The 195,431-nt window shown below is 73.7% G+C and carries 156 protein-coding genes, 3 pseudogenes, 1 CRISPR repeat array and 1 riboswitch (1 of these 161 cut by a window edge); of the genes and pseudogenes, 50 read left to right on the top strand and 109 right to left on the bottom strand.

Annotated elements, in window-relative coordinates:
• The 4 genes and pseudogenes from FH609_RS32425 to FH609_RS15970 form a co-directional block, all read right to left on the bottom strand.
• Positions 1-226: pseudogene (locus FH609_RS32425) on the bottom strand (hypothetical protein); the annotation flags it as partial.
• Positions 207-620 (bottom strand): DUF742 domain-containing protein, encoded by a 414-nt coding sequence (locus FH609_RS15980; RefSeq protein WP_122400097.1) that lies wholly within the window; start codon positions 618-620, stop codon positions 207-209. The pseudogene FH609_RS32425 and the gene FH609_RS15980, both read right to left, overlap by 20 nt.
• Positions 621-689: 69 nt before the next feature.
• Entirely contained in the window at positions 690-1,103 is a 414-nt protein-coding gene (locus tag FH609_RS15975) for a roadblock/LC7 domain-containing protein (protein WP_062205798.1), read from the bottom strand.
• Between the two features lie 19 nt (positions 1,104-1,122).
• Entirely contained in the window at positions 1,123-4,701 is a 3,579-nt protein-coding gene (locus FH609_RS15970; protein WP_139668020.1) for a nitrate- and nitrite sensing domain-containing protein, read from the bottom strand.
• Between the two features lie 534 nt (positions 4,702-5,235).
• Here FH609_RS15970 and FH609_RS15965 point away from each other — a divergent pair.
• Entirely contained in the window at positions 5,236-5,445 is a 210-nt protein-coding gene (locus tag FH609_RS15965) for a hypothetical protein (protein WP_139668018.1), read from the top strand.
• Between the two features lie 186 nt (positions 5,446-5,631).
• Here the strand turns inward: FH609_RS15965 and FH609_RS15960 are convergent, their stop codons facing one another.
• From FH609_RS15960 to FH609_RS15920, 8 genes are all read right to left on the bottom strand, one after another.
• Positions 5,632-5,844: an acyl-CoA carboxylase epsilon subunit gene (locus tag FH609_RS15960; RefSeq protein ID WP_139668017.1), complete on the bottom strand. Its 213-nt coding sequence runs from the start codon at positions 5,842-5,844 to the stop codon at positions 5,632-5,634.
• 36 nt (positions 5,845-5,880) lie between these two features.
• A complete protein-coding gene (locus tag FH609_RS15955; protein WP_139668015.1) occupies positions 5,881-7,476 on the bottom strand; it encodes an acyl-CoA carboxylase subunit beta in 1,596 nt (531 codons plus the stop codon).
• A gap of 186 nt (positions 7,477-7,662) precedes the next feature.
• On the bottom strand, positions 7,663-9,279 hold the full coding sequence (gene cimA, locus FH609_RS15950; RefSeq protein ID WP_139668013.1) for a citramalate synthase: 1,617 nt from the start codon (positions 9,277-9,279) through the stop codon (positions 7,663-7,665).
• Positions 9,280-9,650: 371 nt separating this feature from the next.
• Complete coding sequence (locus FH609_RS15940; RefSeq protein WP_139668009.1) at positions 9,651-10,757, bottom strand: branched-chain amino acid aminotransferase; 1,107 nt, start codon at positions 10,755-10,757, stop codon at positions 9,651-9,653.
• A 253-nt stretch (positions 10,758-11,010) separates the two neighbouring features.
• Complete coding sequence (locus tag FH609_RS15935; protein ID WP_139668007.1) at positions 11,011-12,054, bottom strand: 3-isopropylmalate dehydrogenase; 1,044 nt, start codon at positions 12,052-12,054, stop codon at positions 11,011-11,013.
• Positions 12,055-12,138: 84 nt separating this feature from the next.
• Complete coding sequence (locus FH609_RS15930; RefSeq protein ID WP_139668005.1) at positions 12,139-12,357, bottom strand: hypothetical protein; 219 nt, start codon at positions 12,355-12,357, stop codon at positions 12,139-12,141.
• Positions 12,358-12,657: 300 nt separating this feature from the next.
• The gene (pruA, locus tag FH609_RS15925) at positions 12,658-14,289 is read right to left on the bottom strand and encodes an L-glutamate gamma-semialdehyde dehydrogenase (protein ID WP_139668003.1); all 1,632 of its coding nucleotides are present in this window, start codon (positions 14,287-14,289) and stop codon (positions 12,658-12,660) included.
• Positions 14,290-14,389: 100 nt separating this feature from the next.
• Entirely contained in the window at positions 14,390-15,316 is a 927-nt protein-coding gene (locus FH609_RS15920) for a proline dehydrogenase family protein (protein WP_139668001.1), read from the bottom strand.
• 273 nt (positions 15,317-15,589) lie between these two features.
• Between FH609_RS15920 and FH609_RS15915 the strand changes: the two genes are divergently transcribed.
• A complete protein-coding gene (locus FH609_RS15915) occupies positions 15,590-16,753 on the top strand; it encodes a PucR family transcriptional regulator (RefSeq protein WP_139667999.1) in 1,164 nt (387 codons plus the stop codon).
• Between the two features lie 360 nt (positions 16,754-17,113).
• On the opposite strand, the gene FH609_RS15910 is transcribed toward FH609_RS15915, so the two are convergent.
• Positions 17,114-17,311 (bottom strand): class I SAM-dependent methyltransferase, encoded by a 198-nt coding sequence (locus FH609_RS15910; RefSeq protein WP_226961702.1) that lies wholly within the window; start codon positions 17,309-17,311, stop codon positions 17,114-17,116.
• Positions 17,312-17,823: 512 nt separating this feature from the next.
• Between FH609_RS15910 and FH609_RS15905 the strand changes: the two genes are divergently transcribed.
• The 3 genes from FH609_RS15905 to FH609_RS15895 all read left to right on the top strand — a co-directional run bounded on the left by FH609_RS15905 (position 17,824) and on the right by FH609_RS15895 (position 20,929).
• Complete coding sequence (locus tag FH609_RS15905) at positions 17,824-18,840, top strand: glycoside hydrolase family 6 protein (protein ID WP_139667994.1); 1,017 nt, start codon at positions 17,824-17,826, stop codon at positions 18,838-18,840.
• 252 nt (positions 18,841-19,092) lie between these two features.
• Positions 19,093-19,860 carry an SDR family NAD(P)-dependent oxidoreductase gene (locus tag FH609_RS15900; RefSeq protein ID WP_139667992.1) on the top strand — a complete coding sequence of 256 codons (768 nt, stop codon included), beginning with the start codon at positions 19,093-19,095 and terminating at the stop codon, positions 19,858-19,860.
• Positions 19,861-19,888: 28 nt separating this feature from the next.
• Positions 19,889-20,929, top strand: coding sequence for an NAD(P)-dependent alcohol dehydrogenase (locus FH609_RS15895; RefSeq protein ID WP_139667990.1), 1,041 nt, complete (start codon positions 19,889-19,891; stop codon positions 20,927-20,929).
• Positions 20,930-21,021: 92 nt separating this feature from the next.
• Here the strand turns inward: FH609_RS15895 and serA are convergent, their stop codons facing one another.
• The 6 genes from serA to FH609_RS15860 all read right to left on the bottom strand — a co-directional run bounded on the left by serA (position 21,022) and on the right by FH609_RS15860 (position 30,724).
• The gene (serA, locus tag FH609_RS15890; RefSeq protein WP_139667988.1) at positions 21,022-22,611 is read right to left on the bottom strand and encodes a phosphoglycerate dehydrogenase; all 1,590 of its coding nucleotides are present in this window, start codon (positions 22,609-22,611) and stop codon (positions 21,022-21,024) included.
• A 214-nt stretch (positions 22,612-22,825) separates the two neighbouring features.
• Positions 22,826-23,824, bottom strand: a complete 999-nt coding sequence (gene ilvC / locus FH609_RS15885) for a ketol-acid reductoisomerase (RefSeq protein WP_139668098.1) — start codon at positions 23,822-23,824, stop codon at positions 22,826-22,828.
• A 146-nt stretch (positions 23,825-23,970) separates the two neighbouring features.
• Positions 23,971-24,495, bottom strand: coding sequence for an acetolactate synthase small subunit (gene ilvN, locus FH609_RS15880; RefSeq protein ID WP_122183388.1), 525 nt, complete (start codon positions 24,493-24,495; stop codon positions 23,971-23,973).
• A 70-nt stretch (positions 24,496-24,565) separates the two neighbouring features.
• Positions 24,566-26,455 carry an acetolactate synthase large subunit gene (locus FH609_RS15875; RefSeq protein ID WP_139667985.1) on the bottom strand — a complete coding sequence of 630 codons (1,890 nt, stop codon included), beginning with the start codon at positions 26,453-26,455 and terminating at the stop codon, positions 24,566-24,568.
• Between the two features lie 273 nt (positions 26,456-26,728).
• On the bottom strand, positions 26,729-29,665 hold the full coding sequence (locus FH609_RS15865; protein ID WP_139668094.1) for a putative bifunctional diguanylate cyclase/phosphodiesterase: 2,937 nt from the start codon (positions 29,663-29,665) through the stop codon (positions 26,729-26,731).
• A gap of 108 nt (positions 29,666-29,773) precedes the next feature.
• Complete coding sequence (locus FH609_RS15860) at positions 29,774-30,724, bottom strand: 2-hydroxyacid dehydrogenase (protein WP_139667983.1); 951 nt, start codon at positions 30,722-30,724, stop codon at positions 29,774-29,776.
• Positions 30,725-30,961: 237 nt separating this feature from the next.
• Between FH609_RS15860 and FH609_RS15855 the strand changes: the two genes are divergently transcribed.
• Complete coding sequence (locus FH609_RS15855; protein WP_139667981.1) at positions 30,962-31,966, top strand: aldo/keto reductase; 1,005 nt, start codon at positions 30,962-30,964, stop codon at positions 31,964-31,966.
• A gap of 106 nt (positions 31,967-32,072) precedes the next feature.
• The gene (locus FH609_RS15850; protein WP_139667979.1) at positions 32,073-33,275 is read left to right on the top strand and encodes a PQQ-dependent sugar dehydrogenase; all 1,203 of its coding nucleotides are present in this window, start codon (positions 32,073-32,075) and stop codon (positions 33,273-33,275) included.
• 488 nt (positions 33,276-33,763) lie between these two features.
• Here the strand turns inward: FH609_RS15850 and FH609_RS15845 are convergent, their stop codons facing one another.
• From FH609_RS15845 to FH609_RS15790, 12 genes are all read right to left on the bottom strand, one after another.
• On the bottom strand, positions 33,764-36,769 hold the full coding sequence (locus tag FH609_RS15845; RefSeq protein WP_139667977.1) for a helix-turn-helix transcriptional regulator: 3,006 nt from the start codon (positions 36,767-36,769) through the stop codon (positions 33,764-33,766).
• Between the two features lie 42 nt (positions 36,770-36,811).
• Positions 36,812-37,048 carry a hypothetical protein gene (locus FH609_RS15840; RefSeq protein WP_139667975.1) on the bottom strand — a complete coding sequence of 79 codons (237 nt, stop codon included), beginning with the start codon at positions 37,046-37,048 and terminating at the stop codon, positions 36,812-36,814.
• Positions 37,049-37,345: 297 nt separating this feature from the next.
• Positions 37,346-40,342 carry a helix-turn-helix transcriptional regulator gene (locus FH609_RS15835; RefSeq protein WP_226961701.1) on the bottom strand — a complete coding sequence of 999 codons (2,997 nt, stop codon included), beginning with the start codon at positions 40,340-40,342 and terminating at the stop codon, positions 37,346-37,348.
• 152 nt (positions 40,343-40,494) lie between these two features.
• Complete coding sequence (locus FH609_RS15830; RefSeq protein WP_139667973.1) at positions 40,495-40,680, bottom strand: hypothetical protein; 186 nt, start codon at positions 40,678-40,680, stop codon at positions 40,495-40,497.
• Positions 40,681-40,972: 292 nt separating this feature from the next.
• On the bottom strand, positions 40,973-42,481 hold the full coding sequence (gatB, locus tag FH609_RS15825; RefSeq protein WP_139667971.1) for an Asp-tRNA(Asn)/Glu-tRNA(Gln) amidotransferase subunit GatB: 1,509 nt from the start codon (positions 42,479-42,481) through the stop codon (positions 40,973-40,975).
• Positions 42,482-42,571: 90 nt separating this feature from the next.
• Positions 42,572-42,799 (bottom strand): hypothetical protein, encoded by a 228-nt coding sequence (locus FH609_RS15820; RefSeq protein WP_139667969.1) that lies wholly within the window; start codon positions 42,797-42,799, stop codon positions 42,572-42,574.
• A complete protein-coding gene (gene gatA, locus FH609_RS15815) occupies positions 42,796-44,289 on the bottom strand; it encodes an Asp-tRNA(Asn)/Glu-tRNA(Gln) amidotransferase subunit GatA (protein ID WP_139667967.1) in 1,494 nt (497 codons plus the stop codon). The genes FH609_RS15820 and gatA overlap by 4 nt, the downstream gene beginning before the upstream one ends.
• Positions 44,290-44,294: 5 nt before the next feature.
• Complete coding sequence (gene gatC / locus FH609_RS15810; protein ID WP_139667965.1) at positions 44,295-44,591, bottom strand: Asp-tRNA(Asn)/Glu-tRNA(Gln) amidotransferase subunit GatC; 297 nt, start codon at positions 44,589-44,591, stop codon at positions 44,295-44,297.
• A 1,619-nt stretch (positions 44,592-46,210) separates the two neighbouring features.
• Entirely contained in the window at positions 46,211-48,268 is a 2,058-nt protein-coding gene (locus FH609_RS15805) for a putative bifunctional diguanylate cyclase/phosphodiesterase (protein WP_139667962.1), read from the bottom strand.
• Between the two features lie 216 nt (positions 48,269-48,484).
• Positions 48,485-50,839, bottom strand: coding sequence for an NAD-dependent DNA ligase LigA (gene ligA / locus FH609_RS15800; RefSeq protein ID WP_405378964.1), 2,355 nt, complete (start codon positions 50,837-50,839; stop codon positions 48,485-48,487).
• A 51-nt stretch (positions 50,840-50,890) separates the two neighbouring features.
• Positions 50,891-51,856 carry a methionine synthase gene (locus FH609_RS15795; protein WP_405378970.1) on the bottom strand — a complete coding sequence of 322 codons (966 nt, stop codon included), beginning with the start codon at positions 51,854-51,856 and terminating at the stop codon, positions 50,891-50,893.
• A 184-nt stretch (positions 51,857-52,040) separates the two neighbouring features.
• The gene (locus FH609_RS15790) at positions 52,041-52,730 is read right to left on the bottom strand and encodes an SDR family oxidoreductase (protein WP_139667956.1); all 690 of its coding nucleotides are present in this window, start codon (positions 52,728-52,730) and stop codon (positions 52,041-52,043) included.
• Between the two features lie 43 nt (positions 52,731-52,773).
• Here FH609_RS15790 and FH609_RS15785 point away from each other — a divergent pair, with 43 nt between their 5' ends.
• Positions 52,774-53,580: a carbon-nitrogen hydrolase family protein gene (locus tag FH609_RS15785; RefSeq protein WP_139667954.1), complete on the top strand. Its 807-nt coding sequence runs from the start codon at positions 52,774-52,776 to the stop codon at positions 53,578-53,580.
• A gap of 187 nt (positions 53,581-53,767) precedes the next feature.
• Here FH609_RS15785 and mnmA read toward each other — a convergent pair whose 3' ends face one another.
• The gene (gene mnmA, locus FH609_RS15780) at positions 53,768-54,952 is read right to left on the bottom strand and encodes a tRNA 2-thiouridine(34) synthase MnmA (protein WP_139667953.1); all 1,185 of its coding nucleotides are present in this window, start codon (positions 54,950-54,952) and stop codon (positions 53,768-53,770) included.
• 40 nt (positions 54,953-54,992) lie between these two features.
• Positions 54,993-56,162, bottom strand: coding sequence for a cysteine desulfurase family protein (locus FH609_RS15775; protein ID WP_139667951.1), 1,170 nt, complete (start codon positions 56,160-56,162; stop codon positions 54,993-54,995).
• A gap of 165 nt (positions 56,163-56,327) precedes the next feature.
• On the opposite strand from FH609_RS15775, the gene FH609_RS15770 reads away from it, so the two are divergent.
• Positions 56,328-56,999 (top strand): N-acetylmuramoyl-L-alanine amidase, encoded by a 672-nt coding sequence (locus tag FH609_RS15770; protein WP_139667949.1) that lies wholly within the window; start codon positions 56,328-56,330, stop codon positions 56,997-56,999.
• 1,109 nt (positions 57,000-58,108) lie between these two features.
• Here FH609_RS15770 and FH609_RS31115 read toward each other — a convergent pair.
• Together FH609_RS31115 and FH609_RS15765 are read right to left on the bottom strand one after the other, a co-directional pair.
• A complete protein-coding gene (locus tag FH609_RS31115; RefSeq protein WP_158621479.1) occupies positions 58,109-58,285 on the bottom strand; it encodes a hypothetical protein in 177 nt (58 codons plus the stop codon).
• 55 nt (positions 58,286-58,340) lie between these two features.
• On the bottom strand, positions 58,341-59,432 hold the full coding sequence (locus tag FH609_RS15765; protein WP_139667947.1) for an N-acetylmuramoyl-L-alanine amidase: 1,092 nt from the start codon (positions 59,430-59,432) through the stop codon (positions 58,341-58,343).
• Between the two features lie 238 nt (positions 59,433-59,670).
• On the opposite strand from FH609_RS15765, the gene FH609_RS15760 reads away from it, so the two are divergent.
• Complete coding sequence (locus FH609_RS15760) at positions 59,671-60,621, top strand: endonuclease/exonuclease/phosphatase family protein (RefSeq protein ID WP_139667945.1); 951 nt, start codon at positions 59,671-59,673, stop codon at positions 60,619-60,621.
• A 143-nt stretch (positions 60,622-60,764) separates the two neighbouring features.
• Positions 60,765-61,619, top strand: coding sequence for an aldo/keto reductase (locus FH609_RS15755; protein ID WP_139667943.1), 855 nt, complete (start codon positions 60,765-60,767; stop codon positions 61,617-61,619).
• 88 nt (positions 61,620-61,707) lie between these two features.
• Here the strand turns inward: FH609_RS15755 and FH609_RS15750 are convergent, their stop codons facing one another.
• The 3 genes from FH609_RS15750 to FH609_RS15740 all read right to left on the bottom strand — a co-directional run bounded on the left by FH609_RS15750 (position 61,708) and on the right by FH609_RS15740 (position 64,015).
• Positions 61,708-62,181: a Dps family protein gene (locus FH609_RS15750; protein ID WP_139667941.1), complete on the bottom strand. Its 474-nt coding sequence runs from the start codon at positions 62,179-62,181 to the stop codon at positions 61,708-61,710.
• Between the two features lie 162 nt (positions 62,182-62,343).
• Positions 62,344-63,111 (bottom strand): enhanced serine sensitivity protein SseB C-terminal domain-containing protein, encoded by a 768-nt coding sequence (locus tag FH609_RS15745; RefSeq protein WP_139667939.1) that lies wholly within the window; start codon positions 63,109-63,111, stop codon positions 62,344-62,346.
• A 136-nt stretch (positions 63,112-63,247) separates the two neighbouring features.
• On the bottom strand, positions 63,248-64,015 hold the full coding sequence (locus tag FH609_RS15740) for an enhanced serine sensitivity protein SseB (RefSeq protein WP_139667937.1): 768 nt from the start codon (positions 64,013-64,015) through the stop codon (positions 63,248-63,250).
• A 156-nt stretch (positions 64,016-64,171) separates the two neighbouring features.
• Positions 64,172-64,265: riboswitch (glycine riboswitch) on the top strand.
• Between the two features lie 184 nt (positions 64,266-64,449).
• On the opposite strand from FH609_RS15740, the gene gcvT reads away from it, so the two are divergent.
• From gcvT to FH609_RS15725, 3 genes are all read left to right on the top strand, one after another.
• A complete protein-coding gene (gcvT, locus tag FH609_RS15735) occupies positions 64,450-65,571 on the top strand; it encodes a glycine cleavage system aminomethyltransferase GcvT (RefSeq protein ID WP_139667935.1) in 1,122 nt (373 codons plus the stop codon).
• A gap of 179 nt (positions 65,572-65,750) precedes the next feature.
• Positions 65,751-66,134 carry a glycine cleavage system protein GcvH gene (gcvH, locus tag FH609_RS15730; RefSeq protein ID WP_139667933.1) on the top strand — a complete coding sequence of 128 codons (384 nt, stop codon included), beginning with the start codon at positions 65,751-65,753 and terminating at the stop codon, positions 66,132-66,134.
• Between the two features lie 7 nt (positions 66,135-66,141).
• A complete protein-coding gene (locus FH609_RS15725) occupies positions 66,142-67,533 on the top strand; it encodes an L-serine ammonia-lyase (RefSeq protein WP_139667931.1) in 1,392 nt (463 codons plus the stop codon).
• A 103-nt stretch (positions 67,534-67,636) separates the two neighbouring features.
• Here FH609_RS15725 and FH609_RS15720 read toward each other — a convergent pair whose 3' ends face one another.
• From FH609_RS15720 to FH609_RS15685, 8 genes are all read right to left on the bottom strand, one after another.
• On the bottom strand, positions 67,637-69,280 hold the full coding sequence (locus FH609_RS15720; RefSeq protein ID WP_139667929.1) for a cellulase family glycosylhydrolase: 1,644 nt from the start codon (positions 69,278-69,280) through the stop codon (positions 67,637-67,639).
• A 117-nt stretch (positions 69,281-69,397) separates the two neighbouring features.
• Positions 69,398-70,483 (bottom strand): ABC transporter ATP-binding protein, encoded by a 1,086-nt coding sequence (locus FH609_RS15715; RefSeq protein ID WP_139667928.1) that lies wholly within the window; start codon positions 70,481-70,483, stop codon positions 69,398-69,400.
• Entirely contained in the window at positions 70,480-71,544 is a 1,065-nt protein-coding gene (locus tag FH609_RS15710) for an ABC transporter ATP-binding protein (RefSeq protein ID WP_139667926.1), read from the bottom strand. The genes FH609_RS15715 and FH609_RS15710 overlap by 4 nt, the downstream gene beginning before the upstream one ends.
• A 7-nt stretch (positions 71,545-71,551) precedes the next feature.
• Positions 71,552-72,727 (bottom strand): ABC transporter permease, encoded by a 1,176-nt coding sequence (locus FH609_RS15705; RefSeq protein WP_139667924.1) that lies wholly within the window; start codon positions 72,725-72,727, stop codon positions 71,552-71,554.
• Positions 72,728-72,737: 10 nt separating this feature from the next.
• Positions 72,738-73,718, bottom strand: a complete 981-nt coding sequence (locus FH609_RS15700) for an ABC transporter permease (RefSeq protein WP_226961710.1) — start codon at positions 73,716-73,718, stop codon at positions 72,738-72,740.
• A gap of 39 nt (positions 73,719-73,757) precedes the next feature.
• Positions 73,758-75,743: an ABC transporter substrate-binding protein gene (locus tag FH609_RS15695; RefSeq protein WP_139667920.1), complete on the bottom strand. Its 1,986-nt coding sequence runs from the start codon at positions 75,741-75,743 to the stop codon at positions 73,758-73,760.
• A gap of 32 nt (positions 75,744-75,775) precedes the next feature.
• Positions 75,776-77,374, bottom strand: coding sequence for an FAD-dependent oxidoreductase (locus tag FH609_RS15690; RefSeq protein WP_139667918.1), 1,599 nt, complete (start codon positions 77,372-77,374; stop codon positions 75,776-75,778).
• Positions 77,371-78,438 (bottom strand): LacI family DNA-binding transcriptional regulator, encoded by a 1,068-nt coding sequence (locus FH609_RS15685; protein ID WP_139667916.1) that lies wholly within the window; start codon positions 78,436-78,438, stop codon positions 77,371-77,373. The genes FH609_RS15690 and FH609_RS15685 overlap by 4 nt, the downstream gene beginning before the upstream one ends.
• Positions 78,439-78,693: 255 nt before the next feature.
• On the opposite strand from FH609_RS15685, the gene FH609_RS15680 reads away from it, so the two are divergent.
• The 7 genes from FH609_RS15680 (at position 78,694) to FH609_RS15650 (ending at position 88,623) form a co-directional block, all read left to right on the top strand.
• Positions 78,694-79,716 (top strand): acetylxylan esterase, encoded by a 1,023-nt coding sequence (locus tag FH609_RS15680; RefSeq protein WP_139667914.1) that lies wholly within the window; start codon positions 78,694-78,696, stop codon positions 79,714-79,716.
• Between the two features lie 707 nt (positions 79,717-80,423).
• Positions 80,424-81,431, top strand: a complete 1,008-nt coding sequence (locus FH609_RS15675) for a LacI family DNA-binding transcriptional regulator (RefSeq protein ID WP_139668089.1) — start codon at positions 80,424-80,426, stop codon at positions 81,429-81,431.
• A gap of 194 nt (positions 81,432-81,625) precedes the next feature.
• Positions 81,626-83,293 carry an FAD-dependent oxidoreductase gene (locus FH609_RS15670; protein WP_139667912.1) on the top strand — a complete coding sequence of 556 codons (1,668 nt, stop codon included), beginning with the start codon at positions 81,626-81,628 and terminating at the stop codon, positions 83,291-83,293.
• Positions 83,294-83,410: 117 nt separating this feature from the next.
• Positions 83,411-85,564 carry a hydantoinase/oxoprolinase family protein gene (locus tag FH609_RS15665; RefSeq protein ID WP_139667910.1) on the top strand — a complete coding sequence of 718 codons (2,154 nt, stop codon included), beginning with the start codon at positions 83,411-83,413 and terminating at the stop codon, positions 85,562-85,564.
• 71 nt (positions 85,565-85,635) lie between these two features.
• Positions 85,636-86,211: a hypothetical protein gene (locus FH609_RS15660; protein WP_139668087.1), complete on the top strand. Its 576-nt coding sequence runs from the start codon at positions 85,636-85,638 to the stop codon at positions 86,209-86,211.
• A gap of 6 nt (positions 86,212-86,217) precedes the next feature.
• Positions 86,218-87,507: a TRAP transporter large permease subunit gene (locus FH609_RS15655; protein WP_139667908.1), complete on the top strand. Its 1,290-nt coding sequence runs from the start codon at positions 86,218-86,220 to the stop codon at positions 87,505-87,507.
• Positions 87,508-87,579: 72 nt separating this feature from the next.
• Entirely contained in the window at positions 87,580-88,623 is a 1,044-nt protein-coding gene (locus tag FH609_RS15650) for a hypothetical protein (protein ID WP_139667906.1), read from the top strand.
• Between the two features lie 73 nt (positions 88,624-88,696).
• On the opposite strand, the gene FH609_RS15645 is transcribed toward FH609_RS15650, so the two are convergent.
• From FH609_RS15645 to FH609_RS15595, 11 genes are all read right to left on the bottom strand, one after another.
• Positions 88,697-89,875, bottom strand: coding sequence for a right-handed parallel beta-helix repeat-containing protein (locus tag FH609_RS15645; protein WP_226961699.1), 1,179 nt, complete (start codon positions 89,873-89,875; stop codon positions 88,697-88,699).
• A gap of 165 nt (positions 89,876-90,040) precedes the next feature.
• Positions 90,041-91,351 (bottom strand): aspartate aminotransferase family protein, encoded by a 1,311-nt coding sequence (locus FH609_RS15640; protein ID WP_139667902.1) that lies wholly within the window; start codon positions 91,349-91,351, stop codon positions 90,041-90,043.
• Between the two features lie 142 nt (positions 91,352-91,493).
• The gene (locus tag FH609_RS15635) at positions 91,494-92,360 is read right to left on the bottom strand and encodes a universal stress protein (RefSeq protein ID WP_139667900.1); all 867 of its coding nucleotides are present in this window, start codon (positions 92,358-92,360) and stop codon (positions 91,494-91,496) included.
• Between the two features lie 194 nt (positions 92,361-92,554).
• On the bottom strand, positions 92,555-93,886 hold the full coding sequence (locus tag FH609_RS15630; protein WP_139667899.1) for an exo-alpha-sialidase: 1,332 nt from the start codon (positions 93,884-93,886) through the stop codon (positions 92,555-92,557).
• A gap of 224 nt (positions 93,887-94,110) precedes the next feature.
• Positions 94,111-96,003, bottom strand: coding sequence for a class I adenylate-forming enzyme family protein (locus FH609_RS15625; protein ID WP_226961698.1), 1,893 nt, complete (start codon positions 96,001-96,003; stop codon positions 94,111-94,113).
• A gap of 671 nt (positions 96,004-96,674) precedes the next feature.
• Entirely contained in the window at positions 96,675-98,405 is a 1,731-nt protein-coding gene (locus FH609_RS15620; RefSeq protein WP_139667897.1) for a CoA transferase, read from the bottom strand.
• Positions 98,406-98,683: 278 nt separating this feature from the next.
• Positions 98,684-99,457 carry a chitinase gene (locus FH609_RS15615; RefSeq protein WP_226961697.1) on the bottom strand — a complete coding sequence of 258 codons (774 nt, stop codon included), beginning with the start codon at positions 99,455-99,457 and terminating at the stop codon, positions 98,684-98,686.
• Between the two features lie 147 nt (positions 99,458-99,604).
• Positions 99,605-100,087: a poly-gamma-glutamate biosynthesis protein PgsC/CapC gene (locus tag FH609_RS15610; protein ID WP_139667895.1), complete on the bottom strand. Its 483-nt coding sequence runs from the start codon at positions 100,085-100,087 to the stop codon at positions 99,605-99,607.
• On the bottom strand, positions 100,084-101,325 hold the full coding sequence (gene pgsB, locus FH609_RS15605) for a poly-gamma-glutamate synthase PgsB (protein ID WP_139667893.1): 1,242 nt from the start codon (positions 101,323-101,325) through the stop codon (positions 100,084-100,086). The genes FH609_RS15610 and pgsB overlap by 4 nt, the downstream gene beginning before the upstream one ends.
• An 88-nt stretch (positions 101,326-101,413) precedes the next feature.
• Positions 101,414-103,636, bottom strand: a complete 2,223-nt coding sequence (locus FH609_RS15600) for a HAMP domain-containing protein (protein ID WP_139667891.1) — start codon at positions 103,634-103,636, stop codon at positions 101,414-101,416.
• Positions 103,637-104,120: 484 nt separating this feature from the next.
• Positions 104,121-105,359, bottom strand: a complete 1,239-nt coding sequence (locus FH609_RS15595; protein WP_139667889.1) for a PP2C family protein-serine/threonine phosphatase — start codon at positions 105,357-105,359, stop codon at positions 104,121-104,123.
• Between the two features lie 236 nt (positions 105,360-105,595).
• On the opposite strand from FH609_RS15595, the gene FH609_RS15590 reads away from it, so the two are divergent.
• Entirely contained in the window at positions 105,596-105,805 is a 210-nt protein-coding gene (locus FH609_RS15590; RefSeq protein WP_139667887.1) for a DUF4287 domain-containing protein, read from the top strand.
• A gap of 163 nt (positions 105,806-105,968) precedes the next feature.
• Here FH609_RS15590 and FH609_RS15585 read toward each other — a convergent pair.
• Positions 105,969-108,005: pseudogene (locus FH609_RS15585) on the bottom strand (PA14 domain-containing protein); the annotation flags it as partial.
• Positions 108,006-108,187: 182 nt separating this feature from the next.
• On the opposite strand from FH609_RS15585, the gene cutA reads away from it, so the two are divergent.
• Positions 108,188-108,511: a divalent-cation tolerance protein CutA gene (cutA, locus tag FH609_RS15580; protein WP_139667883.1), complete on the top strand. Its 324-nt coding sequence runs from the start codon at positions 108,188-108,190 to the stop codon at positions 108,509-108,511.
• Between the two features lie 73 nt (positions 108,512-108,584).
• Positions 108,585-109,727 (top strand): DUF6892 domain-containing protein, encoded by a 1,143-nt coding sequence (locus FH609_RS15575; protein WP_139667881.1) that lies wholly within the window; start codon positions 108,585-108,587, stop codon positions 109,725-109,727.
• Here FH609_RS15575 and FH609_RS15570 read toward each other — a convergent pair.
• The 3 genes from FH609_RS15570 to map form a co-directional block, all read right to left on the bottom strand.
• Complete coding sequence (locus FH609_RS15570; protein WP_319789595.1) at positions 109,655-110,320, bottom strand: GNAT family N-acetyltransferase; 666 nt, start codon at positions 110,318-110,320, stop codon at positions 109,655-109,657. The two genes, FH609_RS15575 and FH609_RS15570, sit on opposite strands and share 73 nt — an antisense overlap.
• Complete coding sequence (locus FH609_RS15565) at positions 110,317-110,904, bottom strand: helix-turn-helix domain-containing protein (RefSeq protein ID WP_226961694.1); 588 nt, start codon at positions 110,902-110,904, stop codon at positions 110,317-110,319. Before FH609_RS15565 ends, FH609_RS15570 begins: the two co-directional genes overlap by 4 nt.
• Positions 110,905-110,974: 70 nt before the next feature.
• On the bottom strand, positions 110,975-111,742 hold the full coding sequence (map, locus tag FH609_RS15560) for a type I methionyl aminopeptidase (protein WP_139667877.1): 768 nt from the start codon (positions 111,740-111,742) through the stop codon (positions 110,975-110,977).
• A gap of 93 nt (positions 111,743-111,835) precedes the next feature.
• Between map and FH609_RS15555 the strand changes: the two genes are divergently transcribed.
• Positions 111,836-112,132, top strand: a complete 297-nt coding sequence (locus FH609_RS15555) for a helix-turn-helix domain-containing protein (protein ID WP_139667875.1) — start codon at positions 111,836-111,838, stop codon at positions 112,130-112,132.
• A 532-nt stretch (positions 112,133-112,664) separates the two neighbouring features.
• On the opposite strand, the gene FH609_RS15550 is transcribed toward FH609_RS15555, so the two are convergent.
• The 13 genes and pseudogenes from FH609_RS15550 to FH609_RS15490 form a co-directional block, all read right to left on the bottom strand.
• Entirely contained in the window at positions 112,665-113,591 is a 927-nt protein-coding gene (locus FH609_RS15550; protein ID WP_139667873.1) for a TIGR03564 family F420-dependent LLM class oxidoreductase, read from the bottom strand.
• Positions 113,592-113,747: 156 nt separating this feature from the next.
• Complete coding sequence (locus tag FH609_RS15545) at positions 113,748-114,863, bottom strand: Gfo/Idh/MocA family protein (RefSeq protein ID WP_226961693.1); 1,116 nt, start codon at positions 114,861-114,863, stop codon at positions 113,748-113,750.
• Positions 114,860-115,630, bottom strand: coding sequence for a ThuA domain-containing protein (locus tag FH609_RS15540; protein WP_139667871.1), 771 nt, complete (start codon positions 115,628-115,630; stop codon positions 114,860-114,862). The genes FH609_RS15545 and FH609_RS15540 overlap by 4 nt, the downstream gene beginning before the upstream one ends.
• A gap of 170 nt (positions 115,631-115,800) precedes the next feature.
• Positions 115,801-117,096 (bottom strand): hypothetical protein, encoded by a 1,296-nt coding sequence (locus FH609_RS15535; protein WP_139707880.1) that lies wholly within the window; start codon positions 117,094-117,096, stop codon positions 115,801-115,803.
• A gap of 159 nt (positions 117,097-117,255) precedes the next feature.
• Entirely contained in the window at positions 117,256-117,630 is a 375-nt protein-coding gene (locus FH609_RS15530) for a VOC family protein (RefSeq protein WP_139667867.1), read from the bottom strand.
• 114 nt (positions 117,631-117,744) lie between these two features.
• On the bottom strand, positions 117,745-118,650 hold the full coding sequence (locus FH609_RS15525; protein WP_139667865.1) for an SAM-dependent methyltransferase: 906 nt from the start codon (positions 118,648-118,650) through the stop codon (positions 117,745-117,747).
• Complete coding sequence (locus FH609_RS15520) at positions 118,647-119,246, bottom strand: cysteine hydrolase family protein (protein ID WP_139667863.1); 600 nt, start codon at positions 119,244-119,246, stop codon at positions 118,647-118,649. The genes FH609_RS15525 and FH609_RS15520 overlap by 4 nt, the downstream gene beginning before the upstream one ends.
• The gene (locus FH609_RS15515) at positions 119,243-120,349 is read right to left on the bottom strand and encodes an isocitrate/isopropylmalate family dehydrogenase (protein WP_139667861.1); all 1,107 of its coding nucleotides are present in this window, start codon (positions 120,347-120,349) and stop codon (positions 119,243-119,245) included. The genes FH609_RS15520 and FH609_RS15515 overlap by 4 nt, the downstream gene beginning before the upstream one ends.
• A 117-nt stretch (positions 120,350-120,466) precedes the next feature.
• Positions 120,467-121,000, bottom strand: a complete 534-nt coding sequence (locus FH609_RS15510; RefSeq protein WP_139667859.1) for an EF-hand domain-containing protein — start codon at positions 120,998-121,000, stop codon at positions 120,467-120,469.
• 254 nt (positions 121,001-121,254) lie between these two features.
• Positions 121,255-121,932, bottom strand: a complete 678-nt coding sequence (locus tag FH609_RS31685) for a DUF6250 domain-containing protein (RefSeq protein ID WP_405378967.1) — start codon at positions 121,930-121,932, stop codon at positions 121,255-121,257.
• Positions 121,924-123,774: pseudogene (locus FH609_RS32420) on the bottom strand (hypothetical protein); the annotation flags it as partial. The pseudogene FH609_RS32420 and the gene FH609_RS31685, both read right to left, overlap by 9 nt.
• Before the next feature lie 78 nt (positions 123,775-123,852).
• Positions 123,853-124,908 (bottom strand): carbohydrate kinase family protein, encoded by a 1,056-nt coding sequence (locus FH609_RS15495; protein WP_139667857.1) that lies wholly within the window; start codon positions 124,906-124,908, stop codon positions 123,853-123,855.
• Complete coding sequence (locus tag FH609_RS15490) at positions 124,895-126,544, bottom strand: glycoside hydrolase family 32 protein (RefSeq protein ID WP_139667855.1); 1,650 nt, start codon at positions 126,542-126,544, stop codon at positions 124,895-124,897. Before FH609_RS15490 ends, FH609_RS15495 begins: the two co-directional genes overlap by 14 nt.
• A gap of 406 nt (positions 126,545-126,950) precedes the next feature.
• Here FH609_RS15490 and FH609_RS15485 point away from each other — a divergent pair, with 406 nt between their 5' ends.
• The 5 genes from FH609_RS15485 (at position 126,951) to FH609_RS15465 (ending at position 132,533) form a co-directional block, all read left to right on the top strand.
• Entirely contained in the window at positions 126,951-128,369 is a 1,419-nt protein-coding gene (locus FH609_RS15485; protein WP_139667852.1) for an extracellular solute-binding protein, read from the top strand.
• A gap of 14 nt (positions 128,370-128,383) precedes the next feature.
• The gene (locus tag FH609_RS15480; RefSeq protein ID WP_226961709.1) at positions 128,384-129,289 is read left to right on the top strand and encodes a carbohydrate ABC transporter permease; all 906 of its coding nucleotides are present in this window, start codon (positions 128,384-128,386) and stop codon (positions 129,287-129,289) included.
• Positions 129,290-129,474: 185 nt separating this feature from the next.
• The gene (locus FH609_RS15475; RefSeq protein WP_226961691.1) at positions 129,475-130,278 is read left to right on the top strand and encodes a carbohydrate ABC transporter permease; all 804 of its coding nucleotides are present in this window, start codon (positions 129,475-129,477) and stop codon (positions 130,276-130,278) included.
• On the top strand, positions 130,275-131,747 hold the full coding sequence (locus tag FH609_RS15470) for a glycoside hydrolase family 32 protein (RefSeq protein ID WP_139667848.1): 1,473 nt from the start codon (positions 130,275-130,277) through the stop codon (positions 131,745-131,747). The genes FH609_RS15475 and FH609_RS15470 overlap by 4 nt, the downstream gene beginning before the upstream one ends.
• A gap of 63 nt (positions 131,748-131,810) precedes the next feature.
• On the top strand, positions 131,811-132,533 hold the full coding sequence (locus FH609_RS15465) for a DUF6461 domain-containing protein (protein ID WP_139667846.1): 723 nt from the start codon (positions 131,811-131,813) through the stop codon (positions 132,531-132,533).
• Between the two features lie 80 nt (positions 132,534-132,613).
• On the opposite strand, the gene FH609_RS15460 is transcribed toward FH609_RS15465, so the two are convergent.
• The 4 genes from FH609_RS15460 to FH609_RS15445 all read right to left on the bottom strand — a co-directional run bounded on the left by FH609_RS15460 (position 132,614) and on the right by FH609_RS15445 (position 136,970).
• Entirely contained in the window at positions 132,614-133,669 is a 1,056-nt protein-coding gene (locus FH609_RS15460; RefSeq protein ID WP_139667844.1) for a LacI family DNA-binding transcriptional regulator, read from the bottom strand.
• A gap of 75 nt (positions 133,670-133,744) precedes the next feature.
• Positions 133,745-134,323, bottom strand: a complete 579-nt coding sequence (locus tag FH609_RS15455) for a DUF1648 domain-containing protein (protein WP_139667842.1) — start codon at positions 134,321-134,323, stop codon at positions 133,745-133,747.
• A gap of 159 nt (positions 134,324-134,482) precedes the next feature.
• On the bottom strand, positions 134,483-136,462 hold the full coding sequence (htpG, locus tag FH609_RS15450; RefSeq protein ID WP_139667839.1) for a molecular chaperone HtpG: 1,980 nt from the start codon (positions 136,460-136,462) through the stop codon (positions 134,483-134,485).
• 148 nt (positions 136,463-136,610) lie between these two features.
• Positions 136,611-136,970, bottom strand: coding sequence for a MerR family transcriptional regulator (locus FH609_RS15445; protein ID WP_139667837.1), 360 nt, complete (start codon positions 136,968-136,970; stop codon positions 136,611-136,613).
• 120 nt (positions 136,971-137,090) lie between these two features.
• On the opposite strand from FH609_RS15445, the gene FH609_RS15440 reads away from it, so the two are divergent.
• The gene (locus tag FH609_RS15440; protein ID WP_226961690.1) at positions 137,091-138,044 is read left to right on the top strand and encodes a polysaccharide deacetylase family protein; all 954 of its coding nucleotides are present in this window, start codon (positions 137,091-137,093) and stop codon (positions 138,042-138,044) included.
• A gap of 187 nt (positions 138,045-138,231) precedes the next feature.
• On the top strand, positions 138,232-141,006 hold the full coding sequence (locus FH609_RS15435; RefSeq protein ID WP_139667835.1) for a GNAT family N-acetyltransferase: 2,775 nt from the start codon (positions 138,232-138,234) through the stop codon (positions 141,004-141,006).
• A 53-nt stretch (positions 141,007-141,059) separates the two neighbouring features.
• On the opposite strand, the gene FH609_RS15430 is transcribed toward FH609_RS15435, so the two are convergent.
• Complete coding sequence (locus tag FH609_RS15430; RefSeq protein ID WP_139667834.1) at positions 141,060-141,677, bottom strand: TOPRIM nucleotidyl transferase/hydrolase domain-containing protein; 618 nt, start codon at positions 141,675-141,677, stop codon at positions 141,060-141,062.
• Positions 141,678-142,081: 404 nt separating this feature from the next.
• Here FH609_RS15430 and FH609_RS15425 point away from each other — a divergent pair, with 404 nt between their 5' ends.
• Complete coding sequence (locus FH609_RS15425; RefSeq protein ID WP_139667832.1) at positions 142,082-142,597, top strand: flavin reductase family protein; 516 nt, start codon at positions 142,082-142,084, stop codon at positions 142,595-142,597.
• A 540-nt stretch (positions 142,598-143,137) separates the two neighbouring features.
• On the opposite strand, the gene FH609_RS15420 is transcribed toward FH609_RS15425, so the two are convergent.
• The 3 genes from FH609_RS15420 to FH609_RS15410 all read right to left on the bottom strand — a co-directional run bounded on the left by FH609_RS15420 (position 143,138) and on the right by FH609_RS15410 (position 145,674).
• Entirely contained in the window at positions 143,138-143,884 is a 747-nt protein-coding gene (locus FH609_RS15420) for a class I SAM-dependent methyltransferase (RefSeq protein WP_139667830.1), read from the bottom strand.
• Positions 143,885-144,136: 252 nt separating this feature from the next.
• Positions 144,137-145,045 carry a lytic polysaccharide monooxygenase gene (locus FH609_RS15415; protein ID WP_405378961.1) on the bottom strand — a complete coding sequence of 303 codons (909 nt, stop codon included), beginning with the start codon at positions 145,043-145,045 and terminating at the stop codon, positions 144,137-144,139.
• A 314-nt stretch (positions 145,046-145,359) separates the two neighbouring features.
• Positions 145,360-145,674 carry a hypothetical protein gene (locus FH609_RS15410; RefSeq protein ID WP_139667828.1) on the bottom strand — a complete coding sequence of 105 codons (315 nt, stop codon included), beginning with the start codon at positions 145,672-145,674 and terminating at the stop codon, positions 145,360-145,362.
• A gap of 137 nt (positions 145,675-145,811) precedes the next feature.
• Between FH609_RS15410 and FH609_RS15405 the strand changes: the two genes are divergently transcribed.
• Positions 145,812-146,390: a TetR/AcrR family transcriptional regulator gene (locus tag FH609_RS15405; protein WP_139667827.1), complete on the top strand. Its 579-nt coding sequence runs from the start codon at positions 145,812-145,814 to the stop codon at positions 146,388-146,390.
• An 89-nt stretch (positions 146,391-146,479) separates the two neighbouring features.
• Entirely contained in the window at positions 146,480-147,679 is a 1,200-nt protein-coding gene (locus FH609_RS15400) for an SGNH/GDSL hydrolase family protein (RefSeq protein WP_139667825.1), read from the top strand.
• A gap of 40 nt (positions 147,680-147,719) precedes the next feature.
• On the opposite strand, the gene FH609_RS15395 is transcribed toward FH609_RS15400, so the two are convergent.
• Positions 147,720-148,430 carry a hypothetical protein gene (locus FH609_RS15395; protein ID WP_139667823.1) on the bottom strand — a complete coding sequence of 237 codons (711 nt, stop codon included), beginning with the start codon at positions 148,428-148,430 and terminating at the stop codon, positions 147,720-147,722.
• 353 nt (positions 148,431-148,783) lie between these two features.
• Between FH609_RS15395 and FH609_RS15390 the strand changes: the two genes are divergently transcribed.
• Positions 148,784-149,623, top strand: a complete 840-nt coding sequence (locus FH609_RS15390) for a helix-turn-helix domain-containing protein (protein WP_139667821.1) — start codon at positions 148,784-148,786, stop codon at positions 149,621-149,623.
• On the top strand, positions 149,607-149,822 hold the full coding sequence (locus FH609_RS15385; RefSeq protein WP_139667820.1) for a DUF397 domain-containing protein: 216 nt from the start codon (positions 149,607-149,609) through the stop codon (positions 149,820-149,822). Before FH609_RS15390 ends, FH609_RS15385 begins: the two co-directional genes overlap by 17 nt.
• A 304-nt stretch (positions 149,823-150,126) precedes the next feature.
• On the opposite strand, the gene FH609_RS15380 is transcribed toward FH609_RS15385, so the two are convergent.
• On the bottom strand, positions 150,127-151,236 hold the full coding sequence (locus FH609_RS15380; RefSeq protein WP_139667818.1) for a helix-turn-helix domain-containing protein: 1,110 nt from the start codon (positions 151,234-151,236) through the stop codon (positions 150,127-150,129).
• A gap of 376 nt (positions 151,237-151,612) precedes the next feature.
• Here FH609_RS15380 and sigJ point away from each other — a divergent pair, with 376 nt between their 5' ends.
• Positions 151,613-152,581, top strand: a complete 969-nt coding sequence (gene sigJ / locus FH609_RS15375; protein ID WP_226961689.1) for an RNA polymerase sigma factor SigJ — start codon at positions 151,613-151,615, stop codon at positions 152,579-152,581.
• On the opposite strand, the gene FH609_RS15370 is transcribed toward sigJ, so the two are convergent.
• On the bottom strand, positions 152,556-153,095 hold the full coding sequence (locus FH609_RS15370; RefSeq protein WP_139667814.1) for a hypothetical protein: 540 nt from the start codon (positions 153,093-153,095) through the stop codon (positions 152,556-152,558). The two genes, sigJ and FH609_RS15370, sit on opposite strands and share 26 nt — an antisense overlap.
• 188 nt (positions 153,096-153,283) lie before the next feature.
• On the opposite strand from FH609_RS15370, the gene FH609_RS15365 reads away from it, so the two are divergent.
• Complete coding sequence (locus tag FH609_RS15365) at positions 153,284-155,053, top strand: GAF domain-containing protein (RefSeq protein WP_139667812.1); 1,770 nt, start codon at positions 153,284-153,286, stop codon at positions 155,051-155,053.
• A gap of 15 nt (positions 155,054-155,068) precedes the next feature.
• Here FH609_RS15365 and FH609_RS15360 read toward each other — a convergent pair whose 3' ends face one another.
• From FH609_RS15360 to FH609_RS15335, 6 genes are all read right to left on the bottom strand, one after another.
• Positions 155,069-156,067, bottom strand: coding sequence for a 2-hydroxyacid dehydrogenase (locus FH609_RS15360; protein ID WP_139668070.1), 999 nt, complete (start codon positions 156,065-156,067; stop codon positions 155,069-155,071).
• A gap of 141 nt (positions 156,068-156,208) precedes the next feature.
• A complete protein-coding gene (locus FH609_RS15355; RefSeq protein ID WP_139667810.1) occupies positions 156,209-157,192 on the bottom strand; it encodes an Acg family FMN-binding oxidoreductase in 984 nt (327 codons plus the stop codon).
• Between the two features lie 154 nt (positions 157,193-157,346).
• Positions 157,347-158,213, bottom strand: coding sequence for a carbohydrate ABC transporter permease (locus FH609_RS15350; RefSeq protein ID WP_139667808.1), 867 nt, complete (start codon positions 158,211-158,213; stop codon positions 157,347-157,349).
• Complete coding sequence (locus FH609_RS15345) at positions 158,210-159,184, bottom strand: carbohydrate ABC transporter permease (protein ID WP_139667806.1); 975 nt, start codon at positions 159,182-159,184, stop codon at positions 158,210-158,212. The genes FH609_RS15350 and FH609_RS15345 overlap by 4 nt, the downstream gene beginning before the upstream one ends.
• On the bottom strand, positions 159,184-160,605 hold the full coding sequence (locus FH609_RS15340) for an extracellular solute-binding protein (RefSeq protein ID WP_139667804.1): 1,422 nt from the start codon (positions 160,603-160,605) through the stop codon (positions 159,184-159,186). Before FH609_RS15340 ends, FH609_RS15345 begins: the two co-directional genes overlap by 1 nt.
• Before the next feature lie 165 nt (positions 160,606-160,770).
• Positions 160,771-162,810 (bottom strand): glycoside hydrolase family 127 protein, encoded by a 2,040-nt coding sequence (locus FH609_RS15335; RefSeq protein WP_139667802.1) that lies wholly within the window; start codon positions 162,808-162,810, stop codon positions 160,771-160,773.
• Positions 162,811-163,200: 390 nt separating this feature from the next.
• On the opposite strand from FH609_RS15335, the gene FH609_RS15330 reads away from it, so the two are divergent.
• Both FH609_RS15330 and FH609_RS15325 read left to right on the top strand, forming a co-directional pair.
• Positions 163,201-164,334 (top strand): LacI family DNA-binding transcriptional regulator, encoded by a 1,134-nt coding sequence (locus FH609_RS15330; RefSeq protein ID WP_139667800.1) that lies wholly within the window; start codon positions 163,201-163,203, stop codon positions 164,332-164,334.
• Between the two features lie 52 nt (positions 164,335-164,386).
• On the top strand, positions 164,387-165,019 hold the full coding sequence (locus FH609_RS15325) for a YesL family protein (RefSeq protein WP_193317908.1): 633 nt from the start codon (positions 164,387-164,389) through the stop codon (positions 165,017-165,019).
• A gap of 48 nt (positions 165,020-165,067) precedes the next feature.
• Here FH609_RS15325 and FH609_RS15320 read toward each other — a convergent pair whose 3' ends face one another.
• The gene (locus FH609_RS15320; protein WP_139667796.1) at positions 165,068-165,415 is read right to left on the bottom strand and encodes a putative quinol monooxygenase; all 348 of its coding nucleotides are present in this window, start codon (positions 165,413-165,415) and stop codon (positions 165,068-165,070) included.
• A gap of 54 nt (positions 165,416-165,469) precedes the next feature.
• Between FH609_RS15320 and FH609_RS15315 the strand changes: the two genes are divergently transcribed.
• Complete coding sequence (locus FH609_RS15315; RefSeq protein ID WP_139667794.1) at positions 165,470-165,859, top strand: MerR family transcriptional regulator; 390 nt, start codon at positions 165,470-165,472, stop codon at positions 165,857-165,859.
• Between the two features lie 150 nt (positions 165,860-166,009).
• Positions 166,010-166,615: a 3'-5' exonuclease gene (locus FH609_RS15310; protein ID WP_139667792.1), complete on the top strand. Its 606-nt coding sequence runs from the start codon at positions 166,010-166,012 to the stop codon at positions 166,613-166,615.
• Positions 166,616-166,702: 87 nt separating this feature from the next.
• Here FH609_RS15310 and FH609_RS15305 read toward each other — a convergent pair whose 3' ends face one another.
• Positions 166,703-167,383 (bottom strand): response regulator, encoded by a 681-nt coding sequence (locus tag FH609_RS15305; protein WP_139667790.1) that lies wholly within the window; start codon positions 167,381-167,383, stop codon positions 166,703-166,705.
• 328 nt (positions 167,384-167,711) lie between these two features.
• On the opposite strand from FH609_RS15305, the gene FH609_RS15300 reads away from it, so the two are divergent.
• Positions 167,712-168,317 carry a hypothetical protein gene (locus FH609_RS15300; protein ID WP_226961688.1) on the top strand — a complete coding sequence of 202 codons (606 nt, stop codon included), beginning with the start codon at positions 167,712-167,714 and terminating at the stop codon, positions 168,315-168,317.
• 149 nt (positions 168,318-168,466) lie between these two features.
• Here FH609_RS15300 and FH609_RS15295 read toward each other — a convergent pair whose 3' ends face one another.
• The 3 genes from FH609_RS15295 to FH609_RS15285 all read right to left on the bottom strand — a co-directional run bounded on the left by FH609_RS15295 (position 168,467) and on the right by FH609_RS15285 (position 172,588).
• Positions 168,467-169,318 carry a GntR family transcriptional regulator gene (locus FH609_RS15295; protein WP_139667788.1) on the bottom strand — a complete coding sequence of 284 codons (852 nt, stop codon included), beginning with the start codon at positions 169,316-169,318 and terminating at the stop codon, positions 168,467-168,469.
• Between the two features lie 193 nt (positions 169,319-169,511).
• Entirely contained in the window at positions 169,512-170,966 is a 1,455-nt protein-coding gene (locus tag FH609_RS15290; protein WP_139667786.1) for a cellulose binding domain-containing protein, read from the bottom strand.
• Between the two features lie 62 nt (positions 170,967-171,028).
• Positions 171,029-172,588 (bottom strand): beta-N-acetylhexosaminidase, encoded by a 1,560-nt coding sequence (locus FH609_RS15285; protein WP_405378958.1) that lies wholly within the window; start codon positions 172,586-172,588, stop codon positions 171,029-171,031.
• Positions 172,589-172,965: 377 nt separating this feature from the next.
• On the opposite strand from FH609_RS15285, the gene FH609_RS15280 reads away from it, so the two are divergent.
• The 4 genes from FH609_RS15280 to FH609_RS15265 all read left to right on the top strand — a co-directional run bounded on the left by FH609_RS15280 (position 172,966) and on the right by FH609_RS15265 (position 179,087).
• Positions 172,966-174,222 (top strand): extracellular solute-binding protein, encoded by a 1,257-nt coding sequence (locus FH609_RS15280; protein WP_405378955.1) that lies wholly within the window; start codon positions 172,966-172,968, stop codon positions 174,220-174,222.
• 91 nt (positions 174,223-174,313) lie between these two features.
• Positions 174,314-175,309 carry a carbohydrate ABC transporter permease gene (locus FH609_RS15275; RefSeq protein WP_139667782.1) on the top strand — a complete coding sequence of 332 codons (996 nt, stop codon included), beginning with the start codon at positions 174,314-174,316 and terminating at the stop codon, positions 175,307-175,309.
• A gap of 83 nt (positions 175,310-175,392) precedes the next feature.
• Positions 175,393-176,199: a carbohydrate ABC transporter permease gene (locus FH609_RS15270; RefSeq protein ID WP_226961706.1), complete on the top strand. Its 807-nt coding sequence runs from the start codon at positions 175,393-175,395 to the stop codon at positions 176,197-176,199.
• Positions 176,200-176,435: 236 nt separating this feature from the next.
• Positions 176,436-179,087, top strand: coding sequence for an NACHT domain-containing protein (locus FH609_RS15265; protein ID WP_139667778.1), 2,652 nt, complete (start codon positions 176,436-176,438; stop codon positions 179,085-179,087).
• A gap of 63 nt (positions 179,088-179,150) precedes the next feature.
• Here FH609_RS15265 and FH609_RS15260 read toward each other — a convergent pair whose 3' ends face one another.
• The 8 genes from FH609_RS15260 to FH609_RS15225 all read right to left on the bottom strand — a co-directional run bounded on the left by FH609_RS15260 (position 179,151) and on the right by FH609_RS15225 (position 191,971).
• Complete coding sequence (locus FH609_RS15260; RefSeq protein WP_226961687.1) at positions 179,151-182,609, bottom strand: PQQ-dependent sugar dehydrogenase; 3,459 nt, start codon at positions 182,607-182,609, stop codon at positions 179,151-179,153.
• A gap of 205 nt (positions 182,610-182,814) precedes the next feature.
• Positions 182,815-183,594, bottom strand: coding sequence for an ABC transporter ATP-binding protein (locus FH609_RS15255; protein WP_226961686.1), 780 nt, complete (start codon positions 183,592-183,594; stop codon positions 182,815-182,817).
• On the bottom strand, positions 183,584-184,348 hold the full coding sequence (locus FH609_RS15250; protein ID WP_139667776.1) for an ABC transporter ATP-binding protein: 765 nt from the start codon (positions 184,346-184,348) through the stop codon (positions 183,584-183,586). Before FH609_RS15250 ends, FH609_RS15255 begins: the two co-directional genes overlap by 11 nt.
• Entirely contained in the window at positions 184,345-185,520 is a 1,176-nt protein-coding gene (locus tag FH609_RS15245; RefSeq protein WP_226961685.1) for a branched-chain amino acid ABC transporter permease, read from the bottom strand. Before FH609_RS15245 ends, FH609_RS15250 begins: the two co-directional genes overlap by 4 nt.
• Positions 185,504-186,388, bottom strand: coding sequence for a branched-chain amino acid ABC transporter permease (locus FH609_RS15240; RefSeq protein WP_139667774.1), 885 nt, complete (start codon positions 186,386-186,388; stop codon positions 185,504-185,506). The genes FH609_RS15245 and FH609_RS15240 overlap by 17 nt, the downstream gene beginning before the upstream one ends.
• A 7-nt stretch (positions 186,389-186,395) precedes the next feature.
• Entirely contained in the window at positions 186,396-187,574 is a 1,179-nt protein-coding gene (locus FH609_RS15235) for an amino acid ABC transporter substrate-binding protein (protein ID WP_226961684.1), read from the bottom strand.
• Positions 187,575-187,950: 376 nt separating this feature from the next.
• Positions 187,951-189,720, bottom strand: a complete 1,770-nt coding sequence (locus FH609_RS15230; RefSeq protein ID WP_139667770.1) for a cellulase family glycosylhydrolase — start codon at positions 189,718-189,720, stop codon at positions 187,951-187,953.
• A 415-nt stretch (positions 189,721-190,135) separates the two neighbouring features.
• Positions 190,136-190,408: direct repeats of the CRISPR family, unit length 29 nt; unit sequence GGGACCATCCCCGCGCGTGCGGGGAGCAG.
• Positions 190,409-190,597: 189 nt separating this feature from the next.
• The gene (locus tag FH609_RS15225) at positions 190,598-191,971 is read right to left on the bottom strand and encodes a hypothetical protein (RefSeq protein ID WP_139667768.1); all 1,374 of its coding nucleotides are present in this window, start codon (positions 191,969-191,971) and stop codon (positions 190,598-190,600) included.
• A gap of 144 nt (positions 191,972-192,115) precedes the next feature.
• Between FH609_RS15225 and FH609_RS15220 the strand changes: the two genes are divergently transcribed.
• On the top strand, positions 192,116-193,060 hold the full coding sequence (locus tag FH609_RS15220; RefSeq protein ID WP_139667766.1) for an aminoglycoside phosphotransferase family protein: 945 nt from the start codon (positions 192,116-192,118) through the stop codon (positions 193,058-193,060).
• Positions 193,061-193,195: 135 nt separating this feature from the next.
• Complete coding sequence (locus FH609_RS15215) at positions 193,196-193,852, top strand: hypothetical protein (RefSeq protein WP_139667764.1); 657 nt, start codon at positions 193,196-193,198, stop codon at positions 193,850-193,852.
• 197 nt (positions 193,853-194,049) lie between these two features.
• Here FH609_RS15215 and FH609_RS15210 read toward each other — a convergent pair whose 3' ends face one another.
• From FH609_RS15210 to FH609_RS15190, 5 genes are all read right to left on the bottom strand, one after another.
• Positions 194,050-194,235, bottom strand: coding sequence for a DUF397 domain-containing protein (locus tag FH609_RS15210; RefSeq protein WP_139668060.1), 186 nt, complete (start codon positions 194,233-194,235; stop codon positions 194,050-194,052).
• Positions 194,236-194,310: 75 nt separating this feature from the next.
• On the bottom strand, positions 194,311-194,499 hold the full coding sequence (locus tag FH609_RS15205; RefSeq protein ID WP_319789594.1) for a DUF397 domain-containing protein: 189 nt from the start codon (positions 194,497-194,499) through the stop codon (positions 194,311-194,313).
• Positions 194,500-194,561: 62 nt separating this feature from the next.
• On the bottom strand, positions 194,562-194,744 hold the full coding sequence (locus FH609_RS15200) for a DUF397 domain-containing protein (protein ID WP_139668055.1): 183 nt from the start codon (positions 194,742-194,744) through the stop codon (positions 194,562-194,564).
• Positions 194,745-194,828: 84 nt separating this feature from the next.
• Positions 194,829-195,029 (bottom strand): DUF397 domain-containing protein, encoded by a 201-nt coding sequence (locus tag FH609_RS15195; protein WP_139667763.1) that lies wholly within the window; start codon positions 195,027-195,029, stop codon positions 194,829-194,831.
• Positions 195,030-195,044: 15 nt separating this feature from the next.
• Positions 195,045-195,431: the 3' end of a helix-turn-helix domain-containing protein gene (locus FH609_RS15190; RefSeq protein WP_139667762.1), read on the bottom strand. The gene runs 480 nt beyond the window's last position; only the last 387 of its 867 coding nucleotides appear in the window; its start codon lies beyond the right edge, outside the window; its stop codon occupies positions 195,045-195,047.

The raw sequence follows: 195,431 nt of genomic DNA, 5'->3' as shown, positions 1-195,431 counted from the left end.
CGTCGATCCCCGCCGACGCGGACGTCATCACCGCCTCGGTCCGCAGCGGATTGATCTCCGACACCGACCCCACAAACGTGGTCTTACCCACGCCGAACCCACCCGCGATCACGATCTTCGCGGACGTCGTGGCCACCTGCTGGGCCGCCGGCCGCGCGGCGGGCTGACCGGCGGCGGGCGTTCCCTGGACCGGGTGGCCGAATCCGTCAGAGCTTCCGAAGTCCACTGAGCACCCTTTCCAGCAGCGTCACGTCTGGCTGACCGCCGGGCTCTCCCTCGTGGCCCGGCTGATGGATGGCGACAAGCCCGGCCTCGGCCAGGTCCGCCACCAGAATCCGGGCCACCCCCAGCGGAATGGCCACCAGCGCCGACACCTCGGCGACCGACTTCACCTCAAGGCAGAGATGGCAGATGCGCTGGTGCTCCGGCAGCAGCCCCTGAAGCTGCATCGGATCGGCGGTGGTCGACACCAGCGCCTCGATCGCCAACTGGTAACGCGGCTTCGTCCGGCCGCCGGTCATCGCGTACGGACGCACCAGCGGCTGGTCGCCCTCGTCGTCATAGGACCCGTAGTTGTGCGAGGCACCGTACGAGCCCTGCGAGGGCGGCGGGGTGTTCATGGCTCCTCCGAGCTGAAACATGAGGTTCGACGAGGCGGACGGTGGTGCTCATGTGGGGGGAGGAATAAGTCAGTTGAGGAGGCTGCCCTGGAGCTCGGCACGCAGATCGGGCGTCAGGACCGTACCGGCACGATCCACCAACAACGCCATCTCATAACCCACCAGACCGATGTCGGCCTCCGGATGCGCCAACACCGCCAACGACGAACCATCCGAGATCGACATGATGAACAGGAACCCCCGCTCCATCTCCACCACCGTCTGGTTCACCGCACCACCCTCAAAGATCCGCGACGCACCAGCCGTCAACGACGTCAGCCCCGAAGCCACCGCCGCCAACTGATCCGCACGATCCCGCGGAAACCCCTCGGACATCGCCAGAAGAAGACCATCAGCGGACACCACCACCGTGTGCGACACCCCCGGGGTGTTCTCCACAAAGCTGGTGATCAACCAGTTGAGGTTCTGCGCCGCCTGGCTCATCGGGCTCACACTAACGCTCCTACTGATAGGTGGGGCCGACGCCCCGGTCTGTGCGGCCGGCCGAAGAGCCGGCCTGGCGCCCCTGTTGGATGCCCCGACGGAGGTTGGTCAGCCGACCCCGGACGTCGTCCGGGCGGCGGGAGACCTGCGGGCCCGCCTGGGCGGCGGGCTGCGCCTGCGTCTGCGCGGCCCCCGCCACCAGGTTGGCGCGGGGCACCCGCTTGGGCAGCCCCGAGGTGGTGACGCCACCCGCGCTCGGCTGACGCAACTGCTCGGCCTGGCGCCACCGTTCGTCGTTGGGCGAGGCGCGCCAGGCGCCGGGACCGGCATTCGACGCCGGCTGCTGGGCGGAGGGCGGAACGGCACTCGCCGGGCCGTCGGGCCGGGCGGTGGGGGGCGCCGTGTCGTGCGCCCGCTGGGGAGCGGCGGGCGCGGTGGGGGTCTGGGTCTCGTCCGGCCGAGGGCCGGCCTCCGGCGGCGGATAGGCCCGCCGGGTGCCGAACCAGGTGGACTCCATCTCCTCGAAGATCGGGGTCCGTTCGGCGGGTCGCAGCGGCTCCTGCGCGGGCAGCGGCGCGGTCAGTTCGTCCCTCGGGCGCTGCCACGACGAGGTGCGCTGGTCGTCGGCCGGCAGCCCCGGCCGCTGGTCCTGCCGGGCCGGGTACTCGCCCGTGGGGTACTCCGGGGGGCGCGGGGCGTGCGCCGCCGGGTAGCCGCCGGTGGGGAACTCGCCGGTGTCCTGCGGCCCCGGCTGACCGTGCCGGGGCGGCGGGGAGCCGAAGACGGAACCGTCGTCGGGGGCGCCGGGGAAGCCGGCCTGGCCGCGCCCGTCGGGGCGGGGCGCGGGCGCCTCGGCGCGCCGGGCGTGGGCCTGCGGGGTCGGCGCCTGCGGGCGCTCGACGTCGGCGTGCTGCCGGGGCGGCTCGGCGAGCGGGTACTCGCCGGTGGAGGAGGCGTCGTGGCCGCGCGGGGCGTCAACGTCGTTGCCCACGGCGGGTATTCGCGCGGTGTCGTCCCCGGTGGCCCAGCTGGGGCGGCCGGCGGCCGGGCCAGGCTGGGGCGGCGCCGGCTGCTGCGCCGGGGGCGCGGAGTGCTGGGCGTGCGCCGGCTGTTGCCGGGGAACGTGCCCCTGCCGCTCGGGGCCCGCCTCGGCGCGCTGCGGCTCCTGCGGTGCGCCCTGCGGCCGGGGGGCGTCCATGGTGCCGAAGTTCCCGGGGCCTCCGGGGCTCGCGGGCCCGCCCGGGCCCGGGCGGGCGTCGGCGTGCGAACGCGAGGGCAGCGCCGGGCGTTCGGGGCGACCCGGAACGCCGCGCGCCGGGGGCGGGCCGCCGAGGCCCGGCTCCTGCTGGCCGCCCTCGGGCTTGCCCAGCGAGGGACGGCGCCCGGGCGGGGTGTCCCGTTGCAGGGTGGCCGATGCGGTGCCGGCCGCCCGGCCGCCGGGCCGGGGGCGGCCCGCGCCCTGGGCCACGTCGGCCGGCAGCATGACCAGGGCGGTGGTGCCGCCGGAGTCGGAGGGCCGCAGCTGGATGCGGATGCCGTGCCGCAGGGACAGCCGGCCGACCACGAACAGGCCCATCCGGCGGGAGACGGAGACGTCCACCGTGGGCGGGTTGGCCAGCCGGTCGTTGATCTCGGCCAGGTCCTCGGGCGACAGGCCGATGCCGGTGTCGTGGATCTCGACGAGCACCCGGCCGTCCGGCAGGGCGTGACCCGTGACCTTCACCTTGGTCTGCGGCGAGGAGAACGAGGTGGCGTTCTCCAGCAGCTCGGCGAGCAGGTGCACGAGGTCGTTGACGACCCGGCCGGCGACGTCGGTCTTGGGCACGGCGCTCAACTCGATGCGCTCGTACTGCTCCACCTCGGACGCGGCGGCGCGGAGCACGTCGACCAGCGGCACCGGGCGGGTCCACCGGCGGCCCGGCTCCTCGCCGGCGAGGACCAGCAGGTTCTCACCGTTGCGCCGCATTCGGGTCGCGAGGTGGTCCAGCTTGAAGAGCGAGGAGAGCTGGTCGGGGTCGGCCTCGCGGGACTCCAGTTCGGAGATCAGCGACAGCTGCCGCTGGATCAGGCCCTGGCTGCGGCGGGAGAGGTTGGTAAACATCGCGTTGACGTTGCCCCGCAGCAGGGCCTGCTCGCCGGCGAGGCGGACGGCCTCCCGGTGCACGTCGTCGAACGCCTGGGCCACCCGGCCGATCTCGTCCCTGGTGTGCACGCCGACCGACTCGACGGAGGTGTCGACGTCGCCCGGCTCGGCCTCGGACATCTGCTTGACGACCTCGGGCAGCCGGGTGCGGGCCACCTCGGTCGCGGTGTCCTGGAGGCGGCGCAGCGAGCGCACCATGGAACGGGCCACCACGAACGCGCCGACCAGCGAGATCCCGAGGACCAGCAGCACGATCGCGCCGTTGAGCAGGGCCTCGCGCTGCGCCTCGTCGCGCAGCTGGCGGGCCTGTTCCTGCATCTCGAAGAGCAGGGTCCGCTCGATGTTGCCCATCGCTTCGATCTTGGTGCGGTCCTGGTCGTACCAGTTGCGGTAGGTGCGCTCCTCGGTTCGGATGCCCTCCTCGGCCGAGAAGACCCGCTGGGCGAAGTCGTTGGCGGCCGCGATGTTGGCGATGCCGCCCTCAAGCGGCGAGAGCAGCGTGCGGACCTGCTCGTTGTCGCCGTAGATCTGAGCGAAGTTGTCGATGGCGACCTCTTCGCTGATCAGGTGGGTGCGGCCGAACCGCCAGTCCGCCTCGGAGAGTTCCGCCTGACCGCCGGGCAGCTCGGCGCGGGCCAGGCCCGCGGTGATCACGGCGCGCTGGATGGAGGCGTGCTCCTTGGCGGAGGAGAACGCGGCCAGCGCGCGGGTGCTGCTGATCATGTCGCTGTTGTTGGTCGCCTGCGCCATGTCCTGCGACAGGCTCAGCAGCGCCTCGATGACCTCGCTGTACTGGGTGACCGTCTGGGAGGCGTAGTCCGGGTCGTCGTAGGCCGCGTTCCGCACCTGGCTCAGCTCGTTGAGCCGCCGGGCGATGTCGTGGATGGTGGCCTCGACGCCGCGCATCGAGTCGTCGTAGCTGTTGATCTGGAGGCGGGCGTCGGAGAAGGCGAGGATCGCCTCGTCCGTGCGCTCCCTTGAGCTGATGACCTCGTCGCTGTCCGGGTTGTCGCCGCTGACCAGCGGGCCGGCCGAGCGGTCGCGCTCCTCCTGGAGCGCGGCGGCCAGCAGGGTCGCCTGCTGGGTGATGTCGGTCAGCAGCTGCATGTCCTCCAGCTGATCGACGTTGCCCAGCGACTGCTCGATACGGAGGGCGCCCATCACGGTGGCGGCGGCCACGGGCAGCGCGATCAGCGAGACCAGGCGCGTGCTGATGCGCCAGTTGCGCAGGGCCAGCCGGGAGCCGGCGCTGATCGGGCGCACCGGCGAGGCGCCCGAGGGCGTGTCCTTGCCCTGGCCGACCGACCGCTTCCCGGAAGGCTGATCCTTGCCGCCGGCGGCCGGCCGTGCCGGCTCGGCACCGGGGGCAGGCCCGGCGGAAGAGCCGCGATCCGTCGCGTCGCTCTGCCCCGCGTCCCCCGCGGCACTGCCTTCCCTCTTGAAACGTCCCTGCACTAGCGTCGCAACCTCTGGACCAGGCGTCTCGCCGCGGGTGCGGCGGACGGTATCGAGCCCGGGGCAGTCGAGGCCCCGTAACGGTCGTTTGGGCACCGGCGGGTGAAGGTGATCGGATCGGTTGGTGAGTGACGCCGGTGTGCGCCCTCACAAAACCCGCTGACCCGCGCGGTTCGTGGAATTCCAGCACAGTGGCCGATCTCCAACAAGGGCCCGGGATACTCCTGTGACATCTATGACGCTGTGAAGACGAACCATCACCTGGCGTGCAGAGCCTGCGGGAGAAATCCGGACTTTCGGCCACGACATCACCATCGGATTCTCACGCGGCCCGGAACCTGTCGAGGGCCGCGCGCCGCCCCGCCCGGCATGTCCGGATTGGCGGCGATGGTGAATGCACTGAATCACCCCATTTACCCCATGTCTCGTGAGGAAACTCACACCTCACGGGTGTCTATCACCCCGTCCCCGCCGGGTATCCGGCGCTTAGCCTCGGCTTTACAAAGCTTCCCGGACTGACAAGGCTGACACACCGTGAAGACCACGCTGATCACCCACTCCATCGCCAATCCTCGGCGTACCACCCTGGCACACCTCACCGACGCCAGCGCACTCGCCCCCGCCGAACTGGCCCCGGCCGGCGCCCCCGAGCTGCCGGCCAGCACCGCCAACCCCCGTCGGACGGTGCTGGAGAACGACCAGGAGCCCTCGGTGGCCAGGGAGTTCGCGGCCATCGCCGACTGAGCGCCCACGACGGCGAAGAGGGGCCGTCCGGCCCCCACAGACGACAACCCCCGAACCCCTCACCGGGGCCGGGGGTTTCGTCATGAACGGGGCCGGGCGCCTCGGGGCGCGGTCGGGCGCCCGGGCAGGCGGCCCGGCGCCTCGGGGCGCGGCGGGGCGTGCGCGCCCGTGCGTGCGCTGGGTTGGTCAGCCCTGCCAGCTGTGCGGGGCGCGGTAGGCGCTGGCCCGCTCCAGGCGGCGCCAGCCGGCGGTCGACTGGCCCGGGCGGCCGGCCTCGGCCGGGGTCTCGCGCTGGGCGGCCCTGGCCAGCAGCAGCGCGGTGACGGCGGCCAGCTCCTCGTCGCTGGCCGCGCCCTTCTCCACCCGCACCAGGCGCGGGTCGCTCGTCTCAGAGGTCATCGGTGGCTTCCTCACTCGGCACGCGGAACGGCCGGATCACTGGGGCGGGTTGCCGTGCTTGCGGGCCGGCAGGTCGGCGTGCTTGCTGCGCAGCATCTCCAGCGCGTGGATCAGCACGGTGCGGGTCTCGGCCGGGTCGATCACATCGTCCACCAGGCCACGCTCGGCAGCGTAGTAGGGATGCATCAACTCCGCCTTGTATTCCTTGACCATCCGGTCGCGCATCGCCTCCGGGTCCTCGGCGGCGGCGATCTGCCGGCGGAAGATGACGTTGGCCGCGCCCTCGGCGCCCATCACCGCGATCTCGTTGCTCGGCCAGGCCAGCGTCAGGTCGGCGCCGATGGACTGGGAGTCCATCACGATGTACGCGCCGCCGTACGCCTTCCGCAGCACCAGCGAGATGCGCGGCACCGTCGCGTTGCAGTACGCGTACAGCAGCTTGGCGCCGTGCCGGATGATCCCGCCGTGCTCCTGGTCCACGCCGGGCAGGAAGCCGGGGACGTCGAGCAGGGTGACGATGGGGATGTTGAAGGCGTCACACATCTGCACGAAGCGGGCCGCCTTCTCCGAGGCGTGGATGTCCAACACCCCGGCCAGCGACTGGGGTTGGTTGGCGACGATGCCCACCACCTGGCCGTCGAACCGGGCCAGCGCGCAGATGACGTTGGTGGCCCAGCGCTCGTGGACCTCCAGGAACTCGCCGTCGTCGACCAGCTCCTCGATCACCGCCCGCATGTCGTAGGGGCGGTTGCCGTCCAGCGGCACCAGGTCGACCAGGGAGTCGCAACGGCGGTCGGCCGGGTCCTTGGTCGGGGCGGACGGCGGGTTCTCGCGGTTGTTCGCGGGGAGCAGGGAGAGGAGGAAGCGGACCTCCTCCAGGCAGGTCTCCTCGTCGTCGTAGGCGAAGTGCGCCACGCCGGAGGTGCCGGCGTGCACGTCGGCGCCGCCCAGGCCGTTCTGGGTGACCTCCTCGCCGGTGACCGCCTGCACCACGTCGGGCCCGGTGATGAACATCTGCGCGGTCTCCCGCACCATGAACACGAAGTCGGTCAGCGCCGGCGAGTAGGCGGCGCCGCCGGCGCACGGGCCGAGCATCACGCTGATCTGCGGGATGACGCCGGAGGCGCGGGTGTTGCGCTGGAAGATCCCGCCGTAGCCGGCGAGCGCCGAGACGCCCTCCTGGATGCGGGCGCCGGCGCCGTCGTTGAGCGAGACCAGGGGGGCGCCGGCGGCCAGCGCCATGTCCATCAGCTTGTGGATCTTGGCGGCGTGCGCCTCCCCCAGGGCGCCGCCGAAGATGCGGAAGTCGTGGGCGTAGACGAAGACCGTGCGGCCGTGCACGGTGCCCCAGCCGGTGACCACGCCGTCGGTGTAGGGGCGCTTGGCCTCCAGGCCGAAGCCGGTGGCCCGGTGCCGGCGGAGCTGGCCCACCTCGTGGAAGGAGTCCTCGTCCAGCAGCAGACCGATGCGCTCGCGGGCGGTGAGCTTGCCCTTGGCGTGCTGCGCCTCGGTCGCCTTCTCGGACGGGCCGCGCAGCGCCTCGGCGCGGATCGCCAGCAGCTCGGCCACCCGGCCCCGGGTGTCGGTGGCGGCTGGCGCCTCGGGGGCTGCGGTATCGGCGTGATCGGTCATGTATAGACCCTACGAAACTCCGGTGCCGAGGGCTCTCGTTGGGTCCACACAGTCTCCTCCCGGAATTCATGGCCGCGCCGCACAGAACCGGAAGGTCACCACGCACATGGTGCCCGGAGTGGACAGAAGCCGCCCGAGGCGCGTTAGAGGAACCCCACAGGGCCCGCCGCCACCGAAACGCGTGGCTCAGCCCTCGGGGCGCAGCCCGGCGCGCAGCAGCCCGTAGGTGTAGGCGTCGTCCAGGGCCTGCCAGGAGGCGGCGATCACGTTGTCCGCGACCCCTACCGTAGACCACTCGGCCTGTCCGTCGCCGCTGGTGATCAGAACCCGGGTGGTGGACTGGGTGCCCGACCTGCCCTCCAGGATGCGGACCTTGTAGTCGATCAGCTGGATGCGGGCCAGCTGCGGGAAGGTGCGTTCGAGGGCCGTGCGCAGCGCCTGGTCCAGCGCGTGGACCGGGCCGTTGCCCTCGCCGGTGGCCAGCACCCGCTCGCCCTTGACCCACAGCCGGACGGTGGCCTCGTTGACCATCCCGCCGTCGGTGCGGTGGTCGGTGATCGTGCGCCAGGACTCCAGCTCGAAGAAGCGGTCGCGGCGGCCGGCGGCCTCGTCGCGCAGCAGCAGCTCGAACGAGGCGTCGGCGGCCTCGTAGGTGAAGCCGTTGCGCTCCTGCTCCTTGATCCGGGCGACCACCCGGCCGACCAGCTCGCGGTCGCCCTCCAGGTCGAAGCCCAGCTCGCGGCCCTTGAGTTCGACGGAGGCGCGGCCGGCCATGTCGGAGACCAGCATCCGCATGGAGTTGCCGACCAGTTCGGGGTCGATGTGCTGGTAGAGGTCGGGGTCGACCTTGATGGCCGAGGCGTGCAGCCCGCCCTTGTGGGCGAACGCGGAGACCCCGACGTAGGGCTGGTGGGTGGCCGGCGGCAGGTTGACGACCTCGGCGATGGCGTGCGAGATCCGGGTCATCTCGGTGAGCGCGCCGGGGGGCAGCACCCGGCGGTCGTACTTCAGCTCCAGGGCGGCGACGACGGGGAAGAGGTTGGCGTTGCCGACCCGTTCGCCGTAGCCGTTGGCGGTGCCCTGGACGTGGGTGGCGCCGGCGTCCACGGCGGCCAGGGTGTTGGCGACGGCGCAGCCGCTGTCGTCCTGGGCGTGGATGCCGAGCCGCGCGCCGGTGGCCTCGCGCACGGCGCGCACGGTGTCGGCCACGCGCGCCGGCAGGGAGCCGCCGTTGGTGTCGCAGAGCACCACGACGTCGGCGCCGGCGTCGCGGGCGGCGCGGACCACGGCCAGGGCGTAGTCGGGGTTGTCGGCGTAGCCGTCGAAGAAGTGCTCGCAGTCGACGAAGACCCGGCGGCCCTGCTCGCGCAGGTGGCGCACGGTGTCGGCGACCATGGCGAGGTTCTCGTCGAGGGTGGTGCGCAGCGCCAGGTCGACATGCCGGTCGTGGGACTTGGCGACCAGGGTCACCACCGGGGCGCCGGAGTCCAGCAGCGCGGCGACCTGCGGGTCCTCGGCGACGTCGACGCCGGCCCTGCGGGTCGAGCCGAAGGCGACCAGCTGGGCGTGGCGGAACTCGATCTCCCGGGCGGCGCGTTGGAAGAACTCGGTGTCCTTGGGGTTGGCACCGGGCCAGCCGCCCTCGATGAAGCCGACGCCGAAGTCGTCGAGGTGGCGGGCGATGGTCAGCTTGTCGGCGACGGTGAGGTGGATGCCCTCACGCTGCGCGCCGTCACGCAGCGTGGTGTCAAACACGTGGAAGTCGTCGTTCGGTGGCTGGGGCGAGGTGGCATCCGTCGTCATGGCCTTGAGGCTCCTGTGGTCCGCGCTTTCCGCGCTGCTGCGTGTGTTCCGTTTGGGCGGCGTGGTCGCCCTCGCCCGGCGCTCGTCGTTCCGGCGTGGGGTGGGCCGGAAAACGAAAAGACCCCTCGCGGGTGCGAGAGGTCTGCGCGCGGGTCTGGGACCGAGTGGTCCGCTGCCGCGTGTTCTGTGCGGTGTTCAGCGGTCACTGCCGACCGGCGCGCTGGTCACCAATAATGCTGGCGAACGAGAGCACGCCGGCAGTCTGCCACGGGCGGCCCGGGCCGCCCAACCCGTCTCACCATCCGGACCCGCGCCGGGGTGGGCGCGGGTCCTGGACGCGGAAGGTGTCTCCCGGTCGGCGAGGGCCGAGGTCAGCGGATGGGGTGCATCCAGCCGTAGGGGTCGGGGCGTTGGCCGGTCTGGAGGCCGAGGAGTTCGGCGCGCAGCCGCTGGGTGATCGGCCCGGGCTGGCCGTCGCCGACGGTCCAGTCGCCCTCGCTGGAGCGGACGGAGCCGACGGGGGTGATCACGGCGGCGGTGCCGCAGGCGAAGACCTCGCTGATGGTGCCGTCGGCGTTGCCCTGCCGCCAGTCGTCGGTGGAGATCTTGACCTCGCCGGTCGTGTACCCCAGGTCGCTGGCGATCCGCAGCAGCGAGTCGCGGGTGATGCCGGGCAGCAGGGTGCCGGTGAGCTGGGGGGTGACGATCTCGGCGTCCTGGCCGGTGCCGCGGACGAAGTAGAGGTTCATGCCGCCCATCTCCTCGACCCAGCGGCGCTCCACGGCGTCCAGCCAGACGACCTGGTCGCAGCCGTGGCGGGTGGCCTCGGCCTGGGCGACGAAGGCGGCGGCGTAGTTGCCGCCGGTCTTGGCCTCGCCGGTGCCGCCGGGGGCGGCGCGGATGTACTCCTTGGAGAGCCAGACGGAGACGGGCTTGATGCCGCGCGGGAAGTAGGCGCCGGCCGGGGAGGCGAGGACCATGAACAGGTACTCGTTGGCCGGGCGGTTGATGCCGAAGCCGATCTCGGTGGCGAACATGAACGGCCGCAGGTAGAGCGACTGTTCGCCGCTCGGCGGGACCCATGCCTCGTCCTGCCTGACCAGGACGTCGATGGCCTCGACGAAGGTCTCGATCGGCAGCTCGGGCATCGCGAGCCGGCGGGCGGAGCGCTGGAAGCGTTCGCCGTTGGCCTCGGGGCGGAAGACGGCGACCGAGCCGTCGGCCTGCCGGTAGGCCTTGAGCCCCTCGAAGATCTCCTGGGAGTAGTGCAGGACCATCGTCGCCGGGTCGAGGGAGAGCGGCCCGTAGGGCTCTAGTCGGGCGTCGTGCCAGCCCCGGTCCTCGGTCCACCGGATGGTGACCATGTGGTCGGTGAAGTACCGGCCGAAGCCGGGGTTGGCCAGCGCCGCCTCGCGGTCCGCGTCGGAGACCGGGTGGTCGGTTGGGGTGAGGTCGAAGGGGAGGGGAGACGTCGTCATGGTGAGCGCGTTCCTTCACTGAGTGTCGAGGCGGACCGCGAACCGGCTCGGGTAGTAGGAAGTCCGAGCATCGGGACACACAAGGGTGACACATCCGCAGGGAACGGGCACCGTCGGGGCACGACGGCGCTCGACCCGTTAACCGGACGCGGTCCTGGGGAGGCTGTACGGAACCTGCGGCACCCAGCGGCGGCCGCATGTCGGCCGGCCGCCGGGCACCCTGCCCGGCGGCCCAGGGGCCTTGCCGAGCCGGCTAGTTGGCTACTCGTGCCGCCAGCGCGTCGCCGATGGTCTCGGTGGTGCGCGGCGTGGCGGCGTCGCGCTCGGCGAGGTCGGCCGTGACGGCGTCCTCGATCCGGGCGGCCTCGGCCTGGTAGCCGAGGTGACGCAGGAGCAGGGCGACCGACAGGACGGTGGCGGTGGGGTCGGCCTTGCCGGTGCCGGCGATGTCCGGGGCCGAGCCGTGGACCGGCTCGAACATGGAGGGGAAGGCGCCCGTCGGGTTGATGTTCCCTGAGGCGGCGAGGCCGATGCCGCCGGTGATGGCGGCGGCCAGGTCGGTGAGGATGTCACCGAAGAGGTTGTCCGTGACGATCACGTCGAACCGCTCGGGCTGGGTCACGAAGAAGATCGTGGCCGCGTCCACGTGCAGGTAGTCGACGACGATGTCGGGGTACTCCCGGGCGACCCGGTCCACCGTGTTCTTCCACAGGTGGCCGGCGTGGACCAGGACGTTGTTCTTGTGGACCAGGGTGAGCTTCTTCGCCGGGCGGGCGGCGGCGCGTTCGAAGGCGTCCCGCACCACGCGCTCGACGCCGAAGGCGGTGTTGAGGCTGACCTCGGTGGCCACCTCGGCCGGCGTGCCGGTCCGCATCGAGCCGCCGTTGCCGACGTAGGGGCCCTCGGTGCCCTCGCGGACGACGACGAAGTCGATGTCGGGGCGGCCGGCGAGCGGCGTCGGGGTGTTGGGGAAGAGGCGGCTGGGGCGGAGGTTGACGTAGTGGTCGAACGCGAAGCGCAGCTTCAGCAGCAGCCCGCGCTCCAGCACGCCGGAGGGAACGGTCGGGTCCCCGATGGCGCCGAGCAGGATCGCGTCGTGCGCCTTCAGCCGCTCCAGCTCCGCCTCGGGGAGCGTCTCACCGGTCCGGTGCCAGCGGCTGGCGCCCAGGTCGTAGGTGGCGGTCTCCAGCTTCACCTCGGACGGCAGCACGGCGGCGAGGACCTTCAGCCCCTCCGCGACCACCTCCGGGCCGATGCCGTCACCGGGGATCACCGCGAGATTGATACCGCTAGCCATGCCGGGAACCCTAAGCCCGTCCCATCCTTCGAGGGAAACCCGTCCACGATGCGGACGTTGGGAGGTGTCGCGACCTGGCCGGCGTCAGGACTCGGCGAGGCCGCCGTTGTCCCGGCGGTCGAGGGCGGACTGGAGGGCGGTCGCGGCGTGCCGGCGGGCGGCGATCCTGGCCGCGCGGGCCTCGGCCCTGGCCTGGCTGAGCGCGCTGGGGCGGGCGGCCGGGGCGTGCTCCGGGGCGCGTTCGGCGGGGAGTTGGGCGACGGCGGTGACGGCGGGGGCAGCGGTGACTGCGGTGGCGTCCATGGCGGTCAGCTCCAGGGTGCGTGACTGGGGGGGGGACAGCGAGCCGGGGCGACGGCGACCCGGCGGGAGGAAACGCGGGGCGCACTGTGGGATATCAACAAAGTTCGCCGAGCCCACAGCGGAACCTCACCCAAAATAGCCCGCCCGAGCCATGCTGTCTGCCCAAATGCTTGACCGTCCTACTATCTGAGACGCGGACGGCCCCCCACCGTTGCCACCGGGGCCCGTGGGGCCGATGGTTCCGGTGGGTCCTGTGGTGCGTGGTGGGGGGCCGAGACTCCGACTCCAGGGTGGAGGGGGTCACCCCATGTGCGGATACCGGTAGTCGGTGGGCGGCACCTGGGTCTCCTTGATCACGCGCGGGGAGACCCAGCGCAGCAGGTTGAACTTGGAGCCCGCCTTGTCGTTGGTGCCGGAGGCGCGGGCGCCGCCGAAGGGCTGCTGGCCGACGACGGAGCCGGTCGGCTTGTCGTTGAGGTAGAAGTTGCCGGCGGCGAAGCGCAGCCGCTCGCTGGCCTCGGCCGCCGCCGCGCGGTCCCGGGCGAGAAACGCGCCGGTCAGCGCGTAGTCGGCAACCGACTCCATCTGGTCGAGCATGGTGTCGAAGTCGTCGTCCTCATAGACGTGAACGGCCATGATCGGCCCGAAGTACTCGGTGGTGAACACCTCGTTGGTCGGGTCCGAACAGGTCAGCACCGTGGGCCGGACGAAGTACCCCACGCTGTCGTCGTAGGTGCCGCCCGCGATGATCTCGCAGGCCGGGTCGGCCTTGGCCCGTTCGATGGCGTCCCTGCTCTTGGCGAAGGCGCGCTCGTCGATCACGGCCGCCATGAAGTTCCCCAGGTCGGTGGGGTCGCCCATGGCCAACCCCTCGGTCTCGGCGGCCAGTTGCTCGCGCAGCCCGGCCTCCCAGAGCGAGCGGGGGACATAGGCGCGGGAGGCGGCCGAGCACTTCTGGCCCTGGTACTCGAAGGCACCGCGCACGATGGCCGTGCGCACCACGGCCGGGTCGGCGCTGGGGTGGGCGACGATGAAGTCCTTGCCGCCGGTCTCCCCCACCACGCGCGGGTAGTTGCGGTAGCGGTCCAGGTGCTCGCCGACGCCACGCCACAGCGTGCGGAAGGTGGCGGTGGAGCCGGTGAAGTGGATGCCGGCCAGGTCGCGGTGCGGGAGGGCGACCTCCGAGACGGCGCGGCCGTCGCCGGTGACCAGGTTGATGACCCCGGCCGGCAGCCCCGCCTCCTCCAGCAGCCGCATCAGCAGCACGGCCGCGTGGGTCTGGGTGGGCGAGGGCTTCCAGACCACCACGTTGCCCATCAGCGCGGGCGCGGTCGGCAGGTTGCCGGCGATGGCGGTGAAGTTGAACGGGGTGACCGCGTAGACGAAGCCCTCCAGCGGCCGGTAGTCCATCCGGTTCCAGACGCCCTTGGGCTGGATCGGCGGCTGCTCGGCGAGGATCTGCCGCGCGAAGTGGACGTTGAACCGCCAGAAGTCGATCAGCTCGCAGGGCGCGTCGATCTCCGCCTGCTGGATGGTCTTGGACTGGCCGAGCATGGTCGAGGCGGCGATGGTGGCCCGCCAGGGGCCGGAGAGCAGCTCGGCCGCGCGCAGGAAGACGGCCGCCCGGTCGTCGAAGGAGAGCGCGCGCCACGCCGGGGCGGCGGCGAGCGCCGCGTCGACGGCGTCCCTCGCGTCCTGCTCGGTGGCGTTGCCGTAGGTGCCGAGCCGGGCGGCGTGCCGGTGCGGCTGGACCACGTCGAAGCGTTCCCCGCCACCCATCCGCTGCCGGCCGCCGATGGTCATGGGCAGGTCGATCGGGTTCTCGCTCAGCTCCTTCAACGCGCGCTCCAGGCGGGCGCGTTCGGGCGAGCCGGGGGCGTAGCCGAGCACCGGCTCGTTGGCCGGCGTGGGGACCTGGGTCACTGCGTCCATGGCCGTTCTCCTTCGGTGTTCGGTGGTCGGTGGTCGGTTCCGGTCGGTGGTCCGTGTCCGGTGGTCGGTTCCGGTCGGGGGGTCGGGTTCGGCGGCGCGGTCAGCCTCGGGTGGCCAGGGAGCGGGCGAAGAAGGCGAGGTTGGCCGGTCGCTCGGCGAGCCGGCGCATGAAGTAGCCGTACCAGTCGGTGCCGTAGGGGACATAGACGCGGACCCGGTGGCCCTGGGCGGCGAGCCGGCGCTGTTCGGCGTCGCGGATGCCGAACAGCATCTGGAACTCGTAGCCGTCGGACGGCCGCCCGGCCCGCTTGGCCAGCTCCTCGGCGACGGCGACCAGCCGGGGGTCGTGGGTGGCCACCATGGGGTGGCCGGCGCCGGCCATCAGCGTCCGCAGGCAGCGCACATACGCCAGGTCCACCTCGGTTTTTCGCTGGAAGGCGACCTCGGGCGGCTCCCGGTAGGCGCCCTTGACCAGCCGGACCCGGGCGCCGGCGGCGGCGAGCGCGCGGGCGTCGTCCTCGCTGCGGAAGAGGTAGGACTGGAGGACGGCGCCGGTCTCCGGGTGGGCGGCGCGCAGCTCGCGGTGGATGGCGAGGGTGGAGTCCGTGGTGCGGTGGTCCTCCATGTCCAGCGTGACGGCGGTGCCGGCGTCGCTGGCGGCTGCGACCACCCGGGCCACGTTGCGGTGGGCGATGTCGTGCCCGTCGGGAAGCGCCTGACCGAAGGCGGAGAGCTTGACCGACAGCTCGGCCCGTTCGGCGAGGCCGGCGGCGGCCAGCTCGTCGACGAGCGCCAGATAGCCGTCGCGGTTGCGGCTGGCCCGGGCGGGGTCGGTGACGGACTCGCCGAGCCGGTCCAGGGTGACGGTCAGGCCCCTGGCCAGCAGGACGGTGGTGGCGTCGAGGGCGTCGGACAGCTCCTCGCCCGCGATGAAGCGGTCCACGACGGGGCGGGTCAGCGGGGTGGACGACACCAGCCGCCGCACGCGTTCGCTGCCGGCGGCGGCGAGCAGTACGGGTCCCAGCACGAGCACCTCCCGGGGTCGGCCGAACGGGTTCGGCGAAGCGGTACCAGCCGGTCGGGACCACGGTAGGACCGCGCCGGCCCGGCGCCTATCGACAGCTGTCGAGCGCCGGGCCGGCGGAGTTCAGACATCTGTATGGGGGTCGGGGGCCGCTTTCCGTGGGCGCTGCCGGGCCACTCAACGGGACCACTCAACGGGACCACTCAACGGGACCACTCAACGAGAATGGTGGCGAAGGAACCGCGCCGGCGCGAGACGGGAGGTGACGAACGGGGGATGCGCTCCGCCCATCGGGAACTCCAGGAACTGATCGACGAGGTCTGCGCGCTGCTCGACGCCCCGGCCACGCTGGAGGGTCGCGACTTCCGGCTGATCGCCTTCGGGGCCCACGACAGCGAGGACGAGGGGGCGCTGGACCCGGTCCGCACCCGTTCCATCCTGCGGCGCGGCTCGACGGCCGCGGTGCGCACGTGGTTCGAGGGCTTCGGCATCACCACGGCGCGCGCGCCGGTGCGTATTCCGCCGGAGCCTTCCGCCGGCGTGCGCACCGGGCGGCTCTGCCTGCCCGTGCGCCACGGCGGGGTGGTGCACGGCTACATCTGGCTGTTGGACGACGGGGCGCTGGCGCTCGACGACCCACGGCTGACGGAGGCGATGGCCGTCGCCCGCCGCGCGGGGGCGCTGCTGGCCGAGGAGGCGCGGGTCGGCGCCCGGCTCGGGGAGCTGCTGCGCGCGCTGCTCGCCGGGCACGGCGAGGAGGGCGTGGCGGCCGGCGCCGAACTGGCCGAGGAGCTGGGGCCGGTGGCCGAGGGGCCGCTGGCGCTGCTGGCGATCGCCCCGTGGGAGGTGGCGCACGAGCTGCCGGCGAGCCCGCCGGGCGCGCTGGCGCTGACCGCGCTGCCGGGGCAGCGGGCCGGCGCCGCCTGGGCGTTGGCGGCGCTGGTCCGGCCGGCCGCGGCGCGGGCCGTGGCCCGGCGGCTGGGCGCGGGGGTGGGGGCCGGCGCGGGCGCGGGCGCCGGCGCGGAACGGGGCGCGCACGCCGGGGTGAGCGCGCCCCGGCACGCGGTGGCCGAGCTGCCGGCCGCCTGGCCGGAGGCGTTGGGCGCGGCGCGGGCGGCCGGCGCCTCGGACCGGTTCGGGCCGCTGGCCGCGTGGGCGGAGATAGGCCCGTACCGGCTGCTCTCGGCGCTGCCGCCCCGCCTGCCACCCGACCCGGCGGTGCTGCCGCTGCTCCGCCCCGAGCACCGCGAACTCGCCCACACCGCCGAGGCGTTCCTCGACCACGCCGGCCAGGCGACGAGAACCGCCGAGTCCCTCGGCATCCACCGCCAGACGCTCTACTACCGGATCTCCCGCATCGAACAGCTCACCGGGCTCGACCTCAACGACGGCGAGGACCGCCTGCTGCTCCACCTGGCGCTGAAGACGGCCGGCTGGTGAGCGCTGCCGCCCAGGGCGCGCGGCAGCGGGGAGGCGCGAGAGGCGCCTGGGGCGCCTCCGCGCTCGGACCGGCGAGCCGGCCGGCTTCGGGGTGCCCCTGGCGAGCGGAGGCGACTCCCTGACGGGACGCCAGCGCACGTTCCGATGTCGGCGGCGATCGTCTCCCGTCGCGATGTCGCGCCGTGCGCGAGACCGTTCGCCGCATCGGAACGGGAACGTTCCAGGCAACACGGCGTCGGCCTCCGACGACCACTGCCCCCTCACCTGGCGCCCGGCCCTCCGGACCAGGGGCCACCCGAGCCAGCCCGCACCCGCACCACCGCCCCCGGTCCCCCCATGGAACCAAGCACCCGCCGCGACTCACGCCTCGAAGGCGGCCACCCGCATCCGCTCGTCCCGCTCGACACCGAGAACGGACAGGCCACGCTCGGCCAGGGCCACGACGTTCCTGCCGGTGCCACAGCCGACATCCAGCACCCGCGCCGGCCGTAAGTCGGTCAGCTCGTCCATCAGTTCGCGGGGATACGTCGGGCGGTGACGGTCATACTCCTCGGCCACCGAACCGAACGATCCAGCCCGCTCGCGATCACGATGAAGCTCCTGCGGCACATCCGGCATCCGCCCAGGCCGCGGACCAAGCGACGAGGACGCCGGACACCCGAAGCCGACGAGACGTCAGCGGCGCGGAGACAGGCACCACACTCCGGCCCCCGGAGGAGGCCCACCGGGCACCGGGCCACCCGGCACGGCGCGCCACCAACACCAACAAGCCTTCCGCGAGTGAGCAGCGAAGCGTCCCGCGAAGCGACGAAACAACGCCCCCTCCCACCACCGCCGCTCACACACCCCCCGCACCCGGCCGCGCACCCCCACCCCACCGCGCCCCCGCCCCCGGCCGCCCCGGGACGCCCCCCAGGGGCGTCCCGGGCCGCTGCCCGGGGCGGGGCTCCCGTTCCAACCCCCCGCGCGCGAACGGTTTACGCACCCGCCCCGAACCGCTATGTTCTGCTCTACCCGAAACCCAATGGGAGCGCTCCCACCCCACGCCATCGTCCCGAGAGGAACGATCCATGCGCACCCCAGAAGTGGCGCAGTCCCCCACACCCCCCGCCCGAGGCCGGCGTCGGCGGGCGCCGTTGCTGCTGGCCGCCGCCGCGACCGTCGGCGGGCTGGTCGCCGGGCTCACGCTGAGTTCCGGCGCCCAGGGCGCCGCGACCGCCGCGCTGCCCGACGACACCGTGTTCCACAACTACCCGGCCAATGTGCACAACTGGGTCGCCGAGAACCCCGACGACCCCAGGACGCCGTTGATCGCCGAGCGGATAGCCAGCCAGCCGCAGGCGGTGTGGTTCTCCAACTACGAGCCCAGCACCGTGACCGAGGACGCCGCCGCCGTGACCTCCGCCGCCTCGGCGGCCGGCGAGGTGCCGGTGATCGTCTCGTACATGATCCCCAACCGCGACTGCGGCGGCGCCTCCGCCGGTGGCGCACCGGACTTCCCGGCGTATCTGGACTGGGCCGAGGACTTCGCCGCCGGGCTCGGCAGCGACCCGGTGCTGGTGATCCTGGAGCCCGACTCGCTCGCGTTGACCACCTGCCTGGACGACGCGGAGCGCGCCGAGCGCTTCGCCTCGCTGGCCGAGGCCGCTGACCTCATCCACGCCGCCAACCCGGAGGCCAGGGTCTACTTCGACGCCGGCCACTCCGCCTGGCACGCCCCGGCCACCATCGCCGGGACGCTGCGCGAGGCCGGCATCCTGGAGAGCGGGGACGGCATCTACAGCAACGTCTCCAACTACCGGGTGACCGGCGAGGAGAACGCCTTCGTCGAGGCGGTGCTCAGCGAGCTGGGCGACCCGGAGCTGACGGCGGTGATCGACACCAGCCGCAACGGCAACGGGCCCGACGGCTCCGAGTGGTGCGACCCGCCCGGCCGCCTGATCGGCGAGAACCCGACGGCCAACACGGGCAACGAGCGGATCGACGCCTATCTGTGGATCAAGCTGCCGGGCGAGCTGGACGGCTGCGCCGGCCCCGCCGGTTCGTTCTCCCCTGACATGGCCTACCAGCTGGCCGGGGGCAACTGACCCGAGGCGGCCGACCCCGCCCGCCGCGACCCGCTCGAACCGCCGCACGACCGGTGCCCCCCGCGACTTCCCCCCCGGGGGGCACCGGCCTGTTCGCCCCCGCCCCGGCCGGGAAGGCCGAGGCCCCGGCCGGGAAGGCCGACGAAGAGCCGCGAATGGTACAGAACAGAGCATCTTCTGTCGCACCGGGCCAAACACCCTAGCGTGGAGGAAGGGAGAGCGACCGGCTTCGACCAGGTGAGGAACGATCCCATGAGCGTCAGTGACTACCGCACCGAGTTCAGCGGCCGGACGGCCCTGGTGACCGGCGGGGCCTCCGGGATCGGCCGTGCCGTGGCGAACCGGCTGGCCGCCGGCGGGGCCTCCGTGGTGATCGCCGACTTCAACGAGGACGGCGCCGCCGGCGCCGCCGAGGAGATCACGGCCGGCGGCGCCCGGGCCACCGCGGTCCGGCTCGACGTGACGGACCCCGCCTCGGTCGAGGCCGCCGTGACGTTCGCCACCAGCACCTATGGCGCCCTGCACCTCGCCGTGAACAACGCCGGGATCTCCGGCGAGCCCGCGCCCGTCGGCGAGCACCCGCTGGAGGAGTGGCGGCGGGTGGTGGACACCAACCTCACCGGCGTCTTCCTCTGCCTGCGCGCCGAGCTGCCCGAGATCGTGTCCGCCGGCGGCGGCGCCGTGGTGAACATGGCCTCGATCCTGGGCACCAACGGCTTCCCCGGGGCCGCCGGCTATGTCGCGGCCAAGCACGGCGTGGTCGGGCTGACCAAGACGGCGGCGCTGGAGTACGCCGAGCGCGGGGTGCGGGTGAACGCGGTCGGTCCCGGATTCATCGACACTCCGCTGCTGCACCGGTCGGAGACGATCGACTTCGAACAGTTGGTGTCCCTGCACCCTGCGGGGCGGCTGGGCAGGTCCGAGGAGGTCGCCGAGCTGACCGCGTTCCTGCTCTCGGACCGGGCCTCGTTCGTGCACGGCAGCTACCACCTGGTCGACGGGGCCTACGCCGCCCGCTGAGCCGAGCCCACCGCGAGGAGGTAGGAAGATGAAGGCCGTGCAGTACCGGGAGATCGGGGCAGCGCCCGAGGTGGTAACCGTGCCGGACCCGGAGCCGGGCCCGGGGCAGGTGCTGCTGAGGGTGGCCGCCGCCGGGGTGTGTCACTCGGACATCGCCCTGATGAGCTGGTCGGCGGAGAGCTTCCCCTATCCGCTACCGCTGACCCTCGGGCACGAGGGCGCCGGCACGGTGGTGGCGCTCGGCGACGGGGTGCGGGGCGTCGAGGAGGGCGACTCCGTCGCGGTCTACGGCCCGCAGGGCTGTGGCCGCTGCGTCAAGTGCGCGCGGGGGAAGGAGAACTACTGCCTGCGCGCCGCCGAACTCGGCATCTTCCCACCGGGGTTGGGCGCGCCGGGGGCGATGGCGGAGTATCTGCTGATCGACGACGCCCGGTTCCTGCTGCCGCTCAAGGGGCTCGACCCGGTGACCACGGTGCCGTTGACCGATGCCGGCCTGACGCCGTACCACGCGATTCGCCGGGCCCTGCCCAAGCTGGTGCCGGGCAGCACGGCGGTGGTGATCGGCGCGGGCGGCCTGGGCCATGTGGCGATCCAGCTGCTGCGGGCGTTGACCCCGGCGCGGGTGGTGGCCCTGGACGTCTCCGAGGAGAAGCTGGCGCTGGCCAGCTCGGTCGGCGCCCATGAGACGGTGCTCTCCGACGAGCGGGCCGCCGAGCGGGTGCGGGAGCTGACCGGCGGGCTGGGCGCCGAGGGCGTCTTCGACTACGTGGGGGCGCAGCCGACGGCGGCCCTGGCGGGCTCGGTCGCCGCCGTGGAGGCGGATGTGGCGATCGTCGGTCTGGGCGGGGGCGCGCTGCCGGTGGGGATCAACACCACGGCGTTCGACGTCGCGGTGGCCGCGCCCTACTGGGGCAGCAGGAGCGAGCTGGCCGAGGTGCTGGAGCTGGCGCGGGCCGGCGCCGTCGAGGTGCGGGTGGAGACCTACGGCATCGACGAGGCGCCGGTGGCCTACGAGCGGCTGCACGCCGGGAAGATCAACGGGCGCGCGGTGATCGTGCCCAACGCATAGGCGCCGAACGGCGAACGGGCCGCCACCGTTGACACGGTGGCGGCCCGTCGCCGCTTCACGTTCCGGTCGGGGTTCCGGTCAGGGGCAGGGCCTCACGGGTTGAGGTCGACGCCCCGGGCGGAGGTGGCGCCGATCTCCTCGGCGACCTCGCTGAGCACGGGCGCCGGGATGGTGCCGTCCACGGTGAGGACGATCAGCGCCTCGCCGCCCTCCTCGGCGCGGGCCACCTGCATCCCGGCGATGTTGATCCTGGCCTCGCCCAGGATGCGCCCGAGGGTGCCGACGATGCCGGGCCGGTCGGTGTAGCGGAGGAACGCCATGTGGTCGGCGACCGCCAGGTCCACGGTGTGCTCGCCGATGCCGACGATCTTCTGCTGGTGCTTGGGGCCGGCCAGGGTGCCGGAGACCGAGATCACCTCGCCGTTGGTGAGGGTGCCGCGCACGGTGATCAGGTTCCGGTGGTCGGGCGACTCCGAGCTGGTGGTCAGCCGCACCTCGACGCCGCGCTCCTGCGCGAAGAGCGGCGCGTTGACATAGGAGACGGTCTCGGCGACGACGTCCTCGAACACGCCCTTGAGCGCGGAGAGTTCGAGCACCTTCACGTCGTGCTGGGTGATCTCGCCGCGCACCTCGACGTCGAGCCGCTGGGCGACCTCGCCGGCGAGCGCGGTGAAGATCCGGCCCAGCTTCTCGGCGAGCGGCAGTCCTGGGCGCACGTCCTCGGCGATCACGCCGCCCTGCACGTTGACCGCGTCCGGGACCAGCTCGCCGGCGAGCGCCAGGCGCACGGAACGGGCGACGGAGATGCCGGCCTTCTCCTGGGCCTCGCCGGTGGAGGCGCCCAGGTGCGGGGTGCCGACGACCTGGTCGAACTCGAAGAGCGGGGAGTCCGTACAGGGCTCGGAGGCGTAGACGTCCAGGCCGGCGCCGGCGACCCGGCCCTCCTTGAGGGCGCTGAGCAGCGCGGTCTCGTCGACGATGCCGCCGCGCGCCGCGTTGACGATCCGCACCGACGGCTTGACCTTGTGCAGCGCCTCGTCGCCGATCAGGCCCAGGGTCTCCGGGGTCTTGGGCAGGTGCACGGTGATGAAGTCGGAGGTCTCCAACAGCTCGTCCAGGCTGAGGAGTTTGACGCCCAGCTGGGCCGCGCGGGCGGCCTGGACATAGGGGTCGTAGGCGACGATCTTCATGCCGAAGGCGGCCATCCGCTGCGCCACCAGCAGGCCGATCCGGCCCAGCCCGACGACGCCCAGGGTCTTCTCGGACAGCTCGACGCCGGTGTACTTGCTGCGCTTCCACTCGCCGTTCTTCAGCGCGGCGTTGGCCTGCGGGATGTTCCGCGCGGTGGCGATCAGCAGGCCGCAGGCCAGCTCGGCGGCGGTGACGATGTTGGAGGTGGGGGCGTTGACCACCATGACGCCGGCCTTGGTGGCGGCGGCGACGTCCACGTTGTCCAGGCCGACGCCGGCCCTGGCCACGACCCGCAGCCGGTTGGCCGCCGCGATGGCCTCCGCGTCCACCTTGGTGGCGGAGCGGATGAGGATGGCGTCCACCTCGGCGATGGCGCTCAGCAGCTCGGCACGGTTCGCGCCGTCGCAGTGCCGGATCTCGAAGTCCGGCCCCAAGGCGTCAACCGTTGCGGGGGAAAGCTCTTCGGCGATGAGTACGACGGGCTTGCTCACTGGGTCTCACTGGTCCTTTGCGGAAGGCCGCGTCCCGACGGCCGTCGACGGGGTGGAGGAGTGGGGCAGCCGCGTGGAGACGCACGACGCTGTGAGCCTGTGACGCGCTTGTGTCTGGCAGTGTATCGGCGCCGCGTGGGCCCGACGGTCGCCCGCCGGGCCCACGGCTCGGTCGCGTGAACTCCCGCGACGGGGGCGGAGATCCGCCCGGAGGTCAGGCCTCCTCGTCCACCCAGCTCATGAGCTTGCGCAGCTCACGGCCCGTGGTCTCCAGCAGGTGGTCGCCGTCCGCCTTCTTGTACTCGTTGTAGCGCGGCAGGCCGGCGTTGTACTCGGCCATCCAGTTCTTCGCGAAGCTGCCGTCCTGGATCTCGCCGAGGATGCGCTTCATCTCGGCCTTGGTGTCGGCGTTGATCAGGCGCGGCCCCGAGACGTAGTCGCCCCACTCGGCGGTCTCGGAGATCGACCAGCGCATCTTCTCCAGGCCGCCCTCGTACATGAGGTCCACGATCAGCTTCAGCTCGTGGAGGCACTCGAAGTACGCGATCTCCGGCTGGTAGCCGGCCTCGACCAGGGTCTCGAAGCCGGCCTTGACCAGGGCGGAGGTGCCGCCGCAGAGCACGGCCTGCTCGCCGAAGAGGTCGGTCTCGGTCTCCTCGGTGAAGGTGGTCTTGATCACACCCGCGCGGGTGCCGCCGATCGCCTTGGCGTAGGAGAGGGCCAGGGCGAACGCGTTGCCCGAGGCGTCCTGCTCGACCGCCGCGATACAGGGCACGCCGCGCCCCTCCTCGTACTGCCGGCGCACCAGGTGGCCCGGGCCCTTGGGCGCGACCATGCAGACGTCGACGCCGGCCGCGGGCTTGATGAAGCCGAACCGGATGTTGAAGCCGTGGCCGAAGAAGAGCGCGTCGCCCTCCTTCAGGTTGTCGCGCACGGACTCCTCGTAGACCTTCCCCTGGATCGGGTCCGGGACGAGGATCATCACCACGTCGGCCTCGGCGGCGGCCTCGGCCGGGGTCACCACGCGCAGGCCCTGCTCCTCGGCCTTGGCGCGGGACTTCGAGCCCTCGTGCAGGCCGACCCGGACATCGACGCCCGAGTCGCGCAGGGACAGCGCGTGGGCATGGCCCTGACTGCCGTAACCGAGGACCGCCACCTTGCGGCCCTGGATGATGGACAGGTCGGCGTCGTCGTCGTAGAACAGCTCGGCCACTTCGGTTTTCTCCTTGTTGTTGCTGGTGGTCCCCGCCACGGGGGACCACCGTATGACATGGGCCTCTTCCGGCCGGCGACGGGCGGTTGTGCCGTCGGATGCCGGGAAGTTCGGCCGGGTGGGGTCGGGGGCGCGCGCCCTGATGGTCAGGCGGAGCGCTCCAGGGCGCGCAGCGACCGGTCCGTGATGGACCGGGAACCACGACCGATGGCGATGGCGCCGGACTGCACCAGTTCCTTGATGCCGAACGGCTCCAACATGCGCAGCATCGCCTCCAGCTTGTCGCTGCTGCCGGTGGCCTCGATGGTGACGGCCTCCGGCGCCACGTCCACGGTCTTGGCGCGGAAGAGGCGGACGATCTCCACGATCTGGGTCCTGGTGTCGTTGTCGGCCCGCACCTTCACCAGCACCAGCTCGCGGTGGACGGCGGCGGAGGGGTCGAGTTCCACGATCTTGAGGACGTTGACCAGCTTGTTGAGCTGCTTGGTCACCTGCTCCAGCGGCAGGTCCTCGACGCTGACCACGATGGTGATCCGGGACACCTCGGGGTGTTCGGTGGTCCCGACGGCGAGGGAGTCGATGTTGAAGTTCCGGCGGGAGAACAGGGCGGTGATCCGGGAGAGGACGCCTGGCTTGTTCTCGACCAGAACGGAGAGCGTGTGCTTGGACATCGCGGTTCTACCTTGTCGATGGCGACGGCTTGTCGATGGCGTGGGAGGCGGACGGGCGCAGGCGGGGCCGTCAGTCGGCGGCGTCGCCGAAGTCGGGACGCACGCCTCGGGCCGCCATGACCTCGTCGTTGGAGGTGCCGGCGGCGACCATCGGCCAGACCATGGCGTCCTCGTGGACGATGAAGTCCACGACCACGGGGCGGTCGTTGATGGCGTTGGCCTTCTCCAGCACGGCGTCCAGCTGGTCGGGGCGCTCGCAGCGCAGGCCGACGCAGCCCATCGCCTCGGAGAGCTTCACGAAGTCGGGCACCCGGGTGCCGGTGTTGGTCGCGGTGCCGGTGCCGGCGGCGGAGCCGCTGTAGGTGCCGGTGGCGCCCTCCTCGCGCAGCACGGTGTTGGAGTAGCGCTGGTTGTAGAAGAGGGTCTGCCACTGGCGGACCATGCCCAGGGCGCCGTTGTTGATGATGGCGACCTTGATGGGGATGTGGTTGAGCGCGGCGGTGACCAGCTCCTGGTTGGTCATCTGGAAGCAGCCGTCGCCGTCGATCGCCCAGACCGGCGCGTCGGGGCGGCCGGCCTTGGCGCCGAGCGCGGCGGGGACGGCGTAGCCCATGGTGCCCAGGCCGCCGGAGTTCAGCCAGGTGCCCGGCTTCTCGAAGGTGAGGTAGTGCGCGGCCCACATCTGGTGCTGGCCGACGCCGGAGGTGAAGATCGTTCCCTCCGGGGCCAGTTGGCCGATGCGCTCGATGACCTGCTGCGGGGAGAGGCTGCCGTCCTCGGGCAGGTCGTAGCCCAGCGGGTAGGTCTCGCGCCAGCTGTCGAGCTGCCGCCACCAGCCGGCGTAGCGCTCCCTGGCGTCGGGGCCCGCCGTCTCGTCGGGCTCGATGGCGGCCAGCAGGTCGGTCATGACCTCCTTGACGTCGCCCACGATGGGGACGTCGGCCAGCCGGTTCTTGCCGATCTCGGCGGGGTCGATGTCGGCGTGCACGATCTTGGCGTGCGGCGCGAAGGAGTCGATCCGGCCGGTGACCCGGTCGTCGAAACGGGCGCCCAGGGCGACGATCAGGTCGGCCTTCTGGAGCGCGGTGACGGCGGCGACCGAGCCGTGCATCCCGGGCATCCCCAGGTGCTGCGGGTGGCTGTCGGGGAACGCGCCCAGCGCCATCAGGGTGGTGGTGACGGGCACGCCGGTGCGCTCGGCGAGCGCGCGCAGCTCGGCGGCCGCGCCGGCCTTGACCACGCCGCCGCCGACGTAGAGCACGGGGCGCCTGGACTCGGCGATCAGCCGGGCGGCCTCGCGGATCTGCTTGGCGTGCGGGCGGCTCACCGGGCGGTAGCCGGGCAGGTCGGGGGTGGGCGGCCAGCTGAACGTGGTCTTTCGCTGGAGGGCGTCCTTGGCGATGTCGACCAGGACCGGGCCCGGGCGGCCGGTGGCGGCGATGTGGAACGCCTCGGCGATGGTGCGCGGGATGTCGGCCGGGTCGGTGACCAGGAAGTTGTGCTTGGTGACCGGCAGCGTGATGCCGCAGATGTCGGCTTCCTGGAACGCGTCGGTGCCGATCGTCTGGGAGGCGACCTGGCCGGTGATGGCGACCAGCGGGACGGAGTCCATGTGGGCGTCGGCGATGGGGGTGACCAGGTTGGTGGCGCCGGGGCCCGAGGTGGCCATGCAGACGCCGACCTTGCCGGTGGCCTGGGCGTAGCCGGTGGCGGCGTGTCCGGCGCCCTGCTCGTGCCGGACCAGGATGTGCCGCACCGTCGTGGAGTCCATCAGCGGGTCGTAGGCGGGGAGGATCGCGCCGCCGGGGATGCCGAACACCGTGTCGGCGCCCACCGCCTCGAGGGAGCGGATGAGCGACTGGGCGCCCGTGACGTGCGCGACAGTGGACGTGGGCTGAGGTGCTGCGCCTCGGGGGGCCCGTGGTTGCGGCTTGGGTGCCCCGGTGGCCTGCTCGGTCATCACGATCTCTTCTCGGGGGGATTGCGGGTGCTGACGCCGCGTGGGAAGCGGGCGGTCGTCTGGAGGGTCTGGGGGAAGCCGGGTGCGAACCCGGGGGAACGCGTGGCGGGGGTCATCGGTGCAACAAAAAACCCCTCGTGCCGTCAGGCATACGAGGGGGAGCGCGTCGGTGCGAGCCGCAGGGTGTGGAGCCTGGGATCAGCCGACGCGCCGCGAAAGTACGAGAATTCCGGTGTGCATGGCACAGACATTGCTCTCCTCGGCCGTCGCCTGTCAAGCGCGCGGGACCGTAGTCTCACTATGTGAGCGGGGCGGCTGGAGGGTCGTGGGGGGCGCCAGCGCGGCGGCCCCGGGGCCGGAGGTGGCCCTCCGAGTTCGGGGAATGGCCGGGGCGACGGGCTGTTGCTGGCCGGGCAGCGGGAGCCGGCCCTGCTCCAGCAGCCGGCGCAGCGCCGGCGCCTCCAGGGGCGCGCTGAAGGCCAGGCCCTGCGCTCTTCGGCAGCCCAGGGCACGGAGCGCGGCGGCCTGCTCGGGCCGGTCGACGCCGTCGGCGAGCGAGTCGATGCCCAGGTCCTCGGCCATCCGCAGCAGGCCGGCGACGATCTTGCCCAGGACCGGGGACTCCACCACGCCGGCGACCAGGGCGCCGTCCAGGCGCACCAGGTCGACGGGGAGGCGGTGCAGGGCGGCGGCGGCCGTGCCGGGACCGCCGAAGCCGCCGAGCGCGACGCCGACGCCCAGCCGGCTGAGGTCGGTCAGCCGGTGCCGCAGCTCGTCCGAGGCGAGCACCGGGTCGGCCTCGGGCAGCTCGATCAGCAGTGCGCTGGGCGGGAGCTGCCGCTCGGCGAGGCGCGCCTGGAGGGCGCGGACGGCGAGCGCGGCGTCGGCCAGCCGGCCGCCGGGGACCCGCAGGGTGACGGGGTGGGTGTGGCCGGAGCGGTGGCGGCGGGCTGCGGCGGCGATGGCCTGCTCGACGAGCCAGCCGGTGAGGTCGGTGGCGGAGTCGTGCGCGGCGTCGGCGTGCGCGGCGCCGGTGTGCGGGGAGGCGTCGGCGGGGGTGCCGAACTCCCAGCGGTCACCGCGCAGATACTCCAGCGGCGTGGTCAGCGGGCCGTGCGAGGAACGCCAGCGGGCCTGGGCGTGCACGGCCACCACCCGGCCGTCGGAGAGCTGGACGACGGGCTGGTGCAGCAGCGTGAACTCGCCGGCGTGCAGGGCGCGGCGCAGCCGGTCGCCCAGCTCGCTGCGGCGCACGGCGTCGGCCTGGAGCTGCGGTGCGTACAGCTCGACCCTGGCCTTGCCGGCCTGTTTGGCGCGGTACATGGCGAGGTCGGCGTTGCGCATCAGGCTGGCCGGCGTGGAGTCCGGCTCGGCGAACGCGACGCCGATGCTGGCGGCGACCCGCAGCTCCTGCCCGTCCACGGTGTAGGGGCGGGAGAGCGCGGCCCGCACCCGCTCGGCGATCTCCAGGATGCGGTACTCGCGCGGCTGGGGCTCCCCGCCGGGCTCGCCGGTGATGAGCGCGGCGAACTCGTCCCCGCCGAGCCTGGCGGTGGTGTCGTCGGAACGGACCGCCTCGCGCAGCCGCCGCGCCGCCTGGACCAGCAGCTCGTCGCCCACCTGGTGGCCGGCGGAGTCGTTGACCGCCTTGAAGCCGTCCAGGTCGATGAAGAACACGGCCGCGTCCGGGTCGGCGCCGCGCCCGGCGCCGAGGGCGAGCCGGACCCGCTCGGTGAACAGGGCCCGGTTGGGCAGGTCGGTGAGCGCGTCGTGGGAGGCGCTGTGCTGCAACTGGGCCTGGAGCCGGACGCGTTCGGTGACGTCGCGGCTGTTGAAGATCAGGCCGCCCTCGTGGCGGTTGACACTGGACTCGACGTTGAGCCAGTGGCCGGCGCCGTGCCGGACGCGGCACTCGACCCGGGTGGCCGGCTCGCAGCTGGGCGGCACGGCGAGGAAGCGCCGCAGCTCGTGCAGGACCCGGCCGAGATCCTCGGGGTGGATCAGGGTGGACAGCTCGCTGCCGATCAGGCGGCTGGGGTCCTGCCCGTAGACGCCGGTGGCGGCGGGGCTGACGTAGCGGAGCTTGCCGTCCGGGGCGGCGATCATGATGACGTCGCTGGAGCCCTGGACCAGGGACCGGAAGTAGTTCTCCTTCTGGGTCAGCTCGCGGGTGAGCGAGATGTTCTCCAGCAGGGTGATGCCCTGGCGCACCAGCAGGGCGAGCACCACGGCGCAGGCCGTGTAGACCACGGTGGCGTCGACCCGGCGGCCGAAGATTATCGTCACCAGGATGCTCAACACGCAGACCGCGGCGGCCAGATAAGGCGCCAGCGCGGAGAACGTGCCGGCCAGCGGCCGGCCGGGGACCGGCCGCGCCTCGCGCGGGCCGGCCGGCTCGGGGACGGCGGGCCCGCGGCCGGCCGTCCAGGGCGCGGCGGCCAGCAGCAGCGAGCCGGCGAACCAGCCGGCGTCCAGCAGTTGGCCGGAGCTGTACTGCTCGCGCAGCGGCGGGCTGGTGAAGAGCGCGTCGCACAGTACCGTCAACGCCAGGGCGCCGATGGCCGAGTTGATCGCCGGCCGGTACCGGGCGCTGCGCCGGAAGTGCAGCACGGCGACCATGCTGATCAGCACGATGTCCAGCAGCGGGTAGGCGAGCGCGAGGGCGGCGCGGCCGACCGAGGCGGTCCGCAGCTCGGCCGTGTGCGCCAGGGCGACGCTCCAGGAGAGCGTCATCAGGGAGCCGCCGATCAGCCAGACGTCGAGGCCGAGCCTGGCCCAACCGGCCTTGGTCAGCGGGCGTTTGGCGAGCAGCAGCAGGCCGACGATGGCCAGCGGAGCGAAGAGCAGGAAGGCGATGTCGGCGAGCGACACGTCGGGGACCGGGCGGCGGAGCACCACCTCGTACCAGCCCCAGGTGGCGTTCCCCAGGCCGATCATCACGGAGGAGAGGCCGAACATCGTCCAGGCGGCGCGGAACTCCTCGGCCCGGCGCCGCGCGTACCACAGGCAGGAGGCGGCCGCCGCGAAGGCCGCCGCGCTCAGGCCGAAGTCCCCCATGACCCTGGCGAACCGGGGCGAACCCCAGCCCGCCAGGGCCCCCGCCGCGTAGCAGGCGCAGACCGCCGCGAGCGCGAGCTGTGGGAGCGGGCCGCCGAGCGGCGGACCCGCCGGGACGTGACGCGATCGCCGCCGCGTCCATGGGTGGTGCATCGCCATCGCCCCCCTTTTCGTTCCGGGCTCACCCCGAAGCGGACGATACACCAGAATGGTCACTCAGCGATATAGATACATCACCCATAGTGATGGTTTGGGGCGAGGCTAACGCTCTGAACCGCTGGTCGCCACGGTGTGACGAAGTTCCTCGCCGGCGGCGAACCGCGTCAACTGGGCGCGCAGCAACGCCTTCGCACGGGGCTCGAAGGCCGTCGAGGGGCCGCCCACATGAGGGGTGATCAGCACCCCGGGCGCCCGCCACAGCGGGTGGTCGGCGGGCAGCGGCTCCGGGTCGGTCACGTCGAGGGCCGCGCGCAGCCGGCCGGCGGAGACCTCGGCCAGCAGCGCTTCGGTGTCGATCACCGGGCCGCGCGCCACGTTGACCACCAACGCGCCGTCCGGCAGCAGCGCCAGCTCCCGCGCGCCGAGCAGCCCCCGGGTCGCGTCGGTCAACGGCGTTGCCACCATGACCACTTCGGCGCGCGGCAGCAGCTCGGGCAGCTCCGATGAGGCGTGCACGGGGCCGCGCGGCGCGGTCCTGGCCCGGCCGGCCACCCGGATCACCTCGGCCACCTCGAAGGGCAGCAGCCGTTCCTCGATGGCCGAGCCGATGCCGCCGTAGCCGAGGATCAGCACCCGCCGGTCGGCCAGCGAGGTGTGTATCGCCGGGGCCCACCGGCCCGCCTCCTGGTCGCGGGCCGCGCGGTCGACGCCGCGCAGCGCGGCCAGCGCGAGGGCGAGGGCGAGTTCGGCCGTGCTGGTGTTGTGCAACTCCCCCGCGTTGCACAGGATCGCGCCGGCCGGCAGCCTCGGCACCTGCGGCAGCATGTGCTCGACCCCGGCGGTCAACGTCTGCACCACCCGCACCGAGGTCATCTCGGCCAGCGGGCGGACCGCGACCTCGGGGCCCTTCAGGTACGGCACGGTGTAGAACGCGCAGGCCGCCGGGTCGCCCGGATAGGTGTCCTCGCCGCGCCACCGCAGATAGCGCAGGGAGTCGGGCAGCGGGGCCAGTTCGTCGGCGGAGTAGGGCAGCCAGACTTCCGGAGTACTCATGGCGTCAGGCTAACCGGGACATCACGGGCGGGTCCGGGGCGGCGGGCCTCGCTGTCGACGGCGCTGGGGCCGGTCGCGGGCCGCTCGGCGCCGGGCGCGGACCGTCGGGGGCCGTGGGGATGTGTCAGTGGCAGGGGATACGTTGGGGGCGACCGAAGGGGACAACGGGGACGGCCGGCGCGGGGCCGGTGGAGATGCGGCGCCGCCTCGGCGCGGGGAAGGGCGAGGACAGGCCAGGTGCGGTATCGGACGCTGGGCGCCGGGGCGCTGGCGGTGGGCGCCGTGGGTCTCGGATGTATGCCGATGAGCTGGGGCTACTCGGCCTCCCAGCGGGACGGCGAGGGCTCGCTGCGGGCGCTGCACGCGGCCCTGGACGAGGGCTGCTCGCTCCTGGACACCGCCGACATGTATGGGCCGTTCACCAACGAGCGGCTGCTGGCACGGGTGTTGAAGGAGCGCCGGGACGAGGCCACCGTCGCCACCAAGTGCGGCCTCCTGGTCGGCGAGCAGCACCTGGTGGCCAACGGCAGCCCGGCGTATGTCCGGCGCGCCTGCGACGCCTCGCTGCGGCGGCTCGGCACGGAGGTCATCGACCTGTACCAGCTGCACCGGCCCGATCCCGAGGTGCCGGTCGAGGAGACCTGGGGCGCGATGGCCGAGTTGGTGCGCGCGGGCAAGGTGCGCGCGCTGGGGTGGTGCGCCCTGGAGCCCCCGGACCAGCGGCGCGGGCGCGCCGCCGCCGGCGGGACGCACGGGCCGACGTTGGAGCTGCTCTCCCGGGTGCAGCAGGTGTTCCCGGTCTCGACGGTGCAGGCGGAGTTCTCGGTGTGGTCGCCCGGCGCGCGGGCCGAGTTGCTGCCGTGGTGCGAGGCGCGCGGGGTGGGGCTGCTGGCCGCGATGCCGCTGGGCAGCGGCTATCTGACGGGCACCCTGGTGCCCGGCGGCGGCTTCGAGCCGGACGACCCGCGCGCCCGGCACCCGCGCTTCACGGCCGAGATGATGGCGGCCAACCAGCCGCTGGTGGTCGGGCTGCGACGGGTGGCGGCCCGGCACCCGGGGGCGACGCCGGCGCAGGTGGCGCTCGCCTGGCTGCTGGCGCAGGGCCGGCATGTGGTGCCGCTGCCGGGGACCAAGCGCGAGCGCTGGGTCAGGGAGAACGCGGCGGCGTCGGCGTTGGAGCTGACCGAGCGGGACCTGGCGGAGATCGCGCGGCTGCCGGCGCCCCGGGAGTCCTGGGGCTGAGGAGGCGGATGGGGCGGGCGGGGCTTCGGGGGCGCTGGGGCGCTGCGCGCCGGCGCGCGGTGTGGTGTGCTGGAAGGCGCGCACCCGCACCGAGACGGAGGTCCCGATGAGCGCACGACCGGTCGCCGGCGCGTTGCTCGCCCTGGCCCTGGCCGCGCCGCTGCTGGCCGGCTGTTCCTCGGACGAGGAGCCCTCGCCCGACCCCACGGAGGGCTCGTCGGCCGGGCCGAGCGAGGGGGAGTCCGCGCCGGAGCGCGAGGCGGAGGAGCGCACGCCGGGCGCGTCGCCGGCGCCCGCCGAGGGGGACGTCGAGGTGGAGGCGACGCTGGCCGAGAACCTCTCCGCCCCCTGGGGCCTCGCCCAACTGCCCGACGGGGGCGTGCTGTTGGGCTCGCGCGACAGCGGCACGCTGTCGCTGCTCGACGCCTCGGACGGCGAGCCGGGCACGGTGAGCGAGGCCGGCGAGGTGCCGGGGGTGAGCGCCAACGGCGAGGGCGGCCTGCTCGGGCTGGCCCTCGCGCCGGACTTCGACACCAGCGGCCGGCTCTACGCCTACGCCACCACGGCCTCGGACAACCGGATCATCCCCCTGGAGCTGGACCCCTCGGCCCCCGAGGGCGACCGCCTCACCGCCGGCGACCCGCTGCTCGCCGACATCCCCAAGGGGGAGGTGATCCACAACGGCGGCGGCCTCGCGTTCGGCCCCGACGGGATGCTCTACGCCACCACCGGGGACACCGCCGACGCCCAACTGGCCCAGGACCCGGACTCGTTGGCCGGGAAGATCCTCCGGATCGACCCCGCGACCGGCGCCCCGCCGGCGGACAACCCCGACCCCGACTCACTGGTCTACTCGCTCGGTCATCGCAACGTGCAGGGCCTGGCCTGGGACGCGGAGGACCGGCTGTGGGCGGCCGAGTTCGGGGACGACACCTGGGACGAACTGAACCTGATCGAGCCCGGCGGCAACTACGGCTGGCCCGAACACGAGGGCGAGGGCGGCGCGGACGACGGCTTCGTCGACCCGGTGGCGGTCTGGTCGCCGGCCGAGGCGTCCCCGAGCGGGTTGGCGTACAGCGGGGGCGCGCTGTGGCTGGCGACGCTGCGCGGGGAACGGCTGTGGCGGGTGCCGCTGGACGGAACGGAGCCGGTGGCCGAGCCGGAGTCGTTCCTGGAGGGGGAGTACGGGCGGCTGCGGAACGTGGTGGCGGCCGGCGACGACGCGTTGCTGCTCCTGACCAACGAGACCGACGGCCGGGGCTCCCCGGACGCCACCGACGACCGCCTGCTCCGCCTCCGCGTCTCCTGACGCACGCGAGCCACCTGCCGGCGGCACCGGCCCGGGAGCCCGCGCCCCGCCGGCGCGTCGCTGAGGCCGGCACGGCCGCGCCGGCGGTCGCACCGACCAGGCGGCGGGGCACGCGGTATCCGCGCGCGGCCCGCCGCACGCCGTGGCGATGGCCCCACGCTGGACGGCGGACCCGAAGCTCCGCGCGGAACCGGCACGTTGAGCCGCCCGGGCGGCACCCGGGGCAGCGGGCTGCCGGGCCCACGGCCCGGCCGCGTCCCATGACTCCCCGCCTCCGGCGGCGGGGCTCAAGCCCCGCACGGGGGCGAGTCATCGGGCACCCAGCGAGCGACGCGCGGCCGGCGGGCTCCAAGCCCCGACGCGCCCGCGCCGCCTCACGGCGGATGCGTCGATCCGCCGCCGCGTTCCACAGGTCAACGCGGCGCCCGCAATCCGGCAGGCACCCCGGCCCCGGGCGCGACGGTCCCCCGGGCCGTCCGCGCCCCCGGTCAGCCCGCCACGCGTTGGCCGCCGCCGACCAGGCGCAGTCGGTGGGCCAGCGCGGCGGCCTCGCCCCGGTTGGTGACCTCCAACTTGGCCAGGATGTTGGAGACATGCACGCTCGCCGTCTTCGGCGAGATGAACAGCTCCTCGGCGATCTGACGGTTGCTCCGGCCGGCCGCCACCAGCGCCAGCACGTCCAGCTCCCGGGGCGTCAGCCCCAACGCGTCGGGACCCGTCGCGGCCTCCGGCAGGTCCCCGCCCAACGTGAGGCGGCCCCGCGCGGCGAGCCGTTCGGCCTCCTCCGTGACCGGCGCAGCGCCCAGCTCCGTGGCGAGCCGGTGCGCCTGCGTGAGCTCGGCGGCGGCGCGCTGCCGCTCGCCCTCGGCCAGCAGCGCCTCGGCCCAGCGCAGCCGCACCCGGGCCTCCTCGTACGGGCGGCACAGGCCGTCGAACGCCGCCGCCACCCCGGCCCAGTCCTCGGCGGTGACCCGGCCCTCCGCCCGGCGCAGCTCGGCCTCGACCAGCCGCGCGTACCCGATCCACACCGGGTAGTCCCGTGGCAGCGTCGCCGCGTACGAGCGGATCAGCTCGATCGCCGCCGGCTGTCCCGGCTCCGCCGCCGGCACTCCCACCGCCCGCGACTCGGCGCGGGCCGCCTCGTGGAGCAGCGGCCAGGTGTAACTGCCGGTGCCCGGCGGCTGGTTGACGCGCACGACCTCGGCGAAGATCTCCCTGGCGTCCAGGATGCGCCCCTGGACGGATGCGACGGTCAGCAGGTGCTCGGCGGCCGGGTGGGCCGTCTGGGCGGCCGCCCCGTCGTACTGCTGGAGGCTCTGGTGAAGGGCGCACTGGCGCTCCGCCTCCTCCCACTGCCCCCGGACCACGGCCATCCGGGCGCGCCGCTGGGCGACCAGCCCCTTGGCGACGGGGCTCTGCGCCGAGCGCAGCGCCTCCTCGCAGGCCTCGTCCGACTCGGCCCAGCGGCCGAGGGAGAAGAGGGCGTCCGCCCGGTTCCCCGCGATCCAGGACCGGGTGTCGGCCAGGCCGTAGCGGTGGGCCAGCGTCAGGGCCTCGTCCGCGACCCGCAGCGACTCCTCGGAACGGCCCATCCCCTCCAGCAGGGACTGAAGGTTGACATGGCTGCGGGTGAAGACGCCCACCCGCTCCTCAGGGACCACGCGCTCGGCGACGTACCGCATCTCGGCCAGGCCGCGCTCGCCCTCGCCCACGTCGATCAGCAGCGAGCCCAGGCTGATCCGCGCGTTGAGCAGCACGTCCGCCTCGCCCACGGTGCGCGCCAGCTCCACCGCGCGCTCGGCCGTGGCCAGCGAACCTGGCCCGGACGCGAAGACCGAGCACCAGCCGGCCGCCTCGGTCAGCACCAGGGCGTGCACCGGCGAGGGCGGGAAGCCGTCCAGCAGCTCCTGGGCCCGGCCCAGCTCCCGCCAGCCGTCGCCCCGGCCCAACTGCCGCAGCAGCCGGGAGAGCTGGGTCCAGAACCAGGCGGCCCGCAGCGGGTGGCTCATGCCCTCCAGCAGGCGCAGCGCCCGCTTGGCCACCGAGACCCCACGCTCCTGCTCCCCGGCGAAGCGGGCCGCCAGGGTCATCTCGGCCAGCAGGTCGAGGAAGCCCAGCATCTCGTCGGGACACTCGCAGAGCGGGTAGGACTCCACGTCGGAGGCGACCCGCAGCAGGCCGCGTTCCTCCACCGGGACGCCGTCCCACAACTCGGCGGCGCGCTCCAGGAGTTGCAGCTGCTCGGCATAGGCGTGGCGGCACCGGGCCTCGGCCGCCGCGGCCAGCACGGCGGGCAGCGCCTTGGACGGCTCGTGGGCGTGGTACCAGTAGCTCGCCAGCCGGGTGGCCCGCTGGTCGCTGGGGACCAGCCCCGGCTCGCCCTCCAGGGCCTCCGCGTAGCGGCGGCTGAGCCGGGAGCGCTCGCCGGGCAGCAGGTCGTCGTCCACCGCCTCCCGGGTGAGCGCGTGCCGGAAGCGGTAGGTGTCGTCGTCCCCGGCGCGCAGCACGCTCGCCTCGACGGCGGCGCGCAGGGCGTCGATCAGCTCCTCCTCGGTGAGCCCGGCCACGGCGCGCAGCAGCCCGAACTCCACCCGGGACCCGCCCTCGGCGGCGACCCTGACCACCCGCTGGGCCGTCTCGGGCAGCGCCTCGACGCGCAGCAGCAGCAGGTCGCGCACCGAGTCGCTCAACGCGCCGGCGCGGCCGTTCTCCGCGACGCTGGCCAGCTCCTCGACGAAGAAGGCGTTCCCGTCGGAGCGTCCGAAGACCTGGTCCAGCTGGTCCTGGTGGGGCGGCTGCCCGAGGATGCCGGTGAGCTGCGCGCAGACCTCGTCCCTGGTCAGGCGGGGCAGCTCGATCCGCCGCACCGTGCGCAGCCGGTCCAGCTCGGCGAGGAACGGGCGCAGCGGGTGGCGGCGGTGGATGTCGTCGGAGCGGTATGTCGTCACGACCAGCAGCCGGCAGGACTGGACCACGCGGAAGACATAGCCGAGCAGCTCCCGGGTGGAGCGGTCCGACCAGTGCAGGTCCTCGATCACCACGACCAGCGTGCGCCGCTCGGCCAGCCGCTCCAGCAGCCGGGCGGTCAGCTCGAAGAGACGGCCGCGCACCTCCTGGTCCCGGGCGGCGCGATCGGGCGCGCTGGGCGGGCCCAGCTCCGGCAGCAGCCGGGACAGCTCCCCGCCGAAGCCGGCGGCGGCCTCGGCCAGCTCGTCCCCCAGCTCCCGGTGCAGCACCCGGAGCACGGCGGAGACCGGAGCGAACGGCAGCCCGTCGGCGCCCACCTCGACGCAGGCGCCGACGACGGTCAACGCGCCGGCGCCCGATGCCTCGGCGAGGAACTCCTCCACCAGCCGCGTCTTGCCCACCCCGGCCTCGCCGCCGATCAGCACCGTCTGAGGAACGCTGGCGTCCGCCTGTCGGAGCGCCTCCCTGAGGGCCGAGCGAGGAGCGGCCCGTCCGACGAACACCGGGCTGATGGTTCTGGTGTGCATGTCCCGAAGGATCGCACAGGCGTCTGACAATGACACGGGAGTTCAGGCGCGGGCCCGACGGTGCCGGGCCGGGGCCCGGCGGGTCCGCGCGCCCGGACTCGGCTGCGGCTCGGCCGCACCGTGGCCTGCCCTGGCGAGGACGCGGCGGAGCAGGCCGCCCCGGCCCCCGGCCCGAACGTTCCGGTTGGCCTCGGCAACCCGCCGGGCGAGGCGTTCCCGCTCGGCCTCGGCGAGCAGTTCCTCGCGGCGCTGCTGGGCGGCGTAGATCTCGTGCAACATGGTGGACTCCCTGGTTTCCGGCCGTCGGCCGTCGGTCGGAGCCCGCTGCTCCGGCGTTGACTCAACAGTCGTCTCCCAGGTGGGCGGGGCACATCGGGCCATCTCCGCACCTTCGCCGCCCGGGGGGTCCTTAGGCGGCGCCGCCCGGCCGCCTTATCCACCGGGGCGGCGCGCGCCGGGGCCGGGCGGCTAGGCCCGGCGCCTAGGCCCGGTGCCCGACCTTTCCGGGCGGCGGGGGCGCAGACGCCCCCCGGCCGGCCGCGTTCGCGCCCAGGTCGGCCCAGGCATCCGGGTTGCCTAGGCCAGCGGGACCAGACGGAGGCGGTGGGCGACGGCGGCGGCCTCCCCCCGGGTGGTCACCTCCAACTTGGCGAGGATGCGGGAGACGTGGACGCTCGCCGTCTTGGGCGACATGTACAGCTCCTCGGCTATCTGACGGTTGCTGCGGCCGGCCGCGACCAGCTCCAGCACGTCGCGCTCCCGCCGGGTCAGCCCGAAGGGCTGCGCCTTGGGCTCGGGCCTCGCCTCGGGCTCCGCCGTGAGGTCGAGCCGGGCCCGCTGGGCCAGCCGCGCCACCCGCTCCCCCAGCGGCGCGGCGCCCAGCCGTTCGACCAACTCCCGGGCCGCGCCGAGCTGTTCGGCGGCCTGCCGGCGGCCGTCCGGATCGCCGCCGGCGAGCAGCGCCTCGCCCCAGCCGTAGCGCGCCTCGGCCAGGTGGTAGGGCAGCTCGAACGGGGTCAGCGCGGCCACCGCCTCCGCCCACTGGTCCGGGGTGTCGCGTCCCTCGGCCCGGGCCAGCTGCACGTTGACCAGGGCGCCGAACGCCTCGCGGATCGGCAGGTCGCGCGGGAGCCGGCGGGCCAGGGCGCGGATCTCGCCGATGGCCGCCGCCCGGCCCTCGGCGGAGCCGGGCAGGCCCCGGCCCTCGGCCTCGGCCGTGGCGACGGCGAAGGCCAGGCCCCAGGCCAGCAGCGATGAGCCGAAGTACGAGACCAGCGGCAGCGAGGAGCGCAGGATCTCGCGCGCCTCCAGCGGGCGGCCGCGTGCCACCGCGAGGTCCACCCGGAGCCGGGACAGCTCCCAGTGGAAGAGGTCGGGCGTCGCCATCCCCTCGGCCCTGGCCAGCGCGGCCCCGGCCTGGGCCTCGGCCAGCGCCAGGTCTCCGCGCAGCACCGCGAGCAGGCCGGTGAGCACCCGGCTGACCTGGCGGTTGTGGGCGTTGCTGGCGTGCCGGGTGGCCAGTTCGAGGGCGGCCTCCGCCTCCGGCCAACGGCCCAGCATGGTGAGGGCGAACGCCTCGTTGGCCCGCAGCCAGCTGATGGTCTCCACCAGCCCGTACCGATCGGCCAACTCGACGCTCTCGGCTATCTGTTCCAGTGCCCGCTCGAACTGGCCCGAGTCGAGCAGAACCGCCCCCAGGTTGACCAGACAGCGGCCCAGCAGGGCCACCTCGCCGCGCCGCAGCACCGTCTCCAGGACGGCCGTCATCCGCTCCACGCCGCCGGCGCTGTCGCCCGCGTCGGCCTGGAGGGTGGCCAGGGTGTAGCGGGCGTACAGCTCGGTGCCGGTGGCCCCGACCAGCCGGGCCAGCTCGACCGCGCGCTCGGCGACCTCAAGCACCTCGGGGTCGGGCCCCTGCTTGGACCGCATCGCGGCCTCCAGGGCGAGCACCCGCGCGTGCACCTCGGACGGCGGCAGCCCGCGCAGCAGCTCCTGGGCCCGCCGCAGCTCGGCCCAGCCGTCCCCGCCCATCAGCCGGCCGGCCATCCCGGCGCGCTGTGCCCAGAACCAGGCGGCGTGCAGGGGCCGTTCGGCCGGGTCGACCTCGCGCAGTGCCCGGCGGCAGAGCGCCATGGCGCGCTCCTCCTCGCCGGCGAGCGTGGCGGCTATCGCCGCCTCGGCCATCAGGTCCGCCCAGCCCACCGGCCCGCCGGCGCCGGACGCCGGATAGCCCCAGATCGGCTGGGCCGGCCGCAGCCCGGCCCGCGCCTCCTCGCCCACCGCGTCCCACAGCTCGATGGCCCGTTCCAGCAGCCGCAGTTGCTCCGCGTTGGCGAAGCGGCGGCCGGCCGCCACCGCCGCCGCCAGCACCGCCGGCAGCGCCCTGGCCCGGTCGCCCGCGTGGTACCAGTGACTCGCCAGCCTGGTGGGCAGCTCGTCCGCCGGGACCAGCTCCGGCTCGGCCTCCAGGGCCTGCGCGTAGCGGCGGTTGAGCCGGGCGCGCTCGCCCGGCAGCAGATCGTCGGCGACGGCCTCCCGGGTGAGCGCGTGCCGGAAGCGGTACCCGTCCCCGTCCTCCGTGGCCACCAGCAGCCGGGCCCCGACCGCGACCCGCAGGGCGGCCAGCAGCTCCTGCTCCGGCAGCCCGGCGACCCGCGCGATCAGCTCGTGCTCCACGGACGAGCCGCCCTCGGCGACCGCCCGCAGCACGTCCTGCACCGGCTCGTCCAGCGCCTCGACCCGCACCAGCAGCAGGTCCCGCAGCGTCTCCGGCAGGTCCCCGTACGGCGGCCCGCCGGCCGTCAACTCCTCGACGAAGAACGGGTTCCCCTCCGTGCGTTGGAAGACCGACCTGGCCCGGTCGGCCTCCGCGGGCCCGCCCAGGATGCCGGCCATCTGGGCGGCGACCTCCTGGCCGCTGAGCCGGCCCAACTCGATCCGGTGCACCGTCCGCAGCCGGTCGAGCTCGGCCAGGAAGGGGCGCAGCGGATGGCGTCGGTGCAGGTCGTCGGTGCGGTAGCTGACCAGGACCAGCAGCCGGGCCGCCCGCACCGAGCGCACGTAGTAGGCCAGCAGCTCCCTGGTGGAGCGGTCGGCCCAGTGCAGGTCCTCGAAGACCAGGACCAGCGTGCGGTGTTGGGCCAGGCGCTCCAGCAGCCGGGTGAGCAGCTCGAAGAGGCGGGCCCGGTCCAGCGCGTCCCCGTCCACGGGGGCCGCGCCGCTTGGCTCGCCCAGCTCGGGCAGCAGCCGGGCCAGCTCGGCGCGCCGCTCGCCGGCCGCCTCGACCAGCTCGTCGCCAACCTGCCGGTGCAGCGACCGCAGCAACGCGGCGACGGGGGCGAACGGCAGCCCGTCGGCGCCGAGTTCGACGCCGGCGCCCACGGCGGTCAGCGCGCCGGCGCCGGCCGCCCGGGCGAGGAACTCCTCCAGCAGCCGGGTCTTGCCGACGCCGGCCTCGCCGCCGAGGACCGCCGCCTGCGGCGTCCCGGCGTCGGCCGCCTCCAGCAACGACGCCAGAGTCTCCGACTCGCTCTTCCGCCCCACGAACACGGGGCTCACGCTGCGTGTTTCCACGGGGACGAGGATGACACAGGGTACTGACAGCGCGGTATCCGTTCTGCCTTGGGCCAACGCCTTTCCGGCCGGTTCCGCCCCGGTAGCGGCCAACTCCACTCCGTTCCCGGCCGGTTGCGCCCGGGGCGCGGGAGGCGCGGCCGGCGCCTGGGTCACGAGGCGGTGGTCCAGCCGGGCGTTGTCCCCCGGGGCGTGCGCCGGGCGCGCAGGCGCCACAGTCGCCAGGCACGGCGGTCCGACCGCGCCGCCCGGCGGGGCAGGCGCGCCGCCTGACGGTGCCGCCGCGCCGCGCGCTCCAGCTCGGCCGCGCGCTGCCGGTGCAGTTCGTACTCCATCATGGTGGGCTCCTCAGGGGCTCGGGGCGTCTCAGGACTCGGGATCGTGGTGCGGAGTGGTCCGGTGTGGTCCGCCGTGGTCCGGTGCGGACCGGGGTGCGCCGGCCGCCGCCGGAAACCCCGTTGACCTCCACGATCCGCGCTCAGGTGCCCCGCCCACATCGGGCAACCGCCCCCCTCCCGCACGCCCGTTCGCCTTACCCACGCCGAGGCCCCCGACGTCGGATGACGTCGGGGGCCTTAGTTCGAGCCCCGGGGGGCCTTAGGCAGACGGGCCGGCCCGTCCGAGGAGCCGCTACTCGGCGACGCCGAGCCGCTCCAGGATCAGCTGCCGCGCCCTGGCCGCGTCGGCCTGGCCCCTGGTGGCCTTCATCACCGCGCCCACCAGGGCGCCGGCGGCCGCCACCTTGCCGGCCCGCACCTTGTCCGCGACGGCGGCGTTGGCCTCGATGGCCTCGTCCACCGCCTTGCCCAGCGCGCCCTCGTCGGAGACGATCCGCAGGCCGCGCTTCTCGACCACGGCGTCGGGGTCGCCCTCGCCGGCGAGCACGCCCTCGATGGCCTGCCGGGCCAGCTTGTCGTTGAGCGCGCCCTCGGCGACCAGGGCCGTGACCCGCGCCACCTGCGCCGGCGTGATGGGCAACGCGGCCAGTTCCACGCCCTGTTCGTTGGCGCGGCGGGCCAGCTCGCCCATCCACCACTTGCGCGCCGCCGCCGGCTCGGCGCCCGCCTCGACGGTCGCCACGATCAGCTCGACCGCGCCCGCGTTGAGCACCGACTGCATCTCGTGCGCGGAGATGCCCCACTGCTCGCGCAGTCGGTTCCGCCGCGCCAGCGGCAGCTCCGGCAGCCCGGCGCGCAGCTCCTCGACCCACTCCCGGGCCGGGACGACCGGCACCAGATCCGGCTCGGGGAAGTAGCGGTAGTCCTCCGCTTCCTCCTTGACCCGGCCCGATGTGGTGGTGCCGTTCTCCTCGTGGAAGTGGCGGGTCTCCTGCACGATCGTGCCGCCGGCGTCCAACACGGCGGCGTGCCGCTGCACCTCGAAGCGGACGGCGCGCTCCACGCTGCGCAGGGAGTTGACGTTCTTGGTCTCGCTGCGGGTGCCGAACGTCTCGCGGCCGTGCGGGCGGAGCGAGAGGTTGACGTCGCAGCGCAGCTGGCCCATCTCCATCCGGGCCTCGGAGACGCCCAGCGCCCTGATCAGCTCGCGCAGCTCGGCGACATAGGCGCGCGCCACCTCGGGGGCGCGCGCACCGGCGCCCTCGATCGGCCGGGTGACGATCTCGATCAGCGGGATACCGGCCCGGTTGTAGTCGAGCAGCGAGTGCGAGGCGCCGTGGATGCGGCCGGTCGCGCCGCCGACATGGGTGGACTTGCCGGTGTCCTCCTCCATGTGGGCGCGCTCGATGCCGACCCGGAAGACCTCGCCGTCGGCGAGCTGCACGTCCAGATAGCCGTTGAACGCGATGGGCTCGTCGTACTGCGAGGTCTGGAAGTTCTTCGGCATGTCCGGATAGAAGTAGTTCTTCCGGGCGAAGCGGCACCACTCGGCGATCTCGCAGTTGAGCGCCAGGCCGATCCGGATGGCGGACTCCACGCCCATCGCGTTGACCACCGGCAGCGCGCCGGGCAGGCCGAGGCAGGTCGGGCAGGTCTGCGCGTTCGGGTCGGCGCCGAGGGTGGTGGCGCAGCCGCAGAACATCTTGGTCTTGGTGCCCAGCTCGACATGGACCTCCAGGCCCATGACGGGGTCGTAGGACGCCAACGCGTCCTCGTACGACACCAGTTCGGTGACGGTCACGGGGTGTACCTCTCGGATGGTCGGGAGCGCCCAGTCCCTGTGTCGCTCGCTACGTCGGTCACAGCGTCGGTCGCTGCCTCACTCACAGCGTCAGTCACCGGGAACGCCGCCGCCGTCCTGGTTCATGCGGCGCAGCTCGCGCGCGAGCAGGGCGACGCCGGTGGCGATGGCGGCGGCGGAGACCACGGCGTCCACCAGCCGCAGGCTGTCCTGCTCCTCCCGGGCCTCGCGCAGCTGCCTGACGACGCCGAACGCGCCGAACAGCGAACTGCCGATGGACAGGTACGTCCCCACCTTGGACTTCGGCTTCTTGCTCACAGCGCCGGTACCTCCTCGATAATCGGGTGCCCCCAGCGTGCCTGGAACGCGGCCTCGACGGCCGCTCCGACGCGGTACAGCCGGTCGTCGGCCATCGCGGGGGCGATGATCTGGAGGCCGACCGGGAGGCCGTCCTCGGGGGCGAGACCGCAGGGCAGCGACATGGCGGCGTTCCCCGCGAGGTTGACCGGGATGGTGCACAGGTCGGCCCGGTACATCGCCATCGGGTCGTCGGCGCGCTCGCCGATCGGGAACGCGGTGGTCGGCGTCGTCGGCGAGACCAGCACGTGCACGTCGGCGAAGGCCCGCTCGAAGTCCCTGGCCACCAGGGTGCGGACCTTCTGGGCGCTGCCGTAGTAGGCGTCGTAGTAGCCGGAGGAGAGCGCGTAGGTGCCGAGCATCACGCGGCGCTTCACCTCGGGGCCGAAGCCGGCCTCCCGGGTCAGCGAGGTGACCTCCTCGGCCGAACGGGTCCCGTCGTCGCCGATCCGCAGCCCGTAGCGCATGGCGTCGAACCTGGCCAGGTTCGACGAGCACTCCGAGGGCGCGATCAGGTAGTAGGCGGCCAGCGCCAGGTCGAACGAGGGACAGGACACCTCGACCACCTCGGCGCCCAACTCCCGCAGCAGCGCGACCGACTCGTCGAACCGCTGGAGCACCCCGGCCTGGTACCCCTCGCCCCGGAACTCCTTGACCACGCCGATCCGCAGGCCCGCCACCGAGCCGTTCCGCGCGGCCTCGACCACGTCGGGCACGGGCGCGTCGATGGACGTCGAGTCCAGCGGGTCGTGCCCGGCGATCACCTGGTGCAGCAGCGCCGCGTCCAGCACGGTGCGGGCGCAGGGCCCGCCCTGGTCGAGCGAGGAGGAGAACGCCACCATGCCGTAACGGGAGACCCCGCCGTAGGTGGGCTTGACGCCGACGGTGCCGGTGACGGCCGCCGGCTGGCGGATGGAGCCGCCGGTGTCGGTGCCGATGGCCAGCGGCGCCTGGAACGACGCCAGCGAGGCGGCCGAACCGCCGCCGGAGCCGCCGGGGATGCGGGTGAGGTCCCACGGGTTGCCCGTCGGGCCGAACGCGCTGTTCTCCGTGGAGGAGCCCATCGCGAACTCGTCCATGTTGGTCTTGCCGAGGATCACGACGCCGGCGTCCTTGAGGCGGCGGGTGACCGTCGCGTCGTAGGGCGGAATCCAACCCTCCAGGATCTTCGAGCCGACGGTGGTCGGCACGCCCTCGGTGGTGAAGATGTCCTTAAGCGCCAGCGGGACGCCGGCCAGCGGGCCGAGCCGCTCGCCGGCGGCGCGCCGCTCGTCGACCGCCCTGGCCTGGGCGAGGGCACCCTCGCGGTCGACGTGGAGGAAGGCGTGCACCTTCTCGTCCACGGCCTCGACGCGGGCGAGGTGCGCCTCGGTGACCTCGACGGAGCTGACCGAGCCCGCCGCGATCTCGGCCGCCAACTCGGCGGCGGTGAGCCGGATCAGGTCTGCCATCTCGCTCACTCCTCCCCCAGGATCTGGGGCACCTTGAAACGCTGCTGCTCCTGCGCCGGCGCGCCGGAGAGGGCCTGCTCAGGGGTGAGCCCCCGGCGCACCTCGTCGGGGCGCATCACATTGGTGAGCGGCAGCGGGTGGGAGGTCGGCGGAACGTCCTGGGCGGCGACGTCGGAGACGCGGGCGACCGCGCCGATGATGTCGTCGAGCTGTCCGGCGAAGTGGTCTAGCTCCTCGGCCGAAAGCTCCAGACGCGCCAGCCGGGCGAGGTGGGCGACCTCCTCGCGCGTGATGCCGGGCATGTGGCGATCCTCTTGCTCGTCGCGGGCTGGTTCTCGAAGGTGGTTCTCGACGGTGGTTCTCGAAGGCGACGGGGCCGACGGGTCCGTCGCGCTGACGGACACCGGGCGGGCCGCGAGGCGGCCCGGCGGCCACGCGGTGGACCGGCGATCCCGTGTGCGCCCAATCCTAGGACGCGGCACTGACTGCCCGCGCACGGCTTTCCCCTGGCGGGGTGCCTCGGGACCGCCCCTGCGGGGCGGGCGTCCGGTCGGCCGCTGGTGAGGTTGGGTGGCGGGGGGGGCTTGGGGGGCGTTGTTTTTTTGGGGGCGATGGTTAGGGCTGCGGCCGGAGGGAGGCGACGGGTCGGACGGTCCGCTGGAGCTGGTTACGGTGCGGTGTCCGAACGGGCAGTGGGGCGGCCGTGGTGGACGGTGGAACGGTCCGGGGACGCCGGTTCGGTGGACGGTGGAACGGTCCGGGCAACGGGCCTGTGTCCGGCGGCGCCGGTTGGAGGCCGCCTCGGGGGACGCCTCGTCGAGACGGTTCCGGAGCACCGGCCCCGTCGGTCCCTTGGGCCAGTCCGGCACGAGCCGTTCCCATGGGGCCGGACGGCCCGGGGCGGCTCGCTGGGGCGCGGTCGAGCCGTTCGGCGAGACCCCGGCCTCGACACCCTGAACGACCCCACGGCAGAAACCAGTTCGCGCCGCGCCCGCCCTTCCGGGCGGTACAACCACCCATCGGCCAAGCCGTCCCGACGCAACGACCGCCGCCCGCCCGTACGGCAACCCCCGTACCACTCCCGCCGGCGGCGCCGCGTCCCGCGACCACTCCGGGGACCCACCCTCCAACCCAGCGGTGCAGCCACGCATCCCACACCAACCCCGCCCAGTCGCGCCCTAATGCGCCCCGCCCCGCAGTGCAGCGCAGCCCCGGCCCTCCCGGCCCACTGCCGCGCCGGGCACCCATCTCCCGCCGGCAGGGCACGACCTCGCCAAGCCGGAGGCCCCGCATCGACACCGCTCGGCGCGACCACCCCCTAAGACCGCCGCCCCGCCCCGCATTGCGGCACAGCCCGCACCGATCCCGGCTCACAGGTCCCAACGACCGCCGCACAGGTCCCAACGACCGCCGCTCGCCGGCACAGACACCCGGCCACGCGACCAGCACCGATCCCGCCCCGCCCCGCCCCGCAACCGAGCGGCCCCACCCTCTCGCCAGCGGCACAGACACCCAGCCCAGCCGGCCGGGCCCCAATGACCGCCGTCTCACCCGGCATTTCGGCGCAGCCACCCGGTCAGCGCCGAGTCCGCTCAGCCAGGGCCGACAACCACCGCCCATGCGGCGCAGCCCACACCGTTCCTGGCTCGGCGGATCACAGCCCGCCCCGCCCCGCCGCGCAAAGCAACGCAACGCAACGCAACGCAACCGAGCGGCCGCACCCACCCGCCAGCGGCGCAGCCACCAAGCCACTCGGCCGTCACTAGCCCCACCCCACCAGGCCCAATGACCACCCTCCGCCGGCGCAGCCATCCACCCCACCGGGCCCAACCATTACCGCTCGCGCGGCGCAGCCGCGCGGTGGCACCCGCGGACACCGCCGCCGCCGGCGGCGGAGCCGCCCGGCGGCTCCGGGAAGAACTCACCGTGGGAGCGGCTCCGCCGTCTCCGGGGAGCGGGACTCCCTGGCGCGCAGCCAGGCCGTCGTCTCGGCGGCCGGCATGGCCGCCGAGACCAGCCAGCCCTGGACCGCGTCGCAGCCCAGGTCGCGCAGCCGTTCCCAGGTCTCGTCGTCCTCGACGCCCTCCGCGACGACGAGCAGGTCGAGCGAGTGCGCCAGGTCGATCGTGCAGCGCACGATCTCCGCGTCCTCGGCGTCGGCGACCAGGCGGCCGACGAAGGAGCGGTCGATCTTCAACTCGCTGACCGGCAACCGGCGGAGGTGGACCAGGGAGGAGTAGCCGGTGCCGAAGTCGTCCAGGGACATCCGCACGCCGTGCCCGGTCAGGGCGGCGAGGGTGTCGGACGCGTGGCGCGGGTCCTCCAGCATGACGTGTTCGGTGATCTCCAGTTGGAGCGCGTCCGGCGGGACGCGGTGGCGGGCGAGTCGGGCGGCGACGGCGCCGGCGAAGCCGGGTGAGAGGACGTCGCGCGGCGAGACGTTGACGGCGACCGGAACGGTGAGCCCGGCCCGGCGCCAGCGGCCGACCTGGCCGAGGGCCGTCTCCAGCACGTACTCGGTGAGCCGGGGCATCAGCCCCGACGCCTCGGCGATGGCGATGAACTCGTCGGGGGCGACCCGCCCGCGCTCCGGATGGTGCCAGCGCACCAGCGCCTCAAGGCCGGCGACGGCGCCGTCGAAGCGGACCTTCGGCTGGTAGTGCAGTTCCACCTCGCCGGCCTCCAGGGCGCGGCGCAGGTCGCCCAACAGGGCGAGCCGGTCGGGGGTGTTGCCGTCCCTGCTGGCCTCGTAGACCTCGACGCCGGTGCGGTCGCGCTTGGCCAGGTACATCGCGACGTCGGCGCGGCGCAGCAGTCCCTCGGCCTCGGGCGCGTGTTCGGGGAAGACGGCGACGCCGGCGCTGGCCTCCATGAGCAGGCTGAGGCCGTCGAGTTCGAGCGGCGCGTCGAGGGCGCCGATGAGCAGGCGGGCGGTGCGTTGGGCGGCGGTGGCCGAGCCGGCGTGCGGCAGCAGCACGGCGAACTCGTCGCCGCCGAGGCGGGCGACCTGGGCGCCGGCCGGGAGCCGGGCCCGCACCCGGTCGGCGATCAGCAACAGCAGCCGGTCGCCTGTGAGATGGCCCAATGTGTCGTTGACCGATCGGAAGCTGTCGAGGTCGATCAGGATCAGGCCGACCCGGCGCCGCTCGCCGGCCGCCTCGGCCAGTACCTCCGCCGTGCGGGTCAGCAGCCACTGCCGGTTGGGCAGCCCGGTGAGCGGGTCGAGCAGCTGGTCCTCGGCGCGTGCGGTGGCCATCCGGAACGTGGAGTCCACGGCGATCAACGGCACCGCGAAGAGCGGCAGCAGCCCCGGCGCGGTCTCGGCGACGACGGCGGTCAGCGGGGCGATCCCCAGCAGGGCGAGCGCGACGACCAGCTGACGCGACCAGCAGAAGCCGCCGAACAGCGAGGCGCCGCCCGGGCGTTGTCCGTTCAGGCCGGACAGGACGTGGCTGACGAGGATGTGGGCGAAGCCGGCCAGCAGCAGTTGGGGCAGCGTCGCCAGGTCCCACTCGCTGGGCTGCCAGGGGCGTTCGACGCTGGGCGTGGTGCCGAAGCAGGCGAGCACCAGGGCGCCGGCCCCGATGCCGTGGACGCCGACGGCGCCGTGCCACAGCGCGGCGCGCGCCCAGGTGGGACGGGCGGCGGCGACCAGGCCGGCGATGGCGACGACGACCAGCACGGCCGGCAGCCAGCCGTGCACCAGCAGGGCGGAGAGCGCCACGGCACAGCCGGCGCTGCTGCCGCCGTTGAGGCGCCGGTCGGCGAGGGCCAGTTGGGCCGCGACCAGCAGGGCGAGGATGGCGAACCCCCAGCCCACGCGGTCGCCGGGGAAGAGTCCCCGGCCGTCGCCCAGCGCCGAGGCGATGCCGCCGGCGGTCATCAGCACGGCGGTGCCGACCACGGCGGCGCGGCCCCAGCGGCGCGGCGCGGGCAGGCCACGCCGCGAGGTCGTTCTCACCCTCGGGGTGGACAGCATGGCGGGAACCTCTCACGGCGGCTCGACCCGCTCGCCGATGGGACGGGCGGGCGGGTCCTGCCCACCCTAGGCGGCCAACGGCCGTCGGCGGCAGGGAACTTGACGGGTTGCCGAAAGCGACCCGGCGCGTTCTAGTCCCCTGGTATATGCCGCGCGCCGGGGTGGTACATGCTTGCTCCGGGCTCCCGATCGCGCGCCACCGCCCGCGCGCCACCGTCAGGCGGCGTCCTGACCGCCGTCCTCGTCGCCGTCATCGCCGCCGCCCTTCCGCGCCTTCGCCGCCTTCCCTGACTTCCTCGCCTTCCCCGGTGACCCCGACTTCGCGCCCCTGCCCGAGGCCGCCACCTCCGACGTCGCCCCCTCCGACTCCGCCGCCGCCCCCGCCTCGGCCGGCTCGGCCGCCTCGGCCGCCTCCTCCGGCTCGGCCGGTCGCACCGCGACCGCGCGGGCCGCGTCCGGCCCCTCTTCGAGCAGCACCCCGAAGCCGGCCTCGTCGAGCACCGGCACCTTCAGCTGCATGGCCTTGTCGAACTTCGAACCGGGGCTTTCCCCAACCACCACAAAATCCGTCTTCTTGGAGACAGATCCGGTCACCTTCGCGCCCTGGGTGCGCAGCGCGTCCTGCGCGCCGTCCCGCGTCCAGCCGGCGAGGGTGCCCGTCACCACGGCCGTGACGCCCGCCAACGGGCGCGGCGCCTCGTCCCGTTCGCCCGACTCGGCCAGCCGCACCCCGGCGGCCCGCCAGCGCTCCACGATCTCCCGGTGCCAGTCCACCGCGAACCAGTCCTTGAGCGAGGCGGCGATCGTCGGCCCCACGCCCTCGGTGGCCGCCAGCTCCTCCTCGCTCGCCTCGGCGATCCGGTCCAGCGAGCGGAACTCCCTGGCCAGCGCCTCGGCGGCGACCGGCCCCACATGCCGGATGGAGAGCCCGGCGATGATCCGGGCCAGCGGCCGCTCCTTCGCCGCGCGGATCGACTCCAGCATGGCCAGCGCGTTCTTCTTCGGCTCGCCCTGCTGGTTGGCGAAGAACGTCACCACCTTGGGCTCGCCGGTCTCCGGATCGGTCTTGGGCAGCCCGGTGTCCTGGTCCAGCACGTAGGAACGGATCGGCAGCAGCTCCTCCACCGTCAGCTCGAAGAGGCGGCCCTCGTCCCGCAGCGGCGGCTCGGCCGGCTCCAGCGGCTGGGTGAGCGCGGTGGCCGCGACATAGCCGAAGTGGTCGATGTCCAGGCAGCGCCGCCCCGCCAGATAGAAGATCCGCTCCCGCAACTGCGCCGGGCAGGAACGGGCGTTGGGGCAGCGCAGGTCGATGTCCCCCTCCTTCATGGGCATCAGCGCGGTGCCGCACTCGGGGCACTCGGTCGGCATCACGAACTCCCGCTCGCTGCCGTCCCGCAGGTCGGCGACCGGGCCGAGGATCTCCGGGATGACGTCGCCCGCCTTGCGCAGCGCCACCGTGTCCCCGATGAGCACGCCCTTGGCCTTGACCACCTGCTGGTTGTGCAGGGTGGCGAACTCCACCTCGGAACCGGCCACCGTGACCGGCTCGACCACCGCATAGGGCGTGACCCGGCCGGTGCGGCCCACGCCGACGCGGATGTCGACCAGCCTGGTGTTGACCTCCTCCGGCGGGTACTTCCAGGCGATGGCCCAGCGCGGGGCGCGCGAGGTGTGGCCGAGGCGGCCCTGGAGCGGGATCTCGTCCAGCTTGACGACCACGCCGTCGATCTCGTGCTCCACCGCGTGCCGGTGCTCGCCGTAGTACGCGATGAACTCCCGCACGCCCGCCAGCGAGGTGACCACCCTGCTGGCGCGGGCCGTGGGCAGGCCCCACCCGGCCAGCAGCTCGTACGCCTCGGAGAGCCGGGCGATGTCGAAGCCCTCGCGGGCGCCGATGCCGTGCACCACCATCTGGAGCGGGCGGCTCGCGGTGACCTTCGGGTCCTTCTGGCGGAGCGAACCGGCCGCCGCGTTCCTCGGGTTGGCGAACGGCTTCTCCCCGGCGGCGACCAGCCGCTCGTTCAACTCCTCGAAGCGCTCCATCGGGAAGAAGACCTCGCCCCTGATCTCCACCAGCGCCGGCACCCGCTCCCCCAGCAGGCGGTTGGGCACCTCGCGGATGGTGCGGACGTTGGGCGTGATGTCCTCCCCGGTGCGGCCGTCGCCCCGGGTGGCCGCGCGGGTCAACCGGCCGTGCTCGTACGTGAGGTTGACCGCGAGGCCGTCGACCTTCAGCTCGCACAGGAAGTGGTGGGGGATGCCGGTCAGCTCGTCGGCGACCCGCTGCTCCCAGGCGGCCAGCTCCTCGTCGTCGAACGCGTTGTCCAGCGACAGCATCCGCTCCCGGTGCTCGACGGAGGTGAACTCCGTCTCGTACGTCCCCGCGACCTGCTGGGTCGGCGAGTCCGGGGTGCGCAGCGCCGGGTGCTCCTCCTCCAGCGCCTGAAGCTCCCGCAGCAGCGCGTCGAACTGCGCGTCGCTGATGATCGGGGTCTTCACGTAGTAACGGAAGCGGTGCTCCTCGACCTGCTCGGCCAGGCGGGCATGTCGCTCGCGGGCCTGGGAAGGCACCGACGACTCGTCTTCCAGGGGGCGTTCGCCAGCCACAGTCCTGCTCTCCCGTCACTCAGGGTTGTCCGCGAGGGATCTCGCCGCCCGGACGCAGTGCGCCAACGCGGCCCGCGCATACGCCGGTGACGCGCCCGCGAGCCCGCAGGACGGGGTGACCACGACGGACTCCGCGAGGAGCCCGGGCGACAGCCCCAGCCTGCGCCAAAGCGACCTGACGGGAGTGACAGTACCGGCCGGGTCTGACAATTCACCGAGGGCGACGCCCGCCCCAGGCAGCACCCCGGCGAACAGCGCGACCCCGCCCTCCACGGCCTCCCCGATCGCCTCGTCGTCACGTTCGGTGAGCAGGCTCAGATCGCAGGAGACCGCCCGCGCGCCCGCCCGGCGCAGCAGCGCGAACGGAACCCCCGGCGCGCAACAGTGCACCACCGTCGGTGCCTCGCCCGCGACTTCGACCAGGCCGCGCAGCGTCTCCTCCACCACCGCCCGGTCAACGGCGCGGTGGGTGCGGTAGCCGCTGGCGGTGCGCACCCGCCCCAGCAACACGGCCGGCAGCGACGGCTCGTCGAACTGGGTGACCACCGTCGCGCCAGGCACCCGCCGCCGCAGTTCGGCCAGGTGCTCGCGCAGCCCCTCGGCCAGCGACTGGGCCAGGTCCCGGCAGGCCCCCTGATCGCCCAGCATCGCCTCGCCGTTGCGCCGTTCCAGCGCGGCGGCCAGCGACCAGGGGCCCACCACGGCGACCTTCAGCACGCCGTCGTAGCCCTGGGTGAACTCCTCGATCGCGTCCAGGTCCTCGCGCAGCCAGGCCCTGGCGCGCCGGGTGTCCCGTCCCGGCCGGTCCCCGATCCGCCAACCGCTCGGTTCGAGACGGGCGTACAGCTCGGCGAGCAGCCCCGTGGTGCGGCCCACCATGTCGGCGCCCGGGCCGCGCGCCGGCAGCTCCGGCAGGAACAGCAGCGAGTCCAGCTCCCCGGCGACCGTCCTGGCCGCCTCCCTGGCGTCCTCGCCCGGCATCGACCCGACCCCGGTGGCCGCCGCCTCGCCCCAGGGAAACGCCCGCGTGTTCTCGGTCACTCAGCCAACTCCGTCACATTCGTCACACCCGTCACACCCATCAACTCCGTTACGGAACCCACGTCCGTCACGCACGTCACGTCGGTCGTTCCCTCTCCCCCGCCCGGGCGGCCGCGCGCGGCGCTCAACCGACCGGGCGGACCTGGAGGTCGGTGACCTCGGCGTCGCGCGGCAGGTCGAGCGCGAGCAGCACGGTCGCGGCCACCGACTCGGGCGACATCCAGCGCTCCGGGTCGTAGTCGCGGCCCTCCTGCTGGTGCACCTTCCGCTGCATGGGCGTCGCGGTGCGGCCCGGGTAGACGGTGGTCACCCCGACGCCGTTCGCCCGTTCCTCCCCGCGCAGCGCGTCCGCCAGCGCGCGCAGCCCGTGCTTGCTGGCGGCGTACGCGCCCCAGCGCGGACTGGCGTTCAGCCCGGCGCCCGAGTTGACGAACACCACCCGGCCCTTGGCGACCCGCAGCTGGGGCAGCAGCAGCCGGGTCAGCTCGGCGGGGGCGACCAGGTTCGCGGCGAGCACCGACTGCCACACCTTCGGGGTCAGCTCGCCGATCTCGGCCAACTCCACGACGCCGGCGCAGTGCACCAGGCCGTCGATCCGGTCGGGCGGCGACTGGTGGCCCAGCGCCCAGGAGAGGCGCTCGGGCTCGGCGAGGTCGCCCACCAGCGTGTGCGCGCCCCCGAAACGCTCCCGAAGCTCCTTCGCGCGCCCCGCGTCCCGCGCCCAGAGCCACAACTCGTCCCCGCGCGCCAGCAGTTCCCGCGCCAGGGCGGCGCCGATGCCGGAGCCCGCCCCTGTGATCACATGTGTCGCCATAGCACCATGGTCCCCCAGGGCCGTCGAGGGAAGGACCCACCCCATGCGCATCGCGCTCAGCCAGCTGGCCGCCGGAGTCTCCCCCGAGGAGAACCTGCGCGCGGTCGTCGACCAGACGGAGCGGGCCGCCGGCCGGGGCGCGGAACTGGTGGTCTTTCCCGAGGCGACGATGGCGCGCTTCGGGGTGCCGCTGGCGCCGCTGGCCCAGCCGCTGGACGGCCCGTGGGCCAACGGGGTCCGCGAGGTGGCGGAACGGACCGGAACGCTGGTGGTCGCCGGCATGTTCACGCCGCACGAGGACGGCCGGGTGCGGAACACCCTGCTGATCACCGGCCGGGGCGTGGACACCCACTACGACAAGATCCACCTCTTCGACGCGTTCGACTTCGCCGAGTCGGCGACGGTGGCGCCGGGCGACCGCGTGGTGACGGCCGAGCCCGAGGGCGCGCCCGGGCTGACGCTCGGCTTCGCGACCTGCTACGACGTGCGCTTCCCCGACCTGTTCGGGGCCTTGGCCGACCGGGGCGCGCGGCTGGTGGTGCTGCCCGCCTCCTGGGGCGCCGGGCCGGGGAAGGTGGCCCAGTGGGAGGTGCTGGTGCGCGCGCGGGCGCTGGACTCGACCTGCTGGGTGCTGGCCGCCGACCAGGCCGACCCGGCGACGGTCGGCGAGCCGCCGGCGACCAGGGCGCCGACCGGCGTCGGCCACAGCATGGTGGTCTCGCCGCTGGGCGAGGTGACCGCGCGGCTGGCCGGGGAGCCGGGGCTGCTGCTGGCCGACGTGGACCCGGCCGCCGTCGAGGAGGCCAGGCGCGTTGTTCCGGTGCTGGCCAACCGCGTTGGGTTGCGGTGAGCCGATCGGCCCTGGGGGCCGATCGGCGGCGGGCCGCGCCTGCGGGGTGGGTCCCCTGCGGGGCGGCGTGGGGTGGCGCCCTGCCCGTGGGTGGGGTGGCGCCCGGACCGGTGGGTGGGTCCGGCCGTTGGGCATCCGCGGCGCCGTCGTGGGGTTTCTCCCACCCACCCGCCCTTGAGACCTGCGGTCAGGCTCCGGCGCGACCGGCGAAACTCGTCGCGCTCGTCGTGTGCGCGATGGTCGCCGAGCCGACGACGCGGGTGCCGTCGTAGAGGACGACCGCCTGGCCGGGGGCGACGCCGCGCACCGGGGCGTCGAACGTGACCCGCAGCTCGCCGTCCACCACCTCGGCCGTCACCGGGGTCTCCACGCCGTGCGCCCGGAGCTGGGCGGTGTAGCGGCCGGCGCCCTCGGGCGCGGTGCCGCCGCACCAGCGGGGGCGGATCGCGGTCAGCTCGGCGATGTCGAGCGCCTCGGCAGGCCCGACCGTGACGGTGTTGTCGACCGGCGAGATGTCCAGCACATAGCGCGGCTTGCCGTCGGGCGCCGGGTGCCCGATGCGCAGCCCGCGCCGCTGGCCGATGGTGAAGCCGTGCGCGCCCTGGTGGGTGCCGATCCTGGTGCCGTCCTGGTCGAGGATGTCGCCCTCGGCCGAGCCGAGGTGGCGGGCCAGGAAGCCCTGGGTGTCGCCGTCGGCGATGAAGCAGATGTCGTGGCTGTCGGGCTTGCGCGCCACCGCCAGGCCCCGGCGTTCGGCCTCGGCCCGGACCTCGTCCTTGGTGGCCTCGGTGTCGCCCAACGGGAAGAGCGCGTGGGCCAGTTGGCGGTCGTCGAGCACGCCCAGCACATAGCTCTGGTCCTTCGCGGCGTCGCTGGCCCGGTGCAGCTCGCGCCGCCCGTCGGCGGCGACCCGCACGCTGGCGTAGTGGCCGGTGCAGACCGCGTCGAAGCCCAGCGCCAGCGCCCGGTCCAGCAGCGCGGCGAACTTGATCTTCTCGTTGCAGCGCAGGCAGGGGTTGGGGGTGCGGCCGGCGCGGTACTCGTCGACGAAGTCGTCGACGACCTCGGCGCGGAAGCGTTCCGCCAGGTCCCACACGTAGAACGGGATGCCGATCACGTCGGCGGCCCGGCGCGCGTCCCGGGAGTCCTCGATCGTGCAGCAGCCGCGCGCGCCGGTGCGGAAGGACTGCGGGTTGGCGGAGAGGGCGAGGTGGACGCCGGTCACCTCGTGTCCGGCCTCGACCGCGCGGGCGGCGGCGACCGCCGAGTCCACGCCGCCGGACATGGCGGCCAGCACCCGCAGGCGGGGACCCGTGCGGGGGCCGGTGGGGGCACCGGGAAAGGCGTCGGGGGCACCGGGGAAGTCACTCATAGCCCGTCCAGGGTACGGCCCCGGCCGTCCGGCGCCTCGCTCAGCTGAGCCCGGCGGCCCTGGCCCGCTCGACGGCCGGGCCGATCGCCGTCGCCAGGGCCTCTACGTCGGCGGCCGTCGAGGTGTGCCCGAGGCTGAACCGCAGGGTGCCCCTGGCCAGTTCGGGGTCGGCGCCGGCGGCCAGCAGCACATGGCTGGGCTGCGCGATGCCGGCGGTGCAGGCGGAGCCGGTCGAGCACTCGATGCCCTGGGCGTCCAGGAGCAGCAGCAGGGAGTCGCCCTCGCAGCCGGGGAAAGCGAAGTGCGCGTTGGCGGGCAGCCGGCCCGCCGGGTCGGGGTCGCCGCTGAGCACCGCGTCGGGAACGGCCGCGCGGACCCGGGCGACCAGCTCGTCGCGCAGGGCGCCGATCCGCCGGGCGAACTCGGGCTGCCCGGCCACGGTCAGCCGCGCGGCGGTGGCGAACGCGGCGATCGCCGGCACGTCCAGCGTCCCCGACCGCACGTCCCGCTCCTGGCCGCCACCGTGCAGGACGGGAACGGGGGCGGCGTCCCGGGACAGCAGCAGCGCACCGACGCCGAGCGGGCCGCCGATCTTGTGCCCGGAGACGGTGAGCGCGGTCAGGCCCGAGGCGGCGAAGTCGACCGGCAGCTGGCCGACGGCCTGCACCGCGTCGGCGTGCAGCGGAACGCCGAACTCGGCGGCCACCGCGCTCAGTTCCGCGATCGGCTGGACGGTGCCGATCTCGTTGTTGGCCCACATCACGGTGGCCAGGGCCACCTCGTCGGGGGCGCGTTCGATGGCGGCGCGCAACCCCTCGGGGTGCACCCGGCCCAGCGCGTCCACGGGAAGCCAGTCCACGACCGCGCCCTGGTGGTCGGCGAGCCAGTGCACGACGTCGAGCACCGCGTGGTGCTCGACTGGGCTGGCCAGCAGCCGCCGGCGGCGCGGGTCGGCGGCGACCCGGGACCAGTAGAGGCCCTTGACGGCAAGGTTGTCCGCCTCGGTGCCACCCGAGGTGAAGACGACCTCGCTGGGGCGCGCGCCCAGCGCGGCGGCCAGCTCCTCCCGGCCCTCCTCCACGGTGCGCCGGGCCCGGCGGCCGGATGCGTGCAGCGCGGAGGCGTTGCCGGTGCGGCCGAGTTGGGCGGTCATCACCGCACGCGCCTCGGGCAGCATGGGCGTGGTGGCGGCGTGGTCGAGGTAGGGCATGGTGACGCCGATTCTAGGAGCCGGCCGGGGCGCGGCCCGACGGCGGACGCCTGGTGAGACGACGGCCGCCGGGTGGCGCGGAACCCGCCGCGCGCACCGGCCGTTCTTCGAACCGGAGGGCGCCGGCGGTGGGCAGGTGGGGCGCCGGAGGGGAACGAGGAGACCATGGGTGAACACGCGGCCCGCGAGCCCGAGTCGTCGCCCGGGCGGCGCTCCGGCCTGCCGCGCAGGGCGCTGCTGGCGGGCGGGGCGGCGGGCGTCCTGGGGGTTGCCGGGTACGCCGGGCGGGAGCATCTCAGCTCCTGGTGGTGGCGGTACTCGGGGGTCGAGGCCCCCCGGGTCGAGGGTGAGGTGGATCACCCCGGGGCGGAGTGGATACCCGCCGACCCGGCCAACTACCGCAGGGCCAACCGCCCCCGGGACTACACCATCGACCGGGTGGTGATCCACATGCCGGAGGCGACCTACCCCATCACGCTCCGCGTCTTCCAGGACCCCTCGCACGGGGCGGCCACCCACTATGTGATCCGCTCATCCGACGGCCATGTCGCGCAGCTGGCCCGGGAGTTGGACGTCGCGTACCACGCGGGGCACCGGGGCTTCAACGAGCGCAGCATCGGCATCGAGCACGAGGGCTGGGCGGACCGGCCGGAGTATCTGACGGACGCGCTCTACGAGTCCTCGGCCCGGCTGGTCGCGGGGATCTGCGCGCGGCACGAGATCCCCGTCGACCGCGAGCACATCGTCGGCCACAACGAGGTCCCCGAGGTGATCCGCGTCTGCCCCGGCCCGCACTGGGACTGGGACCGCTACCTGACGATGGTCACGGAGGCCTAGCCGGCCGGATCGGGAGGCCGTGCCCCGGGCCCGGGCGGCCGGAGCAGCCCGCTGCGCGGGGCCGGACGAACGCGTCGCCGCGCCCTCGCGGGCACGGCGGAACGACGGCGTCGCTCCGGCGGGTGACCGGGGCCTTGGGCGGCCTCGCGCGGGACGCCACCGTGGAACGGGCGAGCCCTGGCCCCTGCCTGGAAGCGGAGAGCCCTGCCGGCGGCCACGGCCGCCGGAGCGCCGCCGCGCCGGCAGGGCAGGCCGAACCGGCCAACAGCCAACGGGGCCATGACTGTTCCCTCCCACCCTGCCGGACCTCCAGCGCGCGGGCAGAGCACAGGGCGGGCACGCCCCCGCTCTCGTGGCCGCCACGGACCCGGCCCCGGAACGCGCCCGGCGGGCGAGACTGTCGGCGAGGAGCGCTCCGCCGTCGAACGCCCCAAGGCCACCCACGCGACCGTGCGCCACTCCTCGGCCGGGCTCCCCCAACTCCCCTTCACCGCAGACCGGTCGGGCTTCGGGCCCGAACCCGCCGCCCTCGGGGCCGCCCGGTGACACCGTGCTGACCGTGAAACTCCCCCAACTGCCCCCGCCGACGGCCCCCCATCCATGAGCCCGATCCGAGAGCCCCACCGCAAGCCCGATCCGTGAACCGGTCCCGTGGGCCCCGTCCGGCGTGAGCCGAGATCCGCCCCGGCGTGGAAACCCGGCCGACAAGACCCCCGCCCGGCCAGTCCACCGCCCCCGGGGCGACCCGCCGCCCCCAGAAAGCCCAACCGGCCGACAAGACCCCGGCCCGGCCGGCAAGGCCACCACCGTCGAGGCAGGCCACCGTCCCCGGAAGCCAGCCCGGCCGGGACCACTACGACCGCCCCCGGGGCGACCCGCCGCCCGCCGATACCCAACAGCCCGGCCACCCTGGCCACCCGGCCAAGCGCCGCCAGGCAGGTACACACCACAGGCCGTGAGCCGAGATCCCCGCCCATCCAGAAACCAGGCCGGCAAGGCCACCGCCCCCGCCAGCGGCCCGGCCGCCGTCCCCGAAAGCCCGGCCGGCCAGGCCACCGCCCCCGCCGTCGGGGCGGGCCGCCGTCCCCGAAAGCCGGGCCGGCCAGGCCCTAGTTGAGGGTGCCCAGGCGCGTCAGCTCCAGTGCGCAGCGGCGCGCGTCCGCCTCGCGTTCGAAGAGCGCGGCGCGCAGCTCCTGGGTGTCGGGGTCGGGCACATGGGCCAGGTGGCCCTCGTCGGAGACCACATACCAGCCACGGGTCTCGCTGTGGCGTGCTTCGTAGCGCATGGTGACCACGGTAGTACCCACCGCTGACACTCGACCAGGGACCGTCAGGGACCGGTCACGTCTCCCAGTAGAGCGTCTCGGCCCGCAGGTACTCGATGGTGATCGGCTCGTTCCCGTGGTGCGCCAACTCGACGCGCAGTCGGCGCGATCCGGCGAGGTGGCCGTTCCACGCGTAGGTGAAGTGCGCGTCGCCGCCGTCGTGGACCGGGGAGTTGATGGGCATTCCGCCGGTGCGTTCGAAGCCGCCCTCCTTCTTCTCCGCGTAGTGCGCCACCCGGATCTGGAGTTCCTGTCCCCGGCTGAGTCCCGAGGCGCGGACGGCGACCGTGGTGGAGTAGAAGCAGGCGCCGAACGCGATGGACGGCTCGGGCGTCTTGGTCTCCCACTCCTTGCCGTTGTGCCGGCGGTCGAACCTGACGGTCGTCCAGGTGCCGGGCTTGAGGGTCTGGGTGAAGTCGCCCGTGGTGCCGTACAGGGTCCGCTTGGGCACGTCGTCCTCCTCGTGGGGCGGGTTGGAGCCGCCGGGGCTCCAGTCGGCGGGATGCTTCAGTCGCTCGCTGACCCGCTTGCGGATGTCTCCCATGGAGACGCCGGGCCCGCGTGGGTCGACCTTTCCCGGTTGCCACTCCAGGTGGCCGATGACCGAGGTGTCGCCCTTCTTTCCCCAGCCGTGGGCCCGGCAGATCGCCGCCGAGGCGCGGACGATCGCCTCGACCTGGGCGGCGGGCCAGGGGTCCTTGTTGTCGCCGAGGTTGACGCACTCGAATCCGTAGAACCGCGCGTTGCCGTCGGTGTCGGCCTGGTTGTCCGCCGGCAGTTGGCGTTCGTCGATCACCGCCTGGAGCACGTCCCCGTCGCCCGAACCGGCGTGGTTGGCGCGGCCGTTGCCCACCAGGTAGACCGTGCCGTCCTTGGCGATGACGCCGTGGCACAGCGGCCCCGGCAGGTCGGATCTGCCCTGGTAGCAGAGGTCGACGGAGCCCGAGGTGCCGGAGGTGACGGTGTGGTGGACCATCACGCCGTGCACCGGGCCCCAGGCGCCGGCGCCGTTGCGGTTGTGGGTGCGCCAGCTCTTGTGTTCGACGATTTTCACGCCCTCGTCCTTGAGGGCCTTCACGAGTTTGTCGGCGGAGAGCGGAGTTGCCATGCCGGACCCCCCTGGAATTCCTCGACTCTCCCTTACCGTATTCCCGTCTGACGGTTCGGCACGCTCTTTGGTGAAAGGGTGCGTGCGCGTTGTCCACCGCTTTCAACTCCGGCGCGCGCCGCCGGTGTGCGCCCGGGGAAGTTCGGCTGCTGTTCGAGCCGCCGTTGTTTTCGCTCCGCGATCACAACACGATCGGGGACGACAGTCCTTGCTCGAACCACCCCACAGGAGGACTGTTATGGCTGTGTCACGGAGAACGGTGTTGGGCGTCGCGGGCGCGAGTGGTCTGGTGACGGCGGGCGCCGCGATCAACGCGCCGGGCGCGCAGGCGCGTTCGGCGGCGCGCGGGGCCGCAGGAGAGCGCACCCGGGAGCGCGCGGTGATCGGCCCGGCGCGGGGCGACCGGCTGCACGTGGTGTCGTTCAACATCCGGATGGACGCCAACGCCGCGCCAGGGACGCCCGACTCGTGGGCCGACCGGCGTCCGGTGCTGGCCCGCTTCCTGGAGTTGGAGCGGCCCACCGTGCTGGGCGTGCAGGAGGCGCTGTACCACCAGGTCAAGCAGCTGGACGGCGACCTGCCGGCCGGCTACGACTGGATCGGCCTGGGCCGCGAGGGCGGCGGCCGGGGCGAGTTCATGGGGATCTACTACGACGCCAACCGCCTGGAGCCGCTCGACTTCGACCACTTCTGGTTGTCGGACACCCCGAACGTGATCGGTTCCGCCTCCTGGGGCAACTCGGTGATCCGCATGGTGACCTGGGTCCGGTTCCTCGACCGGCGCACCGAGCGGGCGTTCGTACATGTCAACACGCACTTCGACCACCAGTCGGAGCCGTCCAGGCAGCGTTCGGCGGCGCTGGTGCGCGAGCGGATCGAGGGCTTCGACCCGAGCCTGCCCGTGGTGCTGACCGGTGACTTCAACACCCCGGCCGGCTCCTCGGAGTCCTACCGGCTGCTGGTCACCGAGGGCGGCCTCACCGACACCTGGCAGACGGGCCGTCAGGTGACGCCGGACTGGGGCACCTTCCCCGGCTACGGCGAGCCGGTGCGCGGCGGCGACCGGATCGACTGGGTGCTGACCGGCGGCCCCGTCGAGGTGCTGCGGGTGGCCATCAACACCTACCGGGTGCGCGGCCGTTACCCCTCCGACCACGCCCCGGTCCAGGCGGAGCTGCGCCTGGCCTGAGCCCGGTGGCCGGCCCGGTCCGCGCGCGGGCCGGGCCGGCGGCGGCACGGCGGCGGCACGGCGGCGGCACGGCGGGCTGACAGGATGACGGTTGACCGCACGCCCGTGCGAGCAATCGCCGTGCGTCAGCCACCGGGAGAAGAATGAACGACCGCTCGCCCAGCCCGCCCGCCACCACGTTCCGCATCGGCGGGCGGCGCCCCGTGCGGCGCCTCGGCTTCGGCGCCATGCACCTGCCCACGACGCCCGGGCCCGACCGGGAGCGCGGCCTCGCCGTGGCCCGCCACGCGGTGCGGCTCGGGGTGAACCTGATCGACACCGCGCATCTCTACGGCTGGGGCGAGAACGAGTCGCTGCTCGCCGAGGCGCTCCACCCGTACCCGGACGACCTGTTGATCGCCACCAAGGTCGGCGTCGCCCCGCCGAGCCCGGGCCGGGAGGCCGACCTCGACGGGCGGCCGGAGTTCCTGCGCGCCCAGGTCGAGGAGGGGCTGCGGCGGCTGCGGCTGGAGCGGATCGAGCTGCTCCAGCTGCACCGCGTCGACCCGAAGGTGCCGCTGGCCGACCAGGTCGGGGCGCTCGCCGAGGCGAGGGAGCGGGGCGAGATCGCGCACCTCGGGCTCTCCGAGGTGACGGTGGCGCAGCTGGCCGAGGCCAGGGAGATCACCGGGATCGCCACCGTGCAGAACCGCTACAGCGTGCTGGACCGGGAGTACGAGGACGTGGTCGACGCCTGCCAGGCCGCCGGCATCGGCTTCCTGCCCTGGCGCCCGGTGCACCCGGCGACCGTCGCCGCCGGCGAGGTCCAGGCCGTGGCGGCCGAGTTGGGCGCGACGGCGGCCCAGGTCGCCCTCGCCTGGCTGCTGCGGCGCTCCCCGGTGATGCTGCCCATCCCCGGCACGGGTTCGGTGGCCCATCTGGAGGAGAACGTCGCGGCCGGCGAACTGACGCTGAGCGACGAGCAGTTCGACCGCCTGGACGGCATCGCCCGCCCCTGACAACGGCCGACGGCGCCCCTCGACACGGCGGAGCCCGCCGGGGCGCGCGGGGCGCCGCCGGCGGGCCCGTCCGACGAGGGGGCCGGCCTCAGCTGGCGTTCTCGGCCTGGAACATCCAGTGGTGCTTCTCAAGATCCTTGGTGATCTGGATCAGCACGTCCTCGCTGACCGAGTCGACCGGGCCGACCTCGTCGAGGCGTTCGCGCATCCGGACAATCACCGCGCCCAGCGCGTCCACCAGGGTGCGCACCGCGTCGGTGTCGCGCTGCCAGCCGTCGGCCACCGTGTGGATGCCGGTGGTCGCCGCCACGGTGGCGGCCCGGCCGTCGGGCGGGACGCCCAGCGCGGCCGAGCGTTCGGCGACGGTGTCGGAGTGGGTGCGCGCGGTGGTGACGACCTCGTCCAGCTGGAGGTGGACGGAGCGGAAGCGGGGGCCGATCACGTTCCAGTGGGTCTGCTTGGCGACCAGGGACAGGTCGACCAGGTCGACGAGCGCACCCTGTAGCGCCTCGCCCACGACCTTGAGGGTGCTGTCAGGGAGCGTGCTCTTCACGGTGCTCATGCGGCGTCTCTCCTCTCGGCGGCCGCGCGCCGCGCTGCCCGGTGGCGCGCGTGCCGGTGGCAGAACTGTGTCCCTCGGGTACCCACCAGCCGCCGGCCTATCCGCCCCGACCGCCGACCCGACCGCCGACCCCCGCGAGGTCCCGCCGTGGTCCCGCCGTGGTCAGTACGCGCGCGGGTAGCCGTAGCCCTGCGGGTCGGAGGCGGAACGGCCCAGGGCCGGGGCGTCGCGCTCGTAGAAGGGGCGGGTGTTGGCGCGCAGCCACATGGCCACCGGGTCGTAACCGTCCGCCATCGCCACGGTGCCCACGGTCAGCCCGTCGGGGACCTCGGCGATCGCCTCGCGCATCATGGCGCGCACGGCGTCGGCGCCGTTCTCCTGCGGGCCGTCCACGTCGAGGCCGATGGCCAGGTACGAGGCGCCCAGCGCCGGGCGCACCCAGGCGCGCCAGAGGGCGCGCAGCGCGGGCGTGCGCGGGGCGAGCGCGACGAGGCGCGCGTAGAAGGAGTCCACGCCGACGCTGGGCTCGCTGATCTCCAGCGGCCCGGCCGGCAACCGGTCCAACCCGCCGGCGATCCGCCGCAGGTCGAGCCAGGGCACGCCGAGGCCGCCGCCCGGGGCGTGCGGATTGAGCCACAGGCCCCAGTGCTCGGGGTAGAGGGCGGCGGCGATGTCGCGTCCAGGGACCACCTCGTAGGCGCGGTTCCAGCCACTGGCGGCCAGTTGGGCGCGGGAGGTCACGCACGGCGCGTAGCCGTGGCCCGCGACCTCCATGCCGCCGTAGTGGGCGTCGGGGTCGCCCGGGTCGCCCTGCCACAGCAGCATCCACACCTCGCTGTCGGCGAGCGCGCCCAGCAGGGACTCGTAGGTGTCCAGCCGGTCCGGCGTCACCCGGGTGAGCAGCTCCTCGACAGCCTCTCCCGCACTCACCTGGGCCCGTCCTCCTCGCGCTTCGGCGCTCCGGCACACTTCGGTCCACCCGCACGCACCCGCAGGCACCCGCACGCGCACCAGCCCCGCACAGCAGCTTGCGAGTCAGGCTCCCGGCTGACAAGGTGCCCCGTGCTCACGCGCCACGCGAGTAGAACGGCGCCACACACTCCCGCAGCCAGTCCACCACCGGGTCCTGGGCGGCGTCCAACAGGACCAGTTGAACCGGCCACCGGACCGTGTGGCGGGCCAGCGCCCGGCCGAGCGCGGCGTTGACGGCCTCCCGGGTGGTGTCGTCGACCTGGTCCAGCTCGACGCCGACGAAGAGCGCCGGCTCGCCGCCCTCGGCGCTGGCCAGGCCGCGCCGCGCGGTCACCACGTACCAGAGCGTCCCCAGCTCCTCGGCCGCCGCGTTCAGGAACTCGACCGGGTCGTCCTGCCAGTCCGGCTGGAAGAGCCGCATCCGCGCGCCGGAGGGCACGCCCGGCGTGCGCTCGCCCGGGGTGGCGCGGCACAGCTCGGCGACGGCGACGGGCGGCACCGGGATGCCGACCGTTCCGCCGGGGTTCACGGCTATGCCCACCTGCGGCGGCAGGCCACGGGCGAACTCCCAGGCGGGCGCGACGGTGAACGGCAGGTGCGAGGCGCCGCCCAGGTGCAGCTGCTCGGCCGAGCTGAAGACGGGGACGTAGACGCCGCCGGCCAGGTCGATGGTCGGCAGGTCGAGGGTGCGGCTCTCGGGCCCGCCGCCCTCGGGCAGCGGGACCCACACGGCGCTGCGGGAGAGCAGCTTCAGCAGGCGGGGGGCGGCGTCGGGCACGCCGACCGAGGCGGCCAGCGCCTCCTCCAACTCGTTGCCCGGCCAACCTCCGCCGAAGCCCGGCCCCGTCCTGCTCACACTCATCGCGCCCGCCTTCCTCGCTCGTTCCGGTCCCGCCGTGTCTCGCGGGGGACCCGGCCGCTTCCGCCGGCCCGAGCGAAACCTTCTCACGGTGATCGGCTCCCGCCCCACGGGGCATCCGTGCGATGATGGCCGGGCCACAACCGCATACCGGCCGTTCGACCTCGCGCGGGAGAGTCCCCGGTGTCATCCGGGGCGCCGAAGGAGCAAGTCCTCCCTTGAATCTCTCAGGCCCCGTCACCGCGCGCGGAAGGCAAGTCTGAAAAGCGGGCCGCGCATCGGCGCGGCCCCACCCACGGTGCAAGCCGCGCCGTCCGCCCGGGAAGCGTTTCCGCGCGGGGCTCGCGGCGAACCTCTCAGGTGCCGATGACAGACGGGGAGGGCTCGACGCGCGACCGCGCGTTCGTCACCGCCCGCCGTCTCCCTGGAGCGAGTTCATGTCCGACACCCCCCGCGTCACCGCGCTGGACGCGGTGCACCGCGCGCTCGGCGCCACCATGACCGACTTCGCCGGCTGGTCGATGCCGCTGCGCTACGGCAGCGAACGCGCCGAGCACCAGGCGGTGCGGAACGCGGTCGGCCTCTTCGACCTGTCGCACATGGGCGAGATCGCGGTGACCGGGCCCGGCGCCGCGGCGCTGCTGGACCACGCGCTGGTGGGGCGGCTGTCGGCGGTGAAGCCGGGCCGGGCCCGCTACACGATGATCTGCGAGGCGGGCGGCGGCATCCTGGACGACCTGATCGTCTACCGGCTGGCCGACGAGGAGTTCCTGGTGGTGGCCAACGCGGCCAACGCCGAGCGGGTGTTGGACGCGCTGCGCGAGCGGGGCACCGCGTTCGAGGCCGAGGTCAGGGACGACCGGGACGCCTACGCGCTGATCGCCGTCCAGGGGCCTGCGGCGGCCGGGGTGTTGGGGCGGCTGACCGACCCGGCGGGGCTGGCGGGGCTGCGCTACTACGCGAGCCTGCGGGCCGAGGTCGCCGGGCGTCCGGTGCTGGTGGCCCGCACCGGGTACACCGGCGAGGACGGCTTCGAGCTGTTCTGCGCGCCGGAGGACGCGGAGCCGCTGTGGGCGGCGCTGACCGAGGCGGGCGCGGTCGACGGGCTGGTGCCCTGCGGCCTGGCCTGCCGCGACACGCTGCGCCTTGAGGCGGGGATGCCGCTCTACGGGCACGAACTCACCGAACGGACCACGCCGTTCGACGCCGGGCTGGGTCGGGTGGTGAAGTTCGACAAGGAGGGCGACTTCGTGGGGCGCGCGGCGTTGGAACGCGCCGCCGAGCGCGCCGTGAGCGACCCGCCACGGGTGCTGGTGGGCCTGGTGTGCGAGGAGCGCCGGGTGCCGCGCGCCGGGTATCCGGTGCTGGCCGCCGACGGCTCGACGGTCGGCGAGGTCACCTCGGGCGCCCCCTCCCCCACGCTGGGCCGGCCGATCGCCATGGCCTATGTGGACGCCGCGCACGCCGCGCCCGGCACCGGGGGCGTCGCCGTCGACATCCGGGGCACCGCCGTGCCGCACGAGGTCGTCGCGCTCCCCTTCTACCGGCGGGCCGACTGACCCGCTGCCGCCGGCGGGACTCACCTGCCTGGCGCCCGCGCCGCCTCCGCCACGCCCCGTCACCCGCCACGACCCGCCACCCGCCGTTCCGGCGTCCGTTCCCGTTCCGGCGTTCGTTTCCGTTCCGCCACCGACTGTCCGCCCCCCATGTTCCGCGTGATCCAGGAGAATCGACGACCATGAGCAACCCCCAGCACCTCCGCTACACCCGCGACCACGAGTGGCTCACCGAGCCGGCCGACGGCGTGGCCACCGTGGGCATCACCGCCCACGCCGCCTCCGCCCTGGGTGACGTGGTCTACGCCCAGCTGCCCGAGGTGGGCACGGCCGTCACGGCCGGCTCGCCCTGCGGCGAGCTGGAGTCGACCAAGGCCATCAGCGACATCTACGCCCCCGTCAGCGGCGAGGTCACCGACGTCAACCAGGCCGTGGTGGACGATCCCGAGCTGGTCAACTCGGAGCCCTTCGAGGGCGGTTGGCTCTTCCGGGTGCGCGTCGACGCCGACGCGGAGCCCGGCGAGCTGCTGTCCGCCGAGGAGTACACCGCCTTCACGGAGCAGTGAGCCGACCGTGGCGCTCTCGGCCTTCGACCTGTTCAGCGTCGGCATCGGCCCCTCCAGTTCGCACACCGTGGGGCCGATGCGCGCGGCGCTGCTGTTCGCCAACGCCCTGAAGGACGCCGGGGCGTTGGCCGAGACGGCCACCGTCCGGGTCGAGCTGTACGGCTCGCTGGGCGCCACGGGGCACGGTCACGGTTCGCCGAAGGCGGTGATGCTGGGCCTGGAGGGCCAGGCACCGGACACGGTGGACGTCACCCGCGCCGACGAGGACGTGGCGCGGGTGCGCGCCACCCGGCGGCTGCGGCTGCTGGGCGCGGCGATAGGGCCGAGCCACGAGATCCCGTTCGACCCGGAGAGCGACCTGGTGCTCTACCGGCGGCGTTCGCTGCCGGGCCACGCCAACGGGATGATCTTCCGGGCCTTCGACGGGGCGGGCCGCGCGCTGCTGGAGCGGACCTACTACTCGGTGGGTGGCGGCTTCGTGGTGGACACCTCGGCCGAGGGCGTCGAGGGGCCGGCGCGGATCGTGCCCGACGAGCGGCGGCTGCCGCACCCGTTCCACACCGGCGCCGAGCTGTTGGAGCTGACCCGAGCCACCGGGCTGTCCGTCTCGGCGTTGATGCTGCGCAACGAGACCTCCTGGCGCACCGAGGAGGAGGTGCGGTCCGGGCTGCTGGACATCTGGGCCGTGATGCGTGCCTGTGTGCGACGTGGGCTCAGCGAGGAGGGCATCCTGCCCGGCGGGCTGCGGGTGCGCCGCAGGGCGGCGGCCTCGGCCCGCCGGCTGCGCGCCGAAGTGGGCGGCGCGGCCAAGGAGTTGGAGTGGGTCACGCTCTACGCCATGGCGGTCAACGAGGAGAACGCCGCCGGCGGCCGGGTGGTGACCGCGCCCACCAACGGCGCGGCCGGGATCATCCCCGCCGTGCTCCACTACTACCTGGACTTCGTGCCGGGCGCCGACGCCGACGGCGTGGTGCGGTTCCTGCTGGCGGCGAGCGCGGTGGGGATGCTCTTCAAGGAGAACGCCTCCATCTCGGGCGCCGAGGTCGGCTGCCAGGGCGAGGTCGGCTCGGCCTGCTCGATGGCCGCCGGCGGGCTGGCCGAGGTGTTGGGCGGCACCCCGGAACAGGTGGAGAACGCGGCGGAGATCGGCATCGAACACAATCTGGGCCTCACCTGCGATCCGGTGGGCGGCCTGGTACAGATTCCGTGCATCGAGCGCAATGGCATGGCCGCCGTCAAGGCCATCACGGCGGCCCGGATGGCGCTGCGCGGCGACGGGCAGCACCATGTCTCCCTGGACCGGGCGATCGCCACGATGAAGCAGACCGGCGCCGACATGTCCGTCAAGTACAAGGAGACGGCGCGCGGCGGCCTCGCGGTCAACGTCGTGGAGTGCTGACGCCGAACGGAGGGGAGAGGGCCCCGGCACGGCACGACCCTGCCGGGGTCGCCGTGCCGGGGCCCGCCCCGGGTGGGGACCCCGGGCGGGGAGGCTCAGCCGGTCACCGCCTCCCGCCGGCGGCACCGGCCGCCGGGCCGGCCGCCGCCGCGCCGTCCACCGGCTCGAAGAGCACCGCGTCGGCGACGGTGTACCCCGCGCTGGCGCCGGAGATCCGCACGCCCTGGTCGGCGCCCGCCGTGAAGTCGTACGTCCCGAGCAGCCCCCAGTCGCAGCCGCCCGCGCGCTGGTCGACGGTCAGCTCGGCGGTGCCGCCGTCGTGGCCGATGGTCACCGGCACGGCGGGGGCGCGGTTCGGGTCAGGGGCCCACCACAGGTAGACGTTGTACCGTCCGGACGCCGGCAGTTCGGGGGTGAACGTCGCGCTGCGCTCCGGTGCCGCCTCGGGCCCGCCGTCGTGCCGGTAGTCGGTGCCGTGGAAGCCGTGGGCGGTGTCGCCGGTGACCCAGTCGCCGGTGTCGGCGTAGCCGGCGGAGCCGTTCTCCACCACCGTCCCGCTGTGCGACTCCGGCACGCCGAGGTCGTCCCCGGCGCCCGGCGGGTTGTCGACGCCCGGCTGGTTGTGGTCGGCGAGCTGGCTCAGCCAGTTCTGGACGAACTGGCCCTGGTGCTCGCCGCCCAGCAGGTTCCAGTCGTGGTCGAACATCTGGGGCTTCCAGTAGTTGTCGAAGACCCAGGCGTTCCAGCTGATCCAGGGCCGTTCGTCCAGGTAGTCGCGCAGCCCGACGCCCCAGCACTTGGTGGTGCCGGCGGTGACCGCGTCGCTGAAGTCGCCGACCGGGTTCCAGCCGAACTCGGTGAGCACCACGGGGATGGTCTCGGCCGCGTTCCCGAACCTGGCGTCGAGGTTGGCGGCGCTGCTCGGGCCCTGGTTGGGGTAGAGGTGGTAGACGTACGCGGTGTTGGCGTCGGCGATGGGGTCGGCCGCGGCCTCGTTGACCATGGTGGACCAGTTGGGGCTGCCCATCAGGATCAGGTTGTTCGGGGCGACGCCGCGGATCGCGTCGACCACCGGGGTGATGTAGCTCTTCCAGGTCGGCCAGTCGGCCGGCGCCAGCGGCTCGTTGTAGACCTCGAAGATCACGTTGGGCACGTCGGCGTAGCGGGGCGCGACGTACTCCCAGAACTCCCGGACGACGGACTGCGGGGTGCCCCCCGCCACGTCGTCGCCGTAGTTCTGCACCCGGTGGAAGTCGACGATCACGTAGATGCCGAGTTCGACCGCCTGTTGCACATAGGGGTCGATGTTCTGCGCGAAGTTCTCCTCAAGGGAGAGGGAGTCGTTGGGCGCCCACTCGGTGACGGGCAGCCTGAGGACCTTGTTGTGCCAGCCCTGTTCCGCGTTGACGGACAGGTCGATCATGTCGGCGATGGGCCGGGGGTCGCACTCGGCGCACTCGCTGTTGTGCCGGGGCGCCAGCACCGAGAGCCCGCGCAGGGTCACCGGGCGGCCGGCCTCGTCGGTGATCTGGTTGCCGTCCACGGACAGCCACGGAACGGCCTGGGCGGACGGGCCCTCCTCGGCGCCGGCGGCCGACGAGGGCAGGGTGAGGAGGGCGAACGGGAGGAGGAGGGCGGTCAGGAGTCGGAGGAACCGGGGCAGTCGGGGCAGTCGGGGGCGTCGGCTCGGTCGGTCCGGTCGGTCCGGTCGGTCCGGTCGGGACGGCTGTGGGGTCGTCGGAATCACGCGGCTCTCCTTGCACTGAACGGAACGTGCTCAGTCGTGGGGGGTGGTGCCGGGTGGTGCGCCACCGCGTGCGCGGTCGCGCGTGGGGCCTCCTTCCGGTCGGGAACGGGCGCCGGATCAGGGGTGTTCGGTCAGATCCAGTCCGGCGAGGTCGAGTTCGCTCGCGCGGTGGCAGGCGACGGACCGCCGCCCGTCCTCCTCGCGGGCCGGCGGGCCGAGCAGCGGCGGGCGGCCCGCGACGTCGCAGACGCCGGGCAGCGCGTGCGGGCAACGGGTGTGGAACGAGCAGCCGCGCGGCGGGTGGGCCGGGTCGGGCAGGTCGTCGGCGAGCCGGACCCGGCGGCCGGTGTCGCGCAGCCGGGGGTCGGGGCGCGGCACGGCGGACAGCAGGGCCTCGGTGTAGGGGTGGCGGGGTCGGGCGTACAGCTCGGCGGTGTCGGCGACCTCGGCGATCTTCCCCAGGTACATCACGGCGACCCGGTCGCAGACGCTCTCCACCACCGACAGGTCGTGGGAGACGAACAGATAGGTGAGGCCGAACTCCTCCTGGAGGTCGCGCAGCAGGTTGAGGATCTGGGCGCGGACGGAGACGTCCAGCGCGGAGACCGGCTCGTCGGCGACGACCAGCCGGGGGCGGACGACCAGCGCGCGGGCGATGTTGACGCGCTGCCGCTCGCCGCCGGAGAAGGCGTGCGGGTAGCGGTGCAGGTAGCGCGGCGAGAGGCCGACCCGGGTGAGCATCTCGGCGACGCGGTCCTCCAGTTCGGAGCCGGTGGCGATGCCGTGCGAGCGCAGCGGGTCGCCGATGATCTGGAGCAGCGTCATCCTCGGGTTGAGCGAGGAGAACGGGTCCTGGAAGACGACCCGCACCTCGCGCTGGAAGCCGCGCAGCGCGCGCCCCGAGAGGGTGGCGACGTCCACCGTCGCGCCGTCGGCCCGCCGGTAGTGGACGGCGCCGGCGGTGGGCGCGAGCACCCGGGCGACGGCGCGCCCCAGGGTGGTCTTGCCGCAGCCGGACTCCCCCACCAGGCCGAGGGTCTCGCCCGAACGGACCGCCAGGTCGACGCCGTCGACGGCCCGCACCCGGCCGACCGTCCGGCCCAACAGCCCACGTCTGACGGGGAAGTGGACGGCCACGCCCCTGATGTCCAACAGCGGCGCGCCGCCGTCGGCCCGCCGTTCGTCCAGGGGGGACGCGCTCATGCCGGGGCTCCTTCGGTCGGCGGGGTGTGCAGCACACAGCGCACCCGGCGGCCCGGCGCGGTGCTGGTCTCCGGCGGCTCCTCCCGGTCGCAGACCCCCGCGACCGCGTGCGCGCAGCGCGGGTGGAACGGGCAGCCGGCGGGCCGCTCCGAGGGGTGCGGGACGTTGCCGGGGATGGTGGCCAGCCGCTGCCGGTTGCCGGCGCCCATGCGCGGCACCGAGCCCAACAGGGCCCGGGTGTACGGGTGTTGCGGGTCGTGGAAGATCGCGTCCACCGGCCCCTGTTCGACGACGCGGCCCAGGTACATCACCACCACCTCGTCGGCGATCTCGGCGACGACGCCCAGGTCGTGGGTGATGAACAGCACCGACATCCCGGTCTCCGCCTGGAGTTCGCGCAGCAGGTCGACGATCCGCGCCTGGGTGGTGACGTCCAGCGCGGTGGTCGGCTCGTCGGCGATCAGCAGCGCGGGGTCGCAGGCCAGCGCGATGGCGATCATGGCGCGTTGGCACATTCCGCCGGAGAGTTGGAACGAGTAGGCGTCCACGCGCTGTTCGGGGCGCGGGATGCCGACCCGGCGCAGCAGCGAGACGGCGCGCTCCCCGGCCTCGGCCCGGCTCAGCGGCAGGTGCAGCTGGATGGCCTCGACCAGCTGGTCGCCGATGGTGTACATCGGGGAGAGCGCGGCCATCGGCTCCTGGAAGACCATCGCGATCTCGCCGCCCCGCACGGCGCGCAGTTCGGCGCCGCGTGGGTCCAACGCGGCGAGGTCGACGGGAAGTTCGCGGCTCTCCGGGTGCCAGCTGACGGTGCCGGCGACGACCTCGCCCGGCTCGTCGACCAGGCCGAGCACGGAGCGCGCGGTCATGCTCTTGCCGCAGCCGGACTCGCCGACCACGCAGACGATCCGGCGGCGCGGCACGGCGAAGCTGACGCCGTCGACGGCGCGCACGGTGCCCTCGCGGGTGTGGAAGTGGGTCTTCAGGCCGTCGATCCGGAGCAACGGCGTCTGCGCGTGCGGGACCCGGTCGGTCCGCGCCGGGGTGGTCGGGGTCGTCACCTGTGGCTCACTTCCGGTAGGGGTCGGCGGCGTCCCGCAGCCCGTCGCCCGCGAAGTTCAGGGCGAGGACGGCGACGACGACCGCGAGGCCGGGAACCAGCAGCCAGGGGGCGCTGGTGAGGACGCGGACGTTCTGCGCGTCCTGGAGGAGGACGCCCCAGCTGACGACGGGCGACTGGAGGCCGAGGCCGAGGAAGCTCAGCGAGGTCTCGGCCAGGATCATCCCGGGGATGGACAGCGACAGCGAGGCGATGAGGTGGCTGGAGAACGAGGGCAGCATGTGCCGGAAGATCACCCGGGGTGGCCGGCAGCCGTCCAGCCGGGCCGAGGTGACGAAGTCCTCGCCGCGCAGGGAGAGGAAGCGTCCCCGCACCACCCGGGCCAGGTCGGTCCAGCCGATGATGGCGAGGATGACGGTGATCGCGAAGTACCGCTGGATCGGCCCCCATTCATAGGGCAGGGCGGCGGCCAGGCCCAGCCAGAGCGGCAGGGTCGGGATGGACATGAAGAACTCGACGAGCCGCTGGAGCAGGGTGTCCGTCGTGCCGCCGACATAGCCGGAGATCCCGCCGACGACCACGCCGAGGGCGAAGGCCAGGGCGACGCCGACCAGCCCGATGGTCATGGAGACCCGGGTGCCGTGGATCAGCAGGGAGAGCAGGTCGTGCCCGGTGCGGTCGCCGCCCAGCAGGTAGACGGTGGCGTCCGGGTCGGTGGGGCCGATCAGGTGGCGGTCGAAGGGGATGAGGCCGAGCAGGCGGTACTCCTCGCCCCTGACGAAGAACCCGACGGAGACCCGCTGTTCGGGGTCCTCGGTGTAGGTCTGCTCGTAGGTGTCGGCGTCGACGGTGGCGGTGTAGCCGTGGACGTGGAGGCCGTCCCCGTCGAGTTGGAGGGTCTGCGGGGGCGCGTAGGTGTGGTCGCCGTCGAAGCGCTCGGTGCCGTAGGGCGCGAGGAAGTCGGCGAAGAGCGCCACCAGGTAGAGGAGGAGGACCACGGCGGCGCCGGCCATGGCCAGCTTGTGGCTTCGGAAGCGCCACCAGACCAGCCGCCACTGGGAGGCGGTGTACCGCCGCTCGGCGGGCGGTTCGGGCGAGGGTGCCGGTTCGGGCGAGGGCGCGGGCCCCTCCGCCGGCCGGGAGGTCGACAGGTCGATGGTGGGGTCGGGGAGTTCGGCAGGCATGGCGGGCCCCCTACCGCTGTCCGAGCCGGACCCGGGGGTCGAGCCAGGCGAGCAGGATGTCGGAGAGCAGCGTGCCGACGACGGTCAGCACGCTGACGATGAGGATGATCGAGCTGGCCAGGTACATGTCCTGGCTGCGCAGCGCGCCCAGCAGCAGCGGCCCGGTGGTGGGCAGCGAGAGCACCTGGGAGACGATGACCTCGCCGGAGACCAGTCCCGGGAGCACCCAACCCACCGTGGAGACGAAGGGGTTGAGCGCCACCCGCAGCGGATAGCGCCAGACCAGCCGGCGCTCGCCCATGCCCCGGGCGCGGGCGGCCACCACATAGGGCTTGCGCAGCTCGTCCAGCAGGTTGGCGCGCAGGATGCGGATCAGCCCGGCGGTGCCGGCGGTGCCGAGGACGAGGACCGGCACCCACAGATGGGCGAGCAGGTCCAGCAACTTGCCGAGGTTCCAGGCGGCGTCCTCGAACTCGGGCGAGAACAGCCCGCCGACGCTCATCCCGAAGACGCTGTAGCCCAGGTACATCAGGATCAGCGCGATCATGAAGTTGGGGATCGCCAGGCCGAGGAAGCCGACCGTGGTGGCCAGGTAGTCCCCGGGCGAGTACTGGCGGACCGCCGAGTACAGGCCGACCGGGAACGCGATGACCCAGCCCAGCAGCAGGGTGGTCACGGCCAGCAGGACCGTCATCGGCAGCCGGTCCTGCACCAGGGAGGAGACCGTCTTGCTGTACTCGAAGGACTGGCCGAAGTCGCCGTGCAGGAGGATGTTCCCCATCCACCTCAGGTACTGCTCGACGATCGGGTCGCCCAGGCCGTAGCGCTCGCGGAGGGCGCCCAGCTGGGCCGCGTCCATCCGCTCGCCCTGGTTCTCCATCCGGGCCACCAGCGTGGTCAGGAAGTCGCCCGGGGGAAGTTGGATGATGGCGAAGGCCACCACCGATATCCCGAAGAGGGTCGGGATCATGTAGAGACACCGGCGTGCCACATAGCTCAGCACCTGCGGACCGTCCCGTTCCGTCCGCGCTCAGGACTCTAGGTAGTACTGCTCGGGACCGGTCACCCCGGGGTAGGGGAACTTCCCGGCGAAGAAGGTCTCCTGGACCATGTTGCGGAAGTTCTCGCCGACGATGCCGTAGCCGGGCAGCGCGGTGGAGACGCCGATCGTCCAGAACTCCCGCTTGGCGATGGCGAGGATCTCCCGCATCAGCTCGGTCCGCCGGTCGCGGTCCGGCTCGGCGGCGATCTCCTCGTGGTAGATCCGGTACTGCTCCCTGGCCGCCTCGGGCGGTTCCAGCCCCTCGGCGCCGCCGGTGGCCAGCCAGGTGTACCAGTCGGGGCAGAACGCCGAGTTGTCGCCCCACTCCGGCATGAAGAAGTTCGGGGTGTTGACGGTGTCCAGGCCGCCGTCGCCGTCCCAGACCAGCGCGTGGTGCTCGTTGGCCTGGATCAGCTGGACGCGCAGCGTCTCGTCCTCGTTCTGCACCCGCATGTCGACGCCCACCGCGCGCCAGTCGGGGCGGATCAGCTCCAGCGCGTCGGCCAGCTCCGGCTTGCCGGCGCCCGTGCCCACCAGGACCCGGAAGGAGATCGGCTCACCGTCCGGGCCCAGGCGTATCCCGTCGTCGTTCCGCTCCGTCCAGCCGGTGCGGTCCAGGAACTCGTTGGCCAGGTCGAGGTCGTACTCGGTGTACTGCTTGGCCATCTCCTCGTCGAACAGCTCCGACTCCCTGGCCGGCGCGACCTGCCAGGGCTCGCCCTGTCGGGCGTGCAGGGTGTTGATCAGCTCCTGCCGGTTGATCGCGTGCGAGAGCCCGACGCGGAAGTCACGGCTGTTGAAGACCTCCCGCCGCGCCTCGTCCTGGCACGTCAGGTTGAACATGATGGTCAGGGTGTTCAACTTGTCGGGCACCAGGTCGAAGAAGCGGTAGCCGCCGGCCTCCCGCTCGGCGGCCAGCACCGGCTTGTTGCGGGTGGTGGTGACGTGCCGGTCCAACATGTCGATCTCGCCCTGGAGGACGTTGAGCAGCAGCACCTCCGCGTCCTGCACGATGGAGAAGTCGATGCCGTCCAGATAGGGCAGCTGGTTCCCCTCCGGGTCGACCTTCCAGTAGTAGGGGTTGCGGGTGAAGCGCATCCGGGTGCCGTCGCCGACCGCGTCCTTCGGCAGCCAGGCGTGCAGCCTCGGCAGCGCCGGGTTGGTCCACAGGGCGCCGGCGTACATGGCGTCCTGGAGCAGCTCGACCGCGCCCGAGTAGTCCAGCTCGCGGGCGGCCGCGTCGGCGTCCTCGGCGTGGTCGGGGTGGAAGCGGGCGAGGTAGTGGCGGGGCAGCCGGGTCAGCATGTCGCTCGGCCCGCTGGCGAGTTGTTCGAGGAAGAGCGCGCGGGGCGCGGGGAAGACGAACTCCACGGTGTGGTCGTCGATCCGCTCCAGCCGGGCCGGCTCGCCGTCCACCGACAGGTGGCCCGGGGTGTCCGGGACGATGTCCGGGTTCATGGCGATGTCCCGGAAGGCGAACAGCACGTCGTCCACCGTGAAGGGCTCGCCGTCCGACCACCTCATGCCCTCCCGCAGCCGGAAGGTGAAGCGGGTGGCGTCGTCGTTGACGGTCACTGACTCGGCGACGTTGGGCTCGGCCGCCGTCCAGTCCAGGTTCCAGCGGACCAGGTTCTCGTAGCCCACGGTGTACTGGAGGCGGAAGGTGTCGCCGGCGCCGATCAGCGCGTTGCGCCAGGTGCCGCCGTACCTGCCGACCTCCTCCACCGGCGTGACAACCAGCGGGTTGGTCGGCAACCGCTCGGCCAGCGGCGGGAGTTGGCCCTCCTCGACCAGGTCGCGCAGCTCCGGGGCCTCGCCCTCGGCGTCCCCGCCGCCGCCCGAGTCGCCGCCCTCGGGCGAGAGGCTGCACCCGCCGAGCGCGGTCAGGGTGCCGGCGCCCAGGGCCAGGGCGCCCCCGGCGGCGAGGATTCTTCTGCGGTCGATGGGGCGGTTGGTACGCGTCGTCGCGTTCATTTGGTTCGTCCTCCGTGGTGGGACGGCTCTGCTCAGTACCCGTGGACCCGGGGCCAGGACAGCTCGACGCCGTGGTCGGTCAGCAGGGCGCGGTAGGTCGCGAGGTGCCGCTCGTCGGCGTGGACCTGGTGCGGGGTGGCCCGCTCGCGCAGGCAGTGGACGGCCAGCAGCGCCGCGGCCTCGCCGATGTTCCACTCGACGGGATGCAGCCGGTAGCAGCCGTTGGTGATGTGGGTGGTGCCGATGTTCTTGGCGGCGGGCAGCAGGTTGACCGTCCGTCGCGGCAGCAGCGCGCCCAGCGGGATCTGGAAGGGGCAGGAGCCGATGTCGATGTAGTTGTCCCCTCCGGTGGAGGGGTGCAGGTCGATCCGGTAGGAGCCGACGCCGACCGCGTCGTGGTGGGTCACGGCGCCGTGCTCCCCGCGCACCGCGAGGGAGACCTCCTGCTCGGTGACGGTGTGCACGGCGCGGATGCGGCGGGACTCGCGGTGGTAGGGGCCCATGGTCAGGCCGTCGGCCGTGCCCACCGCGTCGGGGCGCGTGCGCAGCCCGGGCAGGCCCGTTCCGCCGTCGGCGCGCGGGAGTTCGGTCTGGAGCCAGTACAGGAAGGCGCGGCTCATCGCGCGGGCGCCGGCCAGGTGGCGGGCGTCGGTCTCGGGGTCGCCGCCGAACAGCGGCCCCTCGACGTAGTCGATCATCGGCCAGTTGACGATGACGACGTCCGACTCCAGGAAGCCGGGCGCGAAGTTCTCCCTGGCCAGAATCCGGCGGAAGGCCCACAGGTCCAGGTCGCCGGCGACCGGCGGGGCGGGGGCCGCGGGGTCGGGGTTGGGTTCGAGGAGCCGCCTGGCGGGCTCCAGGGTCTGGGGCTTGGGCGCCACCATGCCGAACAACGGGCCCGGCCAGTACGGCGGTTGGTAGTCCCGCCAGAAGCCGTAGTCGTCCGGCTTGTCGATGGTGTGGTCCTCGCCGGCGCGGTGTTCCAGTGCCAGGCACCAGGAGGCGGCCTGGATGTTCTCCGGCTGGGCCTCGGCGGGGGCGTGCGGTTCCCCGGTCTCCTCCCGCGACTCGAAGCCGGTGACGAACTCCGTCCCGGTCAGCGGCAGCAGTTCGCCGGTCTCGGTCGCGTCCAGCACGAACGGGGCGGTGACGGTGAGGAGTTCGCCGTCGCGGACGGAGCGCAGGGTGACGCTGGTGACGGCGTCGCCGTCGGTGGTGGCGGCGCACGGCACCAGCCCGGTCCTGATGTCGAGGCGGCCGGACGCCTGGTGGGGCGCGAGGAGGGCGCGCAGCACGTCGTGCGCGACCCTCGGCTCCGCGCACAGGGCGCTCACCCGCCCGCGCCCCGGGTTGAGCGCGCGGTCGGCGCGCGCCTCGGCGGTCAGCGGGTACCAGCGGCGGTAGTACGCCCTGATGCCCTCGCGCAGGGCGCGGTAGGAGGCGGTGGCGCCGAACCGCTCGATCCACGGGTGCTCGTCGGGCGGGGTGCCCTGCACGGTGAGCTGCCCGCCGAGCCAGTCGTACTCCTCGGTGAGCAGCACCCTGAGGCCGCTCCGCGCGGCGGCCAGGGCGGCGGCGACGCCCCCGAGCCCGCCCCCGATGACGGCGAGGTCGGCGCTGGTCTCGGTCACGAGTCCCCCTTGCGTCGGGCGGTGGGCGGCGGCGCGATGGTGGTGGGCGCCGGGGGCGCGCAGGGCAGGGCGACCTGCCGTTCGCGCGCCGCGTCCGGCTCGGCCAGCGTCTCGACCAGCAGCCGCACGGCGGCCCTGCCGATCTCGTTGCGCGGGATGCCGAGGGAGCTCCAGGGCACCCCCGGGTAGGGCCCGCCGCTGGTGTCGCGGAGGGTGACCACGGAGAGGTCGGCCGGCACGCGCAGGCCCCGGCGTGCGGCGAACTCCCCGAGCCGGCCGGTGAGCGACTCCTCCTCGGTCACGAACGCCGTGACGCCGGAGGCGATCACCAGGTCGAACCACTCCTGTTCGAGCTGGCCCGGGTTCATCAGCACGGGCAGCGGCGGGAGGCCGGCGGCGACGCAGGCGGCGCGGTAGCCGGCCTCCCGGTCCACCAGCGGCTCGGTGCGGTCGGTGAGGCCGAGGTAGCAGATCCTGCGGTGCCCGGCGTCGGTCAGGGCCCGGACGGCGTCGCCGGTGCCGGCGGTGTAGTCGGCGCTGACCCAGGCGATGTCGGCGCCGGGGACGGCCCGGCGGCCGATGTGGACGAACGGGTAGCCGTCCCTGCTGAGCCGGGCCAGGTCGGAGAGGTCGTGGGTGACGCCGAGCAGCACGCTGCCGTCGGCGACGTTCAGCCGGTTGGTGCCGTCGCGGTAGAGGCGGCGCTCGCCGTTGTGGTCCTCGGTCGAGGTGAAGAGCACCAGGTCGTAGCCCTCGGCGACGGCCTGCTCCTCCACCCCGATGAGGAACTCGTGGTAGAAGTCGCGGCTGCTGATCGGGAAGACGGCCTCGAAGGTGTGCACCCCCAGCAGCCGGTTGCCCTTGCCCTTCAGGGAGCGGGCGGCCGGGTTGGCCGCGTACCCCAGCTCGCTGATGGCCTGCCGCACGAGCCGCTCCGTCTCGGGCGGTATGCGGCTGCTGGCGGCCCGGTCGTTGACGACGGCCGAGACCGTCGCCTGGGACACCCCGGCGCGGCGCGCCACATCGGCCTGGGTCGGCGCCCGCCGCTGGCGTTTCACTGGCACGGCATTCCCCTCGCTGGTTCGTATCAGCAACGCATCAGCAGCCAGGACGAGTTGACTGCTGATTGGTTGCAGCGAAGATAGGGAGCGCCTCGGGAGGCGTCAAGGGAGTGCGCACGGATGAGTTTTCGAGGGGTGGGCGGGCGCCGGGAGGCGCGGGCCGGGGCTGCTGCCGGGCGCCGCGCCCGGGGCCGGGGCGCGGGGCCCGAGGCCCGGGGACGATCGTGGGAACCGAAGCGAGGAGCGAGGAGCACCGCCATGGCCACCGCAGAGTTCGCCGAGTTCGCCGAGTTCGCCGAAGCGAACGTTCGCGCCGGGCAGTTGACGCACGACTTCCCGTTCGACCCGAGATATGGGCACGGGCCGGCCGAGCTGCTGGCGGTGGGCGCGCCGCCGGCGCCCGACGACTTCGCCGCGTTCTGGCGCGCGCGCTTCGCTGCGGCGGCCGAGGTGCCGGTCAGGCCGGTGCTGGGGCCGCCGGACCGGGTGGTGGACGAACTCCGCGTGCGCCGCGTTGAGTTCGGCTCGGTGGGCGGCCGGCGCATCGGCGGATGGCTCACCCTGCCGGCCGCCGGGCCGGTCACCCGGGGCTGTGTCGCCACCCACGGCTATGGCGGTCGCGAACGCCCGGAGCCGGCGCTGCCGCCGCCCGGCTCGGCCACGATCTGGCCGGTGCTGCGGGGCCTGGGGACGGCCAGCCGGTTCCCCGACATCCCGGAGGCGTCCGACGCCCATGTGCTGCACGGGATCGGGTCCCGGGACACCTATGTGCACGGTGACTGTGCCGCCGACGTGTGGTGCGCGGCCACCGCGCTGCTGGAGCTGGTCCCCGAGGCCGCCGCGCACCTGACCTATCTGGGCACCAGCTTCGGCGGCGGGATCGGCCCGCTCGCGCTGCCCTGGGACGAGCGGTTCGCGGCCGCCGCGCTGACCGTGCCCAGCTTCGGCAACCACCCGCTGCGGCTGACCCTGCCCTGCGTCGGCAGCGGCGAGGCGGTGCGTCGGCTGCACCGCGAACGGCCGGCCGTCGCCGGGGTGTTGCGCTACTTCGACGCGGCGACGGCCGCCTCCCACCTGCGGATTCCCACCCATGTGGGGGCGGCGCTGTTCGACCCGGCCGTCCCGCCGCCCGGGCAGTTCGCGGTGTACAACGCGCTGGCCGGCCGGCGCGGGCTCGCCGTGCTGACGGCCGGCCACTTCGACCATCCGCACGCGGAGGCGGAGCAGGACGCGCTGGCGCGCGCCAGGCACGCCTTCCTGGCGGAGGTCGCCGCCGGCTGACCGGCGGCCGGCGCAGCGGTGTCGGGCCACCGTCGGCGGGACCGGGCAGTGGTGCGGCGGCGACCGGCGGCCGGGTGGGTGGGGCGTGCGTGACGGCCACCACCGTCGGTGCGGCGCCGATCGCGCGCCTCGCGCGGCGAGGTGGACGGGCGGCCCGGGGTCGGCTCCTCGTCCACCAGGACGTCCGGATAGCCGGCCCGCCGGGGCCGGAGCGTCGCGGTCGGCGACTCCCCTCGCTCACGGGCCGGTTCGTCCGGCGAGGGGCCCGGTGCCGCGCGCGGCTGCGGCGTCGAAGGCGAACTCCGGTGCTTCGTCGGCCGGTTGGTCGGGGTTGATGGCCAACGCCACGGGGCGATCCGGGATGTCCGTCTCCACCGCCCGGGCCCGCGCTCCGCGATCCGACTTCTTCCGGAGAGGCATGGGTGCGGCCCGGTGGGACGGCCGCTCCCACCCCGGACCGGAGCCCGGGCGGGCCCGGCCCACGAGGCCCGCCGCGGAACACATTCCGTCAGCGCCCCCACGCACCCCGTCACGCCGCAGGGCAATCTGCGCGCCACCCCTTGACGGGATCGGACCACGGGGACGAAGGTGCTCGTCAATCCGCGTGAGTTCACACCGTGGGTCGCGCACTCGACTCAACTAATACGCATTAGCGAGGGGATCAGGTGGCCGGGAAGATCAGGCGGGGACGGCCTCGTCAGGCCGAGGTGGCGCAGTTGGCCGGCGTCTCGCAGACGACGGTCTCGCTGGTCCTGGGCGGCAACAAGCAGGGCATCGTGATCCAGGAGGCCACCCGGCAGCGGGTGTTGGAGGCGGCGCGCACCCTCGGCTACGTCCCGGACCCGGCGGCGCGGCGGCTGGCCGCCGCGAGCAACAACCTGCTGGGCGTCTTCAGCTTCACCGCCACCTTCCCGACCGATCCGGCGCACTCCTACTACCCGTTCCTGGTCGGCGTGGAGCGGGAGGCGGCGGCGCGCGGCTTCGACCTGGTGCTGTTCACCGGCTCCAGCAGCGGCGGGGGGCGCGCGGAGGCGCCCGGCGCGCTGGAGCGGGTGCGGCTGGCGGACGGCTGCCTGCTCTTCGGCCGCCATGTGCCGACCGAGCCGCTGCGGCGGCTGGTCGCCGACGGCTTCCCGCTGGTGCACGTGGGCCGCCGGGACGAGATAGCGGAGCTGGCCTGGGTCGGCGCCGACTACGTCGCGGCCAGCGCGGAGGTGGTCCGCCACCTGGTCGCGGCCGGCCACCGCCGGATCGTGCTGGTCCGCGAGGACGACGACGCGCCCGCCTCCACCGACCGCGAGCGCGGCTTCCGCGAGGGCCTGGCGGGCACGGAAGGCGCCGTGGTCCGGGTGCGGACGCCGGCCGAGGAGCTGACCCCGGAGTGGGTGCGGGCCCAACGGGCCGCCGGCGTCACGGCGTTCGTCGCGGAGGAGACCGACACGGGCGCGGCCTGGCGGGCGTTGGGCGAGGCCGTGACGGCCGCCGGGCTGCGGGCGCCGGACGACGTGTCGCTGGCGCTGCTCGGCTCGCCGCCGCCGGACCTGCCGGGGGACGGCCCGGTCACCGGCTTCGACATCCCGCGCGCCGAGTTGGGCGCGGCGGCCGTGCGGGCGCTGACCGATCTGCTGGCCGGCCAGCGCCCGGGGCCCACCCTGGCCCGCTGCCCGTTCCGGGCGGGCGCCAGCAGCGGCCCGCCGCCCGGGGTGCCGCGATGAACGCGGCGCGGCCCGCCGGCGGCCCGACCCGGGCGCCGGGCGACGCCCGGACCCGCCACGCCCGCCGCCCCCGCCGCGCGGTCGGCCGGGGACCGCCGCGCGTCACCCGCGCCGTTCCCCGCGCCCCTTCGGGGGCTCCCGCACCGCCGAGCAGCACCGAGCAGGACCGAGCAGGACCAGGAGAGAGAACCCGTATGGATACCGCTGAGACCGTGACGAGCCCCGCCGGCGCCCCCGCCCCGCCCGGCGGCGTCGAGTCCGCCACCGACGTGCTGATCGTCGGCGGCGGGCTGGGCGGGGTCGCGGCGGCGCTCGCCGTCTGCCGGGCCGGTCACCGCGCCGTCCTGACCGAGGAGACCGACTGGCTCGGCGGGCAGTTGACCTCGCAGGCCGTGCCGCCGGACGAGCACCCGTGGGTGGAGCAGTTCGGCGTGACCGCCAGCTACCGTCAACTGCGCGAGCGGATCAGGGAGTACTACCGGCAGTGGTATCCGTTGCGCGCCGAGGCGCGGGAGTTGCCGCACCTCAACCCGGGCGCTGGCCGGGTCAGCAAGCTGTGCGCCGAGCCGCGCGTGGCGCTGGCCGTGATCGAGGCGACGCTGGCGCCGCACCGGGCCGCCGGGCGGCTGACCGTGCTGACCGAGCACCGGCCCGTCGCCGCGCACACCGAGGGCGACGAGGTGCGGGCCGTGACGCTGCGCGACCTGCGCGGCGGTGGCCGGCACACGGTCACCGCGCCCTATGTGCTGGACGCGACCGAGACCGGGGAGCTGCTCGAACTGGCGGGCGTCGAGCACGTGGTGGGCGCCGAGGCGCGCGCCGAGCACGACGAGCCGCACGCCCCCGAGCGGGCGGACCCGCTCAACCAGCAGGGCATCACGTTCTGTCTGGCGCTCTCCCACCACGCGGGCGAGGACCACACGATCGACCGCCCGGCGGACTACGCCTTCTGGCGGGACTACCGGCCGCCGTTCTGGCCGGGGCCGCTGCTGGGGTTCCAGGCGCCCGACCCGCGCACGCTGGAGTCGGTGCCGCGCGCCTTCGAGCCCAACCCGGAGCTGGACCCGCTGGACGTCTCGGCCGACCAGAGCGCGGACGCGGGTGACAAGGAGCTGTGGGGCTTCCGCCGCATCCTGGCCCGCCGGCTGCACAGGGACGGCGCGTTCGACTCGGACATCACGCTGGTCAACTGGCCGTTGAACGACTACTGGGAGACCCCGCTGGTCGGCCTCGGCGAGGAGGGCGAGCGGCGGGCGCTGCACGGCGCGCGGCAGCTGTCGCTGTCGTTGCTGTACTGGCTCCAGACCGAGGCGCCGCGCGCCGACGGCGGCACCGGCTTCCCCGGGCTGCGGCCCAGGGGCGATGTGACGGGCACCGCCGACGGCCTGGCCAAGGCGGCGTACGTGCGGGAGGCGCGCCGCATCCGGGCGGTGACCACCGTCACCGAGCACGACGTGGCGATGGACCTGGTCGGGCCCTACGGCGGGACCCGTTACCCGGACTCGGTGGGCGTCGGCGCCTACCGGATCGACCTGCACCCCTCGACCGGCGGCGACAACTACGTGGACATCGCCTCCGTCCCGTTCGAGATCCCGCTGGGCGCGCTGCTGCCCCGGCGGGTCACCAACCTGCTGCCGGCCGGCAAGAACCTCGGCACCACCCATGTCACCAACGGCTGCTACCGGCTCCACCCGGTGGAGTGGAACGTGGGCGAGGCCGCCGGCGCGCTGGCCGCGCACTGTCTCTCGGAGGGCGTCCTCCCGCACCAGGTTCGGGCGGAGGAGAAGCAACTGGCCGACTTCCTGCGCCGGTTGGACCGCGAGGGGGTGCAGCGGCACTGGCCCGACGTCCGCGGCTACTGAACGAGGGCCACCGAACGAGAACGCCGGGTGACCTGCCGGGCGAGGTAGCTCCACCTGCCCCGCCCGGCCGTCCCCACCCACCACCACAACGCGAAGACACGAGGAGGTGTCCAGACGATGACCTCTCACCGGCCGACCCATCCGCACACCCGCCAGATCCGCGTCGGCATCGACGTGGGCGGAACCTTCACCGACGCCGTGGCCGTCGACGCCACGACGCTCGCGCTCGTCGGCCAGGTCAAGGTGCCCACCAGCCACCACCACGAGGACGGGGTGGCGCACGGCATCGTGACCGCCCTCGACCGGCTGCTGGCCGAGACCGGCCACACCGCGGCCGAGGTGTCCTTCCTGGCCCACGGCACGACCCAGGCTACCAACGCCCTGTTGGAGGGCGACGTCTCCCCCGTCGGCCTGGTCGGCGTCGGCACCGGGCCCGGCGCGGCGCTGACCAGGCGCCTGAGCGCGTTGGCCAAACTGCCGCTGACCGAGAACCACCCGTTCCCGCTGCGCTACGCCCACGTTCCCGACCCGCACGACGCCGAGGCGGTGCGCGCGGCGGTGCGCGGCCTGGTGGAGACGGGCGTCGGGGTGTTGGTGGTCAGCGAGCCGTTCAGCGTGGACGACCCGGCGGGTGAGGAGGCGGTGGTGGCGGTGGCCCGCGAGTTCGGGCTGCCGCTGACCGCCGCGCACGAGATCACCTCGCTCTACGGGCTGCGCAAGCGCACCAGGACGGCGGTGGTCAACGCGGCGATCCTGCCGAGGATGTTGGCGACGGCCGACCTGGTCGACGGCAGCATCGCCAAGGCCGGCATCACCGCGCCGCTGATGGTGATGCGCTGCGACGGCGGCGTGATGTCGCTGGACGAGATGCGCCGCAGGCCGCTGCTGACGGTGCTCTCCGGCCCGGCGGCCGGCGTCGCCGGGGCGCTGATGCGGGAGCGGATCAGCGAGGGCGTCTTCCTGGAGACCGGCGGCACCTCGACCGACATCAGCGTGATCCGGCGGGGCCGGGTCGCCGTGCGGCACGCCACGCTCCTGGGCCGCTCCTCCTATCTGCCGGCGCTGGACGTGCGGACGGTGGGCGTGGGCGGCGGCTCGATGGTGCGGGTAGCCGGCGGGAGGGTGGTGGCGGCGGGGCCGCGCAGCGCGCACATCGCCGGGCTGCGCTACGCCTGCTTCGCCGAGCCGGCGGAGCTGGCGGACGCGCGGCTGGTGACGTTGGCGCCGGTGGCCGGCGACCCGGCCGACCACGCGGTGCTCCAGGCGGCCGGCGGCCGGTTCGCGATCACCATGACCTGCGCGGCCAACGCGCTGGGCGTCGTCCCCGAAGGCGACTTCGCCCGGGCCGAACAGGCCACCGGGCGGGCCGCGTTGGCGCCGCTGGCCGAGGCGCTGGGCACGGACGTGGCGGGCGCGGCGCGGGCGGTGCTCGACGCGGGCGTGCGCGAGGTGCGGTCGGTGGTCGACGCGATGCTGCGCGACTACCGGCTGGACCGGGACGCGGTGGTGCTGGTCGGCGGCGGGGGCGGCGCGGCCAGCGTCACCCCGCACCTGGCCGGGGCGATGGGGCTGCCCGGCTCGATCGCCGAGCACAACGAGGTGATCAGCCCGATCGGCGTGGCCCTCGCGCTGGTGCGGGAGCAGATCGAGCGGATCATCCCGGGCGCCACGCAGGAGCAGATCCTGGGCGTGCGGGCCGAGGCGGAGCAGGCGGTCGTCGCGCAGGGCGCGGCGCCCGGCGGGGTCGAGGTGGAGGTCACCGTCGACCCGCAGACCAACACGGTGCGGGCGGTGGCCACCGGCGCGACCGAGCTGCGCACCCAGGACCGGGCCCAACGGGTGGACGACGACGAGCGGTTGGCGACGGCCGCCCGGAGCCTGAAGACCGGGGCGGAACGGGTGGCGGTGCTGGGCCGCACGCCCAGCCACACCGTGTTCGGCACCACCAGGCGGCGCAGGTTCCGCCGGCCGACGCACCCGGTGCGGGTGGTGGACGCGGACGGCGTGGTGCGGCTGCACGCCGCCGACGCGACGGTGGCGACCACCACGGTGGGCGAGGCGCCCGAGCTGCTGGCCAGGCTGGTGCGGGACACCACCGCGTACGGCGACGGCGGGGTGCGGGCGCCGGCGGTGCGGCTGCTGCTGGGCGCGCGGATAGCCGACCTGTCGGGGGTGTTGGACGCCCAGCCGCTGCTGGCGCTGGCCCGCAGCGAGCTGCGCGCCCGCGCGGCGGAGGAGCCCGTGATCGCCGTGGTGGAGGCCCGCTCGTGAGCGCCGGAGCAACCGCGAACCGGCGCCGCGCCCGGCACGAACTGCGTGCCAGGGGCGCCGAGTTGGCCGCCATGGACGACATCGAGTTCGGCCGGCTGCTGCTGGCGAACGTGCCGCTGCACGCGGGCCGCGAGCCCGGCGAGCTGCGCCGCTGGGCGGACGCCGCCTGGGAGTTCGGCGTCGAGCTGGCCGCCGAGCACCCCGGGGCCGGCGCGGACGGCTGGCGCGGCGAGGCGGTGGTCGTGGAGCGGGACGGCGGCCTGGCCGAGGACCGGCTGCTGCTGGCCCGTTACCGCTCCCGGCCGGTGGAGACCGTCGAACTCTTCACGGACACGCTGGCGTTGGCGGAGGAGACCGTCGAACTCCTCGGCTGGCGGCACTGGTTCCCGCCGGGGTCGCCCCGGCGGGCCGCGCTGGTCCACGAGGAGGGCCACCGGCTGCTGGGCGACCGCCGGCGCCGCGCCGAGCTGCGCCGCCGCCTGAACCATCCGGTGCTGCGCCTGGGCAGGCGGCGGGTGCTCGGCCATGTGGCCGGCGCCGACGAGCTGGCCGCCCACGCGTTCGCGCACGCCGTCTGCGGCCTGGGCCGCAGTCCCCTGCTGCTGACCGCCGCGCTGACCCACGCGGTGCGGTCGAGAGAGAGCTGAGACGTCATGGGTGTCGTCATTCTGTTGATCATGCTGGTGGGCGTCGTGCTGATGCTCTCCGGCAAACTGCCCACCGCCTTCGCGCTGGTGCTGCTCGGTGTCTCCATCGCCCTGGTGACGGGCGCGCCGCTGACCGGCGAGGAGAGCGTGCTGGACACGGTGCTCCAGCAGGGCGCGGGCGGGCTGGCCGCGACGATGATCGCGATCCTGCTCGGCTCGTGGCTGGGCAGGCTGTTGGACGAGACCGGCATCGCCGGCACGCTGGTCCGCAAGATCGTGGAGTTCGGCGGCGACCGGCCCACCGTGGTGGCCCTCGGCGTGCTGGCCGTCTCCGGGCTGGTCGGCACGGTCACGGGCTCGGCGCCGGCCGCGATGCTGGCCGGCATCATCGGCATCCCCGCGATGATCGCGGTGGGCGTGCCCAAGGTGACGGCCGCCGGCACCATCCTGATGGGACTGGCCGCCGGGCTGCCGTTCGAGCTGCCGGTCTGGCAGTTCTTCTCCACCGCGCTGGACCTGCCGGTGGAGACGGTGCGCGGCTTCATGATCAAGCTGTTCCCGTTCGCGGCCTTCTTCGCCGTGCTCTTCGTGCTGGTCGAAACGCGCCGGCGGGGCGTGGAGCACGCCTGGTCGCTGCGGTCCGTGGACGCCTCGGCCGAGCGCCGCCCCTCGCGCCGGGAGCGGCTGGGCGACGCCCCCTGGTACGCGCTGTTCACCCCGGTGGTGCCGCTGGTGCTGGCGCTGGGGCTCGAACTCGCCATCATTCCCTCGCTGTTGGCGGGCGTCCTCTTCGCGCTGGTCACCACGACCAGGCCGCGCGACATGAACCGGCGGCTGCTGCGCACCCTCTACGCCTCGTTCGACGTGGCGGCGGCGCCGATCGTGCTCTTCGTCGCCATCGGCATCCTGCTGGCCGCCGTCCAACTTCCCGGCTCCGTCGAGGCGTTGGAGCCCCTGGTGCGGAACGTCAGCCCGCAGAACCCGGTGCTGTTCGTGCTGGTCTTCGGCGCGCTGGTGCCGCTGTGCCTCTACCGGGGCCCGTTGAACGTCTACGGCCTGGGCGCCGGCATCGCCGGCGTGCTGATCGCCGCCGGCATCTACCCGGCCGTCGCGGTGCTGGGCCTGACCACCTCCTACAACCAGGTCTTCGGCGTCGCCGACCCGACCAGCACCCAGACCGTGTGGAGCGCGCAGTACTCGGGCGTCAGCCCGCAGCAGGTGATGCTGCGCACCCTGCCCTACGTCTGGTGCGTGGCCGTCGGCGGCCTGATCGTCACGGCCTCGCTCCACCTCTGACCAGACCCCTCACCAGCCCGTCCGCACGTTCGCACCCCCACCATCCGGTCAACGACGAACGGAGAACGTGTCATGCCCCTCGACCACCCCCAGGGCCCGCCCCTGGACCACGCCCTGGACCGTCGCACGCTGCTGCGCGGCGCGGCCGCCGCCGGCACCCTGCTCGGCGTGGGCGGCGCCGCCGCCGCGCTGGGCGCAGGCACCGCCTCGGCCGCGCCCGGCGGCTTCCCCGACTACCGGTACGTCGCCACCCTGCTGCGCCCGTCCGACCTCTCCTACAACCCGACCGACGAGATCATCTTCCCGTGTGTCCGTGGCGTCTACGACCGGCTCAGCTCGCCGCTCGGCCGCTACTACCTCTACTACGCGCCGCACGACGACCCGGGCGGGATCTGCCTCGCCTACGGCGACGCGCTGGCCGGCCCGTTCACCGAGTACCCGGGCAACCCGCTGGTCAGCAACGTGTGGGGCGACCACTACGCGGTCCCGCACGTCTCGTCGCCGCACGTGCTGTGGAACGAGGATGAGCGGGAGCTGTGGCTCTACTTCCACGGCGACAACCGCACGACCCGGCTGGCCCGCTCCACCGACGGCATCCACTTCACCTACGACGGCGTGGTCCTGCACACCTCGATGCTGCCCGCCGGCAGCAACGAGGCGTCCTACGCCCGCGTCTTCCGCCACGACCTGCCGGCCCGGGGCGCCCGGTACGTCATGCTCTTCATGATCAACAACGCCAGCAACCACCGTGCCATCGGCTGGGGTTGGTCCGCCGACGCCCGCACCTGGACGTTCTCCCAGGAGCCGCTGGTGCGGCACGCGGACGTCGGCGTCAACGACCTCAGCGGCCCCCACCTGCTGACGAGGAACGGCAGCGCCTACGTCGTCTACCACACCGACCGGGCCAGCGGCGGCAACATCCTGATCACCGAGGTCGGCAACGACTTCTCCCGGCGGGACCATCTCGGCGTGTTTCACCGGCCGTTGAGCGGCGCGCCGGACAACGGGCGGTCGGCGGCGCCCTCGTTCGGCACCGACCGGGGCGTGTCGTACATGGTCTATGAGGCGGGCGAACGGCTCGACGGCTCCATCGCGGTGGCCAGGGCCGTCTCCTGACGGAACGCCGCGCGGGCCGGGTCGTGACCCCCGGCCCGCGCGGCGGTGACCCCGCCCGACACCGGGGCCGGGGTCAGAACCTGGCGCCGATCGCGCTCCCGTCGGCCGGCACCAGGAAGTCGGAGGACGGGATCGCGCCGTCCGGGCCCCGGGGCCCGGTGATCGTCGAGGCGTCCACGCTGAGCACCGAGTCCTCGCCCCAGTCGCCGCCCAGGTCCCAGGAGTTGCCCTCGGAGGTGCCGCCGCCCGGCTCGACGGCCGCCGCGTCCAGCACGGAGAGGTTGGCCGTCAGGGCCGTCCGCGAGTCGGCCAGGTCGAAGCCGGTCCCGCCGTTGGCGTAGGTGCTGGTGCGGGTGACGGTCAGCGCGCCGGGGTTGCCGTTGTCGGTGACGCCGTCCACCGCGTTCCCGAACGCCAGGCAGTTGCTCAGCGCGTGGTCGGCCGGCAGGTCCTCGTCCCCGCCGCCCATCTTGAAGCCGTTGCCGTCGCCCTCGAAGTCGGGGAAGTCCCAGCGGTTGAACCCGTTGCCCCAGGCCACGGTGGACTCCAGCGCGACCGGGGAGAGGAACTCCCAGGCGTCGAAGCCGTCGTCCGCGTTGTGCCACAGCCGCGCGCCGACCACCCGGTTCCCCTCGCCGGCGCCCTCCTTGATGCCGAGGCCGTCGGCGCTCTCGCCGTTCTTGCGCGGGTCGTGGTTGCCGAAGGAGTCCAGGTTCTCGATCAGGTTGCGGCTTGAGACGCCCTGAAGCTGGAAACCGGTCTCGTAGTTGTCGCGGGTGGTCAGGTTCCGAAACACGTTGTCGTCGCAGCCGTCGCAGTAGATCCCGTACGGACCACGGATGATCTCCAGGTTCTCGATCACCCAGTGCGCGGCCTCCATGTGGATCGCGCCGCGCTCCTCGCGGGGGATGCTGCCGCCCACCGGCGTGTGGCTGGCGGGCAGTTCGTCCCCGTCGATCACCGGCCGCTCGCCGGGGTAGGCGCTCAGCGTGATCGGGCTGCCCGGCTCGCCCGAGGTGGCGATGGTGATGTTCTCGCTCAGGGTGTAGGTGCCGCCGCGCACCTGGACGGTGTCGCCGGGACCGGCCCGGTCGACGGCGGCCTGCACGGTGGCCAGCGGGTCCGCCACCGTGCCCGCGCCCCCGTCGTCCCCGTCGGGCGCCACCACGATCAACGCGGCCAGCGGCGCGGCCTCGGCCGCCGCCGTCGTCCCCGCGCCCGCCGTCGGCAGCAGCAGCGCGGCCACCGCCACGCCGACACCCGCCGGCCATCCAGGACGCCACCCGCTCTTCGCTCCACGCAAGCTCCTCATGCCCCTCGGTCGCCGCAGGGGGACGGAAGGTTGCCGACGGGGCGGACGGAGAGTTCGCCGAAGCGGGACGGAGGGGCGCCGAAGCGGCCGGGCTCGCGCGCCCGGTCAGGCCCCGGCGGCGAGGGTCGCGCGCAGGGCGTCGGCGAGGATGTCGACGCCCGTGTGCAGCTCGGCCTCGGTCGCGGTCAGCGGCGGGGCGATGCGGAAGATGCCGCCCATGCCGGGGAGTTGGACGATGTTGAGGTGCAGCCCCCGCTCCAGGCAGGCCGCCGTGACCGCCTGGCCCAGCGCGTCGGCCGGGGCCCTGCTCTCCTTGTCGGTGACCAGCTCGATGCCCTGGAGCAGCCCGCGCCCGCGCACGTCGCCCACCACCTCGAAGGCGTCGCGCAGCCCCAGCAGCCGGTCGCGCAGCAACCCGCCGAGCCGCGCGGCCCGTTCGACGAGACCGTCGCGTTCCACCACGTCGAGCACGGTCAGCGCGACCGTCGCGGCGAGCGGGTCGGAGACATGCGTGGTGAAGAAGAGGAAGCCCCGCTCGTGGCAGACCTCCTCGATCGCGGGGCTGGTCACCACGGCCGCGACCGGCAGCCCGGCGCCCAGCGTCTTGGAGAGCGTCAGGATGTCGGGCGCCACCCCGTCGCGTTCGAAGGCGTAGAGCTGGCCGGTCCGGCCGAGCCCGGTCTGCGCCTCGTCGAGGATCAGCAGCATGTCGCGCTCGTCGCACAGCTCCCGCAGCCGCGCGAGATAGCCGGGCGGCAGCTCCACGATGCCGCCCGAGGAGAGGATCGGCTCGACGAGGCAGGCGGCCAGCGCGCCCGTGGACTGGGCGTCGACGGCGGCGAACCCGTAGGCCAGCTCCGTCTCCCAGTCGTGCGAGCCGTCGGCGTGGCGGAACGGGGAACGGTAGGCGTTGGGCGTCGGCAGCGTCAGGTTGCCCGGCACGGTCGGGCCGTAGCCCCGGCGCCCGGCGGAGTAGGTCGCGGCGGCGGCGCCCGAGGTCATGCCGTGCCAGGAGCGGTCGAAGGAGACGATCTCGTAGCCGCCGGTGTAGAGCTTGGCCATCTTGATGGCCGCCTCGTTGGACTCGGCGCCCGTCGTCAACAGCAGTGTCCTGGACAGGGGTTGGGGCAGCGTCCCGGCCAGCCGGCGGGCCAGGTCGACGACGGGGCGGCTCAGCATCCCGCTGTAGAGGTGGTCCAGCGAGGCGACCGAGGCGGAGACCGCGCGCACCACGTCCGGGTGGGAGTGCCCGAGCACCGCGCTCATCTGGCCCGAGGTGAAGTCGAGGATCGCCCGGCCCTCGCTGTCGTACACGTAACAGCCCCCGGCCCGTTCGATGACGCGCGGCGTGAACGCTGCGCCGTAGCGGACCAGATGGCGGTCCGCGTCCGTCCAGAACGGGTCCTCGGTCCCCATGAGCGGCCTCCCACGTGCGGCGTCCGGCGTGGCGACCGAGGCTATGCCATGGGCGGGGCCGGGGGACGGCGGGGGCCGCGGCCCCGGGCCGGCCGTTCGGAGACGGCGGCCGGACCGGTCGTGCGCGGCGGCGGCCCGCCGTTCACCGGTGCGGGACCACCGTGAGCGGGACGGGGCAGTGGTGCAGCAGGGAGTGGGTCACCCGGCCCAGCCGTGGCCCGAGGGGAACGGAGCGGTCGCGCCGGCCGACCACCACCAGCCGTGCGCCGTCCGCCGCTTCGCGCAGGACGCGGGTGGCGCGTCCGAAGGGCAGCTCGGCGCGGACCGTGACCTCGGGGTACTTGGCCTGCCAGGGCCGCAGCGTCGCGGCCAGCGTCTCCCGCAGCTCGCCGGCCAGCTCCTCGGTGGTGGGCCCGACCGGGCCCGGCACGCCCACCGCGACCGGCGCCACGGTCGGCGTCGGGTTCCAGACGTGCACCACCCGCAGCCCGGCGCCGTGGGTTGCGGCGGCGTCGAAGGCGAACTCCAGCAGCTCGTCGGCGGGTTGGGTCAGGTCGAGGCCCAACACCACGGGGCCGGCCGGGACATCCTCCGGCTCGCCGCGCACCACGGTGACCGGCCCCGGCGCGCCCGCCACGGTCGCCTGGGAGACCGAGCCGAGCAACACCCCGCGCACCGCGCCGAGTCCACGCGAGCCGACCACCAGCAGCGCGCCCTCGGCCACCGCGGCGCGCAGCACCACGGACGGCACCCCGGTCTGTCGCCGGCCGACGACCTCAAGCTCGGGGTGGGCGCGGGCCAGCCGCTCGGCGGTGGCCCGGAGCATCGCGTCGCACCGCTCGCGGCGGGCGGCCGCGTCGACATACGGCGTCAGGTCGTGGGCGTCGGCGGTCCAGGCGGCGAGCAGCCGCAGCGGGAGCCGGCGGCGCCGGGCCTCCCCAGCCGCCCAGTCGGCGGCGGCCAGGCTCTCGGCGGACCCGTCGAGGCCGACGGTGATGGAGCGGAACATGGAACTCTCCCTCGCTGGGCGGGTGGTGACTCCAGCGTCGGCCGGCGAGGGGGCGCGGGGCGTGGGCCGGTCGGGCACCTCGGGTGCGCCGACCGGCCCGGTTCGGGGGGCCGTTCGGCCCTCCGGGCGGCGGCGGTCAGCCGTTGAGAGATCCGGCGGCGGCGGTCAGCCGTTGAGAGATCCGGCGGCGGCGGTCAGCCGTTGAGAATCCAGGAGAGGTTGAAGCGGCGCCAGACCAGCGCGCGGTAGGAGCCGCCGCCGGTGCCGTCGTTGAAGAAGTCCGTCTCCACCAGGGCGCCGACGCGGTAGTCGGCGGTCTTGGTCATGCTGGAGTAGCCGCCCTCGTAGCCGACGCCGGAGACCGGCGCCGCGCTCAGCGCGCGGCCCGCCGTGAAGGTGCGGGCGTCGGCGTCGTAGCTGATCCGCACCCGCATCTCCCGACGCGAGGTCTCCGAGGCCGAGTTGAGGAAGAGCGTGCGGGCCGGGGCGTCGACGTTGTAGGCGAGCACCGAGCCCTGGCAGCGCGGGTCGGGCAGCCCCGGGTCGACGGCGAACGGGCCGAACCCGTCGAGGGTGCCGCGCGCCACCCAGCGGGCCCGGTCGTCCAACGGGCGGTCGTTGCGGCAGAGTCGGCCGTCGGGCGTCTGGACGACGGTGCCCTCCTCGGCGGCGCCTTCGAGGAGTTGGACCGACCAGGTGCGGGCGCCGGGGCTGCCGCGCCCGACGATGTTCCGGCCAAGCGCCGGGACCACCAACTCGCCGGAGCGCAGCCGGATGCCGTTGCCTGGGCCGACCGCGTCCCAGGCCCAGCCGTCGGGCGTCAGCTCGGCGGTCAGGTCGCGCGGCGTGGACCAGGTGGCGCCGTCGTCGGTGCTGCTGGTGAGGTAGAGGCGGCGCCGGCCCTCCTCGGTCGCGTCGACCTTGTCGGTGCGGGAGCCGTCGGGCAGCGGGTCGTCGCCGTTCTGACTGCGGTCGCCGGCGTTCCAGGAGAGGAAGAGGTGCACGGTGGTCCCGTCGACCACCGGGGTCGGGTTGCCCCAGGTGCCGTTGCCGGCGCCGACGATCTCGCGCAGCGGCTCCCAGTCGGCCGGCTCGGCGCCGTGGTCGGTGGTGGTCCTGGTGCGCTTGGCGACGAGGTTGATGTCGCCGTAGTCGCGGTTGTTGTGCCGGCGGCCCTCGGCGAAGGCGAGGATGCGGCCGGTGGCGGTGGTGACCACGGCGGGGATGCGGAAGGAGTGGAAGCCGACGCCGGAGGGCAGCCGGTCGGGGGAGGTCATGTTGGCGCTGCGGAAGAGGGGGAACGCGCGGTGGAACGGGGTGGCGTCGCCGGCGGGGTCGTCCACGGAGCGCGGGTCCTGCGCGGCGAGCGGGTGGTGCGCGGCGAGCGGGTCGTGTGCGGCCGGGGCGGCGGTGCGGGTCGCGGCTGAGGCGGGGCCGGTGGCCGCGAGGGCGGCGGGGGTGGCGATTCCGAGAGCGGCCAGGGCCATGACATCGCGGCGGCTGAGACGGCGAGGGGCGTGATCCACGTCGTTCCCTTTCTGACGCGCCCGCGCACGCCCCCGCGCTCGGCCGTCACGCGCGCCGGCGTGCGGGCACGCGCGGGCGCGTGGGAAGGAGGCGTGCGGAAGGGGGGCGAGGGGCGGGCGGTGCGGTGCGGGCGGCTGACGATAGATCACCGACGCGCCCCGGTCCAGGGCGCCGGGCCCTGGTCCGGCCCGGCGCCTGGTGCAACGGCGGCCGCGCGGTCCGTTCAACGGCGGCCGTGGCGGGCGGCGGCCCTGCGGGTGAGGGTGCGCCGGCACACCTTTCCGGTCGGGCCCCGGGGCATGTCCGCCAACTCCAGAAGAAACTCGGGCAGTTTGCGCTTCTCCAGCCCGACGTCGGTGAGCAGGAACGCGTTGAGCGCGGCCAGCGAGGGCGGCTCGGCGCCGGGCGCGGCGCGCACGCAGGCGCAGAGGCGTTCGCCCAGCTCGGGGTCGGGCACCGGGACGCAGGCGGCCTCGGCGACGGCCGGGTGCGCGGCGAGGGCGCGTTCGACCTCGGCCGGGCTGATGTTGAGGCCGCCCCTGATGACGACGTTCCGCAGCCGGCCCAGCAGGAACAGCCGGCCCTCGGCGTCCAGCCGGCCCAGGTCCCCGGTGCGCACCCAGCCGTCGGGGGTGCGGTGGGCCTCGTCGAGTGCGGGGTCGCCGACATAACACAGCGGCGTCATCGGCCCCTTGGCCTGGATCTCGCCCGACTCGCCGGGCGGCAGCGGCCGTTGGTCGGGGCCGACGACGCGGAGCGAGACCACGGCCGGGTCGGGGACGCCGACCAGCCCGGCCGGCGCGTCGGGCGCGACGCGGGTGTGGCAGTTGACGCCGTCCGACGAGCCATAGACGGTGATCACCGGCGCCCCGAGCCGTCGCGCGGCCAACCGCGCGGTGGTGGGCGGCAGTTCGGCGCCGCTGGAGACGACGGCGGCCAGCGGGGACGGCTCCTCGGCGCCGGGCGCGGGTTCGGGTTCGGGTTCGGGTTCGGGTTCCGGCGTGCGTTCCGGCGCGGCCTCGGCGATCCGGCGGAGCATGGTGGGAACGCCGAACAGGTGGGTGGGCCGGTGGGTGGCGAGGGCACGCAGCGCGCCGGCCGGGTCGAACGCCGGCTGGAGCAGCAGCGTGCCGCCGAGGGCCGCCACGGTGAGCACCCCGCAGGAGCCGAACGAGGAGCCGAACGGCACCAGCACCAGATGGCGCCGGGGCGCGTCGCCCGGGGTGAGGGCGCGCAGATAGTTGACCCGGCCGCCGCCCATGGCGTGGTGGCTGTAGGCGACCATCTTGGGCTCGGCCTCCGAGCCGGAGGAGACCATCAGGCGCGCCGGCGCCGCCGGGTCCACGCGGGCGGGCACCCAGGGCGTGCGCGCCGGCGCGTCCAGCCAACGCACTCCCCCGGCCGGGTCGGCGCGCGCCGCCTCGGTGGTGAACACCGCGCGCAGCTGCGGCAGTTGACCGGCGAGCGCCAGGTCGGTCTCCTCGGCGAAGACCGCGCCCCGGGCGCGGGACCGGCCCAGCAGAGCCAGGGTGTCGCGGCGTCCGCCGCCCGGCGGGTAGGGCAGGGCGACCGCGCCGATGGCGTAGACGGCGAGTTCGGCGGCCACGGCCCGGCGGCCGTTGGGCATCCTGAGGGCGACCACGTCGCCGGCGCCGAGGCCCGCCTCGGCGAACAGGGCGGCGATCCGCCGGACTTCGGCGTCGAGCGTCGCGTAGTCCCAGCCGCCGCCCGGCGGGTCGTCGGCCTCGACGACGGCCTGGCGCCGGGGGTGGGCGGCGACCCGTTCCCGGAACAGCGCGTGGAGGTCGCGGTCCGGGCAGAGCCCCCGGGCGACCCAGGCGCGGCGCTCGACGGCCGGCACGAGGTCGGGGATGGCCAGCCCGGCCCGGCTGGCCCAGGGCCGAGCGCGGCCGCCGGCGCGGGCGCCGGCCGGCGTCGGGGTGGCGGCCGCCGCCGGGGGCGTCGGGGTGGCGGCCGGCGGCGCGCCGGAGGCGGCGGAGGGTGCCGCCGCGCCGGAGGCGGCGTGTGCCGAGGGCGCGAGGGCGGCGGCGGCCGGCGGGGGCACGGGGACGGAGGCCGCCGGCGGGGCGGCGAGCGGAGAGGCGGCGGTTGCCAAGGGCCCGGGGGCGGCGGGAGTGGCCGAGGGCGCAAGGGCTGCCGGGGTCGCCAGGTCCGCCGTGGTCGCAATAGTCGCTGGGGTCGCTGGCGTTCTCCCCGTGGTCGCTGCGGTCACCGGGAACGCGACGGTAGCCGGGGACACGGGGGCAACGGTCAACGGGGGCGCGGCGGTTGCCGGAGGCGCCGGAGGCGCTGCGGTTGCGGGAGTCGCCACGGTCCTCAGGGTTTTCCTCGTGGTCGCCGGGTTCTCTGAAGCAGCCGGGTCCCCCGTGGTCGCTGCGGTCGGCGAGGCTGCTCCGGTCGCCGGAGGCGCCGGGGTCCTCCCCGTGGTCGCCGGGTCCCCGGGGGTTGCCGGGGCTTTCCCGGTGGTCCCTGTGGCCGCCGCGTCCCTGGTAGTGGTCGGGCTCCCCGTGGTCGGCGGGGTTTCCTCCGTGGTCGTTCCGCTCGCCGATGCCGCTCCGGTCACCGAGCCCGCCATCGTCGTTCCGGCCGTCGATGCCGCCCGGGTCACCGGAGGCGCCGCGCTCGCCGTGGTCGCAGCGGTCACCGAGGCCGCCCCGATCGCCCCGATCGCCGGGCTCGCTCCGTTCGCAGCGGTCACCGTGGCCGCTCCGGTCCCCGGCTTCGTCGGCTTCGCCGGCTTCGCCGGGGTCGCCGGGGTCGCTGACGTCACGAGAAGGTCCAGGGGGTGCGGGGGCGGGCGTGGCCGCCGGGTGGGGCGGGGGCGAGGGCGGCGTGGAACGCGGGGTGGCCGGGCAGGGCGGCCAGGTCGGTGGCCACCGGCACGGCCGGGATACCGGCCTCGGCGAGGGCGGCGCGCCACGCCTCGCTCGGCCGGGCCGCGAAGCGCGCCGCGACCGTGCCGGCCGAGTGCGTCAACGCGCCGCTGATCCGGGCCAGTTCGGGCAGGCGGTCGGCGGCGGCCCGAGCCGGCAGCGCCAGCCAGCCGTCGGCGGTGCGCAGCGGCAGGTCCAGCGGGGTCCAGACGGCGCGGCCTGCGGGGCGCGGGACGAGGGCCGCCGCCGACAGCAGCGACGAGTCGACGCGGGCGCCGCGCCCCGTGGTCGCCCGGCGCAGCAGCGCGGCCACGACGCCGTGCGCGCTGAGCACGCCGCCGAGCACGTCGGTGAGCGTCATCAGCGAGGGCGTCGGCGGCTCGTCGGCCGGCCGCAGCGCGGCGGCGAGGCCGGCGTGCGCCTGGGCGAGGTAGTCGGTGCCGATGGGCGGGCTGTCGTGGCCGAAGGCGTCGCCGAAGCCGGAGGCCGCCGCGTAGACCAGCTCGGGCCGTGCACGCCACAGGTCGGGGGCGTCGAGGCCGAGGCGTTCGGCCCGGCCGGGCGGCCAGTTGTGGAGGAACACGTCGGCGCCGGCGGCGAGTTCGGTGGCGGTGCGGCGGCCGGCCTCGGTGCTGAGGTCGGCCTCGACGGCGGACTTGCCTGCGTTGAGCGCGGCGAAGCGCGCGGAGCAGTCGCCGGAGAGCGGCGGCAGGCCGCGCATCGGGTCGCCGCCCGGCGGCTCGATCCGCAGCACCTCCGCGCCGAGCAGCCGCAGCACATGGCCGGCGAGGGGGCCCTGGACCCGGTTGGTCGCCTCGACCACCCGCAGCCCGGCCAGCGGCAGCGGGCCGCCGGCCGGCGGCAGGGGCGCGGCGCCGTGCGCCGGCGCGCGGCGGAGGCGCAGCGGAGCGGGCAGGCCGGCGGGGTCGGGGTCGTCGGCCAGCGCGACCAGGCTGAGCCCGGCGAGCGCGGCGGCCTCGGCGAGGCCGGCCAGCGGCACGGCCCGGGCGGCGGACCGCAGGGGCTCGGGGAGCGGGCAGACGCCGGTGGCGAACCGGCGTTGGAACGGGGCCCAGCCGCGCCCGGCGAGGGCGGCCGGCACCCCGAGCCGGCGCCAGAACGCGCGCCACGCGTCCGGGGCCAGCGTCTCGATCTCCACGGGCACACCGTCCGCCGAGACCAACGTCGCGCTGCCCGGCGGGTGTTCCTCGGCCCGTCCGTCGGGGGCGGTGGCCGCCGCCAGGTACTGGGTGAGGGAGAGCAGCGCGGCCTGGGCGACGGAGGTGGTGACCCGGCGCAGCGCCAGGCCGCGCCGGCGGGCGAGCAGCGCGGCGCAGACGCCCTGGGCGGTGAGCACGCCGGCGACCGTGGCGGCGTACTCCACCGCGAGGGGGCGCGGGGCGCCGGCGGCGCGCCCGTGGACGTGCGCGATGCCGCAACCGGCCTGCACGGTGCGCTCGTCGACCAGCGGCAGGTCGACGGGCCCTGCCCAGTCGGTGACGCCGGCCACCTCGCGGAGGGCCGCCGGCGGCAGCTCGCGCAGCAGGCGCGCGGCGACGACCCGGTGCGCCGGCGCGCGGCTCCCCGACGCGCCGGGCGCGCGGCGCGCCACTTCCTCGGTCATGACCCGCACGGCCAACCTCCCGCTCTCCTCCGGTCGTTGACGCTGACGCCGCCCATCGTGGGCGCGGGCGCGCCGCGTTGGGGCGCCAACGGCGCGGGATGCACCCCGAAGGGTGAGCCTTTCGCTCAGGCGAGCGAGCCCGCCGGAGGACGGCGTCGACCGCGCCCGAGCGCGCGCCCTGACGGCCCATGGCCCCCTTCGCACTCGCGAAGGGGACCATGGGCGTCAACGCCGTTCGGCGGGGCGGTTCAGCAGAGTTCAGCAGAGTTCAGCAGAGTTCAGCAGGAGAGGTTGCCGCCGGGGTCGACGCCGAGGATCGCGGTGAACCGCAGATAGGTGTCGATCCGGCTCTGCACCTGCCCGGGGTTGCCGCCGTTGCACTCCAGCGAGCCGTTGATGGCGCGGATGGTCTCGCCGAAGCCGACCTCGTTGACGATGGCGTCGTGCGGGGTCATGGTCCCGGGCCCGGACTGGGTGTTCCAGTACCAGAGCGCGGTGCGCCAGGCGACGGCCGGGTCCTGCTCGACCAGCCAGGGGTTGCCCAGCAGGTCGATGCCGAGGGCGTCGCCGGCGGCCTTGTAGTTGAAGTTCCAGCTCAGCTGGATGGGGCCGCGGCCGTAGTAGGCGGCCTGCCCGGCCGGGCAGCCGTAGGGCTGGCTCCAGTCGCAGTAGTGCGGGTAGTTGTCCTGGTTCTGCTCCACCACGTGCACCAGGCCGCCGGTCTCGTGGCTGGCGTTGGCGAGGAACGCTGCGGCCTCCCGGCGGGCGATGGTGTCGCCGCCGGCGTTGGCGAAGTCGGGGTAGGAGCTGAGGGCGGCGGTCAGGCCCTGGTACGTGTAGAACGGGTTCCGGTTCGGGAACATCTCGTTGAACTGGCCCTCGGAGACGGGGAACGCGCTGGGCGCGACGTCCTCCGTGGCCGTGGACGCTGCGGGGGCGGTGGGCGCGGCGGCGGACGCCGGGAGCGCGGCGAGCAGTCCGGCCAGGAGCGCGGCGACGGCCAGCGGGCCGGCGACGCGCAGCGCGCGCCACCCCCTTCCAAACATGGCCATGTCAATCCTCTCGGACGAGCGGTCGGGATTCCGGTTACGGGGTCTCGCGGGGGAACCTGGGGTGATTGAAGAAGCCGACGGAGGGGCTGTCAAGAGCTTGGTCTGTACCAATCGGTCTGTACCAATGCCCGGTCCCCGAGGGCGGGTTCAGACCTTGGGGATCAGCCCCAGCAGCAGCCCCGAGAGCAGCACCGCATAGGTCAGCAGGGTCACCGAGACCACCGAGACGCCCGTGGCCAGCCGGGGTTGGCGCAGCAACTGGTAGGCGATCAGCCCGGGGACCACGAAGCCCAGCGTCTCGTTGGAGTACAGCATCGGGAACTCCTCGCGCAGCAGCAGGAAGAGCGTCGCCTGGAGCACCACCCCGAAGAGCACCACCGCCGCGAAGAGGCGTTTGCCATAGAGAATGACCACGCCCTGGAGCAGCCGGCTGCCGGCATAGGTCGCGCCGGAGGCGACGACCACCATGGCGGTCTGCCTCGGGTCCTCGAAGAGGGTGATGGCCAGCCAGCCGGGGGTGATCATGCCACCGGGCGAGAGGTTGGTGGTCAGATAGCAGACCAGGGAGAAGAGGAGGCCAAGGCCGATGCCGAGGGCGGCCGCGTCGGGCGGCAGGCTGCTGAGGCTCACCGCGCCGCCTCCGCGTCGGTGGCCAGCGCGGGCGACGCGGGCAACGGGGGCGACGCGGGCAACGGGGGCAGCGCCGCGAGCCGTTCGAGCAGCGCCTCGCCCTGGCCGTGAATGTTCCCGACCGCGACCAGCGAAGCCTCGGGCGGGAGTTGGGAGAGCAGCGAGGAGGTCAGCTCGTCCGGCGGCCTGCGCTCGCCGCCGAGGTCGGTGACCCGCTCCCGCCAGGGCGCCGGGATGTGGTCGGCCGCGCTCCGGGTCGGGTGGCCGATCAGGACGACGCCGTCGGGGTCCAACGCGCGCACCACCTCGCCCATCTGACCGTTGCGCTCGATCCGGTCGGGGCGGCAGTTGACCACCACGTGCAGCGGCCGGCCGATCGCCCCGTCCGCCAGCAGCCGCCGCACGTTGGCGACCGTCGACTCGGGGTCGTTAGCGGCGAAAACGTTTGCGAAGCGCAACGAGCCGCCGGCGGGGGTGCGGTACCGCTCCACGGAGAGCACGCCCGGGTCCGGCGGCGCCGCGTACATGCCCTTCAGCGCGATCTCCCGGCTGACGCCGGCCAGCCGGGCCACCTCAAGGGCGATGGCGACGTTCTCCTTGAACGTGAACCAGGTGAAGCCGCGCAGCTCCTCGTCGGTCACCGACTCCGGGTCGGCGTACAGGAGTTGGCAGTCCCGCGCCCTGGCCTCGGCGAGCAGCACGTCCCAGCGCTCCCGCTCGGCGGTGACGCAGATCCCGCCCACCGGCATCGAGCGGGCCAGCGAGCGCGCCACGTCGTCCAGGGTCGGGCCCATCTCCTCCAGGTGGTCCTCCCTGACATTGCAGATCACGCCGACGGAGGAGCGGATCAGCTTGCTCTGGTTGACCTCCTGGAGCGCCGGCTGGACGGCCATGCACTCGATGACCAGCGCTTCGGGGCGGTAGCCGGCCGCGCGGCGGACGATGCCGAGCTGTTCGCCGACGTTGGCGATGCCGAACTTGCGGTGCACCGGCTCCTCGGTGGCGTCCGGGTGGATGAACCGGGCGGCCGTTCCGGTGGTCTTGGCCACGGTCACCAGCCCGCCGCCGCGCAGCGCGCCGGCGCAGAGCCGGGTGATGGAGGACTTGCCACGGATGCCGTTGACCAGGACGCGCAGCGGTATCTGGCGCAGGTTCGCCTCGTGCCGGCGCTGCTCGATAACGCCCCCGATCAGGAGCAGCAGGCAGCACGAGGTCAGGACGGAGTAGAGATAGAGCACGACGGATTCCTTCCACCGGTGCGGGCGGTGACGGGAAGTGCGGTGACAGGCGCGGGAGTTGGTCCGCTCGGTCCGGGAGCTGGTGTGGTCAGCCCGGGAGTTGGTGCCGGACGCGCTCCAGGGCGCGGGTGACGGTGCCCACCTCGTCGTGGTGCACCGGGTAGAGCGGGGTGGTGCGGTCGCCGTCGGCCAGGGCCTCGGCCCTGGCGGCCAGGGCGCGCAGCGGGCGGACGACCACGACATGCAGCCAGCCCAGGCAGCCGACGGAGGCGGTGAGCGCCAACAGGCCGGCGAAGGCGGTGCGGTGCTCGACCTGGTTGGCGGGCAGGTCGAGCCAGGCGGTGGACTGGCGGACCACCAGGTGCCAGCCGTCGAGCGCCGCCGCCTCGCCCTCGGGCGAGAGCCGGGTGACGGTGATCATCGCCGGCTCCCTGGCGCGGCTGACCCGGCCGGTGACCCCGGCCTCGACCGCGTCATCGAGCCGGGCCTCCGGTAGCCGTTCGGGGATCGGGGTGTCCTCGCCGGTCGCCATGACGGCGCCGGAGCGGTCGGTCAGCCAGACCTCGCCGAGCCCCGGCCGCGCCAACGCCTGGTCGAGATGCCCGTGGGAGAACTCGCCCACCAGCGTCAACTCCCCGCCGCCGACCGGGACTCGGGCCGCGACCAGCGGCTGGTCGGTGCGCAGCGCGACGATCCCGGCCGTGCCGAACGGACCGCCGCCCAGCGCCCGCGCCTCGACGGGCGTCGAGGGCGCGTCGCCGACGCCGGCCAGCGGCGCGCCGGAGCCGTCCACCAGGTAGAGCGCGCGGTAGCGGGCGTGCGCGGCCAGGGCGTCCGCCAACACCGCGTCGTGGGCGACGGGTTGCAGCCCCTCCAGGCGGGCGGCGACAGACCGCAGGTCGGAGTGGCCCTCACGCAGCCCTCGGGCGACCCGCTCGGCGGCGAACGCGCCGCGCTGTTCCTGGTCGACGAGGAGCCGTTCGGGCAGCGCGGCCGCGTCGGCCCGGTGCACCACGAGGAGCGCGGCGGCCGACCAGGCCAGCAGCGGCACCAGGCAGAGCAGCACCACCGAGCGGACGCCGAGGCCGGGGCGGCGGCGCCGGACCGGCCCGGGCGGGGCGTGCGGCCCGGGCGGCGCGGGTGGTCCGGGCGGTCCGGGCGGCGTGGGTGGTTCGGCGGGGCCGAGCTGCCGGCGCAGCGACTCGAGCGCGCGCCCGATCCTGGCCGGCTCGCCGAAGCGCGGCACGCGCACCGGCTCCCGGGTGTCGCCGCCGGCCAACCGCGCGGCGGCCACGCCGAGTTGGGCGACCGGACGGGCCAGGGCGCGGCGGAGCAGCCAGCCGGCGGGCAGCGCGATCAGCAGCAGCGCGCCGGCCAGCAGGGCGGCCGAGGCCCGGTGGCCGGGCGCGGCGGGGCCGGGGACGGGGGCCAGGACGTCCGTGACCACGGTCAGGCCGAGCCCGGCCGCGTCGGCGCCGGAGCGGTCGTCGGGGGCGCGGCCGGCGAGGGTCGCGTAGCCGGCGACGGTGACCAGGCCGTCGCTGGGCTCGCCGACCAGGCTGCCGCCGGCGCCGCCGTCAGCGACGGCCGTCGAGGCCAGCTCGGCGGCCTCGGCAGAGCCGGGGTCGCGGCCGGTGGCGGCCACCACCCGGCCGGTGTCTTCGACGAGTTGGACGCGGCGGTCGGCCTCGGGGCCGACGGCGGGCGCGGCGACCGGGGAGAGCGCGGCCAGCAGCCCGGGCCGTTCCGGCGTCCCGACCCGAGCCAGCGCCAGCAGGCGGGTCTCGCCGGTCCTGGTGCGCACCAGGCGCGGCGGGATCTCGCCGCCCGCCGGGCCCTCGGGCGGCTCGAACGCGGGCAGCGGCTCGCCGTGCGCGACGGCGGGGCGGCCGGAACGGGCCTCGGCCGGCGTGGCGTAGTGGGCGAGCCCGAGCCAGCCCCGGTGGCCGGGCGCGAGCGCGGCGAGGGCGTCGGCCGTGGGCGGCGGCTCGCCGAGATCGGCGGCGATCCGCCGGAGGTCGGCGACCGACTCGTCGAGGGTGGCGCGGGTGGCGGCCGCCGCGTCCTGGGCGACGCCGTGCTGCGCCTCGCGCTCGGCGCCGGTGACGGGGCCTTCGGGGGTGGCAGGGACGAGCAGCGCGGTGTGGGCCGCGACGACGACCAGCAGCGCGAGCAGCACCAGCAGGGGTGGCCGAAAACCGCCCAGCAGCGGCATGTCGGCGCGCCAGGCGGCGCGGTGGGGACGGTGCTCCCGGCGGCGCGGCGATAACGGCGCGCGCGTTTCGGTGGGCACCGTGGTGGGGGGATTCACGGTGTGGGGGTCCTCTTCGGGTGACAGCCGCAGGTGTGGGGGAACAAGCGGCGACTCTGTTGTCCCAGAAATTGATGAAAAACTCTGGACAGAAGCGTCGAGAAACTGTGCAGGTCTGGTTCGTACCCGCGAACCCGGTTATGCGGAGCGGGCGCCGCACGCCGAGGCTGATAAACCGTCCATGGCGGCCCGTTGCCCAACTCCCGTACGGCGTCCGTCGTTACGGGGCGGCGGCCGCCCACGTTCCGGGACGGAATTCGACATGCCGCGAGCGGCGGCCGTGGATAGGCCTTGGCCTTTCGCCAGCCCGGTGGCGGAGCGCGAACTCGCCGGTAGCCTCTCCCGGCGGGTGGGAAAGCGCTTGATATACCCGTTCTTTCGCATTCGGGCATTCGGGGTTCCGGGCATTCGCTGGAAGAACTCTCCACACTCTTCCGACATTCCGACGGCAACCTTCGGGCGGCCGGCGGTCGGGGCTTTCGGTTCAGAGCCGGAGGATGACCAGCGCGGTGTCGTCCTCGGTGCCCTTGGGCGGCAGCAGGTCGACCAGCAGGGAGTCGGCGAGCGCCTCGGCCGGCTTGGCGCGGTGGCGCTCCAGCGAGGCGGCCAGCCGGGCCAGCCCCTGGTCGATGTCCTCGTCGCGCCGCTCGATCAGGCCGTCGGTGTAGAGCGCCAGCACGTCGCCCGACTCGAACGGGACGGACGCCTCGTCCGACTCCGCGTGCGTCGGGAGCACGGCCAGCGGCGGGTTGGTGGCCTGGTCGAGGAAGTCCACCCGGCCGTCGCAGCGCGCCAGGGCCGGCGGCAGGTGGCCCGCGCTGGAGTAGACCAGGACGTGGGTCTCCCAGTCGACGAACAGCTTGACCACCGTGGTGGTCTGGGCCCCGGGCACCGACCGGGCGTAGAGGTCGAGGATGCTCAGGGCCCGCCCCGGGCTCTCCGAGACCCGGGCCACCGCGCTCAGGGCGCTGCGCAGCTGGCCCATCACGCCGGCGGCCTCAAGGCCGTGGCCGACGACGTCGCCCACGGCGAGCGTGATCCGGTCGCCGTCCAGGTCGATGATGTCGTACCAGTCGCCGCAGACGTTCATCGCGGCGCTGGCCGGCCGGTAGCGCACCGCCGAGTCGCGCTTCACCTTCAGGTCGGGCGCGGGGAGCATCGACCGTTGCAGGGCCAGGCCAACCTGGCGTTCCTTGGCGTGCGCCTCCCGGAGCCGCTCGTTGGCGCCCTGCAACTCGCCGGCCCTGGTGAGGAGATCGGACTCCAGTCGCCGGGCCCGGTCCTCAGCCTCCGGCGCCAGGGGCTCCCCCCTGGCCTTGATCAGCTCGGTGACCTCCTCGACCCGGTGCAGAATCAGCCGCACCCGGCCGTCCTCGTCGAAGACGGGGCCGTTGACGATGCTCCAGTACCGCTCGGTGAACTCGCCCGACTCCTCCTCCGACTCCACGTCGTAGCGCTGGATGGCCATCGGGTCCCGCTCCCCGGTGGCCGCCACCCGCTCCAGCGAGCGCCGCAGGTTGGTGGTGCCGCTGGCCTGGTCGTCCTCGGGGTTGTCGGGGAAGACCTCCCAGAAGCGGCGGCCCAGCAGGTCTTCCCGCTGCCGCCCGGCGACCTTGAGGTAGGCCTCGTTGGCCTCCACATAGCGCAGTTCGGGAGTCAGGAGGGCGACCGCCGAGGGGTACGCCCGATAGACCGCCGCGTAGTCGATCGTCGACGCCGTCATCTGGTCCACACCTCCCGTCCCGTGGGACCTGGGTTCCGTGGCGCCACCCTAGGGCGGGGGCCGTCGGCCGGACGCCCGCGCCGGTCCCGATCCGGGGCAGGTCACACGGACGGAGCTGAGCCGGGCGCCCGCACGGGTTGTGATCCAGATCACTCCCCGAGGCCGCGCGCTTTCCGCCGTCCAGGTAGTCGTAAGGGGTGAGCACTGTGGAGCGAACGCGGACGAAAGGCGTGACCATGACCAACGCACCCAAGGGCCCGGCCAGTTACTTCCCCAGCATCGAGAAGACCTACGGGCAGCCGATAGCGCACTGGCAGGAGCTGATCCGCGCCTCGCCGCTGACCCGGCACGGCGAGCTGGTCTCCTGGCTGAAGACGGAGCACGGCCTGGGCCACGGCCACGCCAACGCGCTGGTGGCCCACGCCCGCGCGGAGGGGGTGAAGTAACGCCGTGTTCCGCGCCGTGTTCGCCTTGGCCGCCCGCGTCCAGCGGCGGTGCGCCGCGGCCGGCCTGGGTGTTCGGCGGCTCCTCGCGCGCCGTCCGGCCCACCGCTGGCGGCGGTGGGCCGGACGGGATCACGGGGTCACCCGGCGCGGGACGTCAGCCCTGCGGGATGGCGTTGAGCGTGTACCAGGCCTCGGTGCTCCACAGCGTCTCGCCGTCGGCGGAGCTGAAGGGGCGCGGGGACTGGACGTGGACGACCCGGTCGGGCTTGAGGCCGTCGATGACCAGGGTCACCTCCGTGCCGTCCTCGGAGAGTTCCGCCGAGGTGACCTGGAGGGACTCCTGGTCCAGCTTGGGCCCGCCGTAGTCGGACGTCGGCTCGTACCGCCACTGGTTGACCTGGTAGGCCCCGGCCAGCGCGTCGGCCGTCTCCTGGGAGAGCGGCTCGGTGTAGCTGAGCACGAAGCCGTTGGACGTGGCGCGCATCTCGTGGATGTCGAAGACGCTGTTCCCGTTGGGCGTCAACTTCTGGAGCCCGTAGTTGAGTTTGCCCTCCTGGCCCCAGTTGCCGCCGGCGCCCAGGCCGCCGATGTAGAGGGCGCCGTCCGGGCCCTGGCTGACCCGGGTGACGCCGACCTCAAGGCCCTGGGTGTGCCGGAAGAGCGCGCCCTGGTAGGCGCCGTCGACCTGCTCCAGATAGGCCCGCTGGAGGCCGCCGTAGGTGACGTCGGCGATGAGCATCTGGCCGGCGTAGGGGCCCTCGTTCACCGTGAGCGGGGTGCTGGGCGAGTTGCCTATCTCGTTCTGCGGCAGCCAGAGCACGGGCTTGGTGACGGGGTTGTCGTCGAACGGGCCGGGCGGGTTCATGTAGTGGTTGAAGAAGCGGTCCTGCTCGATGTGGAGCAGCTTCGACGACGGCAGCCAGCCGCCCTGGTTGTCGGTGACGAAGATCTCGCCCTCCGGCCCCCAGCCGATGCCGTGCGGGGTGCGCAGGCCGCCGGCGATGTACTCGACCTCGCCGGTCTCCTGGCTGACCCGGATCGTGGTGCCCCGGTTGGGCGCGGGCTGCGGGTCGGTGGTGTTGCCGCCGAGGTCGATGGCGACCGACAGGTTGAGGTAGAAGTAGCCCTCCTCGTAGAGGAGTCCAAAGGCGAACTCGTGGAAGTTGCCGCCGAACGGCCACTCGGCCACCGTCTCGTGGCTGTCGGCGACCTCGTCCCCGTTGTCGTCCACCAGCCTGGTGAGCTGGTGCTTCTCGGAGACATAGAGGGAGCCGTCCACCCACTTGACGCCCATGGGCTCGTTGAGGCCCTCGGCGATCCTGGTGTAGGTGACCTGGTCGGGCGACGTGTCGCCGGTGACGTTGTCCAGGATGTAGACCTCGCCCGCGACGTTGTCGGTGCCGCCCCAGGTGGCGATGGCGAGCCGGTCGTCCGGCAGCCAGTCCATGGCCGAGACCTGCGGCTCGAAGCCCTCGGGGCGCAGGTCGGTCAGGTCGTAGCCGGGGAAGACGGAGTCCAACGGCAGCCCGTCGCCCGGGGAGTCGAGGCCGCCCTCGCACTCCTTCTGGCCGGGCGCGGTGACGCGCACGACGTCCGCGTCGGTGGACAGTACGTCGTTGGGCACGGTGGTGAAGCCCTCGGCGCCCGGCGGCTGCCACTGGAGCGTGAGCTGCTGCTCGGCGGCGTGGTCGAAGTAGTCGATGTGCAGGGCGTGATAGCCGGAGGTGAGGTGGACGCTGCCGTCCTTGGGCTCGGCCGAGTGCAGGCCGTCGTGGTCGATGACCAGCTGGTCGTCGATCAGCAGCCGCGAGCCGTCGTCGCTGATGAGGCGGAAGTTGTAGTCCCCCTCCTCGGGAATGTTGATGTTGGCGATGACCTGGGAGAGGAAGAAGTCGTTCAGGCCGAAGTCATCGGTGGACTGCCAGTCGATGACCGGCATCAGCTTGTCCACGTTGGGGGTCTGCCCCGCCTTCAGGGTGCAGATCTCCTCCAGGGGGAGCCCCACATCGAAGCTGCGCAGGGTGACCCCCGGCTCCTGCGGGGGGATGTCCGCCGCGATGCTCGGCGCGGCGAGACCGCCGAGCAGAAGCGCGGGGACCAGCACTCCCACGGCGCGTCTGCGCCTGCTCCGTGCCTTCCGTCGATTCACTTGTCCTCCTGCCGGTGACGGGTGCTGTGGGGAGGCCACGAGCACTGTCATGTACTCGTAACTAACCCATCTCGCGGGCAAGGTAGGGACTTTGATCGGTCCTGTCCATAACTTTCGCCTCTCCGAGGACAACTTCGTCCGTTTCCGGGAAGACGGGGGCGAGGAGGCGGGGGCGGCCGAGGGCGGGGGGGGCGTCGGTATCGTTCCCTCAGCCGCGTTCAGGGAGCTTCGTCATGGCCGACCATCTCGTCGTCACCACCACCCTCGACAGTCGCGAGGCCGCCGAGGCGGTCGGTCGGGCGGCCGTGACCGCGCGGCTCGCGGCCTGCGCCCAGGTGGAGGGGCCGATCACCAGCGTCTACCGGTGGGAGGGCGAGGTCACCTCGGACCAGGAGTGGCGGCTGGTCCTCAAGACCACGGCCGCCCGCTACCCGGAACTGGAGTCCCTGGTGCGGGAGTCGCACGGCTATGAGGTGCCGCAGATCGTGGCCACCGAGATCGTGCGGGGCGGCGCCGACTATCTGCGCTGGCTGGAGACGGAGACCACCGACTCCTGACGGCGGCCGCCGCCCCGGCCCGCCCCGTTCCCGTCCCCCGTTCGCCGCCGCCCCGAAAGGCCCGCGTTCCGCCGTGCGGTTCACCGATCTCAACGCCAAGCTCCTGGTGCTCGACCAGCTCTGCCACAACCTCGGGCTGCTGCCGCCCTACCGGGGTCCCTCGCTCCCCTACGAGGACTATGACCCGGAGGCGATCAACGAGGCCGCCCTCGCCTACTACCGCGAGCTGCCGATCCCGGACGAACTGGCCGCGCGGGTCCGGCATCTGCTGATGGACGGCGGGCTGTCGATCCAGCAGGACGTCGCCCCGTTCTGGGACGGCGAGGACGACCTGTTCGACGTCCGCGACTGGGGCGAGATCGCCCGGCTGCCCGGGCTGGAGACCGTGACCGCGACCGGCCCGCTGCCGCCCGAGGACCGGCGACTGCTGCGGGCGCGGGGCGTGGTGGTCGAGGACGACGCGTTCCGGGTGTCCGTCTCGGTCGGGAGGGTGCACACCGTCGCCGGGCTGGCGGTGCGGGTCTCCGCCGCCCGTGACCAACGGGAGCTGGTGGAACGCCTGTTGGCGCGGCTGGCGGAGCTACCCGCCGAGGAGCTGACGGCCGGGCGCGAGCTGCGGTACGGCGGGGCGCGCTTCCGGCTCGTTCCGGTGGGCGAACGCGCCGGCGCGCGATGGGCGCTCAGCACGCCGAACGTGACCCTGCGCGCGGCGGGCGAGGAGCGCTGGGAGGACCGGCTGGGCACCGCCCTTCGGCTGGTGCGGGCCAGGGAGCGGTGCCTGAGCCTGGCCCTGCTGCCCGACGAACTTCCGGGCCCGGCACCCGACTCCACCGAGACCGTGCGCGTCGAGCCGGGCGCGGAACGGGCGGCGGCCGTGGTGCTGGAGCGGCGCGCGCCAGGACCGGGCGACTCCGGCTGGCTGCTGCGGCTCCCCCACGCCGGCGACCAGCCGGGCCACGCCGCCTCCCGGGGCGCCGACCGGCTTCCGGAGGCGGCCTGGCCCACGTGCCCGGTGGCGGAGCTGTGGCGCACGCGCCCCGGCGCGCTGACCATGCTCGCGCTCCCCGTGGGCTTCCGCGTCGCGCTGGACGTCGACGACGTGGTCGCCGTCACCGCGCCCGACGGCTCGGCCAGGGCCGGGGCTCACCTTCCGCTGCGCGAGGGCGGCCTGCTGCCGGCGGTCGCTTCGGGCGGCGCCTCGTCGAGCCGCTTGTAGAAGAAGGCACAGTCGCGCGGCACCCCGCCGGACTCGGCGGCGTACTCCGGCACCGTGCCGTAGTGGGTCCAGCCGGTGGCCCGGTAGAGCCGTTCGGCCGGGGTGTCCGCCTCGGTGTCCAGGAGCAGCAGCCGCAACCCGGCCGCCCGCGCGGCCCGTTCGGCCGTGGCGAGCAGCGCCCGGCCGAGGCCCCTGCCCTGGGCGCCGGGCCGCACCATCAGTTTCACCACCTCGGCCCGGTGCCGGCCGGCGGGCAGGGTGACGCGGGAGAGTCCGACGGTGCCGAGCACCGTTCCGCCCTCCGCCGCCACCCAGACGGTCAGCTGCCCCTCGGCGACGGCGGCCCGCCGGCCGCGCCACCACCGCTCGGCGACCGCCGGCTCCAGCGGGCGCAGAAAGCCGAGCGAGACGCTGCCGGCGACCAACTCCACCAGCACCTCCGCCAGTTGGGGAGCGGCCTCGTCGAAGTCCGCGAGGCTCAGCGGACGGATGGCCACCCCGGACGCGCCCAGCACACTCGGTGCGCCCGGTCCGCGCTGCGCGTCGTTCGCGCCCCGCGCGCCGTTCGCGATGCTCACCTCGTGGGCGGTCACGGCAGCACCACCACCAGCGCGTAGCGCACGGGGTCGGGGCCAGGGCAGCGGAAGCGGGAGGTTCCCCAGAGCCGGAACCGCAGGCAGGCGCCGGCCGCCACCCGGTGCTCGCGCCCGTTGACGGCGATCTCCAGCGTGCCGTCGCGCACCCAGATGTGTTGCTCGACGCCGGGCACCGGCGGCCCGTCATAGGCAATGTCGGCGCCGGGCGCCAGCTCGACCTCGACCAGTTCCGCCCGCAGCCCCGGATGCGGCGGGGAGACCGAGCGGCGGACCAGGCCGGCCTCCTCGTCGCGCCAGACCAACTGCCGTTCGGGGGTGACCAGTTCGGGCGGCTCGGACTCGACCTCGGCCAGCAGCCGGGACATGGTCCGCTCGTGGGCCGCGCAGAGCCGGTTCAACAGGGTGGCCGTGGGGCTGATCTCGGCCCGCTCCAGTCGGGAGAGGGTCGACCGGCTGATGCCGGTGCGGCGGGCCAACTCCTCCAGCGACCACCCCCGTTCGACCCGCAACGCGGCCAGCCGGCCGGCCAGCCTGGCGTCCATCTCCCGGTCGGCGTCGTCTCCCACACCCTCGTTTCCCATATCCGGGACGCTATCCCACATCCGGGAACGACCTGGCCATGGGGGTCCGGGGGCTGCGCCGGCGCGCGGGTCAGGGCAGGGTCAGCACCCGGGGGCCGTCGTCGGTGATCGCGACCGTGTGCTCGACATGCGCGCCCCGGCTGCCGTCCACGGTGCGCAACGTCCAGCCGTCGTCGTCGACGCGGTAGGCGTTCCGGCCGCCGGCCATCAGCATCGGCTCGATGGCCAGGGTCAGGCCGTGCCGCAGCGGATAACCCCGGCCGGGGCGGCCCCGGTTGGGCACGGACGGGTCCTCGTGCATCCGTCGCCCGATGCCGTGCCCGCCGAAGTCGGTCGGCATCCCCGCGCCGACGGAGGCGGCCACCGCGCCGACGGCGTGGCCGATGTCGCCGAGCCGGTTCCCGGGAACGGCCGCCGCGATGCCGGCGGCCAGGGCCCGTTCGGCCGCCGCCACCAGCGCGGCATCGGCGGCGCGGGGCGTGCCGACGGAGAAGGTGATCGCCGCGTCGCCGGTCCAGCCGTCGAGTTCGGCGCCGCAGTCGACGCCGAGCAGGTCGCCGTCGCGGAGGCGGTAGTCGGTGGGGACGCCATGGACCAGGGCGTCGTTGACCGAGGCGCAGATGACGCCGGGGAACGGAACCGGCGCGAAGGCGGGTTGGTAGCCCAGGAAGGGGGAGCGCGCGCCGGCGCGCTCCAACACGCCCGCCGCCACCTCGTCCAACTCCCGGAGCGAGACGCCGACCTCGGCGGCCTCCCGAACGGCCGCCAGCGCTTGCCCGACCACTCGCCCAGCCTCGCGCATCGCCTCAAGCGCCGCATCGCTCTTGATCTCCACCATGGGTCCCACCTGCCCGCCTCGCGCCAATTCTTATACCGGTATTTGTATCACGGTCGCGGGTGGATGGGGGTCGAGGGGAGCTACCATCGCGACATGGTGCGGACCCCCCTGACCCCCTGGGAACGGCAGCGCGGCGAACGGCTCGGCGCGCTGCTGCGCCGGGCGCGCGGCGAGCGCAGCATGGTGGAGATCGCGGCGGCGGCCGGCGTCTCCGCCGAGACGCTGCGCAAGATCGAGACGGGCCGCGCCCCGACGCCGACGTTCTTCACCATCGCGGCCCTGGCCACCGCGGTGGGCCTCTCCCTGGACCAACTCGCTGTCGAGGCGGCGGACTTCGCCCCCGGCGGAGCGGCCTCACCGACCGCCGAGGCCACCGCCCGCTCGGCGTAGGACGCGAGCACGCGGGCGCGGGCGCGGGGCGCCCTGCGGCGCCACCGGACACCACGGAGCGGGGGCCCGACGCCCTCAAACGGAGACCATCTCCGACACCCACCGGCCCACCCGAGCCACCGCACCCCAAGCGGAGAACATCTCCACCGCTCCACGTCCCACACCCGAGACGCCGGCGCCCTCACCGCAGGCCCCACCCCAAGCGGAGAAGCCCTCCGCTCAGCAGCGCGCCGCCACCCAGGCCACAGCAACCCACCCCGGCACACCACGCCAACGGAGAACCTCTCCGTTACCGCGCCCCCAACACCCCACCGAGCCGGCGCCACGCACCCAGGCGGAGAGCCTCTCCGTTACCGCACCCCGAACACCCACCGAGCCGGCGCCACCCGCCCAGGCGGAGAACCTCTCCGTTACCCGCCGGGCGGAGAACCCGCCCGGCGCACGCGCCAGCGGAGAACCGCTCCGAGCGGAGAACGTCTCCGTCGAACGGCGGTGGCCCACCGCCCGTTACGCGGTGGTTCGCCGGCCGGGCTCAGGTCCGGGTCAGTTCGCCGGCCAGGCGCCACGTGCGGCGGCGGGCCGCCTCGCCGCCCATCGAGGTCTGGGTGAGGACCACCTCGGTCGCGCCCGCGTTGCGGTAGCGGCGCACCTCGGCAGCGACCGTCTCCTCGTCGCCGACGACCGCGATCTCCCCCGCCCGTTCCGCGCCGCTCAGTTCGAGGACCCGGCGGTAGGAGGGGATCGACTCGTAGAACTCCATCTCCCGCGCGGCGACCTCGCGCACCCGGGCCACCTCGGCGGTGACCACGGCCGGCACCAGCGCGACCACCCGGGGCGCGGGGCGCCCGGCCGCCTCGGCCGCCGCCGTGAGCGCCGGCACGATGTGCTCGCCGAGCGCCCGGGGCCCGGCGAGGAACGGCAGGGTGCCGTCGGCGAGTTCGCCGGTCACCCGCAGCGCCTGCGGGCCCATCGCCGCCACCAGCAGCGGCGGAACGCGTTCCGCGCCCGGCAGGGCGACCGGCAACGGCGGTGCGGCGCTGAGCAGTTCGCCCCGGAAGTCCGCCGTGCCATCGGTCAACAATGCGCGCAGCGCGGTCAGAAACTCGGCGAGCAGCGCGACGGGCCGCTCATAGGTGATTCCGAAGGTGCTCTCCACGAGCGGCTTGGCGCCCAGCGCCAGCCCCAGTTGGAAGCGCCCGCCGGCCGCCGCCTGGGCGGTCAGCGCCTGCCCCGCCACCAGCACCGGCTGGCGTCCGAAGATCGGGATCGCCGAGGTGCCGACGGTCAGCCCGGGCACCGCGTGCCCGATCACGGCCGCCAACGCGGCGGCGTCATAGTCGAGTCGTTGTCCCAGCCAGGCCGAGGCGACGCCCGCCTCCCGGGCCTCGCGCGCCTGCGCGACGGCCCCCTCCACGAAGTTCGGCGCCCCAGCGCCCGACAGCACCACGCCAACGTCCATGCCACGGGCAACGGCCGCCCCCGCCCGGCCTATTCCCCGCCCGGACGAGCCGCCGGCGCGCACCACGGGCGGCGCCCCACGGCGGCGCCCCGCCACGGGGGCGCCCCGCCACGGGGGCGCCGCCCGAAGGATCACCGGGTCACGCCGCCACAGCGGTCACGGCGTCGCGGCCGCGAGCACCTGCGCGATGGTCACCCGGGCACGGTCCCTGGCCGAGGCGATCGCGGCGTGCACCATGGCGAGGCTCAGCAGGTTGTCGTGGCACTCCCCCATCGGCACCCGCCCGGTGCGCAGCGCGCCGACGAACTCGGCCAACGCGCCCGATATCCCGCTCCCGGCAGGGGCGTTGGCGGTCGCGTCGAGGGCCGGCCCGTCGGCCGGCCCGTCGGCGTTCCCGGAATCCGCCAGCTCCACGCGCGGCGCGTTCTCACCGTCCCAGGTCGCGCTGCCGCGCTCGCCGCTGAGCCGCCAGCCGCTGTTCCACGAGGTCTCCAGCCCCTCGCTGCACCAACTGCCGGTGTAGACATACCGGGTGTCGCCGGCCATCTCGAAGATGGCGGTGGCGGCGGCGTCGCCCCGGTACCAGCTCCACGCCGGGTTGTACTCGTCGCAGTAGACGGCGACGGGGTCGGCGCCCAGGACGAAGCGGGCCGCGTCGAAGCTGTGGATCGCCATGTCGAGCACCAGCGGGTGCTCCATCGCGTCCCGGAACCCGCCGAACCGGGGCGCCTTGAAGAACTCCTGCACGAGGATGCCGAGCCGGCCGAGCCGTTCCGCCTCGGCGCGCAGCGCGTACAGGTGCCGGTCGTAGCGGCGGCTCTGGCTGACCATGAACAGCTCGCCCGCCGCCTCGGCCGCCCGCACCAGTGCGCGCGCCTCGCCGAGCGTGGCGGCCATCGGCTTCTCGCCCAGCACGGGCAGGCCCCGGCCCAACGCCTCCAGGGTGACGGGCAGATGGGCGGCGGGCACGGTCACGTCGAGCACCGCGTCGACGCCCTCGCCGTCGGCGAGTTCGCCGAGCGAGGCGGAGACCGGCACCTCGCCCAGGCCCGGCACGGCGGCGAGCGAGCGGCGCGCCTGCTCGACGTCGAGGTCCACCACCCCGGCCAGGGCGACCTCGGGCTCGGCGGCGATCGCGCGCAGCCAGGCCCGCCCCATGCCGCCGGCGCCGACGAGCAGCAGGCGAACGGGCCGGTCGGCCGGCAGCGTGCGGAAGGCGACCGGGGCGCCGGCGGCCTCCGCGCCCGTCGCGCGGGGCAGGTCGGCGCTCATCGGCCGGCCTCGAACCAGCCGGCGGTGGGGCGCTCGTGGATCTGCGGCGCGCGCCGCTCGCGCTCCGGCTGCGCCGCCCAGCGCACGCCGTTGGCCAACACCCGGCGCACGTCCGGATGGTGGTAGACGGGATACTCCTGGTCGCCGGGGCTGAAGTAGAAGATCCGGCCGTAGCCCCTGGTGAAGGTGCAGCCGGAACGGAACACCTCTCCGCCGCTGAAGGAGCTGATGAAGACCAGTTCCTCGGGCGTGGGAATGTCGAAGTGCTCGCCGTACATCTCCTGTTCGGGGATGTCGATGGGGCTGGGCACGCCCTCGGCGATCGGGTGGGTGGGGGCGACCGTCCAGACCAGTTCGCGGTCCTGGCCGTTGCGCCAGTCCAGGGTGCAGGTGGTGCCCAGCAGGCTGGTGAAGATCTTGGAGAAGTGGCCCGAGTGCAGCACCAACAGGCCCATGCCGGCGAGCACATGGCGCTGGACGCGGCGCACCACCTCGTCGTCCACCCGGTCGTGCGCCGCGTGGCCCCACCAGGTCAGCACGTCGGTGTCGGCCAGCACCTCCTCGGTGAGGCCGTGTTCGGGCTGGTCGAGGGTGGCGGTGCGGATGTGGGCGTCGGTGAGGTGTTCCCCGATGCCGGCGGCTATCGCGCCGTGGATGCCCTCGGGGTAGCGTTCGGCGACGGCTGGCTCGGTGGTCTCGTGGACGTTCTCGTTCCACACCGTGACGCGCAGCGGGCGGCCAGACGTCGCACGAATCGATCCGGTCATCTCTCGTTCCCCTTATGACATTCGACTCTTAGGGCATGGACGTTATGAACCCTCCCATGACCGACAACGACCGGCTTCGTCCGCCCCCGGGAGGAGCGGGCGGGTCGGTCGGGGCGGCGGCGCGCCGGTCCCCGTCAACGTGAGGGGGACCGGCGGGAGTTGGTCTGTCGCTACGCCTGGACCAGCCCCTCGGGGAAGGGCTGGTGGTCCTTGTACGCCGCGATGTACTGCTGCGTCCACCGGTAGTAGAGGTCGCCGTGGCTCCCGGGCTGGCTCGGGTCCATCGGCTCGATGTCCCTGCTGAGCGAGGCGTCGTAGGCGTCGACGAAGCGGGCGTTGCCCTGTTCGTCCTCGAAGCGCTGCGCTATCCACTCGTTCCACCAGGTCAGCATCGTGACCCGGGGCCGCACCGAGAAGGCGTGGCGCCACTGCTCCTGAAGGGTGCGACCGCCGCGCCGGGCGATCGCGGACGGGTCCGTCATATACGACTTCTGGAGCGCGGCGCACACCGCCACCTGCTCGGCTACGCCGCCGTCCATGCCGACGTTCTGCGGGTACTCCTGGAGGAACGACCACTCGTGCTCGGCCAGTTGCTGTTGCAGCCCCCACATCTTGCGGAGCGTGAAGCGCTCGGCGAGCACGCCCGGCAGGGTGTCGGTGGTCAGCAGCAGCGGCTTGCCCCGGTACTGGACGAACAGGTCCTGCCACTGGCCGGAGGCGTAGAAGCGATCGTAGGTCGCCAGCCCGGAGGCCGCCGGGTCGGCGGCGTCCGCCCGGGTGCTCACCCAGGGGACGACGAACGGCGTCGCCTCGCCCGAGTCGCGGTGGGCGCGCATGGCCTCCAGCAGGACGCGGGTCGGCTGGTAGTAGATGTCCTCGCTGCCGGCGTCCGGCTGCCCGTTGATGTTGGTGGCGTCGATGGCGATGAAGTCGATCCGCGCCTCGGCCAGTTGCCGGAAGTGGTGCCGCATCACCCCGGCGTCGTCGCCCCGGTAGTAGCCGCGCTCCGAGCGGCCCCAGTGGTGGAAGGCGTGCAACGGGCCCCACTGCGGGGGCTGCCCGGTGCTGTTGGCGGCGTGCAGGATCTCGGTGTTGTCGTGGATCGGCCGGCCGGGGCCGACGGCCAGGTTGTGCCAGACCGAGTAGCAGATCCCGACGGCGTCGGGGGTGTTGTCCAGGTCGAGGGGGCCGGCCGCGCGCGGCCGGGCGTCCTGGAGAGGCTCTCCGTTTCCGCGCGCGGTGGCCTCGGAACCGGAGGCGTTCGCCGCCGCGGCGGCGAGGGCACCGCCGCCGAGCACGGCCCCGGCGGCCGCGCCGAGGACGCCCCGGCGGCTCGGGCCTCGGCGCCGGGCGCCGCCCGTGGGGGTGGCGGCGCGGTCGGCGGGCTCGGCGGTTTCGGCGTGTTCGGACGCGAACTGTTCGTCGTGTGGCATGAGGATGCCCTTCTTCGGACTGTGGGGGGTCATGCCGTGCGCTGTTCTGTTTGGTGCTGTCCGTTCGGCCGGCACGCTACTGGAGGCCGCTCGGGCTGTCACGGGTGCGCCAACGGGTCCCCACCCCTCGCGGCCCCCGCCGGCGGGGGCGCGCCGGCGGAGGGCGCGCGCCGCCGCCCGGCCGGGCGCCGGTCAGCCCGACGTCCCGCGCTCCACGCAGAACTCGTTGCCCTCCGGGTCGGCCAGCACCACCCAGCCCCGGCCCTCGGGCCCGGTGTGGTCGGCCAGCTGGCGCGCCCCCAACTCCCGGGCGCGGGCGACCTCCTCGGCGCGCGTCCGGCCGGTCGGGCGCAGGTCGAGGTGGAGCCGGTTCTTGGCCGTCTTGCCCTCGTCGACCCGCACGAAGAGCAGCCCGGGACCGCCGTCGGGCGCCTCGACCAGCACCTCGTCGTCCCCGGGGGCGTCGATGTCCGAGATGGGCCGGCCCAGCAACGCGCTCCAGAACGCGGCCAGTTCATAGGGCTCGCCGGAGCAGTCGAAGGTGAGGTGACGGATGGTGGGGTGCACGGCGCCTCTTCCGGGTCGCGGACTGGTCCCGGACAGGATCGTCCGCCGCCGCCACGCCGTCGAACGATTACCGCCGGGCGCGCGTCGGCCCGGGTTGGCGCGAGCCGGCGGCGTTCACCGTCGTGGGCGGTGCGCGACGACCCAACGGTTGCCGGCGAGCGCGTCGTCGGGCTCCGGCCGGGGGCCGCGCCCGTGGCGGCGGGTGAAGGCGAACGGCGTGTGCACCGTGGGCGCCCAGCCCCGGGCGGCGAGGTCGCCGGCGGAGTCGGGGCGGGGGCCGTCGGCGAAGAGGGCCAGCAGGTCGATCCCGGTGCGCCCGAGGGTGTGGGCGTAGACGGCGCCGGACCTGACCCGGGCCGACTCGACCAGCTTGATCTCGTAGAGCAGCGCGCTGCCCGGGGCGCTCAACCGGTCGACGGTGTCGATGAGTCGACGTTCCGCCGCCGCCGGCAGATAGAGCAGCAGCCCCTCGGCCAGCCAGGCCGTGGGCAGGGCCGGGTCGAGGCCCGCGTCCGTGAGCGCCGTCGCCCAGTTGTCCCCGGTGAGGTCGGCGGCGAGGGCGCGCCGGGCCGCCCGGGGCTCGGCGGCCGGGGCGGACGGCGGAAGGCCGGCCAGCACGCGTTCCTTGAACGTCAGCACCGGCCGCCGGTCGATCTCGAAGACCGTCAGGCCGTCCGGCCAGGGCAGCCGGTAGGCCCGGCTGTCGAGGCCAGCGCCCAGCAGCACCAGTTGGCGGACGCCGGAGCGGGCGGCGGCCAGCAGGAAGTCGTCCACCACCCGGGTGCGCAGCCCGAAGTAGCGCCCGAGCCGCCCCCACAGCGGGTCCGCCTCCCCGTCCGGCACCTGCCAGGGCCGCAACGGCCAGTCGGCGCAGGCCGGTTCGGCCCGCACGAAGTGCTCGGCGTAGGGGTCGCTGGCCAGCGCGTCGACCCGGTGGGTCTCGATGGCCCGGGCGGCGGCCACCAGCAGCGCGGTCCTGGCCACGCCCCCGGCGACGCCCGAGGGCGCCGCGCCGGTCATCCCTCCTCCGCCGCCGCGCGCCAGGACGGGTCGCGGTGCTCGACGATCCGCGCCCCGTAGAACCGCGCCATGAAGCGCAACACCTCCGGGTAGGGCAGGTGCAGGCTGGTGGTGCAGTCACTGAGCACGGTGATGTCGAACCCCTTCTGGAACGCGGTGCGCGCCGTGGAGTCCACGCAGACGTCGGCGAAGAGCCCGGCCATGACCAGCCGGCGCACCCCGCGCGCCCGGAGATGGGCCTCGAACCCCTCGGCCAGGAAGGCGTCGAAGCAGGCCCGCTTGGTGAAGACCCGCTCGCCCGCGCCCGGCGCCACCCCGGTGAACTCCGCCCCCCAGCTGCCCGCCACGCAGCTGGCCGGCCTGCCCTGGGCCAGGTCCCTGCGACGCCAACTCGGGCCCTGGTGCGCCGGATCGCCGAGGAAGCGGACGAAGAGCACCTCCGTTCCCGCTGCCCTGGCCAACGCGACCGCCCGGGCCGCGTTCTCGGCCACGGCGCTCAGCGGCGTCGGATCGTCGGTGACCCGCTGCGCCGCCACCGTGCCGGCGCAGAAGTCGTTCTGGAGGTCGATCAGCGCCAGCGCCGTTCCCCGGGTCACCGCCCCGGCACCGGGGCGGCCGGGTCCCTGGGCGTCGCTGGCCCGGGCACGGGGTGCGGGCGCAGCGCGTCGAGCAGGGCGTCCACCATCTCCGTCGTGGAGTGGCGCCCGCCCAGGTCGGGGGTGCCGACGCCCCGGCCGGCCAGCAGGTCCAGGGCCTCCTCCACGGCGCGCGCCGCGCCCGCGCAGCCGGCGTGCCGCTCGGCGATCGCCGCCGCCGCGCGGATGGTGGCCACCGGGTTGACCGTGCCGGTGCCCTCGATGTCGTCGGCCGAGCCGTGCACGGTCTGGTACTCGACCAGGCCGGCGACGTCCGGGTGGAGGTGCGCGTTCTCGGTGAAGTGGTTCTCCTGGCGCCCGGCCCCGAAGCGGTCCAGCAGGACCACGTGCATGATGTCGGCCCACTCGTTGCCGGCGACGATCACGCCGCGCGCCGGGAGGCCGTGGGCGATCAGGTTGCGGTTGACGGTGTCGGGCTGGAACAGCTCGACCGGCACGCCGTGCCGCGCCGACGCCTCGGCGGCCCAGTCCTCCAACGCCCCGTCCAGCAGGTGGTACTTGTAGGCGAGGGTGATCCGCTCCACGGGGCCGTCCGGCCACAGGGCGCGGGCCCGGTCCAGGGCGAAGGCGATGATCGCGTCCGTGGTGTCCCGGCTGAACGTCGTGGTGCGGTGCAGCACGCCGGGACCGTGCTCGTTCTCGCCGGTGTAGAAGCCCTGGGCCTCGTCCCTGACCAGCAGCAGCGTGGCGTCGCCCGCGCGGAGCATGTCGACCTTGACCGCGCTCAGTCGCTGGCGGACCAGGTAGAGCGACTGGGCGTTGATGGCGGTGCGGAAGACGGCCCGGGTGCCGGCGGCGGCCAGCCGCCGGCAGAAGTCCTCGTAGTGCGCCGCGTCCCGGCGCGTCAGCTCCCGCATCCGCTCGACGCCGCCGCCCTCCCGGCGCAGCGAGACATAGGAGTGGTAGGTCCTGGGGGACCGCTCGATTCGCACGCGTCTGCCGTGGAGTTGGGCGAGCCGGTCGAGCACGCGTCGGAAGACCGCGGCGACCTCCTCCCCCGTGCCCCGGCCCACCGCGAGGCCGACGACCGCCGTGTGGGTCACCGCCGTCTCCCTTCGTCCCGCCTGGTCGCTCTGGTCACTTCTGTTCTGCGTGTTCGCTCGGAGGTTCGCTCGGAGGTTCGCTCGGGGGTTCTCTCGGGGGTTCCTGGTCCCGCGCGCTCAGGCCGTGGCCCGGCCCACCAGGCGGTCGCCGGGGATGCCGGCCTTGTCGGGGGCGTAGTAGTCGCGGATGCCCTCCTCCCAGACGGCGGCCTCGATCCGGTCGTCGGCCGAGGGGCCGAAGGCGTCGAAGAGGGCGTCGATGTTGGCGCGTTCGAAGCCGATGGCGCTCATCAGCGCCACGAAGGTGGGGCGGTCGACCCGCCCCACGCCGTCCGGGTCGCCCAGGGCCGTCAGCGCGCGGGCGAACTCGGCGATGGTGGCGTCGAACCGGCCGGGGTCGAGCACCACGGACCTGTACTCGTCGAAGTCGATGCGGCCGTCGCCGTTGGCGTCCAACTCGGCGGCCAGGACGGCCCAGTAGCGTTCGAACGCGGCGCGCAGCGCGTCCTTCTCGGCCTCGCCCGAGCGGGGCGCGGCGGCCACCACCCGGGTGGCCATCAGCTCGAAGTCCACCGGCTCCAGCACCCCGTTGCCGTTGGCGTCGAGCAGGGTGAAGACGACCCGGACCCGGTTGACCGCCTCTTCGCGCATGAACGTCCCATCTCGTCGATCTGCCGGCCCGCGTGGGTGGCGGTGCGGCGTGGCAGCGGAGGGCGCGACGGCCGCGCACCCCGCGCCGCACCGGGCCGCTTCGGCCCGGGCGGTGTCCCAACTATTGGTCGGCGGGGGGCGGTTGGGCGAGCGGAAGCGGAACGTCTCATCCGAACGGGGGAATCGGCCCGCCACGGGGCATGAAGCGGCCCCGCGCGGGCCGGCCGGGTCGGTCGGCGGGGGCTCCCGGTGGGTCAGGCGGCGGGGTCGGTGGGCGGGCGCCAGACCGTGAAGTCCGTGATGTGGAAGTGGCTGGCGACCGTCCGGAAGGCGAACCAGCCGTCCCGGTACGGCTCCGGATCGTCGTGCGAGAAGACCAGTTCGCCGTTGTTCCAGTACTCCAGGTGCCCGCCGTCGCTGACGATCCGGGTGTGGTGCGGCCGGTTCGCCGCCAGCAGGGGCTCGGTGAGGTCGTGGAGCAGCGGCCGGTTGCCGGGTTCGCCGACGTAACGGCGCAGCCGGGTGGTGGTGTTGAGGTTGGCGCCGAAGCCGACGTAGTAGGTGGTGAGGTGGTCGTACTCGGCGAACGCGCCGGAGCGCGGGGTGGCGAGGATGTCGTCCGGGCTGCGGCTGTCCCTGGCGTTCCAGAAGGTGTTGAGGTCCGTGACGTTGTCGTGCGGCCCGCCCTCGTCGACCGGGGTCGCGGTGAACTCGATCTCATAGGGATCGGCCAGCTCCTGCCGCAGCCACACGGTGGCCCCGCCGGGGACGTCGATGTCGAGCACGCCGTCGGCGGCCGCCACGGTGCCGCCGTCCTGGAGTTCGGCCGCCCACTGCCCCGTGTCCGCGCGGAAGTCGTCGTGGGCGACGCGGGTCCAGGCACGGTGCGGGCCGGTGTCGGTGGTGATCGCCGGGCGCGGCGGCCGGCGCATCCCGTGGCCCAGGTAGTAGTCGGTCAGGTTCGACTGGAGGTAGCCCCGCACGGTGAACGACAGCCGGTAGGCCGGGTTGTGGGCGAGGGTGTAGAGCCGCACGTCGGTGGGCTCGGTGCTGGTGAACAGGCGCAGGGCCGAGTGGTCCTCGGTCTCGGCGAGGATCTCCTCGCGCCAGTCGCCGAGGAAGTCGCCGTAGAACGGCACCGCCTCGCGCCAGGAGGGCACGGTGCCGGCGCCCTCGAAGACGGTCTCCGCGGTCTCCTCGCGCCAGTCCCACTTCTCGACGCGCACCCCGTCGAGGAGTTCGGAGCCGAGGTCGCCGTCCCACCAGACGCGGAAGTTGACGCTGGGCACGTCGGTGGAGATCCGCTCGCCGGCCACGTTCCACACGCCGGCGCCGGGGAGTTCCTGGTGCGCGGTGCTCGCCCAGTACTCGTAGCCGGGGTGGCGCGGGTCGATGTCGGCGGTGGTGCCGCGCGGAATGTCCCAGGTGGTCTCGTCCGGCTCGGTGTCGGGGTGCCGGCCGGTGACCAGCCGCTCGCCGGTGGCGGCGTCGTAGTAGTACCAGGGGAACGAGGTCCACACCCCGCCCTCGGTCTGCTGGATGGCGTAGCCCTCCAGGCCGGGCCGGCGCGGGTCGAGGTCGCCGATGTGGAAGCGGTCGCCGTGGGTGGCGTCGGGTACGACGTAACGGAGCCGGCCCTCGCTACCCACCACGTAGTTGCCGTCGGCGATGTCGTCTCGGCCGTCGCCGTCCACGTCGACGACGCGGATCTGGTGGAAGCTGGTGCCGCGTTCCCGCTCGTAGGTCCAGCGGCGGGTCAGCTCGCGGCCGTCAAAGTCCCAGGCGGCGAAGACCGCGCGGAAGTCGCCCCTGACCGCGCCCACCCGGGTGACGCGCTTGGTGATCAGGCTGGGGTGCTCGCCGTCCAGGTAGGCGATGCCGAAGTGGCCGCCGGACGGCCCGTCCTCGACGAGTTCGTCGGGGGCCGGCTGGCGGGTCCGCTCGGCGCCGGTCGCCCCGTCGACCACGGAGACGAACTGGGCGGCGGGGTCGTCGGCCTCGACGGTTACCCCGTCGGCGAAGGTCACCCCGGCCGCCGTGTGCAGCAGCACCTCGGCGCGGCCGTCGCTGTCGAGGTCGTAGACGGTGAGGTTGTCGTCGTTGCGGAAGCCGGCGACCTCGCCGTAGCCGGAGATCGCGGCGGGCGGCGGGTCGTTGGCGCCGTTGCCCCCGGCCCTGGTGTACGAGGCGGGCCCCAGGTCGATCCGCCACAGCCGCTCGCCGGTCAGGGCGTACGCATCGACGAGGGAGGGCTGGTCGGCGGCGTAGGGCAGCCGGCTGACGACGATCTCGTAGCGGCCGTCGCCGTCCAGGTCGCCTGGCCAGGCGTGCTGGACATAGGTGCCGTCGGCGGGCTGGAGCGGGATCTCCAGGTGGCCGTCGGTGACGGGCAGCGCCTCGGTGACCGGCCCCCGCTCCTCGCGGCCGTCGCGCACCGCGCGCACGGTATAGACCGCGCCGTCGCGGGGGCGTTCGTCGAGGTAGGTGGTGGACTCGGTGACGGGGCGCCGGGTGAGGCGCCGGCCGTCGCGGTAGACGTGGAAGGAGACGTCCCGGCCGTACTCGGTGCCCAGCAGCCGCCAGCTGAGGAAGGTGCCCTCCTCGGTGTCGACGGCCACCAGGCCACGGTCAAGGTCCTCCAACACCCGGGTGGGGCCGGCGGGTTGGGGACGCTCCACCGGGGCGGCGGCGGACGCGCTCCCGGCGAGGAGGGTCCCCAGGAGCGAGGCGGACACCAGGAGGGCGACCGAGGGAAAGCGCGTTCTACGGGGCATGGCGGCCACGGTAACCAGGGGCGCTGGACGGCTCCATTGCCCGGTTTTGCGACTCGATGAACTTCCTGTGGCCGCCCGTCATCCCACCCGCCCCGGCCCTCCCGTCGCCGCTCCCCCGCCGCCCCTGCCCGGCGCACCGGGCCCGAACGGCACATGCGGGGGCGGGAGTTCGGCGCGGTTGGGGAGGTGGGCGCCGGGGCGGGCGACGGTGCGGGCGGCGGCCCGGGCCGCGTGGGCCGTGACGGCGGCCAGGGCGGGCGCCGTCAGCGTGGGGAGCGCGGCGCGGCTGAGCGCGCCGGCGTGCGCCAGCGCGTCCAGCGTGGCGCACAGGAAGGAGTCGCCGGCGCCCACCGTGTCAACGACCGCCGGCGCGGGCGCGGGGCCCGCGTTGACGCGGGCGGCGCGGGTGGCGGCCAACGCGCCCCGCGCGCCCCGGGTGAGCAGCACCAGCGGCACGCCGGCCGCCAGCCAGCGGTCGACGACCCGCTCGGCTGGCTCCCCGGGGAAGAGCCAGTCCAGGTCCTCCTCGCTGGCCTTGACCACGTCGCTGAGCGCCACCCGGCGCTCCACGGCGGCCACCGACTCCGCACGCCCGCCCAGGAGTTGGGGCCGCACGTTGAGGTCGTAGCTGACGGTGGCGCCGGCCCGCAGCCGTTCCACCAGGTCGAGCACGGTGCTCGCGCCCGGCTCCCGGGTGGCGGCGATGGAGCCGATGTGCAGATGGGTCGGCGGCGGGTCGGGCGGCGGCCCCGGCGGCAGGGTCCAGTCGATGGCGAAGGCGTAGCTCGCCTGCCCTTCGGCGTCCAGGGTCACCGTGGCCGACGGGGTGCGCACCCGCACGCCCGCGCCCGCGCCCCCGCTCACACCCGCGCCCGCGCCCCCGCCCGCGTTGGATATCCGCACGCCGGCGCCCGTGAGATGGGCGCGGATGATCCGGCCCAGCTCGTCGTCCCCGAGCTGGGTGCGCAGCGTGACCCGGTGGCCGAGGCGGGCCAGGCCGTAGGCGACGTTGGCCGGGCTGCCGCCCGGGTGCACCGCCGCCGGCCGGCCCGCCACCCGCACGATGTCCGCCACACACTCCCCGACGACCAGGAACTCCCCTCCGGCGCCGGCCCGTCGCTCAGGCGAAGTCACGGATCACCACCCCGCCGAACGTCGCCGGGCCGCCGACGGTGAACAGCGCCAGCCCGGTGGCCTCGGGCGCGGGGAACGCGAGCTGGGAGTGGACGTGGCGCCCGTCGTCGACGAACAGCTCGACCGAGGCGCGGTCCACCAGCACCCGCAGGGTCACCTCGCGGCGCGCCGGGTCGAACGGGCTCCTGCTCTCGGTCCAGGTGCCGGAGGCGTCCGGGTGGGGCACGCCGCCCCGGTTGAGGAAGGCGTAGTCCCCGTGCACCCCGGCGTCCACGTGCGAGGCGCCGTCCGCCGACCTGCGCAGCTGGAGGCCGAGCGTGGTCAGCCGCTCCCAGCGGACGGTGGCCGTCACCTCGTAGGCCACCCCGGCGAAGTCCAGCGGGAGTTCGCCGTCCACCGCCAGGTCGCCCAGCTCGTGGACGCGGGTCGCGCGCGCCGCCAGGGTGTCGACCGGGCGGGAGAACAGCGCCCAGCCGCCGTCGGCGTCCCGGCCCAGGGTGATCTCCCTGACGATCGAGTCGGTGCCGTTGAAGCCGTCGTGCTCCAGGGTCGGGGTGCTGTTGGCGTAGTCCCAGTTGTTGAGCCAGCCCAGCCCGTAGCGGGTGGTGGGATCGACCGCACCGGTGCCGAGGTCCGTGTGCTTCTCCCAGGTCACGGCCGCGTACCAGTCGAACCCGTGGTCCAGCCAGCGCGGCTCGTCGGTCTCGGCGGTGAAGGTCGTGCCGTCGAACGACCCCACCCAGTAGGCGTAGGTGTTGGGCAGCCCGACCGGCTTGCCGTTGGCGCTGACGCCCAGCACCCAGCGGGCCTCGCCCTCGGCGGTCTCGATGCGGAACAGGTCCGGGCACTCGAAGACGCCGAGGCCGGTCCGGACGAAGCCGCCCACGTACTCCCAGCTCCTCAGGTCGGCGGAGGCGTAGAAGCCCACCTTGTCGTTCTCGGCGAGGAGTTGGAGCCAGCGGCCGCGCTCGGCGTCCCGGAGCAGCTTGGGGTCGCGGAAGTCCCGGACGCCCGGGTTGGCCAGCACCGGGTCGGTGCCGTGCGGGGCGAACGAGCGGCCGCCGTCGGTGGAGTACCACAGGTACTGGGCCTGGGTGTTGGCGCCCTCGACCGGCTCCATGGTGACCAGCGCGACCACGGCCCCGGCGCCGAAGCCGGCGGTGTTCTCGTGGTCGACCACGGCCGATCCGGACCAGACGTCGCCGTTGGGGGTGGTGTCCTTGGGGATGGCGACGCCCTGGTCGGCGAAGGTCACCAGGTCGGTCGAGGTGGCCAGCCGCCAGGCGGTGCCCTCGGCGCCGGCGCGGTAGTCGGCGTTGTAGAGGTACCAGTAGTGGTAGGCGCCGTCGATGAGCAGCGGGCGCTGCGGGTCGTTCTTCCACTCGTCGGGGACGGTGTGGTGGTAGACGCCCCGGTAGCCGACGGCGCTCGGGGCGGCGGCACGCGCGGGGGTGCGCGCCGGGGCGCGTTCCCCGGCGAGGGCGGGCAGCGCCGGCAGCGCGCCCAACGTCGCGCCGGCGCCCGCCAGTCCGAGGAGGGTGCGCCGCCGGACGGCGGACCGGGGAACGGCGCGCCGACCGGCGGAGCGGTCGGGCGAGGCGTGCGGCGCGCCGGGGTCGGGGCGGTGGGGGGTCATCGGGATCGTCCTCTCCCTGGGGTCTGGTCGCCGGAACGGTCACCGGCTCGGTCGCCGAACGGTCACCGGCGCGGTTCACCGGCGGCCGCCGGATCGCACACGGACCGGAGCGCCGGCCCGTTGCCGTGGTGGCTCAGACCGTAGCCCTAACTCGTTAAAGGTCAAGCCCCCGCGCACCACTCGCCCGCGACGCCGACCCGGCGGGAACCTCCCCGTTCACACCCCTTGACAAGGCGGCGAAACGCTTCCCATGATGGCCGGCACCTCATCACCTAACAGGAGTTAGGTCCGGGACCCTGGACGACGGTCCCCCAACTCCCTCTCGACAGAACCGCGTTCGACATCTCACCGCCCCCCGACCACCACCCCCCGACCCAGCCCCCTCGACACCCCAAGGGACCTTCGTATGAGCACCTTCGGCCGCCGAGATCGGTCCGGACCCTCGCGGCGCGCGCTGCTGCGCTACGGCGCCTCCGGCGCGGCGGCGGCCGGCCTGGTCGCCAGCTGGGAGCGGCTGACCGGCGCCGACATCCCGGGCCGCGACGGCGACGCGCTGACCGTGGCCACCCTCGGCTCCTCGGTCGACCCGGCGGCCCAACGCGCGCTGCGCGACGGCTTCCAGGAGCTGCACCCCGAGATCCAGGTCCGGCTGATCGCGGTGCAGGCCACCGACTGGCCTGACTTCTTCGCCAAGATCCTCACCCAGATCGCCGCCGGCACCGCCCCCGACGTGGTGTACGTGGCGACCGAGGGCGTGCAGCTGTTCGCCGAGAACCTGGGCGTCGCGCTGGACGACCGGGTGCGGCGGGACGCCGACGAGCTGCGCGAGTACTTCGCCGACGTGCACCCCTCGCTGGTGGAGTCGATGATGTACGAGGGGAGCCTCTACCAGCTGCCGGTCGAGTTCAACGCGGCCGACATGTACCTCAACACCTCGGTGCTCCGGTCCGCCGGGCTCGACATGCCCCCGCCGCACTGGGAGCGGGACGACTTCACCGCGCTGCTCACCGAGTTGCGGGCGGCGGGCGGGAGCGGCTTCACGCCCTACTACTGGACCAACCGGCTGTGGGGCGGGGTGGTGCCCTGGCTCTTCGTCAACGACACCAACATCCTGGCGGAGTCCAGGGCGCCGGGCGGCGGGTGGCTGTGGGACGCGTTCTACCCGGGCGAGGCGGCGGCCGGTCGCGGCGGCGGCTACCGCTGGACCACGCCGCAGGCGACCTCGGACCGGGTGGTGGAGGTCTACGAGTACCTCACCGAGCTGATCCAGCGCGGGCTGTGCTCGCGCCCGGAGGGCGGCAGCGGCAACAACCTGGTCGGGGTCTTCTCCACCGGCCGGGTCGGCGTCACCCCGGCCGGCGGCTTCTGGGCCGGCGGGCTGCACGAGGCGGGGATGGACCGCGACGGCTACGACGTGACGTTCTTCCCGCGCTGGCGCGGGCAGCGGCACCAGTTCGGCGGCGCCGGCTACGCGCTGCTGCGCACCTCGAAGAAGCCGGACGAGGCCTGGGAGTTCATCAAGTACTCGGTGCGCAGGGACGTGCTGGAGGCGCTCTTCCAGAGCAACCAGACGACGCCGGCGCGCCGTTCGATGCTGGACGCGGAGCGCTACCGGGCCACCGGGCCCGCCGGGTGGCGCGCGTTCTACGACACCCTCGACGCCTTCCCCGACACCGGGCCGATCCCGGCGCCGCCGCAGGTGACCGAGGTGGAGCTGGCGTTGACCAAGCACACCGGAACCGCGCTGGGCTCGCCCCGCGCGGTGCGGCCCGCGCTGCGGGCGATGCAGAACGACCTGGAGGCGGCCATGGAGCGTGCGTGGTGAGCGAGTCGCGGACGCTGAGCGAGTTGCGAACGCGCGGGCGCGCACAACGGCGCGCGGCCAGGGTGATGGCCGCCGTCTTTCTGGCGCCGACGGTCGTCGGGGTGGTGGTCTTCACGGTGGTGCCCATCGTGGGCTCGGTCCTGTTGAGCCTCTTCCACTGGAACGTGATCGACTCGCCGCGCTGGGCGGGCACCGCCAACTACCGGCAGGTCTTCACCGACTCCACGGTGCTGGTGTCGTTCACCAACACGCTGCTGTTCATGGTGCTGGCGGTGGGCCTCCAGCTCGGCCTGGCGCTCGTGCTGGCGCTGGCCCTGGACGGGCGGCTGCCGCAGTGGCTGCGGGCGGCGTTCCGTTCGGCGTTCTTCTTCCCGCTGGTGCTGTCGGCCGCCTCGATCTCGGTGGTGATGAAGTACCTCTTCAACCAGGACTTCGGGGTGGTCAACTGGGCGCTGGGCCACGTCGGCGTCTCCCCGGTGCCCTGGCTGACCCACGAGCGGTGGGCGATGGTCGCGGTGGTGCTGGTCTACGTCTGGCAGCAGTTCGGCTTCTCGCTGCTGCTCTTCGTCGGCGGGCTCAACAACATCCCGCGCGAGATGCACGAGGCGGCGGCCGTCGACGGCTCGACGGGCTGGCGCAAGCACCTGCACATCACGTTGCCGCTGCTCAGCCCGACGCTGCTGGTCGCGTCCGTGGTCGGCATCATCAACGCGCTCCAGGTCTTCGAGCAGCCCTATGTGCTGACCGACGGCGGCCCGGGCGACGCCACCAGGACGGTCGTGATGGTGATCTACCAGAGCGCCTTCGAGCAGCTGCGCTTCGGGGAGGCGTCGGCGGTCGGGGTGTTGCTGTTCGCGCTGATCCTCGCCGTGACCGCCCTCCAGTTCCGCCTGAGCCGGCGCTTCGTCCACTACCAGTGAGGACCGACCGGTGACTGTAACCCACCAGCCGCGTATGTCCCGTTACGCACCATCATGAGCCGGGGGTCTGACCGATGACCGCGACCATTGCTGAACCCGCCGAACCCGCCGTTCCCGCCGGTCCCCGGGGGTGTGCCGCGCGCCCTCCCGCGCGCCGTGCGCGCCGCCGCCCACGCGCCGGCCTGGTGGGCCGGGTCGTCGGCCTGACCGTGGTGGCGCTGCTGACGCTGGGGCCGGTGCTGTGGACGGTCTCCACCTCGCTGCGCGCGCCGGCCGAGTCCTTCGACCTGCCGCCGCGCCCCGTTCCGCTCGACGCCACCGGGGAGGCGTACGGGCAGGTCTTCCAGCAGATCGACGTGTGGCTGCTGGCGTTCAACAGCACGCTGGTGACCGCGCTGGTGGCCGGCGGCCAGATGGTGACGGCGGCGCTGGCCGGCTATGCCTTCGCGCGGCTCGACTTCCGCTTCAAGGGGCCGCTGTTCGGGCTGGTGTTGGCGACCATGATGGTGCCGGTGCAGGTGACCATCGTGCCGGTCTTCCTGCTGCTCAAGGAGATGTCGCTCACCGACACCCTGCTGGGGCTGATCGTGCCGGCCTGGCCGACCGCGTTCGGCACCTTCCTGATGCGCCAGTACTTCCTCGGGATGCCGCGCGACCTGGGCGAGGCGGCGATGCTCGACGGCGCGGGTCCGTGGCGGATCTTCCGCTCGGTGTACGCGCCGCTGGCCACGCCCGGCCTCGCGATCATCGGGGTGCTGGCCTTCAACTACCACTGGAACGAGTTCTTCCGGCCGCTGATCCTGGAGACCAGCACGGAGAACTTCACCCTGCCGCTGGGGCTGGTCTCGCTCCAGGGCAACCTCGGCACGGGCAGCGTCTCGGTGGTGTTGGCCGGCGTGGTGCTCTCGATGATCCCCGCGGTGCTCGTCTTCGTCGTCGGTCAACGCCCTCTGCGCGAGGGCATCACTTCCGCAGGAGTCAACAGGTGACCCGTCCGCACGATCCGCGCCACCACCTCAGGCCGCCCGCCGGCTGGGCCAACGACCCGAACGGGCCCTTCCGTTGGCGCGGTCGCCACCATCTCTTCTACCAGCACAACCCGGACGGGCCCTGGCACCGGAACATCCACTGGGGGCACGCCTCCAGCACCGACCTGCTGGAGTGGGAGCACCACCCGGTGGCGCTGGCCCCGACGCCGGGCGGTCCGGACGCGGCCGGCTGCTGGTCGGGGTGCGTGGTGGACGACGAGGGGGTGCCGACGGCCGTCTACACCGGCGTCGACGAGCGGCACACGGGCCTGGGCACGATCCTGCTGGCGCGGGCCGCCGAGCCGGACGACCCGCTGCTGCGGGAGTGGAAGCCGTCGCCGGTTCCGGTGGTCGCCGGGCCGCCGGAGGGGCTGGACGTGGTGATGTTCCGCGACCCGTTCGTGTTCCGGCACGGCGGGCGGCGGTGGGCGCTGGTCGGCGCGGGGCACGCGGACGGCACGCCCTCGGTGCTGCTGTACGACTGTCAGCGGCTGACGGACTGGCGCTTCGCCGGCGTACTGCTGGACGGGCGGTCACCGGGGGCCGGTTCGCTCGCCTCCTCTCCTTCTCCTTCTCCTTCCGCCGTTCCCGGCCCGGCGACCGGGTGGGAGTGCCCGCAGCTCTTCGCGGCGGGCGGGGGCGACCGGTGGGTGCTGGTGCTGTCGCTGTGGAACGGCGACCCGCAGTCGGTGGTCTGGCTCTCGGGCAGGCTGCGGGAGGTGGCGGGGCCGACGGGGCCGGGGTTGGCGTTTCTCCCCGAGGCCCGGGGGCCGGTGGACCAGGGGCGGGACTGCTACGCCCCGGCGGTGCGGGCCGACGCGGACCGGACCCTGCTGTGGGGCTGGTCCTGGGAGGCGCGCGGCGAGCGCGCGGTGGCGGAGGCGGGCTGGGCCGGCCTGTTGACCCTGCCGCGCGAGGTCGGCGTCCACGGGGACGGCACGTTGCGTGTCGTGCCGGCACGGGAGGTGGTGGCGCTGCGGGCCGAGGAGCCGCTGGTCGTCGGGGCGGGGCGGGGGCCGCTGGGCCCGGTGCCACTGCCGGACGCCTACGAGGTGTCGGTCACGGCCGAACACGCGCCGGTGCTGGTGGAGTTGGCGCGGGACGCACGCGGCGGGGCGTTGGCGCTGCTGCTCGATCCTGGCGCGGGCACCGTCGAACTGCGCCGCGCCGACTGGCCGAGGGAACGCGGGGGCCGGCCTGCGGACGCGGGCCCGCTGCCCCTGTCGGTGGCGCCGGCCGCCTCGTTGACGGTGCGGGTGTGGCGGGACGGCTCGGTGCTGGAGCTGTTCGCGGGCGAGGGGCGCGCGGTGGCGACGGAACGGGTCTATCCCCGCCCCGGCGACCGGCCGGCGCTGCGGGTGCGGGCCGCAGGGCCCGGCGCGGCCTTCTCGGCCACGGCGTGGGCGCTCCGGGACGCTTCCCGGCGGTGATCACGGGGGTCAACCGGGGCTGATCAACGCTCCGTTGTCAGTGCGGCGTGTCACCATACGCGCATGGATACGAGACACACAGTGATCGACCCGGGGTTGGCCTGGCTTGATGCCTTCTGTGAGCCGGGCTACCGCGTGACGTTCGCGCACCGGGTGGCCCCCAGGGAGCTGTTGACGCGGATGGGCGCCGACCCGGCGACGTTCCGGCGGCGGGACGCGGCGGCTGCCGAGCAGGCGCAGGCGCAGTTGGCGTGGGGGCTGTCGGTGGCGCGGGCGGGGCTCCACGAGGGCTGGGCCTACGCGGTGGAGAGCACCGGCGGGCACGGCTCCGGGCGGGAGACGCTGCGTCGGGTCTCGTGCGGGACGCGGGCGTTGGCGCTGCTGCGCGCCGCAGACGGCGGCTGGGGGTTCGTCCTCGCCGAGGAGGGCGAGGTGGTGGCGACGCGGGAGTCGGTGTCGGCGGGGCGTGGCGCGGGGGCGCTCGGCGACTGGCCGTGGCGGGTGGGGCTGTTGGGGCTGTTGGCAGAGGAGCCGGCCTCGGGTCAGGGGGCCGGGGTTGGCGCGCGGCTGTTGGCGCTGGCGGACGGCGCGCTGGGCGCGCGGCTGCCACGGGAGCAGGTGGAGTGGGGCTGGCTGGTCTCGGCCGAGGTGGGTGACGTCTGTCCGCCGGCGGCTCCGGTGGGGATCGGCCCCGGGGTGCCGGCGCCGGCGCGCGGCCGGCCGCAGGGCGTGGGGGCGGGGCCGGGGCCCGGCGTCGTGACCGGGCCCGAGGGGGCGGCGTCGTGACCGGGCCGGCGGGGGGCGCGTGCGCCCGGGGCGTGCGCCGGGTGGTGGCGTGGGGCCGCCGCTGGTGGGCCGGCCTGCGGTCAGTCGGGGGCGGGTCCCACGGAGCCCCTGGCGACGACCGGGCAGGGCAGCGCCGTGGTCTCCACCCGAGGCGGGGTGCCGGCCTCGACGGCGTCCAGGAGCAGGCCGGTGGCCACCTCCCCCATCGCCTCGTGGGGCAGGGCCACGGTGGTCAGCGGCGGATCGAGGAAGGCCGCCATGTGCTCCTGGTCGTCGTAGCCGACGAGCGACAGCTCGCCCGGCACGGACAGGCCGAGCCGGGCCGCGGCGAGCAACACCCCTGCCGCGACGCGGTCGTTGTAGCAGACGATGCCGGTGGGGCGGCGGCCCGCCGGCACGCCACGGAGCAGTTGGAGCGCGGCCTGGTAGCCGCTGGCGATCTCGCCGCCGGTGCGGACGATGGTCTCGGGGGCGGCGCGGAGGCCGACGGTGCGCAGCGCGTCGCGGTAGCCGCGCAGCCGTTCACCGGAGGCGATGTCGTCGAGGCCGCCGGCCAGGGCCAGTCGGCGGTGGCCGGCGTCGATCAGCAGCCGGGCGGCGGCCCGGCCGCCGGCCCGTTCGGATGGGATCACGGCCGGCAGGGAGCCGTCCGCCGGCAGGCAGTTGGCCAGCACGGTGTGGCACTGGTCGAGCCCGGCGGGCAGCCGCGCCCTGCGCAGCGACATCGCGGCGTAGATGATCCCGTCCACCCGGCGGTCCAGCAGTTCGGCGACGGCGGCGTCCTCCCGTTCCGGGGAGCCCGCCGAGTCCACGGTCAGCACCAGGTGTTGGCGCTCCCAGGCGGTGCGCATCGCGCCGCGCAGCAGCGCCCCTGCGAACGGGGTGGAGGCGATGTGGTCGGTGACCATCCCGATCACGGCGGTGCGGCGCCGCCGCAGCCCCCGGGCCACCGCGTTGGGCCGGTAGTTCAGCCGCTCGGCCGCGTCCCTGATCCTGGCCTGGGTCTCGGCGGAGAGGTTGCCTTCGGCCCGCCCGTTGAAGACGAAGGACACCGCCGTGTGGGAGACCCCGGCGAGCCTGGCCACGTCCCGCGAGGTCGGCCTGCGCCGCCCCGCGCCCTCACCACTGCCAGCCACCCCGGCATGGTATCCCGACCTGCGGCGTCGTCCTCCGGACGGGCCTTGGGGCCAACGGCCGGGCCGGGCCGTCGCTCAGGCCGTCCGCTGGAGTTCGCGCAGCGCCCGCTTCTCCCGGCTGTCCCGCCAGCCGGCGAGGCAGGGCGGCACCACGGAGGCCACCAACGCCAGCACCATCGCCGCCGTGAGCCATCCCGACACGTGGGTGGTCTGGGTCGCGCGCCACTGCACCCAGGCCATCGGCAGCAAGGCGACGCCGACCAGCGCGTTGGTGAGCAGCAGCGCCCTGGCCATGGCCCGGGCCGAAGCCGCGCTGGCGGGGCGGTTGTTGCCCGCGGCCTCGGCCTGGGCCCAGCGGTCCTTCGGCGGCGGCATCGCGTCCAGCGGGGTCGCCCGCAGCAGCCCCCACACGCAGCCGACCAGCAGCGCGGTCAGCCCCGCGTAGACGAACACCGGGAGGAAGGCCAGTCCCACGCTCCGCTCGCCCCAGGCGTCCACCCCGCTCCCCCCGATGTGTTGAGGGATGCGCTCGGGCAGGTCCGGGTAGCGCACGATGCCCCACAGCGCCATCCCGACCAACAACGCGACGCTCGGCGCCGCCCACCACCAGAGCGCGCCCGCTTCCGTCCGCCCACCGCGTTCCCTCGTGCCCATGTCCTGCCCCTACCCGAGCGCCGCGCCGCCATCCCTCGCGCACCGGCGGGCGGCGCCGCGCGACTCGGGGCGCGCGGCCTGGGGGCGCGCGCCCTGCGGTTCGCCGTTCCCGCCCGGGGGCTGGGCCCTGCGGGCGGGAACGGCGGGAGGGACCGGGCGTCAGAGGGTGCGTTCCAGCCGGTCGGCCAGCAGCCTGGCGAACCTGGCGGGGTCGGCCAGCTGGCTGCCCTCCGCCAACAGGGCCATCCCGTAGAGCAGTTCGGCTGTCTCGCCGAGCCCCGGGTCGTCGGCGTCGGTGGCGTGGGCCTTCCGCAGGCCGGTGACCAGCCCGTGCTCCGGGTTCAGCTCCAGGATGCGCTTGCTCTGCGGCACCTCCTGCCCCATGGCGCGGTAGAGGTTCTGGAGCGCGGGCGTCACATCGCCGGCGTCGGTGACGACACAGGCCGGGGAGACGGTGAGCCGGGAGGTGAGCCGCACCTCCTTCACCTCCTCCTGGAGGCGCTCGCCGAGCCAGGTCAGCAGCTCGGCGAACTCGGCGCGCTGCCGCTCCTTCTCCGCCTTCGCCTCCTCGCCCTGCTCCTCCTCGGCGTCCAGTTCGGCCTCGCCCTGGGCGATCGAGCGCAGCTGCTTCCCCTCGAACTCGGGCACGGCCCCGACCCACACCTCGTCGACGGGGTCGGTCAGGATCAGCACCTCAAGGCCCTTGGCCTGGAACGCCTCCAGGTGGGGCGAGTTCTCCACGGCGGTCCTGGACTCGCCGGTCATGTAGTAGATGTGCTTCTGGCCGTCCTTCATCCGCTCCACATACCGCGCGAGCGTGGTCAGCCGCTCCTTGTCGTGGGTGGAGGCGAAGGAGCAGATCCGGAGGATGGTGTCGCGGTTGTCGGGGTCGTTGAGCAGGCCCTCCTTGACGACGCGCCCGAACTCCCGCCAGAAGGTGGTGTAGTTCTCCTCGCGGTTCGCCATCATCTCCTTGACGGTGGAGAGCACCTTCTTCACCAGCCGGCGGCGCATCAGCTGGATCTGGCGGTCCTGCTGGAGGATCTCCCGGGAGACGTTGAGCGACAGATCCTGGGCGTCCACCACGCCCTTGACGAAGCGCAGGTACTCGGGGACGAGCGCCTCGCAGTCGTCCATGATGAAGACGCGCTTCACATAGAGCTGCACCCCGCGCTTGTTGGCCTGCGAGAACAGGTCGTGCGGCGCGTGCGCGGGCAGGAACAGCAGCGACTGGTACTCGAAGGTGCCCTCGGCCCGCAGCTGGATCGTCTCCAACGGGTCGGTCCAGTCGTGGCTGATGTGCTTGTACAGCTCGTGGTACTCCTCGTCGCTGACCTCGCTGCGCGACCTGGCCCACAGGGCCTTCATGGAGTTGAGCGTCTCGGGCTCCGGCGCCTTCGCCTCCGTCTGCTCGGCCTTCTCCGCCTCGTCGGCCGCTTCGGCCCCGTCGGCCGCTTCGGCCTCCGACGCCTTCTCGGCCTTGGGCGCCTCGGTGACCATCCGGATGGGCCAGGTGATGAAGTCGGAGTAGCGCTTGACGATCTCCCTGACCTTCCAGGGCGAGGTGTAGTCGAAGAGCTGGTCCTCGGCGTCCTCCGGCTTGAGGCGCAGGGTGACGGCGGTGCCCTGGGGCGCGTCCTCGACGGTCTCGACGGTGTAGCCGCCCTCGCCCGTGGAGGACCAGCGGGTGCCCTGGCTCTCCCCCGCCTTGCGGGTGACCAGGCTGACCTCGTCGGCGACCATGAAGCTGGAGTAGAAGCCGACGCCGAACTGCCCGATCAGCCCCTCGGCGGCGGTCTCGTCCTTGGCCTCCTTCAGCCGCGCCAGCAGCTCGGCCGTGCCCGACTTGGCGATGGTGCCGATGAGTTGGACCACCTCGTCCCGCGACATCCCGATGCCGTTGTCCCGCACGGTGAGGGTGCGGGCCTCCCCGTCGGGCTCGATCTCGATGTGGAGGTCGTCCACCTCGGCGTTGAGCGAGTCGTCGCGCAGCGACTCGATGCGGAGCTTGTCCAGCGCGTCGGAGGCGTTGGAGATCAGCTCGCGCAGGAAAACGTCCTTGTTCGAGTAGATCGAGTGGATCATCATCTGGAGAAGCTGGCGCGCCTCTACCTGGAACTCGAACGTCTCGGTCGGCATGGTCGTGGATTCCTCACGTCTGTCGCACGGTTGTGGAAACCTGGCGTCCCCCGAGGCAGCTGCCGGCGGGGGCCACCGTCAGTGATGTTAGGCGAGGTCACCGCCGTTCATCGGGCCTTCGCCCAGGGTCGCGGCGGGGCCTGCGCCGTCAGCGGTCGCGGACCGCCACGAGGTAGGCGCCGATCGCGTCGCGGTTGCGGGTCAACAGCTCGATGCGGCGGCTCATCGCGTCGCGCTCGCGCTCCAGCAGGGCCAGCATCTCCGGGGTGGCGTCGGTGAAGTGGATGTCCCGTGGCCGGTTCAGGCAGGGCAGGATCTCCCGGATGATCCGGGTGGGCAGTCCCGCGTCGAGCAGTCCCCGGATCTGCCGGATGCGGTCGACGAACTCCTCCGCGTAGGCGCGGTAGCCGTTGGCGCAGCGCTCGGGCGCGATCAGGCCCTGTTCCTCGTAGTAGCGCAGCAGCCGCCGGGAGGTCCCGGTGCGCTCCGCCAACTCCCCTATCCGCATGGGCTCTCCCGCATGTGACGCGGCTCACCGCCGTCCGGCTTTACCTTCACACGAGTGTGAGGGTTCGACGATGGCCGGGCAAGCCGCCGCAGACGCGGAAGACCACGAAGGGACGGCCCCGTGTCCGACATCTCCCCCGCCGCCGACCCCGCAACCGCCGAACCCCAGGCGTCCGGAACCCAGGCGTTCGAACCCCACGCCCACCAGCGGCTCTACGACTACCGCCCCATCGTCGAGCGGCCGCCGCTGCGCTGGCCGGGCGGGGCCAGGGTGGCGTTCTATGTCGGGCTGAACGTGGAGCACTACCGCGTTGACCGCCCCGCCACCAGCATCTTCCCCGACACCGCGCCCCTGGTGCCCGACCCGCTCAACTACGGCTGGCGCGACTACGGTCCGCGCGTCGGCTTCTGGCGGGTGCTGGAGATACTGGACCGGCACGGGGTGCGGGCCAGCGTGATGCTCAACTCCGAGGCGGGCCAGCGCTATCCGGCGATCGTGCGGGCCGGCCGGGAGCGCGACTGGGCCTGGGTGGCGCACGGCAGGAACAACTCGACATTCCAGGCCGGCATGGCGCGCGAGGAGGAGCGCCGCTATCTCGCCGAGGTGGTGGCGGACATCGAGCGGGCCACCGGCCGGCGGCCACGCGGCTGGCTGGGGCCGGCGCTGACCGAGACGTTCCACACCCCGGAGCTGCTGGCCGAACTGGGCGTGGACCACCTCCTCGACTGGACCAACGACGACCAGCCGTATCCGCTGCGGGTGCCGGGGATGTGGGGCGTCCCGTACTCGGTGGAGCTGAACGACATCACGCTCTTCATGGGCGGCCGGGTCAGCGGCCCGGAGTTCGTGCGGATCGTCCGTGACCAACTGGACCGGCTGCTCGCCGAGTCGGCGGACAGCGGCCGGGTGTTTCCGCTGGCGCTGCACCCGTTCGTGATCGGCCAGGCGTTCCGGGCGCGCTATCTCGACGAGGCGCTCGCCCTGGTGGCCGGCCATCCGGACGTCTGGCTGACGACGAGCGACGAGATCGCCGCCCATGTCCAGGCGTCGTCGCCGTCCTCGGCGGCCGCCTGACCGGCCCGGCGCGCGCGGCCAGCCGGGCCGGGGGCCACCGCCCGGCCGCCTGCCCGGCCCGGCCTCCGACATGACCGCGAATCCTTCACATCTCCCCGACCATTCACCCCCCAAGCCCCCCGAACGACCATAAGTTAGGTTAGCCTCACCTAATCATTCCGTGGTCCGTGGAGAGAGCTGAGGGCCCGTGACCGTCCACATTCACCGCGACAGCTGGGGCATCCCCACGCTCAGCGCGGACAGCGCCCGCGAACTGGCCTACGCCCAGGGCCGGTTGGCCGCCCAGGACCGCGCCTGGCAGCTGGAGATGGAACACCGCAGGCTGCGCGGCACCTGCGCCGCCGTCCTCGGCCCGCCAGCCCTGGACTGGGACGTGCTGGTGCGCCGCGCCCAACTCGCCCAGACCGCCCGCCGTTGCCTGCTCGCCCTCGACGACGCCACCCGCGACTGGGTCACCGCCTACACCGACGGGGTCAACTCCGCGCTGCCCGAGGCGGCGCGCAGCGCACCGGAGTTCGCCGCCACCGGGGCGGTCCCCGGCCGCTGGCAGCCCTGGGTGCCGCTGGGCGTCTGGCTCGCCACCCACCTGTTCTTCGCCGGCCTGCCCGCCAAGCTCTGGCGCGCCGAGGTCACCCAACGGCTGGGCCCCGAGGCCGTCGCCTGGTTCACCGCCGGCACCCCGGGCACGGCCGGCAGCAACGGTTGGCTGCTCACCGGCGAGCGCACCGCGACCGGCGCGGCACTCCTCGCCGGCGACCCGCACCGCTACGCCGAGGACCCCGGCTGCTACCAGCAGATCCGCCTGGTCTGCCCCGAGTTCGACGTGCTCGGCTTCGCCGTCCCCGGCGTCCCGGGACTGCCGCACTTCGGGCACGCCGGCACCGTCGCCTGGGCCATCACCCACGCCATGGCCGACTACCAGGACCTCTACCGGGAACGGCTCCGCCGCACCGACGACGGCGTCGAGGCGCTCGGCCCGGACGGCTGGGAGCCCGCCGGGCACGGCGTGGAGACGGTGACCGTGGCCGGCGCGGCGCCCGTGACCATCGACGTGTGGGAGACCGAGCGCGGCCCGGTGCTCTTCGGCGGCCCGGAGGACGCCGAGGCGTTCAGCCTGCGCCATGTCCCGCGCGTCACCGCCCGGTTGGGCTTCGCCGCGCTGCCCAGGCTGCTGCGGGCCCGCACGGTGGCCGATGTGGACGCGGCCTGCGAGGACTGGGTGGAGCCGGTCAACGTGCTGCTGGCCGCCGACGCCGAGGGCGGCACGCTGCACCGGGTCGCCGGCCGCGTTCCCGTCCGCGACCCCGAGAACCGGCTGCGCCCGGTGCCCGCCTGGGACGCCCGCTACGCCTGGCGCCCCGACGCCTACGAGCCCACGCCGCGCGCCGAGGTCACCGACGGTCTCGCCGTGATGGCCAACGAGCGCGGGCTCGCCGCGCCACTGGGCGTCGAGTTCCTGCCGGGCCACCAACACCGCCGCATCACCGAGCTGTTGCGGCCACGAAGGGACTGGACGGCGGACGAGATGGCCCGGGTGCACGGCGACACCCGCTCCGGCGGCGCCCCCGCCGTGCTCGACCAACTCGCCGACCGAGCCGGCCCCGCCGGCCCCGCCGGCCCCGCCGGCCTCGAAGGGCTGAGCCCGGCGGCCCGGGCCCTGGCCGGGCGGCTGCTCGCCTGGGACCGGCGGATGGACGCCGACTCCCACGACGCCGCCGCCTACGCCGCGCTGCGCGCCGCCTGCGCGCGCCGGCTCGCCACACACCCCGCGTTCGCGCCCCTGGCGACCCTGAGCACCGAACCGCTCGGCGCCCATCCCGACGCCCCCGCCTCCCCCGCCGGCCGGCCCGGGCCGCGCTGCCCCGCGCCACTGCGGCCCTGGCTGGAACTGCGGCCCCGCATCGCGTTCGCCCTGGAGACCCTGCTCACCCCGGGCGTGGTGCCGGGACTCGACCCCGCCGCCCTCGTCCGCGAGGCGCTGGAGGAGGTCGCCAACGAGGGCGCGGAGCAGGGAACATGGGGCGAACGCCACCGCCTCGCCCTGTGGCGCCCGCTGCCCTCGACGGGCGGGCCGGCCCTGGACGTGCCGCTGGCCGGTGACCACGACTGTGTGTGGGCCGCCGGCAGCGTGCCCGGGGTCACCGACACCAGCACCCGCTGCCCGGTCGCCCGCCACGTCTGGGACCTGGGCGACCGCGCGCGCAGCCGCTGGGTCGTCCCGCTCGGCGCCCAGGGCACCGCCGACCACCCCCACCACCACGACCAGACGCCACACTGGGCCGCCGGCCGCCTCCTCCCCGTCGAGACCGACCCGGCGCGCCTGACCCACGAGGCGAGTCTCGCCGTCGGCCAGCACACCGCCGCTCCCCGAACCCCCGCCTACGCGCGCGACGTTCCCGGCTTCGGCACAGTCAGCCTCGTCCCCGTCGACCCCGTCGCCGACCTGGCGCTGCTGCACGGCTGGGTGACCGAGGAACGCGCCGCGTTCTGGGGCATGGTCGGCGCCGAGCCGATCGAGGTGCTGGAGATCTACGAGTACCTCGACGCGCTGCCCACCCACCACTCCTATCTGGTGCACCGCGACGGCGTGCCCGTCGGCCTCTTCCAGACCTACGACCCGGCGGCCGACGAGGTCGGCGCCCACTATCCGGTGGCCCCCGGCGACCTGGGTGTCCATCTGCTGCTGGCCCCGCCCAGGGGCCCGCTCCGCCGGGGCTTCACGGGCGGGCTGATCCCGTGCCTGGTCGAGTTCGTCTTCGCCGACCCGCGCGTGCGGCGCATCGTCGCCGAGCCCGACCTGGGCAACGGCCCGGCGGTCGAACGCGCCCTGCGCACCGGCCTCGTCCTCGGCCCGGTCATCGAACTCCCCGACAAACGCGCCCGGTTGGCCTTCCTCACCCGCGAGGCCACGCGGAAACCGGACGCGGCGGCGCGCGAACGAGGGCCGGCGGCGCGGGGGTGAGCGGGGCGCGGGTGGGCGGGACGCGGCGTGAGGGTGGGCGGGGGCGGCGGCCGTCAGAGGCTGGCCAGGAGTTCGTCGAGCGGGGCGGGCACCCGGTCCGGGTCGAGCGCCTCGACCAGCGCCCGGCCATAGCGGATCTTGCGTCCCGCCTTCGTGCCGATGAAGCGCCGCATCCGCTGCCCGGCGTCACGGTCCCGCTGCGCCGGCTGACGCAGAAAGATCTGGAGAGCCCGCAGTTCGCCCTCCTCCCGGACCAGCTCCTCGACGCGCGGCACGCCCAGCGCGCGGATCAGCTCGTCCTCCAGGTCCGCCGCGCAGACGAAGAACGGCTGCCGCGCCCCGTCGACCGGCCCCAGGGCGCGGGCGTAGTAGGGGCGTTCCGCCTCGTCGCACAGCCCCAGCAGGCGAAGGCCGAGATCGGGTGCGCCGAGCAGGCCGGCGAAGCGGCCGACGCTCATCGCGCCGCCCATCGACAGCAGGCAGACCCCCTCGTCCGCCAGGTCCCGCCCCCGGCGCTCGGCCAACGCGCCGACCGCCTCGACATCGCTCGGGCCCTCGACCAGGACGACCGCCCGCACGGGCAGCCGCGCGGCCAGCTCGTGCACCGGCTCGCCGGGGCCGCCGACCACCCACGCGAGGACCGCCGCCCGGAACGCGTCCATATCAGCCATGGGACGAGTCTCCGCCCTGCCCGCCCGGGCCGGTAGGGAATTACCGCCCGCGCGGCGGCCACGGTCACGGCCACCGGGCATCCTCACCCTGGGCCCCGCTCCGGAGCGCCGCCCGCCGAGGCACGCCCTGGACTGTCGCTCTAGTGCCCACCCTCACTCTGGTGAACTGATACGACCAACACGCCCCGCGCCCACCCAGCCCACTCAGCCCACCCCGATCCGATCCCGACTCCGAGCCGCCCGCCCCGACCGAGAGGAACTCTCTTGTCCGCCGATCACTCCGTCGCGCTGTCCGTCGAGCCGTTCGTCTCGCTCCCCGCCGCCGCCCCCCGCGCCACCGCCCCCACGCACACACCCGCGCCCCCGGGGCCGAGCGCCCGGGCGACCCGGGTGGGAGGTGCCCGATGACCGCCGGCGAACAGCTTGACGCGCGGCATCTGACCGGCGAGGCGTTCAAGTCGGTCTTCCGTCGGCATCCGGCCGGGGTGGCCGTGATCGCCATGTCGCACGAGGGGCGGCCGGTCGGGTTCACCGCCACCTCGGTCATCTCCGTCTCGGCCGAACCGCCGCTGCTGGCCTTCTCGTTGGCGGCCACCTCCTCGTCCGCCCCGGCGATCGCCGCCGTCGACACCCTCACCGTGAGCCTGCTCGCCGACCACCAGGACGATGTCTCGGCCCGCTTCGCCACCCGGGGCGTCGACCGGTTCGCGGCCGGTGGCTGGTTCACGCTGCCCACCGGGGAGCCCGTGATCGAGGGCGCGCACGCCTGGATACGCGCCCGCGTGCTGGAGCGCACGCCGGTGGGCGGCAGCTTTCTGATATCGCTGCTCGCGCTCCAGGCCGAAGTGCGCCCCGACGCCAGCCCGTTGGTCTTCGTCGATCGCACCTATCACCGGCTCGGCCCGGAAACCGCGATCTGACGGGCCACGGAAACCGTCGCAGCGACGGGAGGATCGGTTTAGTCCACACGGTGCGCGCCATTCTCCACACCTTCTCTGCTGTGGAGCAACGTTTTCCACGCGGCCCTTCCCATCGCCGCGTAAAACTCCGCCACCTCGGGCGATTTCGCCTTGACATGGGCGCCGCAAGGGAGTTAGTTTACCGGTTAAGTAAGCGCTTGCTTAAGGGAGTTACCCACTTCCCGAGGACAGGCCACGAACGGAATGACCCTCAACAGCTTTTCCGCCCCAGCCCCGGGGCGAGAAAAGCGAAAGCACCAACCGAGATCTTTCGGAGAATGACCGGAACGCGGCCCGTCTTTGGGCGCGTTCCTCCGAGGGATCTCGCCCCGGCGGAGCCCAACGCCGGCCGCGTCCGACCAGCCCCCGGACCGGCCGGGGTCCGGCTCTTCCCCGCGCGCCCGCACGTTCCGTTCGGGCGCGCGGGGCCTTCTCGTGTGGAGGTTCGGGCCGGGGGCGCGGCCCGGCGGACGATCCGGCCAACGGCCCGTGCAACACCGTTCAACGGCCGTTCAACGACCCAACGAACAACGTGCGTTCGGCCCCGCCCTGTTCGGTGACGGTGGTCACCGCGAACCCCGCGTCGGCCAGCAGCCGTTGCCACTCGGCCACCGGAAAGAGGCCGGTGTGGTGCGCCTCGTGCACCAGCCGCACCGAGCCGTCGGCGGCGCGCAGGGTGAAGCTGTAGTCGGTGCGCACGGTTGTCGCGCCCGGCGCTGGCGGCAGACTCCACTCCAGATAGCGCACGCCGCTGCCGTCGGGGGCGTCGCTTCCGCCGCAGTCCGTGACCGGCTCGTAGGTGTCGGCGACATGGTCGGGAAAGAACGCCGCGACCCCGCCGGGCCGCAGATGCGCCCGGGCCGTGTGGAACGTCGCCGCCAGGTCGTCGGCCGTGGTCATGTAGTCGATGGCGTCGTGCACCAGCACCGCGTCGAACGTCCGGCCGAGCCGCAGCTCCCGCATGTCGCCCGTCAGATGCTCGACGTCCGGGTTGACCGCGCGGGAAACGGCCAGCATCTCGGGCGAGAGGTCGACCAGGGTCAGGGTGAACCGGTCCCGCAGATGGCGCGCCAGATGGCCGCCGCCGCTGCCCAGCTCCAGCACCTCGCGCACCGGGCGGACGGCGAGCGCGAACAGCTCGGCGGCGGTCGCCGCGTCCTCCTCGTAGACCTCGACCGGCGAGATCAGCGGCCACCAGGGGGCCAGTTCGCCGTAGAGCCGTGGGGTCGTCCCGCTCGCGGTCGTCATCGCTGCTCCCACCGCCGGCCGTCGCTTCGTCCTGGTCGGATGCCGTCGCCGGCATCCGACCAGGATCGTAGCCCGGGGGCCCAAACCGCCGGGGCCCGGGGACCGGGGGACGCCTCCGGCCCCCGGGCTGTCGGGGTGGAGAACGGTCGAACGCGCCGGTCGGCGCCCGGAGTTCAACGCCGGCCGCGCTCCCTCAACGCCGGCCGCTCTCCCTCAACGCCGACCGCTCTCCTTCAACGCTGACCGTCCCGGCTAGGACAGGAAGCCGGCGAGGTCCGAGCCGACGGCCCGCACCAGGGAGACGGCCTGGGTGGAGACGCTGGCCACGGCCGTGGTCCTGGCCTCGGTCGCGTGCCCGGCGTGGCTGGCGTGCGTGACCTCGGCGGCGTCCGCCTCGTACGCGGCGGCGACCTCCTCCGCGCTCAGGGTCTCGTCGCCGAAGGTGACCTGACCGTTGCCGCCGTCGAAGACGACATCGGAGCAGGAGTAGAAGTTCTCCTGGCTGTCGGAACGAATCCAGTGCACGAAGATGATGTGCTGACCGGAACGGTTCGGCAGCTGGACGTTCCAGTAGTAGTGCCCGCCGTCGGTGCCGACGCCACCGCGCTGGGGCGGGTTGGTCACCGAGCTGATCTGCTCCAGGTCACCCCAGCCCAGGGACTGGTTCGGCGACCAGCCGTTCTTGGTGATGTAGACGTTGAACTGGCCCGGGTGGTGCGCCCAGTTGCTGTGCTGCAACTCGATGTTGGCCCCGGAGGACAGGTGCGTGGTGGGCCAGTCGCTGCGCACGGCGCTGTACGCCGAGAAGTCGAACGGGCCACGGTTGCCGCCGCTGCACAGCGTGCCGTCGGGGATGTAACCGGTCGTCCGGCCGCCGCCGTTGGAGTCCAGCACCGCGAACCAGTTGTACAGGGGCCCGGTGCCGCTCTGCTGCACGGCCGAGGCACAGGCCGGGTTGGACGGCATCTGGGTGCTGCCGTTCTCCTTGAGGTCCAGGTAGCACAGGTAGGTCCGGGCTCCGGGGAGGGTGGTGGAGCCGTGGGCCGAGGCCGGGGAGGGGAGGGAGGCGATCAGAAGAGCGAACAGTCCCGTTCCCAGCACGCTGAGAAGGCGGAACTTCGCGGTCGCCCTGGGTCTCCGACCGGTCGATTCGTTGGACACGGGTACTCCTTAGAGAAGAGTCGTCTCCCGAGAAGGGCAACCGGGAGCACCAACTCCGCCCGGGTTCCCGGGGTCGAGCCGGTGCACCGACGGCCCGTCGTCGGTGTTGCTGCCGCGCATGGGAGCGCTCCCGTAGCGGAAGGTAGCCCGGCTTCCAGCCCTCCGTAAGCTCCGCTTCCGGCCGTTGCCCCCGCGAAAGCGATGTTTTTCGGCCAGTTTCTGGTTGCGGCCGGCGAACGGCCCGTGGGCTACCCGGCCAGACGCCGGTCCACGCCCTCGAAGTGCGCCACCACCCGCTCGCCTTCGGGCGTCAGTCACAGGTGACGGACGAGCGGCGGGCGCCGCAGGACCACCGGCGCCAGCGAGGCGCCCCGATGCGCGGCCAACGCCCCGACCAGCGGCTCCAGTTGCGGCGCTTCGGCGGCGCGGCGCCCGGCCGCGCCGTGGAGGCGGCGCCGGTAGACACGCAGCCGGTGGCCGGTACTGGCCGGGTGCCCCGGAAGGCCGGCATCCGGCTCCGCGCGCAGCGCCCCCACCCACGGGCGACCCGCGTCCCCACGCGGCCCGCCGTGCGCCGCCAACGCGTCGGCCACCCACCCCACCGGGGCGTGAGCGACCTCGTCAGCCACACAGGGCGATCAACCGGTCGGAATCAGTGACAACGGGGCGAACATCGTCACGCTGTGACCGATCCCCCTGCCCCCACCTAAGACCATCGGCGTTTTGCCTATATGCTTTAGGTAGAGCGACGAAAGGAGGACCGGAGATGGTGCGGGTGGGGCTGAGTGCGGAGCGGTTGACCAGGGCGGGGGCGGAGCTGGCCGACGAGGTCGGGTTCGAGCAGGTGACGGCCTCGGCGCTGGCGCGCCTGTTCGGGGTGAAGGTCGCCAGCCTGTACTCGCATGTGCGGAGCACCCAGGACCTCCGGACCAGGATCGCGCTGTTCGCGCTGGAGGAGATGGCGGACCGCGCGGGCGAGGCCGTCGCCGGGCGGGCCGGCCGGGACGCGTTGGCGGCGTTGGCCAACGTCTACCGCGACTACGCCCGCGAACACCCGGGACGCTACGCCGCCGCCCAGCTGCGGCTCGACCCCGCGACGGCCGCCGCCAGCGCCGGCGTTCGGCACGCCCGGCTGACCCGCGCCATCCTGCGCGGCTACGACCTGGCGGAACCGGACCAGACCCATGCGGTCCGGCTGCTGGGCAGCGTCTTCCACGGCTACGTCAGCCTGGAGTTGGGGGGCGGTTTCAGCCACAGCGCCCCCGACACCGACACGACATGGGCCAGGACCCTCGACGCGCTCGACGCGCTCCTCCGCAACTGGCCGACGCCTCCGCCCACCTGACGGCCGGCGTGCCGTGCCGGGCGCCCTTCGGCACCGCGCGCGCCCCTCCCGTTCCCCTTCCGTACCTCAGACGAGAGCAAGCACCTCCCATGACCACGCCGTTGACCACCACGTCCGTCCCCGACCTCGCTCCGCTGCTGCGCGGGGCGATCGACCTGGAACGCACGGCGCACGGTGTGCTGCCGCACCGGCTGCCCGCGCGGGCGCGCGCCCAGTGCGCTGACCCGCAGCTGGCGATGGTCGAGGCCCAACCCGCCGGCGTGCGGCTGGTGTTCCACACCGCCGCCACGGTCGTCGAACTCGACACCCTCCCCACCAAGCGCCACTACGCCGGCAGCCCGCCGCGCCCCGACGGCGTCTACGAGTTGCTGGTCGACGGCCGCCTCGCCGCCGAGGCGACGGCGGTCGGCGGCCACACCCTGGTCGTCGACCTCGCGACCGGCACCACCGAGCACCGGCCCGGCTCCCCCGTCACGCTCCGCTTCGCCGGGCTGCCGGCGCGGCCGAAGCGCGTCGAGATCTGGCTGCCGCACAACGAGACGACGGAGTTGGTCGCCCTGCGCGCCGACGCGCCCGTGGCGCCGGCCGACGACGGCGGTCGTCCGGTGTGGCTGCACCATGGGAGTTCGATCAGTCAGGGGTCCAATGCGACCCGTCCCACCGGCACCTGGCCGGCGGTGGCGGCCGCGCTCGGCGGAGTGGAGCTGGTCAACCTGGGCCTGGGCGGCGGCGCGTTGCTCGACCCGTTCACCGCCCGGGCGCTGCGCGACACCCCAGCCGATCGCATCAGCGTCAAGATCGGAATCAACGTGGTCAACGCCGATCTGATGCGGCTGCGTGCCTTTGGCCCTGCGGTCCATGGCTTTCTTGACATGATCAGGGACGGTCATCCGACGACGCCGCTGCTGGTCGTCTCCCCGCTCCTCTGCCCGATCCACGAGGACACCCCGGGACCGTGCGCCTTCGACATGGCGGCGCTGGCCGCCGGCCGCGCCGCGTTCCGCGCGACCGGCGACCCGGGCGAGGTGGCCGCCGGCAGGCTCACCCTGACCGTGATCAGAGACGAACTCGCCCGCATCGTCGGTGAGCGCGCCGCCACCGACCCGCACCTCCACCACCTCGACGGCCGCGCGCTCTACGGCGAGGCCGACGCCGCCGAGCTGCCGTTGCCCGACAACCTGCACCCCGACCCCGCCACCCACCACCGCATCGGCGAACGCTTCGCCCACCACGCCTTCGCGGACGGCGGGCCACTGGCGGTCAACGGGACGCCGACCGCCGCCCGTTGAGGCGACGGACGATCGGGGAGGCTCTCGTCCCCCACGGGCGTCAGACCGTGGCCAACTCTGCCCGGAGATCGACCACCGTGCAGCGCCGGAGTTGGACGACCAGTTGGTTGGCCAGGAACCAGGGTTGGTCCGGGCTTCCGTAGCGGAGATAGTTGGTGCCGGGAACGGGGTCGGCCCACCCGCCGGTCAGCGTCGAAACGAAGAAGCCACCGAACACGCCCCAGAGCCGAGGCGCCCGCGATCGGATCGCGATGGGGTCGGTCAGATGCGGGCAGAGTCGAACGGCCAACGCCGCACACGGCAGGCAGACGGGCGGCTTGGTGGTCAACGCGCCCTCCCAGTGGTCCGGTTCTTCGCCGTCCCCCTCAGCTTCGCGCTGGTTGAGGAAGAGCACCCCGTCGCTCGTGCGGCTCGCCGGTTTGGCGCAGACCTGACACAGCCGGTTGAACATCGCCTCCCGCTGCCGCAGCGGATGCATGGCCGGGAACACCGGCCGCCCCTCCCCGCACCCGTCCGCGCTCCGCGCCCACAGCACGCCGTGGTGGTCCCGGTCCTCGGCCCGCTCGTCGCGGTATCCCAGCCCCTCCCCGTTCGACCGCACGCACAGCCGCTCGCCGGCGCCACTCCGCTCGGCCGACCACGAGACGACGTAGGGAACGGGGAGTTGGGGCCGGACCGGCGGCCACACGGCCGCCGGCCCTGGCACGGGCGTGGGTGCCGGCCGGACCGTCGGCTGAGTCTTCGTCCTCATTGCCCGATCACCCCAGGCGACCCGAACGGATGTACCAACTGCCGAATCGGGAAAGCTCGGTTACTTTTTCTCATGTCATCACTTCCGAGTAGCACCGACGATGGATGACCACGCCCCCGGACGTCTGCCAACGCCGCGGGGGCACCCTTGGCCACACCGTTACGTCACTCCCCGCGCGGCGCGTCCACCACGCCGCGCCACTCGCCCTCGTGCGGCCGGCTCGAACCGATCAGCCGATGCCCCGGGACAGTGCGGGAGTGACCACCACCATCCCCGCGAGAAGAGTCCCAGTACAGCCCTGACGCGTGACCAAATACCGTCAGGGCACGGCGAGTTGAAAGGGTGTTCGAGTTTTGGAACAGACGCACAGCGAGACGGAACGAGCGACCCCACGGACCTACCTCGGCCGACGGCTTCGGCGCATGAGGGAGAGCGCCGGACTGTCCCTGCGGGCACTGTCGGAAGCGGTCGGGTTTCCCTTCTCCTATATCGCCCGGGTCGAACGGGGCGAGCAACTTCCCTCGGCGCTCCTCTGCGACGCACTGGACACGTACTTCGGGTCGGACGACCTGTTCGCCGAACTCCTGGAAATGGCCCAGGACTCGGCAATCGCGGATTACAGTCGCGTCGTTCTGGAAACGGAGGAGAAGGCCTCCCGCATCCAGGTCTTCCACAGCAGCTTGGTTCACGGTCTGTTGCAGACCGAGGCCTATGCGCGGGCGCTCATCGACGCCTCCTCGCTGGGAAAGTCCCCGGAGCAGCGGGCGCAGATCGTCGCGCTCCGGATGCGTCGCAAGCGGGTCTTCGCCCTGGAGGAGCCGCCGTACTTCTGGGCAATCATGGACGAAGCCGCCTTCAAGCGACCCATTGGTGGCAGAGAGGTCATGCGCGAGCAAATGGCCCATCTCATCGAGGCCGCCCAGTCGCCGCACATCACCATCCAGGTGCTGCCGTTCGCGCAGGGTGCGCATCCGATGCTGGGCGGCAGCCTGAGTCTGTACACCCTCCGGAACGGGTCTACGATTGGCTACATCGAGAGCTTCGTCACCGGCGAGCCCGTCGAGTCTCCGCGCCGCATCGTCGAATCCACCCAGCGGTTCGACATCGCCCGCTCCAAGGCACTGCCGGAGAGCGAATCCCTCGCGCTGATGCAGGCTTACCTAAGAGAGTACGAGAATGAAGTCGATTCCTGACGCGTCCGCCCTTACCGGTTGGCGCAAGTCCAGCTACAGCAACGGCGACGGGGGAGATTGCCTGGAAATCATCGACGGCCTCCCGGCAGACATCCCCGTCCGCGACAGCAAGCACGCGGAAGGTCCGGCACTGTTTATCCCCAGGAATGAATGGACCGCCTTCGTCAGGGCCGTGCGCAACCGGGATCTCTCCGCCTGAGGCCGCCACGGAATGCCCCACCACAGACCGGCTCCCGCTGTCGCGGGGGCCGGTCTGTGGATGGCGATGCTACCGTTCACACACGCTCGTTCCGCCGAACCCGCCACGCCTTCGCGGACGGCGGCCCGCTGGCGGTCAACGGGAGGGTTCGCCAGTCCTGTTGAGAATGTCGGAAGCGGCTACAGAAGCCCGTTGTGTTTGGCCCAGTCGAGGAACCGCCCTCTGGCGCAGGGGTACCGCGCACCGGATTCGAGGAGCGCGTCGACCGGGGCGGCGGCTTCGTCCACAGCGGTGGAAGCCCTGCTCACGGGAGGGGGTCCTCCAGCCCTCGGGTGGGAAGCTCGTCCTGTGTCAGCGCACCGTAGAGCAGCTGGATGGTACGGGGCGCCGTGATGGCGCCGACCTCCCACGCTCTCAGCACCGCCTTGCGCCACAGTCTGCCCGTCGCGCCGAGGTCAAGGTCGGGGACCGGCTGCTCCCCCATGGTCGCGAGGAAGTCACCACGCGTGGGCACGCGCGCCTTCTCCCGTTGGGCCTCGGCGGGGCCGATCAGGTCCAGGTGACGGGCACGGTTGATCACGGCACTCCAGGACAGGCGGTACGTCGCCGCGAGTTCCAGCAGAACGAGCCGCGACGACCGCCCGTTGCCCACCTGTTGCCAGCCGATCAGCACATCTTCGGAAGGAAGCAGGAAGTTCTCCGCGAACCGGTCGATGAGTCGCTCACGCTCATCCCGACCCGCCGCCACCCCGGCGTCGCTGTGATAGGCGTCCTGAAGCAGATGGTGGCCCAGCTCGTGGGCGGCCGTCCAACGGCGGCGCCCCGGCATGGCCCGATGGCTGATGACGGCGACGCCATACCCGTCCTCCAGCAGCGAAGCGCCCTCGGCCGGCTCATCGACCACGGTCAGAAAGAGTCCGAATCGCTCGACCACATCCGCCATCGGCCCCAGTGGGCCGGACGGGACGCCCAACACGGCACGGGCCCTGCCGGCGAGGTCGCCCGGGTCAACGGCGCCCTCCGCACCGGAACGCCGAAGGAGGCCGTCGAGCGCGGGCGGCACGAGAAACCCCTCGTCCACCAGCCAACGCGCGTTGCGCGCGTGCTCCTCAAGCCTGGCGTCGAGGCGGTACCGGGTCCGCGACGCCTCGTCCGACACCTCCTCCAGGGCGGTTCTGCGCGACACCAGGGATGCGGGCGGCCTGGACAGGAAGTGCCCTATCGGCACCCCCAACGCCTCGCCGAGCCGGGACAGCTCCAGGGCGGAGACCCGACGCTCTCCCGCCTCCACCCGGACGACAGCCGTGCGGTCCAGTCCCACCCGTGCGGCCAGTTCCCCCTGGCTCAGCCCGGCGGCCAGACGCGCCTCGGCGATCCGCTCGCCCACCTCACCCCAGCCCTGCACGGCATCCATGTGTGTGATTTTTGCACACCTCTCTCGGATCGGCAGCCGGAGCAACACGGTCGGTACCGCCGTAGTGGATGTCGGGAACGGTGACCGCGATGGCCGGGGCCTACCGCACGGGGGTCCGCCGGCGCTCGAACCGTTCCAGGGATGCCAGGTGGCGGGCGCAGGTGCGGCGGGTGAGCGGGTGGTGGGGAGAGCGCCGGGCAGCTTCGCGCACGCTCGTTCCCCCTCCCCCCGTAGCCGGTCCCGGTCCGGTGGCCGGGCCGGTCAACCACCGTGTCGTCCCGCCAGGTTCGGGCCCGATGTCACAGACGGCCGCCGATTTCTGTCGTGAGGAGCGAGAGCGCCGGAAGGGCCGGGGCGGTGGGAGGGGTACGCGGTCGTGGAGTCGTCGAGTGGGGCCGAGTTCCGGCCGTTGTTGTTCTCCATTGCCTACGGGATGACCGGTTCTGTCGGGGACTCCGAGGACATCGTGCAGGACGCCCTGTTGGGGCTGACGCGGGCCCGGCGGCGGGGGACGGTGGTCGAGGAGCCGAAGGCGTATCTCGCGCGGGCGGTCACGCGGTTGAGCATCAACCATCTGCGGTCGGCGCGGGTGCGGCGAGAGACCTATGTGGGGGCGTGGCTGCCGGAGCCGGTGGTGGCACCGGCGGCGTCGGGGGCGGGGGCGCAGCCGGGCCCCGCGGAGCACGCGGAGTTGTCGGACGCGCTGTCGATGGCCTTTCTGGTGCTGCTGGAGGCGCTGTCGCCGGTTGAACGGGCGGTGTTCATGCTGCGGGAGGTCTTCGGCTACGGGTACCCGCGGGTGGCGGAGGTGGTCGGGCGGAGCGAGGTCAACTGCCGCCAGATCTTCGCCCGGGCGCGGCGGCGGGTCGCCGCCGGGTCCGCGCCGGCCCGTGCGGGGGGCGGGCCGGCGCGGCGGGCGGAGGGGGACGAGTTGGCCCGCAGGTTCTTCGAGGCCACCGCCGGCGGTGATCTGACCGAGTTGCTGGGCCTGTTGGCGCCGGATGTGGTGGTGCTGGGCGACGGCGGCGGTAAGGGGCTCGCCGTGGCCAAGCCGTTGGTCGGGCGGAAGCCGGGCGCGCGGCTGTTGGTCAACGGGTACCGCTGGCTGCGGTCGGCGGGGGTGGAGCTGGTGCCGACCCGGGTCAACGGGGCGCCGGGCGCGGTGCTCTATGACAGGGAGGGGCGCATCGTCAGCGTGACCGAGCTGGAGATCGCCGACGGGATGGTGTGGGCCATTCGTTCGGTGGCGAATCCGGACAAGCTCAGTCATCTGGGGCCGGTTTCGGACATCGCGCGGCGGCGGCGGCGCCCGGCGCTCTTCAGGGAGGCGGTGCCGGGCGACTGAGCGGAGCCGGTGGCCGGGCGGCCAGCCGGCGCGCCTCGGCGAGGGCGGCGGCGTCGAGGGCGTCGGTGGGTTCCTCGAAGTCCTCGGCGTAGCCGTAGTCGGCGGCGAGGTGGACCAGCCGCCGGTCCAGGGCCGGGTCGTGGACGGCGAGGTCCTGGGCGCGGGAGACGAACGCGGCCGGGGCCAGTTCGCCGCGCACGGTCATCGCGGCCAGGGCGGCGAGCGCGGCGGCCCCGGTCGCCGGGCCGGGTTCCGGCCGGTCCAGGCCGAGCTGGGCCGCGACCTCGGGGATGAGGAGGGGCACCTCATAGGGCGCGTCCCGTCGGGCGACGCCGGCCAACTCCCGTAGCGCGGGAGCGTCCACGCCGGCGAGCAGGGCGGTGCAGGCGGCGTCCACCAGGTCCTCGGAGGACAGCTGGCCGACGCCCCAGAGCGCCATCCGGTCGGCGAGGAAGCGCAACGGGGGTTCGGGCGGGGGCGGCGCGGGCGGGGGCGGCGCGGGCTGGGCGGTCATGGGCCCATCGTGGTGGAACGGGGCTTGTCCGGCCAGCCGTTAGGCCCGGAACACGTCCCGGGCCCCCTGACGGCCGGGGGTGCGTCCCGTACGCGCGTTCCGTATCGGGTCGGGTGGGGGCGTGGCCGCAGGTCGCGGGGGCGGGTAGGCTCGCGGGCCGGTTCCGGTGGCGGGGGTGGAAGGGAATCATGGTGGCGGACACGGGGAACGGGGAGGCCCAGCGCCTGCCGGGCCTGCGGCTCGACGAGTTGCTGGAGGAGCTTCAGCTCCGCATCGACGCGATGCGCGGCACCAGGGATCGGGTGCACGGCCTGCTGGAGGCGGTGCTCGCGGTCGGGAGAGAGCTGGATCTGCCGCAGGTGCTGCGGCGGGTGGTGGAGGCGGCGACGGTGCTGGTCGACGCCGAGTACGGGGCGTTGGGCGTGATCGGCCCCGACGAGCGGCTGAGCGCGTTCCTGACCGTGGGCGTGGACGCCGAACGGATCGCCGCCATCGGCCCGTTGCCGTCCGGGCACGGCATCCTGGGCGAGCTGATCCGGCACCCGGAGCCGCTGCGGCTGCCCGACCTGGCGGCGCACCCCGCCTCGCACGGCTTCCCGCCGAACCATCCGCCGATGCGCTCGTTCCTCGGGGTGCCGATCCGGGTGCGGGACGAGGTCTTCGGGAACCTCTATCTGACCGAGAAGCGCGGCGGGCAGGACTTCGACGCCGAGGACGAGTCGGTGCTGGCGACGTTGGCGGTCGCGGCCGGGGTCGCGATCGAGAACGCGCGGCTGTACGAGGAGTCGCGGAATCGGCAGCGGTGGCTGGAGGCGAACGCGGAGGTGGTGCGCAGCCTGCTGTCCGGCGCGGAGGAGCGCGAGGTCCTGGAACTGCTGGTGGCGCACGCCCGGCGGATTCTGGACGCCGATCTGGGGGTGTTGTGTGTGCCGGCGCCCGAGGAGGAGGCGGGGGTGCGGATCAGTGTCGCGGACGGGCCGCGCGCCGCCGAGGCGCGGCGCGCGGCCGGGCGGGGGTTGGCGGCGGCGGTGGGCCGGGCCATGGCGGAGGGCGGGCCGGTCGTCGAGGCGGACCTCGACGGCGGGGAGGGAACGGGCGGCGGGGTCGGGGCCGACGGGGACGGCGGCGGGGAGGACGGAACGGGTGCGGCGGCGGGCGTGGCCGGATTGGGGCCGGCGCTCGCGGTGCCGATGCGCACCGGTGAACACGCCTGGGGCGCGCTGCTGTTGGCGCGCGCCCAGGGGCGCGCGAAGTTCGGGGCGGGCGAGACGGAGCCGCTGCTGGCGTTCGCCGGGCAGGCGGCCCTGGCCATGGAGCTGGCCGAACGGCGGCGGTCCGCCGAGCAGGTGGCGCTCCTTGAGGACCGCGACCGGATCGCCCGCGACCTGCACGACCTGGCGATCCAGCGGCTCTTCGCCACGGGGATGACGCTCCAGAGCGCGGTGCGGTTCGTGGCGCATCCGCAGGCCGAGGAGCGGCTGTTGCGCGCGGTGGACGACCTCGACGAGACGATCCGGATCATCCGTTCCACGATCTTCGGGCTGCGGGCACACGAGGCGGGCCCCGGCGCGCGGGGCCTGCGGGCCCGGCTGACGCGGACCGTGGAGGAGACCGTGCCCTCGTTGGGGTTCCGGCCATCGCTGCGGATGGAGGGCCTGGTCGACACGGATGTGCCGGGCGAGGTGGCCGAGCACGCGGTGCCGGTGCTGCGGGAGGCGCTGTCCAACGTGGCCCGGCACGCGCGGGCCGGCGCGGTCGAGGTCGCGGTGGTGGTGCGGGACCGGGCGTTGACCCTGACGGTGGCGGACAACGGCGTGGGACTGAGCGAGTCGGGCCACCGCAGCGGGCTGCGCAACCTCGCTGAACGGGCCGAGCGGCTGGGGGGCGCGCTGACCGTGGAACGCCGGGAGACGGGCGGCACCCGGCTGCGCTGGCGGGTGCCGCTGCCCGTGGGGTGAGGCGCGGGGACCGGCTCAACGGGCGGGCGCCACCAGGGTGTTGTCGCCGGTGCGGCCGGCGAGGTAGTCGGCGACGTTGCCGGCCGTGGTGGCGACGATCTCGCCGACCGCGTCCCGGGTGAAGTACGCCTGGTGCGAGCTGACCAGCACGTTGCGGAAGCTCATCAGCCGGGCCAGCACGTCGTCGGTCATCACGTCCAGCGAGTGGTCGAAGAAGAAGATCCCGGCCTCCTCCTCGTAGACGTCGAGGCCCACCCCGTCGAGCCGGCCGGCGCGCAGCGTCTCCACCAGGGCCTGGGCGTCGATCAGGCCGCCCCGGCTGGTGTTGACCAGGATCGCGTCGTCCTTCATCCGGGCCAGCGCGGCGCGGTCCACCACGTGGTGGGTCTCGGGCAGCAGCGGCAGGTGCAGGCTGATCAGGTCGGACTCCGCGAAGACCCGTTCCGGCGGCGCGTACTCCATGCCCAGCCGCTCGCACTCCGGGTTGGGCGCGATGTCGTAGCCGAGCAGCCGCATCCCGAAACCGGCGGCGATCCGGGCGAACGCCTCGCCGATCCGGCCGGTGCCCAGCACGCCGGCGGTGCGGCCGTGCAGGTCGCGGCCCATCAGCCCGTTGAGCCGGAAGTCGAACTCGCGGGTGCGGGTGACGGCCCGCACCACCCGGCGGTTGACGGCCAGGGCGAGCGCCCAGGCGAACTCGGCGACCGAGTGCGGCGAGTAGCCGGAGACCCGGGCGACGCCCATGCCCAGCGCGCGGGCGGCGTCGAGGTCGATGTTGTTGTAGCCGGTGGAACGTTGGGTGATCATGCGGGTGCCGCCATCGGCGAGGCGGCGCAGCACCTCGGCGTCGAGGACGTCGTTGACGCCGGTGCAGATCACCTCGTGGCCGGCGGCGGTCGATGCGGTGTCGCGGTCCAGCACCAGCTCCAGGCAGCGCAGCCGGTGCGGGGCGGGGAACGCGGCCGTGAGCAGCGGGCGTTCGTCGGCGGTCACGCCATAGGCGACGATCTCCACGGCGGCGGGCGGCCGGGCATCGGGCTGCCGGGCGGCGGGCTGCCGGGCGGCGGGCGACTGGGCCTCGGGGGGCGCCGGTTCGCTGCGGTCGTTCATGGTGGTCTCCGTCGGGTGTCGGGGCTTTCCGGCTGTCGGGCGCGGTCAGGACTGGCGTTCCACAACCTGCCAGGCCGAGCGGCGCGGGCTGGGGACGCCGGCCGGGCCGTAGCCGATTCGGACCACCAGCTGAACGAAGCCGGCGGCGTCGGACGCGGCCGGGTCGACCAGCGCGGCCCGCAGGTCCGGCCACTCCAGCGCCTGGTGGAGCGGCGCGAGCCGCAGCGCCCGGGCGGTGGCGGTCAGCCACGCCCGCTCCAACGCCTGCCCGGCGCGCAGCCAGTCCACGCGGCGGTCGTGCCGGGTGGTGAGCAGCGCGATCAGCGGGCGCTCCTCGAACGCGGCGCTGGGGCGCGGCTGTCGGGCGTCCGGCCCTGCGAAGTCCCGGGTCGGGACCCGGCCGTTGGCGTCGCCGGGGCCGAGCGCTTCGGGCGGCACGCCGTCGCCCGTTCCCCGGCGGACCCAGGAGGTGGTCTCGGCGCGGCGCGCCCGGTCGCGGGCGTCGCGGCGTTCGGCCTCTGCGGTCAGCCGCAGCACCCGGGCGGTGCCGACGGCGTCCGGCACCACGAGGGTGGCGCCCTCCGCCTCGGCGGCGCGGGCGAGTTCTGCGACCCTGGGCGCGGCGGGGCGGCGGGTGAACGGCAGCCGGCTGGTGTGGCGGCGCCAGAGCGCGGCGTGCAGGTCGGGGTCGGGCTGCGCGGGCCCGTCGCGGCCGGCGCTCAGCGCGATCGTCGCCATCGCGCGGGGCTCGCGCGGCTCGGGCAGCAGGGTGACGTCGGCGCGCCAGCCGAGGTGGGCGGCGGCGGTCCGCACGTTGAACAGGGCGGCGCCGACGGAGAGATGGAGCGCGCGGCCGAGCGGGTCGATGTGCGGCAGGCCCCGCTCGGGCGCGGCCCTCAGGTGCAGCGTGGCGGTTGCCGGGTCGAGCCGGAACCGCCAGGGCTGCGAGTTGTGCAGGGAGGGCGCGGCCGAGGCCGCCTCGACCAGGGTGGTGAGGGTGGCGGCGGTCAGGGCGTGGGTGGTGACCATGGCGGTTCTCCTCGGTGCCGGTTGGTTCTCAGCTCTCACCTCCGAGCCTGGCCCGCGTCCCGGGCGCCCGGCAGGGGCCGTTGGTCCCGACCGGCTGGGCCGCACGGACCCGAGGTGCGGCGCCCACGCCGGCCGGTCAACCCACGCCGGCCGGTCAGCCCTTGAGGCCGGTCAGCGTGATGCCCTCCAGGATGTGCCGCTGGGCGAAGAAGAACAGCAGGATGATCGGCGCGATCACGACCGTGGAGGCCGCCATCAGATAGCCCCACTGCGCGGTGTAGGAGCCCTGGAAGCCGGCCAGGCCGAGGGCCAGGGTGAAGCGGTCGGTGTCGGCGAGGTAGATCAGCGGGTTGAGGAAGTCGTTCCAGACCGCGATGAACGTGAAGATGCCGACCACGATCAGCACCGGCTTCGACAGCGGCAGCACGATCCGCCAGAAGACCGTGAACGGGCTGGCGCCGTCGACATAGGCGGCGTCGTCCAACTCCCTGGGGATGCCGAGGAAGAACTGCCGCATCAGGAAGATCGCGCCCATCTGTCCCGCGCCGAACCAGGCCGGCAGGGTCAGCGGCACCCAGGTCCCGACCAGGCCCAGGTGCTGCCAGCCGACGAAGGTCGGCACCAGGGTCACCGCGTACGGCAGCATCAACGAGCTGAGCAGCACCGCGAAGACGACGTTGCGGCCGCGCCAGCGCAGCCGGGCGAAGGTGAACGCGGAGAGCGCGCCGACCAGCAGCACGCCGGGCACCACCACGGCCTCGATGGCGAGCGTGTTGAGGAAGTAGCGGCCGAAGGGGCGGGCGGTGAGCGCGTCGGAGAAGTTGTGCCAGGCGAACGGCGCCGGCACCCACTCCGGGGGCGCGACAAAGATCTGCCCGTCCTCCATCAGCGCGCTGCGCACCAGCCACAGGAAGGGGAAGAGCGTGACCAGGGCGCCGGCGGAGAGCGCGAGGTAGAGCACGGCGCGCGCCGGCCTGAGGCGCGGCCGCCGGATGGTCCTGAGGCCTGTCGTCGTGGTCATCGGCCGTCCCCCGTCTCGTAGTAGACCCAGCGCCTGGCCGAGCGGAACACCAGGGCGGTCACGGCGACCATCACCACGAACAGCACCCAGGCCAGCGCGGAGGCGTAGCCGAGGCGGCCCTCGGTGAACGCGGTGCGGTAGAGATAGAAGTTGTAGAAGAGGGTCGCGTTGTCCGGGCCGCCCTGGGTCATCACATAGGCCTCGTTGAACACCTGGAACGTCGCGATCAGCCCCATCACCAGGTTGTAGAAGATGGTCGGCGTCATCATCGGCAACGTGACGTAGCGGAACTGCGCCCAGGGGCCGCCGCCGTCCATCTCGATCGCCTCGTAGAGGTGGCGCGGCACGCCCTGGAGGCCGGCGAGGAAGATGACGGCGGCGTTGCCGAAGCCCCACGCGGCCATGATCGCCAGCGAGGGCAGGGCGGTGTCGGCGTCGTAGATCCACTGCGACGTGGGCAGCCCGGCGCCGCGCAGCAGCTGGTTGAGCAGGCCGAACTCCGGGTTGTAGACCCAGGTCCACAGCACCGCGCTGGCCACGCTCGGCACCAGCACCGGCAGGTAGTAGAGGACCCGGAACAGGCCGCGCCCGCGCACGTCGCGGTTGAGGAGCATCGCCACGCCGAAGCCGACGGCCAGGGTGAGGGGCACGGCCATCAGCGTGTAGGAGAGGGTGACCCGCAGGGAGGTGCCGAAGAGGGCGTCGTCGCCGAACATCTGGCGGTAGTTGTCGAGGCCGACCCAGTTGACCTCGCCGCCGATGGTCCAGTCGGTGAGGCTGATCACGAACGAGGCCAGCATCGGCCCGATGGTGAACACCAGGAAGCCCAGCACCACGGGCAGCGCGAGCAGCACGCCCCAGCGCTGTTCCATGCGCGCCAGCCCGCCGGTGGGACGCCCGGGGCGACCGGGACGACCGGCGCGGCGCGGGCGGTGCGGGCGGTGCGGGCGCGGCGTCGAGACGGTGCTCATCAGACCTCCCGCACATCGGGGTAGACGCCGGTGAGGTAGGAGTCGACGCGGGCGGCGACGCCCCGCAGGTGGCGGGCGATGGCCTCCCGGCCGCGCACCTCGCCGAGCCAGATCGGGTCGAGGCCCGGGGTGAGCCGGGAGTTGACCAGCCCGCCCTCCCGCACCCGGTAGACCGGCTCCTGCACCGCGTGGTGCAGCAGCGGTTCGACGAAGCTGTCGACGAAGCCGGCCGGGTGGATCTCGGTGTCGCACCAACTCGCCAGCAGCCGTGGGTCGGTGTAGTAGGAACGGCGCAGCGGCATCCACAGGCCGTCCGCGTAGAGGGCGCAGCGTTCCGGGTCGGCCATCTCCAGATAGAACTCGACGGCCTGCTCCGGGTGGAGACTCCGGTTGAAGACGCAGGTGGCGCCCGAGGTGACGCAGGTCAGGGCCTCGTCCTGGAAGCGGGGCATGACGCCGACGCCGTAGGGGAAGTCGGCGGCGGCCAGGTCGAGCAGGTGCCAGTATCCGTCCAGGCCCATCGCGATCTTGCCGGAGCGCATCATCAGGGCGAGACCGTTGTTGAACGTGGCCAGTTGGGTGGGGCTGGGCGCGACGCGGTGCTCGTGGATGAGGTCGGCGACCGCGCTGATGACCTCGACGGCCGCGTCGGAGTCGATAACGCAGCGGGTGCCGTCCTCGTTGAACGCGTCGGCGCCGTTGGAGCGCAGCAGCGCGTAGAGCGCGGGCGAGAACCACCAGGCGGGTGCCATCAGGCCGTACTGCTCGACGCGTTCGGCGTCGAAGCCGCGCTCCGAGGGGCGGCGGCCCTCGATGTCGTAGGTGAGGCGTTCGGCGGTGGCCACCAGCTCGTCCCAGGTCCAGGCGTCCTCGGTGCGGGTGGGCGGCAGGGGCGCGCCGGCCGTCTCGAACAGGTCGGCGTTGTACCAGGTCACCATCGTCTCGATGGCGGTCTGGAAGACGGCGCCCCGGTCGTCCCAGTAGTGGATGGTCTGCGGCAGGAAGTCGTCCAGCGCCTCGAAACGGTCGCGGTAGTCGAGGAAGTTGACCAGGTAGCCGCCCTCGCCCAGGCGCATCGCCATGTCCTGGGGCGCGTAGGCGATGTCCGGCTCCTGGCGGGCGGCGACCAGGGTGTGCATCTTGGTCGCGTAGCCGTTGTAGCTGACCAGTTCGGTGTCGATGGCCAGCCGGTCGGGGCGCTCGGAGTAGCGGCGGCTCACCTCGTTGACGCTCGCCTCCTCCTGGGTGCTGCCCCAAAACATGAAGCTCAGCCGGTCATCACGGCTCGCCTGCACGAAGCCGCAGGAGGCCAGGGGCGCGGCGAGCGCCGCCGCGCCCAGGCCGCGCAGCAGGGCGCGGCGGCCGGGGCCGGCCCGGCCGGGCGGGGGGTGGGTCGGGTTGCGGAGGGGTGGGAGCGGCACCACGGTGTACCTCGCTCACGGTCGGTCTCGTCGGGTGGTCGGGGGCGGTGCGGGAACGTCGGGGGGTGCGGGGTCGGTTGGGGGGTGCGGGAACGTCGGGGCGTGCGGGGCCGGTTGGGGCGGCGCCGGCCCCGGTTCGGCCGGGGCCGGCGGCGCGGGCACGGTCTAGGCGTCGGCGGGCAGCCAGACGCGCATCGCCGAGACCTCCCGGTTGGCCCAGGCGTGGTAGGGGATGGCGGTGAGCGTCACCGGCTCGCCCCCGGGCGCGGTCGGCGCCTCGTCGAGGGAGCGGTAGGGCCACCAGGGGGCGGCGTTGCCCGGCTCGGGCCGGGGGCGGGGGCGCGCGGTGAGGGTGAGGCCGGTGACGCCGCCGGGCAGGTCGTCGCGCTCGGAGTCGCCGATGCCGGCGGCGGTGTCCACCACCAGGTCGTCCAGGCCGAGGCCGGCCGGGAGCCTCGGCTGGTCGATCGCCTCCACGCAGTAGACCAGCGGCCCGCGTTCGACGGCCACGCAGCCGCGCGCCGCGTCGACCCTGGGGTCGGCCCGGGTGAAGCGGGGCGCGAGGTCGAGGGTCAGCTCGACGGTGTCGCCGGCCGCCCAGGTCCTGGTCAGCCGCAGCCAGCCGTCCCGGTGCTCGAACGAACCGGCCGGCGCCGGCGCCCCGTTGACGGCCAGCCGCCAGCCGGTGGCCGACCAGTGGGGCACGCGCAGCGCCAGGGTCCACGCGGCGGCGCCGGTCTCCTCGACGGTCAGCGCGATCCGCCCGTCCCACGGGTAGTCGGTGGTCACCCGCAGCGCGGCCCGGGCGCCGGCCACGGGGGCGGCGAGGGTGCCGGCGGCGTACTGGTGGACGTGGAGGGTGCCGCCGTCGGCCGAGGTGGCGGCGAGGTATCCGGGCAGGGAGGCGAGCAGCCGCATGATGTTGGGCGGGCAGCAGGCGCAGGAGAACCAGGGCGTGCGGTGCGGGCGGGCGCCCTCCTGGTCGGCGTGGCCGTCCCTGACGTGCAGCGGGTTGTCGTAGAGGTAGGTGTCGCCCCGGAGCGAGACGCCGCAGAGCACCGCGTTGTAGAGGGTGCGCTCGGCCAGGTCGGAGTAGCGGGCCTCGCCGGTGAGCAGCGCCATCCGCCAGCCGAACTGGACGGCGGCGATGGCGGCGCAGGTCTCCGCGTAGGCGCGCTCGTTGGGCAGCTCGTAGGGGTGGCCGAAGCCCTCGTCGGAGTGGTGGGCGCCGAGGCCGCCGGTGAGGTAGCTCTGCCGGGCGGCCATGTCCTGCCACAACCGCTCGGCGGCGGCGCGGAGTTCGGGTTCGCCGGTCTCGGTGGCCAGGTCGGCGACGCCGGCCAGCAGGTAGAGCTGCCGCACGGAGTGGCCGGTGACGGCGGGGGCCTCGCGGACGGGCAGATGGTCCTGGCAGTAGCCGGCGCGGCCGGGGCCCTTGGTGGAACGGGACGGGAAGACGCCGCCGTAGCGGCCGACGAAGTAGCCGGCCAGCTCGGTGTAGCGGGCGTCGCCGGTCTCGCGGGCGAGTTCGACGAGGGCGGTCTCGATCTCGGGGTGGCCGTCCACGCTGTCCACCGGCCTGCCCGAGCCCTCGGGTCCGAAGGTCTCGACCAGGTGGTCGGCGAACCGCACGGCGACGTCAAGGAGTTCGCGTCCGCCGGTGGCTCGATGGTGGGCGACGGCGGCCTGGATGAGGTGGCCGGCGGTGTACAGCTCGTGGCCCCAGCGCAGCTCGGTGAAGTGCTCGGTCTCTGGCTTGGCGACCTGGTAGTAGGAGTTGAGATAGCCCGATGGCTGCTGGGCGGCCGCCAGCAGGCCGGCGATCTCCCGGACGCGCTCGGCGAGTTCGGCGGCCTGCTCGGGGTCGGTGGTCGGGTCGCCCAGCTGCCAGCCGGCGGCCTCCAGCCACTTGTGGACGTCGGTGTCCATGAACGGCACGCCGCCCTCGTAGCCACTGGTCTCGCCGTCGGCGGCGCGGCGCAGGTTGCGGAGGTTGCCGGCCTCGGTCAGCCGGTCGGGGCCCTGGGCGATGCTCACCCGGGCGTTGACGTCGCGCCGTTCGGCCCAGAACCCGGCCGTGATGGTGGCGTTGACCGTGGGCGACTGGGCGGTGTGGGCCTCGGCGGTAGGCCGGACGGGCGTGGGGGTCGCGGGGGTCGTGGGGGTCGCGGGGGTCGTGGGCGGGGTGGACGGGCGGGCGGGCATCTGCGGCTCCGGCGGGAGGGTGCGGGCGATGGGACGGCGGTGCGGTGGGACGGCGGTGCGGTGGGTTGCGGTGGGGGTGCGTGGGGTGCGGTGGGGGTGCGGGTCGAGCGGGGGGTCGGAGATGCGCAACGCGCGGTGGGGCCACGGGAGTTGTCGCGCGGCGGTCGGGCATGTGCCGGGAAGGCAACGTTCAGGAAACCCATTGCCTGGGCCGGGACTCTAGGAGCGCCACCGGGGCGAGTCAACGGTTGTGCACGTGATCGATCAAAGCCACGCACGCCCATGGCCAGTGTGGAAACGCCGTGGCATCATGGCCCGGCGCGCCCTGGTCACCGGGGGATCAACGGCGGGGGCAGCGTGAGGAAAGGCATTTCACGCGAAGGGAGTCGCATGTCGGAGACGCCGCGTCGGAGCGAGGAACGACGCGCCGCGACACTCAGCGATGTGGCGGCCCTGGCCGGGGTCTCCCCCGGCACCGCGTCCAAGGCGCTCAACGGGCGGGGGAACCTGCGCCCCGAGACCAGGGAGCGGGTGACCGAGGCGGCCAGGAAGCTGGGCTTCCACCCCAACGAGGCGGCCCGCAGCCTGCTCTCCGGCCGCACCTACACCGTCGGGCTGATCACCACCGACAGCGTGGGCCGGTTCAGCCTGCCGGTGCTGCTGGGGGCCGAGGACGCCCTGGGGGCCGGCCGGATCTCGGTGTTCCTCTGCGACACCAGGGGCGACGCCATCCGCGAACAGCACTATGTGAGCACCCTGTTGTCCCGCCGCATCGACGGGCTGATCGTCGCCGGGCGGCGCACCGACGCCCGCCCGCCGCTGGCGTTGCCCGCCCCGGTGCCGGTGGTCTACGCGTTCGGCCCCTCGACCGACGCGGGCGACGCCTCGGTGGCGCCCGACGACGCGGGCGGGGCGCGGCTGGCGATCGAGCATCTGCTGGCCACGGGCCGGCGACGGATCGCCCACATCACGGGTCCTGTGCACCACGCGGCGGCGACCGTGCGGGCCGAGCACGCGGCGCGGGCGCTGGCCGAGGCGGGGCTCGAACCGGCCGGCGGGCGGGCGCTGTTCGGCGAGTGGTCGGAGGCGTGGGGGCGGCAGGGCGTGCACGCCGCGCTGCGCGCCGACCCGGAGGTGGACGCGGTCTTCTGCGGCAGCGACCAGATCGCGCGGGGCGCGGCGGACGCGCTGCGGGAGTCGGGGTACCGGGTGCCGGAGGACATCGCGCTGGCCGGCTACGACAACTGGGAGGTCATGGCGGCGGCGACCCGCCCGCCGCTGACCACCGTGGACATGAACCTGACCGAGGTGGGGCGCACGGCCGCGCTACGGCTGATGGAGGCGATCGACGGACGCCCGTCGCGCGGCGTGGAGTTCGTGCCCAGCCGCCTGGTGGTGCGCGAGTCGACGGGGACCAGCCCGACGACGCCGACGACGCCGACGACGCCGACCGGGGGCGATGTCCCGTCGGCGTCGTCGGGCGGGGGCACCGCCGGTGGGAGGCGGTCGACCGACCGAACGTGAACCCGAACGCGGCGGGCGGTCGCGAGGGCCACCGCCGCCCCGAGGAGGCGCCATGCACCAGGAGAACCCGTTCGTCCGAGGGCTGACCCGGCTGGCCGACCTGGTCGTCGTGGGGCTGCTGTGGACGGTGGCCGCGCTGCCGCTGGTGACGCTGCCGGCGGCCACGACCGGGCTGTGCGCGGTCGCGGACGGCTGGGCCGTCGGCGGGTCGCCGCCGGTGTGGCGGACGTTTGTCGAGGGGTTCCGCCGGCGGTTCGCCCGGGGGCTCGCGGTGGGCGGGGTGTTGGGCCTGGGGGCGGTGTTGGTGGCGACGGACGTCGCGTTCGGGCTGCGTGCCGAGGGCGCGCCGCTTCGGGGCGCGGTGCTGACCTGCGGGGTGGCGCTCGCGGCGGCGGTGGCGCTGGCGGGGGCGTTCGCGTTCCCGCTGCTGGCGTTGACGACGGACGCGGCGCTGCCGCTGCTGCGCAACGCCACGCTTCTGGCCTGCGCCAACCCGCTGGGCGCGCTGGGGGTCTGGGCGACGGTGGCGGCGGGCGCCGGGGCGAGCCTGGCGGTGCCGCCGCTGCTGCCGCTGGCGGCGGCGGCCGGCGCGGTGGCCGCCGCCCGGCTGACCCGGCTGGCCCTGGCCCGCCTTCCGGCGGGGGCGACGGCGCCGGCGGGGGCGCGGGCTCCGGCGGCTGGGTGACCGGTCGGGCGCCGTGCCGGGGCGCCGTGGTCATCCGCCCGCGCGCCGTCAACCGCGCGCGGGCGCCGGGACGTCGGGGTGCGGGCTGATCATGGTGTCCAGATACGCCTCGGGGGGCGCGACCAGATAGTCGAGCAGGTGGTCGAGGAAGTCTCGCAGCGGCGGGTACGCGTTGTGGGCGTCCAGGTCGGCCCGGGAGCGCCAGACCTCGTAGAGGAAGAAGCGGCCGTCGGGCTGTTCGTGTAGGTGGTACTCGATGTTGCCCTCCTCGGCCCGGGTCGGGGCGACCAGGGAGGAGAGCAACTCCCGTACGTCGTCCCGGCGTTCGGGACGCGGGGTGAGGAAGCCGTAGAGGGCGAGGGGGGTGGGGCGCTGGGCGCCGTCCTTGGTGGTCATGGCGCCAACCTAGAATGTGACATCCATGAGAGATTCAACCCACCGAGGAGTGATGTGGGTCACAACGAAGGCTCCGGCTTCCTCCGCATCGGCGCGCTGGCCCGCCGCACCGGGGTCTCGGTGCGGCTGTTGCGCTACTACGAGGAACAGGGCCTGCTCATCTCCACCCGAACCGCCGGCGGCCACCGCCTCTACGTGCCCGAAGCGCCGGCCACGGTGGCCCGGGTCCGCGCGCTGTTGAACGCGGGGCTCCCGACGCGCGCGATCCGGGAGTTGACCCCCTGCTTCGTGGGCGAAGGGCCCGAGGTCGCGCCCTGCGTCTGGGACCTGCTGCGGGAACACCGCGACGAACTCGACGCCCGCATGAACGCACTCGCCGAGGCCCGCGCCGCGCTGGACGCCCTCCTCACCTCCTCGGCACGCGCCGCGACGGCGGCCGCCTGAGCGGGGCGCGCGCTTGCCCACGGTCGGGCGCTCGGCGTCCCGGCCGGCCGGTGGCCGGCGCCGCCGCGACGGGCGGCTAGCATCGGCGTTCCGAAAGGCCCCGGTTGTCCGTTCGTGCGGGTGGTGCGCGGACGGTGAAGGAGATCCGTGATGTCGTCCCCCGTCTCGTCCCTGGTCGCCCTGGACCTGGAGTTCACCACCTGGGAGGGCGCGGTCGAGGGCGACTGGTCGGGGCCCGGCCAGCTGCGGGAGATCGTGCAGATCGGCGCCGTGCGGCTGGGCGAGGACCTGTCCGTGCGGGAGGAGTTCGAGGTCCTGGTGCGGCCGGTGGCCAACCCGCGCCTGTCCCCCTACTTCTGCGCGTTGACGGGCATCCGCCAGGAGGACGTGGACCGCGACGGGCTGCCGCCGGCCCAGGCCCTGGGCGACCTCTTCGCGTTCTGCGCCGGGGGCGTGGCGTTGTCGTACGGCAACGACATGATGGTCCTGGGGGAGAACGTCGGCTGGGCGCGGGCGCGGGGCGAGGTGCCGCGGCACGGGTTTCTGGATGCCGCGTTCCTGAACATCAGGCCCTGGCTGAACGCCCTCGCACCGGAGACCGCCGCCACCAACTCGGGCGGGCTGTGGAAGGCGCTGGGCCTGGCCCGCCCCTCGGACGGCGCCGAGCACTCGGCGCTCTTCGACGCCCACTCGCTGGCCGCCGCCCTCCGGCACCTCGTCGAGCGGGGGCACCCGCTGCCGGCGGGCTGCCGCTGACCGGCTCCGCCGTCCGGGACGTCCGGCAGCGCGCACCCGTCAACGGCCACGGCCTCGTGCGGGTCAACGGCCACGGCCGCATGGGGGTCAACGGGCGCCGCCGCCCGCCTCCTTGGCGAGGATCGCGGCCTGGACGCGGCGCTCCACGCCGAGCTTGCCGAGCAGCCGCGAGATGTGGTTCTTCACGGTCTTCTCGGAGAGATAGAGCCGCGCGCCGATCTGCCGGTTGGTGAGCCCCTCGCCGATCAGCTCCAGCACCTCGCGCTCGCGGGCGGTCAGCGTCGCCAGGGCCTCCTCCTGCGGCGAGGCGGCCGGGGCCGACTCGGTGCGGAGGCTGGTCATCAGGCGGGCCGTGGTCGCCGGGTCGAGCATGGACTGCCCGGAGGCGACGGTCCGCACGGCGGCGATCAGGTCGGAGCCCTTGATCTGCTTGAGGACATAGCCGGCGGCGCCCGCCATGATGGCGTCGAGCAGCGCGTCGTCGTCGTCGAAGGACGTCAGCATCAGGCAGACCAACTCCGGCAGCCGGGAACGGAGTTCGCGGCAGACGGAGATCCCGTCGCCGTCGCTGAGCCGCACGTCGAGGATCGCCACGTCGGGCCGCAGCGCGGGCCCCCTGGCCAGCGCCTCGGCGGCGCTGGACGCCTCGCCGACGACCGTCATGTCCGGCTCGGCGTCCAGCAGGTCGTGCACCCCGCGCCGCACCACCTCGTGGTCGTCCAGCAGGAAGACCCTGATCGGCCCCGCGCCGTCCCGTTCCGCAGCCATGCCCGCGCTCCCGTGTTCCCTCGGGGCACCCCGCCGGTGCCCCCCGTCCAGGGTGGACCAGCGCGCGCGGAACCGCATGGGCCGAACGGCCCCCGTTCCCCTGCGGTCCCGGCGTCCCGTTCCCCGGCGGCCCGGTGCCGCACGGCACGTCGGCACGCCGGGGCCCGCCGGCACCGGGCCCAACAGCCCCGCCGAAAGGGTCCGTTCGGCCCCATTGGCGGGCCCCGCGCGGCCCATCCGGCGGGGGCGGGCCGCGAGGAGAGTGGAACTCGCCAGGAGGAACCCGACCGGGACCTCCGGCGCCAACTCCCAGGAAGGGAAAGGGACCATGACTCTCCAGGACACCCCGCAGACCCAGGGCGGACTCTCTCGGCTGCTGGCCTCGGGGAGGGACGCCACCGCGCCGGCCCAGGCCGACACCCCGGCCACCCGGTTCCTCGCGGTGCTGAGGATCGCCACCGGGTTCGTCTTCCTGTGGGCCTTCCTCGACAAGACCTTCGGCCTCGGGTACGCCACCCCCTCGGAGAACGCCTGGATCGACGGCGGCTCGCCGACCCGGGGCTTCCTCAGCAACGTCTCGGTCGGGCCGCTGGAGTCCACCTTCCAGTCCTGGGCCGGGGACGCCTGGGCCGACTGGCTGTTCATGCTGGGCCTGTTGGGGATCGGCGCGGCGGTGATGGCGGGCGTCGGGCTGCGGCTGGCGGCGGTCGCGGGCTCGCTGATGATGGCCCTGATGTGGGCCGCCGAGTGGCCCCTGGCGCAGCACCTGTCGGACGGCTCGCCCAGCATGTCGAGCAACCCGTTCCTGGACTACCACGTGGTCTACGCGCTGGTGCTGGTCGCCCTGGCGCTCTTCCGGGCCGGCGACACCTGGGGCCTGGCCCCGCTGTGGGCCCGGCTGCCGGTGGTGCGCACCAGCGCCTGGCTCCGCTGACCGCCGACCGCACCTCGTCACCCGCGCATCCCACAACGCAGGCGCCCCGCCCGAACTCCCGGGCGGGGCGCCGTCGTTGGCACCTGGCGGCGAAGGGATGCGGCCGGATGCGGGCGGCGTCACGGGCCCGCGCGCCGCCCGCCCGGGGGTCAGTCGGCGCGGTGGATGTCGCCGGTGGTGGCGGAGACGACCGGGCGGGCGGGCGTCGCCTCGGCCGGCGGGATGCCGGGATGGTGGCCCCCGGCGGCGGATGGCGCGGCGGCGGACGGCGCGCCGTCGAGGAGGGAGAGGCGGGAGACGATGCGGTAGCGGTCGCCCCGGTAGAGGGAGTGGCAGTACTCGACGGTGCGGCCTGCGGTGTCGGTGGTGACCCGCCCGAAGAGCAACGCCGGGGAGAACGGCGGCACATCGAGCAGTTCGGCCTCGGCCTCGCTGACCACGGTGGGTTCGATGGACTGACTGGCCTGGCTGACCTGGACCGCGTGCCGGTCGCGGAGATGGTCGTAGAGGTCGCCGGCGGCCAGATCGTCCTCGGTCAGGTCGGGCACCAGATCGACCGGCAGGTGAAGGTACTCGATCGCCATCGGAACGGTTTCCACCAGGCGGAGCCGGGCGACGGCGAAGACGCGTTCGGCGGGGGACATCCGCAGCTTGCGGCCGACGCGGACGCCGGCCGCCTGCACGGCGAAGTGCAGCAGCCGGCTGGTCCAGGCGCCGGAGGCGGGCGGGACGGCGAGCGAGTCGCCGGCGCCGGGCACGAGTTCCTGGGTGATCTTCCCTGGCGCGATGAACATGCCCCGGCCGTGTTCCCTGACCAGTTGGCCGGTGGCCACCAGCTCGTCCACGGCGGCGCGCAGCGTGGGGCGGGAGACCTCCAGGCGGGCGCAGAGGGAGCGTTCGGAGGGGATCGCGTCGCCCGGGCGGCGTTCCTCGATGAGTTCGAGCAGGTGCTCGCGGACCCGGTCCCGCTTGAGCGCCGCTCCGTGTGACGGCCTGGTCATGCCCTCTCCCCCGACCTCGACTGCTGTCGCCGTTGCTGTGCGTGCCGTTGACCAGCATATGACCAGTTGGGTTCGGCCGGCTCCGGGCGGGTGCCAGGGGTCGGCCGAACGGTCGGGGAGGAACGGGAACGGGAACGGGAACGGTCGGACGTCGGTCCGGAACGATCAGTCGGAGGCGGTCAGTCGGGGCCGGTCACCGGGCGGCGACGGTGTCGGTGAACGCGACGCCCTCGTCGCGCAGCGCCGTCACCCGCTCCGTCACCTGCCCCGGCGTGAGCGCGGTGTCGGCCGCGAAGTAGACGTAGTCCACCTGCTGGTCGTAGGCGCGCGGGGTGGTGTCGGGCTGGCCGAGCAGGTCGATGAACCACTGGTTGAAGTTGATCGACATGGGCCGCTCCGGCAGGTACGGCTCGCCGTGCACGCCGAAGAGCCGGCCGTCGACGTAGTAGCGGATGCTGGTCTCGTCGATGGTAAAGACCAGGTCGTGCCAGCCGGCGAAGCTGGTCCGCTCCTCGGTGTGGGTGTTGACCGCCTCCCAGGGGTCGGGTCGGTAGGTCTCCCAGGAGGTGGCGTAGAGGATGTTGGCCGGCTCGCCCCAGCCGCCGTTGGGCAGGTACTCGAAGTCGTACTCCGCGTAGTCCGGGTCCATCGGGGCCCGGAGGTCGTTGATGGAGAAGAAGGTCTGCACGATCCGGTCGCCGTCCGGGCCGGAGCGTGGCGCGTCGGAGAAGTTGACCCGGGCGGCATAGGTGCCCTGTTCGAACTTGACCGCCGAGGTGAACAGTTCGGACTGTTCGGTGCCGCCAGCTGTTCCGTCGGTGCCCGACTCCAGATTGAGCACGGTGCCGCCCTCGGCCTCGGGGAAGGTGATGTTCTCCGCCGGCCAGCTGGCGCCCGGCACGCCGGGGCCGCCGCTGTTGGTGCGGACCACCCAGCCGTGCTGGGCGAGCGCCGGGTCGTTGTGCGCGGTGTAGCTGAAGTCGTCGAAGAGTTCCTCCGACGGCGGCTCGCCCGGTTCACCCGGCTCGCCCGGCTCGCCCGGCTCGCCGGGGTCGTTGCCCTCGGGCGCGGTGCCCCAGACCAGGGCGCCGTCGCGTTGGACGGTGATCCGGTCCCAGGGGCCGTACGCGGACTGGGTGGCGCCGAAGGAGTAGTCGTCGGCCTGGTTGATGGTCTGCCAGTCCGCGCGGTGCAGGCGCAGTTGCAGGTCGCCGGTGTCGGCGCCGGGCGCCAGGGTGCCGGCGCCGGAGCGGAAGCCGACCTCCAGGTAGCGGTCGGCGTCCTCGGTGGGCGCGGTCAACAGGCCGAAGGTGCCGGTGACGTTGGCGCAGCCCAGCACGGCCCAGGAGCAGCCGAAGCGGTAGTCGGTGCCGGGCGACTCGGCCCTGAAGTAGTAGCGGATGGTCAACTCGTCGAGCGGCACGGCCTGGTCGCCGCTGTTGACCAGTTTGAGCCAGGGCTCGATCTGGTCGGCGGTGGCGGAGGTGTTGCCGCTGCGGTAGTGGACGGCGACGGCCGTCTCGTCGGCGGCCGGCGCGGGTTCGGCGGCCTGGGATGTGCCGGCGGCGCCGAGGCCGGCGAGCAGGGCCAGACCGGTGAGGAGCGCGGCGAGCCGCCGCCCTCCCGGGGTGCGGTGTCGATGACGCATCGGGTGCTCTCTCCTTGTTGGGGTGGGGGTGGTGCGGGGAACGGAGGGGGCGCGTGGGGTGGTCAGGTGAGCGGGGCGTTGTCCTGGTGCGCCGGCGGGCGGCGCGGCGCGCGGTGGTGCACGCCGAGCGCGTCGAGGCGCGCGCCGTGTCGGACGAGCCGGGTGGTCAACGAGCGGGCGCCGTGCGCCGGGGCGGCGCCCGCCGGGCTCCAGGCCGCCTCGGCGAGGGCGGCGAGCCGGGGGAAGGCGAGGTACTCGACGTCGGCCGGGGTGGGCGCGAACTCCGTCCACAGCTGGGCCTGGGTGCCGAGCACCGCGTCGGCGTGCGGCGCTTCGGCGGGCGCGGGGTCCCAGCCGGCGATGGCCTCCAGCGGCACCACACCGTCCTGGCCCATCGGTTCGCGGGGGTCGGCGGAGCGCGGGTAGTCGAGGTAGGTGCGGTCCCAGGGGGTGGCGACCACCCGGTGGCCGCGCGCCGCCGCGCGCGCCGTCTGCGCCCCGGAGCGCCAGGCCATGGTGACCGCCTCGGGCGGCAGGGCGCCGTCCTCGCCCTCGTCCCAACTGACCGGCGTGCGGCCGTGGTCCAGCAGGAACCTCGCCATGTCGCGCAGGAACCAGCCGCGCAGCGCGGCCGGGCCCGGCAGGCCCTCGGCGCGGACCCGGGCGAGCGCGGCGGGGCTGGTCTCCCACTCGGTGGTGGGGCACTCGTCGCCGCCGATGTGCACGTGTTCGGCGGGGAAGACGTCCATCACCTCGGCGAGCACGTCGCGGCACACGTCGAGGGCGGCGTCGTGCGGGCCAAGCACGTTCGGGCACACGCCCCACTCGGTCCACACCGGCAGCCGGCGGCCCGGGTCGTTGCCCAGGTGGGGGTAGGCGGCGAGCAACGCGCGGGTGTGTCCCGGGAGTTCGATCTCGGGGACGACGGTGACGCCGCGCTCGGCGGCGTAGGCGACCAGCTCGGTCAGCTCGCGGCGGGTGTAGTGGCCACCGTGCGGGACGCCGTCGAACCGGCCGCTGCCGGCCCGGCCGACCATCGACTCGGCACGCCAGCCGCCGACCTCGGTGAGCGCGGGGTGGGCGGGCACCGGCATCCGCCAGCCCTGGTCGTCGGTCAGGTGCAGATGGAGCACGTTCAGCTTGTGCAGGGCGAGCAGGTCGACGAACCGGCGCACGAAGGCGACGGGCTGGAAGTGCCGGGCGACGTCGAGCAGCGCGCCGCGCCAGGAAAAGCGGGGACGGTCGGTGATCTCGACGCGGGGCAGGCGCCAGGCGATCCCGCGCGCCGGGCGTGCGCCGAGCGCGGCCGGGGGCAGCAACTGGCGCAGGGTCTGGACGCCGTGGCGCAGCCCGGCGGCGGTGGCGGCGCGCAGCAGCACGGCCTCGCTTCCGACGGTCAGGCCGTAGCCCTCGGGGCCGAGTCCGGCCAGGGCGGGGTCGATGACCAGGGAGATCCGGCCGTCGGCGCTGGCGGGCAGCGGCAGTCCGGTGGCCGGGGCGAGGGTGGCGCGCAGCAGGTCGGCGACGGGTTCGGTGCCGGGGGTCAGGCGCAGCGCGGTGTCCGGGGTGAGCGTGAAGTGTCCGGTGCGTTCCAGGAGTTGACGGGGCAGCGGGATGAGCACGGATGCCTCCGGGGAGCGGGCCGGCCCGGCGTCTGGCTTCCGGGAGCGGCCCTCTGGTTTTCCAACTGGTAATGGAAAGCCTTGCACTGGTAAGGAAAGTGGCAGCCCCGGGGGCGGGGTGTCAAGGGCCGGGGTCGGGCCCGCGTTCCCGGTTCGCCGGCGGTTCCTCCCGGGCGCCGTGCTCACGGGCGGTGGCCGTGCGAGGCGGCAAGCGTGCCGGGAGCGGGGTGAGTTGGGCGTGAAGATCGTCGGGCCGGGAACGGCCGGCGCCCCTTGACGGCCCCAAAGGTCTATGCCATTTTCGACGCTTACCACGTCGCCAAGCCAATTGGTCAGTCATCGCAGCCACTTCCGCCCTCTCGACCACGAGGTGACCCGTGAGGTTCCGTCCCCTGGCCTGTGCCACCGTCCTGACCAGCGTCATGGCCCTGACAGCCTGCGGGGGAGGTTCCTCCGACGGCGACGACGGGCCCGTCACCCTCGACGTCTGGCTGATGCGCGACAGCGTCAGCCAGGAGTTCGAGGAGGAGTTCGTCACCGCCTTCGAGGACGCCCATCCCGGCATCGACGTCAACGTCCAGATCCAGGAGTGGAACGGGATCGGCGAGCGCGTCACCGCCGCCCTGGCCAGCAACGACGCGCCCGATGTGATCGAGGTCGGCAACACCCAGGTCGCCCAGTACGCGGCGAGTGGCGGCGTCACCGACCTCACCGACCGGGTCGCCGACCTCGGCGGGGAGGACTGGCTGCCGGGCCTGGCCGAGCCGGGCGCGGTGGACGGCCGCCAGTACGGCATCCCGTACTACGCGGCCAACCGCGTGGTCATCTACCGCACCGACCTCTTCGAGGCCGCCGGCGTCGACCCGGCCGAACTGACCACGCGCGACGCCTGGTTGGCGGCCACCGAGCGGCTCAACGAGCCCGAGGGGCAGCAGGGCATCTATCTGCCGGGCCAGAACTGGTACGCACTGTCGGGGTTCATCTGGGACGAGGGCGGCGACCTCGCCGTGGAAGCCGGCGACGGCTGGGAGGGGGCGCTCGACACCCCGGAGGCGCTGGCCGGCATGGACTTCTACCAGCAGCTCCAGGCGCTGGGCGAGGGGCCGCGCGACTCCGACGAGGCCGAGCCGCCGCAGGTCGAGGTGTTCGCCGGCAGCGAGGTGGCGCAGATCATCGCCGTGCCGGGCGGCGCCAACCTGGCCGTGGAGCGCAACCCCGAACTGGAGGGGAAGATCGGCTTCTTCCCGATCCCTGGCAAGACGCCCGACACCCCGGGCGCCGTCTTCACCGGCGGCTCCGACCTGATCATCCCGGCCGCGTCCCAGGACCCCGACGCCGCGTTCACCTTCGTCGAGGAGCTGACCGGGGACCGGTGGCAGGTGGAGCTGTCCCGGGCGATGAGCTATGTGCCCAACAGGACCTCGCTGGCCGACGAGGTCGCCGACGACCCGGGCGTGGCGGCGATGGCGGTGGGCGCGGCCAATGGGCAGGCGACGCCCAACACCCCGGAGTGGGCGGCCGTCGAGGCGGAGAACCCGATCAAGGACTACATGACGGCCGTGCTCACCGGCTCCGACCCGGCCGAGGCCGCGCGCGAGGCGTCCGAGGTGATCACCAGGGCGCTCAACCCCTGACGCCCGGCCGGCCGTTCCCCGGCCACCGATGACTCTCGCCCGTTCACGAATGCCGCCCGTACACGACCTCGCCCGAGTCGAAGGGAGTGCCATGCAGGCCACCGGCCGGCGCGCGGAGCGCGCCACGCCGCCCGATCCCCCTTCCGTTCCCGAGGCACCGCCGGCCGGCGCCGCGTCCAACGAGCCGGCCGGCCGGCAGCGGGGCTCGGGCTGGTGGCCCTACCTGCTGATCGCGCCCACCGTGCTGGGCACGGCGGCGCTGCTGCTCGTGCCGCTGCTGCGCGGCGTGCTGATCTCGTTCCAGGACTTCGAGCTCCGCCAACTCATCAACGGCGACGCGGAGTTCGTCGGCTTCGACAACTACGCCACGCTGCTGGGCGACTCCCGCTTCTGGGAGGTGGTCCGCCGCACGTTCCTGTTCATGGCGATCAACGTGGTGGCGATCATGGTGCTCTCCACCCTGGTCGCGCTGCTGGTCGAGCGGCTGGGCAGGTTCGGGCGGACGATGGTGCTCAGCGGCCTGGTGCTGGCCTGGGGAATGCCGGTGATCGCGGCGACCACGGTCTTCCAGTGGATGTTCCACTCCGAGTACGGAGTGGTCAACTGGTCACTGACCAGCCTGGGCTTCGAGTCCTTCGACCGCTATCCGTGGTTTGCCAACGGACCGGCCGCCTTCGCCATCGTGGTCTTTCTGGTGGTCTGGCAGTCGATCCCGTTCGCCGCCATCACCCTCTACGCCGGACTGACCACCGTGCCCAGGGAGCTGCACGAGGCGGCCAGGCTGGACGGGGCCAGCGCCTGGCAGGCGTTCCGGACGATCACCTATCCGATGCTGCGGCCGATCTTCCTGCTGGTGCTCTGCCTCGAAGTCATCTGGACCTTCCGGGCGTTCGTCCAGATCTGGGTGATCACCCAGGGCGGGCCGGGGGACGCGACCACCATCCTCCCCGTGTACGCCGTGCAGACCGCGCTCTCCGCGCAGCGCTACGACCTGGGCTCGGCCGCCTCAATGATCACGGTGCTGCTGATGTCGACCGTTCTGGTCATCTACTTCCGCCAGTTGTACCGGCAGGAGGCCGAACAGTGACACCCTCCGTCCCGACCACCTCGGCGTCTGTTCAGGCGTCGGCCCCGGCCGCGCCCCCGCGCCGCCGGCGGCGGCGCCATCCGCTGCGTTCGACGCTGGCCGTCGTGGTCTTCGCGTTCTGCGTCTTCCCCGTCTACTGGATGTTCTCCACGGCCTTCAAACCGTCGACCGACATCCAGACCGATCAGCCGCAACTCGTTCCGCTCAGTTGGACGTTGGATCACTTTCGGACGGCGATCGAGAGTGACGGCTTCTGGCTGTTCTGGCGCAACAGCCTGCTGCTGACGGTCGGCGCGGTGCTGCTGGCGCTGGTGGTGGCGCTGGCCGCGTCGTTCGCCGTGGCGCGGATGCGGTGGCGCGGGCGGCGGGCGTTCCTGGTGCTGATCTTCGCGGCGCAGATGGCGCCCTGGGAGTCGCTGATCATCCCGATCTACATCATGTACCGGGACGCCGACCTGCTGGACCGGCTGCCGGCGCTGACGCTGATCTACTTCATGATCACGCTGCCGTTCACCATCGTGGTGCTCCGCAACTTCCTGGCCACGGTGCCGGAGGAGCTGGAGGAGGCGGCGCAGGTGGACGGCTGCACCCGGCCGGCGGCGTTCCGGCGGGTGGTCTTCCCGCTGCTGGCCCCGGGGTTGATGGCGACCTCGCTCTTCGGGTTCATCACGGCCTGGAACGAGTTCGCCTATGCCAACTTCCTGATCATCAAGGATCAGGACAGTCGCACCCTGCCCGTGTGGCTGACCTCCTTCCAGAACACCTTCGGCACCGACTGGGGCGCCACCATGGCCGCCTCCTCCCTCTTCGCGCTGCCCGCGCTGCTGATCTTCCTGCTGCTGCAACGCCAGGTCACCTCCGGCTTCGCCTCGGGAGCGGTCAAGGCGTGAGGCGGGGCCTGGACCTCTGAGGGGCCGGGGTCCCGGGCCCCCGGGTGAGGGCGCGCGCGCCCGCGCACGCGTGTCTCTGCGCGCCCCCAACGCGCCACCGCACCACGGGGCTTGGCGGAACGCGACGCCGCTCGCCCGACGTTCTCCCCGTGATCCCGGCCGGCGGCGCGGGCGGGATCAACAGGGCGGCGGCCAACGGGCCACTGCCGAGGACTTCCCACGGGAACGCTGAGGAGATGGACGGGGAGACACGCGGGGACGGCGGGCCGCTGTTCGTGCACAACGAGATGTCCGGGCGCGCCGACTATGTGGTGCAGATCGGGCAGGTCATCGGCGATGTCACCGTCAACGCCGTCATCACGGAGGCCGATCCGGTCGAACGGGCCGTTCGTGAGCTGGCGTTGAGCGTGCACGCGCAGTGGGGCGCCGAGCTGCGGGCGCGGGACGTGGCGGCGGAGCGGGAGCCGTTGCACGTCCGGTGGGCGGCGCGCTGGCAGACCGCTTCGGCGTCGCCCGACGGGGCGCCGGCCACCGGCCACGGGCACGCCGGCCACGGGCACGGCGGGGACACGCGTGCCGGGGACGCGGCGGCGCTGGTGGACGCCTTCCTCTCCCTCTCCTTCCGCCGGCTACTGCTCCTGGGCCCGCCCGGCTCGGGCAAGTCGGTGCTGGCGATCCACCTCACCCGCGAACTCGCCGCCCGCTGCCTCGCCACCGCCGGCGCACCCGTTCCGGTGCTGCTCACCCTGGAGGGCTTCGACCCGGCGAAGGAGCACTTCCACGCCTGGGTCAGGCGCAGCCTGCCGCCCGCCGCCCGGGACCGGATTCCCGGGCAGCGGCTCCTCCCCGTCCTCGACGGGCTGGACGAACTGCCCCCGCACCGCCGGCGGCAGGTCCTCCAGGGGATCGACGGCGCCCTCGGCCGGGACGACGCGGTCATCCTCGCCTCCCGGGAGGACGCCTACCGCGAGACGGTCGCCGCCGGCGCGGAGATCACCCGCGCCTCCACGCTCACCGCCCGGCCCGTTGAGCTGTCCGAGGCGACGGCCTACCTGCTCCGCGCCACGCCCTCCCGCCTCCACGACCGGTGGCGCGCGGTCGCCGAAGCGCTGGCCAGCGACCCCGGCGCGCCCCTGGCCCGGGCGCTCGCCAACCCGCTGATGATCTGGCTCGCCAGCCGCTCCCCCGCGCCCGAGGAGCTGCTGGCGCACGGCGAGGACGTCGAACGCCGGCTGCTCGACGCCGTCTTCCCCGCCGTTTTCACCGAGGACCCCACCGACCCCGACCGGCTGCACGCCCCGGGCCGTTGGAACCCGGCGCGGGCGCGCGGCTGGCTCACCGCGCTCGCCCGCCGCCTCGACGCCGAAGGCACCGCCGAGTTGGCCTGGTGGCGGCTGTTCCGTGGGCCGACGAGCTGGCTGGTGACGGTGGCCGTGCTGTTCGGCCTGTCCCTGGGCCTCGCGCGCGCCGCCGAGGCGTTCACCGCCTGGTACGCCGAGGACTTCTCGGCCACGCTGGGCATGGAGCTCTCGCTCTCCATGGGGGCGTTGCAGGGAGCGCTGCTGTGGTTCGCCGCCGAGCACTGGTTCGGCGCCCGCCGGGGCGAGCCGCGCCGGCGCGCCAACCCGTTCCGCATCCACGCCGCGCTGCGCTCGGCGAGCCGGGCGGCCTCGGTGCGGCGGGCGGCCTGGGCCTCGGTGGCCGTCCTCTACCCGGCCGTGATCACCGTCCTGGTCTCGACGGAGGCGTTCGACCAGCGGCCCTATCTGGTGACGGCGGTCTGCGGGTCCGTTCTCGCACCGCTGCTGATGGTCGCGATCGCCGCGCCCGCCGACACGGTGGACGCGGCGACGCCGGCGGGGCTTCTCGCCGACGAACGCCGCGCCACGCTGCTGTCGATGGCGGTGGTGGCGCCGCTGATCGGGATCGGGCAGGCCGCGCACGACTGGTTCGGGGTGGCGCCGGCGGCCGGCGTCGGGCAGGGCGTGATGGGCTGGTTCGGCGCGGCGGCCGTGCTCTTCCTGCTGAGCCCGTGGAGCCGTTGGCTGCTCGCCAAGTGCTGGCTGGCCTCGCGCGGCGTGGTGCCGTGGTCGCTGATGGAGTTCCTGCGCGACGCGCACGCCGGTGGGCTGCTCGCCCAGGGCGGCGGCACCTTCCGCTTCCGCCACCTGAGCCTCCAGCGGCACCTGCTCGCCCCGACGGCGCCTCGACTCGGCGGGCCCGTGCCCGCCCCACGTACCGCGCCCGCCGCCGGCGCTCCCGTTCCCGCCGCGCGCCGGTCGCTGCGGCAGGAGATCAGGGACGTCGAGTCCCGCCCCGCAGCCGGGCGGAAGGGTTGGCAGGTCCACCAGGACGACGCCCACGCCTTCCGCGTGACCGTCCGCCAACGGGGCCTCCCGGTCGCGCACTGGCCGGCGTTGCTGCTGGTCGCCGCGGTGCTGATGATCCGCGCCGCGTTGAACGGGGAGCCGCTCAGGGCCCTGGTCGCGGCGGCCATCTGGTGCGGCTTCGCGGCGCTGATCAGCCTGGTGGGGCTGGCGAGGCCGCCGGTCACGACCGAGCTGTTTCTGACGCCCGACCACCTGGCGTTCCGCGTCGGGCGGCGCAACGGCTGGCTCGCCTGGGCCGATGTGCTGGCCGTCGACGTCCAGAAGGTCACCACCAGGGGGCGGGACACCAAGGTCTACGCCGTGCATGTGACGCTGCGCCCCGGCGCCGCGTTACCGCCGCGCTCCTTCCGCAGCGGGGGCGGGCGTTACTGTGTGCTGCCGCTCTCGTACGTGCCGGCGCTGCCGGCCGATGTCTCGGCCGCGCTGGCCCGCTTCGCCGGCGCCCGCTGGACGCCACCGGCGGCCGGCCTCTCGCCGAACGGCGGCCCCGGCGCGTGAGCGCGGCGCCGCTCGGTCAACGGCCCGCGCGGAACGGGCCGTTGACCGGGCGGCGGCCCGGGATCAGGGCGCGTTCTCCGCCGGGGTGCCCGTGACGGTCACGTCGCGCACCCGGCCGAAGTTGTCGAAGGAGCCGAAGCCGAGCCGCCCGGCGCCGAGGGTGGTGTCGGTCGCGGTCAGCAACGGCTCGTCCGCACCGTCGAGATAGACGGCCGTCTCGCCGGTCTCCGCGCAGACCTCGACGCGCACCTCGTGCCAGTCGGTGTCGTCGATGGCGGGCGGCGCGCCGAGTTGGCCGTCCCACTGGTCGTCCACGCGCACCCGGTCGGCCTCGTTGACGACAAAGATCCCGTTGTGCGGGTAGATGGTGTTGTCCTGCGAGAGATGAACGTAGGAGAACCGGGTCGGCGAGACGTAGTGATAGATCAGCACCACATCCCGATCGTTCCTGGCCACCGGCTCATCGATGCGGACCGTCGCCTCGTAGACGAACAAGGAGTACGCCGGCCCCGCCGTCAACACCGCGTACTCGAACGGCCGTCGGGGCCCGGACGGCTCCTCGCCGGCGGCGGTCTGGATCACCTCGCCGTTCTCGAACCGCCACAGCCCCGGCGTCAGCGGCGCCCAGTCGGCGGCCTCGCCGACATCGGTGGTCACGGTGTCGCCGACGGCGCAGCCCGGCGTCGGCTGCTGCCCGGCGTCGCCGGTGACCTCGGTGACGCGCCAGACCTTGCCGTTGGCCTTGGACAGCAGATAGAGCCGGCCCTCCGCGTCCTGCCCGAACCGCAGATCGACCCGGCCGCCGCCGGTCAGCTCCGCCATCGTGGTGGGCTGGCCGTCCGGGCCGATGACGCCCACCGCGTGGAACGGGGCCCGCTCGCCGCCGCGTTCGAAGGCGGCGGCCTCGGCGAAGCGCAGCTCGCCGCTGACGATGTCGCCGAAGACATAGCGGCCGTCGAGCACCGGGTAGACCCCGTCGGGCGGGACGAAGCCGCCGACCAGCGAGACGCCGGAGTTCCGCCCCAGCGACAGCACCGGGTAGGTGTAGCCGAAGGCGTCGTCGTCGGGCGGCAGCGGATAGACGTTGGACGGGTCGTCCCTGCGGAAGACGAAGCCGCCCTCGCGTTCGTTCCAGCCGGCGTTGTCGCCCGGCTCGATGTCGTAGACGGAGTCGATGGACTGCTCGCCGATCATGCCGACGAACAGCCGGCCGTCGGCCGGGTTCCAGCTGAAGCGGTGCGGGTTGCGGAAGCCGAGGGCGTAGACCTCGCCGAGCGCGTCGGGCTGGCCGACGAACGGGTTGTCCGCCGGGATGCCATAGGCGCCGCCGGGCCCGTTGTCGCCGGCCGGGTCGATGCGCAGCAGCTTGCCCTGCGGCTCGCCCGGGTCGAGCGGCCGGTCGCTGAAGTTGGGCACCTCGTCGCCGTCGCCCGAGGCGATGTACAGCAGGCCGTAGTCGGCGTCCCCGGGCCCGGCCAGCGGGTTGAAGGAGATCTGTTGGAGCCCGTGAAGGAACCGGCTGTAGCCGATGCGCAGCACCTCGCGCCGGGTGCCGGCGAACGTGTCGGCGCCCGGGTCGTCGGCGGTCCACTCGGTGATCACCCCGTGGACGCGGGTGTCCTCGGGCGGGGTGAAGGTCGGCGTCGCGCTGGTCAGGGCGTCGCCGGCCTCGGTGTGGACCGTGTAGAAGCGGCCGTTCTCGGCGAACTCGGGGTGGAAGGCGACAAATCCGAGTCCGGTGCCGAGGGAGGGTTGGATGACGAAGTCGGGGAAGGTGTCGGCCGCGTCGAGGTACTCGGTCTGCTCCCCGGTCTCCTCGTCCACCAGATAGAGCGGACCGTTGAGATCGGGCACGGCGAGCCGACCGCTCTCCGGGCCGCCGGGGCCGGGCAGCTCGGAGACGTAGTTGATGCGCGCGGTGCCGTCGCCGCCGGTGGCCGGCAGGTCGGTCACCTCGTCCAGGTGCAGCTGGACGTCGGAGGGCAACGGGGTCTCGGGGATCGGGGTCTCGACGGGGCCGTCACCCTGGTCAACGGCCTGGCAGTCCTCCGCGTTCCCGCTCGGCACCCGGAGATTGACGGAGTGTTGGTCCACCGCGATGTCGTCCAGCAGCAGCCGGCCGGCGGACGTGCCCCCGTTGAGCGCGAAGAAGCGGTCCAGGCCCTCGGCCGTGGACTGGCGGAAGGCGTAGTCGAGTTCCTCGCTCACCGGCAGCCGGGTGGTGGTGCGGTAGGGGCCGCCCCTGCTGTAGAGGCGCAGCCGGTCGTCGGCGTTGTCGGCGACCAGCCAGACGCACTGCCAGGCGTCGGCCGACCAGGTGCCGGCCTGGGCGAACGCGTCGCCGTCGCGCACCTGGAGGTCGCTGCTGTTCTGGCTGTTGGCCTGCACCCGCATGTCGGGGAAGCCGGCCGGGGCGTCCACGTCGGTCAGCCCGAGCGAGGTGTCGACCGGGCCGTCGCGCCGGGCGCGGAAGAAGACCGTGCCGGTCGCGCCCTCGGCGATCTCGGGCACCGGGCGGTGCCCGGCCAGGTTGTTCCCGGTGAGTTCGACGACCTGGTTGGGCGCCGGCGACCCGGTCGGGTCGGCCAGCACCCGGGCGTCCTGGTCGGCGCTCCAGCCGTCCTGCCCGTCGAGCGCCGCCGGCTGGTATGCCTCGAAGTCGACGACCTCGGCGTAGGCGGGCGCCGGGTTGGCGGTGGTCGCGGTGGCCGGCGAGAGGTGGATCTCGTCGAGGTGAACGTCGCCGGTCGGCACGTTCTGGTCGTCGTTGAGCAGCAGGAACGTGCGCAGCTCGGCGTCGCCGCCGGTGCGGAACGCGAACTCCGTCTGCCCGTCGGGCCCGCTGGCCGGCCGTGGCTCGCCGCCGGCGTGCGCGGTGTGCACCCGGTAGGTGTCGGCGGCGTTGTCCACCACCAGCCAGACGGCGTACCGTTCGCCGTCCTCGACGTCCGTGTCGAGCACCCGGTCTTCGTCCCCGTCGCGGGCGACCAGGCCGCGCGCGTCCAGGGTGAGGTGGGGGCCGAAGTCGTCGAGGTCGAACGGGTCGCCGGTGGTGTCGGCGCCGAGGCCGGGGGATTCGTCGGCGCTCAGGCCGATGTTGAGGCCGGTGGCCTGCCGTTCGTCGGCGACGAACTCGAAGAACGCGGTGCCGGTGGCCGCCGGGCCCAGGGTGAGGTCGCCCAGCTCGGCGTAGGCGTTGCCCCGGTAGCGCACGGGGTCGCGGCCGGAGAGGTAGATGGTGAGCGCCTTGCCGGAGAGCGCGGCGGGCGCCTCGTCGGAGACGACGGCGCCGTCGGGCGCGCCGGGGGTGTTGACGTGCCAGGAACCCTGGGTGCGCAGGCTGCCGTTGGCGTAGTCGTCGAAGACGGCGAGCGGCGCGAAGCCGTCGACGGCCGCCGCGCCCGCCGCCGTTGGGCTTCCGGCGTCGGAGGCGCTGGCGGGCAGGCCGGCGAGCAGGGTGGCGACCAGCGCGCCGGCGGCTGCGGCGGCGGTCGCGGCGACCGTTGTGCGTCTGCTTCTCATGGGACTCTCCGCAGGACGTGGGGGCATGGGAGGTCGTGCGAGATGGTGCGCGAGGGTGAACCGGGTGTGAGAGAGGGGGAACGGGTGCGAACGGGGGCGCGGGGCTGAACGGGCGGGGGGCGGGGCTCGTTGTCAGGGGGCGCGGGGCGTTGTCAGGGCGCGCGCCGCACACGGGCGCGCGCCCCGGGTCGGGACCCCAGGCTGGTCAGGACGCCGCCTTGGGGCGGCCGCCGAGGTACAGCTCGGAGAGCCGCTGGTCGGCGAGGAGTTCGGCGGCCGGGCCCGAGATGTGGACGCGGCCCAGGTCGAGGACGCAGCCGAGGTCGGCGGTCTCCAGCGCGCGTCGGGCGTTCTGCTCCACCAGCAGCACGGCGGTGCCGGCGTCCCGCATCCGCGCGATCTGCTGGAAGACGGTCGCCGTGGTCTTGGGGTCGAGGCCCATCGACGGCTCGTCCAGCAGCACGACCTTGGGGTCGATCATCAGCGAACGGGCGAACTCCACCTGCTTCTGCTGCCCGCCGGAGAGCAGCCCGGCCAGCTGCTTCCACCGCTCCCCCACCACCGGGAACAACTCCCGTACGAACGCGACCCGTTCGGCGATCCGCGCGCGGTCCCTGAGGGTGTAGGCGCCGAGCAGCACGTTCTCCTCGACGGTCATCTCGCGGAAGACGCTGTGCCCCTGGAGCACATGGGCGAGCCCGGAGCGGAGCATCTGCTGCGGGCCCTGTCCCGTGACGTCCGCTCCGTCGACGACGACGCGGCCCTCGCGAGGGCGGAGCAGTCCGCTGGCGACCTTCAACACGGTCGACTTGCCGGCGCCGTTGGGCCCGACCAGGCAGACCACGGTGCGCGGCGGCACCTCGACGGACAGGCCGCGCAGCACCATCGCGGCCCGGCCGTACCCGGCGTACACGTCGTCCAGCACCAGCAGCGGGCGGGCGCGCCCGGCGTCGGCCGGCGGCTTCTGGGACTCGTCAGACGCCAAGGTAGGCCTCCAGCACTCTCGGGTCCTCCTGCACGACGGACGGCGGGCCCTCGGCGATGGGACGGCCCCGGTCGAAGACAACCACGTGGTCGGAGAGGCTCATCACCATCTCCATGTTGTGCTCGACGATGAGGAACGTCTTGCCCTCGGCGTTCAACTCCCGCACCAGCGTGCCGATGCGGCCGATCAGGGAGGGGTTCACGCCGCCGGCCGGCTCGTCGAGCATGATCGTGTCGGGGTCGGACATCAGCACCCCGGCCAGTTCCAGCAGCTTCTGCTGCCCGTAGGAGATGGCGCCGGCCTCGGCGTTCTCCAGGTGGTCCAGGCCGACGCGCACCAGCAGGCCGCGCGCCCGTTCGATGGCCTGGGCGTCGCGGGACCGCGCCAGCAGCTGGCGCAGTCCGTCCGTGCGGACGGCGACCAGCAGGTTCTCCAGGACGGTCATCCGGGGGAAGATCCGGCAGAGCTGGAAGCTGCGGCCGATGCCGCCGCGCGCGATCCGGTGCGGTGCCCGGCCGGTGATCTCCTTTCCTCGGAAAAGGACCGATCCGGAGTCGGGTTTGATCATTCCGGTGACGCAGTTAAAAAAGGTGGTCTTGCCGGAACCATTGGGGCCTATCAGCGCGTTGATCCGACCGTCACGGAAAGTAACCGTTGCCTCGTCCACCGCCCGCACTCCACCGAAGGACTTGGTCAGTGCGACCGTCTCCAGCCCCGTCGCCGTTCCCGCAGCCGCCGCCGTCTCCTCGCTCATCGCCCGCCCCCGCCTTCGCTCTCGGACCTGGCCCCGTGCTCGGACTCGCCCGCGCCGTCGGGTTCGCCCGCGCCGTCGGGCGGGCCATCGGACGCCTTCTGGTTCCGCGCCAGCAGCTCCTCCGCCGTGACCTCCCGGATCGACGCCTGCTCCGGGCCGAGGCGGCGCAGCAGCGCGCCGATCGCCGGGATGATCCCGTCCGGCATGAAGAGCACCACGATCCCCAACAGCGCGGCCGTGGTGACGAGATGGAGCTGGGTGTCACCGAACTCCAGCTTGAAGTACTCCAGCGCCGTCCCGACCACCACCGCCCCCACCAGCGGCCCGAACATGTTCCGCGCGCCGCCGAGCAGCGCCATCAGCACCATGTAGGCCCCCAGCAGGATAGAGAACTGGAAGATCGGGTCCAGATCGCCGAACCACAGCGCGTACATCCCGCCGGCCAGCGCGGTGAACGTGGCCGAGATCAGATAGGCGGCCAGCTTGTAGTCCCGCGTCGGCACGCCCAGCGCCTCGGCCTTGTCCTCGTCCTCCCGCACCGCCTTCAGCCCGGCGCCAAACCGCGAGCGGTCGATGACCCACCAGGTCAGCAGCATCACCGCGAGCAGCGCGACAAACAGGTAGTAGAAGATCCGGTGGTGGTCGGGACGGTAGAGGTCGGCGAACGGCCGGGGCACGTTCAGCCCGTTGGCGCCGCCGGTGAAGTCCTCCCACGCCTGGAAGACCAGCAGCAGGATCAGCACGAAGGAGATCGACACGATCACGAACGACGCGCCCCGCACCCGCAGCGCGGCGATGCCCACGGGGACGGTGACCACCAGCACGATCAGCCCCGCCAACAGCCAGGCGAGGAACGGCTGGAGCGACAGGTCCCTGATCAGCAGGCCCGTGCTGTAGGCGCCCAGGCCGAAGAACGCCGCGTGCCCCAGCGAGACATAGCCGGTGAAGCCGCCCATGAAGCTCCAGGCGGTGGCCGTGCAGGCGTAGCAGGCGACGATCACGCCGGCCGAGAGCACATAGGCGTTCGGCACGAGTTCCGGGAAGAGCAGCACCAGCGCGGCACCCACCACAAGCGTCGCGTTGCGCGCCCAGCCCAGCGGCGTGAAACCGCCGGCGCCCCTCCCGGCCGTCCCCTCGACGGTTCTCTCCTCGGTGTCAGAAGCGTTGGGCAAGACGACCTCCGAAGAATCCCTGGGGGCGGAGCATCAGCGTCACAAACAGGGCGATATAGAACAGGGTCTGCGCCCAGGTGGTGCCGAGTTCGACTTGAAGCAGGCTCTGTCCGATCCCGAGCACCAACGCGGCGATCGCCGTGCCCGGGATCGAGCCGAGGCCGCCGACCACGATGATCGCCATCAGCGGGCCGATCCAACTCCAGTGCAGCGACGGATAGATCGTGGCGTCCAGCGACAGCGCGGTGCCGCCGATGGCGGCCGTGGCCAGACCGATGCCGAAGCCGACGCCCGCGACCCAGTCCGTCCGGATGCCGACCAGCTGCGCCGCCTCCCGGTGCTGGATGGTGGCCCGCAGCGCCAGACCGAATTTCGTCTTCTTCAACAGGAGGAACAGCAGAGCCAGGGACACCGCGGCCAGCCCGAAGGCGATCAGCTTGACCACCGCGATCCGGGCGCCGAAGAACTCGAAGTTGCTGCCCGAGTACGACAGTTGGATGCGCCGCTGGGTGCCGGACCAGACCAGGCCCAGCAGCCCCTCGATCAGCAGCGCCACCGCGAAGGTCAGCAGCACCGACATCATCGTCAGCGTCGCGGGCCGCAGCCGGGTGATCAGCACCCGTTGGATCAGCACCCCGATCCCGAAGAAGAGAGGAACGGTCAACACCATAGAGAACAGCGGATCGAGACCGGTCTCCCGGTGGAAGTACCAGGCCAGATAGGCGGCCAGGATGACGAAGGCGGCGTGGGCGATCATCACCACCCGCATCACGCCGAAGTAGAGCGTCAGCCCCGCCGCGAGGATGGCGTAGAGCCCGCCGAGCAGCACGCCCAGCACCAGGCTCTGGAAGAGAAGCGTTCCGTCCATGCCCTGCTCACCACTCCGGCTTCGGGTAGACGAACTCGGCTTCCTGGGTCTCCTCGGGAAGCACGATGCGGATCTCGCCGTCCACGTACTGCTGGATCAGGTGCGCGCCCTCCGGGCGGCCCTGGGCGTCCCAGCTCAACGGGCCGACGATGGTCTCGACCTCGTTCTCCCGCAGCCAGTCGACGAGTCGTTCCTGGCACTCGCCCTGCTCGGCACAGCCGACGGCCTCCACGGCGGCGGCGACCACCTGGCCCGTGGTGTAGGCGTTGGCCTCGTCCTCGGCCGGCGGGGTGCCGAACATCTCCTGGTACAGCTCGACGAACTCCACGTTGGACGGGTACGGCGCGTCCGGGGTGTAGCCGGTGGGCGAGAGGATGCCCTCGGTCTTCGCGCCGATGGCGGCGGCGAACTCGGGGTTGGTCGGCGCGGTGGAGAACGCGGCCAACTTCGGCTGGTAGTCAAGCTGTTGCAGCTGGACGATGATGTTCACCGCGTCCTGGTACTGGGTTCCGCCGATCACCATGTCCGCGCCGGAGGCGTTGATCTTGGCGGCGATGGAGGAGAAGTCGGTGGTGTTGGGCGGGTACTCCTCGTCCACCACGATCTCAAGTCCGCCCTCCCGCAGCCGGTCCCGCAGGCCGTAGGCGGTGGACTGCGCGAACGGGTCGTCCATCGACGCGACCGCGACCGTCTGCGGCCGTTCGTCCTCCGGAAGCGACAGGATGTGATCGGCGAGATGGTTGTAATGGTCGTTGGCGACGGCGGGGGCGGCGTAGAAGAGGTTCTCGAAGCCCTGCTCGAACACCTCGTTGGCGGCGCCGGCCGGTTCGACGAAGAGCATCTCGTACTCCTCGGCGACCCGGGCGCTGGGGATCACCAGCCGGGTGGAGAACGGCCCGAAGAGCAGGTCCACCTCGTCCAGCGCGATCAGCGCCTCGTAGTCCTGCACCACCCGGTCGGCGGCGGACTGGTCGTCGAGGATCTTCAACTCGACCCGCTTGCCGAGGAGTCCACCGTTCCGGTTGACGGCCTCGACCCACGCCTCGTAGCCGCGCTGCACGCCCTTCCCCGGCTCGGAGAAGTCGCCGGTCAGCGGGAGCGAGACGCCGATCAGGATGACGTTCTCGTCGTCACCCCTGGGGTCCCCGGAACAGGCCGTCGCCAGAAGCACGGACGCGGAGAGCACCGCGGCCCATGCGACAGCGCGGGGTCGCTGCCGCTGTGCCTTGGCCAAGCGCCGGTTGGGCATGAAGGGAGGTCTCCTCGCGTCATCGCAGGGCGGGGTGAGGGCATCGGGGGGGGTCGAGGGCCGGAGAACTCGGCGGTGGCCCGGCGGAGTTGGGGACGGGGAGGGTGCGCGTCGGGGTGGGCTGCCACGACGGTTCGAGTAAGCGCTTTCCTTGCTGCTGCCTGGGTACCGTACTGGCCGAGCAAAGAACGAGCAATATTCTCGACAGCCCCAGTCGTTTCCGGACATGGGTGGGCCCCGGGCGCTGAGCGCCCGGGGCCGGTGCCGCCGCCCGCGCGGGGAAGGGCCGCGCGTGGGGACGGGAGGGGGAACGTCAGGTGGCCGGGGTGCCGGTGACCGTCGAACCCGAGGTGGTGAGCGTGTAGTCGAGCGTCGCGCCGCTCCAGAAGTGGAACGTCAGGTTGACCGTCGCGTTGTCCCGCACATCCGCGAAGAACTCGGGCGTCAGCGCGATGGTGCCGGCCGCGTAGTCCGGGTTGAAGGTGTAGCCGAACTCCTTGAACGAGGTCCAGTCCTGCGGGCCCGCGTTGGTCCCGTCGTCGTAGACCGCCTCCATGGTGGCGAGTTGGTCACCGAGGAACGCGGTCGGGATCAGCAGCTCCTCCGTGGTCCCGGTGGCCGCCTCCTGCGTCGGGGTCTCGTGAACGATGACGTTCACCTCCCACGGCACCCCCGCCGAGAACTCCAGCGTCAGGGTCGCGTTGACGCCGTGCTCCTGGCTCTCGGTGAGCCGGGTCAACAAAGCGTCGGAGAGGGTGAGTTCGTCGCCCGAGACGGTGTAGTCCGTGCCCTCGGTCAGCGGCGTGCCGTCCTCGTTGACCGAGACGAGGGTGTTGCCGTTGGGGTTGAGGGTGAGCGTCGCCGCCTCCGGCGCGGTGCCGCGCGCGACATACACCTGGTCGCTGGACGCGGTGCCCGAACGCTCCGTCCAGCTGGACGAGATGTGCGCGAAGAGCGCCGGGTCCTGCCAGACGTGCTCGGTCCGGTCGAGGTGTTGACCGTTGTCCCAGAGCATGGTGGTCACGCCGTGCTCGCGCGCCTCCGCGCCGAACGCCTCGAAGAACTTCAGCTTCTCGCCCTGCTCCACGGTCCCGGTGTGCCGGTCGAAGCCCAGCAGCCCGTACTCGCCGAGGATCACCGGAATGCCCTGCGAGACGAACGACTGGTCCACCCGCTCGAACATGCCGGTCAGGTCGGCCTCGGTCTCCTCGTCGAAGCGGGTGTAGCCGGCGATGTTCACGCTGAACGGCCAGAAGCCGTAGTAGTGAACGGTGGCCGCGAGGTTCGGGTCGTTCAACTCGGCGAAGGTCGCGTTGAGTTCGTCCAGCCGGGCCTGGTCGGCTGAGGTCTGGAGGGTGGGCAGCACGAGCACCCGGTCGGCGTTGTTGCCGCCGGAGGAACGGACGATCTCGTGGAACGTCGCGTTCAGCTCGTGCATCAGCTCGGCGTTCTGCTGGTCACCGGAACTGCCCTCGAAGAACGGCTCGTTGATGCTCTCGAAGAGCACCTGGCCCGGCGCGTCGGCGAAGGTCTCCGCGATCTGGGTCCAGGTGGCGGTGTAGCGGGCGAGCACCTCGTCGTGCTTGGTCGGCAGCTCCATGACCCACTGCCAGGAGTCGTGGTGCACGTTGATCAGCACGTACAGGTCCTCGGCGAGCGCCATGTCGACGACCTCCTCGACGCGGGCCAACTGCTCGGCGTCGATGGTGTAGTCGGGCGCCGCGCCCTGGTGCTGGGACCAGGTCACGGGGATGCGCACGCTGTTGAAACCCTCCGCCTTGACGGCGGCGAACAGGTCCTGCGTGACGCGCGGGTTGCCCCAGGAGGTCTCGTCGTCGCCGGTGGCGTCGAGGGTGTTGCCGAGGTTCCAGCCGGGTTGCATGGCGGCGACGACGGAGGCGGCGTCCGCCGGGGCCGGCGCCTCGCCGGCGGGGGTCGCCTCGCCGGCGGCGGTCGCCTCGCCGGCGGGGCTGGCGGGGGTGGTCGGGGTGGCGGCCTGCGAGAGGGCGGGCAGGGTTGCCAGGCCCAGAACGGCCAGTATCGCGGCCAGTACGGTCAACAACGGTCGTGAGCGGCTCTTCACGTGCGCCCCTTCCGGGTTGGGGGTGGTGGGGGGTTGGGCTGGTGCGGGGGTTGCGGGGTTGCGGGCGTTGCCGGGGTGTGAGGTTGGGGTGGGGTGCGCGTCGCCTCCCCGGCGGGGCGGCACCGACCACGCCTTCGGTCCGCCGCACGCACGGGGAGGCAACGCGCGGGAGCGCTCCCATGCCGTCGGCGATGCTAGCTGTCGAACGCCGTTCGCATAACCGGTCGGGAACGGGGCCCGCGAAGCGGCTCGTGCCCGTGGGGCACGAGCCGCGCAGGGGGCGCCGCCGGCGCGGGGCCGCCGGGGCGGGGGCCGCCGCGCGGGGCCCTGGCACCTGGGCGGCGCCGGGGGCGGGGGGTCTGGCGTGTGCAAGGGGACGCCGGGGCATCCGAGTTGATCAATGCACGAACGCCCGGGGACCATCCTCGCGCGTGCGGGGAGCAGGACACCCGCCCCTGGTGGCGGCCCGCATGGACGGGACCATCCCCGCGCGTGCGGGGAGCAGCCGGCGGTGTAGGCGCGTTGCGCCTCGGTTCGGGGACCATCCCCGCGCGTGCGGGGAGCAGGGCCATGGGTTCGCTGTCGGTCTCGATCGCTGGGGACCATCCCCGCGCGTGCGGGGAGCAGGCCAGGGAAGTCGTGGCCCGCGTCGCCAAGCTGGGACCATCCCCGCGCGTGCGGGGAGCAGAGTTCGTGAGCTGGGGTTTTATCGGCGCTCGAAGCGGATTTTACTTACTTCTTGGGAACGCGACCTATGGGGCGAAGCACCCCACGCCCCACCCATCCGCAGCATCCGTGGCAGGTCCTCTCCTCGTCGCTCTTCGCCGGCGCTGCCAGGCCCGCACTCCCCCATCGTTCCTCGTTCACGCACCACGCATCACGCGTCTCCCCCTTCGGCCGGTGGGTAGATCACGGTGACCGTCGGGTAGTCCGGGTCGTCGGTGAAGATGCCGTAGCCGTCGATGTCGGTGGTGGGGAAGACGGGGGGCGGGTCCTGGTCGGCGAAGTCTGTGATTTCGCCCGTGGCGAGGTCCAGTTGGAGGGGGATGTCGCCGAAGGGGTCGTCCGGGGGTTCGGCCGTGCCGAACGCGCGGCCCGTGTCGGTGATCGCCGTGAAGCGGACCGGGTTGGAGTCCTCGGTCTCCGGGAAGCAGTCGCCGGTGCCCTCCTGGAGGTCGAACACCACCCGCTCGTGGAACAGGTAGCGCCCGTTCGACGACAGTCCCTCCGCCGCAGCGACGGCCTTGTGGCCGACGGGGCACCTGAGCCTCGCTCGGATCTCGCCGGTCGCGCTGTCCACTGCTGCCCACACCCGTTGGTTCTCGTCCTCCAACGACGGCCAGACCGCGACGATCGCACCACCCGCGACCAGGCTGCCCGTGCTGTCCGTCGGGTCGGCGTCGTCGGGCGCGATGTCGGCGAGCGACCAGCCGCCGGAGACCCAGACCGCGTCGAAGTCGTCGTACAGCCCGGGCTCTCCGAGCAGCGGACCGTTCGGGGTCGTCCCGAGGATGACGGCTTCCGACGCCTCACTGATCGGGCCGCAGTCCGCGCAGGAGGCGGGCGGCTCCAACGCCTCCGGAGTCAGGGCGGTTCGGTCCCCCGTTGCCGGGTCCACCGCCACCACGGACTCCGCTCCGGGTAGGAACCCCAGGTCGCCGCCGAAGGTGACCACCAGTCCGCCCCGTTCCTCGACCTGCCCCTCGCCCTCCACCTCGACATAGATCGGCTCGGGCGCGTCGGCGGACTCGTCGACCGGGAAGATGTGGAGCACGGTCACCTCGTCGCCGCGTTCGATGGTGCCGCCCTCGGTGACGCCGGCCGACCAGGCGACGGCGTAGTCCCGGCCGTCGAAGGAGAGCGCGAGGAACGCGAGGGCCGCGTCCGGGCTGACCGCCGTCACCGGGTCGCTGGTCCACCGGGTCTCCCCGGTGGCGAGGTCGCGCACCCGCAGCCGCGCCTCCGAGGTGTTCGCGCCCCAGACCGGTTCGGCGACGGCCCGCGCATGGGGCAGGGCCAGCACCTCGCCGCTCTCCGTCTGCCATCCCCGCGAGGTGTCGTAGACGGCGGGCACCGGTAACTGTGTTTCGGGCGGGCCGAGTTCGGCGTCGCTCTCGTCGTCGGACGGCCCACCCGAGGCCGCCGAACCGTCGTCCTTCTCCTCGTCGGAAGCCTCCGTCAGGCTCCCGTCCACCTGGTCGTCCGTCCCGCCGCCGCAGGCCGCGAGTAAGCCGACGGCCAGACCGGCCACCAGAACATTCCGAAGTCGTGTGCGCAGCACAGAAGTTCGCCCCCCCGGGTTCACCTGTCGTGTCTCGCCTCTTCCACGGTACGGCGGAGTCGGCGAAACGGCGATGGGCGGGGCGGGCACGGGGGCGGCGCGTAGGCTGCCGGGATGTTCGAGGTGCCGGAGGCGTTGGCGCGGGAAACGGTGGAACGGGAGGGCGCGCCCGGCGCGGCGTGGGTCGCACAACTGCCCGCCGTCGTGGCTGAGTTGGTGGAACGCTGGAACTGTCTGCCGGACGGCGGGATCACGCACGGCGGCGTCGGGGTGATCGTCCCGGTGCGGCGCCGGGCGGAGGGCCCGGCCGTGCTGAAGGTGTCGTTCCCGCACCCCGGCAACGTGCATGAACCGGACGCGTTCATGGCGTGGCGCGGGCGCGGCGCGGTGCTGCTGTACGAACGGGACGACGCGCGCTTCGCGATGCTGCTGGAACGGGCGCACGCGAGCAGCCTGGCGGAGGTCGAGGACGGCGACGAGGTGGTGACGGTCGCGGGCCGGCTCAGCCGCCGGCTGGCCGTCCCCGCGCCGCCCGGCCTGCCGAGGCTGCGGGAACGGGTTGCGGAGTGGGTGGCCCAACTCCGGACAGACGACGCGGAGTTGCCACACGGAATGGCGCCCGGAACGGTGGCCGCCGCCGTGGCGACCGCGACCGAGCTTGGGCATGAACAGCCCGAGGTCATGGTGCACGGCGACCTGCACGGCGGGAACATCCTCCACGCCGAACGCGAGCCGTGGCTGGCCGTCGATCCGAAGGGTCTGGTCGGCGACCCCGCCTACGACGGGGGAACGCTCCTGAAGTCGCGCGCCCCGGCCCTGCTCGGGGCCGACGACCTGGGCCGGGCGGTCCACCGGGTGCTGGCCGCGTTCGCCGAGGCGGCGGAGTTGGAACGGGAACGGGTGCGGTGCTGGGCTCAGTTCCACGCCGTGCAGGGCGTGTTCTGGGCGCGGCGCCACGGGGTGCGGATCGCGCGGGGCGGCGAGGAGTTGGAACGACTGGTGGGGTTCGGCGAGGCGCTGGCCGAGTTGCTGACCCGGCCCGCCCGCGCCGGCCGGTGACGCGGTGGCCTCCCGCCGGAACGCGATCGGCACCGCCCTGTCCTCTCTTGAGAGGTGTCATATCCGCGTTCTGTCGCGGTGTGCGGTTCGAGGATGACGGGACCCCTCCCGAGCCCGGCCTGGTAGGCATCGTCCATGACAGATCCGCGACCACGCTCGCGCGTGAGGCTGTTCCGCTCCGCCGCAATGACGGCCGCCGCGTTAGCCGCCCTCATGCTCACTTCGTGCGGCTCTGGGGAGCCGGAGATCCCGGAGAGGGAAGAACTCTTCCAGGAGTACCTGGAATCGACCGATGTCGTGAACGACCCCCTCGACAGCGGCGGCGGAACGACGGAGGACCGGCTGGCCAACTTCGCCGCCTACGGCACCCCACAGCAAACGTTCAACCGCCTCCTGTCCCCGTCCCCGTGCGGTGCTGACTCCGACTGCCCCGCCGAGGCGGACCTCCAACGTTCCATCCTGGTCAAACACGAGGACGAGTCGCTGGAGGTGCTGACCGTGTACTTCGGCGAAGGAACCGACACCCTGATCGACTCGACCGGTGAGTCCTACACCGGCGGTCTGGACGACTTCCGCGAGAACAACAACCTGCTCGACGCGGACGACGTGATCCTTGCGCCCAGCGACATCACCTCCACAACGGGCAGCGACATCGTCGTGGTCACCGGCCACACCGGCAGCGACACTTGGCGCACCTGGGCAACTGGCGGAGTCATCGCCGCCGTTGTGCTCGGATTCGGGGGCCTGATCGCCCTCCTCATCACCCGCCGCCGCGCCCGAGACGATTCCTGAGCCGCCGGTGTGCATGGAGATGGGCGCCTCTCCGTCCACCCGCCTTGATCCGGCCCCTACGTTCGGCGTTGGTGATCGCGTTCACCACCATGTCCTCGAACTCCCGGCGCGCCGACGCCGGCGCGCGCGCGATGCGGACGCCCCGCCGGGGTGTTGCCGTCCCGGCGGGGCGCGGTGGGTGGTCGTCGGGTAAGGGTTCAGTCCGTGCTCAGGTGCGCCAGCAGCACCCGCCACTGGGACGCCGGAAAGGTCAGCACCGGCGCCGCCGGCATTTTCGAGTCCCGAACCGCACGTCCCGTGCGCGTCGCAGCCACCTCCAGGCAGTCACCGTTGCCACCGCTGTAACTACTCTTCCGCCAGGGACCGGTGGGGTGTTCGCCCATCATCCGTCGCTCACTCCTCCTGCCGTTCACGCGCCGACGCCGGATCAAGCGAACGCGCGGCGCCTGGAAAAGGGTTCAGTCCGTGGTCAGGTGCGCCAGCAGCACCCGCCACTGGGACGCCGGGAACGTCAACACCGGACTCGCCGGCATCTTGGAGTCCCGGACGGCCCGCCCCGAAGGCGTCGCCGCCACCTCCAGGCACTCGCCGTTCTGCATACTGTGGCTGCTCTTCCGCCAGGGCCCGAGGGCCTGTTCGCCCATCATCCGTCGCTCACTCCTCCTCCAACGCCCGAATCAACCCAGGCGTGCGATGGTCGGGTAAGGGTTCAGTCCCTGGTCAGGTGCGTCAGGAGAACCCGCCATTGAGCGGCGGGGAAGGTGAGCACCGGCCCCGCCGGCACCTTCGAATCCCGAACGGCCCGGCCGGAGGGCGTGGGCGCGACTTCCAGGCAGTCGCCGTTCTGTGCGCTGTAACTGCTCTTCCGCCAGGGCTGGTTCGGTCGTTCCATTGCCATCGTCCTGCCTCTCCTCGCGAAAAAGGTCGGGGCGGCGGAGAAAGAATCTCCGCCGCCCCGTGTTGTGTGTGAGGTCCGTCAGCGAACGTCGAAGGCGTCGGCCTTTAGCGCCTGGGCGAACGCCGCCCAGGGCGCCGCCTCGAAGGCGATGGCCGTCGCCTCGGTGCGCTTGGAGTCACGAACGTGCAGGCCGCCCTCGGTGCGGCGGCGGGCCTCAACGCACTCACCGTTCTGCGCGCTGTAACTGCTCTTGAACCACCCGAACTGGTCTGCCTGCATTTCCCGTGTTCCTTCTTATGCGTCCGTTTCCCTGATGATGCTCTCGATCAGGGACTGGCTCTCCAACTCGCCCAGGGCCGTGGCCCGCAGATGGTTGAAGATGTCCGCGTAGAGCCCGATGTCGGCGGGGTCTTCGAGGTATGTGTGACTGATGTGGTTCTCCAGCAGCACGACTTCCATGTCGGACGGCTCGGGGAACCGGTAGATCTTGAAGGGAAAGGGCCCACCTCGGTACGCCCCTACGGAGAAGGGTAGTACCTGCATCGTCACGTTTGGAAGCTTCGCCAGCTCGATCAGATGGCGCAACTGGTTTCGCATGACGGCCGGTCCGCCGACCTGCTGGCGCAGGGCGGCCTCGCCGAGGACCATCCAGACCTCGATCGGGTTCTCCTCGCGGAGCAG

The sequence above is a fragment of the Streptomyces sp. 3MP-14 genome, assembly GCF_006334905.2.
Classification (GTDB): Bacteria; Actinomycetota; Actinomycetes; order Streptomycetales; family Streptomycetaceae; genus Streptomyces; species Streptomyces triticirhizae.
Note: the sequence above shows the minus strand (reverse complement) of the source record. Positions and strands in the feature narration are given on the sequence as shown.

Bases quoted from the DNA above. Each gene is read 5' to 3' on its own strand.
- FH609_RS15980 (WP_122400097.1), bottom strand. From the start codon at position 620: ATGAACACCCCGCCGCCCTCGCAGGGCTCGTACGGTGCCTCGCACAAC.
- FH609_RS15975 (WP_062205798.1), bottom strand. From the start codon at position 1,103: ATGAGCCAGGCGGCGCAGAACCTCAACTGGTTGATCACCAGCTTTGTG.
- FH609_RS15960 (WP_139668017.1), bottom strand. From the start codon at position 5,844: ATGACCTCTGAGACGAGCGACCCGCGCCTGGTGCGGGTGGAGAAGGGC.
- FH609_RS15955 (WP_139668015.1), bottom strand. From the start codon at position 7,476: ATGACCGATCACGCCGATACCGCAGCCCCCGAGGCGCCAGCCGCCACC.
- cimA (WP_139668013.1), bottom strand. From the start codon at position 9,279: ATGACGACGGATGCCACCTCGCCCCAGCCACCGAACGACGACTTCCAC.
- FH609_RS15940 (WP_139668009.1), bottom strand. From the start codon at position 10,757: ATGACGACGTCTCCCCTCCCCTTCGACCTCACCCCAACCGACCACCCG.
- FH609_RS15935 (WP_139668007.1), bottom strand. From the start codon at position 12,054: ATGGCTAGCGGTATCAATCTCGCGGTGATCCCCGGTGACGGCATCGGC.
- FH609_RS15930 (WP_139668005.1), bottom strand. From the start codon at position 12,357: ATGGACGCCACCGCAGTCACCGCTGCCCCCGCCGTCACCGCCGTCGCC.
- pruA (WP_139668003.1), bottom strand. From the start codon at position 14,289: ATGGACGCAGTGACCCAGGTCCCCACGCCGGCCAACGAGCCGGTGCTC.
- FH609_RS15915 (WP_139667999.1), top strand. From the start codon at position 15,590: ATGCGCTCCGCCCATCGGGAACTCCAGGAACTGATCGACGAGGTCTGC.
- FH609_RS15905 (WP_139667994.1), top strand. From the start codon at position 17,824: ATGCGCACCCCAGAAGTGGCGCAGTCCCCCACACCCCCCGCCCGAGGC.
- FH609_RS15900 (WP_139667992.1), top strand. From the start codon at position 19,093: ATGAGCGTCAGTGACTACCGCACCGAGTTCAGCGGCCGGACGGCCCTG.
- FH609_RS15895 (WP_139667990.1), top strand. From the start codon at position 19,889: ATGAAGGCCGTGCAGTACCGGGAGATCGGGGCAGCGCCCGAGGTGGTA.
- ilvN (WP_122183388.1), bottom strand. From the start codon at position 24,495: ATGTCCAAGCACACGCTCTCCGTTCTGGTCGAGAACAAGCCAGGCGTC.
- FH609_RS15875 (WP_139667985.1), bottom strand. From the start codon at position 26,455: ATGACCGAGCAGGCCACCGGGGCACCCAAGCCGCAACCACGGGCCCCC.
- FH609_RS15865 (WP_139668094.1), bottom strand. From the start codon at position 29,665: ATGCACCACCCATGGACGCGGCGGCGATCGCGTCACGTCCCGGCGGGT.
- FH609_RS15860 (WP_139667983.1), bottom strand. From the start codon at position 30,724: ATGAGTACTCCGGAAGTCTGGCTGCCCTACTCCGCCGACGAACTGGCC.
- FH609_RS15850 (WP_139667979.1), top strand. From the start codon at position 32,073: ATGAGCGCACGACCGGTCGCCGGCGCGTTGCTCGCCCTGGCCCTGGCC.
- FH609_RS15845 (WP_139667977.1), bottom strand. From the start codon at position 36,769: ATGCACACCAGAACCATCAGCCCGGTGTTCGTCGGACGGGCCGCTCCT.
- FH609_RS15840 (WP_139667975.1), bottom strand. From the start codon at position 37,048: ATGTTGCACGAGATCTACGCCGCCCAGCAGCGCCGCGAGGAACTGCTC.
- FH609_RS15830 (WP_139667973.1), bottom strand. From the start codon at position 40,680: ATGATGGAGTACGAACTGCACCGGCAGCGCGCGGCCGAGCTGGAGCGC.
- gatA (WP_139667967.1), bottom strand. From the start codon at position 44,289: ATGGCAGACCTGATCCGGCTCACCGCCGCCGAGTTGGCGGCCGAGATC.
- gatC (WP_139667965.1), bottom strand. From the start codon at position 44,591: ATGCCCGGCATCACGCGCGAGGAGGTCGCCCACCTCGCCCGGCTGGCG.
- FH609_RS15805 (WP_139667962.1), bottom strand. From the start codon at position 48,268: ATGCTGTCCACCCCGAGGGTGAGAACGACCTCGCGGCGTGGCCTGCCC.
- FH609_RS15795 (WP_405378970.1), bottom strand. From the start codon at position 51,856: ATGCCGGGCGAGGACGCCAGGGAGGCGGCCAGGACGGTCGCCGGGGAG.
- FH609_RS15790 (WP_139667956.1), bottom strand. From the start codon at position 52,730: ATGGCGACACATGTGATCACAGGGGCGGGCTCCGGCATCGGCGCCGCC.
- FH609_RS15785 (WP_139667954.1), top strand. From the start codon at position 52,774: ATGCGCATCGCGCTCAGCCAGCTGGCCGCCGGAGTCTCCCCCGAGGAG.
- mnmA (WP_139667953.1), bottom strand. From the start codon at position 54,952: ATGAGTGACTTCCCCGGTGCCCCCGACGCCTTTCCCGGTGCCCCCACC.
- FH609_RS15775 (WP_139667951.1), bottom strand. From the start codon at position 56,162: ATGCCCTACCTCGACCACGCCGCCACCACGCCCATGCTGCCCGAGGCG.
- FH609_RS15770 (WP_139667949.1), top strand. From the start codon at position 56,328: ATGGGTGAACACGCGGCCCGCGAGCCCGAGTCGTCGCCCGGGCGGCGC.
- FH609_RS31115 (WP_158621479.1), bottom strand. From the start codon at position 58,285: ATGCGCTACGAAGCACGCCACAGCGAGACCCGTGGCTGGTATGTGGTC.
- FH609_RS15765 (WP_139667947.1), bottom strand. From the start codon at position 59,432: ATGGCAACTCCGCTCTCCGCCGACAAACTCGTGAAGGCCCTCAAGGAC.
- FH609_RS15760 (WP_139667945.1), top strand. From the start codon at position 59,671: ATGGCTGTGTCACGGAGAACGGTGTTGGGCGTCGCGGGCGCGAGTGGT.
- FH609_RS15755 (WP_139667943.1), top strand. From the start codon at position 60,765: ATGAACGACCGCTCGCCCAGCCCGCCCGCCACCACGTTCCGCATCGGC.
- FH609_RS15750 (WP_139667941.1), bottom strand. From the start codon at position 62,181: ATGAGCACCGTGAAGAGCACGCTCCCTGACAGCACCCTCAAGGTCGTG.
- FH609_RS15740 (WP_139667937.1), bottom strand. From the start codon at position 64,015: ATGAGTGTGAGCAGGACGGGGCCGGGCTTCGGCGGAGGTTGGCCGGGC.
- gcvT (WP_139667935.1), top strand. From the start codon at position 64,450: ATGTCCGACACCCCCCGCGTCACCGCGCTGGACGCGGTGCACCGCGCG.
- gcvH (WP_139667933.1), top strand. From the start codon at position 65,751: ATGAGCAACCCCCAGCACCTCCGCTACACCCGCGACCACGAGTGGCTC.
- FH609_RS15715 (WP_139667928.1), bottom strand. From the start codon at position 70,483: ATGAGCGCGTCCCCCCTGGACGAACGGCGGGCCGACGGCGGCGCGCCG.
- FH609_RS15705 (WP_139667924.1), bottom strand. From the start codon at position 72,727: ATGCCTGCCGAACTCCCCGACCCCACCATCGACCTGTCGACCTCCCGG.
- FH609_RS15695 (WP_139667920.1), bottom strand. From the start codon at position 75,743: ATGAACGCGACGACGCGTACCAACCGCCCCATCGACCGCAGAAGAATC.
- FH609_RS15680 (WP_139667914.1), top strand. From the start codon at position 78,694: ATGGCCACCGCAGAGTTCGCCGAGTTCGCCGAGTTCGCCGAAGCGAAC.
- FH609_RS15670 (WP_139667912.1), top strand. From the start codon at position 81,626: ATGGATACCGCTGAGACCGTGACGAGCCCCGCCGGCGCCCCCGCCCCG.
- FH609_RS15665 (WP_139667910.1), top strand. From the start codon at position 83,411: ATGACCTCTCACCGGCCGACCCATCCGCACACCCGCCAGATCCGCGTC.
- FH609_RS15660 (WP_139668087.1), top strand. From the start codon at position 85,636: ATGGACGACATCGAGTTCGGCCGGCTGCTGCTGGCGAACGTGCCGCTG.
- FH609_RS15655 (WP_139667908.1), top strand. From the start codon at position 86,218: ATGGGTGTCGTCATTCTGTTGATCATGCTGGTGGGCGTCGTGCTGATG.
- FH609_RS15650 (WP_139667906.1), top strand. From the start codon at position 87,580: ATGCCCCTCGACCACCCCCAGGGCCCGCCCCTGGACCACGCCCTGGAC.
- FH609_RS15640 (WP_139667902.1), bottom strand. From the start codon at position 91,351: ATGGGGACCGAGGACCCGTTCTGGACGGACGCGGACCGCCATCTGGTC.
- FH609_RS15635 (WP_139667900.1), bottom strand. From the start codon at position 92,360: ATGTTCCGCTCCATCACCGTCGGCCTCGACGGGTCCGCCGAGAGCCTG.
- FH609_RS15620 (WP_139667897.1), bottom strand. From the start codon at position 98,405: ATGACCGAGGAAGTGGCGCGCCGCGCGCCCGGCGCGTCGGGGAGCCGC.
- FH609_RS15615 (WP_226961697.1), bottom strand. From the start codon at position 99,457: ATGGCCATGTTTGGAAGGGGGTGGCGCGCGCTGCGCGTCGCCGGCCCG.
- FH609_RS15595 (WP_139667889.1), bottom strand. From the start codon at position 105,359: ATGACGGCGTCGACGATCGACTACGCGGCGGTCTATCGGGCGTACCCC.
- FH609_RS15590 (WP_139667887.1), top strand. From the start codon at position 105,596: ATGACCAACGCACCCAAGGGCCCGGCCAGTTACTTCCCCAGCATCGAG.
- cutA (WP_139667883.1), top strand. From the start codon at position 108,188: ATGGCCGACCATCTCGTCGTCACCACCACCCTCGACAGTCGCGAGGCC.
- FH609_RS15565 (WP_226961694.1), bottom strand. From the start codon at position 110,904: ATGGGAAACGAGGGTGTGGGAGACGACGCCGACCGGGAGATGGACGCC.
- map (WP_139667877.1), bottom strand. From the start codon at position 111,742: ATGGTGGAGATCAAGAGCGATGCGGCGCTTGAGGCGATGCGCGAGGCT.
- FH609_RS15555 (WP_139667875.1), top strand. From the start codon at position 111,836: ATGGTGCGGACCCCCCTGACCCCCTGGGAACGGCAGCGCGGCGAACGG.
- FH609_RS15550 (WP_139667873.1), bottom strand. From the start codon at position 113,591: ATGGACGTTGGCGTGGTGCTGTCGGGCGCTGGGGCGCCGAACTTCGTG.
- FH609_RS15545 (WP_226961693.1), bottom strand. From the start codon at position 114,863: ATGAGCGCCGACCTGCCCCGCGCGACGGGCGCGGAGGCCGCCGGCGCC.
- FH609_RS15540 (WP_139667871.1), bottom strand. From the start codon at position 115,630: ATGACCGGATCGATTCGTGCGACGTCTGGCCGCCCGCTGCGCGTCACG.
- FH609_RS15535 (WP_139707880.1), bottom strand. From the start codon at position 117,096: ATGACCCCCCACAGTCCGAAGAAGGGCATCCTCATGCCACACGACGAA.
- FH609_RS15525 (WP_139667865.1), bottom strand. From the start codon at position 118,650: ATGACCGGCGCGGCGCCCTCGGGCGTCGCCGGGGGCGTGGCCAGGACC.
- FH609_RS15510 (WP_139667859.1), bottom strand. From the start codon at position 121,000: ATGCGCGAAGAGGCGGTCAACCGGGTCCGGGTCGTCTTCACCCTGCTC.
- FH609_RS31685 (WP_405378967.1), bottom strand. From the start codon at position 121,932: ATGCGCCGGCCGCCGCGCCCGGCGATCACCACCGACACCGGCCCGCAC.
- FH609_RS15490 (WP_139667855.1), bottom strand. From the start codon at position 126,544: ATGACCCCCCACCGCCCCGACCCCGGCGCGCCGCACGCCTCGCCCGAC.
- FH609_RS15485 (WP_139667852.1), top strand. From the start codon at position 126,951: ATGAGCACCTTCGGCCGCCGAGATCGGTCCGGACCCTCGCGGCGCGCG.
- FH609_RS15465 (WP_139667846.1), top strand. From the start codon at position 131,811: ATGGATACGAGACACACAGTGATCGACCCGGGGTTGGCCTGGCTTGAT.
- FH609_RS15455 (WP_139667842.1), bottom strand. From the start codon at position 134,323: ATGGGCACGAGGGAACGCGGTGGGCGGACGGAAGCGGGCGCGCTCTGG.
- htpG (WP_139667839.1), bottom strand. From the start codon at position 136,462: ATGCCGACCGAGACGTTCGAGTTCCAGGTAGAGGCGCGCCAGCTTCTC.
- FH609_RS15445 (WP_139667837.1), bottom strand. From the start codon at position 136,970: ATGCGGATAGGGGAGTTGGCGGAGCGCACCGGGACCTCCCGGCGGCTG.
- FH609_RS15430 (WP_139667834.1), bottom strand. From the start codon at position 141,677: ATGGCTGATATGGACGCGTTCCGGGCGGCGGTCCTCGCGTGGGTGGTC.
- FH609_RS15425 (WP_139667832.1), top strand. From the start codon at position 142,082: ATGACCGCCGGCGAACAGCTTGACGCGCGGCATCTGACCGGCGAGGCG.
- FH609_RS15420 (WP_139667830.1), bottom strand. From the start codon at position 143,884: ATGACGACCGCGAGCGGGACGACCCCACGGCTCTACGGCGAACTGGCC.
- FH609_RS15405 (WP_139667827.1), top strand. From the start codon at position 145,812: ATGGTGCGGGTGGGGCTGAGTGCGGAGCGGTTGACCAGGGCGGGGGCG.
- FH609_RS15400 (WP_139667825.1), top strand. From the start codon at position 146,480: ATGACCACGCCGTTGACCACCACGTCCGTCCCCGACCTCGCTCCGCTG.
- FH609_RS15395 (WP_139667823.1), bottom strand. From the start codon at position 148,430: ATGAGGACGAAGACTCAGCCGACGGTCCGGCCGGCACCCACGCCCGTG.
- FH609_RS15385 (WP_139667820.1), top strand. From the start codon at position 149,607: ATGAAGTCGATTCCTGACGCGTCCGCCCTTACCGGTTGGCGCAAGTCC.
- FH609_RS15380 (WP_139667818.1), bottom strand. From the start codon at position 151,236: ATGGATGCCGTGCAGGGCTGGGGTGAGGTGGGCGAGCGGATCGCCGAG.
- FH609_RS15370 (WP_139667814.1), bottom strand. From the start codon at position 153,095: ATGACCGCCCAGCCCGCGCCGCCCCCGCCCGCGCCGCCCCCGCCCGAA.
- FH609_RS15365 (WP_139667812.1), top strand. From the start codon at position 153,284: ATGGTGGCGGACACGGGGAACGGGGAGGCCCAGCGCCTGCCGGGCCTG.
- FH609_RS15355 (WP_139667810.1), bottom strand. From the start codon at position 157,192: ATGGTCACCACCCACGCCCTGACCGCCGCCACCCTCACCACCCTGGTC.
- FH609_RS15350 (WP_139667808.1), bottom strand. From the start codon at position 158,213: ATGACCACGACGACAGGCCTCAGGACCATCCGGCGGCCGCGCCTCAGG.
- FH609_RS15345 (WP_139667806.1), bottom strand. From the start codon at position 159,184: ATGAGCACCGTCTCGACGCCGCGCCCGCACCGCCCGCACCGCCCGCGC.
- FH609_RS15335 (WP_139667802.1), bottom strand. From the start codon at position 162,810: ATGCCCGCCCGCCCGTCCACCCCGCCCACGACCCCCGCGACCCCCACG.
- FH609_RS15330 (WP_139667800.1), top strand. From the start codon at position 163,201: ATGTCGGAGACGCCGCGTCGGAGCGAGGAACGACGCGCCGCGACACTC.
- FH609_RS15325 (WP_193317908.1), top strand. From the start codon at position 164,387: ATGCACCAGGAGAACCCGTTCGTCCGAGGGCTGACCCGGCTGGCCGAC.
- FH609_RS15320 (WP_139667796.1), bottom strand. From the start codon at position 165,415: ATGACCACCAAGGACGGCGCCCAGCGCCCCACCCCCCTCGCCCTCTAC.
- FH609_RS15310 (WP_139667792.1), top strand. From the start codon at position 166,010: ATGTCGTCCCCCGTCTCGTCCCTGGTCGCCCTGGACCTGGAGTTCACC.
- FH609_RS15305 (WP_139667790.1), bottom strand. From the start codon at position 167,383: ATGGCTGCGGAACGGGACGGCGCGGGGCCGATCAGGGTCTTCCTGCTG.
- FH609_RS15300 (WP_226961688.1), top strand. From the start codon at position 167,712: ATGACTCTCCAGGACACCCCGCAGACCCAGGGCGGACTCTCTCGGCTG.
- FH609_RS15295 (WP_139667788.1), bottom strand. From the start codon at position 169,318: ATGACCAGGCCGTCACACGGAGCGGCGCTCAAGCGGGACCGGGTCCGC.
- FH609_RS15290 (WP_139667786.1), bottom strand. From the start codon at position 170,966: ATGCGTCATCGACACCGCACCCCGGGAGGGCGGCGGCTCGCCGCGCTC.
- FH609_RS15275 (WP_139667782.1), top strand. From the start codon at position 174,314: ATGCAGGCCACCGGCCGGCGCGCGGAGCGCGCCACGCCGCCCGATCCC.
- FH609_RS15265 (WP_139667778.1), top strand. From the start codon at position 176,436: ATGGACGGGGAGACACGCGGGGACGGCGGGCCGCTGTTCGTGCACAAC.
- FH609_RS15260 (WP_226961687.1), bottom strand. From the start codon at position 182,609: ATGAGAAGCAGACGCACAACGGTCGCCGCGACCGCCGCCGCAGCCGCC.
- FH609_RS15250 (WP_139667776.1), bottom strand. From the start codon at position 184,348: ATGAGCGAGGAGACGGCGGCGGCTGCGGGAACGGCGACGGGGCTGGAG.
- FH609_RS15240 (WP_139667774.1), bottom strand. From the start codon at position 186,388: ATGGACGGAACGCTTCTCTTCCAGAGCCTGGTGCTGGGCGTGCTGCTC.
- FH609_RS15220 (WP_139667766.1), top strand. From the start codon at position 192,116: ATGTTCGAGGTGCCGGAGGCGTTGGCGCGGGAAACGGTGGAACGGGAG.
- FH609_RS15215 (WP_139667764.1), top strand. From the start codon at position 193,196: ATGACAGATCCGCGACCACGCTCGCGCGTGAGGCTGTTCCGCTCCGCC.
- FH609_RS15210 (WP_139668060.1), bottom strand. From the start codon at position 194,235: ATGGGCGAACACCCCACCGGTCCCTGGCGGAAGAGTAGTTACAGCGGT.
- FH609_RS15205 (WP_319789594.1), bottom strand. From the start codon at position 194,499: ATGATGGGCGAACAGGCCCTCGGGCCCTGGCGGAAGAGCAGCCACAGT.
- FH609_RS15200 (WP_139668055.1), bottom strand. From the start codon at position 194,744: ATGGAACGACCGAACCAGCCCTGGCGGAAGAGCAGTTACAGCGCACAG.
- FH609_RS15195 (WP_139667763.1), bottom strand. From the start codon at position 195,029: ATGCAGGCAGACCAGTTCGGGTGGTTCAAGAGCAGTTACAGCGCGCAG.